This is a genomic window from Dechloromonas sp. HYN0024 (genome assembly GCF_003441615.1).
Taxonomy (GTDB): Bacteria; Pseudomonadota; Gammaproteobacteria; order Burkholderiales; family Rhodocyclaceae; genus Azonexus.
In genome coordinates this window covers 1,780,545-2,011,230 of the sequence record NZ_CP031842.1, presented here as the reverse complement: position 1 = coordinate 2,011,230, position 230,686 = coordinate 1,780,545, and the positions used below count along the sequence as shown (strand labels likewise).

The following is a 230,686-nucleotide window of genomic DNA, read 5'->3' as shown; positions in this document are numbered from 1 at the left end:
GAGCCAGAACGGGTGGGTCGAAAAATGCATGTGAACCTATGGCCGGAAAATCGATCGAAGTGGCAAGTTTAGCCACAGTTGCTTGGGCAAAATTTGATTTATCCCCGGCTCGTCAAGCATCGGCCTTAACATTGGCGTAAAATCCGTCACTTGGCCGTGAGCGAGGGGACCGGCCTGTATTCATAAGGACAATGATGAAGCGTGTGGACGATTTTCGCTTGCGCCTAGGCAAGCACGAGTTGGTGCCAATCATGATCGGCGGCATGGGGGTGGATATTTCGAGTGTCGATCTGGCTCTCGAGGTGGCGCGCCTGGGGGGCGTTGGCCACATTTCCGATGCAATGATCAAGACTGTGTCGGATCGCCGCTACAACACCAAGTTCGTCAAGGAAAAACTCAAGACCTACAAGTTTAACGTCGAGAACGAAGACAAATCACCCGTCAAGTTCGATCTTGGCAAGCTGGTCGAAGCCACCCGCCTGCACGTTGAGGCTGCCATGTCGCGCAAGAAGGGCGATGGCATGATCTTCATCAACTGCATGGAAAAGCTGACCATGAACGCGCCGAAGGAGACGCTCAAGGTCCGCATGGAAGCCGCGATGGATGCCGGTATCGAAGGCATCACGCTGGCCGCCGGCCTGCATCTCGGTTCCTTTGCGCTGATCGAGGAACATCCGCGTTTCCGTGATGTTCAGCTAGGCATCATCGTTTCCTCGGTGCGCGCCCTGCAGCTGTTCCTCAAAAAAAGTTCGCGCACCGGTCGTCTGCCCGACTATATCGTCGTTGAAGGTCCGCTGGCCGGTGGTCACCTGGGGTTCGGCATGGACTGGGCGCAGTACGATCTGGCGACCATCGTCGCCGAAGTGATCCAGTTCCTGAAGAACGAGCACCTTGATATCCCGGTCATTCCGGCTGGGGGTATTTTCACCGGTTCCGATGCTGCCGCCTTCCTCGAAAGTGGCGCCTCGGCCGTCCAGGTGGCGACCCGCTTTACCGTGTCGAAGGAGTGCGGCCTGCCGGACGACGTCAAGCAGGAGTACTTCAAGGCCAGCGAAGATGACATCGAGGTGAACCAGATTTCACCGACTGGCTACCCGATGCGCATGATCAAGAGCAGCCCCGGCATCGGCGATGGCATTCGTCCGAATTGCGAGGCTTACGGCTACCTGCTCGATGCCAACGGCAAGTGTGCCTACGTTACTTCCTATAATCGCGAAGTGCTGGCCCACCCGGGTGCCCGCAAGGTGTCTGTCATGGACAAGACCTGTCTGTGCACCCACATGCGCAACTTTGATATCTGGACTTGCGGCCATCTCACCTACCGGCTCAAGGACACGACGCGCAAGGCGGCGGATGGCAGTTATCAACTGCTGTCGGCCGAACATATCTTCAAGGATTATCAGTTCAGCACTGAACAGAAGATCGCCTTGCCGGAATAACCGCTGGCCTGACTGACGAAAACTGGCGTTGGCCGGTATCGTCAGTCCTGGTCGGGCAGCGACGAAAACCCAAAGTCATGACTATTGCCAATGTATTCCGCTGGGCAGCACGCTGTTGTCCGCTCAAAAGCGTCGCTCTCGCCTGTCTGGTCGCTCCGCTGATTGTTTTGCCGGTCAGTGCAGAGTCAGAGTCTGCGTTTTCCCTGCAGGGTTTCGGAACGCTCGGCATGGCCCGAACGACGACGGACAATGTCGAATTTGTTCGCGACCTGTCGCAGCCGCGAGGTATCAGCAAGGAGTGGAGTGGTCTGATAGACAGCGTCATTGGCGTACAAGGCGCCTGGCGTTTCAATCGGCAGCTGGAGGCAGTGGTTCAGGCGAATAGTCGCTACCGCTACGACAAGACCTTTACCCCGGATATCGCCTGGGCCTACCTCAAATACGATCCGACCCCCAATCTGAGCCTGCGCGCCGGGCGCCTGGGTACCGAGTTTTTCATGATGGCCGATTCGCGCTGGGTCGGCTATTCCTTCCTGACGGTGCGTCCGCCGGGTGATTACTTCTGGTATTTGCCGTTCTACAGCATCAGTGGCGCCGATGCGGCGATCAGTATTCCGCTCGGCGAAAATGTGCTGCGGGCGAAAGCCTTCTATGGCTATTCTGACGGGAAGATTCCCCTGGCCGAGGAACAATGGGACATTGCCGGTTCGCCGATGGCAGGTGCTTACCTCGAGTATCAAGTCGGGCCCTGGCAGGTGCGGGGGAGCTACGCCAATATTCGTTTTGAGCGTGATCTACCCTTGGCACCTGTCGTCAACCCGATTGTCGTGCCGCTGCGTGGAAGCGGTATGACAGCAACAGAACTCGCCTTCTTGAGCACCCGTCATACGCGGACCCATTACTTTTCCGTTGGTGCGGTCTACGACAATGGGCCTTGGCAGGCGCAGCTCATGCTGAACCATATCGATCAGGGCAGTCGTGCGCTCGAAAGTTCGACTGCTGCCTACGCACTGATTGGCTATCGTTGGGGCGCGGTAACGCCTTATCTGGGTTATTCATGGGTGCGTTCGCATCCGCGGAATGATTCGTTGAATTTTGTCACTAGCTACGTCATGGATGACTCTCGTTCGACCCAGGATACGACGTTTGCGGGTATGCGCTGGGATGTGGCCCGGAACATTGCCCTCAAGGCGCAGTGGGATGGTATCCGGGGGCAGGCGTCGTCAATCTTTCCCTATCGGCAGGATCGTCGGGGTAATTGGGACGGGAAGATGGACATCTTTTCGCTGACCATGGATTTTGTTTTCTGACGCCGTGGCTTTCCGTCGCCTGATCCTTCCGCTCGCGATTTTCTGGCTGCTGCTGCAGCCGGCGGCAGAGGTGCGCGCCGAATTGGTGGTGGTGGTCAATGCCCGCCTGGGTGTTGCGGCGATGACACGCAACGAGGTGGTTAATATTTTCTTCGGGCGTAATCGCCAGTTTTTCAACGGTGTCGAGGCACAGCCGGTGGAATTGCCGGAGAGCCATGCGGAGCGCGCCCGCTTTTATCGGCTGCTGGTCGGCAAGGACTTGTCGGACATTAACGTCTACTGGTCGCGGCAGGTCTTTGCCGGGCGCCTGCAGCCACCGGTCAGGGTCAGTTCAAGCGAAGAAGTCTTGAAATGGGTTGTCTCGCATCCCGGCGGTATCGGTGTGGTCGATCTGGCCAAGGCGGATGCACGGGTTCGCGTGGTTTACGAACTGACCCCCTGAGAAAATTTTTTGGGATTTCCATTGAACGTTGAGCTGATTGGCATGGTCATCATCTTTGTGGCCATTGCGGTGATTGTCATCAAGCTGGGGTAATCTTCGCATGTGCTGAGCTTTTTGTTTTGAATGCACTTCGCTGACTATTACAACAGGAGACAAACATGCCTAATCGCATCATCAGCAACATCATCGCTGGCCAGACTGTCGTTTCGGCCGGCAAGGAAAGCACTGTTCGCGCCGCTTGCGCGCTCATGGCCCAAAAGCGGATCGGCGCCATGCTGGTCGTCGAAAATAACCGGATTGTCGGCATCTTCACCGAGCGTGATGCGCTGAACAAGGTACTGGCCGGCAATCTCGATCCCGATAAGACCCTTTTGTCGCAGGTCATGGTCGCCAACCCGCAAACCATCCGGGCTGACAAGCCCCTCGGCTACGCCCTGCAGTTCATGATCGATGGCGGCTTCCGCCATGTGCCAGTGGTCGATCAGAACGGTGCGCCGCTGGGTATGGTCTCGGCGCGTGATGCGCTTGGCCAGGATATTGTCCAGCTTGAGCAGAACCAGAAGTTCCGCGAGCATCTCGAGGAAAATATCGCCTAAGCGGTTTCGGTTGGCCAGTTAAAACGCGCCAGTGTGGCGGCGAATTCGCCGGACACTGGCGCTTTTATTTTCAGTCGTTGTTGGGTGACCGGATGATCGAAGGACAGGCCGACACAAGCCAGCAGGAGGCGGTGGCAGCCGAGCTCGTCAGCAAAGTAGCGGTTGTGCCGTCCCTTGCCATAGGTGGCGTCGCCAATGATCGGGTGGGCGATGTGTTTGAGGTGGCGGCGGATCTGGTGGCGGCGGCCGGTGACTGGCGCCAGTGCGAGCAGGGCGTAGCGGCTGCTCGGATAGCGGTCGACGGCAACCGGTAATTCGATCTCCGCCAGCTTGCGAAAATGGGTCAGGGCAGATTGCGCTTCCGTACTGCTGCGTTCGCCCTGGAACTCATAGGTGTCGCGCTGCCGTGACAGCGCGTGGTCAATGGTGCCGGAAGCCGGCGGAAAGCCGCGAACTACCGCCAGATATTGCTTGTCGACCGCTCCGGCCTCGAACTGGCGGCCGAGCAGGCTGGCCATTTCCTTGTTCAGGCCAAAGAGCAGGACGCCCGAGGTTCCCCGGTCAAGCCGGTGAGCCGGCCAGACGTGCTGGCCGATCTGGTCGCGCAGGATCTGGATGGCGAAGCGGGTTTCGTGGCGGTCGATTTCCGAACGATGCACGAGCAGGCCGGGTGGCTTGTCGATGACGACGATATGCTCGTCGCGGTAGAGAATCGGAAGTTCTTCAGGCAAAGAAGCGGCTCTTTGCCTCGGTGGAGATGTCCATGCCAGTGACGTGGGCGCGCTCAAGCAAGGCCCAGTAATAGCGGTAGGAAGCCCGGTCGTGCAGCTTGCCGTCATGCTGGATCGGACCCCAGTCCTTGTCCTGCGCGGCAATCAGAATCTCGGCGGCGGCCTGGACCTCGGAGAAGTCGGGGCGCATGGCTTCGACGATCGGCACGATCTGGTTCGGATGGATGCTCCACATGCGCAGGTATCCGAATTCGCTGCGGGCGCGCCGGGCATCGCTACGGATGGTTTCAATGTCCTTGAGTTCGGTCGTCACGTTATGCGACGGGACGACGCCACTGGCCAGCGCGGCAGCACTGATTTCGCACTTGGCGCGGGCGACCAGCGGGTGGTCGAACTGACCGGGACTCTTCATGGCGCTGCCGGGAATCGCGCCGTGGTGGCCGGAAACGAAATCCATCAGGCCGAAATCGAGGCTCTCGACACCAGGCAGGGCGGCGATTTCCCAGACTTCGCGCAGGGCGCCGTGGGTTTCGATCAGGACATGCACCGGAATCCGGCGCTCGACGCCAAAATGCTGCTCGACTTGACGCAAGGCTTCGATCTGTACCTGGACGTCACCGGCGCTGCACGGTTTGGGCAGGGTAATAAAAGGCAGCCGGCTGCCGGCCATGCCAACGAGGATGTCGAGGTCTTTGCGCCAGTGCGCGTGGGTGACATCATGGATGCGCGCACCAACCCGGTTGAAACGGTTGTCATCACTCATGATGACGCTGGCAGCCATTTCCGCATGTTGGCGCTCGGCACCGGCATGGGCGCCATCTTCGCAGTCGCAGGTGATGTCGAAAATCGGCCCGAGTTCGTTCTGCAATTGCAGCGCTTTCCGCATCAGCTTTTCCGAACCGGCGTAATGATCGACGGCAGGCAGGATGGGGAAGGGCTTCTCGCCGGCAAAAAGGACGGTGTTCGGATGGCGCATGGTGTTTCGATCTGAAAAAGAAAAAGGCCGCGACATTTTATCGCGGCCTTTCGGTGAAGCTAAGAACTAATGCAGGATTACAGCATGTCCTTGACGGCTTCGGCTTCGTCGGTCAGTTCCTTGAGCGTGAAATTCATCTTTTCACGGCTGTATTCGTCGATTTCCAGGCCCTGGATAATCTTGAAGGAACCACCCTTGCACTCGCACGGGAAGCCATAAACGATGCCGGCCGGGATGCCGTAGGAGCCGTCGGACGGAACACCCATGGTGACCCAGTCGCTGGAGCCGAGGACCCAGTCACGGACGTGGTCGATGGCGGCGTTGGCGGCCGAGGCAGCGGAGGACAGGCCACGCGCTTCGATGATGGCGGCACCGCGCTTGCCAACGGTCGGCAGGAAGACGTCGTTGTTCCAGGCGTGATCGTTGATCAGGGCCTTGACGTTATTGCCATTGGATTCGCAGTTGCGGTAGTCGGCGTACATCGTCGGCGAGTGGTTACCCCAGACGACCAGCTTCTTGAACGAAGACACGGCGCGACCGGTCTTTTCGGCCAGCTGCGACAGGGCGCGGTTGTGGTCGAGACGGAGCATGCCGTGATAGTTGTTCGGGTTGGTGCGGCCAACCTTCTTGGCGGCAGCAGCGGCGATGAAGGCATTGGTGTTGCACGGGTTGCCAACGACCAGAACCTTGACGTCTTCCTTGGCGTTCTCGGCAATGGCCTTGCCCTGAACGGTGAAGATGGCGCCGTTGGCGGTCAGCAGGTCGGCACGTTCCATCCCCTTGGTGCGCGGACGGGCGCCCACCAGCAAGCAGACGTCGGCATCCTTGAAGGCGACGTTCGGGTCATCGGTGGCGACCATGCCGGCGAGCAGCGGGAAGGCGCAGTCGTCGAGTTCCATCATCACGCCCTTGACGGCTTGCTGGGCTTGCGGCAGGTCGAGCAACTGGAGGATGACCGGCTGGTCTTTGCCGAGCATTTCGCCGGAGGCAATGCGGAACAGCAGGCTATAACCGATCTGGCCGGCGGCGCCGGTAATGGCAACGCGCATGGGTGCTTTGGACATGTATCGCTCCTGTTTGAAACAGCGTGGTTGAAATTGTTCGAATTCGCTCGATTGCCCGCCTTTTTTTGCTTCCTTGCGTCAGCCGGCACGAGAGACTGTCGATGTTAGAAGTTCGGCGTTTTCCTGTCAATTCATCATGTGTCTTATATAAGATAACTTTCCGTGGACGCTGTGTCGGAAATGTGCTGAAATTTGGACCATGACTCGTGACGCCTCTCGTCCTGCACCTCGCTTAAGCTCCCCGACTTTCAGCCCGCTCTATCGCCAGATCAAGGATTTTCTCATCCGCAGTCTGGAGGAGGGCGAGTGGGGGCCGGGTGACGGTATTCCCAGCGAGGGTGAGTTGGCGGCACGCTTCAATGTCAGTCAGGGGACGGTCCGCAAAGCCATCGACGAAATGGCTGCCGAGAACCTGCTGGTCAGGCGGCAGGGCAAGGGGACGTTTGTCGCGACGCATAGCGACCCGCGTTCCTTCTATCGTTTTCTCAGGCTGGTGCCGGATGACGGTCAGGCCGCCCAGGCCGTCAGCGACCCCTTCTTTTGCCAAACCATCGAGGCGACAGCAGCGGTGGCAGCGGCACTGGGCTTGCGGGCCGGTGACCCGGTTGTGCTTGTCAAGCGGGTCTTGCGGTTCAGTGGCGAGCCGGTGGTCTTTGATGAAATCTATCTGGTGGCGGACCTGTTCAATGGTTTGGTGCTGGAAAGGTTGCGGGGCGGCGAACGTTCGCTCTACAGCTTGTTCGAGAGTGATTTTGGCGTTCGCATGATTCATGCAGAAGAGCGTCTGCGCGCTGTTGGCGCCGATGCCCAGAGTGCCGCGATAATCGGTGTGCCGCTCGGCGAGCCGCTTCTGCTCGTTGAGAGAACGGCCTATACCTATGGCAACAAGGCGGTTGAGTGGCGGCGTGGTCTTTATTCGACGCGGCATCATTACTACCGGAATGATTTGGGTTGAGCCAGTGCAGTGCATATGAACTAGGTCGGAAAGCGCCCCGCAAGGCATGCTCTACCTAGTTTTGAATGTATAATTACCGTTCTTTTCAAACCACGTAAAAGCGGATAACCGCATCTTCACGCGAGGGATGACGTTCATGGCAGAAATGACCATCAAGAAACGTCCAAAAAATTTGGACTTGACTACAATAAAGTTGCCGCTGCCGGGCAAGGTTTCGATTCTTCATCGCGTCAGCGGTGCCGGATTGTTTCTTTGTATCCCGGTAATGCTCTGGCTCTTCGGCGCCAGTGTAGGTTCCCCTGAAAGTTTTGCTGCCTTTAAGGCGGTTGCCGGATTCTGGCTGGTCAAGGCGATTCTGGCGGGCCTTATCTGGGCCTTTGTCCATCACTTCTGTGCTGGCATCCGCTTCCTCCTGCTCGACCTGCACATCGGTATCGAGAAGGAAGCTGCCCGCAAGTCGGCGGGTGTTGTTATGGCCGTCAGCCTTCCGCTGGCTGCGATCCTGATTTGGGGGGTGCTGCTGTGATTAACCGTATTGTTGTCGGTGCCCACTACGGCCTGAAGGACTGGATCATCCAGCGCGCCACGGCCGTCATCATGGCGGTCTATTCGGTGTTGATCGCTGCCGTGCTGTTGATCGTCCGTCCGTCGACCTTCGAAGCCTGGCAGGGCGTGTTCGCCAATGGCGTCATCAAGTTCCTGACCTTCCTTTTCTTCGTCAGTCTGTTCTATCACGCCTGGATTGGTATTCGTGACATCTGGATGGACTACGTGAAGCCGACTGGCCTGCGCCTGTCCCTGCACGTTCTGACCGCTGCTGCGCTGGTGGGTTACACCGCGTGGGCTGCTGCGATTCTCTGGAGGCTGTAAGCGTGAGTATTCCTGTTCTCAAGTTTGATGCGGTGATCGTTGGCGCCGGTGGTGCCGGTCTGCGTTCCGCCATTCAATTGTCCGAGGCTGGTCTGAAGACCGCCGTCCTGTCCAAGGTTTTCCCGACCCGTTCGCACACCGTTGCGGCGCAGGGTGGGGTGGCCGCTTCGCTCGGTAACTCCGAGGAAGATCACTGGACGTGGCACATGTACGATACCGTCAAGGGCTCCGACTGGCTCGGCGACCAGGACGCGATCGAATTCATGTGCAAGAAGGCCAACGAAGTCGTTGTTGAGCTCGAACACTACGGCATGCCTTTCGACCGGACCGATGACGGCAAGATCTATCAGCGTCCGTTCGGCGGCCACATGTCCAACTTCGGCGAAAAGCCGGTGCGTCGCTCCTGTGCTGCCGCTGACCGTACCGGTCACGCCATGCTGCACGCGATGTATCAGCGCAACGTCAAGGCCAACACCCAGTTCTTCGTGGAATGGATGGCCCTTGACCTGATCCGCGACGAAGAAGGTCATGTCCTCGGCGTCACCGCCATGGAAATGGAAACCGGCCAGATCGTGATCTTCCACGCTCGTGCCACCATTTTCGCCACCGGTGGTGCTGGCCGTATCTTCTACTCTTCGACCAACGCCTTCATCAATACCGGTGACGGCCTGGGCATGGCGGCGCGTGCCGGCATCCCGCTCGAAGACATGGAATTCTGGCAGTTCCACCCGACCGGCGTGGCCGGTGCGGGCGTGCTGATTACCGAAGGCGTGCGCGGCGAAGGCGGCATCCTGCGGAACTCCAGCAAGGAGCGCTTCATGGAGCGTTACGCCCCGAACGCCAAGGATCTCGCGTCGCGTGACGTGGTTTCCCGCGCCATGGCGACTGAAATCAAGGAAGGCCGCGGTTGTGGCGTCAACAAGGACTACGTCCTGCTCGACATCACCCACCTCGACCCCGCCACCATCATGAAGCGCCTGCCCGGCATTCACGAAATCGGCCTGCAGTTCGCCGGTGTCGATTGCCTGAAAGAGCCGCTGCCGGTCGTCCCGACCTGCCACTACCAGATGGGCGGTATCCCGACCCATTACTCCGGTCGTGTCGTGATGCCCAAGGATGGCGACATGAGCAGCATCGTTCCCGGCTTCTACGCTGGTGGCGAATGTGCTTGCGCTTCGGTGCACGGTGCCAACCGTCTCGGTACCAACTCGCTGCTCGACCTGCTGGTCTTCGGCAAGTCGGCCGGTGACTCGGCGGTCGAAGATCTCAAGGCCGGCCGCGCTCATCGCGAACTGCCGAAGGATGTTGCCGACAAGACCCTGGCCCGTATCTCTGCACTGGACAACCGCAAGGGTGGTGCCAATGTGCACGAAACCCGTCTTGCCATGCAGCGCACCATGCAGGATCACGCTGGTGTGTTCCGTTTCGGCGACATGCTCAAGCAGGGCGTCGAGAAGATCCTCGAAGTCGAGAAGGCAGCCCGCAATCTCGAAATCAAGGACAAGTCGATGGCCTGGAATACGGCCCGGACCGAAGCTCTCGAGATGGAAAACCTGATCGAAGTCGCCAAGGCCACGATGATCTCCGCCGAAGCCCGCAAGGAGTCCCGCGGTGCCCACGTGCGCGACGATGCGCCGGATACCGCCGAGTTCCCGAACGGCCGTAACGACAAGGAATGGCTGAAGCACACGCTGTTCTCGCCGGTCGACAACTCGATCACCTACAAGCCGGTGAACATGCAACCCCTGACCGTCGAGCCTGTTGCGCTCAAGACGCGCTCGTACTAATCGGAGTCCAGAATGAGCAAACGCATGGTTCAATTCAGTATCTATCGCTACGATCCGGACAAGGACGACGCGCCGTACATGCAGGACATCTCGGTCGAACTCGAACCGACTGACCGCAAGCTGCTCGACGCGCTGACCAAGCTCAAGGCCAAGGACGACGCGATCTCCTATCGCCGCTCCTGTCGCGAAGGTGTTTGTGGCTCCGATGCCATGAACATCAACGGCAAGAACGGTCTGGCCTGTCTGACCGATATCGACAGCCTCAAGCAGCCCATCGTCCTGCGTCCGCTGCCGGGCCTGCCGGTCATTCGCGACCTGATCGTCGACATGACCCAGTTCTTCAAGCAGTATCACTCGATCAAGCCCTACCTCATCAACAATGATCCGGCTCCGGAGCGCGAGCGCCTCCAGTCGCCAGAGGATCGTGAAGAGCTGAACGGTCTGTACGAGTGCATCCTGTGCGCCTGCTGCTCGACCTCTTGCCCGTCGTTCTGGTGGAACCCGGACAAGTTCGTCGGCCCGGCCGGCCTGCTCGCCGCTTACCGCTTCATCGCCGACACGCGCGACCAGGCGACCAACGAGCGTCTCGACAATCTCGAAGACCCGTATCGTCTGTTCCGTTGCCACTCCATCATGAACTGTGTTGACGTGTGCCCGAAGGGTCTGAACCCGACCAAGGCCATTGGCAAGATCAAGGACATGATGGTCCGTCGCGCCGTCTGATGGAAAGAGCGGACTACGAACGTCTGCGCTGGCGTTGTATTCGTCGTGCGCTGCTCGAACTCGATATCACCCTGACGCGTTTTCTTGATGGTGGCGAGTTTGAGAAGCTAAACGATGAACAGCAACAGGCGTTCGTGGCGCTTGCCGACATGGAGGATTACGATCTCTGGGACTTGCTGACCGGCAAGGCCGAGATCGATGATCCTCGCTTGGCGCAGATGGTCGCGCTGATTCGTAGTAAGAGTTGAGTAAGGTTGGCATTTTATCGTAGGAATGTTGACCGCTTTTTTGGCATTGCAGTTACAACCAACACCTGTAAAGGGATGACTCCATGACGACTGAACGCAAGGCAATTTTGAACATCGATGGACAGGCTCCCGTCGAATTCCAGATCATGACTCCGACGCACGGCAACGACTGCGTCGATATCCGTACCCTTGGTGCCAAGACCGGACTGTTCACCTATGACTCCGGCTTCCTTTCCACCGCCAGCTGCAAATCGACGGTTACCTTCATCGACGGCGACAAGGGCGAACTGCTCTACCGTGGCTACCCGATCGAGCAACTGGCTGAGAACTGCAACTTCCTCGAAGTGACCTATCTGCTGAAGAACGGCGAACTGCCGAACGCCAAGCAAAAGTCCACTTTCGAAAACACCATCAAGAACCACACGATGGTGCATGAGCAACTGACCAAGTTCTACTCCGGCTTCCGTCGCGATGCCCACCCGATGGCCGTCATGACTGGCGTCGTTGGTGCTCTGTCGGCCTTCTACCACGATGCCATGGACTTCTCCGATGCCGAGCACCGGAACGTCAGCTTCAACCGCCTCGTCGCCAAGATGCCGACCATCGTCGCCATGGCCTACAAGTACAACACCGGTGCGCCGTTCATGTATCCGGACAACGAACTGGATTACACCGCCAACTTCATGCGCATGATGTTCGGTAATCCGTGCGAGAAGTACAAGCCGAACCCGGTTCTGGTCAATGCGCTGGACACCATCTTCACGCTGCATGCCGATCATGAGCAGAACGCCTCGACCTCGACCGTCCGTCTGGCCGGTTCGTCGGGTGCCAATCCCTTCGCCTGTATCGCCGCCGGTATCGCCTGTCTGTGGGGCCCGGCGCACGGCGGTGCGAACGAAGCCTGCCTGCAGATGCTCGAGCAGATCGGTGACGTGTCCAAGGTCGGTGAATACATCAACCGCGCCAAGGACAAGAACGATTCCTTCAAGCTGATGGGCTTCGGTCACCGCGTCTACAAGAACTTCGACCCGCGCGCCAAGCTCATGCGCAAGGTCTGTTTCGATGTCCTGTCTGAACTCGGCCTGCAAAACGACCGCCTGTTCAAGCTGGCCATGGAACTCGAAAAGATCGCCCTGGAAGATCCGTACTTCGTCGAGAAGAAGCTCTACCCGAACGTCGACTTCTACTCCGGTATCGTGCAGAAGGCCATTGGCATTCCGACCGAAATGTTCACCTGTATCTTCGCGCTGGCCCGTACGGTTGGCTGGATGACGCAGTGGGAAGAAATGATCACCGATCCGGAATACAAGATCGGTCGTCCGCGCCAGCTCTACATGGGCGCCGCTCGACGCGACGTCATGCCGCTTGCCCAACGCGGCTAAGAAATAAACTGGGCGGCCGTGTGGCCGCCCTTTTTTTACCTGCGGAAAATCGTCACCAGTTGAGCGGTGACAACAGTGGAAAAAATACCCTAGAGGGGACGCCTATGACTACGATGAATAATCTGTTCGACAGCACGATGTACTTCGGCGGCAATGCGCCGTTTGTTGAAGAGCTGTATGAAAACTACCTGAATGATCCGACCTCCGTGCCGGCCGAATGGCGCGACTATTTTGATCGCCTGGCCCAGATGCCCGGCTACGTTGCACGCGATGTGGCGCACGCCCCGGTTATTTCCGCCTTTGCCGAACTGGCCAAGGATGGCGGTTTCCGTCCGGCTCCGGCGGCCGGTGGTGACAACAAGAAGCAATCTGCGGTCGGACAGATGGTCACCGCTTATCGCTCGATCGGTACCCGTTGGGCTGACCTTGATCCGCTCAAGCGTCTGGCCCGTCCGAAAATTGATGAACTGGAGCCGTCTTTTTACGGCTTCACCGATGCCGACCTGAACCAGACGTTCAGCGTCGGTTCGCTTAAAGGTCTGCCGGATACCGCCAAGCTCGGCGACATCCTCGAAACCCTGAAGCAGACCTATTGCGGCACCGTCGGCGTCGAGTACATGTACATGTCCGACTACAACGAAAAGCGCTGGATGCAGGAACGCCTCGAGAGCATCCGTTCGCGTCCGACCTACAGCGCCGACCAGAAGAAGCGTCTGCTTGAGCGTCTGACGGCTGCCGAGACCCTCGAACGCTACCTGCATACCAAGTACGTCGGCCAGAAGCGCTTCTCGCTCGAAGGCGGCGAGTCGCTGATCGTCTCCATGGACGAAGCGATCCGTACCGGCGGCAAGCTGGGTATCGATGAAGTCGTCATCGGCATGGCCCACCGCGGTCGTCTCAACGTCCTCGTCAATACGCTGGGCAAGGCCCCGTCCATGCTCTTCGCTGAATTTGAAGGCAAGAAGAAGAGCGACCTGTCGGCCGGCGACGTCAAGTACCACATGGGCTTCTCGTCCGACGTGTCCACCCCGGGAGGCCCGTGCCACCTGACGCTGGCGTTCAACCCGTCGCACCTCGAAATCGTCAACCCGGTGGTCGAAGGCTCGGTCTATGCCCGCCAGGTTCGTCGTGGCGAAGAAGGCAAGTCAAAGGTGTTGCCGGTCGTTGTGCATGGCGACTCCGCCGTGGCCGGCCAGGGCGTCAACCAGGAAATGCTCAACTTCGCTCAGACGCGTGGTTACGGCACGGGCGGCACGCTGCACATCGTCGTCAACAACCAGATCGGTTTCACCACCAGCGACCCGCGCGACTACCGCTCCGGCCACTACTGCACCGATATTTTCAAGATGGCCGATGCGCCGATCTTCCACGTCAACGGTGATGATCCGGAAGCTGTTGCGCTGGTTACCCAACTGGCCATGGAGTTCCGTCAGCAGTTCAAGAAGGATGTCGTCGTCGACATCATCTGTTTCCGCAAGCTCGGCCACAACGAGCAGGACGAGCCGATGGTCACCCAGCCGCTGATGTACAAGATCATCAGCAAGCATCCGGGTACCCGCAAGGTTTACGGCGACAAGCTGATTGCCGAAGGCGTTCTGCCGGCTGATGGCCCGGATCAGATGATCGCCCAGTACCGCGAGCATCTGGACAAGGGCGAACTGCTCTACAACCCGGTGCTGGCTGGCTACAAGCATGCCAATACCATCGACTGGACGCCGTTCCTGACCAAGAACTACATCGAGACCTGCGATACCACGGTGCCGATGAAGGAACTCAAGCGCCTGTCGAAGCGTCTGACGACGTTCCCGGAAGGCTACACGCTCCATTCCCGCGTCAAGAAGATTGCCGAAGATCGTGCTGCCATGGGCGAAGGCAAGCTGCCGGTCGACTGGGGTATGGCCGAGAACCTGGCTTACGCCTCGCTGCTGGTTTCCGGCTATGGTGTGCGCATCTCCGGTGAGGACGTTGGTCGCGGTACCTTCTTCCACCGCCATGCTGCTTTCCATGACCAGAACCGGACGAACTGGGACGAGGGTACCTATTACCCGCTGAAGAACCTGCAGGAAAAACAGGCTGGCTTCCAGTGCTACGACTCCGTGCTGTCCGAAGAAGCAGTGCTCGCTTTCGACTACGGCTACGCCTCGGCCAATCCGTATGAAATGGTGGTCTGGGAAGGTCAGTTCGGCGACTTCGCCAACGGCGCCCAGGTTGTCATCGACCAGTTCATCGCCTCGGGCGAAGCCAAGTGGGGCCGTGCCTGCGGTCTCGTCATGCTGCTGCCGCATGGCTACGAAGGCCAGGGTCCGGAACACTCTTCCGCCCGCCTCGAACGCTACATGCAGCTGTGTGCCGAAATGAACATGGAAGTCTGCGTGCCGACCACGGCCGCCCAGGTCTTCCACATGCTGCGCCGTCAGGGCGTGCGCATGCAGCGCAAGCCGCTGATCGTCATGACGCCGAAGTCGTTGCTCCGTCACAAGGATGCTGCCTGCAGCATGGAAGAGCTGGCCACGGGCGAATTCAAGCGCGTCATTGGCGAAATCGACGACATCGATCCGAAGAAGGTCAAGCGCGTACTCCTCTGCTGTGGCAAGGTTTACTATGACCTGCTGGCTGCCCGTCGGGAAAAGAAGATCACCGACATCGCCATCGTTCGCGTCGAACAGCTGTACCCCTTCCCGAAGGATTCCCTCGAGAAGGAACTGGCCAAGTATCCGAAGGCAACCGAAGTTGTCTGGACCCAGGAAGAGCCGCGCAATCAGGGCGCCTGGTACTGGATTGCCTCGCGTCACCATCTGGATACCCAGCTGGGCGTCAAACAGAAGATGTTGCTGGTCTCGCGTCCGGCCTCTTCGTCACCGGCGGTTGGCTATCTGGCCAAGCACAATGAGCAACAAAAGGCACTGGTCGAGTCCGCACTGGGCAAGATCGAGTACTGATAACTAGAGCAGAGTGGAGTCACTATGAGCATTATCGAAGTCCAAGTTCCCCAGCTTTCCGAGTCCGTTGCCGAAGGCACGCTCGCATCCTGGAAAAAGAAGATCGGCGATGCCGTCGCACGCGACGAAATCCTGATCGATATCGAAACCGACAAGGTTGTTCTCGAAGTTCCGTCGCCGGGCGCTGGTGTTCTCGTCGAAATCGTCAAGGCTGACGGCGAGACGGTTGTTTCTGGCGAACTGATTGCCCGCATCGATACCGAAGCCAAGGCTGGTGCCGCTGCTCCGGCTGCCGAAGCACCGAAGGCAGCCGCTGCTGCTGCGCCGGTCGCTGCTGCTGCCGCGCCTGCCGGTACGGCCAGCCCGTCGGCCCGCAAGATCCTCGACGAAAAGGGTGTTGCTGCCGCTGACGTCGCTGGTTCCGGCCGTGGCGGTCGCGTTACCAAGGAAGATGCCGTTGCTGCTGCACCGAAGGCCATCCCGGCTGCTCCGGCCGCCAAGGCCGCTGCCATCTCCGCACCGGCCACCGCCGTTGCCCTGGGTGATCGCACCGAACAGCGCGTCCCGATGTCCCGCCTACGCGCCCGTATCGCCGAGCGTCTGCTGCAATCGCAGCAGACCAACGCCATCCTGACCACGTTCAACGAAGTGAATATGGGTCCGATGATGGCGCTGCGCAAGCAGTACGGCGAGAAGTTCGAGAAGGCCCACGGCGTTCGCCTCGGCTTCATGGGTTTCTTCGTCAAGGCTGCCTGCGCCGCCCTGCAGAAGTTCCCCATCCTCAACGCCTCGGTTGATGGCAATGACATCGTCTATCACGGCTTCATCGACATCGGTATCGCTGTCGGTTCGCCGCGTGGTCTGGTCGTGCCGATCATCCGCAATGCGGACCAGATGAGCATCGCCGAAATCGAAAAGAAGATCGCCGAATTTGGCGCCAAGGCCAAGGATGGCAAGCTGTCCATCGAAGACCTGACCGGCGGCACCTTCTCGATCTCGAACGGCGGCATCTTCGGTTCCATGATGTCCACCCCGATCATCAATCCGCCGCAATCGGCCATTCTCGGCATCCACGCCACGAAGGACCGCGCCATGGTTGAGAACGGTCAAGTCGTTGTGCGTCCGATGAACTATCTGGCCATGTCCTACGATCACCGCATCATCGACGGCCGCGAAGCCGTCCTCGGTCTGGTGACCATGAAGGAAGCGCTGGAAGATCCGTCGCGTCTGCTGCTCGGCGTCTGATCGACGTTTGCCGGCGCCAGCGTCCCGCACAGGGCGCTGGCGCTTTTGCACATCTGAAATCTGAAAGGTTTACCCATGTCTCAGCAATTTGACGTGCTCGTTATCGGTGGCGGTCCTGGCGGTTACATCGCTGCCATTCGCGCCTCGCAACTCGGCTTCACGGCCGCCTGCGCCGAATCCAATCCCTATGCCGACCCCAAGGGCGAGCCGCGTCTCGGCGGCACCTGCCTGAACGTCGGTTGTATTCCGTCCAAGGCACTGCTGCACACCTCACACCTGTTCGAGGAAGCCAACCATAGCTTCGAAGCGCAGGGCATCAAGGTCGGCAAGGCCACCATCGACGTGCCGGTCATGAAGGCGCGCAAGGATGGCGTGGTCAATCAGCTGACCTCGGGCATCAAGATGCTGCTCAAGAAAAACAAGGTTACTTTCCTGGCCGGTCATGGTTCCTTCGTCGGCAAGGAAGGCGACTACTGGAAGGTCAAGGTTGGCGCCGAAGAAGTGCTGGCCAAGCAGGTCATCGTCGCCACCGGCTCCAAGGCCCGTCACCTGCCGAACCTGCCGGTTGACCAGAAGATCGTCATGGACAACGAAGGTGCCCTGAATCAGGAATCAGTGCCGAAGAAGCTGGCCATCATCGGTGCCGGCGTCATTGGTCTGGAAATGGGTTCGGTCTGGCGTCGTGTTGGTTCCGAAGTCACCGTTCTTGAAGCCATGCCGGATTTCCTGGCTGCCGCCGATGTCGACGTCGCCAAGGAAGCCCTCAAGCTGTTCACCAAGCAGGGCCTCAATATCCAGATGGGCGTCAAGATTGGCGACATCAAGGCAACCAAGAAATCGGTTTCCATCGCCTACACCGACAAGGATGGCAAGGCGCAGAAGCTCGATGCCGATCGCCTGATCGTCTCCATCGGCCGCCTCCCCAACACCGACGGCCTCAATGCCGACGGCGTCGGCCTCAAGCTCGATGCGCGTGGTTTCGTCGAAGTCGACGGCCACTGCAAGACCAATTTGCCGGGTGTCTGGGCAATTGGTGACGTCGTGCGTGGTCCGATGCTGGCCCACAAGGCGCATGAAGAAGGTGTGATGGTTGCCGAACTGATGGCAGGCCAGGCTGGCCACTGCAATTTCGATACCATTCCCTGGGTCATCTACACCTCGCCGGAAATCGCCTGGGTCGGCAAGACCGAGCAGCAGCTCAAGGCCGAAGGCGTTGCCTACAAGGCGGGCAAGGTGCCCTTCCTGGCCAATGGCCGGGCGCTGGGCATGGGCGATCCGTCCGGCTTCGTCAAGATGCTGGCCTGTAAGGAAACCGACCGTATCCTCGGCGTGCACATCATCGGCGCCAACGCTTCCGAAATCATTGCCGAAGCCGTTGTGGCGATGGAGTTCGGTGGTGCTTCCGAAGATCTGGCGCGCATCTGCCACGCTCATCCGACTCTGTCGGAGACCGTGCACGAAGCCGCTCTGGCTTGCGATAAGCGGACGCTGAACTTCTAATCGGCCAAGCGTTTGCCTGAAAGGCGGGTTGCGGAAACGCACCCGCCTTTATTTTTTTGGCAGAATACGACTCTCCCCAACCTTGAATTTCCAAGATGCCGCATAAGAAACTTAATGTCGCTGCTCAGGGCATGCTCGACGCCTACCAGAACTTGCTCGATGCCCGCGGCTACATGGCCGATGCCGCCCAGATGACGGCCGCCAATGCGCTGCAGAACCTGTACGGCAATCTCCTCGCCTTCAAGGTCAACCGGCGCAGTACCTTCAAGCGCCTGCTATCGCCCCCGACCCCGCCGAAAGGCATCTATTTCTGGGGTGGCGTCGGGCGCGGCAAGAGTTTTCTTATGGACTGCTTCTACGACTCGGTCCCCTATCGCCGGAAGAAGCGCCTGCATTTCCATTCCTTCATGCAGCAGATCCACCGCGATCTCGATAAATACAAGGGTGAGCCCGACCCCATGCTGCGCCTGGCCGAAGCCATCGCCAAGGATGTCCGCCTGCTCTGTTTCGACGAGTTCCATGTCTCCGATATCGCCGATGCCATGATTCTCGGTCGCCTGCTCGATGGCTTGTTCGCCAACGGCGTCATTGTGGTCATGACGTCGAACTATCCGCCCGACATGCTCTATCCGAATGGCCTGCACCGGGAAAGTTTCCTCCCGGCCATTGCCTTGCTGAAAAAGAATCTCGATGTCTACGAGGTTGATTCCGGTGTTGATTACCGCCTGCGGGCGCTTGAGCAGGTCGAAATCTTTCACCATCCGGCAGACCTGGCGGCAGAAGCAAAAATGCTCGACTATTTCCGCATGGTGGCTGGCGAAGAAGGCAAGAAGGGTGGCCAGATCGAGGTGCTCGGACGCAATATCGACACCGTCCGCCGTGGCCACGGTGTCATCTGGTTCGATTTTCAGACCCTGTGCGGCGGCCCCCGTTCGCAGAACGACTACCTCGAAATTTCCCGCGCCTACCATACGGTTTTGCTCTCGCATGTTCCGAAAATGACCACCCACCAGGCTTCGGAAGCGCGCCGCTTTACCTGGCTGGTCGATGTTTTCTACGACAACAAGGTCAAATTGATCATCACTGCTGACTGCGCCGCTGACGATCTGTATACCGAAGGTACCCAGGCCAGCGAATTCAAGCGTACAGTCAGTCGCCTGACCGAAATGAATTCGCGCGAATATCTGGCCCTGCCGCATATTGTCGCGCCCTGAGGAGCCCGCTGTGCGAACTGCCCTGAAAGCCCTGCTGACCGTAGCCATCATCCTCTGGGGCGGACTGGTCGCCGCCCAACAAGTTGAAATCATCGAACTGCGCAGCAAGAGTGCCGACGAGGTGCTCCCCGCCCTGATGCCACTGCTGGAACCGGGGGGCACGTTGAGCGGCATGAACAACCAGATTTTCCTCAAGGCCTCCCCGCGCAACCGGGCCGACATCAAGCGGGCGCTGGCTGCCATTGATACACCGACCCGCCGTCTGATCATCCGCGTTTCACAGAATCGTCAGGCTGAAGACAATTCTCGCGGCATCCAGGCGAATGGTCAGGTCGTCCTTGGCAGCACCCGGCGCAGCAGTGGCTCGGCAACGGTCTGGGACACCAAGAGCATCCGCAGCGATAGCGCCGCGCAGATGGTGCAGACCGTCGATGGTGGTCAGGCCTTTATTCAGGTTGGTCGCTCCCTGCCCATCCCGATGCGTCAGGTGGTCGTCGGTCCCGGTGGCGCAGTGATTAACGAAACCATGGTGTATCACGATGTCGGTCGCGGCTTCTACGCCGTGCCACGGGTCAACGGCGACCGGGTAAGGCTCGACATCAGCCAGCAGGCAGCAACGCAGGGCGGCTACGGCAGCATCAACAACCAGCGCCTGTCGACGACCGTCTCCGGACGCCTCGGTGAGTGGATAGAACTGGGCGGCAGCGGTCGTCAGGCCAGTGGCAACCAGGGCGGCGCCAGCACCCTTTCAACCAGCGACGCCCGTGACAATCGCTCAATCTGGCTGATGGTAGAGGAAGTCGAGTGAGCAAACCGAAACGACATATCGGGCAAAAAGTGGCGCTCGCCACTGCCGCGTTCTGTGCCTTGCTGACGCTGCCGGCCTTTGGTCTGTTCATTTGGTTGTTGACGGCGCGGGGGCCGGCCGATAGCTGGGTGCCCAGTGCCTTGGCGACGGTGGCTTTTCTAGGTGCCTGCGCCGGCGTACTCTATGTCATGAGTCGGCCACAACCGCCGCTGCCGGTCACGGGTGATTAGGCCCAAGCCAGCACGAGCCTTCGGCCAATCGTTTGCTTGCTTTGCCGGAAGTGCCAACCTAGTTGCGCAGCGGGGCAATTCATCAATCCCGGATGCTTGGTCTGCGCGCTACCTCAGGCTTGGCTAGCGAAAATTTCAAACCCGTCCGGAGGTAGCGGCCGGCTGAAGAAATAGCCCTGATAGGCATGGCAGCCCGCACTGGCCAGAAAGTCTCGCTGTGCCTCGGTCTCCACCCCTTCGGCGATGACGCCGAGTCCCAGGTTCTGAGCCAGGGCAATGACGGTCCGGGCGATTGCCGCATCGTTGGGATCGATCAGGACATCGCGGACAAACGACTGGTCAATTTTCAACTGATCCAGCGGCAGGCGCTTCAGGTAAGACAGCGACGAATAGCCGGTGCCGAAATCATCCAGCGAGAAGCACACCCCCTTGCTCTTCAGCGCAAACATCTTCTCGATAATCTCGTTCACGTTGGCAACCAACAGGCTCTCGGTCAGTTCCAGCTTCAGTCGTTGCGGATTGGCTCCGGTCTTCCTGAGCACCTCGAGCACCTGATCGACAAAGTCGGACTGATGGAACTGCTGGGCGCTGACATTCACCGCCACCGTGAGATGGGTCATTTCCGGTCGGTCAGCCCAGATCGCCAGTTGAGTGCAGGCGGTTTCCAGCACCCAGTGACCAAGCGGCAGGATCAGTCCGGTTTCTTCGGCCAGTTGAATGAATTCGGCGGGCGATACCATACCGCGCTGTGGATGCTGCCAGCGCACCAGAGCCTCGGCCCCGGTCAGCCGCCCACCAGCCAGTTGCGCCTGATAGTGAAGCAGGAACTGCTTTTTCTCGATGGCCTCGTGCAGGTCGTGTTCCAGAGCGGCGCGCTTTATCACTACCCGCTCCATGTCCAGATCGAAGAAGCGCAAGGCGTTGCGTCCCGCTTCCTTGGATTTGTACATGGCGAGATCGGCCTGTTTCATCAGATCGTCAATCGCCATCTCCTCACCGCTGAAGAGCGATACGCCAATGCTCGGCGTGCTGTGGTAGGGGATACTTCTGAGCTGGTAGGTCTGCCTCAGTGTCGTGAGAATCTTTTCGCCAACAACTTCCGTCTGACTGGCGGCATCTGTTGCGTTTCCGCTCAGGTTGGTCAGCATCACCACGAATTCATCGCCACCCAGTCGTGCCACCGTATCTCCGGCACGAACACAGTCTGTCAGGCGCGATGCAACCTGTTGCAGTAACAGGTTGCCCATGTCATGGCCAAGGGTGTCATTGAGGGTCTTGAATTTGTCGAGATCGATCAACAACAGCGCGCCATGGTTGCCGCTGCGCGAACTGGCCGTCATGATCTGCTTCAGGCGATCGAGCAGGAGGGTGCGGTTGGGCAAGCCGGTCAGTTGGTCGAAAAATGCCAGTTCGTTGATCTTGGCTTCGGCCTGCTTGCGTTCAGAAATGTCGCGACCGATGATCACCAGGCCCCGGCGTTGATGCTGGTCATCATAGATCGGCACCTTGCGCACTTCGAAGTCGTGCGGCGTGCCGTCTTCATCGACGACGGTTTCTGCGAATATGGTGAGTTTTCCGCTATCCCAGGCTTTTTGATCATCGATTAGGCACGCTTCATGGGCCGCCCGGAACTCTGGATGCAGCTCCGCCAACTCCATTTCGGTCTTGCCCTGCCACGGAATGTCATGCAACTGGAACAACTGCTTGGCTGGCTCGTTGGTGACCAGCCAGCGACTTTCGGCATCCTTGAGAAAAATGGCATCCGGGATCGACTCGATCACTTCGCTAAAGTGCTTGTTGCTTTCCGCCAGACGTTCCTCGCTAAGGCGTCGCATCCGTTCGGCCTGATTGAGCGGCCCAATGACAAACTTTCTGAGCAGCCAATACAGTGTCCCGCACAATGTGCTGCCGAGGATCAGGCTGAGCAGCGCAATGAGCGGCAGCGTGCCAAGACCATGGATGACGCGCACCTGGCCGGCAGTATTGCCATACACTGAAAAGGCTTGCTGGCGTTCGAGCGTCATGCCTGGCACGGGTTCGCCGATCACCATGACCGGTGCGCCATCTTTCTCGATGACCGTACGCGTATCCTCGGGCCGGATACCTTTAAGGCTGACCTCGATGTGTTCCGGTTTGAACTGCCAGCCATCCGGATTCCAGTTGGCATAGCGGCCGACGAGCACGGCCTGGGTGTTGGCGAGTTGCTGGGCACGGTCTGACAGATCGTTGTACTGGATGAACAGCACGACCAGCGGCAGCCCCATTCCTGTCAGCAGGATGGACAAGGCGGCTATCATCAGCAACCGTTTTCGGTTGATTTTCACTGCCGCGATATTTTCGATGGTCACCTGACTCATGGTTGTCGTGTCATCGCAGTGGCAGGTAGTCCAACTTGCCGACCAGCGCCAGCGTCTCAGGGGAATTCAACCACGCGACAAAGGCGGCGGCCGAAGGACTCGGGCTTTTTGTCACCAGGTAAAACTTCCGCATCAGGGCGTAGCTGCCATCATCGGCCGTTTTCACCGAAGGGTGGACGCCATCGAGCGCCAGGATCGTGAGCCGGGCACCGCTGACCTTGACCAGTCCGAGGTTGGTGGTGCCCAGCGAGCCGCTGATTCTGGTCAGGGCATCGATTGCCTCCAGATCGTTTTCGGCGATCGGCAGGCCGGGGCGTTTCAGGGCATTGGCGACTGCAGCGTCGATCTCGGGTGATATCGAGCGCAGCACCCTGGTTTCCGTTTCATGCTCGCCGCGCAGGATCAGGCGAATGGGGGTGTTGTCATCCCAGGTGGTCTTTTGTCCGCCAAAGATTGCGGCGACCTGGGCTCGGCTCAATCCCTTGCTCTTGCTGCTGGTTGCAAGCACCAGGGGGGTTTGCAGCCAGGGCCTGACCTGACCTGCTTCATTGACTGTCGGCATGCGCCCGGACAGGGCGATATCGGTCTTGCCGGCGGCGAGGGCGCGCAGGCCGCCGCTACTTCCCATGGGCGGGTCGATGACGTTGATCTCGATGCCTGGGTTCTTTTTTGCATACTCGGCACCCAGCAGCTTGACGATGGGCGTCAGCGACCCTACACCGCCCAGCGAGATCGTTTCGGCTGTCGTGCCCAGGGGAAAAAGCAAGGACATCACGACCAATGCCGCCGTTTGCAGGCGACTGAATGAAATCAGGATGCGCACTCCCCCTCCTTGAGAATCCCAAAAACAATGAGAAACGCCGTCAAAATATGTGCTTTTCTATCCCCGGATTTTGAAAAAGCCGGAATGCCTATGCATAGTAATTGCTCTGAGGAAATCGGCAACTAGATTCGCTGGTGAGACCGATCCAGCCAGCTACCACCGTCTCATGACAGCCGTTCCGGCGATAATATCAGATGCATATCGAATGGCCGCGCCGATGTCTCAGGGGACTCCGGCGAGATTCGCACCAGTTTTTTGGCCGGTCTTGGGTCGGTCGCCATGACGTGGCCTGCATTGTTGCTCGCCAGAAACGAAAAACCCGGCGCTTGGCCGGGCTTGTCGTTGGAGCCTGTATCAATCAGGCTGCATTCAAGGCCTGATCCAGATCGGCGATCAGGTCGTCGATGTGCTCGATGCCGACTGACAGGCGGATCATGTCTTCCGATACGCCGGCCTTGGCCATTTCGGCCGGAGCCAACTGACGGTGCGTGGTCGAGGCCGGGTGGCACGCCAGTGTCTTGCAGTCGCCGATATTGACCAGTCGGGTGACCAGTTGCAGGGCATCCTGGAACTTGCCGCCGCCTTCACGACCACCCTTGACGCCGAAATTGAGAATACCGGAAGCGCGGCCGCCCATATATTTCTGGACCAGAGCATGGTCCTTGTGGTCGGGCAGGCCGGCGTAGTTGACCCAGCTGACCTTGGCGTGGCCCTTGAGAAAGTTGGCGATCTTCAAGGTGTTTTCGCAGATGCGGTCCATGCGCAGTGCCAATGTCTCGATACCCTGCAGGATCAGGAAAGCATTGAACGGCGAGATGGCAGCACCCATGTTGCGCAGCGGTACGACGCGGGCGCGACCAATGTAGGCGGCCGGGCCAAGGGCTTCGGTGTAGACCACGCCATGGTAGGAAACATCCGGCTCGTTGAGGCGCTTGAACTTGGCTTTGTGCTCGGCCCACGGAAACTTGCCGCTATCGACGATGATGCCGCCGAGTGAATTGCCATGGCCACCCAGATACTTGGTCAGGGCATGTACGACGATGTCGGCACCGTGCTCGAAGGGACGGCACAGGTAGGGCGACGGCACGGTGTTGTCGACGATGACAGGCACGCCGTGCTTGTGGGCGATTTCAGCGAGCTTCTCGAAGTCGGTGACATTGCCCAGCGGATTGCCGACCGATTCGCAGAAGACTGCCTTGGTCTTGCCATCGATCAGCTTTTCAAAGGCGGCCGGATCATTGAAGTCGGCAAAGCGGACATCGATGCCATATTGCGGCAGGGTGTGGGCGAACAGGTTGTAGGTGCCACCGTACAGGGTGCTCGACGAGATGATGTTATCGCCGGCCTCGGCAATGGTCTGGATGGCGGCGGTGATGGCGGCCATGCCGGAAGCCATGGCCAGGGCGGCAATGCCACCTTCCATTTCAGCGACGCGCTTTTCCAGCACGTCCTGGGTCGGGTTCATGATGCGCGTGTAGATGTTGCCGGCGACCTTCAGATCGAAGAGATCAGCACCGTGCTGGGTGCTGTCGAACGCATAGGAAGTGGTCTGATAAATCGGCACGGCCACCGCCTTGGTGGTCGGGTCAGGTGAATAGCCACCGTGGACGGCAATGGTTTCGATCTTCATGCGTGTCTCTCTTGTTGTATGGAAAAAAATGAAGTTTAGCAGGCGCTGGCGCTATGCGCTGTCCTCGCTCTCGGTGGCTGGCTGGCGGGCGGCCTTGATCATGAAGCGGCCGGGGTCGAGGGCGTCGACCAGGTCGCGTTCGAGCGGCAGCGGCTCGCCTTCGAGCTGACTGAGCAGCAGATCGGCCATCAGTGCCGACCACACGATGCCGCGGGCACCAAAGCCCTGAACGCACCACAGGCCAGGATAGCGCGGGATGTTGTGAAGACGGGTATTAGGTGTGGCAGCCAAGGTATCCGGAACCGCCCCAACGATGGGCAGGCGGTCCGGCGACATTGGGCGGAAGCCGACGCGGCCATGCAGGGTGGCCGGGTCGAGGCCGGTGGCGAAGTCGGGCAGGCTCAGACGGAGGCGGGCGATATTGTCGCTGTGATCGGTAGGCCGTTCGGCGCTTTCATCATCGTCATAGGACAGGGAGGCACCGATCAACTGCCGGCCATCGATGGCCGGAATGGCGTAGCCGACCTGAAACAGAACGGTATTGAGGGGCATCCCGCTGGCTGCCGGCAAATGGCTGACCTGACCGCGTCCGGAACGCTGCGGTAGCCAGGCGAACTGGGCGAAACGCGGCGCGGCTGCTCCGCTGGCCATGATCAGGACGGGGGCTTCCGCGATGACATGGCCGGCCGCATCGAGCGCTTGCCAGCCTGGTTCGCACCTCGTCAGGCGGTCGACCGCGGTATTGAAGTGCGTTGTGATCTGTTCAGGAAAAGCAGTCAGCGCTGCCCGGCAAACCGACGGGGGTTGTACCCAGCCGCCATTCGGGAACCACCAGCCGCCGGTCATCACCGGCTGGCCGAGTTGTCGGCTGGCTTCGTCCTTGTCGAGAAACTGCAACAGCTCGGGCGGCAGGCCGAGTTGCTCGACGGCCCGTCTCTGCTGCGCCTCGTGCTCTGCGTCCCTGGCCAGATGCAACACGCCGCAGGGCGACCAGCGGGCTTCGGGCAGCCGGGCGAGGAGGGCGCGGGTAGCAAGAAAGCCGGCGCGGGTGAGGCGCGAAATCCGGTTGTCGTCGGCGCTGGGCAATGGTCGCAGCATGCCGGCCAGATTGCTTGAAGCGCCGCAACCGGGTTCTGCTGCGGCTTCGAGTACCGTAACCTGCCAGCCGGCGGCGGCCAGCGCCCAGGCCGTCGTACTGCCGGCAATGCCGGCGCCGATGACGATGGCCCGGCGGTCCGTCGGTGCGGTATGGCGCTCCGGTCGGCGCGAACGGAAGCGGCCGATCAGCATCTGTCGCTTGCCGACCGGGCCGGGGCGCTTCTCCACATCGAATTCGGCATCCTTGAGTGCCTGGCGGACATGCCCAGCCACCGTCCAGGTGGCCAGCGTGGCGCCCGGCGCGGTCAGGCGGGCCAGCCCCTTGCAGAATTGGGGCGACCACAGTTCCGGGTTCTTCTGGGGCGAAAAGCCATCCAGGAAAAAGGCGTCGACCGAGGCATCGATGGCGCGCAGTTGCGTTGCCGCATCGCCGAAGACCAGGGTCAGGATGACCTGTCCGCCATGCAGGTGCAGTCGGTGCATTCCCGGTGCCAGGGGTGGCCAGTGGGCTTGCAGGTCAGCCGCCAGTTCGGCAAATTCCGGCCAGGCCTGCTGGCAGGTGGCGAGGTCGGCCAGGGTTAGCGGGAATTTTTCAAAAGATATGAAATGCAGCCGATGGCAGCGTTGCGGGTCCTCTCGCCAGGCTTGCCAGGTGGCGAGAAAATTCAGTCCGGTGCCGAAGCCGGTTTCGAGGATGACGAAGCGGTCCCTGTCCTGCCAGCGTTGCGGAAGTCCGTTACCGCCGAGAAAAACATGACGGGCCTGGTTCGGTCCGCCGAGGGCCGAGTGGTATACGTCATCAAAGGCAGCGGAGTAGGGCGTGCCGTAGGCCACGAATTCAATTTTGGCGGGCTGCAGCTTATCCATTGGTGGCGCAGGCCACCTAGTGCAGGCGCGAATGCGGGCCTGAGCCGGCGGCCGGGGTCGGCACCGCTGCCGGGGCATAGTCGAGCGCCAGATTCCACTGGGCATTCTCGGCACCGGCGCGCAGCATGGCGCACAGGGCCTGCAGCAGATCGGCGTTGAGCCCGAGTTGAAAGCTGCGCTCGCGGCCCTCGCGGAAAGTCAGGCTGAAGGTGCCATCACTCAGGGTGTCGCATTTGACTTCACTGGTCAGCAACGGGGTGGAGCCGAGCGGGTAAGTGGCATTTGCCTCGGCAAAAGGCTGTTCGAAATTGGGCGGGGCAGCCGGTGGTGTCGTGCCGGCCACCGGCGCCGGCTGGCTGCCAATCAGGCTAGCCAGATGCGGCCACATCTCACGCAAAAATCGCCGCGTCAGCCACACCCGATATTCCTCGTCAGCCTGCGTCGATACGCGCAGGACCAGACGATCCTGAACGCTGTCGTTGGCGATCTGCATCTGACGAATTTGCATGGCTATTTGTCCCAAAGTGATGGGTGAACGAGCGCCGCCAAATCCAGGCGCCGGCGGCCGCCGCATAGCGAGCTATGCAAGGTCGCCGGCAACGCCGAGTTGGCAAGCGCAGCCACGTATCATTCGGGGCGCATGGAGGGGAAAAGGATGACATCCCGAATCGCTGCGGCATCGGTCAACAGCATGATCAGGCGATCAATGCCGATGCCACACCCGCCCGTCGGCGGCAGGCCGTATTCCAGCGCCCGGATGAAATCGGCGTCGTAATACATGGCTTCCTCGTCGCCCGCATCCTTGGCCTTCATCTGCTCCTGGAAGCGCGCCGCCTGGTCTTCGGCATCGTTCAGCTCGGAGAAACCATTGGCAATTTCGCGGCCGACAATGAACAGTTCAAAGCGCTCGGTGATGTCCGCATTGGTATCGGAGGCACGGGCCAGCGGCGATACTTCGACCGGGTAGTCGATGATGAAGGTCGGCTCCCAGCACTGGGCTTCAGCGCAGGCTTCGAACAGTTGCAGTTGCAGGCTGCCCAGACCGCCCGGCTTGACCGGCTCGCCAAAGGCCTTGATCTTGGTCTTGAGGAAGTCCGGGTCGGCCAGTTGCGCATCGGTGAAGGATGGCTGTTCGCGCTGGATGGCCTGGCAAATGGTCAGGCGATGGAAAGGCTTGGAGAGATCGAGTTCGCGGCCCTGGTAGATGAACACTTCCTTGCCCAGCGCCTCGCGGGCGGTGTGGCGGAGCAGGCCTTCGGTGAAGTCCATGAGGGTGTTGTAGTTGGCGTATGCCTCATAGAACTCCATCATGGTGAATTCGGGATTGTGGCGCGGCGAGAGGCCTTCGTTACGGAAGTTGCGGTTGATTTCGAAAACCTTCTCGAAACCGCCGACGACCAGACGCTTGAGGTACAGCTCCGGGGCGATACGCAGGAACTGCTGCATGTCGAGCGCGTTGTGGTGCGTGACGAAGGGCTTGGCCGAGGCACCGCCGGGGATCGGGTGCATCATCGGCGTTTCAACTTCCATGAAGCCGTGGCCGGTCATGAAATTGCGGATCGACGAGACGATGGCCGAACGGGCGCGGAAGGTGAAGCGCGTTTCCTCGTTCATGATCAGATCGACGTAACGCTGGCGGTATTTCATTTCCTGATCGGCCAGGCCGTGGAACTTGTCCGGCAGCGGGCGCAGCGACTTCGTCAGCAGGCGGATCTCGGCGGCCTGGATGGAGAGTTCGCCGGTCTTCGTCTTCATCAGGACACCGGATACGCCGATGATGTCGCCGAGGTCCCAGGTCTTGAAATCGGTATAAACATCTTCGCCAACGCGGTCGCGCGTGACGTAAATCTGGATGCGGCCCGACAGATCCTGAATCGTCGCGAAGGAAGCCTTGCCCATGACGCGCTTGAGCATCATGCGGCCGGCGACCTTGACCTCGACCGGCATGCCTTCAAGTTCCTCGGCGGTCTTTTCGCCATAGCCTTCAAGGACCTTGGCAGCGGTGTTCTCGCGCTGAAAGTCGTTCGGGAAGGCTTTCCCGGTCTTGCGCCATTCGGCCAGCTTGGCGCGGCGCTCGGCGATGAGCTGGTTTTCGTCCTGCTGGACCGGGGCTTGCTGTTCGGGGTTGGACATGGGGAATCCTTGGGAAAATTGGTTTGCTGCGGGCGAATGCCGATAACCCTTAATTTTCGCCGATTTTGGGTGGTTTGGACAAGGTTCGAGGATAGTCGACTCTCCACCGAATCCCCGCCCAAAATTCCCAGCCAATAAAAAAGGGAATTCGCCACCTTCGGCGAATTCCCTCGTTCAGTGCCTGCCAGCGGGCGACCCCGCTGCTAGCCGATTACTGCTTGATCGCTTCGACCGCGATGTCGATGGTCACATCGTCACCAACGTAGGGTGCGTACTTGCCCATGTTGAAGTCGGTGCGTTTGACGGTGACGGTGGCCGTGCCGCCGATGGCGTCCTTCTTCATCATCGGGTGCGGCATGGCGAGGAAGCCGGTGACTTTCAGGGTGACTGGCTTGGTCACACCCTTGAGGGTCAGATTGCCTTCGATGCTGGCCGGCTTGTCGCCTTCAAACACGACCTTGGTGGACTTGAAGGTGGCGGTCGGGTACTTGGCAGTGTCGAGGAAATCTTCGCCCTGAATGTGCTCGTTGAAGGTCTCGGAGCCGGTGCTTACCGACTTGGTGTCGATGACGAGGTCGACCTTGGCGGTCTTGGCGGCCTTGTCGAGAACGATGGTGCCGGTGGTCTGGTCGAAGCGGCTCATCTGGATGGAATAGCCGAAGTGGCTGTACGAGAAGCGCGGGAAGCTGTGCGTGCCGTCGAGTGTGAAGGTTTCCGGTGCGGCCAGGGCCGGGGAGGCGGCAGCGATGGCGAGGACGAGGGTGGCGAGTTGTTTTTTCATGGTGGTTCTCCTGTTGTGGGTTGGGGTTTATTTCGATGCAGCAGTGATACGGAACTTGATCTGGACATCGTTGGCGGCGATGTCGAACTTGGACCAGGCGCCTTCACCGATGGAAAAATCGGCGCGGCGGATGGTGAAGCTACCGTCGAAGACGCCGCTGTTGCCTTGGGCTGTGAAGGTGGCCGGCACAACGATGTCCTGGGTCTTGCCCTTGATGCTGAGTTGACCGGCCACTTCGTACTTGTTGCCGGCGAGTGACTTGACGCTGACTGAAATAAAGCGGGCTGTCGGGAAAGCCTTGGTGTTGAACCACGGCTTGCCGGCCACTTCCTGGTCGCCTTCCTGGTCGCCGGTATCGACACTGCCGAGGTCGACATCGAAAGTTACCTTGGCGGCAGCCGCCTTGGCCGGGTCGAAACTCAACTGGCTGGAAAACTTCTTGAATTTTCCATCGACGGCAACACCCATCTGCTTGTAGATGAAGGTGACGGCACTTTTCTCAGGCAGGACCTGGGTGTATTCGACAGCCTGCGCGGTGGAAATCAGCGCGGCGAAGGCAGTAGCGAGGGCGATGCGTTTCATGATCGGATTTCCTTGGAGGATGGGGGCAGCATGCGGGTCAGGATGTCGTCCTTGTCGATGAAGTGGTGCTTCAGGGCGGCGCCGATATGGCCGACCAGAACAGCGATGAGTAGCAGGTTGAGGCTTTCGTGGATGGTCGCCAGCAGGTCGCCCAGTTCCTTGTTCTTGTCGAGCAGATCGGGGATGGGCAGAAGGCCGAACCAGACCGTCTGGAAACCCTTGGCCGAACTCATCAGCCAGCCGGAGAGCGGGATGGCAATCATCAGTCCGTAGAGCGCCAGGTGGCCGGCATGGGCAGCGAATTGCATGAACTTGGGCATGCTTTCCGGGAGCGCCGGCGGGCGATGCGTGATGCGCCAGACAAGACGGATGGTGACGAGCAGGAAAGCAGTAACGCCGGCCCATTTGTGCCACGAATAAAACTTCAATTTGTCCGGCGACAAGGGCAGGTCACTCATGTAGAAGCCGAGAGCCAACAGCGCGAAGAGGAGGATAGCCATGAGCCAGTGCAGGGTCATGGCGGTGCGGGTGTAGTTAGTGGCCACGGTCCGGCTCCTCGGTTGGCAAAAATGAATAGGCATCCATGGCGATGACGTAATTGTCGATACCGGCATGGAAACGACGCGCCTGCGGGCTCTTGCCGCCGGCACCGAGTGCGACATACAAAGGCAGCAAATGTTCATCACTGGGGTGTGCCTGCAGGCCGCCCGGTGCTTGTTGACGGTAGTTGAGCAAGGCGGGGATGTCGCCAGTCTCGAGATGTTTGGCCAGCCAGTCGGTGAACTGGCGTACATAGGCTGGCGTTTGCCCGCCGCTGCGTGCCGCCATCTGGTAGTCACGCAGGTTGTGAGTGAGATTGCCGGAAGCGATGATGAGAAATCCTTTGGCAGCAAGCGAGGCCAATGCCTGGCCGAGCTGGTACGCGAGTTGTGGGCCGCCGCGGCTCTGGATGGAGAGCGGGATGACCGGCACGTCGGCATCGGGGAACATCAGGCGGAGCGGCACCCAGGCGCCGTGGTCGAGGCCGCGGCCGGTATCGGTGGCGACCGGCAGGCCTGCGGCCTTCAGGGTCGTGACCACTTCGGCCGACGCCTCGGGGCAACCGGTGGCCGGATAGTGGATTTGATAAAGCTCTTCCGGAAAACCCCAGAAGTCATGAATCGTTTCCGGCCGTTCGGCGAAACCAACGGTTGGCACGGCGGTATCCCAGTGGGCGCTGACGATGATGATGGCGCGCGGCTGGGGCAGCGAAGCAGCCATCGCTTGCAGGGCGGCGCCGGCCGCACCGGGGCTCAGGGCGAAGGTCGGGGCGCCGTGCGGGACAAAAAGGGTGGGTTGAATCTGTGTCATTGCGACAACTCCTGTGACGATGGATTGCACTGTATGCCGGTTATTTGGATCGAAATAGCCGACAATGTGCAAATTACTATTGCAGGAATTGCAACAATGGATCGACTCGATGCAATGAAGCTGTTTGTCCGGGTAGCTGAGCTGGGTAGTTTCTCGGCAGTGGCGCAGCAACTTGGTGTGGCCCGCTCGGTCGTCACACGGCAGATCGCCGGCCTCGAGGCGCATCTCGGCGTCAAGCTCATGGCGCGCAGTACGCGGCGACTGGCGTTGACCTCGGGGGGTACAGCCTATCTGGAAAAATGCCGGGTCATCCTCAATCTGGTCGAAGCAGCCGAAAGCGGCGTTGCCGAGGACAGGCTGACGCCACGCGGCAACATTCGCATCAGCCTGCCGCTGAGCTATGGCATGAAGCGCCTGGCGCCGATCCTGCTCGACTTCTCGCAACGCTATCCCGACGTTGCGCTCGACATGGATTTCAGCGACCGGCGCGTCAATCTCATCGAGGAAGGCATTGATCTGTCGATCCGCATTACCCGCCGCCTCGAGTCAGGTGATGTGGCGCGCCGGATTGGCTCAGGTCGGATGCTCGTGGTTGCATCGCCGGACTATCTGGCGCGGCATGGTCGTCCGGAAAATCCGGCAGAACTGGCCCATCACGTTTGCCTTGGCTACACCAATGCGGGCAGCAGCCAGCTCTGGCAGTTCATGGTTGACGGCCAACTCGAAAGCTTTCATGTGCATACCCGTCTCAATGCCAACAATGGCGACGTGCTGACCGAGGCGACGGCTCAGGGGCTGGGTATCAGCTGCCAGCCGGATTTCATCGCCGATACCTTCCTGGCCAGTGGCAGGGTTGAGGAAATCCTGGCTGATTTTCCCATGCCGTCTCTGGGTATCTACGCCATGTTGCCGAGCAATCGCCACGTGCCGCTCCGGGTCCGGGTGCTCATGGATACGCTGGCTGAACGGTTGGCCGCGTAACAATTGTCCGAAAAGTGTTACGAGTTACACAAATCTTTACCGAGTCGTGCCAACCGACCGTTTGGCTGAGCGTTAGTATCGTCAGGGAAACCGGTGCTTGCCATCGGTATTTTTTGTCATCAGAAAGGAATTCAGTCATGGGAATCGTGTGGACCATTGTGGTCGGCTTTGTGGTTGGCCTTGTTGCCAAGCTCTTGCACCCCAGCAAGGCCAACATGGGCTTTATCGCCACCGTCCTGCTCGGCATCGGCGGTTCCTTCCTGGCCGGTATGCTCGGTCAGGCCTTCGGCTGGTACCAGGCCGGTGAGGGTGCTGGCTTTGTCGCCTCGGTGGCGCTCGCCATCGTTCTACTGGTGGTCTACGGCCGCATCAGCACCAAGGCGGCCTGATGAAACTAATTGCTACCCTGCTGGCCGGCTGCTGTGCCGGCATGACTGCCCAGGCCGGGGCGCTCGTCGATCTCTCGGCCGAGGCCAGCCGCCCGGTCACCAACGACCTGGTGCGGGCCAGTGTCTATAGCGAAGCAACCGGCAAGAGTGCAGCCGAACTGGCGCAGCGCGTCAATGCCGATATTGCCGAGGCGCTCAAGCTGATACGGACGAAAGCCGGTGTCTCGGTAAAGAGTGGACGGCAGTCGACCTATCCGGTTTATAGCCAGGCCCAGAAGATCGATGGCTGGCGCATGCGCAGTGAACTGGTCATCGAATCGAAGGATCAGGGCGGTGTGTCCGAACTGCTCGGCAAGCTGCAGCAAATGCGTCTGGCGGTCGGTGATGTCAGCCTGCTGCCATCGCCGGAAGCGCGTCGGCAGGTAGAGGACGAAGCGACGCGCGAGGCGATTCGCGCCTTTCGCAGTCGGGCTGAAGTGATTGCAGAACAACTGGGCAAGGGCTGGAAGATCAAGCAACTCAATGTCCAGCAGGGTGGCGGCATGCCGATGCCCATGCTGCACGCGACCCGGACGGCGATGCTTGCCGATGCTGCGCCTGCACCGGCCCCGCTGGAGGCGGGAGAAAGCCTGGTTACGACGCACATCAGTGGGCAGATCGAACTGGCCGACTGATCGGCGGTGGCTGCTGCCCAGAGGCCAGTGACTCAGGCCAGCAAAGCGACTGCCTTGATCTGGGCGCGTAGCGCCAGTCTGGGGCGAATGTCCAGCTTCTCAGCCGAGCGTCGGGTAATCCGGGAGAGGAGCGGACAACCCCCTGCATCGAGTTTGACCAGGACGTGGCCCGGGGTATCGGTGGGAGCCATGGCCACGACCTCAGCATTGACGCAGTTCAGGATACTGCTGCCGGTCTGCGGGACCAGCGCCAGACTGACGTCGCGGGCATGAATGCGGCAGCGTAGCGGGGTGCCGACGGTTTCCTGACGCTGCGACACATAAATCGCGCCGCCGGCGAATTCAAGGCGGGTCAGGTCATCGGACTCGTGCTCGGCGACGCACGCTTCAATTACCACGCCGGCATCGTCGGCAAAGGTGCCGGGCAGATCGATGCGGCTCAACACATCGTTCAGGGTGCCACTGGCTACTACCTTGCCAGCCTCAAGGAGGACCAGATGATCGGCCAGGCGGGCCACTTCATCCGGGGCATGGCTGACGTAGATGATCGGGATGGCAAGTTCGCGGTGCAGGCGCTCGAGATACGGCAGGATTTCCAGCTTGCGCTTGAGGTCGAGGGCGGCCAGCGGCTCATCCATGAGGAGGATTTTTGGATTGCCGAGCAGGGCGCGGGCGATGGCGATGCGCTGCCGCTCACCCCCCGACAGTTGATGCGGCGAACGTTCGAGGAGGCCCGAAATTCCCAGCAGTTCGGCAATTTCTGGCAGGCTGAAATTGACGTCTGAACCCGGTTTTACCCGTTTTTGCCCGTACTCGAGGTTGTCGCGCACCGAGAGATGGGTAAACAGGCTGGCTTCCTGAAAGACCACACCGAGCGAGCGGCGGTGCGGCGGTACGAAAAAGCCAATCGACTCGTCCTGCCAGACCTCGTCGCCCAACGAGAAATAGCCCGCAGCGGGACGTTCCAGCCCGGCCATGGCACGCAGGCAGGTCGTTTTTCCCGAGCCGGAATGACCGAACAGTGCCGTGATGCCATGCACCGGCAAAGTGAGGTCGACATCAAGGGTGAAGTCATTGCGGCTAACCTGGAATTTCGCCCTGATTTGCTCGGTCATGCTCTTTTCCGTTGGGCCGGATTGAAGGTGTATAGCGCCATAAGTACGACAAAACTGAACAGCACCATGCCGCCGGCCAGAAAGTGTGCCTGGGTGTATTCAAGGGCCTCGACGTGGTCGTAGATCTGCACCGAAACCACCCGCGTCTTGTCGGGGATGTTGCCACCGATCATCAGGACGATGCCGAATTCTCCCACCGTGTGAGCAAAGCCGAGAATCGCCCCGGACAGGAAACCGGGCCGGGCCAGCGGCACGGCGACCGACCAGAAGGCATCCCAGGGGCTGGCGCGCAGGGTTGCAGCGACTTCCAGCGGGCGTTCACCGATGGCCTCGAAGGCGTTCTGAATCGGTTGCACGACGAAGGGGAGCGAGTAGAACACCGAGGCGATGACCAGTCCCGGAAAAGTGAAAGGCAGCAGGCCGAGGCCGAGTGACTGGGTCAGATGGCCGATCGGCCCGTTCGGCCCCATGGTGATGAGCAGGTAAAAGCCGATAACGGTGGGCGGCAGAACCAGTGGCAGGGCGACGATCGCCCCGACCATGCCCTTGAGCGCCGAATGGGTGCGAGCCAGCCACCAGGCGATGGGCGTGCCGATGATCAGCAAGAGCAGGGTGACGGTGGTGGCCAGCTTGAGCGTCAGCCAGATGGCGGCGAGATCGGAACTTTCCATGCTCAGCGGGCGGTGGGGCGTTCAAAACCGTGGTCTGACCCTGGTTTTGTGGAAGGGAAATTGCGCATGGCTGGAAGGTATACCACTCGTCCGCAGAACTTCAAAGAGACGGGGTCTAAATCCATGCTAAAGATAGGGTATTAACACCTTGAATCGAATGTGTTTTCCCAATTGCAGCGGAGTGTGAATTTGTTCACAGACGGGGTCATGCCGGTTGGGCAAAATGGACTCAACAACTTCACAATAACGGAAAACAGGCAATGTCCCTCTCAGGCGTCAAATCATCCCAGTATCAGGCTTCCGGCAAATCTGCCGGGCGGCGGGATGCGTATGCTGGCGAGACGGAGCTTTCCGTATTCAACCTGCGCGACACCCTGAGCAATATCATTGTTCGCGAAACCAATTTCAGTGAGTTTCTTTCCGCACTCAAGCAGTGCGGCATGCACACTGCCAAGCAGTAAGTTCGCCAGGCGGCGAGTGCAGTGGGTGGTGCCCATGAGAAGAATCGAACTTCCGACCTCTCCCTTACCAAGGGAGTGCTCTACCACTGAGCTACATGGGCAACCTGATGTGCCTGGGCGACTGATTTGATCAGACGCCGATATCGCGACTGGTGATCACGTTCAAGCGGGGCGCATTGTATCAGCGGATCGGCCGCTGTGCATGGCAAATTAGCGTTTTCGCGATGATTCTTGCGACAAATAAAAAGCCGGGCAGCAAGCCCGGCTTTCGTCGTTATGGAATGTCAGCCTAGCGTGGGCTGGTTGGCAGGGGTGACAGGTCCGATGCACACAGGCCGGCCAGTTCGCCGACCACGCGGTTGATCTGCTGGCCGAGCAGCCACCAGCCCCCGGCGTACGGGCGGACCGTCACGCCATGGCTGGCGCAAAGCTGCATGGCCTTGTCTCGTAATTGTTCAATCATGAATGCGTCCTTGTTCCCGGCAGATCACTGTTGATCTGCAGTCAGCCCGAGGTAGGCGGCGCTGACCACGAGAAATTTTGTGGCTGAGTAATCCGACATCTTGTCTCTCCTGTTTTTATTTGAGTCACGGGATTATCAACGCTGAATATTACAGGGATATTTCGGCTGGGAGAGAATTGAGTATCTATCAGGGGTGCCGGCCTGCGCCGATTTTCAGACGATGGGCTGGGCGTCATTTTTGCTATTTAAATGACATTTTGGAATGTGCTTTTGTCATTTTTAGAGCCCGTTGAATAGTTGTTGGCGTGTTGAGGCAGGTCAACGCAAGCCTTGCCGAGAGGTATGTAATGGAACTGTGCCAATGGACGGCGAGAAAAATGCCGGGTTTTTCGGCGTGCCGGGTAGTTGAAATCCAAGGGGGATTTGGCCATGAAGTTTTCATTTGCAGCAGGATTAATGGCGGTATTTATCGGGGGCCAGATAAATCCGGCGACTGCAGCCGAGTTCAAGGTTCTGGTGGTCATGAGCTACGAGGCGGATAACCCGTGGGTCAAGGAAATCCGCGAAGGCATTGACGCTGTTTTGGGGTCGACCAGCGAGATCACCTATTTTCATATGAATACCAAGGTGGCCCCGGCCGGCGGTCCGCAGAAGGGCGAGGAAGCCTACGCCCTCTATCAAAGCCTGCAGCCCGATGGGGTAATAGCGGCCGACGATGATGCCCAATCGATGTTCGTTGTCCCGTTCCTCAAAGACAAGGTAAAGACGCCGGTCATGTTCAACGGTGTCAATAATTCCGCGGCCAAGTATGGCTTTCCGGCTACCAATGTCTCGGGAATACTCGAACGGGCGCATGTTCGTGAATCTCTGGCTTTTGCCAAGCAGTTGATTCCGACACTCGGCAACGTTTGCTTGATGACCAATGATGTACCCGCCGGGCGAGCCCTGAAAGCCCAGGTTGAAGAAGAGCGACAGAGCTATCCGGTCAAGGTTGGTGCCTTCCACCTCGTCAAGAGTGTCCGGGAAATCGAGGCCGCCTTTAAAGGTGGTCGCCCGGTCTGTGATTCCCTGCTTGTCGACAGCCTTGAAGGGATTGTCAGCGATGCTGCCACGCCGCTCGACAACAAGGGCGCACTGACGGCATTGAGCAAGGTTTATGGCGGTCCGGTACTTGCGGGGAATCGTTATCAGGTTGATCAGGGGGCCTGGGCTGCGGTGGTCAAGACCGGTCAGGAGCAGGGTGAGACTTCGGCAGAGATGCTCCTCAAGGCCATGCGCGGAACGCCGGTTGCCAAAATTCCGGTGGTCTGGAACGTCAAGGGGCAGCGGGTCATCAATGTGACGGCGATTGAAGGACACCAGCTGGGATTGCGTCCGACGGTGCTCAGAGGGGCAACCCTGGTCAGGCAGCAACCGTAGGGAGAAGGGTTTCGACGTGTTTCACATTCGTCTTGGTGTAGGCAGCAAGCTCCTTGGGCTGGCGGTGTTCAATGCGATGGCTTTCGCCTTGATCGCGCTGATCGCCGCGCTTGCCTTCAATCGTGTCGAGATGCTGGCTTCTGACCTGGCCCGTAACCAGATCAGCGGTGTCCTCGAAAATGCGGCAAATGGCCGTGAGTTGTCCGCCATTTTTTCGGAGATCGATCTGATCAGCCGGAATTGCCGAAGCGGGACTGTCCGCGGAGACTTTGGCGGGCACCTGTCTGTGGCGCTGAACGCCGCGGCAGAAAAGCTTGAAAACCACCGCTATGCGGAAAGTATCGCCGCCCTCGCTGCGGCAACCAGCCACCTGTTTGAAGAATGCGTTGAGGTCAGGCGTGCTACGGCAGCGGTCAATCAGATCGATCACCAGATCCTTGCTGAGCTGGACAGGCTGGAAAACCTGGTCGGTCGAAGCCTGATTGACCAGACCCTTGCCGGTAAGGGCACCGACCACCTTGATCAGATCATGACCCTGACCACCGGCTACCGGCTACCGGGAAAGCATGCTCCACATTGGCAAAATGATTGTCGACCGGCCGCCCTATGCGCTAAGTGGCCGGCCAGAGAGTGATCCTGCTGTCGCTCTGATCGATGATGTGAACCTCAGATTGCAGACGCTCACTGCATCGAGCCCGGAAATCGCCAGACTGGCCAGGCAGGTGACTCGCCTGATCGCTGATTTCCGCCGGGCTGTCATCCTGTTGTATCGCGAAACGGACCGCTTCGATCTTGCCGTAACGCAGAGCCATTTGGCCAAGGCGGCGGTGTTGAAGGCGATGAGTCAGGCTGATGAGCAGTTGTCTTCACGTTCCGATGCCCTTGGCTTGCAGATTCAGCAGGCTGTCTCCGAAGCCAGCCGATGGGTGCTTGGGTTGTCGGTAATGATTGCCCTGCTATCGTTTATGGCGATTGTGGCGATTGTCAGGCGCAACTTCAACCGGCCCCTCATGGGGTTGCTTGAGCATATCGACGCGATCCGCCGTGGCCAAGCGCCGCCGGCCGTGGCGACCGGGCAAAGGGACGAGTGGCGCACCATACATGCGGCACTGCGCGACATGACGAACGAACTGGCAAAGTCCAGGGAACTGCTCCTCAAGGTTATCGATACCGTGCCCATGCGGGTCTTCTGGAAAGACCGGGAACTTCGTTACCTCGGCTGCAATCCGGCATTTGCCAGAGATGCCGGAAAGATCCTGCCCCAAGAGTTGATTGGCAAGGACGACTATGAAATGGCCTGGGCCGCGCAGGCAGATCTCTATCGCGCCGATGACCTTGCCGTTATGACCAGTGGCGTTCCCAGACTGTCCTATGAGGAACCGCAGACGACGCCTGACGGGCTATCCATCTGTCTGAGAACATCCAAGGTGGTACTGCGCAATGATGGCGGCGATGTCGTCGGTGTTCTGGGTATTTACGAGGATGTGACGGCACAAAAAGAGGCCGATGCCGAACTAGATCGCTATCGTCGCGGTCTTGAAGAACTGGTCGAGCAACGCACGAGCGAACTGCTGGCCACCGAAGCCCGTGCTGCCAGCATTCTCAATTCGGCGGCTGATGGCATCTTTGGTGTTGATGCCGACGACCACATTACCTTCATCAACCCCGCCGCCTGTGCCATGTTTGGTTATGACGCAGGGCAGGTGATTGGTCGCTCTGCCCACGATCTTTTCCACCATAGCCATGCCGATGGTTCTCCCTATCCGGCAAGTGAGTGCCCGGCGACACGGGCGGCACTGGCTGGCCGCGAATTGCGTGTTGATGATGAAACCTTCTGGCACGCCGATGGACATCCCGTCGCGGTGACGGTGGCCTGCTCGCCATTGTTTGAAAACGGACAGATTTGTGGTGCGGTGATCAGTGTCATGGACGTGAGCATCCAGCGGGCCGCCAGACAGGCTCAGGAAAAGGCAATGCTGGCCGCTGAGGCCTTGGCAAAGACGAGAAGTCAATTTCTTGCCAACATGAGCCACGAAATTCGTACGCCGATGAATGGTGTGCTCGGCTTCGCCTCGATCGGCCTGAACAACTTCCAGAATCCCGAAAAATCCCGTAACGCCTTCGAAAAGATTCTCGCTTCTGCCAAGCGCATGCTCGGTGTGGTCAGCGATATCCTCGACTTCTCGAAGATCGATGCCGGTAAATTGGTGATCGAGGCCAGCGATATGTCGCTCGGCGAAATGCTGGACCAAGTCCTGGCCCTCGCTGACAACCAGGCCAGGGCCAAAGGGCTGGGTCTACGTCGGGAGATTGATCCCGGTTTTCCGGCGCGTTGTATTTCCGATTCCCAGCGTCTCGGTCAGATACTGCTCAATCTGCTCACCAATGCCGTCAAGTTCACCCCGTCCGGCGAGGTGATCCTGGCGGCCCGCCTGGAAGGAAAGCAACTGGTCTTCCGCATCACCGATACCGGTATCGGCATGACCCCGGATGAACTGCGCTATGTGTTTGACCCCTTCCAGCAGGCCGACAGTTCGACCACCCGGCGATATGGCGGCACCGGGCTGGGCCTGAGTATCACCAGACACCTCGTTGAGTTGATGCATGGCGAGATTCGGGTTGAAAGCAGCCCCGGGGTCGGCAGCATGTTTGAAGTGCGCCTGCCGTACGTTTCTGCCGCACCGTCAGCCACGGTGGCAGAACTGTCGCCGGAAAAATTGCCCGAACATTCGCTGGTTGGTATCACCATCCTGATCGCCGAAGATGAAGTCATCAACCAGCAGATTCTTGAACTGATTCTCGGCGAAGCCGGGGCGCGGGTGGTGATTGTTGGTGATGGCCGGCAGGCGGTGGACCGGATTCGCCAGGATGGCCCCACTGCCTACGATATTGTCTTGATGGACATGCAAATGCCGGTACTCAATGGGCTTGCCGCGACCCGGGAAATATTGGAACTGGCTCCCGACTTGCCGGTGCTCGGCCAGACCGCCAATGCCTTCGCGGAAGATCGCGAAGACTGTCTTGCTGCCGGCATGACCAGTTACATCGCCAAGCCGATTGATCCAGATGCGCTGATCCGGCTGATATTGCAGACCGTTGGGCCGATCAGGAAAACCGCAAAAACCGCGGACAGACCACGGTTTTGAAACCATAGAAACTCGGAGAACCGGTGTGACCGCGGTTTCCCCTGTCAGGTCGCTCAGCGACCTGACAGTGTCACACTTCCTGGCTGACGAGTGTGCCGCGCATGGCATCGATCGATTTGGCGATTTTCAGCATTTCCTCGGAAGGGATCTGGCGAATGACTTCGCCGGTTTCCTTGTCGGTAAGCTTGACCACCTGAACACCGGTTTCCTTGTCGATCGAAAATTGCAATTCGTTCGAACTCAGGCTCCGTAGTGTCTGATTGGCGTGGTCGACGGCTCTTTGCAGGGTTTCGCGATTGGCCTTGGGTTCCGACTGGGCAGGTGTGGCTGCCGCGTTTTGCGGCTGTGCCGGCGCTGAAACAGCTTCCTTCGGCGACGGTGCCGTGCTTTGCGGCGGCAGCTTTGGCCCACCCGGTTCGGGGCCTTGTACGCGTGGCGGCCCTGCCTGGATAGGGAGTAGATTGTTCATGATGACCTCGATACTCAGGCTACTGTATTGACGGCAACCCCAACCGGGCTGACTGGTGTGCTGCCTCCCTGAGGATTCTTCAGGAAATTTTGCAAGAATGCCTGGAGATCAGGGGCCTTGGGTGGCGTTGTGGTGTCACTCGGGCTGGCTGGCTGGAGCGCTTGCACGAGCTTGGAAAAAGATGACTTGAGCGCATCGGTCTGGGCCGAGGCGGTATCCCCGGAAGTCAGGTTCTGGATCAGATTCTGAACGCGCGTGGTCAGGTCATTTTTATAGCTGTCGCTGGCTTTGCTGACTTCACGCCTTGCTTCGTCAGCGCGCTTCTCGCCGCCCTCGTTGCCCTCGGTTTCACGTCTGTCCCCACGCGACTTCACGGCCTTGAAGAGGTCATGCATGAAGCTGTGCAAGGCCTGCTGGACGTTGTTCGACGATTGGGCTTGGTTGGCGTTCGACTGAGCCCCTGACTGCGTGTCAGTCGTTGCCGTTGTCGGGATGGCTGCCTGGCTCGGCGGCGGTTGTTGTGCGGGCAGGGACAAGCCGAGGGCGCTGAGCGCGCTGCTCACGGCATCAAAAAACTGCTGCCGGCCTTTTTCTCCGCCGACGCGCCGGCGTTCTCCTTCGTTATCACCGTCATGTTCACGCCGCACCGTCCGGGGCGCCGTGCTGCCGGTGGATTGAATGGGGGTGCCGGATGACACCGCGGTGGGCACATTGATCGACATGACAGACTCCTTCACGAAAGCCGGGGCGGATTTACCCCTTCACGATCCCTGTTAACGGATAACTTTAGGGATTCTTTAGGGCCTTCGCGAAATTTATTTTCGGCGATTGACGCAGATCAACAAATTCGAGTTCTGATTTCATTTTTCGCAAAGAAGACGGTAGTCACCGCTGAATAGTCTCAACTGACGACGGTGCTGGCCAACGACGCGCCGCTGCCGACGCAGCTAGTCTTCAACCCGACCGACAAGACCTTCACCATCGCCAAGGGCGCTGATATCAAGTTGCCGTTGCAAGTGAAGATCCAGTTACGGCAGGGCGGTAGTGTGGTCTCTGAAAAGCTGGTGATGCTGACGAATGAGTTTTAACCAGCGGTGAACCAGGGGGGCTGCGGGTAAAACCGTGGTCTGTCCCTGGTTTTAAATCTGCGAAAGCCAGGGGCAACGATCGAATATCGGGGTCAGACCACGGTTTTTGCGGATCACTTACTCCAGATGTTCCACCATCAGCTGCGGGTTTTCGACGCCCATGTATTCGTTGATGGCCAGCCGGTAGGCGGCGCGGGTACGGTTGCCGGGCTGGGTGCTGAAATTGAACTGGATGGCGTCGATGCGGGTGTTGCCTTTGCGTAGCCGGAGCTTGAGGTGTTTGTCCTTGAGCACGCGTTGCTGTTCGACGTCAAACTCGTCCATGAATAGCGGGGCAGGGAAGCCCTGGCCCCAGATTTCGTTTTCCAGCAGGCGGGCGGTTTCGAGCGAGAAGTAGCCGCCTTCAAGGTTGCCGTCAGTTTCCAGGGTGCGCGTAAGGTCGGCGGGGGCGAGGAGTTCGCTGGCGACCTGGGCGAACATTTGGCTGAATTGTTCGAAGTTTTCGGCCCTGAGCGTGGCGCCGGCGGCCATGGCGTGGCCTCCAAACCGAACGAGCAGGCCGGGGGCGCGCTTGGCGACAAGGTCGAGGGCATCGCGCAGATGCAGGCCGGGAATCGAGCGGCCGGAGCCCTTGACGATGCCACCCTCACCGGGTGCGAAGGCGAAGACCGGGCGGTGCAGTTTGTCCTTGATGCGCGAGGCAAGGATGCCGACGACGCCTTCGTGCCAGCTTTCATCAAAGAGCGCGATGCCGGCGGCGGCGCTTTCGGTGTCGAGCGAGGCAAGCAGGACGAGGGCCTGCTCCTGCATGCCGGCCTCGATTTCGCGACGTTCGCGGTTGAGGGTATCGAGCTGCTGGGCGATCTGCAGGGCGCGGGCCGGATCGTCGGTGAGCAGGCATTCGACGCCGAGACGCATGTCGGCGAGGCGGCCGGCGGCATTGAGGCGGGGGCCGAGGAGGAAACCGAGGTCGAAGGCGGTGGCACGCTTGGGGTCGCGGGCGGCGGCTTTGAAGAGGGCGGCGATGCCGAGCTGCATCTGGCCGGCGCGCATGCGCTTCAACCCCTGGCTGACCAGGATGCGGTTGTTGCGGTCGAGCTTGACAACGTCGGCGACGGTGCCCAGGGCGACGAGGTCGAGCAGGTTGGCGAAGTTGGGTTCGGGGCGTTCTGGGACATTGGGTGCAAACCAACCGCGTTCGCGCAGTTCGGCGCGCAGGGCGAGCATGACGTAAAACATGACGCCGACGCCGGCGATGCATTTGGACGGGAAGTCGCAGCCGGGCTGGTTGGGATTGACGATGCAGTCGGCGTCGGGGAGTGTTTCGGCCGGCAGGTGGTGGTCGGTAATCAGCGTGGCGATGCCGTGCTGCTGGGCGCGGGCGACGCCTTCGAGGCTGGCGATGCCGTTGTCGACGGTGATGATGAGATCGGGCGATTGCTGGGCGGCGACATCGACGATTTCCGGCGATAAACCATAGCCGAGCTTGAAACGGTCGGGGAGCAGGAAATCGACATCGGCGCCGAGTGCCTTGAGGGCGCGCACACCGACCGCCGTGGCGGTGGCCCCGTCACAGTCATAGTCGCCGATGATCAGCATTTTGGCCTCGGCTTCGATGGCATCGGCCAGCAGGTGCGCTGCTTCCGTGGCGTTGGTCAGCGCCGTTGGCGGGATCAGTGACTTCAGTTCGTAGTCGAGTTCGGCCTTGTCCTTGATGCCACGCGCTGCGTAGAGCCGGGCGAGCAGCGGATGCAGGCCCTGCTGTTCAAGTTGCCAGACGACGCGGGGCGGGCTGCTGCGGGTGGTCAGTTTGGTCACAGGGTGTTTCCTTCGGCCAGATCCTTGGCCATGGCTTGCAACGGGCGGGCCTTGCGCCAGAATTTCCAGCGGTTCTTGCCATGTAGCGTCCAGGTCAGTTGGCCATAGATGGTTGGGGCGAGGATGGTCAGGGTGTCGACGCGACGGCCGAGTTCGCCGCGCAGCGGGACGAACCAGTCTTTTTCCAGCGCGTCGAAGGCGCTGCGCCAGCCGGGGCTGTCTTCCGTGAGGACCGACGGTAGCAGTGTGTCGAGGACGGCGAGCTGGCTGGTATCTGCCTCAGCATCGGCGAGCAGGCTGCCCAGACTGGCCGCGCCGGGGAGCGCCTCAATGTCGGCGGCAAGGGCGAGGCCGGTTGCCAGCGGGTTGTCGCTCCAGACGGTGGAGAACTCCGGGGCCGGCACCTTCGCCAGTGGTCCGCCACCCCATAGCCAGAGACTGTTGACGGCGGGTTTGCCCTCGGCTTGCCGGCGGGCGTTGACCGGATGGCCGTGCAGGAACATCTGCACTTCGTTGAGCCAGCGCGTAAGCACACCGTTCTTGTCGGTCAGTTCATCGTCGAGGCGGCGGCCCGCGATGTGGGAGAGCGGCTCGGCGTGATGCGTCGTGGGCGTGTGCAGTTGCAGGTACCAGCGGCGGGCGGTGGCGACGTGAAAGCGGCCGATGTCGGCGAATTCGCTGTTGAGCGCGGCGGCGATGGCCTGAGCTTCGTCGAGATCGAGGTCGAAGGCCCCGGCATCGGCGAGGACGATGCGTTCATGGTGGAAGCGCAGGTGAACCGGGTCGGCGCACAGCCAGTGACCGTCATCGCCAGCCGTCTGATTGCTTTCGCCGAGCCGGCGCAGGGCGCCGAAAGGGGCGTCGTCCAGCCCGAACTGGGTCGCCAGCAGGTGTTCGTAAGCCTGTCGCGGCTGTCGGGAAAAGCCAGCGTGGGCGGCCAGCCATTCAAAACCGGGGGCAGCCAGCTTCCCGAGGGTCAATTGGTCGTTCGGCTCGGGCCAGATCAGTTCGGGGACAAGCAGGGTAAGGCGCACGGGCAGCAGGCAAGGGATAGGCGGGCAAAAAGTGTACCATAGCGACTTTCATCGCCTGGTCTTATCCGCATGGGATTGCCCTACGAGTTGTTGATCGGTCTGCGCTACACGCGGGCCAAGAAACGTAACCACTTCATTTCCTTTATCTCGCTGATCTCGATGCTCGGCATCGGCCTCGGCGTCGCCGCGCTGATCGTCGTGCTGTCGGTGATGAACGGTTTCCAGAAAGAGTTGCGGACGCGCATTCTCGGCGTCGCGTCGCACATCCAGATTACCGGCATCAATGGTGAACTGCCGAACTGGACGCTGGTTGCCGAGCAGGCCATGAAGCATCCGGAAGTCCGGGATAGCGCACCGTTTGTCCAGTCGCAGGGGATGTTCAGCGTCGATGGCCAGGTCAAGGGGACGCTGGTGCGCGGCATCCTGCCCGATCAGGAAGACCGCGTTGCCGATTTTCGCAAGACCATTCAGAGCGGTAGCCTCGACGATCTGCGGCCAGGCGAGTTCGGCGTTGTTCTCGGTTCGGAACTGGCCCGCTCACTGCGCGTGTTTACCGGCGACAAACTGACCCTGATCGCGCCGCAAGGCACGGTCACGCCGGCCGGTGTCATGCCCCGGCTGAAAACCTTCAAGGTGGTCGGTATTTTCGAGGTCGGCATGTATGAATACGACTCCGGGCTGGCCCTGATCAACCTCGAAGATGCGCAGAAGCTCTACCAGATGGATGATCGGGTGACCGGCGTGCGGCTCAAGGTGGATGATCTTTTCCAGGCACCGCGCATTGCCCGCGAACTGGCCCGCTATATCGATGCTGATGCATACCTCAATGACTGGACGAAAAGCCACGCCAATTTCTTCCGCGCCGTGCAGATCGAGAAGAACATGATGTTCATCATCCTCTCGCTGATCGTCGCGGTCGCCGCCTTCAACCTCGTGTCCACGCTGGTTATGGCGGTCACCGACAAGCAGGCCGACATCGCCATCCTGCGCACCCTCGGGGCGCGGCCACTGTCAATCATGGCGATTTTTGTCGTACAGGGGGCACTGGTCGGCTTTATCGGGCTGGGTATGGGCATTGTCGGCGGCGTCCTGCTCGCCCTCAATATCGATACCGTCGTCCCCTTCATTGAACAACTGCTCGGCGTGCATTTCCTGTCGAAGGAGGTCTACTACATCTCCGATCTGCCATCCGAACTGCAATGGGGCGATGTCTGGGGCGTCACCCTGATCGCTTTTGTGCTCGCCCTGCTGGCGACGCTTTATCCCAGCTGGCGGGCTTCCCGCGTCAATCCGGCCGAGGCCCTGCGCTATGAGTGAGCCGATTCTGATCGCCCGTGGGCTGTCCAAGGTGTTTCGTGGCGGCGGGCTGGAAGTGCCGGTTTTGTCGGGCATCGACCTGCGCGTCAATCCCGGCGAAACCGTCGCTATTGTCGGTGCGTCCGGCTCCGGCAAAAGTACCTTGCTGCATTTGCTGGGTGGGCTGGACACGCCCACTACGGGCGAGGTAACACTGATGGGGCGCGATTTTTCGGCGCTCGGCGAGGTTGAACGGGGCGACTGGCGTAACCTTCACCTTGGTTTCGTCTATCAGTTCCACCATCTGCTGGCTGAATTCTCTGCCCTGGAAAATGTCGCCATGCCGTTGCTCATTCGCCGCATGTCGCGTGAAGAAGCGCTGGCCAAAGCGGCCGATATCTTGATCGCCGTCGGGCTCGGTCATCGCCTTGAACACCGGCCGGGCGAGCTGTCTGGTGGCGAGCGTCAGCGGGCGGCGATTGCCCGGGCGCTGGTCAGCGATCCTTCGTGCCTGCTGGCCGACGAGCCGACCGGCAATCTCGACAGCCAGACTGCGTCTGTCGTTTTCGGCCTGCTCATCGAGCGGGTACGCCAGCAGCAGACGAGCCTCATTGTGGTGACACACGATCAGCGACTGGCGGCCAAGGCGGATCGCATTTTGAATTTGAACGACGGAATTATTTGCCAATAGTTTAACAAGTGTAAAATTTTAATAAATGTTATTAAAATATCATTTGCGTTGTGGACGTCCGCACGTCGTTCAGGAGACATGAAATGCAAGCGATCTTTTCCCCCGCCATCGCACTGATGAACCGGCTTCGTTATAACAGCAAGTTTTTGCTGCTTGGAGCGGCCGTATCGGTTGTCATGGTGGTCCTGCTCTATTCTGTTTTTTCCTTTCTGAATCGCGATATCGACACGGCCCGCCAGGAGCTCGCCGGGCTGCAGATGCTCAAGCCGATCAACCAGATGGCGCAGGTGATGCAACAGCATCGCGGCTTGTCGTCGGGGGTTCTCAACGGCAATGAGGCGATGAGAGAGAAGCGGGCAGCCAAGGAAAAAGAGGTGGCCGCCGCCATTCTGGTGACCGATGCGGCATTGCCGCCGGTGTTGCGTGATACAGCGGACTGGAAGGCGATTCGGTCTGACTGGGATGCGATCGGTGCTCAGGGCCTGACGTGGACGGCCGCCGAGAACATCAAGCGCCATACCCAGATGATTGGCAAGGTATTGCAGTTCATGGTCACGGTGGCCGATGAGACGCAACTGACCCTCGACCCGATCATGGATACCTACTATTTCATGGATACCCTGGTCACCAAGATGCCGGCGATGCTCGAGCAATTGGGTGTGACGCGGGCGCGGGGGACCGGTTTGTTGACCAAAAAGGAAATGTCGCCGCAGCAGCGGGTCGATCTTTCCTCGGTGGTGGCGCAGATGGATGGCACGCTGCAGGCGCAGAACGTCAACCTGGAAAAAGTGATGCGTTTTTCACCGGCACTCAAGGATGGTCTGTCGGGGCCAACCAAGGAGTTTTCGGCGGGTGCGGAAAAGATTTTTGCGCTGGTGCGCGAAGATATCCTGTCCGAGAAATATGCAACCGCACCGCAGGATTATTTTGCCATGGTCACCCAGGTCATCGATCTTGGCTACAAGGTGATGTACGACACCCTGATGCCGCAGTTCGAACGTCAGTTGCAGGAGCGGCTCAGCCAGTCGCAGAAGGTACTGGCCTTCGAGGTCGGGCTGGCGGTATGCATTGGCCTGCTCGTCGCCTATCTGGGTATGGGTACCTACTTTTCGGTGATCAACAGCGTCGGCGATTTTTCACGCGGGGCGAGCCGTCTGGCCGATGGTGACCTGACCGCCAAGTTCGATACCGATGGGGTCGATGAGCTACATGCTGCCGGCAAGGATTTCAACGGCATGGCAGCGGCCTTCCGGAGTCTGCTCGGTGGTGTGCAGGGGGACGTTCGTCAACTCAATCAGGCTGCCGAGCAACTGGCCCTGTCGAGCCAGCAGATTTCTGCCGGGACCGCCCGGCAAAGCGATTCGGCGACCAGCATGGCGGCTGCCGTCGAGGAAATGACGGTCGGTATCGATCACATTTCGCGCAATGCACAGGATGCCCAAATGTATTCGCGGGAGTCCGATGAGGTTGCCACACGCGGTGGTCAAATCGTCCAGTCGGTGGTTAATGAAATCCAGGCTATCGCCCAGACGGTCAATGACTCGGCCAAAGCCGTCGAGGCTCTCGGCCGGCAGTCCGAACAGATTTCAGCGATTGTCGGGACGATCAAGGAAATCGCCGATCAGACCAATCTCCTGGCCCTTAATGCCGCCATCGAGGCGGCGCGGGCCGGTGAGTCGGGCCGGGGTTTTGCGGTTGTCGCCGACGAGGTCAGGAAGCTGGCTGAGCGGACGGCCAAGTCGACGCACGAAATTACCGCCATGATCGAGGCTGTTCAGGCTGGCACCACGACGGCCGTATCGTCGATGAAGCAAGGCGTTTTGCGCGTTTCGTCCGGGGTTGCCCAGGCGCAGCTGGCGGGCGAGGCTATCGGCCAGGTTCAGGCACAGTCGCGCCAGGTGCTCAATGCCGTCTCCGAAATCACCGTTGCACTACGTGAGCAGGCTTCCGCCAGTACCGATATTGCCCAGAACGTTGAGCGTATCGCCCAGATGGCCGAGGAAAACAGTTCAGCAGCGAGCGGCAACGCGAATACGTCGGAAACGCTGCGCAAGCTGGCGCAGGGGCTGACCGGGGCGATTGCCCGATTCCGGACTTGAGGCGAGATGCGGGGAACTAAGCCCTAGGCCCTGGTCCCCGTTGTCTTTCGACGTCGCCAGGCGCTGATCAGGTAGAGTCGCCAGGCGGCTCGCGTGGCGAAGTAGCCGAGTACCGCGAGTCCGCTGGCCAGGAGGACGAGGCCGATGCCGAGCGGTTTGGCAACGGCCAGCATCCAGGTCTGCATGGCTGTCGTCCAGCCGATGAAATCGATGGCATTGAAGGCGGGCGGCACGATGAATCCGTTGCCGTCGTCGATAGTCATTCGGCCGATCTGGTAAGCCACCAGGTAGAGCGGGACAATCGTCAGCGGGTTGGTGTAGAGCGTCACGAACATGGCCAGCGGCAGGTTGACGCGAAAGATCAGGGCGCAGATGGCGGCGCCGAGCATTTGCAGCGGGCCGGGTATCAGCCCGCAAAACAGTCCTGCCGCCACCGCCCCGGCCGCCGAGTGCCGGTTCAGGTGCCATAGCCGGGGGTGCAGCAAGGACGATTCGAACGGCTTTAACCAGGGGTTGTTGCGTATCGTCTGGTGATCCGGCAGGTATTTTTTCAGAGTGCGGCGCATGGCGCCATTATTCACTCCGCCAGCCAACTCGTCACGCCTGCATTCATATTCATTAGGCCGGTTTGGTTGGGCGCCCAAAATATTGTATTGGCATATTTCGGGATTAATATCCCGCCATGCGCCTGTACATACTTTCCTTCGCCGCCGCTGTTCTTGCTTTGCAGATGCAGCCAGTCCTCCCCGAATGGGGGCCGTGGGCGGTCGGCGGCATGCTGCTTGTGTTGCCGCACCTGCGCTGGTCGGGTACGTCGCTTCGTGTTCTGGCCCTGCTGTGTTGCGCCGCGCTGGGGTTTGCCTGGGCGAGTTGGCGGGCCGAGATCCGGCTGGCTGACCAACTTGCTATCGGGCAGGAAGGGGTTGATCTTGAGGTGATCGGCGTGGTCGCTGGTTTGCCGCAGGATTTCAGCAACGGGACGCGTTTTGAGTTTGACGTGGAGCGGGTGATAACGGCAGGTGTTGCTGTTCCCGGACGCATCATGCTGTCGTGGTATGTCGGCCGGCGCGATGATGCATCGATCGAGCGGCTGGCGGTGCGGCCCGGCGAGCGCTGGCGTTTTACCGTCCGTCTGAAACGGCCGCATGGCAATGCCAATCCGGGCGGCTTCGATTACGAGGCCTGGCTGCTCGAGCGCAATATCCGGGCGACCGGGTCGATTCGTCCCAATCTGCCGCAACGGATGGATGGCATGGTGTGGCAGGTCGATTACGCCCTCGAGCGGCTGCGTCAGGTAATTCGGATTCCTTTGCCCGCCTTCTGCCCGAGACGTCCTACCCGTGGGCCGGCGTGCTGGTGGCCCTGGTCATCGGTGATCAGAAGGCGATTCACGGCGAATTGTGGACGACCTTCAACAGGACGAACAACCCATCTCATGAGTATTTCCGGGCTTCATGTGACGATGGTCGCGGCCCTTTTCGGCTGGCTGGTGTCCTTCTTCTGGCGGCGGGTGCCGGCGCTGGCCTTGCGGCTACCGATGCAAAAGGCCGGGCTGCTCGCGGCCTGCCTGGGCGCCCTGGCTTATTCGCTGCTCGCCGGTTTCGCCGTGCCGGCGCAGCGCACGCTATACATTGTTGCTGGTTGCAGCGGCCGCCATGTTGTCGGGTCGCATCGTTGCGCCAAGCCGGATTCTCTGCCTGGCCTTGCTTGTCGTGCTGATGTTCGATCCGTGGGCGGTACTGGCAGCAGGCTTCTGGTTGTCCTTCGCTGCGGTCGGCGCCTTGCTGTATATCGGCTCGGCAACGGTTGGCGAGGCTTCAGGCTGGCGGGAAAGAGTCCGCGCCTGGGGCATCGTGCAATGGGCCGCAACGCTGGCTTCGCTACCGATACTGCTCCTCGTTTTCCAGCAATTTTCGCTGGTTTCGCCATTGGCCAATGCCCTGGCCATACCGGTGATCAGCTTCGTCGTCACGCCGCTCGCCCTGCTCGGGGCGCTGGTGCCGTGGTGGCCTATCCTTTGGCTGGCCCATCAGGGTCTGGCCTGGCTCATGGTCTTTCTCGAATGGTGTGCCACCTGGCCGGTCTGGGTGGCTCCGGCGCCACCGTTGTGGGCAGTGCTTGTCGCCGGGGTCGGCGTGGCAGTCTGTCTGCTGCCGCGTGGCCTGCCGGGGCGCTGGCTGGGGGCCATGCTGTTCGTGCCGGCCCTGTTCTGGCCGGTATCCAGGCCAGCCGAGGGCGAGGCTTGGGTGACCGTGCTCGATGTCGGGCAGGGGCTGGCCAGCGTCATCCGCACCCATCGCCATACGCTGATCTATGACCCGGGGCCGCTTTACAGCGCCGAGTCGGATGCCGGGCAGCGGGTGGTCGTGCCCTACCTGCGCTGGTTGGGCATCGTCCAGATTGACCGCTTGATGGTGACGCATCGCGATAGCGATCACGCCGGCGGTATCGCCTCGGTGCGGGCCGCACTGAACGTGGGCGACATCGTCTCCTCGGTTGCCGGCCTTGACGGCCAGCGTTGCCTGGCCCGACAGCGCTGGGTCTGGGAGGGCGTAAGTTTCGAGGTGCTGCATCCGGCGGCCGAGGCTTATGCGGTGGCTGGGAAGGCGAATCACCTGTCCTGTGTGCTGCGGGTCGAGGCGGCCGGTCGGCGTCTCCTGCTGACATCCGATATTGAGGCGCCTGACGAGGCCGCACTGCTTTTTCGCTACCCCGGTGATCTGGCCGCTGATCTTCTCCTCGTGCCGCACCATGGTTCTAAGACGTCATCGACACCAGCTTTTCTGCAGGCTGTGGGCGCAGCCCAGACGGTCATCCCGGTCGGCTACCGGAGTCGCTTCGGGCATCCCAAAGGCGAGGTGCTGGCCCGGTACGAAGCGATGGGGGCGACCATCTGGCGTACCGACCTCGATGGTGCGGTAAGCATCACAATGGGCGGGAAGGGGCTGGCAGTATCAGGGTTTCGGCATGAACATCGTCGTTATTGGCATGGCCGGTGATACATTGACGGGGGAGGAGAAAAAAATGAAATTCAAACAACATATCGTGCAATGCCTCGGTCCCTCTGGCTTGCACCGGATGGCCTATACCGAGTGGGGTGCCCGCGACAATCCGCGCGTCCTCGTCTGCGTGCATGGCCTGACCCGCAATGGCCGCGATTTTGATGCGCTGGCAGAAGCCATGTCCGGACACTACCGGGTGATCTGTCCGGATGTTGTCGGCCGTGGCCAGAGTAGCCATCTGCGTGACCCGGCGGCCTATGGCATCCCGCAATACGTGGGTGACATGGTGACGCTGATTGCCCGCCTTAATGTCGAGACCGTGCATTGGGTCGGCACCTCGATGGGCGGCCTGATTGGCATGGGCCTGGCGGCGCAGGCGGCAACGCCGATCCGCAAGATGGTGCTCAATGATGTCGGGCCGGTGATTACGGCCGAATCGCTGCAGCGTATCGGCACCTATGTCGGCACCGATCCCGACTGGGCGACCTTCGACGAGGCGCTGGCCTTCGTCAGATTGGTCAGCGAGCCATTCGGCCGCCTGACCGAGGCGCAGTGGTATCACCTCACCGAAACGAGCGTCATGCAGGGTTCCGATGGTCGCTGGCGTTTCCGTTACGATCCTCGTATCGCCGAGCCGTTCCGGGCCGCCTTTGCCGATAAGGATGTCGATCTGTGGCCGCTCTATGAGCAGATTAAATGCCCGACCCTGGTTGTTCGCGGCGCTGATTCCGATCTGCTCACCCGCGAGACCTGGCAAAAAATGGCGACTTGCGGCCCGCAGGCAAAACTGGCCGAAATTGCTGGCGTCGGGCATGCCCCGATGTTCCAGTCTGACGATCAGATTGCCATCGTGCGTGACTTCCTGTTGAGCCCATGAAGCATATTGTCGTTCAAGGGCTGAAGCTCGAATATCGGGATTACCCGGCGACGGTGGAAGGGCAGCCGACCCTGCTGCTCCTTCACGAAGGTCTGGGCAGCGTCACCATGTGGCGGCATTTTCCGGAAAAGCTGGCGGCGGCAACCGGTTGTCGATTGATCGTCTGGTCTCGGGCGGGTTATGGTGGCTCGGAGGCCTACCCGGAGCCGCGGTCGCTACGTTACATGCATCGCGAAGGCGAGGAAATGCTGCCCGCCCTGCTTGCTGCCCTGGGCATAGAAAGGCCGCTGCTGATCGGCCATAGCGACGGCGGCAGCATTGCCCTGATTTTTGCCGGGGCCTTTCCGGAGGTGCCGCTCGGTATTGCCGTCATGGCGCCCCACGAGTTTGTCGAAGAGGTGACGCTGGCCGGTATTCGCGCCGCCAGGACGACCTGGTTAACGACTGACTTTCCGAAAAAACTGGCCCGCTACCATCACGCCCAGACCGAGCGGGTCTTTGCCGACTGGAACGATACCTGGCTGTCGCCGCCCTTCCGTGACTGGAATATCGAGGACTGCCTGCCCAAGATTCGCTGTCCGGTGCTCGCCATCCAGGGTGAGGATGACGAATATGCCACGATGCGCCAGATTGACGTGATTGCTGAAACAGTGCCCGGCACGCAATTGCTCAAGCTGCCGCGCTGCGGCCATTCGCCGCACCGTGATCAGGAAGCGGCGGTGATCGACGCTCTGGGCGCCTTTGTCAGCCGGGTCAACGGATCCTGAAGATAGTAGCGGCAGAGCAGGCCGTAGATGGCCGGATATTCATCGGCGATGACATCCGGTGTCTCGAAGAAGCACTCGGTAAACACGGCGAAAAATTCGACCGGATCGGTGCTCGCGTAGGGGTCGATGTGGGTGTCTTCGCCACTGTCGACGCGCTGGCAAAAATCGTTGAAGGCGTCGTCAAACTTGGCTTGCCACTCGGTTTCGGTGATCCCCGAATGCAGCGCCGGCATGCCGTCGGCCTCACCGTTGAGCATGTCCAGCTTGTGGGCGAATTCGTGAATGACGACGTTGTAGCCATCGCCGGCCATTTGCACGTCGTGCCATGAAATGATCAGCGGACCACCCTCCCAGGCTTCACCGGAGAGCGTGTCGTCGAATTCGTGCACGATGCCGGATTCATCCTCGAAGCGGCGCGGCACGACGAATTCGTCGGGGTAAACGACAATGCCGACCCAGTCGCGGTAGGCCCCCAGGCCGAGTTTGAGAATTGGCAGGCAAGCCTGAGCGGCGATAGAGACGCAGATTTCGTCGGTCAATTCGAGACCGTGGGCGGTGCTGAATTCCTTTTCGGCGAGAAATCCTTCGGCCAGCGTCTTGAGTTGCCTTTCGTCGTCCACTGCAAGCGCATCAATAAATGGCAGCGAGACAACCGTCATCGCCCATAACTGATCGGGAATATGCGCTGGCTTTTTGCTGCGAAAGCGGTCGAGCAGGCTTCTCATCGTTTCATGGTGAGCCAGATGCCGGTGAAGATCAGGCCAATGCCGAGGTAGTGGTACCAGAAGGGAATTTCACCGAGGAACAGGAAGGAGAGCAGGGTGCCGAAGACCGGCATGAGGTGGATGAACAGGCTGGCCTTGTTGGCGCCGACGTCGGCGACGCCCTTGTTGTAGAAGATATAGCCGAGAAAACTGGGAAAGATGCCGACGTAGGCCAAGGCACTGAGTGATCCCCAATTGATCGTGATCTGGCGGCCCTGCATCAACTCCCAGGCGCAGGCCGGGCCCAGGGCAGCGAGGCCGATGACGGTGGTCGCGCCGAGCATGAGCATGGGGTGAACCCCGGCCGGACGCCAGGCCAGGGCGACGGTGTAGATCGCCCAGTCAAGTACGGCGACGAGCATCCAGACGTCGCCGATATTGAGCTTGAGATGGGCCAGAACGGCGAAGTCGCCACGCGACACGATGGTCATAGCACCGCATAACGATATGACCACGCCGATCCCTTCGATCGGCCGCAGATGTTTGCCGAGAAAGGCCCATGAGATGGCGATGGTGGCGATCGGCACGAAGGAGTTGAGCAGTGCCGCGTTGGTCGCACTGGTGTCCTGCAGGGCGATGTAGGCAAACGTGTTGTAGCCACCGACGCCGAGCAGGCCGAGTACCGTCAGTGGTTTCCAGCCCTGTTTCAGCAAGGGCCACTGGGCCTTCAGATGGGGCAGGGCGAGCGGCAGGATGAGGGTTAGGGCGATCAGCCAGCGCCCGAAGGCCATGGTCAGCGGCGGCACATCGCCGCGGATGCCACGTCCGACCACCATGTTCCCGGACCAGAAGAGGACCGTCAGGGTGAGCAGGAGATAGGGGTTGGCGAACAGTTTTTTCATCGTCGGCAGATTATGCCTGAACCGGCCTTGGTCGTGCCGTGGTGCCGCATGGAGAGCAAATTTCCGCTAGCCGCGCCACCCCAGAGTGATCGGACTTATAATTCCATTCATGGTTTCCGTCGTCCATTCTGTCGCTTCGCTGAGCGACTTCGATCAGTTTCTCGCTACCCTCGGCGAGGGTTTGCCGACGGGTGATGCCGAGCGTCTCAGATCGGCTGTCGAGTTTGCCTGGTCGGCCTATGGCGAGCGCACGCTGGGGAGTGGCGAGCGTATCTGGTCACACGCGCTGGGCATGGCGGTGATTATTGCCGGCCTCAAGCTCGATGCCGAATCACGCATTGCGGCACTGCTCTTTGCCATTCCGGCTCAGGACGAGCATGGCGTCGCCACTATCGAAGCGCGGTTTGGCAAACCGGCGGCGCATCTGGTGCACGGAATTTCCCGGCTCAACCGCTTGCGCCCGATTACCAAAGGCTTTGTCGCAACCAATGTCGAGGCTGGCGAAGTCAATCCGACCGAGATGAAGGCGCAGATCGAAGTCCTGCGCAAGATGCTGCTGGCCATGGTCGAAGATATCCGTGTCGTGCTGCTGCGTCTAGCCAGCCGGACGCAGACCCTGCGCTACTACGCCTCAAACCCCGATGATGACCTGCGCGTCGAGGTTGCCCGCGAAACCCTGGAACTCTATTCACCGCTGGCCAACCGGCTCGGTGTCTGGGAACTGAAGTGGGAGCTGGAGGACCTGTCCTTCCGCTTCATCCACCCGGAAACTTACAAGAAGCTGGCCAAGCTGCTCGACGAGAAACGCAGCGAGCGCGAGCAGTTCATCGTCGATGCCGTGGCCAAAGTGCGCACCGAACTCGAAGCGGCTGGCGTCCAGAACGCCGAAATCTACGGCCGGCCGAAGCACATCTACAGTATCTGGAACAAGATGCGCAAGAAGGGCGTAGAGTTCTCGGAAGTGTACGACGTGCGCGCCCTGCGCATCATCGTCGACGATCTGCGCGAGTGCTACACCGCGCTCGGCATCGTGCACAACCTGTGGCTGCCGATTCCCAAGGAATTCGACGATTACATCTCGAACCCCAAGGGCAACAATTATCGCTCCCTGCACACTGCCGTGCGTTGCCCGGACGGGCGCAGCCTGGAAATCCAGATCCGTACCTGGGAAATGCACAAGCATGCCGAACTCGGTGTCGCCGCCCACTGGCGCTACAAGGAAGGCAGCAAGCGGACGACCGAGGACGACTACGACGAAAAGATCGCCTGGCTACGCCAGCTGCTGACCTGGAAGGACGAAGTCGCCGACAGTTCGGACTGGGTCAAGCATTACAAGCAGGCGGCGCTCGACGAGACGATCTACGTCATCACGCCGCAGGGCAAGGTGGTTGACCTGCCAGCCGGGTCAACGCCGGTCGACTTTGCGTATCGCGTACACACCGATCTTGGCCACCGCTGCCGGGGTGCCAAGGTGGGCGGCCAGTTGGTGCCGCTCAATACGGCACTCGAAACGGGACAGGAAGTCGAGATCGTCACGGCCAAGATCGGCGGTCCATCGCGTGACTGGCTCAATCCGCTACAGGGCTACATCCACACCAAGAGCGCCCGGGTCAAGGTACGCACCTGGTTCTCCAACCTAGCGCTCGAAGAAACGCTCGGCGAAGGACGCAGTCTGATCGCCAAGGAATTGCAGCGGGCTGGACAGACCGGGGCAAATATCGAGGAACTCTCGCACAAGCTGGGTTTTACCCGCGCTGACGATCTGTATATTGCAGCTGCCCGTGGCGACCTCAATCAGCGCCAGTTCCAGGCCGTCGCAAAGGGTGGCGACCTGCTCGCCGAAACCCAGTTGCCGGATGAGGTGCTGACCAAGCCAAGTAAGCCGGTGCAGGGCAATCAGGGAATTTTGATCGTTGGCGTAGACAAGCTGCTGACGCAGCTTGCCCGTTGCTGCAAACCGGCCCCACCGGACGAAATCCAGGGCTTCATCACGCGCGGTAAGGGGATTTCCATCCACCGCATGGATTGCCCGAACTTTTCAAATCTGGCGGCTCTGCATCCGGAACGGGTCATCGAAACCGACTGGGGTCTGACCACTACCGGTGTCTTTGCCGCCGACATCATTGTTGATGCGCACGACCGTCAGGGCCTGCTACGGGATATTTCCGAAATATTTACCCGCGAACGGCTCAATGTCGTCGGCGTCAACACCCAGTCCAAGCAGGGTAAGGCGCACATGAGCTTTACTGTCGAGATCACCAATCTGCAACAGATGCAGAAGACCCTGGCCCTCATCCATGAGGTTGAAGGGGTGGTCGGGGTGCGCCGCGCCTGAGTTGGGCTGCGGCTGTCGGGGTGGTTCTTCGTAACAGGCTTGGCCTGCTACGAAGAAAGTCCTCGATAAAAGCGGGGCTTCCGTCTTACCAGAGATGCCACCAGGCCGTTTTGGTCGTCAGGCCATCCTTGTAGAAACGGCTGGTCGGGAAGGTCTTCTTCATGACGCGCTCAGCGTCATCACGCAGGTCGTTCATGCCCATCTGGTCGTAGGCCGTGATCAGGACGAACATCGCTTCTTCGATGGCCGGTGCCTGCGGATAGGTCTTGATCGCATACTGGGCCCGATTGGCGGCTGCAATATACGCACCCCGCTTGATGTAATAGCGGGCAACGTGAACTTCCAGCGAGGCCATGGCATTGATCAGGTAGTTCATGCGCAGCCGGGCATCCGGCGCATACTTGCTGTCCGGGAAACGGGTGACCAGTTCCTTGAAGGAATCGAAGGCGTCGCGTGCCGCCTTGGGGTCGCGCTCGGTCGGGTCCTGGGTGCTGATGTAAGCCGTCAGGCCGAGGTCTTCGTTGAAGTTGATGAGACCCTTCAGGTAATAGACGTAATCGACGGTCGGATGGCTCGGGTGCAGTTTGATGAAACGGTCACAGGCAGCCAGTGCCGAACCGGGTTCATTGCCTTTCCAGTATACGTAGCCGAGTTCAAGCTGCGCCTGCTGGGCGTAGCGACCATAAGGATAGCGGGCCTCGATCTTCTCCAGCATTTTGGCGGCCTTGTCCCAGTTGCCGTCGGCCTGAGCATCCTTGGCTTCGCCATAGAGCTTGCCGGCTGACCAGCCGGTGGTTTCGTCGGCCTTGTCAGCCAGCGAACCACAGCCGGCGATGAAAGCAGCAATGAAAACAGCCATTAGCACGCGGAAGAGGGCGGGGAATGACTGGAATGCGGGTAAACTTCGCATCATGAATGATCCTGTTGAAAACTCCGGCGATTATAGCCGAACTGAACCGCTCTGCCTGACCGTTCCTGATGCCTCTTATGGACGGCGTCTCGATCAGGTATTGGCCGAGCTTTTGCCGCAACATTCCCGCAACCGTTTGCAGGGCTGGGTGCGTGATGCCTGCGTGCTGGTTGATGGCAAGCAAGAGACCGAGCCCAAGCGCAAGATGATGGGCGGTGAGCGCCTCGTTATCAGCGAACCGGTCGATATTCGCAGCCAACCCGAACTGCCCGAAGACATACCGCTCAACGTTGTTTTTGAGGATGAAACCCTGCTTGTCATCAACAAGCCGGCCGGGCTGGTTGTCCATCCGGGCAGCGGCAACTGGAGCGGCACCCTGATGAATGCGCTGCTGCACCACGTGCCCGGCATCGAGGCGGTGCCACGGGCTGGCATCGTGCACCGACTGGACAAGGACACCAGCGGCCTGCTCGTCGTCGCCAAGACGGTTGAGGCCCAGACCCATCTGGTCCGTCAGTTGCAGGAGCGTACGGTTCGTCGCATCTATCTGGCTCTGGCAGCCGGCGCCATGAAGCATGAAGGCACGGTCAACGAGCCGATTGGCCGGCATCCGTCGCAGCGCATCAAGATGGCCATCGTGCCTGAGAACCGGGGGGGCAAGCCGGCGATTACCAATATCCGCATCCTGGAACTTTTTCCCTACACCACCTTTGTCGAGTGTTCGCTGGAAACCGGGCGGACGCATCAGATTCGCGTGCACATGGCTGCCATCCATCATCCGCTGGTTGGTGATCAGGTCTACGGCAAACATAATCCGAAACTTCCGGAGTTTCCCCGTCAGGCCTTGCATGCAACCCGCCTTGGCCTGGTCCATCCGCTGACCGGCCTCAAAATGCAGTGGGAAGTGCCGCTACCGGAAGACATGCGCGACCTGCTCGACTCGCTGCGCTATGGCTGATCTGCTGGTCCCCGACTGGCCCGCACCGGCCCGCGTCCGCGCCGTACAGACGGGGCGCGCTGGCGGCTGCAGCCGGGCGCCGTGGGATAGTTTCAATCTGGGTGACCATGTTGGTGACGACCCGGCAGCGGTGGCGGCCAATCGGGCAACGCTGCGTGCCCGTTTGCCGGCCGAGCCGTTATGGCTCAGTCAGGTCCACGGCAATGTCGTGGTCGATGCGCGAAATCCGGACACCGTCGAGGCCGATGCCGCTTTTGCCCGACAGTCCGGGGTGGTCTGTGTCGTGATGACGGCCGATTGCCTGCCGGTACTTTTTTGTGACCAGGGCGGGGCGGTCGTTGCGGCAGCGCATGCCGGCTGGCGTGGTCTGGTGGGCGGGGTGCTTGAGGCGACCGTGGCGGCGATGGACGTCCCGGCCGATCAATTGCTGGTCTGGCTGGGGCCGGCCATCGGGCCGTCGGCGTTTGAAGTTGGCGATGAGGTGCGTGCCGCTTTTGTTGCCGACGATCCTGGTTCCGGCGAGGCGTTTGTCCGGCATGGGCCGGGCAAATGGCTGGCTGACCTTTATGGGCTGGCACGCCGCCGCCTGCAGCGCATCGGTGTGCCAGCCATTTATGGCGGCGAGGCCTGTACGGTCAGCCAACCCGATCATTACTTTTCCTATCGCCGCGATGGTGTCACCGGTCGCATGGCGACGCTGATCTGGCTGGCCGACGACGACGGCGTATAATCCGCGGCTTTTCTATGAACCGATTTCTGTGAGCACTCTTTCCTGGATTATTGCCGTCTCCCTGGCTGGCGGCGTCTTGAGCGTCGGGGCTGCGGCTGCGCTGAGCATCGCGCTGGGCGCACATCGCATCAACATGCTGATCTCCTACGCGATTGGCGCCCTGCTCGGGGCGGCTTTCCTGGAAATCCTGCCGGATGCGCTTGAGCATGGCGATATGCATCGGACGACGGCGACCGTTCTGTTCGGCATCATGGCCTTTTTTGTGCTGGAGAAACTGGTTCTCTGGCGGCACTGCCACCACGACCACTGCGAGGCCCATGATGCCCATGCGCCAACCCATGATCACGGACGCTCGGGCCTGCTCATCCTGGTTGGTGACACCTTTCACAATTTTGTCGACGGCATCCTGATTGCCGCCGCCTTTTTGCAAAGCACCGAGTTGGGCATCGTCACGGCGCTGGCCATCATCGCCCATGAGATTCCGCAGGAAGTCGGTGACTATCTGATTCTGCTGCATTCCGGTTATAGCCGGTTGCGGGCGCTGGCCTTCAATCTGTTGTCCAGTATGGCGACGCTGGTCGGTGCCATGCTGGCCTACTTTGCCCTGGCTGAACTGACTGAGTGGATTCCGTCGCTGCTGGCCCTGGGCGCGGCGAGCATGATCTATGTCGCCGTGGCCGACCTTATCCCCGGACTGCACAAGCGTTCGGAAATGAAGGAGTCGATTCTCCAGGTACTATTGATTGGTGCCGGTATCGCCTCGATCGCCATTGTTCAGGCGCTGGTTAGCGAGTAATTCGCGATGCGCCCGGCGCTGCCGCCGGGTTTTTGTCCCGCCCAGCCAGAGTAGCAGGGAGCAGGGGAGCAGCCCGTAAAACAGGAATGAAACGATGCCGGCGACGACGCTGGGTTCGTTGACGGCAATCAGCAATGTAACGTACAGCCAGCCGATTGCAACAATGTACATGGTGGGAACCTCGATGGGGGCCCAATTATGCATGCAAATTCATTGACAGCGCTGAATCCGGTATGCAGAATCCAATGGCTCAAACCCCCCAACACTAGAGACGAGTCTTCCCATGGCACAGGGATCGAACAATAACGACGCATTCGCGGGTTCTGCCGCGCAGTTCATGCAGAACGGCCAGAACATGATGCAGCAGTTCATGGACTATCTCGGCAAAGCGGGGGGGCAGGCCGGCGCAATGCCGCCGCCGGTCGACCCGCAGGCGATGACGGCGCTGCAAAAACAGTTCATGGATCAGCAGATGTCGCTCTGGCAGTCCGTGCTCAACAAGCAGCCGGGGCAGGATCCAGCCTTCAAGGTGACCCCCGAGCCGGGCGACCGTCGTTTTTCCGCCCCGGAGTGGAAAGAAAGCCCGATCTACGATTATCTGCATCAGGCCTACCTGCTCAATACCCAGTATCTCAAGCAGGTGGTCGAGGTGATCCCGGCCGAGGATGCCAAGGCGAAGGAGCGGATGCGCTTTCTCGCACGCCAGATGGCAGATGCCATGGCACCGTCCAATTTTGCCGCGACCAATCCGGAATTCATCAAGCTGGCCCTCGAAACCAAGGGACAGAGCATTACCGATGGCATCAACAACCTGATCAGGGATTTCGAGAAGGGCCGTATCTCGATGACCGACGAGTCGGTGTTCGAGGTCGGCAAGAATATTGCAACGACCGAAGGTGCTGTCGTCTACGAAAACGACCTGATGCAACTGATCCAGTATTCGCCGCTGACGCCCAAGGTGGCGACGCGGCCGCTGGTCGTTGTGCCGCCGTGCATCAACAAGTTCTACATCATGGACCTGCAGCCGGACAACTCGCTGATCCGCTTCATGGTCGACCAAGGCAATACCGTGTTTCTGGTGTCCTGGCGCAATCCATCGGAAGCGCACGGTCACATCGGCTGGGATGATTACCTTGAACAGGGCCCGATCACGGCTCTGAATGTTGCCCGTGAAATCACCAAGGTCAAGCAGGTCAATGCCCTCGGCTTCTGCGTCGGCGGCACTATCCTGACCTCGTCCCTGGCGGTTCTCAAGGCGCGGGGTGAGGATCCGGTGGCCTCGCTGACCCTGCTGACCACGCTGCTCGATTTCTCGGATACCGGTGAGATTGGCCTGTTTATCGACGAGCAGGGTGTTGCCGCACGCGAAGGAACGATTGGCAAGGGCGGCCTGCTGCCCGCCCGCGATCTGCAGAATACCTTCTCCTTCCTGCGTGCCAATGATCTTGTCTGGAACTACGTCACCGGCAATTATCTGAAGGGCGAGAAGCCGAAGGCTTTCGACCTGCTCTACTGGAATTCGGATTCGACCAACCTGCCAGGGCCGTTCGCCTGCTGGTACATGCGCAACATGTATCTGGAAAACAACCTGCGGGTGCCGGGCAAGCTTGATATGTGTGGTGCCAAGGTCGATCTCGGCCAGCTCGACATGCCGGTCTACCTGCTGGCCACGCGCGAAGACCATATCGTGCCGTGGCAGTCGGCTTACCAGAGCACGCGCATTCTCGGCGGCAAGGTGCGTTTTGTGCTGGGTGCTTCCGGCCATATTGCCGGGGTGATCAACCCGGTCAGCAAGAACAAGCGCAGCTACTGGGTCAATGACAATGTAAAGAACGAAGCCGAGGCCTGGCTGGTCGCGGCGGAAGAGAAGAAGGGAAGCTGGTGGGCCGATTGGTCTGACTGGCTCAAACCGTTGTCGGGAGAACAGCGGGCACCGCGCAAACCGGGGAATGCCAAATACAAGCCGATTGAACCGGCACCAGGCAGATACGTCAGAGAGCGCGCGGTATAAATACTTCTCACGGAGACAATAATATGTCGCGAGTTGCACTGGTTACAGGAGGGATGGGCGGTCTCGGCGAGGCCGTCTGCATCAAGCTGGCTGCCCTGGGTTTCAAGGTTGTGACGACCTATTCACCGGGTAATGCCAAGGTTCAGGACTGGCTCAAGGGCATGAACAACATGGGGTACGGCTTCAAAGCCTACCCGTGTGACGTGACCGATTTCGACTCGGCGCGCGAATGCGTCGACATCGTTACCCGTGAAGTCGGTCCGGTTGACGTGCTGGTCAACAACGCCGGCATAACGCGTGACATGACCTTCAAGAAAATGACCAAGGGTGACTGGGATGCTGTCATCCACACCAATCTCGATTCGGTCTTCAACATGGCCAAGCAGGTCATGGATGGCATGGTCGAACGCAAGTGGGGACGCATCATCAACGTCTCGTCGGTGAATGGGCAGAAGGGCGCTTTCGGGCAGACCAACTACTCGGCAGCCAAGGCCGGCATGCATGGCTTTACCAAGGCATTGGCCCTGGAAGTGGCGAAGCAGGGCGTGACGGTCAACACGATTTCTCCGGGCTATATCGGCACCAAGATGGTCACCGCCATCCCGCAGGAAATCCTCGATTCAAAAATTCTGCCGCAGATTCCGGTCAATCGACTGGGCAAGCCGGAAGAAATCGCCGGCCTTGTCGCCTACCTTGCTTCCGATGAAGCAGCCTTCGTGACCGGCGCCAATATTTCCATTAACGGTGGTCAGCACATGTTCTGACCGGCGTACTCTTTTTACCCCGCTTTATCTAATCAAGGAAGGAAAAACTATGACACAACGTGTTGCTCTCGTTACCGGCGCTATGGGTGGTCTTGGAACCGCAATCTGTCAGGAACTGGCCAAGGCTGGCCACAAGGTGGTCGCTTCGTATCACCCGCAATTTGACAACAAGGACGCCTGGTTGGCCGAGATGGCTGAAGCCGGCTTCAAGGATCTGGTTTGCGTTGCCGGTGACGTCTCCTCGCTGGAAGACTGCCAGAAGATGGTTGCCGAAGCCGAAGCCGCCTGTGGCCAGGTCGACATCCTGATCAACAATGCCGGTATCACCCGTGACCGCATGTTCGCCAAGATGGAAAAGGACGGCTGGGATGCAGTGATCGCTACCAACCTGACCTCCCTGTTCAACATGACCAAGCAAGTCTCCGCCAAGATGGCCGAGCGCGGTTGGGGTCGTATCGTTAACATCTCCTCGGTCAACGGCGTCAAGGGTCAGGCTGGCCAGACCAACTACTCCGCTGCCAAGGCTGGCGTTATCGGCTTCTCCAAGGCACTGGCTGCTGAACTGGCTGCCAAGGGCGTGACCGTCAACGTCATCTGCCCTGGCTACGTTGCCACCAAGATGGTTATGGCGATCAAGCCGGAAGTTCTCCAGTCGATCATCGACACCGTGCCGATGAAGCGTCTGGCCAAGCCGGAAGAAATCGGTGGCGCCTGCGCCTACCTGGCTTCCGACATCGCTGCCTTCATGACCGGCGCGACGATGAACATCAACGGTGGTCTGTACTACCAGTAATCTGCCGCACAGCCTTGTGACATTCAGCATGAAATATTGCTGAATTTTTGCAATGCAACAGGAACGGGCGCGTTTAAGCGCCCGTTTTTTTTGCTATAATGTTGCGCTGCACACAAAACTGTCTTAAGGGATCAAAGCATGTCGGAACCGGTACGCCTGATCAAGAAATACCCCAATCGTCGTCTTTACGATACCAAGACGAGTGCGTACATCACGCTTGGTGACGTCAAGGAACTGGTCCTCAAGTTCGAGGTTTTCAAGGTTCTTGATGCCAAGACCAATGAGGATCTGACGCGCAGCATTCTGCTCCAGATCATTCTGGAAGAAGAATCCGGTGGCATGCCGATGTTCTCCAGCGAACTGCTCTCCGGCTTCATCCGCTTCTACGGCAGCACGATGCAGGGCATGTTGGGCAAGTATCTGGAAAACAACATGAAGACTTTCGTTGATTTTCAGGGCAAGTTGCAGGAGCAGTCCCGTACCCTGTACGGTCCAAACGGTGGCGACAACACCCATATGCAGACGGATTTCTGGAACCAGTTCCTGAACTTCCAGCAGCCGGCCATGCAGAACATGATGACCGCCTATATGGATCAGTCAAAAAAAATGTTCCAGTCGATGCAGGACCAGATGCAGACCCAGACGCGGACAATGTTCACCGGCTTTCAGTACAACCCGGGCGACAAAGCGGAATAAGCGCTTTCCGGGCCGCACTCGGTCCGGACATTTCGGCAAGCCAAAGACGTTTTCTTTGAACAGCTTGCCGACTATTCGGTCACAATCTCCCTTTCTGTATTTGACTGGAGATTTCCCATGACCGATCTGTTTTCCCCGGCCCGTTTCGGTGCCATTGATCTGAGCAATCGCGTCGTCATGTCGTCGCTGACGCGAAATAGAGCCGGTGTTGGTAACGTGCCGACCGATCTGGTGGCTGAATACTATCGCCAGCGGGCCAGTGCCGGTCTGATTCTTACGGAAGCCTCGCCGATTTCTCCGGAAGCCCATGGCTATCCGCGGACCCCCGGCATTCATAGCGATGAGCAGGTCGCCGGCTGGCAAAAGGTGACGAGTGCCGTGCATGCGGCTGGCGGCAAGATCGCTATCCAGCTCTGGCACGTCGGTCGTATTTCACATCCGGACCTGCAGCCTGGCGGGGTATTGCCCGTTGCACCTTCGGCCATCAAGGCGGCCGGCCAGGTATTTACCGGTCAGGCAATGAAGGATTTCGTCACCCCGCGTGCTCTCGAAACGGCGGAGATTCCGGGGCTTGTTGCCAGCTATGCGCAGGCAGCACGCCAGGCGATGGTGGCAGGTTTCGATGGTGTCGAGGTACATGCCGGTAACGGTTATCTGCTCGACCAGTTCCTGCGGTCATCGACCAATCAACGTACCGACGCTTACGGTGGCAGCAAGGAAAACCGGGCGCGTCTGCTGTTGGAAGTGCTGACCGCCGTGTGCGCCGCGATCGGCAGCGACCGCGTCGGGGTTCGTCTGTCTCCGGTGACGCCGTTCAACGATATCAGCGATGAAAATCCGCAGGCAACTTTCGAGTACATAGTCGAGCAACTCAATGGGTTCAATCTGGCTTTCCTCGATCTTTTGCAAGGAGCCGGCGGGGCGCCGCAAGCACAATGGCTGCCCTTTGATTATGACCGGCTGCGGGCCAACTACCAGGGCAACCTGATTCGCAACAACGGTTACGATTTTGCCAGCGGCAGTGCAGCCGTGCAGAGTGGTGGAGCTGACGCCATTGCCTATGGTCGCCTGCTCATGGCCAATCCTGATCTGGTTGAGCGCTTCCGCCGTGGCGGGCCGTTCAATCAGCCAGATTACGAGACGCTCTATAGTGGTGAAGAGCGTGGTTATACCGACTATCCAGCCTTGTCAGCGAAATGACTCTTGTCTTGAGTCAGTGCGATCCGGTGACGCCGATTTCATTTGATTGGCCGCAAAGTGCCGGCTCATTGGTCGATCTGGCAAAAGGTGGGGTCGACCTGGCCGGGCTGATCATGGGTGGAACTACCACCATCGAGTCGTGGCTGATTGCGCAGCGGGTGTTGCCGGCCTTGCGTGACAAAGGCTTGGCCACGCTTTGCTTCAACCTGGATTTTCATCACCAGGAAAAGCGCTCGGCCTTGTGTCTTCCGTTGCCTGACGGTAGTGCCTTTATCTGCAATGCGCTTGGCGTGTGGTCGCCGCTGAAAAAAGACGAGGCTGCGCACGAGATTCAATACATTGGCTCGCGTTATGCGCCGGGTGACCACTGGCAGGGCTGTTTCGATGCCTGTCTGTGCTTGCCTGACGGAACAAGCCATCCCTTGACACCGTGCGATGTCGCCAGCTTTTGGGCTGAGCTGACCGGGGAAAGGCTAAGCGGTTTTGCGTCGGGTATCTTGGACCACCTTGAAGCCATCGGCCATGGTGTGGTCGACAAGGTATTTACGACGCAGGGCCGTCTTGGCCTGTAGCGGCAAACCTAGGTCTTGAGAGCCTGAAAACCGAGGCCGGGGCTGGTCGGTAGCGCCATGCATCCGCTGGCGATGCGTGGCGCGCGCCCGGTATCTTCGGCCAGCCATTCGGCCGTGGCCAGACCATGCACGGCAGCGGGCGCCACAGCAGCGGCCAGATGGGCGCAGGCGAGCAGGCCGCAGCTGCTTTCCAAGCTTGAGGTGATGATCACCTCAAGGCGCGAAGCCCGCGCCCGTAGCGCCAGTTCGATACTGCTGAGAAGCCCGCCATGGCGCGCCGGCTTGATGACCATGCGGCGCACCGGCGGGTGGCGGAAGAAATCGGCGTCAAGGAGTTCGACCGATTCATCAATAGCCAGCGGAAAGGCCGCACTGGCCTGCAACTTTGCCAGCAATGGCGGGGTCGGCTCGGCGAGTGGCTCCTCCAGTGCTTCAATGGGCAGGCCGGCACAGGCCGCAATGAAGGATTGTGCATCGGCAACGCACCAGGCACGGTTGGCATCGAGGCGAAGGCCCAAGGTGGGTGGGAGATAGCAGGCCAATTGTTGCAGGGCGGCAATTTCTTCGGCCACAGGGAACTGGCCAAGTTTCAGTTTGACCACGGAAAAGCCCGCGTCTGCCGCGGCCACCAGCATAGCCCTGTCAACATTGCCGATTGGCCCGAGGTTCTTATTGACCTTGAGCCCGGTGACCGGCGGCTCGCCACTTAACCAGGCGTTGAGGGGTAATCCGGCTTGCTGGGCCTGTAGATCAAGGTGGGCGCATTCTTCCGCGAAGGCGGTGGCCAGCGGCTCGGTGATGCCGAATGTCGGCAGCGGCGCACAGTCTCCCCAGCCGGTCAGCCCTTCAGCCGATGTCAGGCGTAGCAGGCGCCCCTGCCGCTGATCGATTTTGCCGAGGCTGGTTTGCCACGGGCGGTTGAGCGGCAGGGCGTAGGGCAGCCAGTCGGCGGCAACCAGTTTCACGGACGCTTGCGATACTTGCCGAAATTCGGCGGGCGACGTTCGAGCCAGGCATTGCGGCCTTCCTGGCCTTCTTCGCTCATGTAGAAAAGGCCGGTCGCATTGCCGGCCAGTTCCTGGATGCCGGCCAGGCCATCGGTATCAGCATTGAAACCCGCCTTGATCATGCGCAGCGCCATGGGTGACAGCTTGAGCATGTCGCGGCACCATTTCACCGTTTCTTCTTCCAGCTTGTCGACCGGCACGACCGCGTTGACCAGTCCCCAGTCGAGCGCCGTGGCCGCATCGTACTGGCGACACAGCAACCAGATTTCCTTGGCGCGCTTGAGGCCGATGGTACGGGCCATGAGGCCGGCGCCGAGGCCGGCATCGAAGCTGCCGACACGCGGGCCGGTCTGGCCGAAGCGGGCGTTGTCGGCGGCAATCGACAGGTCGCAGACGAGATGCAGGACGTGGCCGCCGCCGATGGCAAAGCCGGCAACCATCGCCACCACGGGCTTGGGCAATCGGCGAATCTGCATCTGCAGATCGAGGACGTTGAGGTGCGGTGTGCCGCCTTCGTCGATATAGCCCTCCGCCCCGCGCACTGTCTGGTCGCCGCCGGAACAGAAGGCTTCGTGGCCGGCCCCGGTCAGGATGATGGCGCCGATACTGTTGTCGCGGTGGGCGCGGTGGAAGGCATCGATCAGCTCGCTAACCGTTTCCGGGCGAAAGGCGTTGCGACGTTCTGGCCGGTTGATAGTGATGCGGGCGATGCCTTCGGCGGTATCGTAAAGGATATCGGTGTACGGGTGAGCGCTGTTCCAGCAGATGCTGTCGGTCATATTGGCAGTGGTCGATGGCGAAGTGCGAAGTATAGCGGGGAGCGCATGCCGATCAGTTCTCGATGGCCTTGCCTGATACGGCCAGCCATTTGAACAGGGTGGCAAAGAGCGCCTCGGGTTTCACTGGCTTGCCGATATGCTCATCGATACCGGCGGCCGTGCACAGCGCCTTGTCTTCAGAGAAAGCATTGGCGGTGAGTGCCAGAAGCGGAGTTTTTTCCCGGCCGGGGAGTGCCCGGATGGCCCTCGCCGCTTCGAAGCCATTCATGTTGGGCATGCGCAGGTCGAGCAGGACCAGCCGGTAGTCGGCCTGTTTGACCATGGCAACGGCTTCGACGCCATCATTGGCAATGTCTACGATGAGGCCGACCGACTCCAGTAACTCGCGGGCCACCTCCTGGTTGACGGGTTCATCTTCGGCGAGCAGGACGCGTACGCCGGCGTGGCTGGCGCGAAATTGTTCTTCGATGGGCGTTGCCTGCTGACTGAGGTCTGCCGCCGTAGGGGCAGCTGCCTTGGCGAGCCGCACCGCGAACCAGAAGGTGCTGCCTTCTCCGGGTTGGCTGTCGACGCCGATATTGCCACCCATCAACTGGACGAGGCGCTTGCAGATTGCCAGGCCAAGTCCGGTACCGCCGTATTTTCGGGTGGTCGAACTATCGGCCTGCTCGAAAGCATTGAACAGCCGCGGTTGATCCTCAGCCGAAATGCCAATGCCGGTATCCTGTACCTCGAAGCGAATCAACGCGGATTGCCGATTTTCTTCGACCACGCTGGACGATACGGTGACGGTCCCATGGTTGGTAAATTTGATGGCATTGCTGGTCAGGTTGAGCAGAATCTGTCTGAGGCGGGTGGCATCACCGGTGAACCTGCAAGGTTGGTTGCCTGGACCATTGATTTCCAGACGGAGATCTTTTTGGTGGGCGAGGGGACTGGCTTGCGCGTCGAGCGACTCGAGCAGTGTAGACAACTCGAAGTCGACAAGGTCGAGTTCCATGCGCTCGGCTTCGATCTTGGAGATGTCGAGAACGTCCTTGATGATGCTGAGCAGGTGCTCTGATGCCCCCTTGACCTTGTGCAGATGTTCGATCTGCACGGGATCGGTGGCTCGGCGCAGGGCCAGGGCGTTCATGCCCATGATGCCATTCATCGGGGTGCGCAGTTCATGACTCATATTGGCCAGGAAGGTGGTTTTTGCCCGGTTGGCTGCTTCCGCTGCTTCCTTGGCAATCGACAGGGCAGCGGTTCGCTCGGCCACCAGGTTTTCAAGGTGGTCGCGGTGTCGGGCCAACTCGGTTTCGATCTGCTTTCGTTCGGTGATATCGCGACCTGAGCCGACGGTCCCGATGAGCTTGCCGTTTTCATCGAAGAACGGGGCTTTGCGGACCTCCAGGAAAAGATGGCTGCCCTTGACGTTGCCAAACTCTTCGAACGACGACGGCTGGCCTCGCTCCAGAGTGATGCTGTCACTGTCCTGGCAAAGCTCGCCGAAGGTGTGCCACGTCGGATTGTCGGGATGGCTGGCCCGTTGCCTCAGGGCAAAAAACAGGTCGTTCTTGCCAACAGGTTCGTTGGTGTCACTGGCAATCAGTAGCCCATCGCAGATCGCCTTGTTGGCGAAAAGATAGCGTTTTTCAAGATCTTTTGCCCAGATCATGTCGGGGACGTTGTCGCACATCAGGCGCAGCAAGGCTGCCAGCTGGCGCGATTGCTCGGTCGTTTCAGCCAGTTCTGCGGTGCGTTCGGCAATTTTCGCCTCAAGCTCCTTCTCGGAGTGCTGTAATGCCTCCTTGGCCAGACGTTCGGCGCGTAGGGCTTCTCCCTGCGCCAGTTCCTTTTCATGACGCAAGATATGAATCCGGTTGGCCAGGGCAAAGGAAAAAAGGAGCATTTCGAGAGCGGAACCGATCTGCATGCCGTAGGTGGTCAATGGTGTAGTCGGTACCCAGTTGAGGGTTCGCATCGACAACATGGCAACCCCCATCAGGAGTAGGGTCCACGCCGTCAAGAAGATACCTGCCCCAGGCTGACGTCGCTTCAGGGCAACCAGCCCACAGGCTGCGGCAACCAGCGAGTAGGTTGTGCCGACGATGGCGGTCGCGATAGCGCCGGGCCGATAGCCATAAAAGGTCGTGATCAGGGCCGTGGCGACGCAAAAGAACTGTAGGAGGCGTAGTAGTTTGTCGGAGGTTGGCGAGTTGCTGCCGGTGTTCAGGAACAGTCGGGTAAACAGGGCACCAAAGTAGCCGGTCAGGCAGAAACCGACGGGCAGGGCGACATCGCCCCAGACCGGGAGCGTGGGCCAGGCAAACTGATTGCCGAGTCCGAGCACCGACAACTGGGCAATGACCATCCCGGTCAGGCATAGCACATAGGCGAGATAGATTTTTTCCCGCAGGGAAAAATAGAGCAGCAGGTTGTACAGCCCCAGCGCCAGCAACATGCCGAAGTAGATCGACAGGATGGTGTATTCATTCTGGTCATGGGTGTGCAGCGCTGCGGGCGACCATAAGGTCAGGGGAAGCGTGAGGCTGCCTTCGGAGCGGACCCGGAGGTACACGGTCTGCTCGCGGCCCGGGGTCAGCTCAACCGGAAAGATCAGGTTGTGGTGGATGAAAGGTCTGGCCGAGAATGCTTGGTGGTCGCCGCTGGTTACCTCGATCAGGTCATTGCCGTGGCGGGTATAGAGCTTGACTTCGTCCAGCGAGGGATAGGCAATTTCGATCAGCCAGCGGGAGGCCGCATGGGCGTCCGGCATCAGTTTCAGGCGCAGCCAGTAGGTCGACTGGGTATAGCCAAAATTGAGGTCGTTGCTGCCGGGTATGGTCGCGAACTGGCCTGCGACATCGGGTCGTTCGATATCGGCAAGTTCGAGTTGCCCGCTTTTGTCTTCCAGAATCTCGACATGAGGTCTGAGAGGGACCTCGGACGTCTCGACTGTTAGCCGGACTTCGGCGTGGGCCGGCAGCACGGTGAGCAGGAGGACAAGAAATAGCGTGCGTATAAGTGGCATGGTCTGGTGGAAACTCGTTTTCAAAGATTCTACGCGAAATGCCATCGACAAATGCCGGTTCGGCACAGCATGGCCGACCTGACTTTGCCGTCTGCATTTGTCCCATCGACCTGTTGTTTTCTCCGTGCGTTTGAACTCGGCGCATGTGAGAATGTCTACCTGACTCTTTGCCGGAACCCAATCGTGAAAGAACGTCGCCGCTCCCCTCGCGTGTATCTCAAGGGCCATGTCTACCTGAGCCTGGGTGGGCATCATCTTGATTTGCCGGCGGCCGACATTTCTGTTTCGGGGATTGGCGTACTGATCGATGCCGCCATTCTCGGTGCCAAACCGAGTGGCGAGGTGGGCGTCTGCCGTATTGATTCCCCTGATCTCTGCGGGCGCGTTGAAGCCTACGTCAGCGTGATGCGCACGCGTCGCTTCGGGGAGCGCCGACTGGTCGGCCTGCGCTTTGAGTCGATCAGCGACGACGAGCTTGAGTTGATCCGCGAATACAAGCGGAAGTGCCGGGAAGCCCCGGCAACTTCCTGAGGGTTATTGTTTAGGGCCGGAAGAAGCTCTCCAGATCCTGAAATACTGCATGGTCGGCGTTGTGCCGGCAGATGGCGGTGACATCCTCGAGCTTTTCCACCTGCTTCATCATTTGTGCCAGCCGCAGGTCTTCATTGACCAGCAGCCAGATGCGGCTGTGGCGACCATCGCCGACCGGCAGGCAGAGGATGCCTTCGACGTTGTAGGCGCGGCGCGAGAAAAGGCCGACGATATGTGACATGACACCGGCGTGGTTGTTGACGTCGATTTCCAGCACGGCGCGGGCCAGGGCATTCTGTTCGTTACGGTTGATGGCGTTCATGTCAGGCTCCAATCATGTCGCGGTTGGCGGCACCCGGCGGCACCATCGGATAGACCTTCTGCTCGGTATCGATACTGGCATGGATCAGGCAGGGGCCAGGGCGGTTGATGGCCTCCGTCAGTGTGGTGGCGGGATCTTCCGAGGCGTCGAGGTCGACGGCAGCAATGCCGAAGCCCTGGGCAATTCGGATGAAATCGGGTGATGACCGGAATTGCGACGCAAACAGTCGTTCTCCGTAGAACAGGGTCTGCTGCTGATGGACCAGGCCGAGGGCGGCATTGTCCATGAGCACGATCTTGATATTGACGTTCTCCTCGGCGGCGGTAACCAGTTCCTGAATATTCATCATGATCGAACCGTCGCCCGTAAAGCAGACCACCGTCCGCTCGCGTTCGGCCAGCGCTGCGCCAATGGCGGCGGGCAATCCGAATCCCATCGTCCCGAGCCCGCCCGAGGTCAGCCACTGGCGCGGTCGGCGCAGCGGGTAGGCCTGGGCGACCCACATCTGATGCTGGCCGACGTCGGTGGCAATGATCGCGTCGTCGTCCAGGCAGGCAGCAATGGTGCCAATCAGGCCAAAATGTGAGCGTGGATTGTCGGCCCCGGTCATGTCGAGGGGGAACTGCGTTTTCAGTGCATCGCAGCGTTCATTCCAGACATCACGCGACTGTTCATCAACGGCTGGCAGCAACTGGCTGAGTGCTTCACCGATGTCGGCCGTGATGCCAATGTGGGCGGTTTTTATCTTGTCGAGTTCGGCCGGGTCGATGTCGATGTGAATGATTTTGGCCTGCGGACAGAAGGCGGCGACCTTGCCGGTGGCCCGGTCGTCGAAGCGGGCGCCGACGGCGATCAGCAGGTCGCATTCATCGAGCGCCAGATTGGTGTAGCGCGCTGCATGCATGCCGAGCATGCCCATCGCCAGTGGATGATCGACCGGCATTCCGCCGAGCGCCATGAGGGTCATCACGGTCGGCAGACGGGATTTTTCAGCCAGTTGGATGGCGGCCGCCGACGCGCCGGAATGGATGACGCCGCCACCGAGGTAAAGAATCGGGCGGGCCGCAGCGTTGATCATCGCGGCGGCTTCGGCAATCATTTGCGGATTGGCCGGAGGAGGAAGTTCGGCGCGACCCGGTTCCGGCCATTCACTGATCTCGATGGCCTGCGTCTGGACATCTTTCGGGATGTCGACGAGGACCGGCCCCGGCCGGCCGGAGGCGGCGATCCGGAAGGCTCGGGGGATGACCTCGAGCAATTCTTCGGCCGATGAGACGAGGAAATTGTGCTTGGTGATCGGAAGGCTCAGGCCGTAGGTGTCGACCTCCTGGAATGCATCAGTACCGATCATCGCCTTGGGCACCTGGCCGGTGATGGCGACTACCGGAATCGAGTCGAGCTTGGCATCGGCAATGGCCGTCAGCAGGTTGGTTGCACCGGGGCCGGAGGAGGCCAGGCAGACCGCTGGCTGACCGCTGGCGCGGGCCATGCCCTGGGCCATGAAACCAGCCCCCTGTTCGTGACGGGCAAGGACATGATGGATGGCGGTCGACTGCCCGAGCGCATCGTAGATGGGCAGGATGGCGCCGCCGGGAATGCCGGCAACGGTGCAGATGCCCTGGCGTTCGAGCAGACGCACGGTGATCTGGGCGCCGGTAAGTGTTTCTGTCATGGAGTCTTCCTTTTGGTTGGTGGCTCAACCGGCGGGCTCCAAAAACAAAACCCCCACCGGTTTGCGCCGGCGGGGGTTGGGGTTCTGTCCTGCTCTGCTTACCCGATCCGCGACGGCGCGTACGTAACGACGCCTGCTACGACTACGCGAACGACGACCAGTTCCCCAGCACAGGCAGGGGCGGAGCAGAAGTTGCGGCGTATCGACATGGATTCTTTGGGGATCGGATAAAAAAACAGTGTGCGAACTATGAATGAGCCATCCAGAAAAATCAACATTCAGGCTGAATTTTAGAAAAATACCGGGGGAAAATATTTCTATGGCATTGTCTCTTTGCCTAAAGTAGTAGTCAGCCGCTGAAACTTCAAATAGACTGAGATAGACGCAATAAGCAATTGAAAAATTTGCGAATTTGGGAAATAAATGACAAAAAAGCGCAAGGTTCTGGTGGTTGATGCATCAAAAGTAGTACGTGCATCGCTAACCAAGCAGTTGTCAAACCGTTTTGAAGTGCGTGACGAGCCAAATGATGAATCGGCATGGCAGACCATGGTGCTCGACAGCGCCATTGTCGCGGTCATATCCGGTATCAGCCAGAGTGCCCAGGGTGAGTCGAGCCTGATCGCCCGCCTGCGCGAAAGCAAGTTGTCGCGCCTCAAGAATGTCCCTTTCTTCCTCTCTGTCTCAAATACCTATTCCGAGGCGGATCGGGAAGAAGCACGTAATAGCGGGGTGACCGGATTTGTGGTCAAAGGGGTGACCGACCCCTCGATCGAAAGCATCGTGGCTGCCGCGATGGATTGGCGAGAAGATCCTGCCGAGGTGCGTCAGCCGGCACCTGCTGACGACGAACAGGCGGGGCAGTTCCAGGTACAGTCGGATATCGGTATCAGCAACATCATGGGAGATATCACCCGGCTGTTGAACCCTCCTGCCGACGAACCCAGTGAAGATGGTAGCTATAGCGAAGATACCGTACTTGCCGAGGAAATGCTGGAGGAGTACCTGGCGACCAATGTGCCCGAGGCGCGCGATGGTCATGGCGTCGGTGTGCTCGCTTTTGGCCTTGATGGCTATGATGATCTGGTTCAAAGCTATGGACCGGAACTGGCCTTCCGCTCGGCACAGAAATTCTGTTTCCTGTTGTCGCGCAAAATTCGCCCGGAGGACTATATTGGTCAGTTGGCCAACGGCCGGGTAGTCATCGTTACGCGCTCGACCACGCCTTCTGTCTGCGCCGGATTCGCCAACCGGGTCTGCAAGGCGATGGCCAGTGCACAAATATCCGTCAGTGGTCAGCGCATTCACCTGACCATCAGTGTCGGTGTCGCCGTCGTCCCCGATGACGGCGTCGAGTTGACCGAGCGGGGCGTCCTCGAACTGGCCTATGACCGTCTTGATGCAGCAGTCAGCGCGGGTGGAAACCAGGTGGTGGTGACCTCGAAACAGGCCTTTTCCGATCCGGAAAAATGCGCTGCATTTGCGCGGCAACTCAAGGAGTTACTGGCAACAATTGAGCCTGCCGCTCTTCGGCCTTGCCTGGGTACGGTCGGCATGCAACTGATGCCGATACTGCGGGAACTCGACAAGAATTTCCGTTTTGAACTGCCGATTGAGGACATGAACAAGCGCTTGTGGGATCGGGCACGGGCTGAGCGCATGGTGACCTGAGCCCGGTCATCGTCAGACAGCAAGGCCGGCTTGATGCCGGCTTTTTTCATTGTCGGCCGTTTTGTTGGATACTTCGTGCCATTGAAGCATGTCGGGTTGATCGGCATGAGGCGTCCACACGGGGAAAAAGCGTATGACCCACCTGCAGGAAAATCCGGAGAACGGCAGCGTTCGGCTTTTTCACGCCAGTCTTGTCTGGCCGCTGCAACTTCAGCCGCTGGCGATTACCGGTAGCGAGGGTCGGCACTGGGAGATTTTCGAGTCGCGTAGTGAAACCCATCCGTGGCGACGCATCGACGATGAGTTCATGGACGACCCGGGTCAGTTCAAGGAGCGCCATTACCGGGAGTTTGTTTCGTTCCTGCCTTACGTTCAGCGGTTTCTCTACGGTGAAGGCCGCTCGCGCAATTCCTCGCCGGATGATCCGCCGGGCGGGTCGCCGATGCATGTCTTCCGGCGCAAGGATATCGCCCAGCTGCGCCTGACGCTGCGCAAGGGGCAGGTACCGGTCGAGCTGAATATCGTCCATCTTGATCTGTATTTCTTCCATGATCTGGATATCGTCCAGCTCAATCTGGAAGTTCGTGGCAACGATCTGCCGCTGGCGACCGTGCGCGATATCCTCTTCCGTTTCGGGCGTGCCTATCCGTCTGGCTGGGAGGAGGGGGGCGAGGGCCTGCACAACGTTTATCTGGCCGAGTGGATCGGCCTTGACGGTGAGGTGGTGGCCCGCTCCGACGCAGAAAAACGGGAGAAATACCTGAGCTATGTCTGCCAGCATCGCAGCCCCTGTATTTCCGAGCACTGGGCCAGCCTGTTGCGGCCGATGGTGCTGGCGCATTCGGACGAGGCGGGTGACCTGCGTTACCGGCTGATCGAGTACCAGCGCATGCCGGTCATGGCTTATCTGGCCATCGATCAGCCCCGCCGCCTGAGTCGCGAGGACTGGGTGCGGATTGGCTTGGCCACGATGTTGCATCCGAACGAGACTTTGCCGATCAACGAACCGGGCGTCATCGAGTTTGAAAAACGCTATTGCCATGATCGTTTCTGGACTGACAGCGAGGCCGGCCCGAACACCCGATTCATGTGCACCGGCAATGCCTTCACTGTCGTCGGTGATGCTGTTTTCCCCTTTTTCATCGATGGCGAGCGCGGCGTTCTGGCTCAGTTTCGCCATCAGTATTTCCTCGTTTTTCTGATTGCCCACCTGCATCGGGCTTCATTGCTGGCCTTTTCCGAGGTTCTCGTCGATGCGGTCAATGACCTCGATATCCGCGACGATAATTCGGTCCGTCGCTTCAAGCGCCGGATCCGTGCCAATTTTGAAACCTTTCTACGCTTTACCCACCGCTACTGGTTTCACGAGCTTTCCGAAAGGCCGCACGTGCAGGCCATGTACCGGCTGTGTTCCAACCATCTGCGCAACGATGCGTTGTACGACGATGTCCGCAACGAAATCCGAGAGATGAGTCATTACCTCGACAGTGATTCGCAGCGTCGCCAATCGAATACGGTTGTCCGGCTGACCGTGATCACCATCCTGGGTTTGATTGCCACCGTCACCACCGGTTATTTCGGCATGAACATCATTCCCTTTGGCGAGGGGACTATCCTCGAGCGCAGCCTGCACGGGCTGTTCGCCACCTCCACTTTTGTCGTGCTGGTGCTTTTTGCCGTGGCCAAGTCGAAACGCCTGTCTGATTTTCTTGAGGCCATGTCGGACGAACGCCTGACGCTGGGCGGAAAGTTCCGGGCGCTGTGGGGGGTGGTTGGCAAGAGCGAACGCTGACTATGGCCTGATCAGCCAATAATTTTGTCAATTTCTTTGAGTTCAGAATTAATATACCTAAGTGTGTCTGCAGTGTTGCAAACCGAAAGGATATTGATGCGTCTGAAGTCTCTCTTTGCTCTCTCATTCGCCTTGCTTTTCGGCTTGTGTAATACGCTTGGTGCAGCCGAGATTCAGTCGGCTTTCCGCATTGGCATCGCCCCGCACACCAGTGCGCGTGTCATTCTGGAAATGTATCAGCCCTTGCGCGTCTATCTCGAGAAGGCACTTGGACGGCCGGTCGAAATTGTGACGGCCGGCGACTTTACCGAATATGCCCGGCGAGGCATTCAGCAACAATATGACCTGGCGGTGACGACTGGGCATCAGGCCCGCTTGTTCGAAACCGATGCGGCTTACCTGCCCTTGCTGACCTACCGGACAGATTTCAAGGCGGTGCTCCTGGTGGCGTCGAGCAGTTCCTACCGCGAGCCCAGAGATCTTGCCAACACAACTGTGATTGGACTGTCACCAGCCTCGCTGGTGACCATTTGGGGGCAGCATTGGCTGCATCGAAATTCAGTTGCCAACGTCAATATCCGCTATGTCAGTGCTTCGGACAGCGTGGCGCAACTGGTATTGAACGGCGAGGGGAGTGCCGGGATGACGTCGCTCGCCAATTATCAGAACCTGCAGCCGGCGGTTCGCGACAGATTGCGCATTCTGAGTGAAAGCCTGCCCCTGGCTGGCCGCGTTTATCTCCTGAATAAACGCCATGCGGCCATCAAGGACAAGGTGATTTCTCTGTTGTGGGCATTTGCCGAGACGCCCGAGGCGCAACAGTATTTCCAGAAATACAAGCTCGATGGATACCGCAAGCTCGATCCTCGTGAGCTGGTTGAAATGACACCCTATGCCAACGAGGTCAGGCAGGCCTTAAAGCAGAGCAAATGATCTGTTTAGCTGAATTCTGATGAAAGTCGCTTTCTGGAGATCCCTGCGCGGCCGCTTGTTGCTTCTGGCTTTGCTGGTCGAAGCGACGATGCTTTTTTTTCTGATCAGCAACAGCCTGCGCCTGCTGCGCGACCATATGGGCGAACAGGCCAGGGTTCAGGCTGAACAGATTGCACCGATTCTCAATGCAGCCCTGGTGGCACCGCTGGCCCAGTCGGATTACGCGACGGTGCAGGCTGTTCTTGATGAAAGTCATTCGGCCAAAGGAATCAATTATCTGGCGGTCATCGATGTTCGGGGGAGCGTGGTGGCGATTGCCGGCTGGTCGCGAGATCAGCCCTTGCCAGTACCGGATGAGCGGTTTGATCTCGATATCACCGAGCATCTCCCGCGCTATGACGTCGAACGCCCGATCAGCCTGGCCGGGCAACGCCTCGGTACGCTTCACTTTGGTCTGGATCTGACCGAGATCATCGCCGCCCGGCAAAATCTGCTGACCCAGGGGCTGGTTATCGCCGCCGGCGAACTCCTCCTTTCCGCTGGTCTGTTGGCTTTTCTCGGGCTGCTGATCACGCGCCAGCTTTCCGTCTTGACGCGAGCCAGTCGCGAGGTGGCCGAAGGGAAGCTGACGCCCCCGCCGGTTCCCGAAGGTGACGATGATGTGGGTCGTCTCGGCGCAGCCTTCAACGCCATGTCGGGGGCGGTGCGGGAGCGGGTCAATCTGCTCACCGATGCGCGCAACCAGATGGCAGAACTGGCGGAGGCGAGCCGGCTGGAGCATGCGCGTCTCGACGCCTTGCTTGCGGCGATGGAGTTTGGCGTTCTCTTTTCAGATCAATGGGACAAGGTGGTCTACACCAATCAGGCTTTTGCCAGGCTGTGGCACCTGGAGGACTTTACTACCCTGTCGCGCGGACTTCCCCTGACAACACTGCTAGCCCGCATAAAATCGTTGGTCAGCAATGCCGAAGACTGGGCGGCGGATCAAGGCAACCTGCGGCGCGAACTATTCTTGTCCGACGGCAGGATACTGACCTTGCATCGCGTCGGGGTGCGTGCGTCGGGCGAGGAGATCCTTGGACAACTATGGATATTCTCCGATGTCAGCCGCGAGAAATATGCCGCCCAGCAGTTGCTTGCCGCCAAGGAAGCGGCAGAGGCAGCAACCCAGGCCAAAGCGTCGTTTCTGGCGACGATGAGCCATGAAATTCGTACTCCGATGAATGGCATCATCGGCATGATGCAGTTGGTGCTGGGCACGCAACTTGACGACGAGCAAAGGGAATACCTCCTGCTGGCACGGTCGTCGACCGACACCTTGTTGACTATCGTGAACGACATTCTGGATTTTTCAAAAATCGAGGCCGGCAAAATGGAGTTGGAGTTGATTCCATTCGAACTGGAACGACTTATCCTCGACGTGCAGGGAATCCTCAATGCGTCGGCCGCTTCGCGCAACGTCCAGCTGGTTTGCGAGATATCCCCGGGGCTTTCCGAACGTTTGCTGGGTGACCCGACGCGATTGCGTCAAATTTTGACCAACCTGATGACAAACGCCATCAAATTCACTCGCGATGGCGTGGTCAAGCTTGTTGCGCGGGCAGGGGAAGGCCGGCCCGACGGGAAGGTTGATATTGAGATTCTGGTCATCGACAGCGGTATCGGCATCCCGGCCGAAAAGCTCGGCAGCATCTTCCTGCCATTTACCCAGGCCGATCACTCGACGACCAGAAACTACGGCGGTACTGGCCTTGGACTGGCCATCGTTTCGCATCTGGTTGGCTTGATGGGTGGCCGGATCTCGGCCGAAAGCACGGTTGGTCAGGGTAGTACTTTCCGCATCAATATTCCGCTACGCAAAGCCGATGTTGTCATGCCCGCCCAGCCATCGACACCGACCCTGGCGAGCGGCATGCGTCCGTTACGCATTTTGCTGGCAGAAGACAACCTGATCAATCAGAAGGTTGCCCTCGGGTTGTTGCGCAAACACGGACATGCCGTGCATCTGGCGACCAACGGCGAGGAGGCAGTCGCGGCGTATATGGCGGATGGTCAGAATTTCGACATCATTCTGATGGATATGCAGATGCCGACGCTCGATGGGGTCGAGGCAACCCGGCAGATCAGACGTTACGAGGCTTCTGGCCGGCGCATTCCGATCGTCGCCCTGACCGCCAATGCCAGTGGCGTGGATCGTGAGACCTGTCTTGCTGCCGGTATGGATGACTATGTTTCAAAACCATTCCAGATCAGCGAAGTACTGGCGGTGCTGACCCGGCATGTCATTGACCGACAGCCGGACTGACGGGGTGCGCTGGGCAGGCCCTGCTGTTTTGGCGGCAGCCGGCAAATAAAAACCCGGCCGCAGCCGGGTTTTTCGGACAGGTTCTGCCAATCAGGCGCTGACCGGCATCTTGCCGATCTTGATCTGCCATTCCTTCGGGCCGGTGTTGTGCACGCTGACCCCCGACGAATCAACGGCGACCGTTACCGGCATGTTCTCGACGTCGAACTCGTAGATGGCTTCCATGCCGAGATCGGCGAAGCCGACGACCTTGGCCGACTTGATTGCCTTGGCAACCAGATAGGCGGCACCGCCGACGGCCATCAGGTAGGCGGACTTGTTGTCCTTGATGGCTTCGATGGCGACCGGGCCGCGTTCGGACTTGCCGATCATCGAAATAAGGCCGGTCTTTTCGAGCATCATGCGGGTGAACTTGTCCATCCGGGTGCCGGTGGTCGGGCCAGCCGGGCCAACGACTTCGTCACGCACCGGATCAACCGGGCCGACGTAGTAAATCACGCGGTTGGTGAAGTCGACCGGCAGCTTTTCGCCCTTGGCCAGCATGTCGGCAATACGCTTGTGGGCGGCATCGCGGCCGGTCAGCATCTTGCCATTGAGGAGCAGTTTCTGGCCCGGCTTCCAGGCAGCGACTTCTTCCTTGGTCAGGGTGTTGAGGTTGACCTGGGTGGCCGACTTGAGGTCCGGCGTCCACGTCACGGCTGGCCAGTCCTCGAGTTTCGGCACGTCCAGCTTGGCCGGGCCCGAGCCGTCGAGGTGGAAGTGGCAGTGACGGGTTGCCGCACAGTTGGGGACCAGTGCCACCGGCAGGTTGGCAGCGTGACAGGGGTAGTCGAGAACCTTGACGTCGAGCACGGTGGTCAGGCCGCCGAGACCCTGGGCACCGACGCCGAGAGCATTGATCTTTTCCATCAGTTCAAGGCGCAGTTCTTCCGGGCGCGTGAGCTTGGCGCCGGTAGCTGCCTTGGCCTTGAGTTCATGGATGTCGACCGGGGCCATGATCGATTCTTTGGCGAGGAGCATGGCCTTCTCCGGCGTGCCGCCGATGCCGATGCCGATGATGCCGGGCGGGCACCAGCCAGCACCCATTTCCGGGATCTTCTTGAGCACCCAATCGACCAGATCGTCAGAGGGGTTGAGCATGGCGAACTTGGATTTGGCTTCCGAACCACCACCCTTGGCGGCACAGATCACTTCAACGTGATGACCGGGGACAATTTCGAAATGGACGACGGCCGGGGTGTTGTCCTTGGTGTTCTTGCGGGCACCCGCCGGGTCGGCCAGCACCGAGGCGCGCAGCGGATTGTCCGGGTTGCCGTAGGCGCGACGGACGCCTTCGTCGATCATCTGCTGGATGCTCATGGTCGCATCCGGCCAGGTGACCTGCATGCCGACCTTGATGAAGACCATGCCGATGCCGGTATCCTGGCAGATCGGTCGGTGGCCTTCGGCGGACATCCGGGAGTTGGTCAGGATCTGGGCGATGGCGTCCTTGGCGGCGGGGCTTTCTTCGCGCTCGTAGGCTTCACCGAGGGCCTTGATGTAATCAAGCGGGTGGTAGTAGCTGATGTACTGGAAGGCATCGGCGACAGACTGGATGAGATCTTCTTGTTTGATGGCGGTCATGCGCAACTCCGGGTCAGTGGTTTTTCTGGTGTTGTTGAAGAGCGAGGGTCTGGGTCATGGTCTTGTCTACCATCGCCATGGCCAGGGCGGAGAAAAGGAATACGACGTGGATGATGACCTGCCATTGCAGCGTATGCTCGGACAGGTTGGCAGCATTGATGAAACTCTTCAGCAGGTGGATCGACGAAATGCCGATGATGGCTGTCGACAATTTGATCTTGAGGACGCCTGCATTGACGTGTGAGAGCCATTCCGGCTGGTCCGGATGGTCGTCGAGATCAAGGCGGGAAACAAAAGTTTCATAGCCGCCGACAATAACCATGACGAGGAGGTTGGCAATCATTACCACGTCGATCAGACCGAGCACGGCGAGCATGATTTCGGCTTCGCTGATGTGGGCGGCGTCGATGGCGTTATGGACGAGATGGCTCAGTTCAACCATGAACAGCCAGCAATACACCACCTGAGCAACGATCAGGCCGAGGTAGAGCGGTGCCTGAATCCAGCGGCTGGCGAAGATGAAGGACTCGAGATACTTGATGGGCGAACTCATGGGCGGGCATTGATGGGTTGGGGAGGCGAAGTTTATCACGCGACCCGGTTGCTGCTGGAGTCCCCGAAATGCTGCGCCGCAGCGTGATTTCGTAAGGCCTTTGTAAGATTATGTAAGTCTAATGCCGCTTCAACGCTGGCGGGGGAGTAGGTTTTTCTCCAGCTTGCGCGGCTTTACAAAGCTCTCGGGGCAAACCCGGGATCCAATCGGTTGTTTCAACATAAATTGCGAAGTACCGCAGAGGAGAAGAATATGTCGAATGAGTCCGTGCAGCTAATTTATCCGTCTGACGAAATGGTCAAGAACGCGGCGGTTTCGGGGATGGACGCCTATCGGGCGCTGTGCGCGGAAGCGGATGCCGACTACCCGGAATTCTGGGCCAAGCGCGCCCGTGAGTTCATCACCTGGAAGCAGCCCTTTACCCAGTCGCTTGATGAATCCAACGCTCCGTTTTTCAAGTGGTTTGCCGACGGCAAGCTGAACGTCTCCTACAACTGTCTCGACCGCAACGTCGAAGCCGGTCTGGGCGAAAAAGTCGCCATCATCTTCGAAGCCGACAACGGCGAAGTCACCAAGGTGACTTACAAGGAGATGTTGTCCAAGGTTTCCAAGTTCGCCAATGCCCTGCGCGGCATGGGTGTCAAGAAGGGTGACCGCGTCGTCATCTACATGCCGATGACCATCGAAGGCATCTGCGCCATGCAGGCCTGTGCCCGTCTCGGCGCCATTCACTCCATCGTTTTCGGCGGCTTCTCGGCCCAGTCCCTGCGCGATCGTATCAACGACGCCGGTGCCGTTGCCCTGATCACCTCCGACGGCCAGTTCCGCGGTGGCAAGGCCATCCCCCTCAAGCCGATCGCTGACGAAGCCTTCGCCATGGGTGGCTGCGAGTCGGTCAAGAACGTCATCGTCTTCAAGCGTACTGGCGGCGACGTCAATATGGTTGCCGGTCGTGACACCTGGCTGCACGATGCCGTTGCCAACCAGTCCGACGTCTGCGAACCGGAATGGGTCGAAGCCGAACACCCGCTCTTCCTGCTCTACACCTCGGGTTCCACCGGCAAGCCGAAGGGTGTCCAGCACTCCACCGGTGGCTACCTGCTGCACGCCATCATGACCATGAAGTGGACCTTCGACATCAAGCCGTCGGACGTCTTCTGGTGTACGGCCGACATCGGCTGGGTTACTGGCCACACCTACATCACCTACGGCCCGCTGGCCTGCGGCGCTACCGAAATCGTTTTCGAAGGCGTCCCGACCTATCCGGATGCCGGTCGTTTCTGGAAGATGATCCAGGATCACAAGGCCACCATTTTCTACACCGCACCGACCGCCATCCGTTCGCTGATCAAGTCGTCCGACACCAACCCGGCTGTCCATCCGAAGAGCTACGACCTGTCTTCGCTGCGCATCCTCGGTTCGGTCGGCGAGCCGATCAACCCGGCTGCCTGGACGTGGTACTACGAGAACGTTGGCGGCGGCCGTTGCCCGATCGTCGATACCTTCTGGCAAACCGAAACCGGTGGTCACATGATCACCCCGCTGCCGGGCGCTACCCCGCTGGTTCCGGGTTCCTGCACCCTGCCGTTCCCGGGCATCCAGTTCGCCGTGGTCGATGAGACCGGTGCCGATCTGCCGTGGGGCCAGGGTGGTATCCTGGTTTGCAAGAAGCCGTGGCCGTCGATGATCCGTACCATCTGGAACGACGACGAGCGCTTCGTCAAGTCCTACTATCCGGCCGACTTCCAGGGTAAGTATTACCTGGCTGGCGACGGTGCGATCCGCGACAAAGACACCGGCTACTTCACCATTACCGGCCGTATCGACGACGTGCTGAACGTTTCCGGTCACCGCATGGGCACCATGGAAATCGAATCGGCCCTGGTTGCCAATCCGCTCGTTGCCGAAGCTGCCGTTGTTGGCCGTCCGGACGACCTGACTGGTGAAGCCATCGTTGCCTTCGTCGTGCTCAAGGGCCAGCGCCCGACCGGTGACGACGCCAAACGCATCATCAAGGAACTGTCTGACTGGGTTGGCAAGGAAATCGGTCCGATCGCCAAGCCGAAGGACATCCGTTTCGGTGACAACCTGCCGAAGACCCGTTCGGGCAAGATCATGCGTCGTCTGCTGCGTGGTCTGGCCAAGGGCGAGGAACTTACGCAAGACACCTCGACGCTGGAGAACCCGGCTATTCTGGAACAGCTCAAGGGTTAATCCTTAGTTCCAGCATGAGCCAGGAGGCGGCGAACTTGCCACGCTGCCTCCAACTACTAAAAGGCAAGGAGGAGACAATGGTCGCCCATAAGGTGGCCTCCCGTGTAGTCGCATCAGACTATATGCCAACAACGGCTGGCACGCTTGGCGTGCCAGCCGTTTCCTTTTTCGGGACGGGATTGTGAAAAGAGCGAATCCGACCCGCCAGCGACTGGCTGCACTCGGCCTGCTTGGCGTGCCACTGTTGACCTATCCACTGCTCAGTCTGCCGAGCGGGCAGTGGGGTGGTATTCCCGCGACCTATCTGTACCTGTTCGGTGTCTGGGCCGGGCTGATCGGTCTGGCGGCCTGGGTCGCCGAGCGTCGGAGTAAATAGATGCTTTCCGGCTGGTTCATTGCCTTATTGGCCACCGCCTATCTTGGCCTGCTGTTTGCCGTTGCCCGTTTTGGCGATGCACGGGCGGACGCCGGTAAATCGATTATTTCAGCCAACGTCTATGCCCTGTCACTGGCTGTCTATTGCACATCGTGGACGTTCTATGGGAGCGTCGGGCGGGCGACTTCCGGCGGCCTGTCCTTCCTGACCATCTATATCGGACCGACCCTGATGCTCCTCTGCGTCGGTGTCATCATCAAGATGATCCGCATCAGCAAGGCGCAGCGCATTACGTCGATTGCCGACTTCATTGCCTCGCGCTACGGCAAGAGCCAGCTGCTGGCCGGTATGGTGACGGTCATTGCGGTGATTGGCGTGGTGCCCTACATCGCCCTGCAGTTGAAGGCGATGGCGGCCAGTGTCGATGTGTTGCTCGAACAAACCGGAAGTAGCGTCGAATTCTGGGGTCTGGATTCGACTTTTTTGATTGCTGTCGTGCTGGCCCTGTTTTCCATCCTGTTCGGTACGCGCCATCTTGATGCCACCGAGCGACATGAAGGCATGGTCGCGGCCGTGGCGTTCGAATCGGTGGTCAAGATTGTCGCCTTCATGGCGGTGGGACTTTTCGTGACCTACGGCATGTTCGGCGGACTCGGCGATCTTTTTCAAAGGGCTGCGGCCAGCGCCGATTTCAGCCGGTTGCTGCAGCTCGATACCAGCCGGGCAGGGACGTGGACGGCATTGGTCATACTTTCCGGTCTGGCAGTGATTTTTCTGCCCCGTCAGTTCCAGATCATCGTTGTCGAAAACGTGGACGAATCGCATCTCAAGCGCGCCGTCTGGCTCTTCCCCCTTTATCTGTTGCTCATCAATATTTTCGTGCTGCCGCTGGCCTTGGGCGGCTTGCTGCATTTTGGTGCCCAAGGCGCAGACCCCGACACCTTTGTGCTGACCCTGCCGCTCGCCCGCGGGGCCGAGGCGCTGGCCCTGCTCGCCTTCATCGGCGGCCTGTCGGCGGCGACCGGCATGGTCATTGTCGAAACCATCGCCTTGTCCACCATGGTCTGCAATGACCTGGTAATGCCCTGGTTGCTGCGCTCAAGCTGGCTCCAGGCAGAAAAGCGGCAGGACCTTTCCGGGTTGCTCATCAGTATTCGGCGCGCTGCCATCGCCTTCATCCTGCTTCTTGGCTATATCTATTTCCGCGCCGCCGGCGAGGCCTATGCGCTGGTCGGCATCGGACTGATCTCCTTTACTGCCGTCGCCCAGTTTGCCCCGGCCATGTTCGGTGGCATGTACTGGAAACAAGGTACTCGGGCCGGCGCCGTGGCTGGCCTGCTGGCCGGTTTCGTGGTGTGGTTGTATACGCTGCTGCTACCGTCCTTCGCCAAGTCCGGCTGGATGCCGAGCGGCTTTATCGAGACGGGCTTGTTCGGCATCGGCTGGCTCAAGGCACAGGCGCTGTTTGGTTTGGCCGGGATGGACGAGATTTCACATTGCCTGTGGTGGAGCATGCTCGCCAATATCGGTGCCTATGTCGGGGTTTCGCTGCATTCCCGTCCGGATGCCGTCGAGGCCAGTCAGGCCGAACGCTTTGTCGACGTATTCCGTTTCGATGCCCGCAATGCCGAGGCCCGATTGTGGCGGGGCAAGGCCTCTCCGGATGCGCTGGTCGGACTGCTTGAGCGTTTTCTCGGAGCAACGCGCGCCCGCCAGCAACTGGCCGCTTATGCAGGGGCGCGCAAGGTGGCCGATTGGCGAAAGCTGCCGGCCGATGCCGACTTTGTTGAGTTTGCCGAAGCCGAGTTGGCCGGGGCGATTGGTTCGGCCAGCGCTCGCGTCATGGTGGCCTCGGTGGCGCAGGAGGAGGATCTTGGTCTCGAGGAGGTGCTCGATATTCTCGACGAGGCGACCCAGGTACGGGCGCATAGCCGCGAACTTGAAGCCAAGCAGCGAGAGCTGGAAGCAGCCACGGCCGAATTGCGTGAAGCCAACGAGCGTCTGCGTGAAGTAGATCGCATGAAGGATGATTTCATCTCGACGGTGACGCACGAATTGCGAACACCGCTCACCTCGATCCGTGCCTTATCCGAAATGTTGTACGACGACCCGCGTCTTGAGCTGGCCGAGCGTAGCCGCTTTCTCGGCATCATCGTCAATGAGGCGGAGCGCCTGACGCGTCTGATCAACCAGATTCTTGACATGGCCAAGATGGAATCGGGACGTGCCGAGTGGACGACCAGCGCGGTCGATCTCGGTGAAGTGGTGCGCGAATCGATGGCTTCCCTTGAGCATCTGTTCCGCGACAAGGATGTAGCGCTGGCCGGCGATATTCCGGGCCCTGGTCCGGTGGTTCAGGCCGATCGTGATCGTCTGATGCAGGTCATGATCAATCTTTTGTCGAATGCCGTGAAGTTCGTCCCGGGTGGCGCGGGGCGGGTCGACGTCCGCCTTGTGCGCGATGGCGAGCGTGTGCGCGTTGAGGTCAGTGACAACGGACCGGGCTTGACGGCCGAAGAGTGCGATGTCATTTTCGAAAAATTCCGTCAGGGTGGCAACACGATGACTGACAAGCCGCAGGGGACAGGGCTCGGATTGCCCATCAGCCGGCAGATTGTCGAATATTTTGGTGGTAATCTCTGGGTTGAAAGTCAGCCCGGAGCTGGAGCGAATTTCATTTTCACGGTGCCTTTGCCGGCACCTGAGGAATAACAAACGGAGACAAACCGCATGACAAAAAAAATCCTGATCGTCGACGACGAACCGAACATCATTATTTCGCTCGAGTTTCTGATGAAAAAAGAGGGCTTCAGCGTCGCCGTGGCCGGTGATGGTGAAGAGGCGCTGGCCAAGGTCGAGAGCTTTTCGCCGGATCTGATCCTGCTTGACGTGATGATGCCGAAAAAGTCAGGTTTCGAGGTTTGTGAAGCCCTGCGCGCCGATCCCTCGAAAGCCGGGGTGCTCATCGTCATGCTGACCGCCAAGGGACGCGACACCGAAGTGGCCAAGGGCCTCGCCCTCGGGGCCGATGCTTACGTAACCAAGCCGTTTTCGACCAAGGATCTGGTAGCGCGCGTCAAAACCATGCTCGGCGTTGGCTGAGTCGCAGTTTCGGCCACGCGGTCGTCAAGCATCGACGGCCAGATAGAAATCCCCATTTGTTGGAATGCTCGCCATGAAGGCTAAACATCGTTTTATCGCCGCGGTGATTGTGCTCGGTCTGTTGATGACCGGGCCGTTTGTCGTTACCTCGCTGCTTGTCTGGCTCGACATGAAAGAGGCCGAGCGGAACATGCTGCTCGACCTGCTGGTTTCGCGGCTGCCGGTGGGGACGATGATGACCCTGTTCGGTTTTGCTGTCGGCGTCATTGTCCTGCACAAGCTGTTCAAGCAGTACGTCGAGGGCCTCTTGCGGATGGCAGAAACGCTGCGCCTGATGCTCGGTGCCAACCGAAATTTCCGGGTGACTATCGAAGGCCCGCCGGAGGTCCAGCAACTGGCCCAGGCGGCCAACGATCTGGCGCAGCAGCGCGATGCCCTGATGGACGATGTCGATGCCCAGATCGCCACTGCCAAGGCTTCCGTTGAAGAAGAAAAGAACCGGCTGGCGGCGCTCATGTCGGAACTGGCCCAGGCTGTCGTGGTGTGCAATCTCGACGGTCGCATTCTCCTCTACAACAACCGCGCCCGCCTCCAGTTCAAGGCCCTGTCGCAGGGACCGACCTCGGTCGCCGGCGGGGCGCTGATCGGCCTTGGCCGCTCGATCTTCTCGATTCTCGAAAAGAGCCAGGTCGAACATGCCGAGGAGGTCATTCGCCAGCGCCTGAGTGCCGGCAAGACTGCGATTTCCAATTTCATCACGACGACGCGTGGCGGCCAGATGCTGCGTGCCCAGATGGTGCCGGTGCTTGCCGCCGGCGGCGAGGAGGGCGAAGCGGCAATGTCTGGCTACGTGCTCACCGTCGAGAACATTACCCGCAGCATCGAGCAGGAAGCGCGGCGTGATCAGGTACTGCATTCGCTGACCGAAGGTAGTCGCTCGACCATCGGCAATATTCGCGCCGCCGTCGCCAACCTGATTGATTACCCGGACATGGAGCCGGAGTTGCGCGAACGTTTCGTCAAGGTGGTTGACGACGAAGCGGCCAAGATGAGCCATAGCCTCGACCAGACCATGGGCGAGTTTTCGGACTCGATGAAGACGCGCTGGCCGCTCGAGGACATTCTCGGCATCGACATCATTGCTGCCGCCCAGCGCCGTATCGATGACAAGCTCAAGCTGCCGACGAAGACCGAGGAACTCGACGATGCGCTGTGGATCAAGGCCGACAGTTACTCGCTGGTCTTTGCTCTGGTTTGCCTTGCTTCGAAATTGCAGGATCACTACGAACCACGTGAGCTCCGCTTCCGCCTGACCTCGACCGGTCGTCTGGCCTATCTCGATCTGATCTGGGCCGGCCCGGCGATGTCCTCGGAAACCTTCTATACGTGGGAAATGGAAACCATGCAGATCGGCAGTGAAACCTCGCCGCTTACCCTGCGCGATGTCATCGACCGGCATGGCGGAGAAATCTGGTATCAGCGCGAAAAGGCGGCACACCGGGCCTTCTTCCGCTTCGTTTTGCCGGTTGCCATGCCGGCGGTCGAGCAGGATCAGGACGAGCGCACGCGAGGCAAGGGGCGGCCGGAATACTACGACTTCGATCTGTTCAAGTTCGAGGACAAGAACATCGACCTCGACCGCAAGCTCTCCGATCTCACCTATACCGTGTTCGACACCGAGACAACCGGACTGGAGCCATCGAATGGCGACGAAATCATCCAGATCGGGGCGGTCCGCATCGTCAATAATCGCTTGCTGCGTCAGGAAACCTTCGATCAGATTGTGGACCCGGAATGCCCGCTCAAGCCAGAGTCGATTCCCATTCACGGCATTACCGAGGACATGGTGCGCGGTCAGCCCAATATCGATGTCGTGCTGCCGGCCTTCCACGGCTTTTGCGAAGACACCGTGCTGATCGCTCACAATGCCGCCTTCGACATGCGCTTCCTGCAACTCAAGGAAGAGCGCACCGGCATCCGCTTCACCCAGCCTGTCCTCGATACGCTGCTCCTCTCGGCGGTCATTCATCCGAACCAGGAATCGCACAAGCTGGACATTATTCTGGAGCGCCTGGGTATTTCCATTGGCACGCGCCACAACGCGCTCCAGGATGCGCTGGCCACTGGCGAAGTCTTTCTCAAGCAGGTCAAACTGCTTGAAGACATGGGCATCGTCACCGTTCGGCAAGCCCTTGAAGCGGCCGAGAAAACCTATTTCGCCCGGGTGAAATACTGAGGTCGTCGTGAATACCGACTTTACGCTGCGCAGTCGGCAGCAACTCGAACTGGCGGCGGCATTGCCGTCGCTGACCAACCTTGATGGCGCGCCGGCGCTGTCGGCCCGCCTGCGCGACTACCTGATCGCTGCCGTCGGTGGCGGTCTGGACGGCGGCGTGGCAACGCGCCTGATTTCGGTTTTCAATGATCGCCTGACGGCCAGAGTGATCGAGCTGACTGCGGCTCGCCACCGCCTGCCGCCGGTTGCCTGGTGCTGGCTGGCGCTTGGCTCGGAGGGGCGGCACGAACAGACCTTCGTCACCGATCAGGACAACGGGCTGATCTTCAATGCAGCGAGCGGACAGGAGGGGGTGGCCTTGCGGCAGATTTTCCTGCCTTTCGCGCAGGAGGTTAATCAGCATCTGGCAGCATGTGGGTTTGCTTTATGCAGCGGCCAGATCATGGCCGGCAACCCGGCCTGGTGCCTGTCGCTTGAAGAGTGGCGGGAGCGCTTCATGGACTGGGTGCGACGTCCGGAACCGCAGGCCCTGCTCAACGCCAGCATCTTTTTCGATCTGCGTCCCCTGTTCGGCGAGGTGGCTCTGGGCGAACGACTGCGCACACTCCTGTTGTCCATGACCAAAGCTACGCCGTCCTTCCAGCACCTGATGGCGGCCAATGCGCTGCAGGTCGATGTGCCGCTCAACTTTCGTGGTGAGATTGCGGTCGGCCAGGGAGAAGCGATTGATTTGAAGAAATACGGCAGCCGGATTTTTGTCGACGCGGCACGCATCTTTGCCTTATCGAGCGGGAGCCCGGGTGTCAATACGGCTGAGCGGCTAAACCAGGCGGGGTCGGCGGCCGGATTGCCGGACAGCGAAATTGCAGCGGTGGACGCGGCATTTTCGCAGATTCTGCGCTTGCGGCTGGGGCAGCAGATTGACGCCATGACGAGAGGGGAAAGCGGTGGCTATGGCCTGAAGCCCGCCGCCTTGCATGACATGGATCGGGCCATCTTGCGCGAGGCGCTGAAGCAGGCAAGACGCCTGCAACAACGTCTCAAGTTAAACTATGCACTTTGAAGAAAAATGAGGTTGTCGTGAGTACGCAACAGCAAACAGGGCAGGAAAAAGAACAGGCCGTCGGCCAGGTGGAAATGTCGCTGCGCCAGGATGGACGCACCCGGATGGCCGGAAATACGCAGGCATTCCTGCGCAACCATGCGCCGTTCAACAAGATGCAGCCGGATGCGCTGCAGCGCTTCGCGGAAAAGGCGAAGATCGTCTTTTATGCTGCCGGCAGCCTGATTATCGGTCCGGATTCCGGCAAGGTCCGCTATTTCTATCTGATCGAATCGGGCAAGGTACAGGCCCGTCAGGCGGGTGAAGTCACCGTCACCGAATATTCGATCCTCAGCCTGAGTCCCGGGGAAAGCTTTCCGATCGGCGCCGTGACGGCTGGCCGGCCGTCGACCAATATGTATACGGCCGTCGAGGATACCTTCTGCTACCAGTTGCCGGCCGATGACTTCCTTGCACTGCTGGCATCCAGCCCCGAATTCAACCTGTTCTGTACCCGCTACATCGCCAGCCTGCTCGACCAGTCGCGTCGCCAGTTGCAGTTGCAGTTCTCCCAGCGCGCCAGTGAACAACAGACCCTAAACTCCCCGCTGGCTGGCATTGGCTCGCGTTCGCCGATCACGGTATCGCCCGAAACGCCCTTGCGTACTGCGCTGGAAACCATGTCCAAGGCCGGTATCGGCTCACTGGTGGTGGCCGGTGAAGACCGCAAGGCGGTCGGCGTGTTTACCCGGACCGACCTGCTCGACCGTGTCGTCCTGGCCGATCTCCCGCTGACCTCACCGGTTAGCCAGGCCATGTCGGCCAATCCCTTCATGATTGAAGAGCACGCGACGGCCTACGATGCGATGTTTGCCATGGCGACGCACGGCATTCGCCATGTCTTGGTGACCGATGCCGAAGGCAAGCTGACCGGCGTTGTTTCGGAGCGTGACCTGTTCTCGTTGCAGCGTGTCGGTCTGCGTCAGATTCGCCAGTCGATCGATGGGGCGCACAATGTCGAGGCGCTGCAACAGGCAGCCGCCGATGTTCGCCAGTTGTCGTTCAACATGCTGGCTCAGGGTGTTGGTTCCGAGCAGCTGACCCAGTTCATTTCTGCCCTGAATGATGCGCTGACCCGTCGCGTCATTCAGCTCAACCTTGAAAAGCACAATTTCGACGGTATCGAATGGGCCTGGCTGGCCTTTGGTTCGGAAGGACGTGATGAGCAGACCTTCAGTACCGACCAGGATAACGGTATCGTTTTCGCGCCGCCCGAGGGGACTTCAGCCGAGGCGCTGAAACAGCGCTTCCTGGCCTACGCGCTGGACGTCAATAACGATCTCGACCGTGTTGGCTTCCCGCTGTGCAAGGGCAACATCATGGCGAGCAACCCGCAGTGGTGCCTGACGCTGGCGGAATGGAAGGAGCAGTTCTCCAACTGGATTCGCATGCCGCAGCCGGATGCCTTGCTCAACGCGACCATCTTCTTCGACTTCCGTCCGCTCTACGGCAAGGCCGAACTGGCGGATGCCATGCGCCGCCATTTGCTGGCGCAGACGGCATCGAACCCGATGTTCCTGCGCGCCATGGCCAAGAATGCCCTGGATGTCGAACCGCCGCTCGGCAAGATTCGCGACTTCCTGACCGATCTTGAACCCGGCCATCCGGGCAAGATCGACCTCAAGAAATATGGCTCGCGCATCTTTGTCGACGTGGCCCGCATCTACGCCATGGCCAGTGGTGTGCACAACACCAATTCGATCCAGCGCCTGCGTCTCGCTTCGCAGCGTCTGTCGATCCGCAGCGAAGAAATCAACGCGGTGCTTGAAGGCCTCAATTTCATTCAGTTGCTGCGCTTGCAGCACCAATATCTGGAAGGTGAACCGGGCACCCAGGGCGACAACCTGATCGATCCCGACACGCTCAATGAACTGGATCGCCGGATCCTGAAGGAGTCCTTCCGTCAGGCACGCAAGATCCAGACGCGCCTCAAACTCGACTACCAGGTGCAATGACCATGCTCGGACTCAAGAAATTCCTGTTCCGGGGCAGTGCGTCGGCCAATCTGCCGGATGATGTGCGGGCCTCGCTCGATGTCTGGCGGGCCAGCCCGGCACCATCGCTGGACGACATGCACTTTCATACCCGCTACGTCGTCGTCGATATCGTCAGCAGCGGACCCAACCCCGACAGCGACCGTCTGCTCGGGCTGGCCGCCAGCTCGATCTGGAAAGGGGCGATCCAGCCGGACGATACCTTTTATGTCGATTTTTCGACACTGGACGGGGAGGGGGCTGCGGTCGACCGGCAACTGACAGCATTTTTGTTGTTTGCCGCCAAGTCACCGCTCGTCACCTACCATATTCCCTATGTCGGCGGTTTTCTCCAGCGCGCCTTCAAGGAACGGCTCGGCGTCGATTTCCAGCCGCAGTGGGTTGATCTGGCCTGGTTGCTGCCGTCGATGTTCGAGGACAAGGGGGATTCTGTCATGCCGCTCGATCACTGGATCGAGGTCTTTGGCCTTGATGCGGGTAGCGGACGGCGCGATGCGATGGCCAATACCTTGTTGCTGGCCCGCATCTTCCAGATGATGACGGTGCGCGCCGTCGGCAAGCAGGTCGATACGGCGGCTCACCTGATCGACGAGTCGCGGGCGAGCAGTTTCCTGCGGCGAAATCACTAGCCCGGCAAGGATGTTCGCGTCATTGTCCAGGCTGCAGCGCTACTACCTGTATTACACAGGTACCTTCCTGGCATTCATCGGGGCGCTTGCCGTGCTCGAACAACACGGCATGCCGCCCCGCTGGATCGGTTACGCCTTCCTGTTCTTCACCATCTCGATGTACGCGCTGATCGGCATCGTCTGCCGGACTTCCGACGTTTCCGAGTACTACGTGGCGGGTCGGCGTGTACCGGCCTTCTTCAATGGCATGGCGACCGGTGCCGATTGGATGAGCGCCGCCTCGTTCATTGGCCTGGCGGGCACTCTCTATCTGTCGGGTTTTCAGGGGCTGGCCTACGTCATCGGCTGGACTGGCGGCTTCGTGCTGGTGGCGCTCTTGCTGGCCCCGTATTTGCGGCGTTTCGGCCAATACACCATCCCTGACTTTCTCGGGGCCCGTTACGGCGGCAATGCCATTCGGCTGGTCGCGGTCGGGGCGGTAATTCTGGCATCCTTCGTTTACGTAGTAGCGCAGATTTATGGCGTCGGTGTCATCACCAGCCGCTTTGTCAGCTTGCAGTTCGAGATCGGTGTTTTCGTCGGCCTCGCCGGCATCCTCGTCTGTTCCTTCCTGGGGGGGATGCGGGCGGTGACGTGGACGCAGGTGGCCCAGTACCTGATCCTGATTGTTGCCTACATCACGCCGGTTGCCATCCTTTCCTACAACCAGACTGGTAATCCGGTGCCGCAACTGGTCTATGGCCGGGTCCTGCAACAGGTATCTCTGCTTGAAGATGACCTGTTCCAGCGACCGGCTGAGCTCGAAGTCCGCCAACTTTTTCACGAGCGCGCTGACCTCTATGCCCAGAAGATCATGCAGCTGCCGCAGTCGCTCAATTTCGAACGCGAAAACCTGGCGAAGCAGATCAATCAGCTCAAAGCCAGCGATGCCCAGATGAAAGACATCGTTGCGCTGGAAAGGCAGTATCGTGATTTGCCTCGTGACCCCGAGCAGGCCAGGGCGCGCTGGGAAGAGGCCATGTTTCTGGCTGTTGAGCGGAGCAAGCCGCCAATTCATCATGCTGAAGCCTTTCCCGGCGAGACCGTCGAGGAACAGGACATCATGCGCATCAATTTTCTTGCGTTGATCTTCTGCCTGACCATCGGAACGGCCGCCTTGCCGCATGTGCTGACGCGCTACTACACGACACCGACCGTCCGCCAGGCTCGCGAGTCGGTGTTCTGGTCGCTGTTGTTCATCCTCTTGCTTTACATCACTGCGCCGGCTTACGCGGTCTTTGCCAAATTTGAAGTACTCACCCATCTGGCCGAAATACCCATTGCCAAATTGCCGGGCTGGGTCGCCGCCTGGGCGAAGCTCGGGCTGGTCAGTATCGAGGACATCAACGCCGACGGTATTCTCCAACTGGCTGAACTGTCGCTGAATCCGGACGTCATCGTGCTGGCGACACCGGAAATTGCCGGCATGCCCTATGTGGTATCCGGTCTGGTTGCCGCTGGCGGTCTGGCCGCGGCGCTATCGACAGCGGATGGCCTGCTTCTGACCATCACGACATCGTTGTCCCATGATGTTTACTACCGCATCTTCCGCCCGGAAGCCTCAACCCACTTCCGGCTGGTGATCTCGAAGTCCATGCTGCTGGTGGTTGCCATTCTCGCCGCCACGGTGGCCGCGCAAAAGCCCGGCACCATTCTCTCCATGGTTTCCTGGGCATTCTCCATTGCCGGTTCGGCCTTTTTCCCCGCTCTGGTCCTCGGTATCTTCTGGGAAAAGGCTACCCGCGCCGGCGCCCTGGCCGGCATGGTGGTCGGTGTCCTGTTGTCCATTTATTACATCATTCGGGTCGAGTTCGACAGCATCCCCTTGCTCGGGATCAGTGGGTTCAACATGGAGCCATGGTTCCATATCCAGTCCACCTCAAGCGGACTTTTTGGTGTCGTCGCTGGTTTCTGCACCATCATTGTGGTCAGCCTGATGACCAAGCCTGATCCCCGAGCTGCCAGCTTCCTCAAGACCATCCGCTATCGCAACGGAACGGAATCGTAATGCCCGCCGCCGACATTCATTGGCAGAAGAGTCGCCGCCTGACCTTCATCCTGCTGCTTTTCTGGGGCCTCGTCACCTTCGGACTGACCTGGTTTTCGCGCAGCATCAACGAAGTTATCATTCTCGGCTTTCCCCTCGGCTTCTACATGGCCGCCCAGGGGGCTTTGGTCATCTACCTGTTGATTATCTGGTGGTACAACCGCCAGATGAAAAAGCTCGACATAGAATACGGTGTCGAGGACGACTGATCTGCAGTGAGCCTTTTCCTGATCGGCGCCCTGCGGGCCATTGTCGAAATGCTTGGTTGGTGCCTGCTGGGGCAGGGAGTTCTGTATGTGATTGCCGGACGCAAGCGGGCTGACAATCGGATTTATCAGTTGTTTGCCTTGATTACCTCCCCACCGCGCCGGTTGCTGGCGATGCTGATGCCCGGTACAGCCAGCCCCGTCCTGATCGGCTGCATCACCTTCGTCGTTGTCCTGATGCTCTGGCTCGGACTCGCTTTTGTCCGAAAGTTTCTTTGACCAATCGGTCTATTCTGCTACAATGCGCGGCTTCCGGAGGGGTGGATGAGTGGTTTAAGTCGCACGCCTGGAAAGCGTGTGTAGGGTAATCCCCTACCGCGGGTTCGAATCCCGCCTCCTCCGCCAGAACACACCAATTAAAGCGCCTTTCGGGGCGCTTTTTTGTTGTACCCCCAATCTACATCCCTAATATGAGTAGTGATTGGATGGCATCACCTGAGACGCTAAGGCCTGTGTGAGGGTTCAGTTTGGCTGCCGGTCATGGGTTTCAGGAGGACCTTGTCCTCGCACATGTCAACAATGACAACTTTTGCCTCACCCATTACATAGGCACCATCCTTGGGGATAGCCGGAGGGACAGTGTTGGCGACCACATGGATGGACGATGTGCTATTGCCGGTCTTCGGCTCGAGCAATTAAATAAGAAAATATTAGGTGTCAAGACTTGACTTATCCCCACTTGTTACCATTGGTTACAGAGAGGGAAAGCAGTTCACTTGGGGTGAATTGCCAAATGTAAGAACCCCGTGAATCCGCACCAATTCAGGGCTTTGACGATAGCCTCTTATTGCATCAACGTAACCAAAACCCTTGTCAGACTGAGATTTAACATCAATTTACAGGTGTTGTTCACAGAGTTATCCACAGGTTTTGGGGACAACTAAAAATCCCCTTTTGGCTCATGGATTTAGTATGGGTAGTTAAGCTATCGGAGGAGAAAACGGAGGCAATGGCAACCCAATACCGGCCTACCGTGTCTCCACGGTCTTCCCCGTAGTGCCGCTAACCCCATCAACTCACACCGACCGATCAATGCCTGAACCGATTGCCAGCGGTTCGTTTCAGGACTGGTCCTGACTTCACAGGATTACCGGGTATGCGCTGATCAATCCGATTGATGATCCGGCTGTTCTGGCGATGGCTTTCTGCTGATATGGCGGGCCCATGAAAAAAGCGCCCTTGGGCGCTTTTTTCATGGGGCCGAAGCCGGTTGATCAGCCGCGGATGGAGTCCGGCAACTTGTCCTGAACCAGCTTGAGCAGCGGGGCAAAGACCTTGGGGGTACCGGCAATGAGGTTGCCGGTTTCAAGGTAGCTGGCATCGCCACGCAGGTCACTGACCAGGCCGCCCGCTTCGGAGATGAGCAGCGCGCCCGCCGCCATGTCCCACGGGGACAGGCCAAATTCCCAGAAGCCGTCGTAGCGGCCACAGGCGACGTAGGCGAGGTCGAGCGAGGCGGCGCCAGGGCGGCGCTGGCCGGCGGTCTTCTGGGCCAGTTCCTTGAAGATGGCGAGGTAGGTATCGATATGATCGAACATGCGGTAGGGGAAGCCGGTGCCAATCAGCGAATCCTGCAACTTGGTGCGCTTGGAGACGCGGATGCGGCGCTCGTTGAGAAAGGCTCCAGCACCCTTGCTGGCGGTAAACAGCTCATTGCGATTGGGGTCGAAAACGACGGCCTGTTCGATAATGCCACCCTTGGCCAGGGCGATCGAGACGGCATACTGCGGCATACCGTGGATGAAGTTGGTGGTGCCATCGAGCGGATCGATGATCCACTGGTACTCGGTCTCATCGCCACCCTTGCCGGCAGTCTGGCCGGACTCCTCTGCTAGAATGCCGTAGTTGGGATAGGCTTCCATCAGGACTTCGATAATCGCGGCTTCGGCAGCCTTGTCGACTTCGGTGACGAAGTCGTTGGGTTGCTTGGCGGTGACTTTGAGCAGGTCGAGGTCGTTGGAGGCGCGATTGATGATCTGGCCGGCACGACGCGCTGCCTTGATGGCGATATTCAGGGTTGGATGCATGAGCTTAAAGAGCTGACGGGTGGCCGAGGCCGCCCAATCTATATTTGAAAGACCGAATTTTACACCATGAAGCCTGAAGTCCTGCTGTCCCGTATCAGAGTGGTCCTGTGTCGCACGAGTCATCCCGGGAATATCGGTGCAGCGGCCCGCGCCATGAAGACGATGGGCCTGACCAATCTTTACCTGGTGGAGCCAAAGCAGTTTCCGGATCCGGAGGCGGATGCCCGGGCGACGTCAGCCGTAGACGTCCTGCACAATGCCGTGGTTACCGGGTCGCTCAAGGAGGCGCTGGTTGGCACTTCGTTTGTTGTCGCTCTTTCGGCGCGTCAGCGCGATATCGGGCCGGTGCTCGGAGCGCCGCGCGAAACGGTGGCGCGCTTGATCGCTGAAGCAGGGCAGGGTGAAGTGGCTCTGGTCTTCGGCAACGAAACGGTTGGCCTGAGTAATGATGAAATTCTGCATTGCCATGCGGCGGTGACGATTCCGACCAATCCCGACTTCAGCTCCCTCAACCTGGGTTCAGCCGTTCAGGTGCTCAGCTACGAGTGCCGCATGGCGGCCTATGCTGAACGGCCGCCGATGGTCGAACAAGGGGTGACGCCTTTTGCTTCGCCGGTTGCCACCCATGATGAGGTGGAGGGGTTGTATGGTCACCTTGAAGCGGTCATGACCGATACCGGATTCTTCAATCCGGAGCAGCCGGGGCGTTTGCTGCCCAAGCTGCGGCGCCTGTTTGGGCGGGTTCGTCTGGAGAAGGACGAAATCAATATCCTGCGCGGTATTCTGGCGTCTACACAGGTCAAGACCGGCCACGGCCGCAAGGGCTGAAGGCCGCCCGGTCAGGCAAAGCTGCTATGCATCTCGCTTGCCATGGCCTCGATTTCCGGGTGCAGGTGGCCGTATTTTTCTTCGAGAAGTGCTATTTCCGTCGGAATTTCGGCCTGGTCCTGCATCAGCCATTCGAAATGTCCGCCGCTGAGCATGTTGGCCACGTAAATGGTATCTGACAGGTTGCGGATGGTCGTCGGCGTCGGACGCATGCGATCATGGTCAATCGTCGCATCGACGATTTCTTCCGGGATGCCGAGGGCGTTGAGCAGCGAAACGCCGATACTTTCATGCCACTGGATGATCAGGTATTTGACCGTGTCCGGCCGGTGCCGGAGTTCTTCGTACTGGGTGGCGCGATACAGCATGTAGAAAGCCCCCAGATCGTGGATCAGGCCAGCCAGCATGGCTTCCTCACGATTCTGCCGGGAGGTGTGGCTGGCGATGACATTGGCCGCGGCAGCGGTCTTGATCGAGTGGTCCCACAGCGAATGGGTCAGCTCGGAAAATTCGGCCATGCCCTTGGCCCGCAGCAGCTGGGTCATGACGATGGCCAGGGAAGCGGTTCGTACCGCGTTGACGCCCAGTCGGGTAATCGCTGACTTGATATCAACCAGTACCTGTCCACCGGGATTGTAAGCAACCGAATTGGCAAGATGCAGCAGCTTGGCGGAAATCAGTGGCTCGACCGAGACGGCGTGGGCAATATTGGCAATGCTCTGCTCGGGGTCGTTGAGAATCTTGCGCAGACGCAGGACGGCGTCGAAATAGGTGGGAAATACGACTTCGCCGGACAGCTCCTTGGCAATGTCGGCGAGCATCTGAAAGCGTTGCGACTTGAGGGCGTCGCCTTTCTTGTCCTGGTCGTTTTCTGTGCTGGCAGTCATCATGCCGTATTATTCAACAAAAACCCCGCCTTGTGGGCGGGGTTCGTGGTCTGGTGTTCGGTAGAACAGATGGGGGTGATTTCCCGTCATTCGCCTGAATTAGTTGCAGGCGTCTTTCAGGCCCTTGCCGGCGCGGAACTTCGGCGACTTGGCGGCCTTGATTTCAAGGGTCTTGCCGGTGCGCGGATTGCGCCCGGTACGGGCAGCGCGCTCACCGACGTAGAAAGTGCCGAAGCCGATCAGATTGACCGTGTCGCCAGCCTTGAGGGCAGCCTTGATGGTTTCAACGGCGGCATCCAGCGCACGGCCGGCAGCTGCCTTGGAAATATCGGCTTGGGTGGCGATGGAGTCGATCAGTTCAGTCTTGTTCATTATGGTCCCCTAGTGGATGGATTTGGAGTGGTGAAAACTTTGCGAGGACGGATTTATATATCCGGCGAAATCCTTGTGTCAAGCGGATTTTCGGGGATTTCCCTAGCGCCGGGAAACGGAAAGGATGGCGGGCGGTAAGACGCCGGCATCCTTTCCTTGCAAATCAATGAGTAAGCACCGTTGCTGCGGCCGCGGCGTCAGCCGATGCCTGTACAGCAGAATCTGCAACAGCCGGCTCAGGAAGGGCTTCCGGCATGCGCTCGAGGGCGCGTTCAAGGACTTGATCGATCCATCTGACGGGGACGATTTCGATCTTGTTCTTGATATTGTCGGGGATCTCGGTGAGGTCCTTGACGTTCTCTTCCGGGATCAGCGCCGTCTTCAAGCCACCACGCACGGCAGCCAGAAGCTTTTCCTTGAGACCGCCGATGGGCAGCACTTCGCCGCGCAGGGTGATCTCTCCGGTCATGCAGACGTCGCAGCGGACCGGAATGCCGGTGTAGGACGAGACGAGGGCGGTAGTCATGGCGCTGCCGGCGGACGGGCCGTCCTTGGGCGTCGCACCTTCCGGCACGTGGATATGGATGTCGGTCTTCTCGAAGGCCTCGTCCTTGATGCCGAGGCGACGGGCGCGGGCGCGCACCACGGAGCGGGCAGCTTCGACCGACTCCTTCATGACATCGCCGAGCGAGCCGGTGCGCAGGATATTGCCCTTGCCCGGCATGTTGGCGCATTCGATGGTCAGCAGTTCGCCGCCGACTTCGGTCCACGCCAGACCGGTGACCTGGCCAACCTGGTTTTCCTTTTCGGCCATGCCGAAGCTGTAGCGCTGGACGCCAAGGAACTTGTCGAGGTTGCGGGCATTGACGGCAATCTTGCTGTCGCGCTTCTTCAGCACCAGGGTTTTGACGACCTTGCGACAGATCTTCGAGATTTCGCGTTCAAGGGCACGGACACCGGCTTCGCGGGTGTAGTAACGGACGATGTCGCGAATGGCGCTGTCGGCCACAGCGATTTCAGTCTTTTTCAGGCCATTGGCCTTGATCTGCTTGGGTAGCAGATAGCGCATGGCGATGTTGACCTTCTCATCTTCCGTGTAGCCAGCCAGGCGGATAACTTCCATCCGGTCGAGCAGGGCCGCCGGGATGTTCAGCGTGTTGGCAGTGGCTACGAACATGACGTCGGAGAGGTCGAAATCGACTTCGACGTAGTGATCCTGGAAGGTATGGTTCTGTTCCGGGTCGAGTACTTCAAGCAGGGCCGACGACGGGTCGCCACGGAAGTCCTGGCCCAGCTTGTCCACTTCGTCGAGCAGGAAGAGCGGGTTGCGCACGCCGACCTTGGTCAGGCTGCTCAGGATCTTGCCCGGCATTGAGCCGATGTAGGTACGGCGATGGCCGCGGATTTCGGCTTCGTCACGCACACCGCCGAGCGCCATGCGGACGAACTTGCGGTTGGTTGCCTTGGCGATCGACTGGCCGAGCGAGGTCTTGCCGACGCCGGGAGGGCCGACCAGGCAGAGAATCGGCGCTTTGACCTTGTCCACGCGCTGTTGCACGGCGAGATATTCGACGATGCGTTCCTTGACCTTTTCCAGACCATAGTGGTCGCTGTCGAGAATTTTTTCGGCTTCGCGCAGATCCTTGCTGATCCGCGTCTTCTTGCGCCAGGGCAGGCCGATCAGGGTTTCGATGAAATTGCGCACGACGGTGGCTTCGGCCGACATCGGCGACATCAGGCGCAGCTTCTTGAGCTCGCTCATGGCCTTCGCCAGGCCTTCCTTGCTCATGCCGGCGGCGTTGATCTTCTTGTCCAGTTCCTCGAGGTCGGCACCTTCTTCGCCCTCACCGAGTTCCTTCTGGATGGCTTTGACCTGTTCGTTGAGGTAGTACTCGCGCTGGCTCTTTTCCATCTGGCGCTTGACGCGGCCACGGATGCGCTTTTCGACCTGGAGGATGTCAATTTCGGCTTCGAGCTGGGAGAGCAGGCGGTCGATACGGTCGCGAATGCTTTCCATTTCGAGCACTTCCTGCTTCTGCTCGAGCTTGAGCGGCAGGTGGGCGGCGATGGTGTCGGCCAGACGACCAGCATCTTCGATGCCGGCGATGGAGGACAGCACCTCGGGCGGTATCTTCTTGTTCAGTTTGACGAACTGGTCGAACTGGGCAACCACGGCGCGGCGCATCGCCTCGATTTCATGGTCTTCAACGCCCGGCTGGACGATCGGCACGGCGGTCGCCATGAACACCGAGGATTGCACCTCGATGGCTTCGACGCGGGCGCGCTGAGTGCCTTCGACCAGTACCTTGACGGTGCCATCAGGCAGTTTGAGCATCTGCAGGATGTTGGCCATGCAGCCGATGCGATAGAGGTCTTCCGGTTCCGGTTCATCCTTGGCGGCCGACTTCTGGGCCACGAGCAGGATATTCTTGCCGGCTTCCATGGCCATTTCGAGCGCCTTGATCGACTTCGGGCGGCCGACGAAGAGCGGGATGACCATGTGCGGGAAGACGACGACGTCGCGCAGCGGCAGCAGCGGCAGTTCGACGGTTTCCGGGAGCGTGTTGGGGTTCGACATTACGATGCCTTTGAAATAGGTATGTGCCCCTCAAATGGGGGCGGGGAACCGCAATTCAAGACCCGGCTCAGTTGGAGCCGGAAACCTTTGGCTGATCGGCGTAAATGAGCAGGGGCGGGGTGTCGCCGGTGATCATATTTTCGTCAATGACCACCTTTTCGACATTCTCCATGCCCGGTAGTTCGTACATCGTGTCGAGCAGTGCATGTTCGATGATCGAGCGCAGGCCGCGGGCGCCGGTCTTGCGGGCCAATGCCTTCTTGGCAATGGCCGACAGGGCGCCGGGGCGGACTTCGAGTTCGACGTCCTCCATGCTGAACAGCTTCTGATACTGCTTGATCAGTGCGTTTTTCGGTTCTGTCAGGATCTGGATCAGGGCCGGCTCTTCGAGTTCCTGCAACGTGGCGACGACGGGCAGGCGACCGATCAGTTCGGGAATGAGGCCGAACTTGATAAGGTCTTCCGGCTCGGCATCGAGCAGGACCTGACCAACAGCCTTCTTGTCTTCCTTGCTCTTGACCTCGGCACCAAAGCCGATGCCGCCGCGCTCGGAGCGATTGAGAATGATCTTCTCGAGGCCAGCAAAGGCACCGCCACAAACGAACAGGATATTGGTGGTGTCGACCTGGACAAAGTCCTGGTTCGGGTGCTTGCGCCCGCCTTGCGGCGGGATCGAGGCAACCGTGCCTTCGATCAGCTTGAGCAGGGCCTGCTGGACGCCTTCACCGGAGACATCGCGGGTAATCGACGGATTGTCCGACTTGCGCGAAATCTTGTCGATTTCGTCGATGTAGACGATGCCCTGCTGGGCCTTCTCGACATCGTAATCGCACTTCTGCAGCAATTTCTGGATGATGTTCTCGACGTCCTCGCCAACATAGCCAGCTTCGGTCAGGGTCGTTGCATCGGCCATCACGAAAGGTACGTTGAGGAGGCGGGCGAGGGTCTGGGCGAGCAGGGTCTTGCCCGAGCCGGTGGGGCCGACGAGCAGGATGTTGCTCTTGGCCAGTTCCACTTCGCCGGCATTCTTGGCGGTGTGGCGCAGGCGCTTGTAGTGGTTGTAGACGGCAACGGCGAGGATGCGCTTGGCGACCTCCTGACCGATCACATACTGGTCGAGAATCGAGCAGATCTCGCGCGGCGTCGGCAGGTCGGAGCGACCGGCCTTGGCAGCTTCTTCCGGCAGTTCGTCGCGGATGATGTCATTGCACAGGGCAATACATTCGTCGCAGATGAACACGGACGGCCCAGCGATGAGCTTCTTCACTTCATGCTGACTCTTGCCGCAGAACGAGCAGTAGAGCAGTTTTTCCGGGCTGCCTTTGGTCATCTGTTGCTCTCCGATCAGGCCGCGTCGCGGCGGGTCAATACCTTGTCGATCAAACCGTATTCTGCCGCTTCGGCGGCAGAAAGGAAATTGTCGCGGTCGGTGTCTTTTTCGATGCGCTCGAGCGGCTGGCCGCTGTGCTCGGCCATGATCCGGTTGAGGCGGTCACGAATCGACAGGATTTCCTTGGCGTGGATGGCGATATCCGAGGCCTGGCCCTGGAAGCCACCGAGCGGCTGGTGAATCATGACGCGCGAATTGGGCAGGGCAAAGCGCTTGCCCTTGGCGCCGGCGTTGAGCAGGAAGGCGCCCATCGAGGCGGCCTGGCCGATGCACAGCGTCGACACGTCGGGCTTGATGAACTGCATGGTGTCGTAGATCGACATGCCAGCGGTCACCGAACCACCCGGCGAGTTGATGTAGAAATAGATGTCCTTGTCCGGATTTTCGGCTTCAAGGAACAGCAACTGCGCCACCACCAGATTGGCGGTGACGTCGTTCACCGGGCCGACAAGAAAAATCACACGCTCCTTCAGGAGGCGCGAATAGATGTCGTACGCGCGTTCGCCGCGTCCGCTCTGTTCCACCACCATGGGGACCATGCCGAGTGCCTGTGGATCCCAATTGCTTGCGTTGTCGATATTCATGTCAGCCCTTGTGTGTTGCCGTTTCGTTACATTCAAGACGATTGTCGCTTTCGCGACAAGGTCCGGATTGCTGCTAATTACTGCTTCTGACCCATCAGTTCATCAAAAACAGCCGCCTTGTCGGAGACCTTGGCCTTGCCCAGTACCCAGGCAACGACGTTGTTCTCGATGGCGACGCCTTCGACTTCCTGCAGGCGCTGCGGTTGAGCGTAGTACCAGCGGATGACTTCTTCCGGGTGCTCGTAGCTCTGGGCCGATTCTTCGACCATGGCGCGAACTTGTTCCGGCGTTGCCTGAAGCTTTTCCGTCTTGACCACCTCAGCAAGGATCAGGCCAAGGGTGACGCGACGCTTGGCCTGGTCGGCAAACCATTCCGGCTGGATCGGCATGTCCTTGACCTTCATGCCACGCTGTTCCATGTCCTGGCGGGCAGCTTGCATGAGGCGCTGGATTTCCATGTCAACCAGCGAGGTCGGGATGGAAATCGGGTTGGCCTTGATCAGAGCTTCCATGACCTGGTCCTTGAGCTTGCCTTCGATACGGCGCTTGACTTCACGCTTCAGGTTGGCTTCGATCTCGGCCCGCATCTTGGTCACGTCGCCATCGGCGATGCCCATGCTGGAAGCGAATTCGGCGTCGAGTTCCGGCAGCACGGCAGCTTGTACCTGCTTGACGGTGATCTCGAACTGGACCGTCTGGCCAGCCAGATCCTTGGCGTGGTAATCAGCCGGGAAGTTCAGGTCGAAGGTTTTCGATTCGCCAGCCTTGGCGCCTTCAACGGCATTTTCGAAATCAGGCAGCATCATGCCCTGACCGAGGACGAAGGGGTAATCCTTGGCTTCGCCACCCTGGAACGGTACGCCATCCTTCTTGCCGAGGAAGTCGATAACAACGCGGTCTTCCTTGGCGGCGGCACGGTCGGTGTCCGCATACGAAACACGCTGCTTGCGCAGGATGTCGAGGGTCTTGTCGACTTCAGCCGGGCTGACTTCGAGAACCGGACGCTCGATTTCGGCGGTCGACAGATCGCCCGGGGTGAATTCCGGATAAACCTCGAAAATGGCCGAGAACTCGATGTGCGTGGTGCTTTCGGTGGCCTTCGGCTCGATGCGCGGGTAACCGGCAACGCGCATTTTCTTTTCGGTAACGGTTTCGCCGAAGACGCGGTCGAGTTCTTCGGAGAGCACTTCGTGACGAGCCTGGTCGCCATGCTGTTGCTTGACGATGTTGAACGGCACCTTGCCCGGGCGGAAGCCGGGGATCTTCATGTTCTTGCCCATGCGCTTCAGGCGCTGTTCCATGACCTTCTCGACATCGGCAATGGCGATGGAGAGGTCGATGCGGCGTTCAAGTTCGTTAGCTTGTGCAGTAGTTGCTTCCATGAGAGTTCCTTGTGACTTCGGAGCCGAAAAATAAAGCGGATAATAATATCACGGCAGGCCCGCTGCTGGATGCTTCAACCCAGCGGCAGCTGTCATTGCAGAATTCAACGTATTACCTGTAGACAGCGGCAAAGGAACTTCGTACAATGCGCGGCTTCTTCAGCGGCGGCTGTAGCTCAGTTGGTAGAGTCCCGGATTGTGATTCCGGTTGTCGTGGGTTCGAGCCCCATCAGTCGCCCCAGAATTTAAAGCCCGAAATCGTTGTGTAACAATGATTTCGGGCTTTTTCGTTTTGGGCAATCAGATTCATGTTTTGATGAATTTTTAGAGTTTTTGCATCGGCAGTGTCACCGAATTGTCCCGGATTTTCCTGCCTTTTCCTGATATTTCCCGAATTTCCCGTCCCCAAATTGTCCCCTTGCCTGCTTATCGTTGAACGATAGTTCATGAAGTCGAAACCATATTTAGGTGGCGATTTTCGTTATCTTAGGAAAGCGACATTACATTTTATGGCGTCCAAAATATAGCCACTTTGAACTTCGTTTGGGCGTGATGATGGACTGGAAAGATCACTTTAAAAATGCAATCGTCGTTAGGCCAGTCGATGCTTTTATGGCTCTCCAAGGGTGCACTCGCAAGACTGCACAGAACATTGTGGCACTTGCTCTATGCGGAAAATACGATTTTCCGTTTCCGATCCGTCGGATAGGGATTGGCAAGCCATTTTGCAGGGTAAATGAGGTTCTGGCAGCCATTGAAATGGCCAACCAAATTGCTGGCCCGCTTCCAATTGCTCTCGAAGCAGCATCTGATAAGGCAGTTTCGAAAGAGCCAATTCGACGGGGTCGTGGGCGCCCAAGAAAAGGTGCGATTGGAGGTTAGTGAGCAGGGGGAAGTCGGTGGCGTCCCTGATGGAGGCGAGATGCTCAGCTTTTTTTGGGCGGGCTTAAGTCAGGCCACGACAGTAGCCTGATTGGTGAATTTCCTATAATGGTTTGCCTTGGGGGAATCGTTTAGCATGTTTCTAGTCGGTTCAAGTAGTCTGTGATAGTTCAGTCAAGACTGCCTTCCAAGGTTCCCAGCGCCACGGATTCCGTTGTTTTTCGGGTGCTGGCGATGGCTCACCTCAGCCTAATTGCCGAGAAAATCCTGCGAAACTTATGCTTTACCAGGTTGTTGCCTCTGGTGCGAAATGTGCGGTTGTAAGTTTGAACACTATTGGTATTAAACGGGGCTGCCTATATCAGGAAATCATCCCCGTTTATGTGTTCAGTCTATTTCTTTGGACGGCCCGTTTTGATGCGTTCAAGCAGGCCAATTGCCTTGACGAGTTCAGTATCATCAAGCTTGGCTAACGCTACCAGAGCAACGCGCAATATTTCACTTTTTTTTACCTCAACGCCTGCGGCCAGGGCACGCTGCTTGAGGGTTGCAAACAGCGTGTAGTCGCTTTCCGGAATGGTAAAGCTGTCTCGAACCAGTTTGGGTTTCTTGACCTTGCTTGCTTTCTCGATTTTCGGTGCTGCGGCAACTTTTTCTTTAGCTGCGGCTGGGCCCTTCTTCACTCGTTTGACCGGTGCCTTAGGTGCCAGAGTTGGCTTTTCAGCCGCTGTATGCTTGACCACCTTTGCAGTGACAGCCTTTTTTTCAGCCTTGGGTTTGGCAGCGATTTCCTCTACCGCGGCAGAAGTGGCAACATGCTTATTGGGTTGTGGAGGCGTGGCTTCAGTCGTAACGGTTACGTTCTTTTCGGCGACCGGCGCTGCCACTTCGGATGCTTTGACTTCGTCCTTCTTGGGCTGTGTTGCAGCTTCTTTGCTCATTTTGCTCTCCTGAGTCGGTGTTAAAGGTATAAACTATATAAACACTTTATACACTAAATGGACGTTAAGCAATTTAGATGCGCAAATTTATGGTGGCCAACCCCAAAGGAGGGTGTGGCAAATCGACCCTGGCAATTCATATGGCAAGCTGGTTTGCTCAGCATGATGAGATTGTTTATTTGGGCGACCTTGACCGGCAGCAATCAAGCCGGCATTGGCTGGACGCCCGGCCCAGTAATCTGGCGCCTATTCGCCACTGGGAAATTTCCGAAGATGAAGTCCTGCTGCCACCCAAAAACTGCAACTTCGCCATTCTCGATACACCAGCCGGATTGCACGGGAAGCGGTTGAAAGAGGCATTGAATTCGGTAGACAAGGTCGTCGTTCCTGTTTCCTCTTCTCGTTTCGATATGCTGGCCACCCGCGAGTTCTTTGAGGAACTGGCTGCAACCAAAGCTGTGCGCAAGGAACGAGTAGATATTGGCATCGTCGGCATGCGCGTCGATGTGCGTACCCATGCTTACGGCCAACTGCTGGAATTCCTGAAAGAGTTTGATCTGCCAGTCGTTACATGCATCGCACAGTCTCAACGCTACCTGCAGGCGGCCGATACTGGGGTGACGCTTTTTGACAAAGATGCTAATTCCGTGGCCATAGACACCCAATGGCGTCCGTTGTTGAATTGGCTGATTAGGCGCCACTGAGTGTCAGATTTGATAGGATTTTCTCAAAGAATTACTTAGGAGACAAACAGCCATGATCCCCATTGAAATCTTTTCTCACAACACCACAAAAATCACGATTCAGGCAGGACAGCCACTCTTTCGAGAGGGCGATCTTGGGAATCAGATGTACGTCCTTGAAACCGGGAACGCTGAGGTTTTTGTTCAGAATCAGCGCGTCGAAACGCTTGGACATGGCAGCATCGTGGGCGAGATGGGCTTGGTATCGCCAGGGCCACATTCTGCGAGCGTGATTGCCAAGACGGATTGTGAGTTTGTCGCCATCGATGAAAAACGGTTCCAGTTTCTGGTCCAACAAACGCCCTATTTTGCCATTCAGGTTATGCGCCTGATGGCGGAGCGACTTCGGGCAACTAACAAGTTGCTGGTGGCACCGGTCTGACATTTGCCTGCCAAAGACTACTGAAATACGTCTGAAATATACTGCTCATGCTTTGGGCACCATTAAAGGTAGCCTACTACATTGCCGATTTTCACGTGGTTTCAACAGGATACCCCCAGAGTTATCCACATCTTTTGTGGGTAACTCTATAGATCATTAATTCCTGCGGCCACCAACTAAGCTACCTTGCCTCAGAGAAAAAATGTTCGTATCCAATTTTTAAAGTGGTTAAGGCGGGAGGTTATCCGTCGTTTTTGAAAAATCGCCCCTAGCACAATAAATTTTATACGTCATAAAAAATTCACAAACGATTTATATAGTTTATTGGAATTGACTGCTAGTCTTCTTCTGTACCTTCTGTATAAGCAAGGACTACGCTGTGACTCAAAATCTACTATTTTTTGCTATTGGTGCGACTTTGGCGGCAAGTTGGTTCCTAGTTCCACAGTTAGTTGGCAGCCAAAATCATTACATGCGCGTTGCCGCAACAATGAGCCTCTATCTGAGTGTTTGCGGGGGGATTTTTGTGTTTGCAAATATGAAATCTGCTCTCGCTGCCCTGGAGTTGGGCTTGTTATTTACAGTTCTCATGAAACTCATTCTGCTTAATTTGAAAATGGTACACACTGCCAATTATCCCAAGCACCATCGCTGCTATTAAGCTCATCACAACCATACTGAGGTGTGACAGAAATTGATTGTATCGACGTTGCGATCTTCAAATTTTGACGGTAAACGATGGCTTGAAATTACCGATACATTTATTCATTTTTGGTCTTTTCTCATCAGCTCAGATAAAAAAACTTCTTGCTTAACCGCAATGTTCAGTTTTTTGGTTTTTGCAGGGCGAAAGGAGTAAGAAATGGAAATTTGGATTTTGATTGTTCTCATTTTTGCTTGTGGTGTCTTGGCAATGGCTGAGATGGCTGTTGGTGCAAGCCGAAATTCCCATCTGGCGATGCGCGTAGAGCGAGGTTCCGCTGCCGCTGCAGCCGTTCTTGGATTTCGCCAGCATGCCAGCAGACTTCTAGCAACCACCCAACTTGGAATTACTGCCTTGGCAATGCTGTCCGGAATCTATGGAGAAGCATTATGGGTTCCTCGTTTGCAGGACTGGCTTGTTGCCTTCCAGCCTATGGGGCAAGCTGCGGCCTATGCGCTGGCGATATCCATTGTTGTTACGATCATCACCTTTTTCTCCATTGTGTTTGGTGAGGTCATCCCCAAACGCCTCGCGCTTTCACACCCGGAGGTGATCGCAGAAGCATTGGCGGGTCTCATTACCTTTCTTCTTCGACTGGCTCATCCGCTGGTTTTCATCGTTTCGAAAACGTCCGATTGGATTCTCGGTTTTTTCCCCAACAAAGGGTCGGCGGATGCAACTGCTACCGATGAAATTCGCTTTCTTATCGAGGCTGGGCGTAAACAGGGAAACCTTGATCAGACCGAGAGTGAAATTCTCGGCAATGTCTTTCGGCTCGACAATCGTCGAGTCGCAGGAATCATGACGCCGGCAGCCGATATAGTCTGTCTCGACCTCAGTGTTTCCCGCGAAGAGAACCTGAAGATGCTTCAGGAGCGCGCGGTATCGCGCTTCCTTCTCTGCAAGGGAGGAATTCGCAATGCCTTGGGCTTCGTGGAAAGCAGAGAGTTGCTCAGAGTGCTGTTGAATGGGAAGGACTTGGATTTCGGCAAGCTTTCGCCAAGCCCTCCGCACTATGTGCCGGGGACGCTGTCCCTGATTGGCCTCCTCGAGTTTTTCAAGGCTAACCAAACACAGACCGCTTTGGTCGCGAACGAATTTGGCGCTACAGAGGGGCTGGTTACCTTGTCGGACCTGATGGGCACCGTAGTCGGAGATGTGCTGTCGGGAGCGGCAGAATCACCACTTGCTATTCAGCGTGGGGATGGCAGTTGGCTGCTTGATGGATTACTTGCCATTGACGAAATGAAAGAGGTGCTTGGTATCAAGGTGCTTCCCGACGAGGATCTCGGTAATTTCCATACGGTCGGTGGCTTTGTTATCGTTCATCTTGGCCGGATTCCGAAAAAAACCGAATCATTCAATTGGAGCGGCTGGCATTTCGAAATCATGGACATGGAAAAAAATCGAGTCGATGAAGTGCTGGCAACGCCGATCGGGATTTCAGAAAAATCCTAATAAGCTGTAACTTCTTGGCTGTAGTTGACCAGCTCCCATCACGTTCATTTAACAAGAAAGGTATAGCCTCGGTTAGGGCGTCCGTTATCAAGCTACTCGCATAGTTTTTTCAGCGAATTTTCAGATTTCCGAGGGTCGGCCATAGAGATGATGTTGAATTGCATCGAAATCTGACCCGGGTCAGTTTTGCGTGCAACTCAACAGAGATGATTCAAAAAGCTACAAAGTTGCTCCGCGAGTACAGAAAATGGCTTGTTCAATTGCCGCAGGCGACCAATTTTTTGTTTGCCGCGCGTACTCCTCTCGGTCGATCTGCCAAAATATTTTTGTTCGGAGTTGGCGTGATCTTACCGCTTGGATCACTGATCTGGGTCGCGCTTTACCTGCACGGCAATGGCATATTGGCCTCTGAACGGTTGGTCAAACCCAATTAGCCATCCTAGATGGCAAACCGATGCGCAGCGGTCCCGTGGCTACTAGGCTCCCCGCTTGCCTATAAAGCGGTAATACGGTGCACGAAGACCTGGTAGATAAGGGATTTTTGCCCGGCATTCCGTGGTGGCGCATTCATTGAATGTGCTGCGCAGTAGTGGCAAATGCTTTTCTGACAGGTGCACGCCATCATGCGCGAACCATTGTTGCCAGAAGGCATTGCCAAGCCGGCTTCCCGCATTCGGGAGATGAAAATCGACAATGCCGAATTTCCCCCCGGGAGCAAGCATGGAATACGCATTGGCAACTACGTTGCGCCACTGCGGCATCATGGTCAGCGAATACGACATGAAAACGATGTCGACAGCGCCTTCAGGTTGCCAGGTTGTTGCGTCGCCTTCGACTATATTGACTGTCCGGTAGCCTGCACTTCGTTTTCTGGCCTCGCCCAGCAAGGCGGGGCACAGGTCGATCATGTCGAAACGCTGAATCGAGTGAATAGTATTCCCCATCATTTGCAGGCTGCTGCCGGTGCCACATCCAAGTTCAACGACGCGATATCCGGGACGTAGATCGAGTTGCTCTATCAGCTCGGCACGGCCTTGCAGGAGGCGGGCGCGAAACGCGTCGTAGCGCTCTGCTTGCGGCGCATAGAAGGCTTCAAGGTTGTCGGCATGAGAGCCGTTTCTCGGCTGTCCGCGCAACAGGCTCCAAAGGGTTCGGGCGTCGGCAGAAATCTCAGGAATGGCCATGAGTTTTCAATTGGGCTATGGTGAAACCGGCGTAGGTGTGAACGCGATCTTCCTGTTGGAGGCGTGCAGCCAGTTCCATCTCAAACTCGGCTACATCCCTTAGGCGGCTGCGTTCTGGTCCGACGCGGAGCCAGTCAAGAAAGGGCGGATTGGCATGGGCGCTGCGAAACAGAATGCGGGCAGATGGCGCAGCGCGTTTCAGTATTGCATCCCACTCCTCGATCAGTGCTTCGGGGTAATAGCAACTCATCCAGTCCATGTGATCAAGGAGTACAAAGCGACTGATGGGCTCATTACCCGCATCAAGATATTCGGTCACCGTACAGGTGTGGGTTTCGATGCAGTCAACCAGTCCACCTTTGAGCGCGTTGAATCCTTCTTCCTTTAGGTAGCTTGGGCAGCAGTCCCGGGTGTAGCTACCGGTCAGGTAGACACGCCAAAAATAGTTGTCTTGGACCGGCAAATGGCGAAAGACATATTCGATCGCTTCGCGAATGAACCCCGATACTCCGCCGGGATGTTGGCTTTGAACAAGGCGTCGCTGGGGATGTGGGACGCCGAGCAGGCTCATGGTCAATTGGCGGTTTAGTACCCAGTTGATGACGGGCGTCCATAGTTCGCGGGATATGAACCTGTCGTAGATCTTGCGCTGGGAACCCAGGCTTTTTGCAGCGAATAATTTGGCGAGCGGACGAGCCAGCTGGGGGCGCAATTTGAAATATGTGCGAAACCCACGGGCAACAAACCCAGCCAAACCATGAAAATAAAAGCTACCTTGTCGGCTATTGAACCAGTTGATGCGTCGATCCCAGTAATCTTTGGCGAACTCAGAAAGCTCGGTGCGCAGATGTTGGTGGTAGAGAGTGTGCGCATCAGGGTGAATACCTTCGCCAAAGAAGGCAAAAAAATCATCGAAATCAAGCTTTCTGATTCCGGCAATCTTTAGTTCAAGCAGTGCATTTTGGCGAGGATTCGCATCAACGGCATGAATTTTTTGCGGTCCTTGCAAGGCATAGTCAAGCGCGTTGCAACCGGCACTTGTTATGACCAATACAGTATCTTCGGGGCCGATGTGGAGTGCCTGAAGGTCTACAGCTGGATCTTCCCAGCAGGTGTTGTAGACCAGGGATCGAGCGTACAAAGCATCGAATATTTTCTGGTCAATCCGATCTTTCAGGGTCAGATTACTTATGAGGCCGGCGATTTCCGGACTTAGTGGTGCATTCATGTGAGCTGGTCATTGGTTGGTATTCCGAGACCTTAAGTGCCACGTATTACCAAGCCATGACACAGGCACGCTATTTGAAGACTACTTGTATTGACCCACGTGAGGCATTAAAGAGAAAACATGACAGTTGAGCAAACGTTGATTCTCTTTTGATGCAATGTTGTTTTCTTCCCGAACGTTAAGATTTCAGAATGAATTTACCCTGAAAGATTTTTAATGCAATTCGGTATGACCTATTCAATATAAATTAGACGCTGAATTGCAATGTGGAAGCTCTGAGTTTATCGGCCAGGGTGTGCACTTGGTATCTCAGCGCCACACCGAATCCGGCAACTCCGATGAAGGAATTTGGCGTTGTGGCTTCATATAATTCAAGCTACAACGGATTCGACCAACGCGTCAGTCAGTCTGGATTGGGTCTGTTGAATTAAGCCAAGACGCTGGCTTAAATCAGCGCAAAGGGCGCGGAATTGAGTGATACAGCTAACGATTTCCTTCATTTCACGGGCAGGAGGAATCGGTATCAACACGGAGCTTAAAATTTTCAGATTTATGTTTTTCTGAGCTGTTGCTGGCGCAAACTCAAGCAACCGCTTCCTCGCTGTCGCCATAAACGCAAGAAAATATTCCGTATTGCCAATAATCGGTGAGGGGACAAACCCAACCACGCTATCCGGAAAACAGGCATCAAATCCAAGTATTGCTGTATCAGCGATATTGGCAGCGATCGTGATACATAGAGTCCCCTTCGGCCACATTTTGCTTTGTGCAAGGCCTTTTTCGCTGTATTTTGAATAGTATTCGCTGATAACTTGGTCTGCTCTGGCAACCTCGCCTGTTTGAACCAGAGGATACTTTCCAGAATTGAACAAACGAGGATCGTTGCGAGGGCGGTGTTTTGACTTTCCTCGTCCAAATTCTCCTAGCTCAGGGAAACGAGCCCACTCCCAACCCTGAGGTAACTCAAACGGCTTGTCCTCGTCTCTGATTGGCGGAAGAGGTTTGTCGCGCTTTATTTTTCCAGCCGCGACCAAACGTTCTTTTTCGTTGCGGATTTTTTGCAGCAGCGCGCTGGCCGGTTCGTCGGAAGGGTCTTGCGGAACGAGCAGGCCGCGGACGGCAAGTTGAAAAATGGTTTGTTCTAGGGCGCCGACCGCAGCGGGGCGATCGAGTAGCAGGTCGAAATAGATTGCGATGTATCGCCAGTTTTCGGACAGCGCGTGGGCCGATTCGCTGTTGACCAGGGTCTCGAACAGGCTGCTGACTAGCCGGGCATGCTGCTCTGCCTCCAACTTGCCCTTGGTTTCCAGTGCATCGCAGAGGGTCATCAGTTCATCAACACGGGCCACGATGCGGGATTGCTGATCGATGGGAGGAACGGGGATGGGTAAAGGGTTTAATTTCCTTAGAGAAATGTTTGCGATATTCGTGGTTTGACTCGCACTGTCAATGAGCATTGATCGAGCGTATTCAGTGCGAAGCACGATCATTAAAAACTGGGGCAAGATTGAGCGAGGGCGCAATACCGACAAAAAACCGCCAATTGTTGCTTCGACAACTGGAATTTCGGTAACGATAGCGACTTTCCCGACAAGTTCTCGACTATTAGCCATCGACATAACGATATCGGAGCACTGAACAATTTGCTCCTCCCGGCCCATGAACGAACGATCAATAAATAGCAGATCGTCCCACTCAATTCTGTCTTGGACGTTGGCAGTTCTCAAACAACCAATTCGACCTTCTGCAGGCTCCTTTGTTTTTTTGTTAGCGGGGAATGTGATGCCTCGTATAACGCCAACTACATGGCCAAGACGCTCCCACTCCCAAGCCAAAGGCAAAGGAAATGGCGCCTCTTCATCATCTATCGCCGCCAGTGGCTTGTCAGCCCGGATCTTGCCTTCCTTGAGCAGCCGTTCCTTCTCGGCCCGGATATTTTCCAAAACCACACTGGCTGGTTCGTCGTTGACGTTGTGAGGCACCAGTTTGCCCTGAACTGCTAACGATAGGATCAGTTCACGTAGACGGGCGACGCCGTTGGGTGCGCGTGCGATCAGATCGAACTGGCCCAGCAGTGGTAGTTCAAGTGCCGCGAGGTAATGGGCGCTCGGTTCGCAGGCTTTGAGCATGGCGTTCACGCCTTCGTTCCGAGCGACTGGGCGAGAATGCCCTTCAACTGGTCACGCAGATTTTTGGCTTCTGCGCTTAGGCGGGCATATTCGGCCAAAAGCGCGTCGGGGTCGTAGGCAATGGCGTCCGGGCTGTGCGGGTTTTTCTGGTCGAGGTTGTAGCCGTTAGCCTTGAGAGTATTGATATTCACCATCCAGGCATACTCATTTTCGACGCGGGATTTGAAGCCATCGGCCTCAATGCCCCACCAAGCTTTTTCGGTGGCAAATTCCTCGATACGGATGGGCTTGGTCTTGGAATAGCTCTTGTAGCCTGCCGGGTAAGGGTGCTCGTAGTACCAAATTTCCTTGGTGGGCACGCCCTTGGTGAAGAACAGCAGGTTGGTCTTGATGCTGGTGTAGGGGGCAAAGATGCCATTGGGCAGGCGCACGATGGTGTGCAGGTTGCACTCGCTGAGCAACTTTTCCTTGATGCGCGTTTTGACGCCTTCGCCGAACATTGTGCCATCAGGCAGAACGACGGCGGCGCGGCCGTTGTGCCTGAGCAATTTGATGATCAGCACGAGGAAGAGATCGGCGGTTTCCTGGGTGCGGACGTCGGCCGGGAAGTTAGCTTCGAACCCAGGTTCCTCGGTGCCGCCGAAGGGCGGGTTGGTTAGGATTACGTCGACCTGATCACGCGGGCCATAATCTATCAGCGGGCGTGAAAGGGTGTTGTCGTGGCGAATCTCGCTGGGAACTTCGATCCCGTGCAGCAGCATGTTGGTGGTGCACAGCAGGTGCGGCATCTGCTTCTTTTCGACACCGCGAATGGCGGCTTGCAGCAGGGCGTCGTCCTCGACGCTCTTGCGCTGGGTTTTCAGGTGTTCGAGGGTGCAGGCCAGAAAGCCGCCGGTGCCGCAGGCCGGGTCGAGAATTTTTTCACCAAGGCGCGGATTTACCTGATCTACCATGAATTGGGTCACGGCTCGCGGCGTGTAGAACTCGCCGGCATTGCCTGCGCTTTGCAAATCCTTCAGGATTTTTCATAAAGGTCGTTGAACAGATGGCGGTCAGTACGGTTGTTAAAGTCGATCTCATTGATCTTGTTCACCACCTGCCGCAACAACTGGCCTGATTTCATGTAATTCAAGGCGTCTTTAAACACCTGCTGGACAACATAGCCGCGCGGGTTGTGTCGCGGCTCAGCATCCAGGCCCTTGAGCTTGGGGAAGAGGGTGTTGTTGATGAAATCCTGCAGTTCCTCCCCAGTCATACCCTCGGCGTCGGCCGCCCAGTGACGCCAACGCAGGAGTTCGGGGATCGGCGACTTATAACTGTCGCGCAGCAACTCAAGTTCGGTTTCTTGATCGTCGAATATTTTCAGAAAGAGCAGCCAGGCAAGCTGGGAAATCCGTTGGGCGTCGCCATCAACGCCGGCATCCTGGCGCATGATGTCCTGGATGGATTTAATGAAGGTCGTGCTGATGGTCATGCGGTGCTGATTTCCTATTTTTGAGTTCTGCTGCTTGTCTATTGAGTATGGAAGCCATCCTCAACCTGCCCTTTGCAACCAGCGGTGCAGGCTCTTATACAGCGTCGCTGGATGACAAGGCTTGACCAAAAAATCATCCATTCCAGCAGCTAGGCAACTTTCCCTATGTTCATCGAAGGCATTCGCAGTCATGGCCAGAATACGAATATTTTTCCCGCGATCTCGCCGCCGTATTTCCCGAGTTGCTTCAAGACCATCCATTCCGGGCATTTGCATATCCATCAGAATCAAATCGATTGATTTTTCTTCGGTTATGCGAATGGCATCAAATCCGTTGCTCGCTGTTTCCACTTCGACACCAGCGTCTTCGAGAACTGATTTGGCGAGTTCGAGATTAATTGGCTCGTCGTCTACAACTAGTACCAAGGCGCCCCTGGCTAATTCACGTAGTTGCTCTTTCACGTCGTTGATGTCGACTTCTCGATATCTTTCCTGGTTGCTCTGTAAGGCCTGGCAGTAAGACGGGTCGTTGTTGCGTTTCAGACGTGCAGTAAACCAAAACGAGCTGCCACTACCGCATATCGATGTTGCCCCGGCTTCACCTCCCATCAGGCCAGCGAGATGGCGGGTAATCGCCAATCCCAGACCTGTGCCACCATATTTTCTCGTCGTGGAAGCATCCGCCTGATGAAAAGCCGTGAAGAGTGTCGCAAGTGTCTCCTGTGAAATTCCAATACCGGTATCTCTTACTTCAAATTTAACCACTACAGTTTCGCCGTTCTCGCTAAGTATCTGATAGCTTAGAGTAACTCCACCGTGCTCAGTAAATTTGATCGCGTTACTGACATAATTCAGTATGGCTTGAATCAAGCGCGTCCGATCGCCAAACAATATTCCACTTACCGGTAATTTTGATAATTTGAGGTAAATGCCCTTGGCGTTGGCGATTTGCCCCAGCATATTGGTTACCGTCGAGATCACATCGGCAAGTTCGATTGGTTCTTCGACTAAAGCCAACTCCCCTGCATTGATTTTCGATAAATCCAAGACATCGTTAATTATCGCCAGTAAATGCTTGGCCGAACGTTCAATAGTTTCTAGGCGCTCGGCTTGTTTCCCAAATAATCCATCTTGTTTAATCAGATGGGTCATCCCAATAATTGCATTCATCGGGGTTCGGATCTCGTGACTCATGTTGGCCAGAAATGAACTTTTCGCTCTTGCCGCCGCTTCAGCGGCATCCCTAGCATCGACCAACTCCTTTGTTCGCATATGCACAAGCGCCTCTAGGTTTTGTCGATGGGTGGCAAGTCGAAGCGATTGCCTCTTGTGTAGCTGTGCCATGATCCGAAGTACATCTTGTGCGTGGCCTATTCCACTATAGCGACCGTCCGAGACCAACAAAAACCCATCAATAAGTACCTTTTCGCCTGCGCTTGCAATCAGGATAGAAACCTCCTGTAATGGTGTTCCCTCCTCCACAATTAACGGATCCTTGTCCATAAATACAAGGCACGTCTTGTCGAGGTATATCTCTTTGTAAAAAGGTTTGGCCAAACTAGTCATAAAAACAGCATGGCTGATAAGACCAATTGGCCGCTGAGTTTCCTGGGTGATGACGGGGATGCTTGAAAGATTTGGATGGGCGAGAAATAGTTCAAGTACATGTTGCGTCAAAGCAGTATCGGCTACTGAAAGGCATTTGGATAGCACTTGAGCTGCTAGCGGAAACTCATCAGCCGCGGAGGTATTATTAATATTTTCTGTGCGACCTCCCTGGAAACTGTCAAGGCCGGGTGAATACATCGCTATCTCCAATGCCAAATGTGATCTACAGAATTCTTGTATAGCAAAGGCATGTTTCACCGTTGTGACGGTGTAAACCTGAATCCGACCATTAATATCAGTGCAAAATATCCGATTATAGAAAATCGCCCCACCAAATTGGCTGCAAAGGCCTGTTCGTTGTTTGTCGGCTCGGGTGGTACTAAAATCTTGTCGAGGCATAGCCGTGTCAAGCCATAATCAGGCACCCTCAAATTAATACTTTCGGGCAAGACAGAGTTCTGCTTTCCATAATTTTCGCCTTTGCTTAAGGCCGATGCCTCGCCTTTCAGGAGCATTCTGGAACGACCAACTGATTTTTCGTGCCCATCAGCTGAGCTTGGATCGAAGGCTTGCTACTGGTGCGTCTCAGAATTTCAAGTTGCTCTGTCAGGCGGTGTGGGGGTGTCAGATCAACTTTAATTTCTGCAGCTAAAATATCGCCATGCTCAGATCCGAACTCGTCGCCAATTTGGCGCAGCGCTTCCCTCAACTTCAGCAGGCCGATGCCGATATGGCAGTCGCCGAAATTATTGCCGCCCTGCGTCGTACGCTGAGTGCTGGTCACCGAGTTGAGATCCGTGGGTTCGGTAGCTTTGGCCTGAACTATCGTCCGCCACGTATCGGGCGTAACCCGAGGACAGGGGGGGCTGTCAATGTGCCAGCCAAGTGGGTGCCGCACTTCAAGCCAGGAAAAGAGCTGCGCGAGTTGGTTGATGCGCGGTGATCAACGACAGCCTCGATGTAATGGCTGTGCGCACTTTTGGATAACGTTCGATCAGCACTGAATGCCGAATTCAAGAATTATTGAGCCGCAGGTTTTTTGGCTTTCTTCTTCGCCACACTGGCATTGTCATCAGCTGCTTTTGTCGGGGGAGAAACTTCATTGGCGCTATGCCCAACCGATGCCAAGAGCTTGCAGAACTCCTTTTGCGCGCCATCGGCCGATCCGGTGACACCACCGGAGGTAGAGAATGACACCTCAACACGAACGCCCGGTTGGGATTTTTTGATCACGAAATTCAAGGGGACCGTCTTACCCTGTCCAAACGTAACGGTCTGGCTTGCGCTGATCATGCCGGCTTCCTTGCTGCTGCTATTGACCTGATACCCACTCGTTGCCACAGACTGAAGCAAGGCATCAAAAGCACCGCTGACCGTCTTCTTGGGAAATTCTTCGAAGGTGCTGTAGCGCGTTCCGGTCCAGAAACTGCCTTCAGTGGTGAAGTTGGTCGCACATGCCCCCAAGTTGCTGGGCACCGCCGCAGACTCTGGGCGAACTGTCGATTGGCTGGCACAACCCGCGAGCGTGGCAAGAAAGGCGGAAAGGGCGATGATTTGTTTGGAATTCAATTTAATTCTCCCTGAATGGCACTCGGATGGTGCCGTAGTCCTGCATGTTAAAAAGGTGATCTCCCTGGCTGGCGCTAACCAGAAAGACGAGGTGGATGTTTCGCGGTGGTGTTGAATTTGGGCATCAGTTTCCTGAGCCATAACGTCAGCCGGGTGCGAAGGGGCAGGGGATACATGGCCATTCCGTCGACCAATCGGCCGTTGTGACACACGAGATGGCCGTAGCGCTTTGGCACTGGGTCATAGCGGGCCAGACGTTCAGCGATGATTTCACTTTCCCAGCGCATGCTGCACCTGCCCTTTTTTAGCTTGTGCATCACGCAACCAATTCCATATCTGCAGTGGCATGAACGATGTCGGCTGTTTTGATGCGGGTTAATTGATCATCAGCGTCGTGCCTGGCGATCGCTCGGTTAATCGCCATCTGAAGAATCTCCTTCACATTGGCAATGGAGTGGCCTTCCAGTGACAGGGCAATTGAGATCGGGGTGACACCCTCTGCGAGTTCGACGCGCGCCGCTGCTTCCCATCGTTCGATATACGTGCGCAAGGTTCCAAGGTCCGGGACATCGAACTGGACCTTTTCGGTGAACCGACCGCCCCGCAAGGCAGCAGCATCCATCGCATCCGGATGGTTGGTGGCCGCAATGAACAGCACATCGGGAATCTGACCGGACGAACCATCGATGGCTGCGAGCAATTTATTGGTGATTGCCGCGTATGAGCTATGCCGGCGATTGGCCAGTACATCGTCCGCTTCATCAATGAAGATGACACAGGGCCGCAGGTCACTCGCTTCCTCTATGAGCTCATCGATCCGGTTGGTATTCGCGAGAAGGTCTGTGCCGCTCACCGACAGAAATGCCCAACGTGCTGTTTTGGCCAAGGTGCGAGCGCTCAAGGTTTTACCCGTGCCCGGCGGCCCATAGAACAGGACGCCTCGGGGAATGGTGCCACCCCGCGACTCGATCTCGACGACTCGTTGCATCCGGTAAGCTAGGGAGTTGAGTTTCTCCCGAGCATCCGGCATCAGGGTGAGCCCATCAAGCGTCGGCGTATTCTCGGCCAGTTGCCCCTGGCGTCCCTGAATCCGACGCAGTGCGAGGCCCAAATCGTCGTAGCTGATCAACTGGCGTTGCCGTGAGGCCTTTCTGGCTTCTTCGACAACAGCACTGATGCGCGATACGGAGAAACCTTCCCAACGTTGGGTGGCGGTTTCAATGGCCGACTGTTCCAGGCGACCTTTGGCCTGTGACTTGATCAGATGACGACGGGCATCGGCATCCGGCACCGGTACTTCAATCTTGAAATCGAAGCGCCCCTCGCGAATGGCCGCGCTATCGAGTCGATCCAGATGATTCGTGGCAGCCACGACTATCACCCCTGAGCGACGAATATTGACGAGCTCCGTCAGCAGAATATTGACGGTCTTGCCGCTATCCTCGCTTGAGTTCATGGCGTCCCGGTCAGTCAGCAGGCTGTCGACTTCATCGAAGAACAACACGCAGGGTGCATGAGCCCGTGCTTCGGCAAACACGGCAGGAATTCGTGAAGGGGAATCGCCAATCCACTTCGAGACGACCGAACCCACCGTGAGCGTCAGGAAAGGCAGCTTCAACTCGCCGGCCAGTGCTTCAGCCATGTAGGTCTTGCCATTACCCGGTTTGCCGAAGAGGAGAATGCCATTGCGTGCCTTATCGCCCCGCTGGTGGCTGGTCACGATATCCTGGCCGGCCATTAGCAACCGTTCTTTCATTGCTGCCATGCCGATCACGTCAGAGAACCGGATCTCCGGCATGCGGATTTCACATAGGTGGGTTTCGGCCAAGGGTTCAGCTGCTTCGGCTGGTTTGGCCATCATTTGCTGTAGCTTCTGAGGCTCGTCCGATTCGTCCTTCGTCCATTGACGGTAAAAATAATGCTGACGAATCAATGTCACGACCACCACTGCACTGAGCATCCAGAATTCCGGGAAGTGTGCCCAATTTCCCCAGAGGCGTAGGAACATGAGGGCGCATAGGAACAGATGCATGCGTGAAATGGATGGGATGACATGGTGGCTATCCAAAAGCAGTTGAAACACCACTACGCCAGAGATCAGGGCAAGCCAAACGCCAAAAAAGGCGATGAACAACTGAAATTTCCCGAGGTCGGGAACGGGATTGGTATTTCCCCACAAGGAAATGATCACCAGCAATACCGAGATAACGGCCACCATGGGGTTCAAGCCTTCGACGCCGCTGATCGCGAAACGCAATAAACGATTACTCATAGCGGCTCTCCAGGCGCGGGGCGGGCCAGAGCATTTGACGCATCCAGCTCAGTTCGCCCTGATGCTGATCGATCGCCTGCTGGATAGTCTCAAGGGCATTCGTGTTGGCTGCTTTGCGGGCCAGGGTGGCGCGCAAAACGACAAACATCCTGGCCTGAGCGATGTCGTATTCCCACTTCGTGCTGATCGATTTGCATCCGGGCGTTGACGCGCACAGCGCGGTCGCGGCTGAGGGTGAAAATGGTGGCGGTGAGGATTCCCACTTGCGCAGATAAAAGAGCAGGCAGGTGAATAACAGGATGCCGATCAGCAAAAATCGCAGAGCAAGGGAATAGGCGGTCAGGTTGCGCATGGAGTCTCCTAAAGAACCAACTCTACCGACCGAAAGTTCGATTTCAACCGCGATTTGATGGTCGCTTTCACGAATGCCAAGATCAGCACCTGTGGCTACTTACTGCTGATTCAGTGACAAATTGACCGACCGTGCTTTCATGATTTCGCGGACCGCCTTGTAAATCTGCCAAGGTCCGACCAGCCAGCCGAGGAGGGCGGCGACGAAAAGATGGAAGGACAACGCCATGAATCGTGCAGCTGGGTGAAAGTAGTGATGGCCCGGCGGGAAGTAGCGAGTTAAAGCACTCCAGCCGAAGGGGAGAAAGCTGGCCATCAAGGCGAGCGTGGTGATCGTCTGCCACGCCATGGCCGAGTTGCTGAGAATAGATAGGGTGCCCACTAGCAGCACACCGCTGATCGCCAACTGCTTGAAGAAGTAACGGGTCACGGCATTGTTATGCGCGATGACGCAGCGACTGCAGAGCACAGCGTCATTGTCGGTCTGGCATTTCGAGCACAAGGCCCGCTGACAGCCTGTACACAGACCTGTGGCATCGTTCTCCGGATGATTGGCACATTTCATAAAAACTCTCCCTGATTATTTGTAATGAGTACGCATAACGCATTGTGACGTAAACACGGCTGACGCAAAAGCATCTAACGGCGACCATCGGCAGATGGTTGACACAAATTCGATGCCAGCTGAAATCACGCTTCGCCAGATTCTTGGCGAGAATTTGAAGCGCCTGCGCGCTGAGCGTGAGTGGTCGCAAGAAGAGTTGGCCTACCAGGCTCAACTGCACCGCACCTTCGTGGCACACGTTGAGCGTTGCCAGCGCAACATCTCCCTCGACAACATCGAAAAGCTAGCTCAAGCCTTTCAGATTCCGGCTTTCCAGTTACTGACCCCGATGTTTCCAGGCGAAAGTCGCCTGACCGACTGATCGCTTGGACCGGGCTAGCTCAGTAATAGATAAGACAGAACAGCGCCGGCGCTAATCCCTGTCACTGCAGCAAGGCAGTCGGTGAAACAGGCTTTGACGCGCAAGAATGTGCCATGGTGGCGATGTGCCCAATGCGCCAATTGGCGAAAATCATCCGCAGCTTTTTGATGCCGGCCGATACATCGTTCCAAAAACTCCAATGTGGCGTAGGCCCGTGCGCGCGGACTGACACCTTTCAGGTGGGCATGTGCGCTGCGGCTGTCGCGTGACGCGAAATCAATCATGAAGCAGCGGCGAGGGATGTGGCGTGGTGTCGGCATGATTTCCTTTGTTTGGCTCAGATGATCAATCAAGGCTACGGATCAAAATTCCAATTTCAACTGCCTTTTGTAGTCATCGCGAAACTTTTTCGAATTGGAAATCAGGGCTGCAATCGCACCTTCTTTGTTGTAAAAAGGCGAGTCCTGAGTCTGACGAATATCCCATTGCACCTCGATCGGCTCAAGCGCAACGCGTCGGGAAAAGCGGCGGGCTGCCGCCATGGCCGATCGCATACAGCGCCGTTGCAATGTACCGTGCCGCCGTAGTCGCTGATTCCCGGCTGGGGTATTACGGAGCATTTCAAGCAGCAGGCGTATCTCTCGCATTCTTAGCGTGAGGCGCTGGCGGTCAGTACTGAACGGAATGGTGAAGTTATTCACCGTGAGGCGGAGCTTGGCTTTTTTCATGATCGTGATCCGTCAACCTAGGGGATGGCGCTGCCAAGATGGCCGTGCGCTGATGCATCCTGATCTTCTGTTGTACCGATCAAAAATTGGATTTCAACTCGAAATTTGCGGTTGAATTGACATTTTTTTCTGGTATCGGCGAGGAATTTCGCGCTGAAATATGGGGCGATATTCGTCATGTGCGGTTTGAAATCCGCATGCTGATCGATAAAACGGCGGACGTGACCAAGACCGAACCCCGCATTTGGGTGGTCAATTTTGCTGTTTTAGACACGCGAAATTCATTGCCAACCTTGGCAAACTGAGAACAGGTTGGAGCAATGCGGGGAGTAGCCAACTAACCCGCCGTGCCTTTCTGCGCCGACTGCTTATATGTCCCGGCTCATGCCTGGTCAGAACAATTCATACATAACGAATCGTATCGTACGGTTCGTATCAGATTGAAAGAAGCCTATGCCACGTGCAGTCACAATCAACTATGACGATGTTGTTCGTCACTCAGAGGCAATCATCGCCGAGGGCGGAAAGCTGACCTTGCGTCTGATTCGTGAGCGGCATGGGTCGGGGAGCCTGGGCACGATTCAAAAGCATTTCCAGCGCTGGGAGAAGACGCAGGCATTAGCACGCCAAGCGGCATTGAGTTTGCCGTCATCGATACAGCAAACCATTCTCGAGTTTGTCTGCAACGAACTTTCTGCAGGGCGTTCTGAGCTTGAGCACCGCTTGTGCCAGGCAGCCACTTATGCCGATGAATTGGCGACGGAAAACGAGCGCCTAGTAATGAAGCTTGAAGAGCAGCTAAATACAATTGATGCCTTGCGAAGCGAAAAGTCTGTCCTGGAAGGTCGGCTAGGTGAAGTTGAAATCGTTGTCGGGACGCTTCGTGAAGAATCGGCTCGGGAGCGTCAAGCCGCAGAAATTGCACGGACCGACGTTGCCAGGCTGATGCTTCGTCTCGAGAGACTGCCTCTGCTGGAGGCTGAACTCATCGATGCGCGCAACGCATGCTGGCTGGTTGATAGTAGCCACGCCGAGGTTGCGAAAGAACTTGCTGTTGCCAAGTCGGCATACCAGGCACTGGAGCTTTCCAAAAATGTTCAGTTTGAAAACCTGCAGTCCCGTCTTGCCGACACGCAGGAAAAGCTACAAATGGCCACCGCACAAGTTCAAGAAGCTCAAACAGAAAGATTTAAGGCCGTAGCTGAACTTGCTGCCGTACACGCAATGCGTGCAGATGAGGGTTCCCGTGTCGCCGAGAGAGTCGGGGCTCTGGAGGGTTCGCTGACAATACTGCGGCAGTCAGTTTCAATCCCGGATCAGAACAATTCTTTTTGAGTTTGCCGCGGTGTCAAACGAAGTGGGGGAGGGGGTACCGATTCTATTGCCGCTTCTCGGCCAAAGCTGACTTTCGCACTCCTGCCTGAATCAGGCAGCTATGCATCATTTAGCTGCCGCTTGGTCTTTGAAGATTGCAAATGATCATATAGTTGCTCAAACATCTCATCAGCACCCCATGCCTGTGCTGCTGTAAAAGCAATCGGATACTTGTATGGCCAGGCAAGGCTCACCCGCATATTCGCTCCAAAAGACGCGATCCCCTGTGATCAGGTTAATCAGGTCTTCCTCGAACGTCTCCTGGAAATGGGGGAGGGCCTTGAGCTTGTCCCGGAACGCCGCTTGATGCTCCCTGGTTTCGGCATCAATCCGCTCGGGCCCCTTGACGAGCTTGATGGTGATCTTGTCGTTCCCTGGTATTTCGGCATCTTTGATGAAGGCATGGATCAAATCTCTTACCAGGTTTCTATCGCCCGATTTTTCCACGCTCGTAATGCGCGTACTGTAAAACCGGTACAGCATGGCAGTGCCAACTAAGTGGAGGTACCCGGCGATCGCGAGGAACGGAAAAACCAAAAAGCTGGCCAAGTGGGTATCAATGAATACGTAAATCAGCCCGACAGCGGTTCCGATGAGTAGGGTGGCTGCCGATCTGGTGGCAATGGCGAGACGTTGGGCGCGTTGTTTGGCTGGGGAATTGTCCTTCGTTACCAGGCTGATCAGTACAATCAACGCGACGGCCAGCGTGCCGATGACGCCCAATGCTAAGGCTTGTTCTTCCGTTATATTGAACATGGTTGGGAGGGTTTCCATTTGAAATTTGTTTGCATGGTGAATCTAATTTACCGATGCAAACCGCAATTTCAACCGCCATTTTTGCCCTTGATGAATATTTTTGAGCGGGGCAGCGATATGGCTGTGCAGGCGACGGCTGCAGGCATAACGCTACGGAACAAGCCCCCGGGGTGGTCCATTTTTGATCAGTCGGCTCAATCCATCGCCATTGATGCAACTGGCCCATGCCGTAGTTCAAGGAGGTTTGCGGCAGGTACGGATTGAACCGCAAATGTCACCCCATCGGGCCCCGCGAACTCGATTAGCACATGTTCTGCATCCAGAACCTCAACCACTGTCCCGACCTGGCCGCGGGGCAGCCTGCCGTGGTCGGCCAGAAGGGCGATTACCGCGAGGAGTTTGGGGGGTACGGCCATTGATGCCCCGTGGCGAACGACTGATGAAGATTCTCGGAAACAAGGGGTTGATCGAAGCACTCAGAGCCTGAAAAGGCCTTATTTTAGTTCGCCTGCCGTTTCAGGTCGCCTTCTCGGCAATAAAAACGCTGGCGTGCACAAATCTTCAACTGCAAGCCAAGTTTCCTTTGCGTTTTTACACAGTCTGGGCCACAACCGGCCGGTCGAGGTTACATTTCAATTTCTGCTGGTGACGCGCCCGATGATCGAGTTGACTGGCCGCTATTCGGCGAGCAAATTGATGACCGCACTACCGCAACCCGGCCATTTTCGGACATGGCCACCGGCTAGTGCTGTAGTAGTCGGTTGTTGGCCTAGGCCATTGGCGACCCGCCTTCTACCTTATCAGCCAGAACGAGATTTTCACCAATTGTGTGACGATTCCCGCAGCAAATGCTGGAGAATAGTAGGCGAAATTTACAAGCAGCCCGACACCAGCCAACCAGAAGAATTCCTACAAAGTATGCTTGTCCGCACCGTCAGGGTTCATCTGTCGGAGTTTTTCGATGTTGCTAACCCAATCATTCATCGCATCCTTATCATCCAGCAACTGAGCGACTGTTTTCTTAGCTGCTCGTTGATTTGATCGCATCGAAAAATTGGTGGCATTGGATGCTGTGACTAACGGCTGCTGATTGTCCATTTGCTATTCTCTCTAAGAAATGTTGGCCAGAAAATCTGCCAAAACGGCCTGATTGGACTCACACTGGTTTTTATGGTTTCGAAAATTATACCAGTCTAAGGGGCGCCGAACTCATTGCGGAATTCCATCGGACGAGCATGTTGCCTTTGATCAACTTGGTGTCGCAAGGTAGAGCCAAATTCTGGCTTTCGATAGACTCCGGTGCATCTTGATTTCACATGCAGAGTCATGGCCACCGAAATTGAACTAAAGCTTTACTGTTCTCCCGACGAGATTGCTCGCCTTGAGACTCACCCCTTAATTACAGCAGGCGTTGAAACCAAAACCGCAAAGCGCCTAGACAACACTTACTACGACACCCCAGACCTAGCACTGCATCAAGAACGAATTGCGCTTCGTGTTCGAGCCACCGCTACGGAACAACTGCAAACGGTCAAATGTGCTGCTGATTCTATAGCCGGTCTATCGGCTCGCCCAGAGTGGGAAACCACGTATTCGGGCGCATTCGATTTTAGCGGTGTTGATGCCCGAAAGGTTCGTGCGTTCTTAAAGCAACGACAGTCGAGCTTGGTACCGGTATTCACAACATCGTTTGAGCGACGAACCTGGCGTATTGATGTTTCCAAGAATATTGCCCTGTGGGTCATGGTGGATACCGGAACCATATCGTCAGGTGACCGCATCGTGCCGATTTCTGAAGTAGAACTGGAACTGGCACAAGGCAACCCAGAGGATCTACTCGATTTTGCTATAGCTTTGGCAACCCACCTGCCTTTGGTACCCCATGATGTCAGCAAGGCCGAACGTGGCTATCAGTTGTTCTTGAACCAAACAAATAGCCCGCAGAAGGCATCCCCAAGTCCTCTTGGTATCAAACAGAACTCGGCAGATGCTTTCCGCCTCCTTGCCTACCAAGGGATGCAAATGTGGCAAGCCAATCTCTTAGGCACCCTGACATCACAGGGCCAGGAGTATGTTCATCAATTTCGGGTTTCGCTTCGTCGCCTCAATAGTCTCATCAAGGTCTTTAAGCCAGCCTTGGCTAGGCGTTTTCAGTCGCAATGGACAACACGCGTCAAAGAGCTGTCACAGATTACCGGCGATGTCCGCGACCTGGATGTGATGCGGTCTGGCATCGTGGAACCTATGTTGCAGAGTGATGATCCGGAAATCCTCTCTCATGCAAAGGCTGCACTTGCTGCTTTGGAGAATGCCAAGCATGTAGCACTTGAGCAGGTTCAACAACTGCACTACGGCGGCCCCGTCCTCTTGTTTGCGCGCGATTTGCACGACCTGGACACAGATGATTTCCCGAAAAACATGCCGCGTTTCGCCGAAAAGCAACTTGCAGGCTTGCACCGCAATGCGGTAAAACGGCTAACCAAAACGCTCAAAGCGCCAACCCCGGAACAGGCCCACCGATTCCGAATCGCTTTGAAACATCTGCGCTACACCTGTGAATTTTTTGCGCCGCTATTCGATCAGGCCGAGATGCTGGAATACGCCAAAGCGATTGCTAGCTTGCAAGACGCCTTTGGATTCATCAATGACTTTCATGTGGCCCTTTCCAGCCTGCATGAATGGGAAGAACAAGAAGAAATTTCTAAGGAAACACGCGAATGCGTTGCCGCGTGGCATTCCCCGCATGCTCAAAAGGTATTGTCAGATGCCTTGCAAATTGCCGAGTCGGTAATGAGCCGCTGCCAGCCTTGGTGCACCGAATGTGAACGCAGAGGGATGTCGTCGATTCGTCGTCGCATGCAGGATGACATAAAATTTAATGTCGAATAGATAATTGAACATGGGGTGTGCGGAAGTGTTTTGTCAGGCAGGTGCTAGAGAGAATGGTACGGTGGAAAGCTAGAACAATATCAGTCTTCAACTAAAGGCTAGCGGTAATAAGCTAATGTGATATCGGGGCGAAAATGCCCCAATTCTTGACTTAACACCTTTTGAGCTTCCTCAAAAGAAAGACCTAATTTGCAAAGTATCTTCGTGCGAGATTTTGCATAGCTATGCCGTAACCCGTGAGCACCATGTGAGAAACCAAGTGCGGTTTTCGACGCATTAGTAAAACTTTGGGAAAAGGCCTGTCCGAACCCAATGTCATAATACTGGTTATAAAATATTTCGCGGTCGACGACCTTATTCGGCACCTCCAACCGACGAAATTCAAGCATCTCGGCCAGATTTTTCGCTAAGGCTACTTCTCTTCTTAACCCACCTTTGCCGATAACTATATATTTTTGGACATTGTCCTGCCCATTAAAGCGACGGGAGTCCCATTGTCTGTGCGGGGATGGCTGAATTTCATTCGCACGTCGAATAGTTGCAAGCTCATGCGCTCTTAAGCCAGCCGAAAATGCGACTACGGTCGATAAGGCATTCTTCTCGGTTTGATGTCTAATCACTCTTGAAATTTCGTCTCCCGTGTAGGATCGCGAGTTTCGGTAAGTGTCAATCTGAGATCGAATTATCGGTAGCTTTATGCTATACGCAACTTGTAACGAGTTTCGATTTTGATTTAACGTCGACTGTTGAACGACTTCTGATCGTTCTTCTAAAAAGTTTCGAAGTTGGGATGCATTGTCTTGTTGTGATGGATGCAGTCCATTAATTTCTCGCCACTGTAGGTATACGTGAAGGGAGTACTTCAGGTCACGCTTCGTTCCCAAGGATGCAATCTTCCCTTGCTGTGTCGCGGATTTTCGCGGAAGCCTTGAAACGTACTTTTTTGAAACGAGTCTCTGTGCCTGTTTCATGATTGGGTTTTTTGATTGATTTGGCATATTACTATTCGCTATTCTGTGAAGCAGCGATTAATAAAGCGCGATAGTTGACTTATTGAGCCAGGCATGGATTTGTCACCGTATTTGCGTTTGAGACTTGATGAAATGACGCTTAGTGACTTTCCTCGCGCGCGCATTTGCAAGATTTCTTCTCTATACGGTTGAAATTTTGACGCGCGATTCCGCATGCGAGGTCTCGTAGATTGAGTCGCCGATGCGCTCTCAGCAGGAGACAATATCTCCAGCAAATTGTGAAGAAAGCCGTTGTCCATCAGATCGAACCTCCAACATGAAAATTGACGACATGTAAGTAAGAAATTCAACGAGGTTTGTCGTCGTTGTACCCTCCCTTCTGAGGCAGGACGGCACGTGCCCCCGATATGCATTCAAAGCGACTCCCTAGGGCGAGGAGTGCGTTGTCAATCAGCTAAAATGGAATGAACTAAATCGCAGTGATGTGCGATCGTCGAACGGCGAAAAGCCGGACGTGGTGACGCCGAAACGTATGAATGCTTTATGAAAATACGTGCGCCACAGCTGGCGACGTGAAACTCCTGAGCGGAGCTTCTTTTAGCAGTAATCAGCGCAGCAATTGAGTCAAACCACTCAAGCCTTCCTGAATCTGCAGAACAGGGTAGATAACTAACCTGACCTTTCCAAGAGTACAGAAAGGATTTTTTATATAGGCAGGTTTAGGCCACGCTTACCTTTTGTTTCTACCTAGATTTTACTGAATTTTTTTGCACATGCAAGCTAAATGCAACGATTTTTATCGTTCGGAATTTTTGCATTTAGGGATTCTCGAAAAATTCCTAACTGCAAGATATATATAGATTATTTCGTGTGTTTTCGCCCTGACACAGCGGGTGATACAAGAGCCAAATAATGTTTGTATTATGCGTTGAAGAGCATCGAAAAAATCGATCATTCGGATTTGAAGTCATAACCGTGTAAAAAATGTGGCATATAGTGTTTCAGTTATTTTTGTAACTTTTGTTCCTGTCCAACTACTTTATGGTTCTCGGTAAAAGCGCTTCCTGATAGTTTTCCTCACATGTTCTGTCTATAGACAATCTTCGATTTGGCACACATGCAACGTATCCCTCAGTCTGTTCAGGAATCGATCGAAGGCGGGCATCTCCCATCCCCGCCGGAAATTCTCTTGCGCCTGATGAAAACCGTTGACGATGAGCAGGCGACGATGGGAGATCTGGCGAGTATCGTCGAGCAGGATCCGGGATTGGCCAGCCGCATTCTGAGTGTCGCCAACTCACCGGCACTGCGCCGAGGCCGAGAACTCAATAGTCTTGAAAACTGTCTAGTGGCGCTGGGAACACGCCTGGTTCGCTCTCTGGCGACCTGCCTTTCCATTCAAAGACTGTTTGACCGCAATCCCAAACTTGACGCAGCGACTGTTGCCGACTTTTGGAGCCATTCTCTGCTGGTTGCCGAGCTTGCCCGCAGCGTAGCCGAACTGGCGGACTATCCTCGCCCAGACGAAGCCTATCTGTCGGGGTTGTTGCACGACATCGGAGAACTGATCCTGCTGACAGCACTGGGTGACCCGTATCGTCGCTTTCTGAAGAATTCGGCTGAAGACGCCAAACTTCAGGCTGAGGAAATCCACCTGTTTGGCACGACCCATGCCGAGGTGGGGGGCTGGCTGATCGATCAGTGGGGACTGGACACTCAGTTAGCCGATAGCGTGGCCTTTCATCATGCTTCTGCCGTGCAGATACTGACGGCCACCTCGTTGCCGCAGATTATCTGGATCGCCCAGACGATAAGCACCACTGACGACAATTCGCCAGAAATGGGCATGGTCCTAAATCACAGCAGTCTCAAGCTTGAGATGTCTGCGCTGCTCGCTGCCAAAGAACGTTCGATCCAGCGCACCCGTCAGATTGCAGAGGCATTGGGCATCACCGTTTCCGAGGAATTCCCGAAGCGCAGCACCGCTATCGCTGCACCCATCGCACCTTCTACCCCTCCGTCGAGCAAAGCTGAGGAGGATATGGCGACGATTGTCGGCGGCATGGCATTGTTGCAACCACTTCAGCAGGACTTGTTTCAGCTCGGGAGCGATACTGAGGTACTGCTCGCCTTAAGGGAGTCCGCGCGGATTCTCTTTGAACTCCCGAAAGTGGCCATCCTGCTCGCCAACGATAAAGGCGATGCGCTGTCTGGCGACAAGGTTGGGGCGCAGCCGGAAATTTTCCGGCAACTTTCCATCCCGATGATTTCAGACCGCGCATTAGCTGCCGCTGCCGTCATTGGTCGCCAGGTACGAACCACCTTTGATCAGAGCGAATCGCCGACCTTGCTCGATGTGCAACTGGCCCGAGCGCTCTCTGCCGATGGCCTGCTTTGTATCCCGATGTTGGCGCGCAGCCGCACTGTCGGTGTGATGATTTGTGGCTTGTCGGAAAAGCAGTACGGTCGTCTTCAGCGCCGGATTCCCTGGTTGGCCAATTTCGGCAAAATCGCTGCCATCAGTCTTGATGCCCTGACTGAGGCGAACAAGCATCGCCAGCAAGTTGAAGAGGAACTGACCCACCAATTTACTCGGCACGCTCGGCAGATTGTCCACGAGGCGGGAAATCCCCTTGGCATCATCAAAAGCTATCTCAAAATTCTCGAACGGAAACTGCCGGAAGATGGTGTTCGCGAGGAACTGACTATTCTGACCGAGGAAATTGATCGTGTGGCCAATATTGTGGGGCACATGACCCATGCCCTCAAACGCAGTGCTGAAGCCACAACTATTGATCTCGTCAGCGTTCTCAATGATTTGCTGCTGCTCTATGCGGACCCCTTGTTCAATTCTCGGGGAATACGGATCGAAACGGCCCTTCCCCAGATCGGACTGCCCGTTCAGATCAATCGTGACAACCTGAAGCAAATCGTCCTGAATCTCTGGAAGAACGCCTCGGAAGCGCTCGTTGCGGGAAAAACCATCAAGATATCGGTCAGCGACAACATCATTCATGATGGAGCGAGCTACGTTCAGTTGCGTGTCGATGACAATGGTCCGGGCATGCCGGAAGAGACTATCCAGTCCATCTATCACCCGAAACCAGTGACAGACACCTCACAACGCGGATTGGGCCTTTCCGTGGTTGGCTTATTGTCCAAGCAGGAAGGGATCTTGATCACCTGCAGAAGCCAGATAGGCGCTGGAACCAGCATTGCGTTGCTGATTCCAAAGAGCCGAAAGCCTTCGACGGAGCCGTAGCGCATGAACGCCATCACCGCGCTATATGAACTCGCCAATGTGCCAACCATTCAGGCGTGCCAGAACGTTCTGATTGTTGACGATGAGCCACGCTTTCGACGCGCCTATATGGAGTTGCTGGCCGGTGATCAGCGATCAATTACCGAAGCCAGCACTGGGCAGGAGGCCATCGCCATACTTAAGGAAGGCAAGACAGACCTGGTCATTCTGGACCTGATGCTTCCCGACATCTCCGGTCTGGAGATCATGGAGTGGATGACCACCCACAGAATCGACACCTCGGTGATCATATTTAGTGCGGACAAGTCGATAAACTCGGCCATCCATGCATTGCGTCATCGGGCCTTTGAGTTCCTGCGCAAGGATTGCGACCCTAACGACATGATCATCGCTGTTGGCCGGGCCTTAGCCAATCGACAGCGCGACAAGGAACTCGCAATCGTCTCTGCCCAGCTCCAGCATTCGGAGCAGTTGCACCGATTCCTCGTCGAGCAGTCGCCCGACATGATCTTTACCCTGGATCGTGAAGGTCGATTCACCTTCATCAATGGGCGCGTCAGCGCCTTGCTGGGCTATGCCCCAGACGAGTTGGTCGGACAAAACTACACGGGTGTCGTGGATCCGCGTGACCACGAGCATGTGCAATATGCCTTCAACGAAAGGCGAGTTGGAGAACGCGCCACGAGCAACCTTGAAGTCCGCTTCAAGCGAAAACCTTCCATGCCGCGCATGGGAGGGAACTCGGTCATGACGGCAATTTTGAGTTCGCAGGGTGTCTACGAATCGACCGCCAGTGAATCTTCAGAGGTCTTCCTTGGTACATCTGGTGTCGCTCGCGACATTTCAGAGCGCAAGAAAGCAGAAGAAACAATCACCTTCCAAGCATTTCATGACCTTCTAACCAAGCTGCCCAATCGAATACTGTTCGTTGACCGCCTGGAGATGGCGATTGCCCAAGCTACGAGACGTAAGGAAAAGCTTGCCGTGATGTTCCTGGACATTGATCGGTTCAAGTTGGTGAACGATACCTATGGTCATCAGGTTGGAGATCAGTTGCTCCGGAAATTTGCTGCTCGCGCCCGGGGGTGTTTGCGCACGGGCGACACTCTGGCACGACAAGGTGGAGATGAATTTACTGCCTTGCTGCCGACCATCGGCAATATTGAAGATGCGCACGTCGTTGCTGAGAAAATCATCGAGGAACTGCGCAGGCCATTCCTGCTTGGCGAAACCCAATTTCTGGCCACAACCAGCATTGGCATAGCGGTTTACCCTGACAACAGCACGAACGCCGAAGAATTGATTCGCTGCGCAGACATGGCGATGTACCAGGTTAAAGCGCAGGGAAAAAATGGCTATGCAGCTTTTCAGCCGGATATGCACACGGCCCACCTTGACCGCTTGTCCATTGAAAACGATCTGCGGAAGGCCGTTAAGGAAGGCGATCAGTTTGAACTGTATTTCCAACCGCAGATCGATGCCGAATCGAGAAAGGTCATCGGTGTCGAAGCACTGATTCGCTGGCACCACCCCAGCGCGGGCATGATTAGCCCTGATGTTTTTATTCCTATTGCTGAAGATACTGGGCTGATCATCACCATTAGTGACTGGGTCCTGCGCGAGGCTTGTGCGCAATTAGTGCGACTCAAGAAAGAAGGGTTCGGAGACCTCAGATTGGGCGTGAACCTTTCGGCCCGAGAGTTTGATCGCGCCGATCTTCTGGAGCGAATTCGACTTCCTCTCGATGAATTCCGGATTTCCCCAGAATCACTCGAGATCGAAATTACCGAAAGCCTCCTCATGAAGGATGCCGAGAACATTGTGGCACGGGTGAAGCATCTTCGTGGTACCGGTGTAAATATTTCGATCGACGACTTTGGGACTCGCTATTCGTCCCTAAATTACCTTCGCCGTTTCTCGGTCAGTCGGATCAAGATCGACCAGTCCTTTGTGCGTGACCTTAAGACATTTAGCGATTCATTTGCCATCATTCAGGCGATTGTTGGCATTGCCAAGAATTTCAATCTTCAGTTGATAGCCGAAGGCGTAGAAACCGACCATCAGGTTGCCATCCTTAGGCAACTTGGGTGCAATGAAATGCAGGGATATTTTTTCAGTCGGCCACTGCCGAGTGCCCAATTGATGGCGTTTTTGCGCCTTTCAAACCAGTTTTGAAGCCCGGTGGTGAGGTACGAATTTTTTGGCTAGCCTTTACCTGAACCAGCTACTCCGGGTGGCTGAAACGAGATAATTCATTTACCGGAAGCCGTTCGGGTTGTTGCTCTGCCAGCGCCAGGCATCGACACACATAGCATCTATGTTTCGTTCGGCACGCCAGTCGAGTACAGCGGCAGCTAAAGCAGGATCAGCGTAGCAGGAGGCCACATCGCCAGATCGACGTGGCGCTAATTCGTAAGGCACCGACCTGCCGCTGGCTTTTTCAAAAGCACTGATGACATCGCGAACGCTGTAACCGGTTCCGGTGCCAAGATTGACTTCAAAGCATTGTGCCTCGTTAAGGCGCTCCAATGCCTTTAGGTGACCAAGTGCCAGGTCCACGACATGGATGTAGTCACGTACGCCAGTTCCATCGGGGGTGGGGTAATCGTTGCCCCAGATTTTCAGTTTCTCGCGGCGGCCAACCGCCACCTGTGCGACAAAAGGCATCAGGTTGTTTGGGATACCTTGCGGATCTTCGCCAATCATCCCGCTGGCGTGCGCACCGACCGGATTGAAATAGCGCAGGATGGCGATTCGCCATGATGGGTCAGCGCGATAGAGGTCGCGCAGCATGTCTTCAATAACAAGTTTTGTCCGTCCGTACGGGTTGGTCGCCGACAGCGGGTGATTTTCCATCAGGGGCAATTGTTGTGGTTCTCCATATACCGTCGCCGATGAACTGAAAACCAGTGTCTTGACATCACAGTCACGCATCGCGCTGAGCAGACGATGAGTGCCGATAACGTTGTTGTCGTAGTAGTCGAGGGGATTCTCGACAGATTCGCCGACGGCTTTCAGTCCGGCAAAATGAATGACTGCTTGGCACTCGAACTTTCGCAATGCAGATGCCAGGGCATCTTGGTCGCGAACATCGCCTTCGACGCAGTGAATTTTCTTGCCGGTGATTGCCGCGACCCGCTGCAGGGATTCCCGATGGCTGTTCGAGAAATTGTCGAAAACTACGACCTCCTGACCTGACTGGAGTAGTTCAACACAGGTGTGTGAGCCAATATAGCCAGCGCCGCCTGTCACAAAAATCATCGTCGGTTACCAATAAGCTAAAAGCCTGATATTGCTAGCTTGAGGTGAACAACGTATTACCGCGAATGTGACGAATTCAGATTCTTGGAAGTCTCTGCTGAGTCCTACGACATCTGTCTGTTCATTAACCAGCGGTAACGATTGAGTACGGCGGGAACGTAGCGATTGGTTTCGTTAAACGGCGGAATTTTCATGCCCCAGCGACGAACGGCATTTTCTCCGGCATTGTAGGCGGCTAGCGCCAGCGAGAGGTTGCCGCCAAACTGGTTGATCAGGAGAGACAGGTAGCGGGCACCGCCCTTGAGGTTTTGTTCGGGGTCGTTCCGGTTCGTCGTGCCAAAACGTTGTGCGGTCTGCGGCATCAACTGCATCAGCCCAACCGCCCCCTTGGGTGATTTTGCATCGGGGTTGTAGCCGGATTCGACCATGATGACTGCGTGCAGCAAGGCTGGTTCAAGGTCGTTCTGCCTGGCAATGCTTTCCACCAGCGGGGTATACAGGCGCATGCGATCCGATGCGCGGCTTGCGTCGCCGTGCCTAGCCAGCGATGTCCTTGGAAGATCGTTCGTCCGTAGAAAAAGGTTGAATCCACCGCCATCCGGCATGTCGGAGAATACCGGAACACCACTGTCGTCGCGGACGTAAATGTCGGCCATGGCCGGGAGGCACATGGCGAACAGCAGACTTGCTACGCCCAACGCCTTAACGGTGCCTCTGCCGGTCTTCGCTTCTGCAGGATTTCCTTGTCCGTTCATTTCGATGATGTCCATGTGAGGATGGATGCTAGTGGAGATATGTGACAACTTCGTATCGACGGTGTAGTTAAGGCAGATTATTCGAGGTGACCTCATTCATGGTTCTGTCACACGAGGCAACTAGACTCGGCGCTCCCAAACCGACTTGATTGCCTTACCATCGATGAATCCAATTGCTCGAGGCATTTCCTCACCTATCCGGCGCTTGCGGTCGCTGGGATTCACCTTGCTCGAACTGCTGGTGGTCATGGTCATCATCGGCTTGCTGGCATCCTACGTCGGTCCGCGTCTCTTCGCCCAGATTGGCAAATCCGAGATCAAGGCTGCCCGCGCCCAGATCGACTCGCTGGAAAAAGGGCTGGATCAATATCGACTGGATACGGGCAGCTATCCGACCACCGAGCAGGGCCTCGTGGCGCTGATGTCTGCTCCGTCCGGTGTCACCAGATGGTCGGGGCCGTATCTCAAGAAGGCGCTGCCAATGGACCCCTGGGGGAACGCCTACGTCTATCGCATGCCGGGAGAACACGGCGGCGATTTCGACTTGCTCTCCTACGGCAAAGATGGTCAGCCCGGCGGCAGCGGCGAAGCGGAAGACATAGGTAACTGGTAACGGCAACATGCGCCACAAGGTCAAGGTCCTTCGCCAGGGAGAAGTGGCATTCCTGGACATTGACGCCCGGAATGCCGAAGAAGCATGGCAACTTGCTGAGCGGCAGGGGCACTCGGTGCTGTCGGTCGGTGCGGCCTCGTTCTTGAGCGGGCAACTGGGTGGGCGCAAGACGAATTTTCCCCTGAAGCTTTTCAGTCAGGAACTTCTGGCCCTGCTTGAATCCGGTCTGACGGTCGTTGTCGGCATCGAGGTGCTCGCCGAGAAGGAGCGCAACGCCTCGGTCCGCGGCACGCTGGAGCATATTCTCGGGCGTCTGCATGAAGGCCGCCCGCTCTCATCTGCTGTCGAAGAACTGCCCGAGATATTTCCCAGGCTTTACGTCGCCAGTGTCCGGGCCAGCGAAAAGACCAGCAATCTTGATGAAGCCCTGCGGCGTTTCATCACCTATCAGAGCCAGATCGACGATGTCCGTGCCAAGCTCGTCAGCGCCTCGATCTATCCGGTACTCCTCCTCGGCGTTGGTGGCCTCATCATCATCTTTCTGCTCGCCTTCGTGGTGCCGCGCTTCAGCCGCATCTACGAGGATTTGCATGGTGAACTCCCCTGGCTGTCGCGCGTTCTGCTCGAATGGGGGCACCTTGCCGAGAATTATGGGCTGAGCGTCCTCATTGCTGTCGCCATCCTGGCATTCGGCGCTTTCCGCCTGCTGCAACAGGAGTCGGTCAAGGCAAAACTGGGGGCACTGATCTGGAAATCACCGGCCATCGGCGAGCGCTTGCGGATATTTCATCTGTCGCGCTGTTATCGTACGACCGGCATGCTCCTGCGTGGCGGTATCCCATTCACTGCCGCGCTCGAGATGGTCGAAGGGCTACTGACTCCGGTGCTGCGCCCACGTCTGCGCCTAGCCACTGCACGCATCAGCGAAGGGGTGCCGGCTTCCCGGGCCCTTGAGGAAAACGGGCTGACGACGTCGGTCTCCCAGCGTTTGCTGCGGGTCGGCGAGCAGACCGGCAACATGGGCGAAATGATGGAACGCATCGCTGCCTTCCACGATGAGGAAATGGCGCGTTGGATCGACACGGTCAGCCGGTTGTTCGGCCCCTTGCTGATGATGTTCATCGGCTTGTTGATCGGCGGCATCGTCATCCTGCTTTACCTGCCCATCTTTCAGGTTGCGGAGAGTATCGGATGAACGCCATCGACCCCAACTTCGCCATGCCCCGCGCCTTTTCTGCCGCCGACATCGTCGCCGCCCACCGCGCGGCCGGCGCTCAAACACTGGTCGCCATCCTCGAGCAGCAAAGCGGGATGGACGCCGAGGAATTCGTGGCGGCCCTGGCCGCGACGGTCAAGCTTCCGGTGTGCACGATGGGCGAACTGAATGTGCGGGCGGCCTGTTTCGACCGCCTGTCCTTTGGCGAAGCCCTGCGCATGCATTGCATCCCGGTCCGTGATGCAGACAGCACGGTCAAGGTCGTGGTTGCCGATCCATTCGACAATGATCTGCGCGACCGGCTCAGCGAGCTGTTCGTCCACCTGCCGCCGATCCTCGTCGCCCACAGCGCCGATATTGCCGCCCGCCTGAATCGCCACGAGGATACATCAACGGCCCTCGATGGCATGGGCACCATGGAGACTACGCGGGAAGCCGGGGCGATCAGCGAGATTTCGCTCAAGACCATCAGCGCCGATACCAGCCCGGTCGTCCGCCTGGTCAATTCGACGCTGCACGATGCCCTGAAGGCCGGGGCCAGCGATGTGCATATGGAAACTAGCCACACCGGGATGACCATCAAGTGTCGGGTCGACGGGGTGCTGGTCGCCGTTGGCGAAATCCCCGGCGTCGATCTTGCCGAGCAGGCGATATCCCGTATCAAGGTAATGGCCGAGCTTGATATCTCGGAGCGGCGGGTACCGCAGGACGGTCGCTTCCGTGTCAATTACCAGGGCCGCGAAATCGACCTGCGGGTCTCAATCATGCCCAGTATCCATGGTGAGGACGCCGTCTTGCGCATTCTCGACCGGCGGGCACTATCGGCCGAACTGGCCGGGCTGACCTTGGGCAGTCTTGGCTTTAGCGCGGCCACAATCGAGCAGTTGCGCGACCTCTCGGAACAGCCCTACGGCATGCTTCTCGTTACCGGGCCGACCGGTAGTGGCAAGACCACCACGCTGTACGGCGCAATCGGTGAAATCAATCATGGGCGCGACAAGATCATCACCATCGAAGATCCAGTCGAATATCAGTTGTCCGGGGTATTGCAGATACCGGTCAATGAAAAAAAAGGGCTGACCTTTGCTAGGGGTCTGCGCTCGATTCTTCGGCACGACCCGGACAAGATCATGGTCGGCGAAATCCGCGACGGTGAAACTGCCCAGATTGCCGTGCAGGCGGCGCTCACCGGCCACCTTGTGTTTACCACGGTGCACGCCAACAACGCCTTCGACGTGCTCGGCCGCTTCACCCACATGGGCGTTGATCCCTACAGCCTGGTTGCGGCGCTCAACGGGGTGGTTGCCCAACGACTGCTCCGGGTCAATTGTCCCGAATGCACCGAGGATGTGACGCCCGACCCGCGCCTGCTTGCCCGATCCGGCATTGTCGGGGCCGAAACCTATCGTTTCCGCGCCGGGCGCGGATGCGGCCACTGCCTAGGTACTGGCTACAAGGGACGGAAGGCAGTGGCCGAAGTCCTGATTCTCGATGACGAATTGCGCGACATGATCACCAACCGCGAGTCGGTCAGCCGTATCAAGGAGTCAGTGCGCGCCAAGGGCGGACGCTTCCTGCGCGATGCAGCCCTCGATATGGCGAGAGACGGCGAAACCAGTCTTGAGGAGGTCAACCGTGTGGTTGCCTGATGTCCTGCATGTGGCCTTTGTTCCGACGGGCCTTTGCCTGTGCACGGTCGACCCAGTGCGGCGCAAGGTGCGCGAATATAACGAGATTGCACTCGGGCAGAGTGCCGCCGTAGCTGGCGAATCATCCTGGCAGCCCTGGGTCGACGCGCTGGCGGCCTGGCTTTGCGAAAGACCCCGGCAACGCTTCAACGTCTCTGTCGTGCTGCCTGATGGACTGGTGCGCTATCAGGTCTTGCCCTGGCGGTCCGGCATCTCAATCAGTGCTGAATGGCAAGCCTATGCCGCCTACCGTTTCCGTGAGGTCTATGGTGAAAGAGCCGCTACCTGGCGCTTCCAGGTGGCCCTGACTCCACCCGGCGAAACTGCCCTGGCCACGGCGATCGACGCCAAGTTGCTCGAGGCGCTGCGTGGCGTGGTCAGCAAGCCGTCAAAGCTGGTCTCGGTGCAACCGCGTTTTGTTGCCGGCTACAATCACTGGCGGCAAAAGCTCAAAGGCAAAAGCTGTTGGTTTGCCACCCATGAACACGGCCGCGTCTGCCTCGGGTTCATCCAGCAGGGGCGCTGGCAGGTGGTGCGCAATGAAAGTTGCGCGGAACTGTCGTCGCAGGGCATGGCCGAACTGTTGCACCGCCTCGATCTGACGCTCGACGAGTCGGCCCGGAGCGCACCTGTATTCTGTACGGGTGAATTTGCCGACGAGGCGCCGCAGAGCAGCCTGGCCGGACATTCGCTGCACAGTCTTCGGCTTCCCGTGGACGGCCACCCCGGACGGCACCAGATGGCCATGGCCAGGGGGTTGTGAGCATGCGCCGGATCATTCTCGATTATGTGACGCCGCCCGGACGTCCGTTCTTTGCCTGGATCATTCTCGTTGCCGGTGCCGTGGTCCTTGGTCTGGCCGCCGATGGCTATGCCGACCGGGTTGACGAGGTACAACTTCTCGAGACACAGCTGACCCGTCTGAAACGTCAGACCAGCGCGCCGCAGACTGCCAAGGGCCGCAGCCAGGTGGCTGCCAAGGAGCGCAGCGAACAGCGCGAGCGCGAACTCCTTGCCAAGGCGTCGGGGGTGAGCTGGGCATCGCCGCTGACGGCCATCGAGACGGCGCTGGACAGGGACGTCGCCTTGATCGCCCTGAACCAGGAGTTTTCAGCACGACGCATCAAGCTGGGACTGGAAGCTAAAAGCATCGCCGATGCCCTGGCCTTTGCCGACCGCCTGCGCGCTACGGGTAAGTTCGACGATGTCGTTCTGACCGGGCACGAAACCAAGAAATCGTCGGGTGTCGAAGCACTTGGCCTGACCTTCGTACTCGTCTGGAAGGCGACGACATGAAGCCGGGCAATTCCCTGGCCTTGCTCTGGCCGCGCGTGCGTTTCCATGGCCTCGCCATGGGCTGGCCGGCGCTGCTCGGCCTGGCGCTGGCGGCCGGCGCCGTGGCGCTCGAACTGATGGTCGTCGATGATCTCGATGCACGCATCGAAAAACTGCAGCAGAGCCGCTCCAGCCTGCGGAAAAAGCTTGTCGCCGCTAGTTCGCAGAGCGAAATCCGGGGGCTTCTGGTGTCCGAACTGGTGGATGTTAACGCCATTGATTCGGTTATCGCCGGTGTTCATACGGCCGCCCGGAACAGTGGTGTTCGTCTCGAGCAGGGCGACTACAAACTGCAGCCCGAACCGGATACCCGCCTCTTGCACTATCGCATAGCGTTTCCCGCCAAGGGCGATTATCTCCAGCTCCGGCGCTGGCTCGACGAGGCTATCGAAGCCCAACCCGGGTTGATGGTCGAGGAGTTTTCGCTGCGCCGGGATGATATCGGCAACGACATGCTGGAGGCTCGCGTTAGTCTCGGTTTGCTGGTGCGGCAACCATGAGCCGCTGCTTACTCCTGCTGGCGATGATTGTCGTGAGTCTGCCGGTCTGGGCGGCGGATGTGGCCTCACCGGAGAAGCCGGCCGCAGTAGGCCCGGTCAGTCTGTTTCCGCGCCAGAGCTGGCTTCCTCCGCCACTACCCGCACCGCCGCCGCCGAAACCGGTGGCGCCGCCATTGCCTTTCCAGTATCGCGGCTCATTGCTCGACGATGGGAAGGTCACCGTCTTTCTCGCCCAGCAGATGCGTCAGATCCTCGTCAAAGAAGGCGATGTCATCGACAACACCTATCGGGTCGACGGCATTTCGCCGCAGTCGGTCGCATTTACCTATTTGCCTCTCAACGAGAAGCAGCAATTGAGTACAGGAAGAAATCAGTGATTGCCAAACAATACAGGCCGCTACTGCTGGCGCTGCTGGTCAGTACGCTGCTAGCGGCATGCAGCAGCAACCCGGCCTTTGACGAAGGGCGTCGCCTGCTGGCCGAAGGCAAGCAAGAGCAGGGCGTCGAACTGTTGGCCAAAGCCTTGCGCGACAAGCCAGATGATCCGGAAGTGCGTAGCCAGTATTACCGTCAGCGCGAGATCCTCTCCGGGCGTCAGCTCAGCGTGGCCGAAAGCACCCGTGCTGCGGGCAGGCTGGACGAGGCCGAGACCCTGTTTCGTCAGGTCTTGAAGACCGATTCCGACAACGTGCGGGCCAATGGTGGGCTGGCCGAAATTTCAGCGGCGCGCCGTCGTCAGGGTGTCGTCCGGGATGCCGAAACCTTGTTGAAGAAAAGCGATTCGGTGGCGGCAGAAAATCTGCTGCGCATCGTGCTGACGGAAGACCCGAATCAGAGCGAAGCGAGGGCCAGTCTGAAGCGCATCCGCGACGATGAGGCGAATGCGCGGTCGACTGCCCAGGGAATCAACGGTCCGTTTGCCAAGCCGATTACCCTGGAATTCCGCGACACGCCCCTGCGCGCCGCCTTCGAGGTAATGTCGCGAACGGCCGGCCTCAATTTCGTCCTCGACAAGGATGTCAAGGCCGACGTCAAGATCACCCTATTTGTGCGTAATGTCAGTATTGAGGATGCTCTGCGCCTGATCCTCGTAACTAACCAGCTCGACCGCAAGCTCCTCAATGACAACTCGGTGCTGATCTATCCCAATATTCCCGCCAAACTCAAGGAATATCAGGAAACCGTCGTCAAGACCTTCTACCTCGCCAATGCCGACGTCAAGCAGGCCCAGGCGCTGATCAAGAGCATGATCAAGAGCAAGGATGTCTTCATCGACGAAAAGCTCAACCTGCTCATCGTCAAGGACACGCCGGATGCCATCAAGCTCGCCGAGAAACTGATCGAATCGCTCGATCTGGCGTTGCCTGAAGTGATGCTCGAAGTCGAGGTGCTCGAAGTGTCGCGCAATCGCCTGCTCAACCTTGGCCTGCAGTTTCCCGATCACGTCAGTTACGGCAAGCTGACCCCGGATAGTACGACTGCCTCGTCCAACGGTACCCTTTTAGTCAATTCGACCGCTTTTGGTGGCGCGCTGGCTCCAGGCAATATCGATCTGGCGCGGGCGACGGGCCTGACTTCATTCGTCCTCAACCCCGGCATTACGCTCAACCTCAAGAAACAGGACGGCGACAGCCGGTTGCTGGCCAATCCGCGCATTCGGGTCATCAATCGCGAAAAGGCCAAGATACACATTGGCGATAAGCTGCCGGTATTTACCACGACCTCGACGGCCAACGTCGGCGTTGCCGCCTCGGTGTCCTACCTCGATGTCGGTCTCAAGCTGGAAGTCGAGCCGACCGTCCATCTCGACGAAAACGTCGAAATGAAGGTTGGTCTGGAAGTCAGCAGCATCGTCAAGGAGGTGGCTGGGCCGAGCAACTCGCTGGCCTACCAGATCGGCACGCGCTCGGCCAACACGGTGCTTCGTCTGCGCGATGGCGAAACCCAGATTCTGGCGGGACTAATCAACGATGAAGAGCGCTCCAGCGCCAATCGCATACCGGGACTGGGCGACATGCCGGTTGTCGGCCGCCTGTTTTCAAGTCAGAGCGATAGTAAGAACAAGACGGAAATCGTCCTGCTCATCACGCCGCGGGTCATCCGCAATGTGGTGCGGCCGGAAGCCTCGGCACCAGCCATTGTTTCGGGAACCGAAATGGCGGTCGGCGTGGCTCCGTTCACGATCAGGGCAGGGGGGCTGCGCGGCATTTCGTCGGGCGGAGCGAGCCGTCAGAACGAGATTCTGGCTGTTGAACCGGCAGTCGCCGATGCGCCACTGGCTGAAGTGCAGCAGGTTGCGCCACCATCCGTCGAGGCTGTTCCGGCCCCGGCGGCCGGTAAATAGGTTAGGGTGCAGGGTGCGTAAGGCGCGCGGCTTCACGCTGATCGAACTGGCGGTGGTGGCTGCCGTTGTCGGCATTCTCGCCGTCGCGGCAGTGCCGCTCGCCGAACTCAACAGCAAGCGGGCCAAGGAGCAGGAACTGCGGCGCTCGCTGCGGGAAGTTCGGGTCGGGCTGGATGCTTACAAAGCGGCCGTCGATTCGGGACATATCGCCAAGCGGGCCGGTGGTAGCGGCTATCCACCGCGCCTCGAAGACCTGACAGCCGGAATCGGCGACATTCAGACCCCGACGCTGACCAAGATTTACTTTCTTCGCCGCCTGCCGCGCGATCCGACCTTTCCCGATGCCACCGTGCCCGCAGCCCAAACCTGGGGCAAGCGCAGCTACGCCAGTTCGCCCGAGATGCCGACCGAAGGTGACGATATTTTCGATGTGTACTCGCTCTCCGACTCCACGGGGATCAACGGCGTTCCCTATCGTGACTGGTAACGCATGAAAAAGAACGGATTCACACTCATCGAGCTGATGGTGGTGATGGCCATCATTGCTACCTTGCTGGCTATTTCATCGCCGAAATATTTCCAGCATCTGCACCGTGCCCAGGAGTCGGCACTGCATGAAACGCTCTTTGTCGTGCGCGATGCCATCGACAAATTCCATAGTGATCAGGGGCGCTATCCCGACAGCCTCGATGAACTTGTCGAGCGCCGCTACCTGCGCAGTCTGCCCATCGATCCGGTGACCGACAGCACAAGCACCTGGGAGATCGTGCCGCCGCCTTCAAGCAAGACCAAGGGTTCGGTCTACGACCTGCACAGCGGGGCGCCGGGCGAGAGCCGCAGCGGCACCCCGTTCGCCGAATGGTGAAGCCGGGGGCGTCACAATGAAAGGCCGGCAAGGCGGCTTCAGCTATCTGTTCACACTGTTCATGGTTGCCCTCGGAGGCATCATGCTGGTCGCCTCGACGCAGACGGCGTGGATGGAGTCGAAGCGGGACAAGGAAGCGGAACTTCTGTTTGCCGGCAACGAGATCAGGAACGCTATCGAAGCCTACGCCAAGGCAACGCCGCCACTGCAGGCCAATCCCGGAGCAACCGGAACGGTCGGCGGGGGAGGGCAATACCCCATCCAATTGGAGGATTTGCTGGCAGATCACCGCCATACGCCACCCCTGCGCCATTTGCGCCGGATATACATCGATCCGATGACCGGCAGCAAGGAATGGGAGCTGATCCAGGAAGGCGGAAGGATCATCGGCGTCTATAGTCGGTCGCTGGAAAAGCCCCTGAAAACGGCAAAGTTTGGGAAAGGCTACGAGTCTTTTGCCAAGGCAAACAGCTACGCCGACTGGAAATTTTCCCCGATCCAGCAGGACACCGCCAAGCCTGCGGCGGCCATTAATGGACCTGTCGGTAATCCGTCAGCAGCGGGTCCGACGCCTGCTGTGTCGCCCGCCGATGAATCGCCATCCTCACAGCAATCGTCACCACTGTCGCCAATTGTCGAGTTCCCGCCTGATCCAACACCGGTCACGCCTGATAAACCGGCACAGCAAACTGCCGATGGTCAGCAGAGTAATGCGTATCGTGTCCTGCAATGCGTGATCGCTTATGGCAATGCCATGCGCGAGTGTCGTCGCGCTTCGGGTAATTCGGCCTGCATGGCGGGTGCCCAGGCCAGTCGCGATGCCTGTCTGGCCGGTGGGTGATCGCAATGGTCCGATCGGACTATTGTTGATCGATGAACGGACACGTTTAGGTCACACTTACGAAATCTCTGTTTCCCATAATCAACGCCTCGGCGCATGTCCCGTCCCCATGGCATGGGTGATGGTCTATCGCCATCGGTAATTCATCGACCCGCACGGGTTTTCCGGATTGTTTCGGGATTGTGTGCGAGGGATGGATCAAAGGCAGTTCATAGTTCTCACGCCCCCTGGGGTGACGAAGAGCGGGAATCGGAAAAGAAATCAGTGAACGATCTTGTAACCCTGGACAGCGTTGATGCCGAACGCCTGCTATACGCAATTGACACGTCGTTGAAGGTGTATCGCCGCCACCAGTTTTTTCTCTGGGTGCAGGGCGGCTTGCAGAGCATTCTGCCGCACGATACGCTGGTCTGTGCCTTTGGCGACCTTTCCGGAGGTCGTTACAAGATCGAGGCATTTTCCAGCCAGGAAGTTGACCGCGGTTTCATCGACGATATCGGACATCCGACCGAAGGACTGCTTTCCAAGCTGATCAACGAGTGGCAGCGCCTTGGCTGCACCCCCGCCATCATTCAGACCAGTGCGGCTGCAGGTGCGGCGCACCCCTCGCTGATGCCGGAACTGCACCGGCACGACGTGAGTTGCATTGCCGGACACGGCGCCTATGACTTTTCCGGAACGGAGGGTGCCTATTTTGCCTTTCTGCGCGTGCCCGAGCCGGTCTCGCCCCGCTTGCGCTACATGCTCGAAGTCTTCGTGCCATACCTGCGCATGGCACTGATTCGCGTCGTTGAAAGCGAAGCCGGTAATGACGCGGGGCTTCTGACCTCGCCGAAAGCATTGCTCAGCTCGCGCGAAATCGAGGTTCTGCAACTGTTGCATGAAGGCCGGACCAACCACGAGATCGGCCAGCGCCTCGACATCAGCCCGCTGACCGTGAAAAACCATGTGCAGAAAATTCTCCGCAAGCTCAATGCCAACAACCGCACTGCGGCCGCCGCAAAAGCCAAGGAATATCGCCTGGTTGACCTGGGTACTACGGAAAGCGCCTGAGGGGCGCACCGTTCAAGTCGCGCGCCCCGGCAACCATGGCATGCAATTGTCCTGACTGGCAAATGAAATGAAATCCTCGAATGTGCGTGCCATCCAAACGGTCAAACCGATGAATGACATAACCAGGCTTAGCGAGATTGAACAGGGCGGTCTCCTGCATGCCATTGAAACGGCCATTGATGTTCACAAGCGCAGTCAGTTTCAAGCCTGGATGGCCGGGCCATTCTTTCAATTACTGCCCCACGACAGCCTCGTCTGCATCGAGGTCGGCGATCACGGCAAGGTCAGCCTCGTCGAGTTCCTGCACCACCGCCTGGTCGACGCCGAACTCATTGATTTTCTCTGCGATCCCTCACAAGGACTGGCCATGCGCCTGATCCGCCTGTTTCGGACCAAGGCGCGCATGTCCTACGCCGTCGATACCACCTTGTTCGAATCCCTGCTCAAGGCATATCACCAGAACCGGCACCCGGAATCGAGCCAGCTGACCAACGCCGTGGTTCATCGCACCCGGTTCATGTCCGGGGCGGCCTATTTCTTCATTTTGTTCAATGTCCCGACCGAGCACCTGCAACGCAGTCCGCATCTTTTCAAGTTGCTCTCGTCGCACCTGAAAATGGTGCTGTCGCGGGTAATTCACACGCACGAAATGCATGGCCATGTCTCCCTGACCGAGCGGGAAATCGAAATTCTCGGCTGGATGGCCGGCAACAAGAGCAATCGAGAAATCGGCGTGGCACTGGCGATCAGTCCGATCACCGTCAAAACCCACGTTAACAAGATATTTCGCAAGCTCGATGTGCAGAATCGGGCCGATGCCGTGTCGCGCGGACAGGCGATTTTCGCCGCACGGCGTCTCGAGAACAAGGACTGACGGCCGGTCACGCGCCTTGCGTGGCCATGTCCAGAGGGCTTTTTTCGATGCCTAGTCCGTACGGACTATTAATGGCCGTTTCCGGGTATGTAGCGCTGTCACAGACTGTTACTAAAGTAAGCGCATCTGTGAAAAGTAGTCGGGAGTAGCGGTAGCCACCTCTCAGGCCAGACCTGCTGGAAAAATCAGGCAGCGCGAGAAGGCAGTTAGCCGTGTCCTAAGGTTTTACGGACTCTACCGGTACGCCGGTTCACGTTCAATTCGACCTTATTGGAGTTTTATTATGAAATTCAAGTTCAAGGCACTCGTTGCCGCCGTCGCCTTGGCTGCTGTTGCTGGTCAAGCTTCTGCTACCCTTGCAGCTCCGGCCTCAGCCGCTGCTACCTCTGATGTGATCTTCTTCGCCATCGACCAGGCTGCGGGCAATTCTTTTGCCTTTGACCTGGGCGCTGTCTCCGGTCTGACCACCCTGAACCAGAACATCACGGGTTCTGCTTTCAACGCCTACCTGGCTGCCGAAGGTGGTTCGCTGGCCAATACCACCTGGGGTATCGTTTATAACCAAGGTAACAATGCTGCATCCAGCCTGTGGGGTACCACCGTTACCGCTGGTACGCTCATCGGCAGCGAAACCTCTACCAAAATGTCCGGTGGCCGTGTTGTCCTGAATAACTTCTTCGCACTGACCGCTCTGACTGGTGCTGGTACTTCTGCCTACACCAATGCTGCCAATGCTGGTAATTTCACCAATGGCATGAAGAATAGCTGGGGCGGCAACGCTGCTGGCTGGACGACCGACAACGTCGTTGGTACCGCTGCTGATTTCTACACCGTGACTGCTGCTACCAGCGCCGCTGGCGGCACCCTGGTTGCTTCGGGCATCACCTTCGACGGTACGACTGTTGCCGTTGCTGCCGTGCCGGAACCCGAAACCTACAGCATGCTGGCCGCCGGCCTGCTCATGCTGGGTGCTGTTGCCCGCCGTCGCAAGGCCTAAATCCAGGCCAGTCCGGGATGCAGGGTGTGCCTGAGTTTCGGGTACACCCTGATCGCCGGGCTTCATGACTCATTACCGTACCCAGATATTCATCCCATTCAGGAGTCTCCCATGAAAGTCAAATTCCTCGCTGCTGCCTGCGCCGCCCTTGGTTGCGCTTCCGCCTTTGCCGCCACCTACGATCCGGCGACCACCGTCGCTGCCCAAACCGTTTACATCGCTGGCGCCTCGGCCCAGAAGAACGCCCTGTACGCTGCTGTCCCGACCACCGTTTTCGACACCACCAGCCACGGCGTTCTGTTCATCAACGGCGCCAACGGTGCGGTGGGCTGGCTCGGCGATGCCAAGGCTGCCTACGGCGGCGGCACGATGCTGGTCATCTACAACAGCACCAATGGTTCGGCCGCTGGCCTCAACCAGGTCATCTCCGCCGGTTCGCCGGAAGCCGAAGCTGTCGTCATGGCCTCCGGCAATATGACCGGTTGCGGCGCCAAGTCCGCTGTTGCAGCACCGCACACGGCTGCCGAGCAGATCACCTGTACCGGCCCGAACGCTGCCCGCGAAGCTGACGTGGCCCTGTCTGACGTCTATGCCAACGAATTTGCGCCTGGCCTGCTGAGCGCCGGTTCTGCCCTCAAGGCTGCCTCCACCTCTGCTTCCACCGGTATTGAAGGCTTTGGCGTCATCGTCAATGGCAATCTGTACGACGCGCTGATCACCAAGAACATCGCTGACGGCCTGCTGCCGGCTACCTGTGCTTCCGCCACCGCCTCCACGCTCGTGGTCGGCACCGGCAATGGCGCCTGCCAGCCGAGCGTCCGCTCTGCTGACTACGCCTCCTTCGTGACTAGCGGCGGCCAGTTCAACTCTTCCGACGCCTTCGGTGTTGCCGCCAACGACATTACCCTGTGCCGTCGTGACGACCTGTCCGGCACCCAGGCTGCCTCCAACATATTCTTCCTGAACAATGTTTGCGGTCTGGAAGGCCATTTGGGTGCTATTCCCGTCGTTACCAACGCCGACTCCAATGCCCCGACCTACAACGTGGTCGACGCCGCCAACGTTTCTACCGGCAAGGCTGAAGTCTGCGTCTGGTCGGGTTCTGCAACCGGCACGTCGGCCATGACCGGCTATGGTATTGGTGTTGTCTCCCTCGGCGAGAAGGATGCTGTTGATACGGCCCTTACCAAGCCCTTCTACTTCGTCAAGCTTGACGGCGTGAGCCCGAACTACAAAGCTAACGGCGCTTATGACAGCCTGCATCGTGCCAACCTGCTGAACGGCTCCTACAAGTTCGCCACCGAAATGGCTGCCTACGTCAAGTCCACCACCAGCCTGACGACCGGCGCCGGCAAGGTTGCCCGTGCCATCGCCGACGACATCGCCAAGGCCAACCTGTCGAACCTGACCGGTATTGCCTACCTGGCCGGTACCGCTGACGCAACCAAGACGGCTCGTTACACCAAGGGCGGCAACAACTGCTCCGTGTGGCAGTAATTTGACTTGAGGCGGCGCATCGGCGCCGCCTGTTGTCCTGAAACACGACCCTCTGCAAAGGGGGCCGTGTTTATTGTTTTTCTGAACCCCGGTCTGTATGCCCGGTAACAAACAATCGCAAAAATTGCAAGCCATGAATCTGTCCGCTCGTTTTTCATCATCGCCTGTCGGCGTTCTGAGCCGCATCGCGCTGTGCCTGATGGCCCTGCAATTTGGACCATCCGCCCAGGCCATCGACGCGGACCCGGCCATACCCCGCTTTGATATTCTCGAGTACGACGTTGAAGGCAATACCCGTCTGAGCGATGTCGATATCGAACAGGCAATCACCCCCTTTCTCGGTGAAGGCAAGACCCTGCAGGATGTCGAAGCTGCCCGTGGCGCCCTTGAGGCTGCCTATCACAAGGCCGGCTATCTGACGGTCCTGGTCTCGATTCCCGAACAGAAGGTCGATGACGGCAATGTGCGACTGAGAGTCATTGAAGGGCAGATCGAAAGGCTGCGCATCAAGAATGCCGAATTCCACAGTTCAAGCCGGATAAAGCAACAGTTGCCGGAACTCGCCGCAGGCAAGATTCCCTACTTTCCAGAAGTCCAGCGCCAACTGGAAGCGCTCAATCGCAGCGCCGACCTCAAGGCGACACCGGTGCTCAAGGCGGGTCGTTCTCCGGGGCTGGTCGAAGTCCAGATCGAAGTCGATGACGACCTGCCCGTCCACGGGAGCCTGGAACTCAACAACCGGCAAAGTCCCAACACGACGCCAACCCGCCTGTCCGGTAGTTTGCGCTATGACAATCTCTGGCAACTGGGTCACAGCGCCAGCCTGAATTTCCAGAGTTCGCCGGAAAAGACCGATGAAGTTCGGATGGTAGCCGGAACCTATGTCATGCCGACCGATGACCGGGGTAATGCGCTGGTCATGTACGCCGTCATCTCGCGCAGCAAGTTTGCCTCGCTGGCCGGGTCGCCCGGGCTGGGAATGCTGGGCAATTCGAATATTTACGGCACCCGCTATGCCATGGCGCTGCCCGGTCTGGAAAACTTCACCCATTCCCTGAGCCTCGGCCTCGATTACAAGGACGTCAAGCAAACGGTGGTGGTCGCCGGTTCGTCCGAACTGCCAACCCCGATCACCTACGTGCCTCTGGTTGCCGCCTACAACAGCAATTGGCTGGGCAACGCCAGCACCACATCGTTCGATGCTACGGCCACGCTGGGCATGCGTGGGCTTCTCGGCAACAACGAAGCAGAGTTCGCCGGCAAGCGGCAGGGCGCCAGCGCCGATTTTCTTGCTCTGCGTGGCGGACTTCTGCACACCGAATCAATCGGCCGCTGGTCGCTGGCCGGCAAGCTCGACCTTCAGTTTGCCTCCGGTCCGCTGGTCAGCAACGAGCAGTTCTCTGCCGGTGGCGCCGAGAGTGTGCGCGGCTATCAGGAAAGCGAACGCGTGGGCGACCGGGCCGTGCGCCTGGCATTTGAAATGCGCACCCCAAAGGTCAACCTCATGAAGGCGGGCGAACCGCTGTGGCTGAGTGGCCTAGCCTTTTACGAGGGGGCCAAGCTGTGGACCATGCAGCCGGTCTATCCGCAGCCCTCGACGCAACTCTTGCGGGGCGCCGGCATTGGGTTGCGGCTGGCCGGCAAACACGGTCTGAGCTTTGATCTCGACCTGGCACGTGCCCTGGATAACGCCGATATGACCCGTTCCGGCGACCTGCGGGTTCATTCCCGCCTCTTGTGGAATTTCTGAAAATGACCCTGCGTAAATCGACTTTTCGTCGCAATTTTCTGAGCGATTACCGCAAATCCGTTATCGCCGACGCGATCCAGCGCTGCTTTGATGGTTGCGCCGTGGTCGCTGCCGCCGGTCTGCTGGTCTGCAATCCGGCCATAGCGCAGAGTGCCCGTAACTGGACCGGCAAGATTCCCTTACCAAGTGGTCCGGTCAGCCAGAACCTTGTTTCCGGCAGCTCCACCATTCGCCAGCCGCAGATTGTCGCCGGCAGCTTCAATCCCTATCAGGTCAATGGCACAACCGCGACCATCACCCAGACCGATGCAGCAGGCATCCTGCGCTGGGATAGTTTTGATATTGCCCCAGGTTACAAGGTTACGATCATTCAGCCGGGAACATCATCGGTGCTGCTCAACAAGGTCAGTGGCGGCGCCTTCGACAACCAGACCGCCATCGACGGCATGCTTCAGGGGGTGGGCCAGATTTACATTTACAACCCCAATGGCATTGTGTTCGGCAAAAACTCCCGGGTGGATGTCAATTCCCTAGTGGCGACTACACTTAAGATCGACGACAGGCGTTTTCTCGAGGGTTTGCTGGCTCCGAACATTTCTCCGGTATTCATTGCCGATCCGGATGCCACGAAGACCGATGCCAATGGCGTGGTTTCGCTGGTCGGCCGGCCCGGTGCGATTACCGTCGAAGGCGATGGCACTGGTCAGGCCAGCATGACGGCCGGGACCGGCGGGAAAATCCTGCTCGTTGCACCGAGCATCGTCAACAACGGCCAGCTTTCCGCGCCGGATGGCCAGGTCGCCCTGGCTGCCGGGCAATCGGTCTATCTGGCCAGCCCCAGCGACATCCGCATGCGGGGCCTGCTGATCGAGGTCAACAATGACGCGGTCAATAGCGCCAACGGCAATCAGGCCATTCCGGCAGCGGGCAGTTCGGTGGTTAACGATGTTTTCGGCAAAATTTCGGTGGGTACCGGCAACGCCACGCTGGTTGGCCTTGCCGTCAACCAGATGGGCATGGTGTCGGCAACCACTTCGGTCAATGTCAATGGCTCGATCTACCTGCATGCCCGCGACGGTGCGACGCAGGGCAGCATTACCGCCCCGACGCCGCCTAACCATGGCGGCACACTGGTACTCGGTTCCAACAGTACGACCCAGATCCTGCCGACTTTGGAAGATCCGACAACCACTTCCGGCAGTTCCTTCAATCCCTCGCTGGTCGATCTCTCAGGCAAGAGCGTGCATCTGCTCAGCAATGCGAAGATTGTCGCCCCCGCTGGCGAGGTCAATGTCAGCGCCAGCGTGAGCGCGGAAACCCGGGGCGTCACGTCCACCCCGGGCAGCGGCGCCAGCATCGCACTCGATTCCGGTGCGCTCATTGATGTCTCGGGTACGACCAGCACCAAGCTGGCGATGGAAAGTAATGTCATCAAGGTCGATCTGCGCGGAACTGAATTCGCCGATGACCCGCTATTGAGAAACTCCATCCTGCGCGGCCAGACGGTCAGTGTTGATGCGCGCAAGGGCAACCTCAAGATCGCCAATATCCAGGGTTGGCTCGATCTCGTCGAACATGGTGTGGGCGAACGGTCAGCAACTGGCGGCACGGTAAAATTACAGGCCGATGATGCCATCGTCTTGAATGCCGATTCGAAGATAAATGTTTCAGGCGGTATCGTCAGCTATCTCGGTGGCAATGTGGTTACCTCGCAATTGAGCTCGCTTGGTCGCTATTTCGATATCAACAGTGCAACGCCGGACCGGATCTATGACGGCGTAGTTACGCCTGCGCCCGATCCGGTCACCGGGCTGCCCGATCCGCGAACTTTTGAGGCGGGCTACACCCAGGGTTATAGCGCCGGCACCATCACTGTCGTCGCCCCGACGCTGTCCCTCGTCGGTACCCTGAGCGGCACGGCCTCACCCGGCCCGAAACAGCGGGATATCTCGTCGGCGGGGCGGCCGTTGGGCGGCGCACTGGTTATAGGAAATCAGGTGGATCTTAGCCAGTCGCCCGATTTCGTCTATCAAAACAAGGTCACCATCGGCAGCGCGAACTCGGGCCTGGTGATTGATCCGACCACGCTGACCGACGCCGGATTTTCGCGTCTGAGCGTCTATGGTGGTGGCGACATTACGGTCAACGCCCCGGTTAAATTACCGGCAGGCGGCTCATTGACACTGATTTCAGCCGGAACGACCGAAATCAGTGCCCCCATCTCCGCGCCCGGCGGCAAGATTTCTGTGGGTTCGCAATCGCAGGTCACGGTCGATCCGGGCGTGCGGCTCGATGTTGCGGGCAAATGGACCAACGATCGCGTTCTTTCGGCGGCGGAAGTGGACGCTCAGGGCAACCCGATCAGTCCGCTGGTCAATAGCGGCGGTAGCATCAGTTTGAGCGGGCCGAGCATGGTGGTCGGCAGTGGCGCTTCTTTCGACGCCTCGGGCGGCGCCTGGATGAATAGCACCGGAAAGATTTCGGCAGGGACCGGTGGCAGCATATCGATCAGCGCATCGACCGATCCGGCATTTTCCCTATTGTCACTGGGTTCCGACCTTTCATTCAGCGCCTATGGCCTGAATGCCGGTGGCACGCTCACGCTGTCGGGTCGTGGCTTCACGCTCGGCGGCACGCCTACCGATGTCAATGATCTGGGGCTGTCCAGCAGCTTTTTCCAGAAGGGCGGCTTTGCCACCTACGACATCCGCGCCGCCCGCAATATCACCGTGGCGTCGGGCGCAACGATAGCGCCACGCGTGGATAACTGGATGTCCAACCGCCTCACGGCAAACGTTGCCAGCGGAAAGATGAGCGATGCCTTCAGCATCGCCACACTGCCGCTGGGATCGGTGCTTGGTTCACGTGGCGCCAGCAGCCTGCGCTTGTCGGCCCTGCCGCAACTTCTCGACGGCATGGGAAAAATCGACGTCGAGGCGGGTGCCAGCATCGTCACTGATCCGGGTGCCACGGTCAGCCTCGCCGCTGGTCGCCAGATCACGGTGGACGGCACCATCGAAGCGCATGGCGGCACGATCAACCTGACGCTGACCCCGGCCATCAACAGCGGTCTTCCCTATCGTCCGGAACGCAGCATTTGGATCGGCTCGCAGGCGGTTCTCGATGCCAGCGGTACGGCCAGCCGTCTGTGGCGGGACGGAACCGCTCTGACCCAGGGTAGTCTCCTGGGTGGCGGCACTATTCAGATCGGGCGTTTCGACAGTGGCAATCTGGTTGCCGCACCCGGCTATGTCGTGGTCGAAGCAGGGGCCCGACTGGATGTTTCGGGTACCACGGCAACGATGCAACTGCCAGTTGGATCGGCATCACGCGGTGGACAGCAGTCGAATCTTGTCGCCAGTGCCGGCGGCAGCATTGACATTCGGGCAAGCCAGGGTCTTGTCCTGGAGGGCACGCTTGCCGCGGCAGGTGGCAATACCACGGCGGCCGGCGGTAGTCTGTCTATTGTGCTCGACCGGGAATGGAAGCCGGGCAACCTGGATCCGGCCGGTTATCCTGCGGCGGCCCGAAATCTTCAGGTGACGGCCGACAACCGAAACATTCCGACTCTTCCTGCTGCCGATACGCCCCTGTCCGGCTGGGAAGGGCAGGGCTTCGTATTGGCCAGCAGCCTCAATCGGGGCGGCTTCGACTGGATCAAGCTGAAGAGCCAGAACGTCGTGAGTTTTGATCTCGGCAGAGGCAGTCTGGCACTCCGTGCGCGCGCCGGCCTGACCGTTGACGCCCCCGCCATTGCTGCTGCGCCCGGGGCTCTGGCCAACAGTTCGTTGACCCTCACTGCACCCTATGTCCAACTGGGTAGTGCCGATTGGCGTTATCAGACAGCCCCGGCATCCTCTGCTTCGACGGTTGGTGGCGTTTCGCTGGTAGCCGATGCAGGCACGGTGGACCTGATTGGCTACAGCGCCCTGCAGGGTTTCGATGCTGCATCAATCTATGCCACGGGTGATGTCCGTCTGGTCGGGCAGGTTGCAGCCGATCTGAATGCGACGCCGCCGACCTCTCAGCCCCTGATCGAGTCTACCGGCCGTTTTTCGGTGACCGGGAAGATGGACTTAACGTCGGCCCAGGTCTATCCGACATCGCTTAGCCAATTCGAGCTTGCAACGACGGGAAGCGGCAATGAAATTTCATTTGCGAGCAACGGTAATGCCGCGACGCAGCCGCTGACAGCAGGCGGCAGCCTGACGGTCACGGCGCAGAACATTACGCAGAATGGCGTGGTTCGCGCACCGTTGGGCTCGATCGTTTTCGATGCAGTCGATACCCTCAGCTATGGTGCGGCAAGCCAGACCTCAGTCAACGCCACCGGTACCATCCCCCTGGGTTTCGTGCAGAACGGCCGGGACTGGCTGTACGACTTTGGCAACGGAAATGCCGTTGATCTGAACAACGTCAATGCCACCAACTACTACGCACTGCCGGACAAACGCATCGTATCGCGGGGCCGATCGGTCAATTTTGGTAGCGGGGCGATCCTTGATCTATCTGGTGGTGGCGATCTCTATGCTTACGAGTTCACGCCGGGCCCTGGTGGGTCACGAGATGTCCTGGCCAAGGCAACAGGCAGTGCCTCGGCCAACGTCTTCGCCATCTTGCCGGGTTACAGCATCCCGGTCGCGCCGCGCGACTATCAGTATGCCCAGGACGGTGGTCTGAAGCCGGGTGACAGCGTCTACCTGTCTGGCGTCAGCGGTCTCGCCGCTGGCTATTACACCCTGTTGCCGGGCCACTATGCACTGATGCCGGGTGCCTTTACGGTTTCGGCTGTCGCCGGTACCACCGACATGGTCAGTCGTGGCAATAATCAGAAAGTTGACGGCAGCTGGATGGTTGCCGGCTACCGGGCGACGCTGGGTGGCGGTAGGGATAACCGCTGGTCCGGCTTCCTGCTGACATCGGCAGCACAGGTACGCACGCAGTCCGAATTTGCCGACTATTCGGCCAACAAATTCCTCTCCTCCCTTGCCACATCTCCCGTGAGTGGTGGCCACGTCGTGTTCGACGTATCCCAGTCGCTCAATCTTGACGGCGTGGTTCGTCTGGCGGCTGCCGCCGGCGGCAGCAGCGGGATTGCCGACATTTCGGCTCCCGAGATCGCGATCGTTTCCGACCGTGCGTCCGCCTTGCCGGGCGAATCGGGCGCCGGCGCACTTAAGCTGGCCGTCGGTGACCTGACAGCCTTGGGGGCCGACAGCCTGTTGCTGGGCGGTGTGCGCACCGCCAGTGGCGCCGTCGATCAACTGGTGGTCGGAGCGGACAAGATCATTGTCGCGAACAGTGAAGCGACCGCACTCACCGGTCCGGAAATCATTCTGGCGGCAAACGGCACCATTAAGATGAAATCCGGCAGCTCATTGGTTGCTCAGGGAACACTGAGTCACACGCCGCGCGCGCTGGCAATTTCCGACAAGTCGTCACCGACCACCGGTGCCGACGGTGCCTTGTTGCGGGTCAGCACCGGCGCCCAGATAACAGCCCAGCGTAGCCAAATCGCTGCGGATGGTTCTATTTCTGCGCCGGCCGGTGCGAAGGGAACGCTTGAGGTCGAGGCCGGAGCGAAACTGGCCGCTACCGGCTCGGTCATGCTCGATGCCACCAAGTCGACGCTGGTTGGCGGGCCGCTCGCTCTGGGCAACGGTACCGCCCTTGGCCTGGGCGCCAACCGTATCAGCTTCGGGTCCGGGGCTCCGGGCGATGTCTCGGGCCTGAGATTTGACGATGCGGCGCTGTCTGCGCTGAACAATCTCTCCAGCCTGAGTTTCACCAGCTACAGCACCATCGATGTTTACGGCACGGTCAATCTGGGCAACAGCGCAACCCAAAATCTGAGCTTTATGGGTGCCGGCATGCGTGCTATGGCCGGCGGCCACCCCACACAAGCCACATTCACAGCGCAAACCATCCGCTTCGACAATGCCGGAGTCGATGCGACGACCGGCGCTAACGGCGGCAGCGTGACATTCAATGCCAGGGATATCGAGATCGGCAACGGTGCCTTTGCTCTGCACGGTTTCACTACGGCGACACTCAGCGCCAGCAACGATGTCCGGGCAGCCGGAAAGGGTGGCGCATTGAGTACTGATGCAAACCTAGTTGTCGCAGCCGGACGGATAACCGCACGCGGCGGTGCAGATGCAGCCTTGACCGCTGCCGGAGCGCTGCACTTGAACCAGGGTCACAGCGTCGTGGGTACGCTGGCCGCACCGGAATCGGGCGGCAGCCTGTCGTTTGTCGGCAATGACATTGTTTCCGACGCGACAATTGTCGCCAATTCAGGCAAGGTCAAACTGACTGCCTCCGACAGGATCGATATAAATCGCGGCACGATCAGCGCTGCCGGTACGTCGCAGGTCTTCGGTAGTACCGTGGCCTATGCACCCGCCGGCAGCATCGCGCTGGATGCCGGCAGCATTTTGCTGGGCAGCACCGCGACCCTCGACGTTTCCTCAGTTGGCGCCGATGCCGGCTCGATTTCGGTAAAAGCCGTTAATGGCAGCGGCACAGGCCAGGCAACCCTCAACGGCACCATGAAGGGAACGGCCAGGTCCGGTATCGACGGTTTCGTTCCGGCCCAGGGGCGTTTTGCCATGGATGTCGACCAGCTTGACCCGGCCATGAGTTTTGGCGCACTCAACGCCAAGCTCGACAGCAACGGTTTTACAGAATCGCGTGCTTTCCGGGTGCGTCATGCCGACGTCGCACTGGCCAATAGCGAAACAATGACAGCTCGTCAGAGCGTCATCGCAGTCGATAACGGCAACATCAACATTGCCGGGAAAATTGATGCGCGCGGCCCCAAAGGCGGTAGCATCGAGCTTTATGCGGCCGAGGACCAGGCAGGGACGGGTAGCGGCAATATCGTCATCGCCAGCACCGCCCGCCTGGTCGCATCGGCAAGCACCGTGGTGACCAGTGCAGCTGGCTCGACCGGTGATGGCGGCAGTATCGTCATCGGGACGGCTACGGCAAACGGTAGCCAGCCGACGGCCATTAGCGGGGATGCCAGCATCACCGTAAATTCCGGTGCTGTGCTTGATGTCAGCGGCAATGGAGCCGGCCAGGGCGGTACGTTGCTGCTGCGGGCGCCTCGTCTGAATACCAACAATGATGTGGCAATTGTTGCCTTCGATACGTCGACAGTGCAGGGAAGCCGCTCCATCGGAATTGAGGCCTACAAGGTTTACACGGCCAGCAGAATCAGCGCTGCTGCAGATAGCTCCACCAACCTCAATGTGGCCAATACGAGCGGTGCTGCGACTGGCAAGATGTATACCGAGGCCAATACGTTCATCGCTAACGCCAGCACCATTCTCGGTCGGTTTGCCGGCAGTCAGTCGGTGGCGCTGATGCCCGGCATGGAAGTGCGCTCCACGGGCGACTTGACCGTCTCCGTCAACGAAACCCTGGCTACCGGCTCCAAGCAGAATCGCGGCTGGAATCTCGACACGTGGCGATTCAACGGCCAGCCCGGCATGTTGACACTTCGCGCCGGCGGAAATCTGCTGATCAACGGCTCGATCAGCGATGGCTTTGACAAGGCGACTGCGGCGACCGCAGCCATGCCGGATTGGTCGCTCGATACATCGGCCAGAGGCGCATCGTCATGGAGCTACCGCCTGGTCGGTGGTGCCGATAGTGCTGCAGCCAACCCGCAGGCGACCCTGCTCAACACGGGCGATGTGCGACTGAGCTTCGCCCGCACCTCGGGAACCGGTACCGACCTACCGGTTGCCATGGTGCGTACGGGTACCGGCTTCATCAACATCGCCGCCGGGCGTGATGTCCTGCTCGACACCCTGGATCTGACGACTGGCACCCTTCTTGGCGGCTCATTCGTCAGCATGGCCAACTTCAGCGGAAACCCGACGGTTGGCGCAAGCCTCTATACCGCCGGCAAAACCAGTGCCTTGTCGACTGCGATCAAGAGCAACAACAATGCGGCGTATGGCAGCACGACCTCGACCGGCGCCGGCTTCACGAGTGGCGGTGGGGCAATCAGCATTCTGGCGGGGCGCAATGTCGTGGGGCCGGTCACCAACCAGATGATCAACAACTGGCTGTTTCGACAGGGCCGAAGCTACGAAGATGCAACCGGTGCGATCCTCTTCGACAGCAAGAGCGGAAAGTTGCAAAACACCGCCTGGTGGTCGCGGCCTGATTATTTCAACCAGGGCATAGCGACTTTCGGCGGCGGCGACATTACGGTGATTGCCGAAACCGGTGATGTCACCAATGTCTCCGCGAGCGTAGCCACCAACGCCAATTTCTCTGGAACCTCTCCAAGCAATGGGCAGTTGATTGAACAGGGTGGCGGCGATCTTCTCGTCCGTGCTGGTGGCGACATCCGTGGCGGCGTGTTTTATGCACAGAAAGGTAGTGCCACGCTCAGCGCTGCCGGATCCATTGTTGCCGGCGACCACATTGTTGAAGACATGAGTGTTTCCGGTACCGGGCCAAACGGTGGTGCGCTCGTTTCGCTGCGTCCGGTTCTTGCCGGCGGCGATACGCAGTTCCGGGTAAGCGCAGGCAAGAATCTGGAGATTGAGAGCGCCTTCAATCCGACAATGGCTGTCCAGAGCGCGACCAACGTCACCGGAAACATCGGCGACCCGTTTACCCTGACCCCGGGTACCCTGCCGGAAAAATTCAGCACCTATTTGACCTACGGCAGCACCAGCGCCGTAACCCTGACATCCGTCTCGGGCAACGTGCTGCTCAGCGAAAACGCCAATGCGATCAAGGCAGCTGGCGGCACCGAACTTCTCGACCTAGGTGACAGCTTCCTAGGCTTCTATCTGATGTACCCCGGCACACTGCGCACCGTGGCCCTGAACGGAAATATCACCTTCCAGCACGGCTTCAGCCTGGCGCCTGCGGCATCCGGGCAGCTTGACCTGCTCGCCAAGGGTAGCATCGTCGCCCAGTTCAATCGCGACGCGAATGGCGTACCAACCGGCACCACGCAGCCGATCGTCATGATTGATCGCGATCCGGCAACGATGCCGACGGCGCTATCCCCCAAGGGGGTTGATCAGTCCATCGTCGATGCCCTGCAAGCCGGCGCCGATGGCTTGTCATTCCACACGGCGGGCGGCTTGCATGCCAGCGATACGAATCCGGCTCACATCATTGCGATCAACGGCGATATCGACTTCCGGGGTGATGGCTATTTCCCGGCCACGGTCGTTCTACCCAAACGTGCCGAGATATCCGCAGGTCGCGATATTCTGGACTTCGGTTTTGCCATTCAGCAGCTATCGACGTCCGATGTCACTACGGTCACTGCCGGTCGGGACATCGTGACGACGACCAAGGTTGGCGGCAAGAACGTGGTGGGTGACGTGGTGACCGGACCCGGGCGCATTGATTTCACCGCTGGCAGAAATTTCGACCTGGGCAATGGCACCGGCGTGGTTACCCGCGGCAATCTGGACAACCCCTATCTGCCTGCACAAGGAGCAGGAATCGATATCGTCGCGGGGGCAAGACCGGACTACGCGGTATTCATTTCGCTGTTCTTCAATGCCAATAACTTTAGTGCGGCGGATTTGCCTGCCACGGGCCAACAAGCCTTCATCGCCTATATGACCCGGCTTTATCCGTCATTGGGAACGAACCTGACAACCCTGACGCAGCGTTTCAATGGACTCCCGGACGCCCAGCGGAATGGCTTCTTCCTGGCCAACAAGGAATTGCTGAATGACGCGTTTTTCAATTATGTCCGCACCATTCCTTCCTCCGAACTTATGGCGGGTTTTCTTTCTCCGACGCTGACTTCAGCCTGGCTGCGTGCCCCGGAGGTAAGCACTCTCGGACTCTCGCAATCAACGGGAACGACCACCGACACCTGGCCAACGGGCGATCAGGTGAAACTCATCGCGTACATGCGTTCGCTTGACCCGTCGCTGCCTTCTGAAATCACGCCGGATCGCGCGGTCGAACTGTTCAAGGCCTTGCCGATCCCGAAGCGCATCGCATTTGTAACGTCCTACACCGACTACCTGTCATTCCTTGGCAGCAGCAGTGATAAAGGCAAAAATTTTAACCTTGAGGTCTTTGATGCCATCATCGCCGGCCTATTCCCGACTGCATCGATTACCGGCGGCGACGTCAACGTCTTTGGCAGCCAGCTGAAAACAGATCGAGGTGGCTCGATCAATGTCTTTGCGCCAGGCGGGTCAGTTTATGCGGGCCTGACCAACATCCCGGGCTATCTGAAAACAAAGAAAGCCTCCGACCTCGGTATTTTCACGATCGGCGGGGGTGATTTGCAGTCCTTGGTTAAAACCGACTTCCTGGTCAATCAGGGACGGGTCTTCACGCTGGGTGGCGGTGGTATCACGCTGGTTTCCCAATACGGCAATATTGATGCCGGAAAGGGGGCGAAAACGGCGCAGTCTGCACCACCGCCCTTGCTGACCACCGATGAAAAAGGCAATACCCAGGTTGATATCTCGAGCTCGATTTCCGGCTCCGGGATTGCGACCCTGAGAGCCGGGCCCGATGTGCCGGAAAGCAGTGTCTATCCGATTGCTCCGCGCGGCATCTTCGACGCAGGTGACGCTGGCGTTCGCTCGACCGGCGGAGTCAATATCGTCGCTCAGACCGTTCTAAACGCCAATAACATTGCTGCTGCAGGCAGTGTTTCCGGCGCCAAGACCACCGACACCAGCGGCCTCGGTGGGGCCGTTGCGACCCCGGCCAGCACGCCTGTCGCCAAAACGGACAGCTTCAACAACACCGGAGCGGCCGATCCCAACGCCGCTACCAGCTTGACCGTTGAGTTGCTTGGTTACGGTGAAGCCAGTTCCGCCGGGGTTGTTGCGCCAGCTGCTCCGGTTACCGCACCAGCTTCCCGCAATACGCAACAGGCCGGACGGGAAGAACGCACCGCTGAGCGCAACTTTCAACAGCCGGTAACACAAGGCAATCAGACTGTGACGCCTGTTGAATCAGACGACCAACGCAAGAAGAAAAAGCTCCTTTGACTCCCCAACCATTACTGATGAAACCCATGACCTCAATGCGCTCCGGCCTGACGGCCCTCCTCCTTTCCGTGTCGTTGTTTGCCCATGCGGGAGACTGGGCGCATAAACAGAAGGTGACGCTCGACACGACGCCGACGGGGGCGGAACTGAAGCAGGAAGTCACCCAGATTCCCGTGGCCGTGCGTCTGCATAGCGGTAATTTCACTTTTGCCGATGCCAAGCCGGATGGTTCCGATGTGCGCTTCATGTCGGCCGATGGCAAGACGCCGCTCAAGTTCCATCTGGAACAGTACGACCCGACCAACGAACTGGGCATGGCCTGGGTGCAGGTGCCGCGCGTTGCGGCCAATGCCAAGGCGGCCGGCTTCGTGATCGAGTGGGGCAAGGCCGATGCACCGGCTACTGCCGATGCCAAGGGCACTTACGACGCGGCGCAGATTTTTGCCCTGCACCTGTCCGCCCCGGATGTCGGACGCGACGCGACCGGCAATGCCAATAGCGCCCGTGAAGCCGCCGGCAAGCCGGTAGCGGCCGGGCCGATGGGTGGCTCGCTGGAATTCGATGGCGCCTCGCGTCTGGTCCTGCCGGCCTCGCCGTCCCTGCGCATCGCGTCGGCTAACGGTTTTACCTTCACCACCTGGGTCAAGCCGGTGGCAATGGAAGGCGGCAAGCTGATGAGTATCGGCTCGCTGAGCATCGGCCTGGTCGCCGGCATACCGGTCGTTTCCCTGGGCACCACCCAGGTCAAGGCCGGCACAGCGCTCAAGCCGGGCCTCTGGCAGCATCTGGCGGTGACCGCCGTGGCCGGCAAGGTTTCGCTGTTTGTCGATGGCGCAGCTGCTGGCAATGGAGATCTTGCCCTCACCGATCTAGCCGGCGATGTCGTCCTGGCTGATGGGTTCCGTGGCGAGGTCGATGAAATCGGCCTGGCTGGCGTGGCGCGCTCGGCTGACTACATCAAGGCGCTGGCTGTGAGCCAGTCGGCAGAATCGCCGATGGTCAGTTTCGATGAAGAGGTGGGCGGCGAAGGCATCAACTACTTCTCCATCCTGCTCGGCGCGGTGACGATTGACGGTTGGATCGTCATCGGCATCCTGATCATCATGTTCGTCATCAGCGTCGTGGTCATGGTCGGCAAGGCGCAATACCTGTCACGCCTCAAGAAGGGCAATGCAGAATTCCTCGAGCGCTTTGGCGAGTCCTCGGCCGAAATGCTGACGCCGGGTTCGGCCATCGCCGAAGCGCAGGCTGATGACCCGCTTCTGCGTCATTCGAGCATTACGCGCCTGTATGCCGTCGGCCTGCGCGAAATCGCCCACCGCTTTGACGCCATGGGCAAGCTGGGCGACACCCCGGCACTGTCCGGCGCCGCCCTCGATTCGATCCGCGCCTCGCTCGATGCCACGCAGATTCGTGAAGGCCAGCGCATCAACAGCCAGATCGTGCTACTCACCATCGCCATTTCCGGCGGCCCCTTCCTCGGCCTGCTCGGCACCGTGGTCGGCGTCATGATCACCTTCGCGGCCATTGCTGCAGCTGGTGACGTCAATGTTAACTCCATCGCGCCGGGTATTGCGGCAGCGCTGGTCGCCACCGTGGCCGGTCTGGCGGTCGCCATCCCGGCGCTATTCGGCTACAACTGGCTGGCTTCCCAGATCAAGAACGTGACGGCTGATATGTCGGTGTTTGCTGACGAGTTCATTACCAAGGCCGCGGAACTGCATTCGCGCTGAGAGGTTTGATAAATGCAGGTTCAGGAAGAACTCCAGGCCTATGACGATATCAACGTCACGCCCATGCTCGATCTGGCTTATGTGCTGCTGGTCATCTTCATCATCATGACCACGGCCTCGGTACAGGGCGTCAAGGTCGAGTTGCCGAAGACTAAGAACACCGCCAGTCTCGCCAAGCCGGGGACCAAGGCGGTCACCATCTCGGAGCGGGGTGATATTTTTCTTGACGCCTATCCGGTAACTCTGGAGGTCCTCGGTCAGCGCATCGATCAGCTCAAGGGCGGCAACCCGTCCCTGCCCATAGTCGTCAAGGGCGATGGTAAGGCACATTACGGCAAGGTTATGGCCGTCCTTGAACTGCTCAAGTCGCACGATATTACGGATGTCGGGCTGGTCACGGTGAGAGCCAAATAGCATGCACGTTCAAACCGAAACCAAACCCTACGACAGCATTAACGTCACGCCGATGCTCGATCTCGCCTATGTGCTGCTGGTCATCTTCATCATCATGACCACGGCCTCGGTGCAGGGTCTCAACATCAACCTGCCCAAGCCAAGCAACAAGCCGAGTACGGTCAAGAAGGAAATGCGCATTGTCCAGGTCATGCCGGGCGGCCGCCTGCTGCTCAATGGCGCCGGGGTCTCGATGCCGCAGCTTGAGTCGCTGCTGACGGCCCTCCACAGCCGTGATCCCGAGTTCTCGCTGGTCGTCAAGGGCGATCCCGAAGCCGATTATGCCAATGTCGTGGAAATTATCGACCTGGCCGGACGCCTCAATATCTCAAACCTCGGTCTGGTCACCGCCAGGATAGGAACCTGACATGTCCCAACACGAGAATGAAGAGAAAGCGGATCGCCGCAAGTTGATCATCATGGCCGTGGTCGTCGTGGTTATCGTGGCGCTTGTCGGCTGGGGACTCTATGGAATGTTTGGCGGCAAAAGTGCCACCACCAAGAAGCCACCCAAGATATCGCTGATTCCCAACACGCCACCACCACCGCCTCCACCGCCGCCCAAGGAAGAAAAGCGCCCGGAACCTCCCAAGGAGCAAAAGGAGGTGAAGATGAACGAGGACAAGAAGGAGCAGCCTCCGGCCGACCCCTCCCTGAAAATGGAAGGCGCCGCTGGCGACGGCCCCAGCATGTTCGCGGCCGGCAAGGTGACGAGCGAAGACCTCAGTCGCGTTGGGGCCGGCACGGGCGGCGGTCTGGTGAATCCGTTCAACACCTACGCCATGTCCATCAAGGGCGAGTTGCAGCGCCATCTGGCCAAGCGCCCAGAACTGAAGCGCCGCCAGTACAAGGTTGATCTCCTGCTCTGGGTCGCCGACGACGGCCGCCTAAAGCATTACGAGTTGGTCGGTTCGTCGAAAGATGATGAGACCGATGAATCCATACGGGCAGTCCTCGCCACGTTTGCCACATTTTCCGAACCACCGCCGGCAAAAATGCCGCTTCCGATAAAACTGCGTATCGTGGCCAGTGGCCGCGGGTAATCAAGACCCATGAAAGCTCTGTAATGCGACCTATTCCTACGCCCCCGACCAAAATTTCCTGTGCCGTGCTCGCCGCCATGATCGTTCTTGGCACGCCGATGGTTGCCAAGGCGGCCGAGTCATCCCCGGATGCCCAGCGCGAAATGCGTGAGCAGATCAAGCGCGAGCTGCGTGCCGAGATGAAGGCGGAAATGGTCGACGAAATCCGTCGCCAGATCATGGCCGAACTTGCAGCCAGCGGAGTCGTTGCCACGGCCCTGACAGCGGCAACCCAGAGTCCGGCCGCAACTGCCGGTGTCCCGGCCGACGCGAGCAAGGGCCGCGTCGTACGCGTCCCCTACATCCCGGAATCGATGAAGCGCGAAATTCGCGAGCAGTTGAAGGGTGAAGTGCTGGCGCAGGCCAAGGAAGAGCGCTGGGGCAACCCCGGTGCCCTGCCGGAATGGCTGGATCGCTTCACGTTCGAGGGCGATGTGCGATTGCGCGAGGATTCCATCCGGCTCGGGCAGAGCAATACACGTTCAGGCAGCCTGGCGGGTAATACTTCCGGCTTGAGTCCTTCGCTTCTCCCCGGCCTGACGCGCGGCGCTGATCTGGCCGGCAATGTGGACAACGTGAATACGACTGAAGATTTCAATCGTACCCGCCTGCGTCTCAGGTTTGGTGCGGCGGCCAAGGTTTCCGATTCGGTCACAGCTGGGTTTCGTCTTGCCACCGGTATTACCACCGGCCCGACGTCTACCAATCAGACCATGGGGCAGGGGTTCAACAAGTACTCGCTGGTTCTCGATCGGGGCTACCTTACCTTGCAGCCGACTTCGTGGCTCAGCCTGACGGGCGGCCGTATCGCCAATCCTTTTTTCAGTACCGATCTGGTTTGGGCTGATGACCTGAGTTTTGAAGGTGTGGCAGCAAGTGCCTCCGTTCCTTTCTCTTCAAGACTCCGCGGCTTCGCCTCGGTTGGCTGGTTCCCCTTGCGTACTGACAATCCGCTACAGACCAAGTCTCGTGACCTGACCGGCGTACAGGCTGGTCTGAAGTGGCATCTTGCATCGGCGACCGATCTCAAGGTCGCGGCGGCACTGTATGACTATCGTGGGATAGCTGGCGCAATTGAAACCGATGCCCGCTATAACCTTGGCAATCCCGTTCCCGACTACGGCACACGCTATGAATATCCGAGCAGCATGCGGCAGCGGGGAAATACCTTGTTTACCGTAAATGCCAATACGGACTATATTTTGCCTGCCTACTGGGGCCTCGCCTCCGAGTTCCGCGAATTCAATCTGACCGGTTCGCTGGATATCGCCAACTTTGACCCTGTACATATTGTCTTGACCGGCGATTACGTGCGGAATCTGGCTTTCGATCGCAGCAGGATCGCAGCTAGAACCGGCTATACCATTACGGACGGCAAGGATTCAGGCTATCTCGGCAAGATTGGCGTCGGATACCAGACCACCTATACGCCGGGCAGTTGGAATGTCTCGCTGGCTTATCGCTGGCTCGGCAGCGATGCTGTGGTCGATGCTTATACCAACTCTGACTTCGGTCTGGGTGGCACCAATTCCAAGGGCTACATCCTCGGTGGCAGCTATGGAATCTACAAGAACACATGGGTGTCGGGCCGTCTGATGGCCTCGCAGCTGATCGACTCGATGGCGCCGAAAATTTCGTCGACGGCAACGTCCACCAAGCTTTCAGTCGACCTGCTCCAGGTCGAGCTGAATTCGAGGTTTTAAGCAGACATGAGAAAAATACTTGGAAAGCCGACATGGCAGGTCTTCGGGGTTGTCGCCATGCTGGCGGCTGGCTCCGTGATGGCCGCCGACAATTCCGGCAAAGATCCTTCGCGCCGCCTGCAGCAACAACTGCGGGTCGCCGAGCAGGAAAAGGCCAAACTGGCCCAGCAGGTGGCGACGGCGGAAGCGCAGGCGAAGGAAAGTGAGGCTAAGCTCGCCGAGAGTCAGCGCGTTGCCGAAGCCGCAACCGTCAGGTCAGCCCGTTTGACCAAGGAGCTTGCGGTGTTGCGTGAGCAGACGAGCAGCGAAAAATCGGATTTGACGACCCGCCTGGCCGATACCGAACGCAAGCTAGCCGAGTCGAAACAGGCTTTTGCAGCTGAAAAGCTGCAGATGGAAGGGGCAGTGGCTCGTCTGCGGACGGGGTTGGCCGGTTGTTCCGAGCGCAATGCCCGGATGTACAGGCTGGGTAATGAACTACTCGACAAATACGAGGCCAAGAGTTGCCTGAGTTCGGTGCTGCAGGCCGAGCCGTTTACAGGATTGAAGCGGGCGCAAATCGAAAAGATGATCGAGGAAGATCGCGAAAAATTCGACAAGGATCTGCTGAATCCCTGAGTTTTCGGCGACCTGAAGCGATGCCGAATGCATCGGTTGACGCTTCGCCGTTGCAGGGATCCGCATCAACATGAATTCACTTCCTCGCCTTGGTCCGGTGCTGGCCCGGAGTATCCCCTTCGGCCTCTATATCGCCTTTCTCGCCGCCGGGCCCTGGTTTGCGCCGCATTTTCCCGATGCGCGTTGGATCTATGCCCTGCAGATTGGTGCCGTGGCGGCTGCACTCGGTCTGCTGCTGCCGCAGTTTGGTGAATTGCGCTGCAGCTTGCGCAACGCCCTGGATGACTGGCCGGCAGCACTGCTGGTTGGCGTTGCCATATTCATTTTGTGGATCAATCTTGATCAGGCATGGGCGAGCCTGGGCGACCCCACCGGCTATGATCCACGTGATGCTACCGGAGCCATCGACTGGCGGCTGGCGCTCTTGCGCGTGGTCGGTGCGGCACTGGTGGTGCCGCTCATGGAGGAACTGTTTTGGCGTTCCTGCATCATGCGCTGGATAGAGCGGGCGGATTTTCTGGGTCTGCCGCCTGGCAAGGTTGGGTGGCGCGGGCTGATCATCTCGTCGACTCTCTTCGGCAGCGAACATTCGCTCTGGCTGGCCGGCATTGTCGCCGGTCTGGTCTACGGATGGCTGTACATGCGGCGGGGCAATTTATGGACGGCGGTCATAGCCCATGGGGTGACTAATTTTCTGCTCGGGATCTGGGTGCTTTACACCGGCAACTGGCAGTTCTGGTAAGGGTGCCCTGGCCTGATCAAGGCGGTAGGGATTGGACTCCTTCTTCAGTTCGCGGTAGCGACTGGTCACCGCCGGAACGTAGCGCCGGGTTTCGGCAAAGGGGGGAATCTTTCGGCCGTGTGCTTCGACGGTGCCTTCGCCGGCATTGTAGGCGGCGAGCGCGAGGTTCAGGTCCTGATCGAAGCGGTTCAGGAGCTGACGCAAATAGGCGGCACCACCCTTGATGTTTTCACTCGGGGAGAGCGGGTTGATGACCCCGAAGCGCTTCGCGGTGGCGGGCATCAACTGCATCAGACCGATGGCCCCGGCCGGCGATACGGCATTGGCCTGATGGCCGGATTCGGTGGCCATGACGGCGTGCAGGAGTTCGGCATCGAGATGCTCGCGGGCCGCAGCTTCCCTGACTGATGTGTCATGGGGTAGCACGGTCGTCGCGGCCGTGGCGGGCAACTGCATCCGATAGACTTCCGGGGTGGCCAGTTTGAGGCGGTATGGCGCCGGGTCAGCATTAGCCCCGGCCCAGACCTGGCCGCTGGTGAGAGGCGCTGACAAGAGGCAGGCGGCAATTACTGCGCCAAACTCAGTCCGCATCGGTGGTGATTGAAGCGCGACTGGCGAGCAGGACAGACCCCCCGGCACCGGCCGCATCAGCCAGCAGGTCGGCCAACTCGGGCATTCTTCCTGGCTCGAAAAATTGCAGAGATTTGTCAATGGCGCCCAGTCCGATGGTCAACATCAATCCTAGCAGCGGGCGACGACATCCAAAGCCGAGGGCGACGAAACAACCGATGGTGAAATAAGCGATGAAATGGGCTGCCTTGTCCCAAGGCGGCACGAACAGGCCAATGGCAATAGGCGTCGAACCGAGGATCAGAATGCTCAGGGCAGATGCCGCGGCAGCCCAGCCAGCAAGCCTGGCCGCTCCCAATCTAGTAAGCATGTTTGTCACGGAAGACGACGAGAACGGTTTTGACAATGATCCACAAATCCATGCCGATCGACCAGGTGCGCAGGTATTCGAGATCGTAGTCGACGCGCTTCTGCATCTTGTCCACAGTATCCGTTTCGCCCCGGTAGCCATTGACCTGCGCCCAGCCTGTGATGCCTGGCTTGACCTTGTGGCGGATCATGTAGCCCTTGATTACCTTGCGATAAAGCTCATTGTGGGCAACCGCGTGGGGGCGCGGCCCGACGATGCTCATGCGGCCCTGCAGCACATTGACGAACTGTGGCAACTCGTCAAGTGAACTCCGGCGCAGAAAGCTGCCAAAGCGCGTAATGCGCTGGTCATTTCGGGTTGCCTGGGTGATCTGGGCACCATCTTCGCAAACTGTCATTGATCGGAACTTGTAAACCACGATTTCCTGCCCATCGACACCGTAACGCCGCTGCTTGAACAGGATCGGCCCTGGCGAGCCGAGCTTGACGCCTGCGGCAATCACCAGCAGCAGCGGTGAAATCATGATCAGGATCAGAATTGACAGGACAATGTCGCTGGAGCGCTTGATCAGCCCGCTGACCCCGGTAAACGGCGTTTCGCAGACAGCCACCACCGGCATGCCGCCAACGCTGTCCATCCGACCCTGAATCAGGTCGGTGAGAAAAATGTCGGGAGCGAAAAAGATCGATACCGTGGTGTCGCGCAATTGATCGAGCAGCGTCAGGATTCGCGGCTGCGAGGCCATCGGCAGGGTGATGTAGATGTGATCGATGCGATGTTCCTTGACGAAATCGGCCAGCTGGTTGATGGTCCCGAGCAGCCTTTCCTGGGCACCGGCGTTATCAAGGCGGTCGCGACCCCGGTCGTCAAAGAATCCGAGCAGCTGGGTGCCATGGAAAGGATTGTTTTGAAACTGGTTTGCCAGACGCAAACCGATTTCAGTCATGCCGACGACAATCGCCAAATGCCTGTTTTCATGCTGGCTGAGGATGCGGAAAGCAATCTGGCGCACCAGTTCATGGGCGATGACCAGAATGATCGGCGTGGCGACGAACCAGACCAACAGGGCTTCCTGGCCAAACAGACGGATGTAGCCACTCGATATGCCGAAAAACAGGAGCATCAGAACCAGCGTCAGCCAGCCGAAGACCACTTCGCGTACAACCCGTCGAAATCGTGTCTCTATCCGCGAGGTGCCGGGGAATGTCATCGAAAAGACGATAAGACCAAGCAGAACGTAAGGGGCGTCGATGCCGTAGTCGAAAACCGTCGCGCTGCCCAGCAGTACGGCCAGAATAACGGTCGGCTCAAGCAGCATCCCGATCAGCGACAAAATGCTCAGCTGTGAGTGAAATACGTTAGTTTGTCTGTTTAGGGTGGTGAACATGGGATACCTGCCAAAGAAGGGCTAGGGTATCTTCTGCTCATGTAAAGATTGTGACAGGCAGACGCCGGATCGGTAAAGGAATGGTCACATTGCCTCGCTAGACTTGGCCGCATGCATTCCAATCCCCCCCGCTGGCGTACGCTGCCTTTACTGCTTCTTCTGCTGGCCTCCGGGGTGAGTGCAGATGAGGCGGATGCCTTCAATATCTTTGGCGGCAGCACGGTCGTTTTCGACGACAATATCTTCCGGCTAGCACCTGGCACTAGTGCCAAGGCGGTTTTTGGCACTGATCAGCGCAGCGATGTCATTCGTACCAGCTTTGTCGGCGGAAGTTTTGACAAGTTGATCGGCCGGCAGCGTCTGAAGCTGGACATGACCTTGAACAGTGTGAATTTCTCCCGGTTCTCCCAGCTCAACAATACCGGGGGAAATATTAGCGGGGCCGTTAACTGGCAGCTAACCGATGACCTGACCGGTACGGTCGGCAAGAGTCGCAATCGCTCGATGCCGGGTTATCGCGATCAGCGCACGCTGGTCAAGAATATTCTCAGTGTCGACAACGAGTACTTGAACGCTGATCTGCGCCTGCAACCCTCGTGGCATCTGGAGGCGATGACCAGTCAGGTGGCGAGCAGTTACAGTGCCGAGGCAAACAAGATATCGAATAACACGGTTGATTCATACACTCTGGGTGTTCGCTACACGCCGGCCAGCGGCAACTACATCCGTCTCAAAAATACCTGGAGTACCGGGCAGTATCCGAACCAGCAGTTCGTGTCCGGCGCACTGGTCGATAACGGCTTCTCGCAGACCGACGCCGCCCTTGAAATGTTGTGGGTGCCAAGCGGGGCGAGCCGGCTGAACGGACTTCTGGCCCATACCGAGCGAACGCATCAGAACGTACCGCAGCGTAACTTCTCCGGATGGACGGGTAATGCCAGTTGGGCCTGGAGTCTGACCGGGAAATTGACGATGGTCAGCAGCTTCCGGCGCGAAATCGGGGCACAAAATGAACTTCTATCGAGTTATGCGCTGACAGATGCCTACAATCTTGCTTCAATCTGGACACCTTCAACGAAGACGTCTGTGCGCCTGAGTTACGAGCGGGCAACCCGCAATTTTCTGGGTGATCCGGTTGCCGTATTGAGTTTTCTCACCAAGCGGTCAGACAAGATTGAAACGTTTTCTCTGACCGCGAGCTACCAGCCTTTCCGCAACCTCAACCTCAGCCTGTCGGCCATCCAGGAGAAGCGGGAATCGAACTACGCCAATCTCAACTATGACGACAATATCCTGATGGGAAGCGCCCAATACACCTTCTGATCGGGGCCCGGCCAGAAACCGGTGGTCGTGCCGGGGGAAGGGGCTAGTCGCGGCGGCCGCGCAACGCGACAACGCCGAGCAGGCCGAGGGCAGAGAGCAGCATGCTGGCGGGTGAAGGTTCGGGGACCGGTGCCATGACACTGTCGATCCAGTTGGCGTAGGGGGCGATCAATTGCCCGCCGCCGCCATTGCCGAAGCTTGTCGTGGTGCCAAAACGAAAGGTATTGACCCCGGCGAGAAGCCAGTTCCCGCTGGCATCCCGAACAAAGGCAGGGCTACCCGAGTCGCCGCTGGCCAACGAGGTTTCCAGGCTGTTGCCGAGCGTTCTGCCACCGATGATGTTGGTGGCGGCTGAGGGGCCGTCAAAATCGAAATAATAGATGGCCTTGGCGATGCTGCCATCAACTCGTGCCGCAAAGAAGTCGGCATTGTTTTCGCCGACGCGTTTGACCGAGGGATTGGCAAAGGCTGAGGTGATGCCGGTGTCGCCATTACCGCTATCGCCGTATCCGACTAGGGTTAGGGTGGTGCCGGCCGCCAGGTCGCCGCGATACAGTGAGTAGCTGGGTGTGCCGGCTATTGCATCCTGAGCCAGCCTGATGATGGCCAGGTCGCCATCGGCCGGATGGGTGCTGCTGAAACTGGTATAGCCCGGATTTACGTAGACGGCGCTGGCTCCGATCTGCTGGGTCAGGTTGCCACCGACGTTCAGGTTAAACACGATATCGGATGCCGCGACACCGCTGGCGACATGGGCTGCCGTAAGCACATAGCCAGGTGCGATAAGGGTTCCTGAGTAAGTGCTGCTGCCGATTGAGAGGCTGCCGACGCCGGCAAAAGGGGAGGAAAAGGTGTTGGGGTCGACGCGGGCACCTGGCGAGTCAGGCGATGCCCCAGCCATCAGTGCGTGGGCCGGCAGGCTCGCGACGAGCAAAGGAAAGGCGGCGGCGACAAGCCATTGGTTGAGTCGGTGCTCGGTTTGCATGCTGAAACGGTGACCTTCGTATGGTGTGGTGCAATCCTCCCAGACGCATGTTTCCGTTTCACATGGTCAATGAGTTCCGGGTGTGGGCCTAATGGACTACACCGACATGACGGTGAAAAAAAAGGGCGGTCTTTCGACCGCCCGCAAAGGACTACCACTAATTGTCGTTGTGCTATCGGAAGCGTCTTCCGGTCAGCGATTGCGACCAGAGCCGCTGTTGCGTGCAGTCATCCCGCCAAGCAGGCAAAGACCGGCAAACATCATCAGGTAGGAGGAAGGTTCCGGCACCGGATTGATCGAGGCGAAACCGGATACCGAGGCGATGTCGTTGTTCGGCGAGAGCGTGAACCGGGTGACGAGTTGCATGAAGTTCCACTCGGTGGCCGGGTTGGTCGGTGTCGGGCCGCTCAGGGGCTGGGATTGCGCCAGATAGGAGCTGGTTCCCGTGGTACTGGTCGTGAAGGTGCCACCAACATCGACGCCGGCATTGACGAAGCTCAGGCCGCCGTCGCTGGACAGCATGAACTGCTGGATGTGGCCGGAAACCGGGGCAAAGGTCAGGTTGCCACTGGGATTGGTCAGCGAGGCCCCAATATCGGCGTAGACCGTGGTCGGGCCGTAGGTCGGCGGCGTGATCGACTCGCCAATGGTCAAGGTGTATGTCTGGGTGCTGTTGGTGTTGTTCTTGGCATAGAAACCGTAGGAAAGATCGGGGTCGCCATGGCCAATGATTTTGTCCAGGCTGACAACGGCAAGCGGGTCACCAGCAGCGCCAGCGGTCTGGAAGGTATGCCAGTTCCAGGAGCCACTGCCGTTGGCGTTTGCCGTCCATTGCCAAAAATCCTGATCGGTCGCCGTGTTGCGATAGATCTCGTTGGTCGATCCCTGACGCAGGGCGATATTGCCGCTGGCGTCGACGCTGATCAGGCCGGACATGTTTTCCCGCCATTCCATTGCGTTACCGTTTGCATCGGCCCCGTCAATGGTCAAATAGGCCAGCGGCGTTGATGCATGGGCCTGACCCACGCAAGAGAGAACCAGAAGAGCCGCTGGGGCAAGTCGCAAAAGCTGATTTCGATGATTCATTTCAATGTCCTGTAAATCTGTTTGGGGAAATGTTTGGCATCCAGACCCGTATCCGATCAACCTGCTTGCAGGCATGGTCAGATTGTGATTTTTCATTGTTGCAGCAATGCCAGTGTGTTACCCATTGCTAATGCACCGAACGGACTATTTCTGGCCAAGTGCATCCGGCAACGATCCGGGTGCGTGCATGGTTCGAAATAACCAGTACTGATCTATGGATGGCGTGATGTGGTGTAACAGTGGCCTGATAGTCTTGATGCCAGTGGGTGAGGCAAATTGACCTCGGTGGTGCAACCGAAATATGAGCAACCCATTTGTGCCGGGTAGTCATTACGGACTATTTTTGCCATGGCTTTGCCGCGAACAGGTTTAACAGTCATCCTGCATTATTCAGAGGCGGGATGATTTTCCATTGAATTTTTCAATCGTTTGTCATGGATTTCCGCCGGTCATGGCAGGGCGTTGGTTGCGCATCTGCTCACGATCAATGCATGCCCCGGATCAGCAGGAGTTTCCATGTTTTCAAAAACCGTTCGTTCGTCCCTTGCCAAGGCGCTTGGCCTTTTTGCCGTTGCCGTTACCCTGCATTCCGGCCAGGCCGCTGCCGATACCTATAATGTCGGCGCGCTGCCGCAGGCGCAGCCCTATACACAAGCCGTGACTCACTACGGCTCGTTCGCCGATACCTTCACTTTCCATCTGAACACCATCAGCGATATTGCCGGGTCTGCATCCATTCTTAATCTGGATCTCGGCGGTTCGCCGATTCTGCATATCGACAGCCTGTTCCTGTCGCTGTTTAACGCGGTTGCTCCCGATACCGCGATTGCCGGCGCTAGCGCGAACTTTTTCGCATCCGGCCTGGGGGCGGGTGACTACTTGGTGAAAGTTACCGGCAACGCCAATGGTCAGGCTGGTGGCAGCTATCTGGCGGGGTTCTATTCTGTCGTTGCGGCGGCAGTTCCCGAACCGGAGCAATGGTTCATGCTGCTGTCCGGCCTGGTCGCCGTAGGCGTGGGGTCACGCCGTAAGTACGTCTGAATCGGCAGCTAGGGAAGCGGGCGTTATTGGGTTTCTGCTCGCCTGGTAGGCAAAACGAAATCCGCTGACCCCAAATAATCTTTGGTGAAGCGATGCACCCCTGCTGCATCACGCGCTTCGTCAACGGGCCACCAGCGAAATTCTGCATGTTGTTCATCAATGCCTAGCAGATCGAACCCTCTCGGCACATCGAGACGGTGCCCAAGTACCACGTAATGGGTTGAAATCGCGTCGTTGCCGGCGAAGCAATCGGGGTAAAAGTGCTCGAAACTGCCCATCGGCCGCAGGTTGAACTCCCCTCGGCGAAGGGCATCGCCCAGGCCAAGCTCGCTATCGGCCACCCGGATCAGCGCATCGTTGATCTTCTCGTTCTTGAATATCCGTCCGCCGGGAACGAACCAGTAACCCTGGGCCGGACGATTCTTGCGCAAGCCGAGCAGAACCTCCTTCAAATCGCGAACAATAATCAGGTCGACCGCTACCAGCGGCGTCCGATCAATTACCGACAGAAAATCGGCCTTATCGAGCATGACCAAAAATCAGTTGTTTGATGGCACCAACTACAAACAGCGTATTCGTCACCAGATAGCGTCGCCAAAGCCGTCGCGGTTCTGAGGCCAGGCGATGCAGCCACTCCAGCCCGTTGTCGCGCATCCATGCCGGGGCGCGGGAAACTGTGCCAGCATGGAAGTCGAAGGCGGCCCCAACGCCGATCATCACGGCCTCGACCCGGCCCCGGTGATCGGCCATCCACTTTTCCTGCTTCGGGCAGCCGAGGCCGACAAACACAATCCCCACACCGCTAGCGTTGATACGGTCGACGGCTGCAGCATCCTCTTCGGCGTCAAGCGGGCGAAAGGGCGGTGATTCCATCCCTTCGATGCGCAGTGCGGGAAAATCCGTCGCCAGACGATCACGTAGTCTGGCCAGCGTTTCAGCCGTGCTGCCATAAAAATAGACGCCTATCCGTTCCGTGCTGCACCGCTCGAACAGTGACCACATTAGGTCTGGCCCGCTCACCCGTGGCTGGCCGGCAAAGCCCTGGCGGCGCAGCATCCAGGCGACAGGAGCACCGTCCGGCGTCGACATGTCGGCTTCGCTCACCGCCTTGAAAAAGGCCGCATCCTGTGTCGTGCTTACGACCGAATGGGCGTTGACGATGCATATGTAGCGCGACTCGCGCCCCGCCGCCCAACGCAGGATGCGTGTCGCAGCAGTCTCCCCGCACAGCGCATCAATCGGAGCGCCCAGCACCGGTGCGGTGACGCGTGAAAACAGGGCAGAATTCGTCATTTTTCTTCCTTCGAAACAGCATTTATCGCGTCGTTGTAGATGGCGATCAGTTGTCGGTAATTAGGTTCAGCGGAAAATTCGGCCTCATATCGGGCGCGCGCATTGCGCCCCATAGACGCCATCGCCTCCGGATTCGCCTGCGCCCACGTCAGTTTCTGGGCCAGATCATCGGCATTGCCCGCCTCAAAGAGCAGGCCGGTCACGCCGTCCTCGACCAGATCCGCCAGAGGCCCGAGCCGGGTCGCGATTACCGGCAAGGCACAGGCGAATGCTTCAACCAGAGTGCGCGGGAAGCTGTCATAGCAGATGCTCGGTAGCACCAATGCCAGCGAGCGCACCATCTCGCCTATTACGGCATCGCCCGAAAGGGCGCCCAGAGCCGTCAGGTTTCGCTGACCATCTAGCAAGTTGGCCTCCGGGCCTGTGCCAGCAACCCGCAAGTTGCCCGAATCCATTAGCGCCCAGGCGCGTACCATTGCATCGACTCCCTTTTCGAACGACAAGCGCCCGACAAAGAGAAATCCCTCGCGTTTACCCTGCGGCGGCGGTGAAAAATCGACAAAATTTGGTTTCACTGCAATGCGCTCTGCGGGCAGGCCGCCTTCAATGAACTTGCGCCGGCAGAAATCGTTCAGTGCAATATAACGGGTCACTTTGCTGCGATAGCTACCCAGGGCGCGATGAATTGCCGTCATGCCGACCAGTACTGCCGATTGAGACGTCGAGCCTCGATAGCAAGATCGCAGTACGCCTCGCCAGGGAAGATGGCCAAGGCAGTCTTCGCACATCCGACCATTACGCAAGTAGCTCGCTTGCGGGCAATGCAGACGAAAATTGTGTAGGGTCTGTATGACAGGCAGACCGGCAGACCGTACGGCCCAGTACGCCGCCGGTGAGATCAGAGGAAAGGTGTTGTGGAAGTGAACAACATCCGGTTTGAATCGACCAATCAACTCAGACAGCCCTTTGGCTGAATGGAGTGACCAGATGGTGTCTGCCGCTGCTTGAAGGCGCGGCACGGTTTTCAGTTCATCGTTATGGCGCTGAAACACCTCAACCTCGTGGCCGTGCCCGCGCAGCAAGGTTAGTTCGGCCTCTACCACGGAATCCTCTCCGCCGCGTAGCTGGTAGGCGTTGTGGACGAGCAGGACTTTGAGGGCGCTCATATTAAAGTTATTTCCGACTTTCGAGCACTCATCTGCGGGGCGATTCTACTTTCCTGCCCAAGGAAACCAGCCAATTTCTCGGCCACCCTGGCAGACTCAAAATGCGCTAGAAATCGTTCGCGTGCCGCCTGCTGGGCGGCCTTCATTGCCTGTGGCGAGTCCAGAAGGTCGATGATAAATCGTGCAGCTGTATCGGCATTGCCAAAGGGAATGAAGCGCCCCTCGCTACCTTCAATAAACACTTCTGGGATACCACCCACCGCCGGGGCAAAAACCGGCAAACCATACGCCATCGCTTCGATAAGAACGATACCGAAGCTCTCCATCAGCGCTACGTGCAAAAACGCACGATGTAGCGGCATCAGGCTGACTGCATTGCTGACATAACCGGCAAACGCCACTTGCTCCCCGATGCCAAGTTGCACAGCCAAGGCTTCCAGCATCGAGCGATCAGGGCCGTCACCTACTACCGTCAAACTAAGGCGGCGTCCAAGCCTTTTTGCCGCCGCCACGATCTCCAATGCGTAACGCTGATTCTTGCGCGGCTCCAATGTGCCTATGCAGATAAGATCAGCTTCGGGTTCTTTCGGATCAATATTGCGGTACGGATCAGCCAGAAAATTCGGCACGATACGGTAGGGAACGCTGGCAGTTGCCGGAATACGCACGGTGACCTCTCCGCGCATGAAGTCGGAGACGAATATCAAACCATCCACGCGCGGGAGAACATCAGCCTCGAATTTTTGAATGGAGCGATACAGCGGGCTTCCTTCGCGGATCATGCCTTTACCAGCCCATTCATCCGCCTGGGAAATATTGAAATGGGCCACCATTACCACACGCTGGTCCTGTGTTTTCCGGGTGCTCAGGGCAGCTGCCGCAGAGAGCGGGCACTGCGCGTAGACTGAGCAAGGCTTGCCATCCGCTAGCGCGGCACGCATGGCGCGTTTCAAAAAGAACTGGTGCCAGTGGCGATACCACCAGACACTGCCTGGCTTGCAAAACGGATCGATCAGGCGACGTAAGGCGAAGGTCGGAAATACCTGCCACCGATGACAGTTGTACGGCGTTACCAGTGAAGCCGGCAAAGCCTTCTTTTCGAGCCAGGACAAGAATGCCCGAAAATGCGACTGGACCCCGGTATCTCCTTCTGGTCGCAATATCGTGGCGATCAGGATTTTCTGAGGCACAACAGCACTCCCTGAGCAAAGTTTTCAACCATGACGTCCATGCCATAGCGAAGGGATGAAGCCTTCGCATTTATTTGCAGACGGGCAAGCTCCTGCGGGTTTACAAGGCAGGTGACGATCGCTTCGGCATACCGAATTGGTTTGGCCTCGGTCATCAGGCCATTGACGCCATTCTCCAGATAATCTATTTCAGGAGAGTGAATGGGAATGTCAGTTGTAAACAGCGGCAAGCCGGCTGCGAAGGCATCAAGCACGGCCAGTCCGACAAGTCCTGGGCAGAGAAATACGTCGGCGATGGCGAAGTGCGCGGCCTTGTCGGCACCGAACAGGGGGCCAGTGTAATGAATCCAGTCATGTCTTGCCGCTGCCTGGCTGGCAACTGCATCATCCGGCCCGGCACCGACAAGGATGAGGTGAAATCGCGGGGCCTGGGCGCGAATCAATATCGCCGCCTCGATCAAAAAGCCTAGCTTCTTCGACACATGCATGCTGCCGCAAAACAGCCCAACCGCTGCTTCCGGTGGTATGCCGAGGTGTTTTCTCAAGGCCAGACGCGGCTCATGATCGAAGGTTTCGATGGCCTTTCGAAAAGCTGTTACGTCTACGCTGTTCTGGACGACGGTTATACGCCCAGCCGGAAAGCCGCTGTCCACCACATAGCGGGCAACTTTGTGCGTGTATGCAAACCACCAGTCCGCACCGGCCAGCAGGTGGTTTTTGACCAGCTCAAGCCACTCCGCGCCATCGTGTTGCCAGTTGCGGCCGTGGCCCCAGTAAGCCATCCGACCAATGCCGAAAATCCGCAGGAATGTCAGCAAATAGTTGAGGATATGCTTCGATGCCTGCTCGACAATGACGAGGTCGGCAGCCATGGCGCGGATAAGGCAGGGTTGATGGAGAATCCGATAATCCGGTCCCCAGTAAGCCGGTACTTTGTGGCCGTAGCTGTCTGGTAAATCGACCGCGTCCTGGCGCAAGGCTTCCCGTTTGTTGGGCGCACTGTAAACCACGGTCAGCACGACCCCATTTTTCAGCAGGTGGGCATGTAGCAAATCAAAAAACGGGCGTCGGTATTGCTTGGCAACAGCCTGAATGATGCACACAGTGCGTTTGGGTTGGGCCTGCCGGATGGCATTGGACAGGCCCAACGCGGCATGCTCGAAGGTATATTCGGCAACGCGAGCCAGACTACTTTGCGAGAAACGCTGGTATTTCGCCTCGTTGGTCAGCAGATCGATAGCAGCTTCTGTCCAGGCAGAAAGGTCTAGTTCCAAGACATGGCCGTTGCTGCCATCGACGACAAGTTCGCCGGCCACTCCGGCATGAGGTGTCACGATAATCGGTAGGCCGGTTGCGCAGGCCTCATTGGCCACAACGCCCCAGACATCAGCTTCAGTAGGGAAGAGAAAAATGCGTGCATTGGCGTAGTGATGCGGCAATTCGGCCTGGGTGAGATACCCATGAAAGCGTGTATCGACCAGATCGGATATCTGCGCTGCGTAGTCGCGCATTGCGGGTTCCAGAGCGCCACTGCCAACAAAGTCGATAGAGGTTTTCCGGCCAAGGCGAATAGCGACTTCTTGCGCCACTGCCAGGGCAAACAGGGGGCGCTTGGCTTCGATGAAGCGCCCACAAAAAATGAAATCGACAGGGGCCTGGGTGGTGGGCACAGAGAAATGCGCGTTGTCTGTGCAGAGTTGGGAGAGGTGAATTCGATTTTCCGGTACGCGATACTGTCTGTACAAATTGCGAGAACCTTCGCAGGCACCAATAAACGAAGCGCTAAGCGAAAATACGATTCGTCGAGTAATCCGGTGTAACCAAGATAGCGATTTCTCTGACTGCGCAGTGCCGTCGGTCATGGCGATATGCGGTACCCGGTGAAAAACAGCCCAGGCAAAAGCAAAAAGATAGGTGGGTATGAAGCCGGTTGTAATAACCACATCCGGTTGCAAGCGATTGAGTAATTTCCATATACCGAAGTCGCTGTGCATGAAGCGACGGTCCATGGCCCGGTAGCGGCCCGTCAAGAAATGCGTGGAAAATCCATGCGCTGCGGCATCTAGCGAGGTGTCAATGTGCGGCTGTGTGCAGTAGATAACTTCTAGCCGTATATTCATGGATTCAGAAACCTTGCGCCATCCTGGTACGCGATAGGGGGCGGGCGCATTCGTCACAATGGCAGCAGTGATTTTCGGATTCAACGTTGATTACTCTGTTCTGATTTCATTGTGAATATGCTTTGCCCTTGTCCATGCTAGGAAACCGCCTGAACGGCTTGCTGTGAAACTTTGGAAACAAGGGAAATTCAATTTTGAATTTTGTCGTGCCAAGATGAAAAGCACGTGAATTCAGCCATCGCTATCAAAATTATTGACGCGTAATTTCTTGACTAATAATTTTCTTCAACGATAACTGGGCGGCCATCGAGTGCGATTTTTTGGCCCGCGGGCAGGACTTCCGGTCTACGCCCCCAGCGAATGCCCTTGTCCTTGAATGTGACTAAAACGGGTTCGACGTTATTTCCGGAAAGCCACAGCACCTTGAAGCGTTTTTGCCTCGTTGCTACGTGGCATTGCCATAAAAGTCCATTGACTTCACAGCTTGCAGATTCGACGCCGTCCAATAGATGTATGGCAGCAGAAGCGGCGGCACTACCGAAGTCGATATTCGTGCCTGTATCGAAGAACCCCATGCCTTTGTTATCCCATGCATACCAGTAAATTCGGGATACGCCTTCCGAACGGTTCAGCAGGTAGGTTCGCAGGGTCACGGCATATACCAACTCTTCCAAAGACAGCTTGGGCCATTTTGGACGTTGCTCCAAAAACGGCCAACCGGTCTCGCTATTCCAGATTGGCAAATGGCTGAGTTTGTGTTTTGCCAGCACTTGTTTCATTGCCCTGATGGTTGGAACAATGCGTTCCGGTTCTTCTCCAAAGTAAAAGTGCTGGCTGACGACATCGAAATATCGTCCTCCTCCTGCGGCAAGAAAACGATCGAGTTTTTCAGCCCAGTTGCCAGATGAGTGGAATGATGGTGATAACACGCATGCCTGTGGATCAACCTGCTTTATTTCCTCATAGGCCACGCGGGTGAGATTGACCATGGCTTCAACAGAACCTGAAAAAAACTGACTTGGGTCGCCCCCTGTTCCAGGTAACCTGAAAATAGGGTCACTCGGAAAGCTCACTTCATTCCAGGGTTCGTAACATTCGATACGGCCACGAAATGTCGTAGCCACGGTCCTGACATACCGTCGCCAGTCCTCAATATTTGCTGGTTCGGCGGCGCAGCCAAGGCCATAGGCGCACCTCTCGTTTGGTCGCGCCGAGGCCCAGCGTGGCGTACTGCCGAGGGTCCAGAGAATTTTCAGATGGGCTTTTTCGCTGGCGGCCAGGTAGGCGTCTATGCGCTCGAAATTCCACTGTTCCCGCTGCGGTTTGATGCTAGACCAGTCGGTGCCGGTGTCCCATAGCCGAATGGCTGCATACCCGGCTCTCGCTGCAGCCTCAATGTGGTTCGGATTGTGGGCGTGGAACCCGAGCGTCAGCGAATCTTCTGCAGTAGCAACATTGACAACAGCGGTCGCCAGAAAAACCGATAACAGGCACCAAGGTGTTTTCATGTTGGCGAGACGAACGGCTTATTCTGGTCAGTACCGGTTGTCAGACTGCGCAAGGCCAGGAGCACCATAACCAATGGCCAGGTTTTGGTGGCAAAAGACGACACCACGGCGGTCATGCCCTGGAGCATGAACATAAATAGCGCGATGGCACTGGTGCCACGGGCCCACCCGGGCATATCAGGAACGTCCGACATGCGGAAGGTTCTTGACCAGAGAAGAATGTACAGACCTGAACCCAAAATGCCCTGAGTAAAGATCATGTGGAGATATTCGTTATGGGCATTATGGACTGCTTGCCCGATTGACGTGTTTTCCATGGAAACGATCAAATCGGCATAGGCGCCTTTTCCGAACAGCCACTCGACAGGTGAATAGTTAGCCAATGCTTCGAAAAGGTGTCCCCATGTTACGTTTCGCCCCTGCGTGAAGCCAGCCTCGCTGCTTGTGTCAAAGCCGAGAAATTTTGTCGGGTCATACAGCAACACGATGACTACGCCTAGCAAAGCAAATAGTAGGCTATAGCGAACCATGGAGCGGAAACTCACACCGCCCTTGGCGGCGATGAAGATGGCCACGCATGCAAACGTCAGATAGTTAAGGCGGGAATTTGCCAGCACGACTTCTGCGGCGGCAAGCAGCATCAACATTGCCAGTATCGGGGTCATCGAGTTTCGAGCATAGAAAGCGTATATCAATACTGAAAAACTCAGCGCATAGGCCAGATCGGTCTTGAAGAAGTAATAACCCTTGAAGGTTTTTACCGCTCCCCATGTGACCCAGCCGTAATCGAAAGGCAGAAACCCGGCATTGACGACGATGGTCAGTACCGCACCAGCCGCCAGCGCGTAGATCAGCCAGCGGTCGGTCGCGTAGATCACCAGCGCGAAGAAGACGAAGGGACTGATGATCTTGAAAATTTCCGCCAGGGTACCCCCGTAGATGATTGCCAACCCAAACAAGAAGGCGAAGTAGAAGGCGATCAACCAGATATAGGCAAACAGTGATTTGTTGCGAGTGTCTACCGGGGCGCCGCTGAATGTCTGGCCGATTTTTGCAAATATTGATGCGAAAATTAGAAGCAGGATGTAGCCGTATTTCACTGCCTCGACTTCATAGAAGGCGTCGGTCAATGGTTTGATCATGATTAGGAAGAGCAGCGGCAGCGACGAAAACGGTGGCAGGTTGCGCTTGCTGACTGTGGCCGGGCGGGGCGGCAAGATGGGAAGCCCGAACTGCACCGGGTTTCCGTTGCTTGCGGCAGTTTGATTTTTCAATGCTTGCCCCTTTCTAGCCAAGCAATGGTCGAACCAAGGCGACCGGCTGAGAGTTTTTCCCGGAGCATGTCCGACAGTGGTGCTCCAAGACACCAATTGAATCGCGAGGCGAGGAGCACCAATATGGCTAAGCAGCCAGCAAGCGGCGGCAGTATGCCCATGCCGATTACTTCTGCCTGCGGTATGTCATGGGTCAGTACGGTGACCAGGATTCCAGTCAGGGCCAGTACAAACGGACCGCGAAATGCAGTCAGCAAGTCAGCAAGACGAAGTTCGAGACGCTTGTGTATTGCTGCGACCAGCAGCAGGAAACGCACCAGATAAGCTAGGGGAACTGCCCAGACGGCGACCACCAACGATTCGTCGCGCAAGATCAGGTAACTGCCCAAAAGGACAATGGCTGAAGTCACCATAATGACCAGTTCGGTTCCCGCAGCGCCTGTGCCGCGCAATATCGCGGCGGTGATTGAGCCCATCGACAGTAAGGGGATGGAAAGCGCCAGTGCTGTCATGTAGGGAGCAGCCTTTATCCACTTTGCACCGTAGACAATATATAGGACGGTCTCGGATTCGAAGGCGACGAGAACAAATACAGGCAAGGTGGCAAGAGCGATGGCGGCCATCACCACCAGAAACCCCTTGCGGACGGCTACCGGATTGCCATGCAGTCGTGCGGCGCTTGCGAAAGCGATACTTTGGGCCGTGCTGATTAGCAGCCCAGAGGGGGCTTTGGAGAGGTTGAAGGCGACCGAGTAAAGGCCCAGCGAGAAAACGCCCCATAATTTACCTACCAAAAAGCGATCTAGGTTATCCATCGACCAGCTAGTAATCTCGTTAGCCAATGATTTCATTCCAAACAGCATCAATTTCAGATCACCGCGGAGACGCGGTCGAAGGGTATGTCTGGCCAACGAATAGGTCGCTACCAGCGAAAAGAGAGTTTGTGCTCCGAAGCCGGCAACCAGACTCCATACGCCATAACCGGTTATCGCTAGCGTGGTAGCGACACCGCCAAAAAAAATGTGTACGAAATCACCTGAATAATCTGCAGGCCGCGCATGTGCAGATCGCGACGCAGTAGGCTGGAAGAAAGATTCAAAATGATCTGAAACGGGATGAGAATGGCGCAGACGATGAACAGAGGTTCAAGGGAAGCATCGCCAAACTGATGCGCAAGTACAGGGGCCAAAGCGATCATCAGAAAGGCCACGATGCCTGCGAACACAAGTGACCAGCCCAATGCCAAGCTAACATCGGTGGAGTCCAGCTTTTCTTTTTGTACGAGCGCGGAGCCGAAACCGGCATCGGCGAGGATATATCCAAGACCGACGACTGTCAGTACTGCTGCATATTGGCCGAAGGCGACCGGATCGAGAATGCGGGCCAGTGTGATCTGAACGACGAGTTGGCCGGCAATCTTTCCAATCGCTCCGCCAGTTCCCCACAGGAGTGCTATGGCACTGCGGGACGAGACACTATCTGACGACACGGGCAAGCCCTTCCATCTGGTTCGACTCGGGGAAAACAAAAAAGCCATTCATGGGTGCTTGCCATAACCGACGAGCGGAACATTGCGAAGTGCGGCGACCCGGCCCAGGCCATTTATGCCCTTGCCCCAGGTGCGTATCGTTTTACCCAGGCCAAAAGGGAGCAACAGGACGCCCAGCAGGATAAGACTGGGCCCTCCGATCAATCCTGCAATGGCTTTGTAGAGTGCCCACCATTGGGAACGTACGGCATATTCATCTCGCCAGTAGCGCGTTGATGTCCGAAAGCAGCGTTCGAGAATGAACCGCAGGTCTTGTCGGTGCAGGGGAACGGCTTCGTTGACCTCTGCGGTGTCGCACCAGACGAAGCGGCCGCCTTCGCTAGCGCACCATTTGAAGAAATCGTGATCCTCGCCGCCCGAAAGGGCAAGGCGCTCGTCGAAAGGGTGGGGTTGCCTGGCATTTAACCGGTCTGCCCTGACGAGGGCATTTCCCGTACGACAGGTATCACAACCGATCATAGTTCCCGTTGCAAATCTCGGGCGCTCAAAGAATCTGCTCTTGATCGCCCAGGCATGGGAGTCTGCAGGATACTGTGGGATCACCGGACCGAGTACGGCATCGGCCCCACTTGCTTTGATGCAAGCCATCAAGTCGGTTAACCAGTTGTCGACCGCCCATTCATCGTCATCAATGAAGGCGAGAAACTGACCGGTGGCTAGCGAAACGGTTCTGTTACGTGCGTAGGATATTCCTTGGTTCGTTTCGATTTCGTAGCGAATGGCTAGTTCTGGAAATCGCTGTGCAACCTGTTCAACGATTTGGCGAGCGGAGCCGCTTGCATCGTTATCGACTACAATAATTTCAAACCTTGATAGCGAGAGGTTTTGTTGGGCGAGACTTTCAAGCAGTTGCTGGAGCAGCGAAGGCCGCTTGTAGGTGCAGACACAGACGCTGATTTCCGGCGGGGTTCGATTCGTCATGCAAATGCTCGTGGCAGCCCGGTTAAGGGTTTGCGGCCAGGAAGTCGGCGTAGGCTTGCTGCAGGCCCTGCGTAAGTTGCGTCGATGCTTCCCAGCCGGAATTCTTCAGGCGAGAAACGTCGAGAAGCTTGCGCGGTGTGCCATCAGGCTTGCTGGTGTCAAAAACGATTCTGCCCGTAAAGCCGATGGCTGTTTTCACCGCTTTGGCCAGTTCTGCGATGGTGACATCTTCCCCGACGCCGATATTGATGACCGGTGGAGTAAAGGTTCCGTTCTTGGCTTTATCGCTGCCCAGGTAGGCGTTGTATTCGTCATCCGGCAGGTTCATCAGGTAGACGCAGGCGTCGGCCATGTCTTCGCTGTAGAGGAATTCGCGCTTCGGTGTGCCAGTGCCCCAAACGGTGACAGTGGGGGCATTGGCGATTTTGGCTTCGTGGAATTTGCGGATCAACGCCGGGATGACGTGGCTGTTTTCCGGGTGGTAGTTGTCGCCGGGGCCGTAGAGGTTGGTCGGCATGGCGGCGAGGTACTGGGTGCCGTATTGGCGGTTGTAGCTCCAGCACATTTCGATGCCGGCGATCTTGGCCAGGGCGTAGGGGCGGTTGGTTTCTTCGAGCGGGCCTGTGAGCAGGTATTCTTCTTTCATCGGCTGCTGCGCCAGCTTGGGGTAGATGCAGCTGGAGCCGAGGAACATCAGGCGAAAGACACCATTTACGTATGCGGCGTGGATGACGTTGTTCTGAATGACCAGGTTGTCGCGGATGAATTCCGCCGGGAAGTTGTTGTTGGCGAGTATGCCGCCGACTTTGGCCGCGGCAAGGAAGACGTAGTCCGGTTTTTCCTGGTCGAAGAAGGCATCGGTTGCGGCCTGGTTGGTCAGGTCGAGTTCTGCACGGGTGCGCAGCAAGAGGTTGGCGTAGCCTTTCTCCTGCAGGTTGCGCACGATGGCCGAGCCGACGAGGCCCAGGTGACCAGCAACGTAGATTTTTGCTTGCTTGTCCATGATGACGTTAGATTTATTCGTGGTAATCGAAGGCAGCATAGCCGTGTTTCTTGACCAGTTCATCACGCTCAGCGCTCTTCAGGTCTTCGCGGACCATTTCGGAGACGAGTTCCTGGAAACTGGTCTTTGGCGTCCAGCCGAGTTTTTCGCGGGCATTGGTGGGGTCGCCGAGCAGGGTTTCGACTTCCGTCGGGCGGAAGTAGCGCGGGTCGATCCTGACAATGACATTGCCGTGCTGGTCAGCGCCGGTTTCTTCCACGCCCAAGCCTTGCCAGGTGATCTGGATGCCGAGTTCGCGCGCGGCTGCGTCGACGAATTCGCGGACGCTGAACTGGATTCCGGTGGCGATCACAAAGTCTTCAGGGTGCTCTTGTTGCAGCATCAACCATTGCATCTCGACGTAGTCCTTGGCATGGCCCCAGTCGCGCAGGGAATCCATGTTGCCGAGATAGAGACAGTCCTGCAGGTTGAGCTTTATGCGTGCGAGGGCGCGGGTGATCTTTCGGGTGACGAAGGTTTCGCCGCGAAGGGGGGATTCGTGGTTGAACAGGATGCCGTTGCAGGCATATATGCCGTAGGCTTCCCGGTAGTTTACGGTGATCCAGTAGGCGTACATCTTGGCCACTGCATAGGGGCTGCGCGGGTAGAAGGGGGTGGTTTCCTTCTGCGGGATTTCCTGGACGAGGCCGTAGAGTTCGCTGGTGCTGGCCTGGTAGAACCTGGTCTTTTTTTCCAGGCCGAGGATGCGGATGGCTTCGAGGATGCGCAGGGTGCCGATGCCGTCGGCGTTGGCGGTGTATTCCGGGGTTTCGAAGCTGACTGCAACGTGGCTCATGGCAGCCAGGTTGTAGATTTCATCAGGCTGGACGAGCTGGATGATGCGGATCAGGTTGGTCGAGTCGGTCAGGTCGCCGTAGTGCAGGATGAAATTCTTGTTTTCGACATGCGGATCCTGGTACAGGTGGTCGATACGATCCGTGTTGAAGAGCGAGGCACGGCGTTTGATGCCGTGGACTTCATAGCCCTTTTTGAGCAGCAATTCGGCGAGGTAGGCGCCGTCCTGGCCCGTGACGCCGGTGATGAGTGCTTTTTTGGTCATTGCTGTTCTCGCTTGGGGGTGCCGATGATTCTTTGCCGGGTTTGCGGGCTACTGCTGGTTAGCATTTCGGTTAAGAACTGGTTTTGTATCTGGAACGCGTGTGGTGATTCAGGATCAATGGAAGATATCCGGACGAGCATTCCGTCGGGAATCTGTCCGCGCAGGCCGTAGCTCATTTCCACCAGTTTCTTGTCGAGTCGGGGGCCGACAACGCGGTCACCGACCGTTATCCAGTAGGTGATGGGTTCATTGCGCGATCCCAGGCTGGTTTCGACACGTGTGACGGAAATCGACCCAAAGCCGGTGTCGACGTGGTCGTACCGCTTGCTTTTCAATATGAACCCTTGGGCCGGATAGCAAATTTCTGGCTTATGGACCTGGTGGGAGTCGTCCTGATCCTTGCCATAGGCGATGGAGAGCATCATCCGGTAGCCATTGGCATTGATGTAGTTGCGCGATAGTGTCTGGGCGTAGATCCGATCAATCACTTGCTTTTGCTGGGCATCGACGATCTGGGCGGTGTTTTGGGGTTCTTCCCGCCATTCGCCAAAGGCTTTCGGGATCATCGCGTCCAGATTCACTGGTGCGGTATCGTCGGCAATCCGGTGTGTCGGTCGCAAGGCCACGGCCATGCCGGAGGTGGCAGCCATCAGTACAAAAAGGAGGAGGTACTTGATCAGATGGATCATTGCATCATTGCCTGGTTGATTGGCGCTGCTCTGCACCGCGGAACTTTACGGAAAACTGGAGCAGGGTATCGACGCCGATAATTAGTAGTAGCGCAGTCAGAAACAGCACCATGCCAGCAAAGCCGTGCAGGAAGCCTTGCCCGGCGGCGTCCCCGAAGTAGTAAGTAATCAGCGTGAGTACCATGACGCGGATTACGTTGGCCGAGAAAGAAATTGGGACGATGAATACGGCCAGGGTGACATTTCGGAACAATGAGTCGTGCCGCACCAGATTGAGATAGAGCAGGCCGAGGGCTTCAAGCGTAAATAGCGTATGCAAGCCAGCGCAGGCATCAGCGACCAGCAACTTGTACTGACCGATTTGCAGGATGACGCCCTGCCGGGCGATTGGATAGTCCGCCCAGTAGAGAGCCTGCTCGGCAACGTAGGAGACAGCCATTTTCATGGGCATGGTGACAGCATCGACTAGGGGGCCGGGCAGGGGGATCATGAATAGCATGAAGAACAGCGGAAACCACTGTGTCTTTATTGCTGCGCTGCCCCGCAGCAGCAGGAACACGGCGGCCAGCAGCCAGATGAGGGAGCCGATTTCGAAAATCAGGATGTCCTGCGACCGACCAATCAAATAGAGCAGAAGTCCAATGAAAAATGTCGGCCAACCCCAAGGCGAGGTCTGCTGGCCTTTGCTTGCTTCCCACATGGCCGGCCATTTCTGGTAAAGCAACCAGCAGGATATGGCAAGAACGATGGGGCCATGGGCCTGGGTTTCAGTGCGCCAGATGCTGCGGAACAGATCGATAAAGCTTGGCGCATACATGGCGCACAGCCCTAGTCCAACAATTATCCAGCCATACCAGCCTGGTGGCTGGCTAGTGCCGGGGGCACGCAGGGCGTTAGTGGATTGGGCCATGACTGATCGATCCGGTCGCGTCAGAATTCGTTGAGAACCACGCCGACGACTGGCGATCCCGCCTGGCGCAACGAGTCCACAAGCAATTGCAGGCGGCGGGTGGAGGTGAAGTGCTTGCGGCTTACGGCCAAGGCCGCACCGGCACGGGTGGCAATCGTTTCGACATCGGCGCTGCGGCTGGCATCGGGGGTGTCGATAAGCACGATATCGAATCGCTCGCGCGCATCGTTCAGCAGATTGCCGAAAGCCAGGCGGCTCAACAGTTCCTGCGGGTTGGGCGGAATCGCACCAGCCGGCATGACGGAAAGCCCGAGCAGGTTGGGAATGCGGTGGATTGCATCGTCCATGTTGGCTCGGCCAGAGAGTACAGCCGACAGGCCGGCGTGGTTGCCGAGGCAAAAAAGTTCGTGCTGACGCGGCTGGCGTAGGTCGGCATCGATGAGCAGGGTTCGCTCGCCCAGTTGTGAGAAGACTACGGCGAGGTTTGCCGCAAGGTAGCTGCGACCTTCGCCCTGTTCGGGGCTGACGATGGCAAGGCAGTGTTTTTCGCTGCGGTTTTCAGCATCCAGATCGAAGCAACGGAGCATTAGCTGGCTGCGCAAGGCGCGCAGTCGTTCAACTGCTGGGGAATAGGGCTTGAAGGCGGCGACCACCTCCTCGCTGACACTTTTATCACCGGGCGCCAGGTTGGGGTAGTCGAATTGGCGGGAAAGTGCGAAACGGACGTCCATTTCGGTCAGTAGGCCAAGTTTGATGGCGGCATCACCGAAGCGGAGTCCAGACTCCTTTTGTAATTTCAGGATACGTTCGGCGGCTTCTGGCGTCAGGCGGCCGATGTCCATAAGGATGGCGCCGATCGAACCACCGCTTATGGCATAGGGAGCAGCTCGGGTGATGACTGATTCAGGAGTTGAGGCAAAATTCATGAGGTTCGTGCTCAGGCTGTTCGCGGGCGGCGGAAGGGAAAGAGTCGGGGCAGGCGACCTGGCAGGTGCTGCCAGAATTGCAGCCAGTTTCGATCACTGGCTTCCGGTTCAAAGATGGCGAGAACCGGAAGGTTCAGTGCCTGGATCAGATCTTCCGGCGAGCGTACGCGGCGATGCGCTAGTTCGGCGATCATCGCCGCACCAACACCTAACAGCATGCCGGCTAATATAGACACCAATATATTCAGTATTACTCGTGGCTTGGATGCCTTCAAAGGCTCATTGGCCGGGTTGAGGACCGATACGTTGGTCTGAATGCTTTGAGATTCTAGGCGCGTCTGGGTTGTCCGCTGCCCGACAGCTTCGAAGGCACGCTGAGCGGTTTCCACTTCACGTACCAGCAGACTGATTTCGTCCCGTTGTTTCTTCAACTCAAGAATTTTGGCCTTCTGTGCAGCAACTGAAGCAACAAGTTCGACGCCTTTTTGCTTGCTGATGGTGCCGGCAGTGCCAATCGAGCTACTGATGCGATCTATTTCGGCGTTCATCCTGCTCTTGAGTTCGGCCAGTTCAGCAGAGGAGCGCTTGTATTGGGGATGGTTTTCGCCGATATTGCCGGCAAGATCCTTCTGTTTTGCTTCCAGACGAGCGATGTCAGCCTTGAGTTGGCTGATGAGTCCGCTTTGCATGACTTCCGGCAAGGTATCTGCCTGACCGGCATGACGTTTGCTGGATGAGTCGGTTCCTTGGGCTTGAGCGGTAGTCAACTGGGTAGAGAGTTCGTTTAATTTCTGAGTCTCATAGTCCAAGCGTTCGTCGGTAGCTATGATCCCGGATTTTTGCTGGAAATCGGAAAGTGCTGCTTGAGCAGTGTCTAGGCGTTCACGGGCGAGCTTGACCTGGCTGTCGAACCACAGGGCACTCTGTCGCGCCGGTTCGATGCGCAGTTCAAGATTCACGTCGATGTAGGCTTGAGCAAACGCGTTGGCAAGGCTGGCGGCGAAGGCGGGATTGGCACCGGAATAGCTGATGGCGATCACATTGCTGTCGTGGGATGGTTTTACTGACAGCTTCTTTTGCAGCAATTGCGAAAGCCAGGGACCAACCTGGCCTTTACCTTCGGTGGCTACTAGCCATTGCTGCTTGATGGTCGGGTTTTCGTCAAGTTGCAGTGTCTTGACGACACGCATGGCAACGCGCTCGCTATTGATGATGTCCACCTGAGTAGCCATGTAGCCAGGTGCCATAAGTCCAGGAAGAACCGTTCCGGCAATAGGGTCCGGTGATTTGACGTCGAGCAGGACTGCGGTGCTGGCGGTGTATTCCTCGGGCAGTAAAAAGGTGACCACGGTCGTGCCGAGCACGCAAATCACGAAAATCGCCAGAACCAGCTTGCGGCGGGCCCAGAGAATGATGAGAAATTGTTGCAGGGTCATGGCTGGGCGACCTTAAAAGAGGCTTTCACGGACATAGATGACGTCGTCGGCGAGAATGGGTTCGGCCATGTCCGGTGACAGCTTGGTGATCTTTCCGTCGGTGCCGCGGCGGTGTATGCGGATGCGGTATTCGGTACCGCGCATGGTCATGCCGCCACCCTGGGCCAGGGCCTGCTGAACAGTCATGTTGCGCTCTATGCGGTAAGACCCGGAGCGCTGCGCTTCGCCATAGATGTAATACATGGGGGCGCGATGGATGTAGATGACGTCACCGGCTGTTACTGGAATGTCGTTCTGGTTCTCGCTGGCAATGTAGATGGCGGTGAAATCGATTTCGCGGCGGAAAGCTTTTCCTTCGCGGATCCCGGTGATAATAATGGTATCGCCCCCGGTAGGGGCAATGCCGCCGGCCATGGCAAGGGCATCGGAAAGGCGGGTATTGGACGTTTCGAGGGGGAAGCGTCCGGGGCGGTTAACCTGACCGAGTACGGAAATCTGATTGCCGCGAACCTGAACGAGGACGATATTGACCTGTGGTTGCTGGACGAATCCGCCATCCTTGAGACCTTTGGCAATCTGCTTTTCGGCCGCTTCAATAGTGAGCCCGCCGATTTGCACAGTGCCAATCAGGGGGTAGGTAATGGAGCCGCTTTCTGAGACACGGGTGTCGAGTGTCAGGTCGGGGTTCTGAAAGACGACAATCCGGATGGCATCGCCTTGTCCCAGTTTGTAGTCGAAATCCGTTCGATTGTCGGCCATGACAAGCGTTGTCGACACGAGCAGACAAACGAACGCGAGCAGGCGATTGAGGGCCATTGCCATAACTGTTTTTTCCAGGGGGTGAGCTAGGCCGGTCACTTGAGACCGGCGACGCCCTTTTCGAGGGCGTTGCCGGGGGGGGCCTTGTTGTCTGCAACGGGGGTTTCCTTGGCTGGCGCGGCTGCGGTCGCCGGCTTTGCAAAGTCGCCGACAAATTCGATCTTGGCGCCTTCCTTCAATCGTTTCATTTCGTCGGCGACGGCCTTGTTTTTGCGCTGGGTTTGCAGATATTGCTCGATGACCGGCTTGGCGGTGCTTTCGTCGACCGGGGCAGACTGGGAACTGACCAATCGGAGGACGACCATGACTTGCGGGGTGTCGATGATGCTGGTTTGCCCGTCTTTCATGGTGGCGATTTTAGGCAGCAATTCGAGCGGGATCTGTTCTGCCGGACGGGTACTGGCGCCGCCCTTTGTCTGAAGGTTGTGGGCCTTCAGCCAGATGGCTATTTCTTCCATGGACTTGCCGGTGCTGGCAAATTCCTTTAGGCCGTCCATCGAGCCGGAGCTCTTGTTGATCGAGAGTTCCTGAATGTTGTAGATGCGGCGCTTCGAAAACAGGTTGGGGTTCTCGTCGAAGTAATGCTTAATTTCATCGGCTGAAGGTTTGGCGGCAGTGGCGGAAACCTGCTCCAGATAGGCGCGGGAAAGCACTTCGCGGCGAGCCGCTTCGATGGCGCTGAGGGTTTCCGGCGTACGGTCCAGTTTCTTGGCCATGGCTTGCCCGACAACCAGTTCCTGGTCGATCAGGCGGTCAAGGATTTCTTTGCGGGCCTGGGGCGCATTCTCGTTGGTGACGCCGGAAGCTCTCGTCAGGATGGTGTTGATCTGATGGACAGAAATCTCCGTGCCATTTACTTTGGCCGCAACCTGGGTCGCTGTTTTGCTGCTGTCGGCCTTGTCGCAGCCGGCAAGGGTCAGGGCAGTGGCAGTGGTAACCAGGATCGCGAGAAGCTTGGGCGTAAACGGCAAATGCATGGGGAGAAATCCTTAGTGGAGTGGAGCCATGGAACATTCCGGCCGTGCATTGTGCGAAAGAAAAGTGTCAGTAAGATGAAAGCCGCGAGAACATTGTTTCACGCTGGTTTCAGGGAAAAACCGGATTTTCGGCCCGCCGGAGACAGCTTGTTGAGACGCAATTTTCCGAGAAAATGCCCTCCGCAGTCAGGCCGGATGGCGCTTCTACCTGACGGACTGGTCAATAACGACGGGAGGCGGAATTTTGCCCGCCCAGTCCTTGCCGGTCCGCATGTTTCGTGTATTTCGGTAATCTGGCCGCGCATAGGTCAGGGCAAAGACGGGGCGATGGTGGCCTTCTGGAACGCTGAATGAAAGAACCCTGCAACAGTGACGTGGCAAAGTTACCGAGATTCGTATTCCGGAGTATTGATATGTCTTTGCTGGAGCGCCGACGTTCGCCCCGCTTTCCGTTTCATACCTCCGCCCATATTGTGATCGGAAACATCGAACACAACGGTACGGTGGTCGATCTTTCGGCAAGCGGGGTATTGATCCGGGCCGCGGAGGAGCTTGACTGTCGGCTGGGCGAGCCATGTGAATTGAACCTGCTGATCGGGAACTTGCCCGGGCAGGTGATTTTCAGGGGGGTAGTCGTCAGTCAGCGTCGGCAACTGCTGGGCATTGAGTTCAGGAATGTTGAGGTTGCGGCGCGCCTGGCGCTGGAGAAAGTCATCGAAATGAATCTCGGCGTTCCCCAACTGCTGGATAGGGATATGCCGGCATTGCTTCGCCAGTTGCACGATTGCGAGGCAATGAAAGCGGGTGTTATTTAATTGTCTCGGTTCGCTTGAGTTATTGCGGTCGAACCATCAGATCACTCTCCTGTTTGTTGAGAAAATGAAAAAAATCAAAAAAGCTGTCTTCCCTGTGGCTGGCATGGGCACTCGTTTCTTGCCGGCAACCAAGGCCAGTCCGAAGGAAATGCTGCCTATCGTCGACAAGCCGCTGATCCAGTACGCCGTTGAAGAGGCGGTGGCGGCGGGTATTACCGATATGGTCTTTGTTACCGGTCGGTCAAAGCGCGCCATCGAGGATCATTTCGACAAGGCTTACGAACTGGAAACCGAGTTGGCGGCACGCGGCAAGACCGAAATGCTGGAGTTTGTCCGCAGCATGATTCCAGCCAATATCAACTGCATCTATATCCGGCAGGCTGAAGCACTTGGCCTCGGTCATGCCGTGTTATGCGCAAGGCCGGTCATCGGCGATGAGCCGTTTGCGGTGATTCTGGCTGATGACTTGCTTGATGGGCAGCCATCGGTCATGCGCCAGATGACTGAGGTTTACGATTACTATCGATGTTCAGTTATCGGTGTTCAGGATGTGCCGCGCAGCGAGACGAAGAGTTATGGCATTGTCAGGAGTGCTGCGGTGACTGATCGTCTCGAGCGCATCGAGGCAATTGTCGAGAAGCCGAAGGCCGAGGAGGCACCCTCGACATTGGGTGTTGTTGGCCGTTATATCTTGACGCCACGTATTTTTCATCATCTCGAGCGGATCGGCAAAGGTTCGGGCGGTGAAATCCAGCTTACTGACGGCATTGCCTGTTTGCTGACGGAAGAGCAGGTGCTGGCTTATCGCTATGCCGGTACCCGATATGACTGTGGCTCCAAACTTGGCTATCTGCAGGCGACCGTGGCATTGGGCCTGCGTCATCATGAGGTCGGTGCAGGGTTTTCGGGCTACCTGAGGGAGTTGCTGGCGGGAGCCCCTGTCGATGGTATGGAACAGAACTGAACCTACTGCAATGCAACCAAAGTCACAAACCTGAATTTGATCTGACAATTAGGCACCGTTAAAGCGTGAAACTGTCAGATCGGGTCGCGGCTTCTACACATTAAACTCGTTGGCGAGTGCAATTTTACTGACAGCCGCCGACTTGCCAGTCAGGAGCACTCCAGAACGATCACCTATTTTCCTTGCCCATCATCAACAAGCGGATGTGGCAGTGGCAATGCACGTGCTTTGGCCTACGCGGATAAGCAGCTCCTTAGATTTCCACTACCCCAATTTCTTTGCCAAATCCTCGGCGCGAGGGTGGTAGTACCGCGCAAGCATGCGCATATCTCTGTGTCCGGTGACGCGCATCAGTTCATGTAACTGCAACTTTTCAGCTAGGCGACTGGTTGCTTCGTGCCGCAGATCATGGAATGTCAGATCTTCGAGGAATCCATCGATCGGCTCGCAACTGGTCGCCAGGGTGTCGGCAAGGTATTTTTTCCGCGCGCGGACAACTGCACGGCTGTATGACTGCTTAATCGCCGAGGCTGTTGTCGGAAATACTTTGCCGCGTTGTAGACGTGCCACCCCCTCCGGTTCCAACAGAAGCGCAGCAGCGGAACTGGAAAGTGGCACTGTGCGGCTTGTTCCAGTTTTTGTTTCCGGCAAAAAGGCAGTGCGCTTGTCTAGGTCAACATGCTTCCAGTCCAGTGACAAAATCTCGTTTTGCCGCATCGCCGTTTCGATAGCCCACCTTGCCACTTTTGGTGTCCAAACATTTCGCCGGTCGCCAGCTTCGACTTGCGTTGACGGGCCCGGGTTGTCCAGCGCGTTTAGCAAATAATCCAACTCTTCGGGGGAAAGCCTGCGATCGCGGGCATTATTTACTTTTGGTTTTTTGATCGCCTTGACCGGATTTTCGACCTCAATACCCCATTCTTTCCGAGCAGTCTCGAAAAGATGCGATAGCAATGCGAGGACTTTTATGATTGACGATGGCGCTAGGCCGCGCGCCCCTTCGCTGTCGCGAAACACGGCAACATCCTTGCTCTGGATGCTGGCAAGGAATCGTGGGCCGAGGTTTGATATGGCCAACGCTTTTATCCTGTACGTTTCCTGTGCCGCACCTTTTTTTTTCGGAGTTACATCTTTTTGATAGCGCTCAAGGGCCTCCTTCAACGTCGTTTTTTCCGCTTCTTTTCGACTTGCAAAGACGCCGAGGTCCATTTTGTTCTCAATATCTCGCGCCCATACCTCAGCGTCATTCCTCTTTTCAAAGGTCTTGCTTTGCGCGGCATGACCCTTTCGCCGCACCTTTGCTTGCCACCAACCGCTTTCTCGCTGTTCGAACGTTGCCATTGATCCATTCCTTGATAAGCAAAACCGAGGCGCACTGTCCCCGATTTGTCCCGGAAAACTACTTTGCATGATATATATTACGTCAAAATACACGCCAAATAGCGATTCGCATGAACCGCGAATTTCGGATTGTGATTCCGGTTGTCGTGGGTTCGAGCCCCATCAGTCGCCCCAGAATTTAAAGCCCGAAATCATTGATCAATGGTTTCGGGCTTTTTCATTGCTACGTAGTAGGGACGTGATTTCGATGAATTTTCGGGACTTTGCGACCTTTATCGTCCTCCACCCTCCTGCTGCCGTTGCGGCTAAACTGCGCTTTTTGGTGACTGGCTTGCCAGCGCCTTCAGCCGCCCGGGGTGGTGCCTCAATCAGGAGTAGGGCGTGAGCTTGTTCTCAACAGCCGTCGAATTTCTTGCCTTGCCCTTTGCGACGGCCAGTTACCGTCATGACTTGCGGCGCACCCTCGTGGCGCTGAGTGCCGTCGGCATTCTGGTGGTGTTCACGCTGCTTGGCGCCATGCTTGTCACCGTGATGCCCAACCTGCCCGCCTTCGATGTCGTGACTGACTATCGCCCGAAGATTCCCTTGCGGATTTATACGGCCGATGGGGCGCTGCTTGGCGAGTTCGGAGACGAACATCGGGACTTCACGCCGATCAAGGAAATCCCCACGGTACTGAAGGATGCGCTGCTGGCGATCGAGGATGCGCGATTTTACGAGCACAGTGGCGTTGATTACCGGGGTGTCTTGCGGGCATTGGTGGCTGATCTGAGCGGCGGCTTTCGCCAGGGCGCCTCGACGATCACGATGCAGGTGGCACGCGCTTTCTTCCTTTCGCAGGAAAAAACATTAAAGCGTAAATTGACTGAAGTCGTCATGGCGTACCGCATTGAATCGGCCTTGACCAAGGACCAGATCCTCGAGCTCTACATGAACCAGATCTACCTTGGCCAGCGAACCCATGGCTTTGCCAGCGCGGCCCGCACCTATTTCAAAAAGCGCCTGCCGGAGCTGACCCTGGCCGAAGCGGCCATGCTGGCCGGCATCCCGCAAAACCCGGCCAAGCATAATCCGGCGGTCAGTCCGGTCAGGGCCAAGGCTCGCCAGGAACTGGTATTGAAGCGCATGTTGCATCTGGGAAAGATTACTCAGGCGCAATATGACGAGGCGGTCAGCCAGGCACTGACCATCGGCCACCGCCTGGAGTTCGAGGCCCATGCCGATCATGTCGCCGAGATGGTGCGCCAGGAACTCTATGCCCAATACAAGGGCGATGCTTATACCCAGGGCTTCAATGTCTATACGACGCTCGACAAGGCCGAACAGAATGCGGCTTACGACTCGGTACGGCGTAATGTGCTGGCCTACGACCAGCGCCATGGCTATCGGGGTCCTGAGGGTTTTGTCGATCTGCCGGATAATGAAGACGAACGTGACGAAGCCATCGACCGGATTTTGGCCAGACATCCGAGCAGTGACAACCTGATATCGGCTGTCGTCACCGAAGTCTCGGCCAAGCGCGTACGGGCCGAACCTGCCTCCGGCGATACGCTGGAGATCAAGGGTGAGGGGCTGCGTTTTGCCGCCCGAGCCTTGCAGGCGAACGCCAAAATGGATGCCAGGATTCGGGTCGGCTCGGTGATCCGCGTCAGTCAGGACAGCAAGGGCCGCTGGTCGATCAGCCAGATGCCGGAAGTGGCTGCCGCTTTTGTTGCCCTTAATGCCGAGGATGGTTCCTACCGGGCGCTGGTCGGTGGTTTCGAATTTTCCCGCAATCAGTTCAACCATGTCACCAGCGCCTGGCGTCAGCCGGGATCGAGTATCAAGCCATTCGTCTATTCGGCCGCCCTCGAAAAGGGCTTCTCGCCGGCCACGCTGCTTAACGATGCGCCGATCTCACTGCCTGGCGGTGCTGACGGACAATCCTGGGAGCCCCGCAATGACGACGGCTTTGCTGGCCCGATCAGCCTTCGTCAGGCCCTGGCACGTTCCAAGAACGTCGTTGCCGTCCGGTTGCTGCAGGCCATCTCGCCGCAATATGGACGCGATTATCTCCAGCGCTTCGGATTCGATGTCGCCAAGCATCCGGCCAATCTGACCATGACGCTGGGTAGTGGCTCGGTCACCCCCTTGCAGTTGGCCAGCGCCTACGCGGTATTCGCCAATGGTGGCTTCAAGGTCAGCCCACGATTGATCCAGAAGGTCACCGACGCCCGTGGCAACGTGCTGAGTGAGGCGCCACCGCTGCCGGTCAGGCAGGAAGAGCAACGGGCCATCGATGCCCGCAACGCTTTCATCATCGACAGCATGCTACGCGAGGTGGTCAGGAGCGGTACCGGCGCCGTGGCGACCCAGCGTTTGGGACGCAACGACCTGGCCGGCAAGACCGGTACCACGAGCGATGCCGTCGATGGATGGTTTGCCGGCTACGCTGGCAACGTCGTGGCCGTTTCGTGGATGGGGTACGACCAGCCCAGGTCGCTTGGTGGCCGCGAATTCGGCGCGACCCTGGCCCTGCCGATATGGATTGACTACATGCGCCAGGCCATGTCCGGCAAGCCGCCGGCCGAAAGAAAGCCGCCGTCGGGCATCTCCTTCGTCGACGGGGACTGGCTCTACGATGAGTTCAAGGGTGATGATGGAATCAAGACGCTGGACGTGGAAGTGTCGCCGATCAAGTCGATCTTCGATGCAATACGGAAGGTCTTTGGTGGCTGAAGCTGGAAAAATCCCGGTTGTCGTTTGCACCGACGAAGAGGGAGCCATTGAATAGAACAACCCGGCATAAAATAGCGCATGAGAGGCTCAGCGCGTCTGGGCGTAGCACACCAAGGAAGCCATGACTCAAAACCTCACCCCGCTGTTCATCGCCTGCCTGGCCGGCAGTTGGCTCGCGCCGGCGTTTGCCGACGAGCATCACCACGTGCATCGTTTCCCCAAGGATGTCGATGCCTTCCACGCCGTTCTTGCCCCCATCTGGCATTCAGCCCCGGGCAAGGAGCGTCTCCAGGCTGCATGTGCCAAGGCCGGGCAGATGGACGTTCTGGCGAAGGCCGTCCGCTCAGGTGACGCTGCTCAGTTGGTCGGAGCCGTGGCCGCCCTGAATGCACAGTGCCAGACGAATTCCGCAGGCGTGGAAGCTGCCTTTGGCGATGTGCACGATGCCTTTCATCACCTCATCGAACCCAGGGCTGCAGGCAAGGCAGGCTGACCTCTTCGACCCGACAAAGCGATAGCGACATGGAACGCTGCCCCTGGTGTGAAGGCTTTGACCTTTACCGCGAGTACCACGACAAGGAGTGGGGCGTTCCGCTCCACGATGACCGGGCGTTATTTGAATTGCTCATTCTGGAAGGGGCTCAGGCCGGGCTTTCCTGGGCGACCGTGTTGAAAAGGCGGGAACACTACCGGAAGGTGTTTGACGGATTCGTTCCCGAACGTGTGGCCCGTTACGATGCGCAGAAGGTGGCCGAGCTATTGGCTGACCCGGGCATTATCCGCAACCGTGCCAAAGTGGCTGCCGCCATTCTCAATGCCCAGGCCTGTTTGGCCATCCAGGCCGGGGGGCAATCGTTCAGCAACTATCTTTGGGGTTTCGTCGGCGGTTCACCCATCCAGAATGGTTGGACCTCGCTGTCCGAGGTGCCGGCCAGGACACCTCAGTCTGAAGCCATGAGCAAGGCGCTCGCCAAGGCTGGATTCAAATTTGTCGGCGCCACGATTTGCTATGCCTTCATGCAGGCTTCGGGGATGGTCAATGATCATCTGGTCAGCTGCCCGCGTCACCGAGAAGTGCGAACAGGCTAGCGTTAGATCAATCAAGATAATGACCAAGCCCTACTTATGTAGCCTTGTTTCTTTGGAGCACGCACAGCGTGAATAATTCGGATATATCGAGCCTGCAGCCAGCCATTGTCTGGTCCCATTTTTCCAATCTATGTCTGATTCCACGCCCCTCCAAACATGAGGCGAAGCTGCGCGATTCGTTGCAGCAATGGGCGTTGGCCCGTGGTCTGGCGGTCATCGTCGATACGGCGGGCAACCTGATCATTCGCAAGCCGGCCAGTGCCGGTTGCGAACGTTGGCCGGGCGTTGTGATGCAGGCGCATCTCGACATGGTGTGCCAGAAGAATGCTGGCAGTGCGCATGATTTTTTCAAGGATCCGATTTGCCCCGAGTTGCGCGATGGCTGGCTGGTGGCCGAAAGGACGACGCTGGGCGCCGACAACGGGATAGGCGTTGCCCTGATTCTGGCGGCCCTTGAAGACAAAAGTCTTGTTCACGGGCCGCTCGAAGCCTTGCTCACGGTCGATGAAGAGGCCGGTATGGGCGGGGCGCGGGGGCTTCAGGCGGGTATTCTCGAGGGGCGTTTGATGCTCAATCTCGATACCGAGGAATGGGGCGAGTTCTATCTCGGCTGCGCCGGCGGTCTCGATGTCAATGTCGAGCGTCCCGGCACTGCCGAGCCGCTTCCCGATGGCTATCAGGCTTTTCGGATCGATTTGCGTGGCTTGCGCGGCGGACATTCCGGTGTCGATATCCACGAAGAGCGCGGCAATGCAATCAAGTTGCTGGTTCGCGTCGTGCACGATCTGGCGGCGGCGCTGCCCTTGCGCCTGATTGCGCTGCAGGGTGGTTCAGCGCGCAATGCCTTGCCGCGCGAGGCATTTGCACTGCTCGCCTTGCCGGAAATTGCAGCGGCGCGTTTGCCAGTTTTGCTGGCAAGCCTGGAGGCCATGCTGAAAGCCGAGTTGCGCGGCATTGATGAGGGCTTGAAACTGGATGTTTCGAGTGTCGACGCAAGGCTGGTCATGGCGCTGGCCGAGCAGGAAGTCTGGCTGCATTCGTTGCACGCCTCGCCGCATGGTGTGCGCCGGATGAGCCGGCAGGTGCCGGGCGTGGTCGAGACCTCGAATAACCTCGGCATGGTCGAAGTGCACCCGAATGGGGGATCTTGCAACTTCATGGTGCGTTCGCTGATCGGCAGTGGCAGTCTGGCGCTGGCCGACGAAATTGTCAGCTTATGGCGGCTGAGCGGCAGTCGGGTTGAAAAGGAAGGTTTTTATCCGGGTTGGGCGCCGAACCCCGATTCGGCGTTGCTCAAGGTCTGCCAGTCAGTTTTTCTGCGTGATTTCGCCGCTGCCTCGAAGGTACAGGTTATTCACGCCGGACTGGAATGTGGCCTCATCGGCGACAAGTATCCCGGCATGGACATTGTTTCTTTCGGGCCGACGATTCGCGGCGCGCATGCGCCGGGTGAGCGCGTCGAGGTGGCCTCGGTCGGGCACTGCTGGCGTCTGTTGCAGGGCATACTGGCGGAACTTGGTTGATCGATCGGGAGGTGCCTATGAAAACAGGTCTGGGGCTCATCTTGCTGGTCGCAATGGCTGGCTGCGGTGTTGAAACCGTGGGTACGGCTGCGACCGCGGCGGCGATGAAAAAGCAGGCGCTGGAGCAGGGGCGGGGCAACGCGGATAAGGTTGAGCAGCAAGTGCAGGCGCTGAATCAACTGACGGCCCAGCGCGCAGCTCAGGCCGAACAGGCTGGCAAGTAGTCAGCGTAGCCGGATGGCCTCGCGGCGGGCCAGGCCGAGTTTGGTCGAACGTTCCATTTTCTGCACAAAGGCCGGGAAATCGAGGCCGAACTTGGCGCGCAATTCCTTGGCGTAGTTGTGCAGCCAGCGCCAGCGTGGTTCGAAATGGCGCTCCTTGAAGGCATAGAGGACATGGTTGCCATCGTCGGGCACCGAAATAACGATGACCTGATCATCAAAAACGTGCATGGCCTCGCCGATCAGGCCGGCATAGGTTTCCTTCTCACCGGCCAGATTGATGACCAGTACCCCATTGCCCGAGAGCTTGGCGTAGGCATTGTCAAAGAATTCGCGGTTGGCCAGGCTGGGGGCGAAGCCGGTCTTGTCGAAGGCATCGACGAGTAGCGCATCAATGCCTTTTTCAGCAGTCTGGAGGAATTCGGCACCATCCGCCTCAAGTACCTGGAGGCGGCCATCGTCCGGCGGCATCAGGAAAGTGTCGCGGAAGGCAATCACATGCGGATCGAGTTCCACGGCAGTCAGATGTGTGCCGGGCATGCGCTGGTAGCAGAACTTGATCAGCGACCCACCCCCCAGACCGATCAGCACGATGCGTTTGGGGCGCGGCTGGAAGAGCAGGAAGGCCATCATTTTCTGCGTATAGCGAATGGCCAGGTCGTTCGGTGCCTTGAGCGACATCTCGCTCTGCATCAGGCGAACGTTGAAATACAGGAAGCGCGATTTGCCATCGTCGATGACGAAAGGCTTGGCATAGCTTTCGTCAAGCAACTGGGCGCGCAGTTCGCCTTCCCTGGCCCACGATGGCTCGTGCATGAGCACAGTGCCCGTCTCGACCTCAAACGGGCTGGGCATTTCGAACAACTGACTCAATCGGGTCGCTTAGTCCGGTAAATCGGCAGCGTGCAGCATGAACACGAATTCGTCGCCAGCGGCAGTATCGAGCCAGGTGAAGGGCAGGGTCGGGTAGGCGGCTTCGAGGTCATCGCGGTTGTGGCCGATTTCGACGATGAGGATGCCGTTTTCCGTCAGATGTTTTTTTGCTTCGCGCAGGATGATACGGGTGAAATCAAGGCCGTCTTCGCCTGAGCCGAGCGCCAGTTCCGGCTCGTGCAGGTATTCCGGCGGCAGGGCGGCGACCGATTCGGCATTGACGTAGGGCGGGTTGGAAATGATCAGGTCGAACTGGCGGCCCTGCAACTTGGTGAAGGCGTCCGACTGGATCAGTTCGACCCGTTCGTTGAGGTGATAGTCGGCGACATTGCGTTCGGCGACGGCCAAGGCATCCTCCGACAGGTCGACACCGGCCACTTCGGCATTGGGAAAGGCCAGGGCGCTGAGGATGGCCAGGCAGCCGGAGCCGGTGCACAGGTCGAGGGCCGATTCGATGGCCCACGGGTCGTCGATCCACGGTGTCAGTTGTTCGTCGAGCAGTTCGGCGATAAATGAGCGCGGCACGATGACGCGGTCGTCGACGTAGAAGCGGTGCTCACCGAGCCAGGCCTCGTTGGTCAGGTAGGCAGCGGGCAGGCGGTCCTGACAGCGGCGGGTGTAAATGTCGAGTAGTGCCTCACGCTCGTGCGGCAGGAGGCGTGCATCGAGAAAGGGTTCGAGGCGGTCGAGCGGCAGATTGAGCGTATGCAGGGTCAGATAAACCGCTTCGTCCCAGGCGTTGTCGCTGCCGTGGCCGAAGAAGAGCTGGGCTGCATTGAAGCGGCTGACGGCATAGCGGATGTAATCGCGAACGGTGAAAAGTTCTGTATTGGCGGCTGTGGTCATGCGGTCATCAATTGGTCGAGGATGCTGCGGTAGATCGCCGACAGCTTCGGCAGGGCATCGACTGCAATGCATTCGTCGATCTTGTGGCTGGTCGCGTTGACCGGGCCGATTTCCAGCATCTGGTGGCAGATTTCGGCGATAAAGCGACCATCCGAGGTGCCGCCCGTGGTCGATAGTTCGGTATCGATGCCGCAGATGTCACGGATGGCGGTGCTTGCCGCATCGGCCAGCGGGCCGCGACCGGTCAGGAAGGGGCGGGCGCCGAGCGTCCATTTGATGTCGTAATCCAGGCTGTGCTTGTCGAGAATGCCGAGCAGTCGCTGTTGCAGGCCTTCCGGCGTGCTGGCCGTGGAAAAGCGGAAATTGAACTTGATGTCGAGTTGGCCGGGGATGACGTTGGTCGCGCCGGTGCCGCCATGGATATTGGAAACCTGCCAGGTCGTTGGCGGGAAATACTCGTTACCCTTATCCCATTCGGTGGCTGCCAGTTCGGCCAGGGCCGGGGCGGCTTCGTGGATCGGGTTGCGGCCTTTTTCCGGGTAGGCGATGTGGCACTGGATGCCTTTCACCGTCAATGTGCCGGAGAGCGAACCACGGCGACCGTTCTTGATCATGTCGCCGAGGGTGTCGACCGAGGTCGGTTCGCCGATGATGCAGAAGTCGAGTTTTTCTCCGCGCGCCTTGAGCGTTTCGACGACGATCACGGTACCGTCGGTGGCGTCGCCTTCTTCATCGGAAGTAAGGAGGAAAGCCAGGGAGCCGGGATGATCCGGATGGGCCGCAACGAAGGACTCGACCGCCGTCACCGAGGCGGCCACTGATGATTTCATGTCGGCCGTGCCGCGCCCGTAGAGCATGCCTTCGCGGACCTCCGGGGCGAAGGGCGGCGAGGTCCACTTGTCGAGCGGCCCGGTCGGCACAACGTCAGTATGGCCGGCGAAAACGAAGAGCGGTGCGGTAGTGCCGCGCCGGGCCCAGAGGTTGGAAACGCCGTTGCGGTCGATGCGTTCAATGACGAAACCGAGCGGCTTCAGACGTTCGGCGATGATTTCGAGGCAGCCGCCATCTTCCGGCGTAACCGAGGGGCAGGCAATGATCTGCCGGGCCAGTGCAAAAGTTTGGTCGGGCATCAGAATGAGTGTTCGTCGTGGTCGGCCAGGCTCAGGGTGAATTCCTTGAAGGAGGTGCCGGCCTCGCTGGTGCTGTCGAATTCAAGCGCCGCGTCGACCTTGCGTTCATCCTTGCCGCCACCGCCGGTGAATTCGGAGTTGTTGATCAGCCACGACAGGTTGGTCGGCGAATCGGCGTTGGCCAGGGCCTCGTCGATGGTGATGGTGCCGGCGCTGTAGAGGTTGAACAGATCCTGCTCGAACGTCTGCGATCCCGGTGCCAGCGTCTGTTCCATGGCGTCCTTGATGCCCTGGACTTCGCCACGCTCGATCAGTTCGCTGATATGGCGCGTGTTGAGCATGATCTCGCAGGTCGGAATACGCTTGCCATCCGGCTTCTTGACCAGGCGCTGAGAAACGATGGCGCGCAGGGCGACCGAGAGGTCGAGGAAGAGCGCCGGGCGGTTTTCGGCCGGGAAGAAGCTGATGATGCGATTCAGTGCGTGGTACGAATTGTTGGCATGCAGGGTCGCCAGACACAGGTGACCGGTTTGCGAGTAGGAGATGGCCGCCTGCATGGTGTCCTTGTCGCGGATTTCGCCGATCAGGATGCAGTCCGGTGCCTGACGCATGGCGTTCTTCAGCGCCGACTGCCAGTCGGCCGTATCCATGCCGATTTCGCGCTGATTGACGATGGACTTCTTGTGCTTGAAGAGGAACTCGATCGGGTCCTCGACCGTCAGGATATGCCCCGAACGGTTGGCATTGCGATGATCGAGCATCGAGGCGATGGTCGTCGACTTGCCCGAGCCGGTAGCGCCGACGATCAGGATCAGGCCGCGTTTCTCCATGATCAGTTCGCCGAGGATATTAGGCAGGCCCAGACCGTCGAGGGCGGGGATGTTGCCCAGGATGAAGCGGATGACGATGCTGGTCGAACCGCGCTGGCGGAAAATATTGACCCGGAAGTTGCCGACATTGGGCACCCCGAAGGAGAGATTCATCTCCCAGTTGGCTTCGAAGGTCTTGATCTGATCTGGCGACATCAGTTCGTAGGCGATCTTCTCGATCATGTCCGGCAGCATCACCTGCTGGTTGACCGGGAGTGTGTTGCCATGGATCTTGATGTGGATAGGCGCGCCGGCGGAAATGAAGATATCCGAGGCCTGCTTTTCAGCCATCAACTGGAACAGTTTGTCGAGAATCATGACAAGACCTTCGTGGAGTGGTTTGACTTACGGGCGCAGCAATTCGTTGATGCTGGTCTTTGAGCGGGTCTGCGCATCGACCTTCTTGACGATGATGGCAGCATACAGGCTATACGCGCCGTTGGCCTTGGGCAAGGTGCCGCTGATCACGACTGAACCCGGCGGCACGCGGCCGTAGGTCACTTCGCCGGTTTCGCGGTCGTAGATCGGGGTGCTCTGGCCGATGTAGACACCCATCGAGAGAACCGAATTTTCGCCAATGATGACGCCTTCGACGACTTCCGAACGGGCGCCGATGAAGCAGTTGTCTTCGATGATGGTCGGGTTGGCCTGCAGCGGCTCAAGCACGCCGCCGATGCCGACGCCGCCCGAGAGGTGCACGTTCTTGCCGATCTGGGCGCAGGAACCGACGGTCACCCAGGTGTCGACCATGGTCGCTTCATCGACATAGGCGCCGATGTTGACGAAGGACGGCATGAGCACGGCATTCTTGGCCACGTAGGAGCCTTTGCGCACGATGGTGCCCGGGACCACACGGAAGCCACCCTGACGGAATTGTTCTTCGCTCCAGCCCTGGAACTTGGTATCGACCTTGTCGTAAAAACGCACATCGCCGCCATCCTGAACACGGTTGTCACGGATGCGGAAGGAAAGCAGGACAGCCTTCTTGATCCACTGGTGGGTCACCCACTCGCCAGCGATCTTCTCGGCAACGCGCAGCTTGCCGGTATCCAGATCGGCAATGACCGACTCGATCAGGGCGATGGTCTCGGCCGGCGATTGCGGGGACAACTCGGTACGGCGTTCCCAGAGTTCGTCGATGGTGTTTTGCAGCGGATGGGTCATGTTTATCTCTCTGATTACAATTGTTGGGCAAATTGACGAATACGGTTGGCGGCGTCTAAACACTCGTCGAGCGAGGCGACCAACGCGATACGAATGAAATTGGCACCCGGATTGACGCCGCGAACTTCGCGCGCCAGGAAGCTGCCGGGCAGGACCACGACATTATAGTGTTCGAGCAGGCCACGGGCGAATTCGGTGTCGGCGATTGGTGTCCTGGCCCACAGGTAGAAGCCGGCATCGGGCATGGCCGTGCCCAGCACCTGGCCGATCAGCGGCGTGCAGGCGGCGAATTTATCGCGGTACTGGTTGCGGTTGTCGAGGACGTGCGCCTCGTCATTCCAGGCAGCGATCGAGGCCGTCTGGACCGGGGGCGCCATGGCGCAGCCGTGGTAGGTGCGATAGAGCAGGAATTTCTTCATGATCGCCGCGTCGCCCGCTGCGAAGCCGGAACGCATGCCCGGCACGTTGGAGCGCTTGGACAGGCTGGAGAGCATGATTACGCGCTGGTTCGAACGGCCGAGCAGCTTGGCCGCCTGGAGTCCGCCAATGGGCGGGTTGGCTTCGTCGAAATAGATTTCCGAATAGCACTCGTCGGAAGCAATGACGAAACCGTACTTGTCGGATAGGTCGAACAGCGTCTTCCAGTCGGCCAGCGACAGCACCTTGCCGGTCGGATTGCCCGGCGAGCAGACATAGAAGAGCTGGACGCGCGCCCATTCTTCGTCGCTCAGGCTGCTGTAATCGAAGGCAAAATCGTTGTCCGGCAGGTTGTTGAGGAAGCGCGGCTCGGCCCCCGACAGATAGGCGGCGCCTTCGTAGATCTGGTAGAAGGGGTTCGGGCTGACGACCAGCGGGACGTAGCCACGGCTGGTATCGATGACCGTTTGCGCCAGCGAGAACAGTGCTTCGCGGGAGCCATTGACCGGCAGGATTTCGGTTTCCGCATCGAGCGCCAGACCGTAGCGGCGCTGGCACCAGGCGGCGATGGCCTGGCGCAGCGCCGGCACACCCTGGGTCGTCGGGTAATTGGCCAGACCCTTGAGACCGTTGGCCAGGGCCTCCATGATGAAGGGCGGCGTCGGATGCTGCGGCTCGCCGATGGAGAGCTTGATCTCCTTGTATTGCGGATTCGGCGTGACGCCAGCAAACAGGGCGCGCAGCTTTTCGAAGGGGTAAGGCTGGAGTTGGGCGAGATGCGAATTCACGTCGGGCGTCGAATGGGTGTAAAAATGTGAATTATCCTCGAAAAACCGATTGCTGCCTTGTGAACAAACGTCGAATTCCCCTGCTGATTTTCCTGTCGCTGACGCTGGCCGCCTGCGCCATCGGTTATCAGGCGCGTGGCAGCCTGAGCGATGTACCAGGCGAGTTACGGGGCAAGGGCTACCCCGGCAATGTCAGTGGTGGCGGGCGCTTTGCGCTGGCTGATCGCGACGGTCGCCTGCAATGTGACGGCCTACTATCTCCTCCGGAAACTTCACCCATGCCGGGAAGTTGCCAGGGGGAGACCGGTAAAGGTCTAGTTCGCTGCAGCGATGGCCGGGAAATACCAGTCCGCTGGACTGCCCTGACCTGCCGGACCTTTGAAGGAAGCGGCGAGGACAGGCGGGGTAACCGGCTGGATTTTCGGGTTGAGCGTAAGGGGTAGGAGGGGAAGCGTCAGGTGCCGTGCGAAATTGATTCATCATTTATCAATAAGCGATGAATCAGGACCGAGTCTGGCCAACTACGATCATTCGGCTTCTCCTGATATCCTCTGCCTGATCGACCGCTGCACTCTGCCATCTACCGGACGGATTACGCGAACGCCTCGGTCAAAGCCGCCGTTAAGCAGAACAAAAGGCAATAGCAGCTTTACACAAAATTCCTGACATGCTTTTTACTGAAAATTTCCGGCCCATTTTATTAACCGGAAATAGTCGAATCTTTTAGCTTTTCCTTGATTTCCTGCAGCATGCTCTGGGCTTCTTCGAAGCGGAATTGTTGGATATGTTGGCTGAGTGCGGTGAGAGTTTTGGCATCGATCTCGCCGGAAAGTGCCGGTAGGGCGGTTTCGCTGAATTTAATGGCTTCCATGCTGCTTTCCGCGACAAGTTTGTAGAGCTTTTCGCAGGCACTTGCCGCACTAAGTTCGGGGCCAGTCGAAAGATCTTTGAGTTGTTGCAACTGTTGTTGCAACTGACTACTTAGGCTTGCAATAAATTGAGCACACACCGGTTCCAGTTCGGCAAAAGCCTTGCGGGCTTCCTCCGCAGCATTTAAGTGTTGTTCCTTAAGGGGCAGTTCAAGGGCCTGAGCGAGCGCATATAAATGTTTGGCGCCGATGTTGCCGGCACTGCCCTTAAGGCTGTGGGCTAATTGGCGCAAGACATCGAGCTGCCCATTATCCAGGGCAGTGCGCATTCGGTAGAGATCGTCCTGGTGGGTTTCGCAGAAGATATGCAGAACGCGGGCATAGGTTTTCCACTTTCCTGAGACGACGCGCAGGCCATTGGCAATGTCGAGGCCGGGAATTTGTGCGAGAGCGACTCGTTGCCGTTGTTCTTCTTCGGGGAATCGGGGAGTCAGCACTTTGCCGTCACGGTTCATCCAGCGCAGCAGAGCGTTGTACAAGGAGTTTGGATCTACTGGCTTGGCGATGTGATCGTTCATTCCAGCGCCCAGGCAAAGTTCGCGGTCTTCCGAGAAGGCGTTGGCAGTCATGGCCAGGATCGGAAGCGCGGTTTTCCCGGGTAGGCTGCGGATGCGCCGGGTGGCTTCGATGCCGTCCAGAATGGGCATCTGGATATCCATGAGAATCAGGTCGTAATTACGGGCTTTTACGCAGTCAATGGCTTCTTGTCCGTTATTCGCAAGATCGACCACGATACCCACATCTTCCAGCAGTTCAAGCGCCACTTCCTGATTGACCGGGTTGTCTTCGGCGAGCAGCACATGGTGACCGCGCAGGGCACCGATGTCGCCATTGGGTTGTGGTTCGTTGGGGCCGTGTCGTTGTTGGCCACCGAGCAGTGCTTCGTAGAGCGCGTTTTGCAGTTCCCCCAGTGTTAACGGTTTGTTGATCTGGACGAAGATGCCGGATTCGCGCATGCGCTCAGCGGGCCAGTTGCGGCCGTAGGCGGTGACCAAGATAATGCGGGGCGGGTGCTGGCACATGGCGACGATTCGTCGGCTGGTTTCGATACCATCCATGCCGGGCATGGCCCAGTCGGTCAGAACGAGATCGTAGCCATCACCGTTGGCCAATGCATGGCTAACCAATTTGAGGGCTTCTTCACCGGAGCATGCGGCATCGACCCGGGCGTTTATTCCACCCAGCATGTGGCAGATGGCTTCGCGGGCATCTGGATCGTCGTCGATGACAAGAATATGCAATGCATCTGGTAAGTGCCGGCCGGAAAAGCGGGGGCCGGATTGGGCGGCTGCCATCAGGGGGATTTCGACCCAGAAGGTGCTGCCCTGTCCGGGTGTGCTGTCGACACCGATCTGTCCTCCCATGAGTTCCGCCAGGCGCCTGCAAATGGCTAGACCAAGACCGGTGCCGCCGTATTTGCGGGTGGTCGAGCTATCGGCCTGCTCAAAGGCTAAGAAAAGGCGCTCAATTTGTTCGCTGGAGATACCAATCCCGGTATCTGCTACTTCGAAGCGAATCAACAGGTGTTCGTCGTTGGAGGGGAGGCGTTTGGCGCGGAATATGATGTTGCCCTGCGCGGTGAATTTGAGCGCATTGCTGGCGAAATTGGTCAGGATCTGAGCGATGCGCATAGCGTCGCCATGCAGTATGGGCGGAATTTCCGGATCGAGCCGAGTGACGACTTCCAGACCCTTGCTTTCGGCTTGCATGCCGATCAGGACGGTCAGTTGCCTGAATAGCTGGTCGAATTCGAAATCGGCATTTTCGATGCGCAGCTTGTCGGCTTCGATTTTCGAGAAATCCAGAATGTCATTGATTATGCTGAGCAAGTGTTGGGCGGCAACCATGATCTTGTCGATATGGCCGCGATCCTGCACCGATTGGGCATCGCGCTTAAGCAGATGGGCGAGGCCGATGATGGCGTTCATCGGGGTGCGGATTTCGTGGCTCATGTTTGCCAAGAAAGAACTTTTGGCGCGGCTGGCCGACTCCGCCTGGTCCTTGGCCAGGGCTAGTTCAGATGTACGTTCAAGTACCATCGATTCGAGTTGTTCCTCATGTTGGCGAAGGTTTTCGGCAATGTGTTCGCGATCGAGGATTTCGGCTTCCAGGGACTGGTGAGAGCGCTGAATTTCATCTCGCATGATGCCAAAATCCTGAATCAGCTCGCCGATTTCATCTTGGGCTGGGCGCGGAAGGTGGACGCTGAAGTCGCCATCGGCCAGGCGATTGGCAGCCAAGGCCAAGCTGCGTGCTGGACGTAGTACGGCAAATTCGAGAACGGCAACCAAGAGCAGGGTGAGCAGGAGCAGGGAGCCGAGTAGCCAGTACATCAGGGCGCGATGATGGGCCTGGTTTTCGGCGACAAAGGCGTCGAGGTCGAGTTCGACACTGAGCGTGCCGAGAGGCTTTCCTTCAAGCAGGATGGGTTGCTTGAGTTCGGCAATCCGTCCTTCCGGGGTTGGTTTGACGGTGCCGCGCAATGGGTAAATCTGCATGCCCAACTCGTTGCTGAGCCGGATGTCACGCCATTCCTTATTTTTCGCCTTCAGTACATTCAGTGTTTCATACAGGCTATCGATTTGCGAGGTCAGCAGGAGTGGTGTGATGGCATCGACTACGCTATCGATATGGCGTTCGATGCGTGTGAGGTGGGCACGTTCGGCTTGGCGTATGGACTCCGGAATCCATACGAAATTGAGAACTGTGCCGATCAGGGTACTGAGAACAAGCAGTGGCAGGAGGAGCTTTAGGCGCAAGCGCATTGGCTAACCTATGGGCGAATCAATTTGTCCAGTAGCGATCCAGGCCCCAACTGCGCATCGGGACGTAATCCTTGATGGATGTCGCAACCGGCTGGCGCATCGGCACCTTGTCGAGCAGATTTTGCCCATCCGAAGTCGCTGCCAGACCGAGAATTGATTGCTGGACGGCGGTACGAACTGATTTGGGTACACGTGGATGAGCGGAAATGGGATGAGAGGGCATTTCGCGTGTTACATACAGCACGCGCAGCAAATCGCGCACGGCCGGTTCCTGCTCGGACAGGGTCTTTTCAACGCCTCCGCCGGCCGGCAGGAGACCGTTGGCGACATTCATGTAAACCGAACTATGAGTATTTACATTGACCGGTTCGACCGTCACCTTGAACAGGCGTTCGAGATCGGCGCGAACGAGCAGGCTGGCACCCAGGGCATTAGGCGACGGAATGGCCAACTTGCTCCCAGCCAGGTCGGCGGGGGATTTCAAGGCGCTGTCCTTGGCGACGACGATCAGGCCGCGCAACGGCTCAGCATCGCGGACAAGCGGAATATAGCCTTGTTGCGTACTTTCTCGAAGGATGTGGTAAGGGTTGGTATAGACGAAATCGTAGGCGCCGCGCGCCAATTGCCCCTCGAATTCCTTAACCGACATGGCGACGACAAATTTGAGCTGTACACCACTGCGTTGAGCAATGTCCTCGATGATCGGGCGCCAGATGGCGAACAACTTGCGTTGCTCGAACTGGGGGACAACACCGAAGCTATATTCCTGCGCCACCGCAATGAGCGGAGCACAAAGCGCAAGCCAGCAGACTGCCAGTCCGGGGTTCCAAATCGCTTTGTTCCAGGCACGCCGCATTGACGAGAACATGATCTTTCTCCTGCGCAACAGTCGGGGAGGCTGCGAGACTTATTGCCAGACAAACCGGCAAAAGTTTAAATTTGAAGATTTTGACTGTTTTGCCATATTAGGCTGCATTGAAAAAAAACTCAATAGTGTCCAACCGCACTTGCCAGAAATATTTGAGCAGGCATCGATAGTGACGGGTTTCCAGGACATCGGACCGTAACCGCCCGAGCGCCGCGGTGGCATTGATTCTGATTGTTAAATCCGGGTTCGACGGAAAGTTATTGGATGTACGGATAGCGAGCGTGCCCGGAGTATTGCGTAAAGCAGGCATTACCAGTGGCATCGAGGAAGGATTGCTTTGGCCGATGAGCACTCGGTCGCCACGTCGCGCTAATGACTGCTGCAATCAACTCCCTGCCGTTCGACGGTTGCTGCAACGAATGGCGGTAACGGGCACGGTGCTGCCAGTGAGGTCGTCAATTCCTAAGCAGGAATTGGATGCATATTTCTGCGTCGCACAATAAATTGCCGCGATGACTGTGCAAGTCGATTCGCTCTGATCAATCCAGTCTGTTGTCCGGTTAATCCCGATACCCGATTTTTCGTCAGTTATCGGTACATTCAGGGGCGAATTGGGGTCAGTAGAGTTTCGCCATCAGTCGTTGCAAGGCGTCCACGCGTTCCGCTGGCGTGGCGGCCAGCAAACCCTGCTGCTGCAGGATCGAGATCAAGTGGCGGGGGGCGCTTCCCTTGTAGCCGACGATCTCGACATGGCCGGCGGCAACTTCAACGTTGGCGAGGCGTGGGTAGGCGTCAATGACAGGCTGGTACTGCTCGGCCAGGCTGAAGATGTGATCACTTTCCTGGCAGGTGCCGGCCGCATCGCGGCGGCGGCAGGTGTTGCGCTCATCGGTGACCACTTTCACGTAGCGCTGCACCGAGGCAACCAATGGGCCTGGACGGCGGATGAAATCGGAAGAGGCGGTAATCTCATGCCAATTATCACCGGTGACCGCCCTGCAACTGAGTGGAATCAATCCTAGACTGGCCCAGTGCAGGCCGCGATATCCGCACAGGTTCGCTGCGGCAATGCCGGCGACCGGGGCTGAGACGGTTACCAGATTGACGTTCAACCCGTTGCGCTCCCACTCGGGGCGGCGTTCGCCTTCCATGGCCTTCCTCGCTATCAGCCCGCCCATGCTATGGCCGACAACGGTGAACTCCCGATTGCGCAATTTTCCGGCCAGCGCATCGACGGCCGTAGTCAGCTGCTCGGCGCTACGTTGCAGGCTGGCCCGGTCGTCATAGGTGAAGCAGACCGCTTGCTGGCCGTGAAAGGCGTAGAGCTGGGCGAGCGAGCGGAACCGTCCGGCTGATCCGTTACAACCGTGCACCAGTATGGTTACCGGCTTCGACGAGTCGAGCGACAAGGTCTGCTCGGCCTCATCCGTGCAGGGCCCTAACTGCGGGAGCTGGATGGTGATGTCGGGCGCGGGGAGTCTGCCGGTCTCCAGGGGACTGGGGTCGAAATACGGTGCTTTCAGGAGGGCACAACCCGAGATAAGGCTGGCCAATAGCGCGCCTGATATCGCCCCGAAAATAGAGCGCGCGCCACGATGAAGCGAGTTCAATCGATCCTGCATGTTCATTCAGTCTGTCCGCAATTCAAGGAAGCCCATGCTTCGCATCATAGCTTGGGCGGGACACGAAAATGGCGGTCAGTTACTGATCTGTCAGCGGTTCAGATTCCGTCAGCTTCTGCACGATCAAGCTGCCTATCATGTCACCCTGGACGTTGACTGCCGTGCGCACGGTGTCAAGGATACGGTCGATGGGGAGGAGGATGGCAATGGCCGCGGTGGGCAGGCCGACCGATTCGAGGACGAGGACCATGCTCAGCATGCCGACGCTGGGGATGCCGGGGGCGCCGATGGCACCGAGCATGGCAACGAAGAAGATGATCAACTGGTGGGCAAGGTCGAGTTCGATGCCGGCCAGGCGGGCGACGAAAAGGGCAGCGGCGGCTTCGTAGAGGGCCGTGCCGTCCATGTTGACGGTGGCGCCAAGCGGTACGACGAAGTTGGCGATATCCTTTTTGACGTGCAGGTGCTGCTCGGTGCAGCGTAAGGTGATGGGCAGCGTGGCGGCGCTTGAACTGGTCGCGAAGGCGGTGATCATGGCTTCGCGGGAGCCTTTCCAGAAGCGCAGCGGTGACATGCGGGTGACCAGCCAGAGGAGCAGCGGCAGAATGACGATGCCGTGGAACAGCGTGGTGCCGGTAACGACCGCAATGAAATGGGCGAGGCTGGTGAGCAGGGCGGCGTTTTGCGTGGCGACCAGTTGCATCAGCAGCGCGGCCAGGCCGAAGGGTGCCAGGCGCATGATCCAGCCGACGATGAGCAGGCAGAGTTCCTGTAATTCCTGAAGCAGGTTACGGATGTTCTTGTAGCGTTCTCCGCCGACCACGAGCGCAATGCCGAGAATCAGCGCAATGATGACGACGGCCAGGATGTCGCCATCGGCCAATGCCTTGAAGGGATTCTGAAAGAGGCCGCGCATGAACTGGGCGATATAGTCGGGCAGCGGCATCTGGCGCGCCTGGTAGTTTCGGGTGGCGTCGGCAAACATCTCCAGTTGCAGGCCTTCGCCAGGCCGGAAAAGGCTGGCAGCACCGAGGCCGAGAATGATCGCAATGGTCATCGATAGCGAGAAGAAGCCGAGCGTGGCGATCCACACCCGGTGCATTTGCTGGTGGGCGCGCAGATTGGCGACGCCACAGACGATGGAAGAAAAGACCAGCGGTACGAGGATGACGCGCAGCAGGTCGAGAAACAGGTTGCCGAGCATTTTGGCACCGTACAGGCTGTTGCTGACCAATGGGGTTGCGGTCGGCAGGGTGGCCAGCCAGAGGCCGCCGGCGATGCCGAGCAGGCAGCCGATCAGGATCTGGGTGTTGAGCGAAGGACGGTGCATTCTGGGGTCGCGTGAAGAGAGTTGATGATTGAGTGGTAGCGGCTTGCCGGGATAGGGGCACTTAGCCGAGTAGCGTGATTTTAAGTTTTTGCACGAGGCTTAGTTCGGACCACCAGCGGATGCCGTTTTCGCGGAACTCGCTACCCTTTTCGGTGAGCGCCAGTTTGATCGCACCGAATTCGGTTTTTCCGCTGTCGGCGACAAAGCCGAATTCCATGAGGAACTGGGCGATGGCCGGCTGTACCTGCTGGCCGGAGAGTGTCCAGCGCGAGCCGTAGCCGTCGTCGTCGCCGCGCAGCAGTAACAAGGGTTCGAATTCGCTGATCAGGCGCAAAACCTGCAGGGTTTCGGCGCGCAGTGGGACGGTGGCATGGTCCATGGCCCGGGCCTGTCGATCAATAGGGGGTGCGGCCGGGATCGGCCGCCCATTGGGTCAGCGGATCGAGCGAGCCGGCCAGCGGGTGGTGTTCCATGACAATGCTGCGTGCCGAAAAATGACGGTTCAGTTCGCTGTAAAGTTCGTCGTCGCAGAAGCCGATGGCTGCCGCTTCGGCCCGGCTGTTGGCGAAGACGATACGGTCGATGCGCGCCCAATAGGCGGCGGACAGGCACATCGGGCAGGGTTCGCTCGATGTGTATAGGGTGCAGCCGCTTAAATGGAAGTTCCCCATCGCGGCGCAGGCTTGGCGGATGGCGGCGATTTCGGCATGGGCCGTCGGATCATGGCTGGCGACGACGCAATTCCAGCCTTCGGCAATGACCTTGCCGGCGCGTACGATGACCGCGCCGAAGGGGCCACCGGCACCGCTGGCGCTGCCGTGCCGGGCCAATTCGACGGCACGGGCGAGAAACTGCTCATCGGTGTTCATCGGAACGATCCTTCCTGAGGGCCGGGCGAACAAATAGTCGATGTTATTATACGGCCCCCATCATGGCGGGGCATTCGTTCCGCCGCAATCAGGCATGCGTCTTACCAAACTCAAACTCGCCGGCTTCAAATCCTTCGTCGATCCGACCTCTGTGGCCGTTCCCGGCCAACTCGTCGGCGTCGTTGGCCCCAATGGCTGCGGCAAATCCAACATCATGGATGCCGTGCGCTGGGTGCTGGGCGAGTCAAAGGCCTCCGAATTGCGCGGCGAGTCAATGATGGACGTCATTTTCAATGGCTCGTCGAACCGCAAGCCGGTATCGCGCGCCTCGGTCGAACTGATCTTCGAGAACCTGCTCGGGCGGGCCCTCGGTCAGTGGTCGCAATACACCGAACTGTCGGTCAAGCGGACGCTGACGCGGCAGGGGCAGTCGGACTACTTCATCAACAATCTGAAGGTCCGGCGCAAGGACATTACCGATCTGTTCCTCGGCACCGGCCTTGGCCCCCGTGCTTACGCCATCATTGGTCAGGGGATGATCTCGCGCATCATCGAGGCACGCCCCGACGATCTGCGCGTCTTTCTCGAAGAAGCGGCCGGCGTCACGCGTTACAAGGAGCGGCGCAAGGAAACCAACGGCCGGCTTGAGGACACCCGCGAGAACCTGCTGCGCGTCGAGGACATCCGTCTCGAACTCGGCAACCAGATGGAACGCCTGGAGGCCCAGGCCGAGGTGGCGCGCCGCTATCAGGGCCTGAACGAACAACTGGTGCTGCGTCAGCAGGTGCTCTGGCTCCTCAAGAAACGCGAAGCCGAGGCCGAACGCCTGCGCCTGTCGCTTGATGTCGAGCGCGCCGTGACAGAGCTTGAAGCGCAAAGTGCCGCCCTGCGCGAAACCGAAGCGCGCGCCGAAGAAACCCGCGAGGCGCACTTCGCCGCCGGCGATGCCCTGCACAATGCGCAAAGCGACATGTACGCGGCCAATGCCGAAGTCGCCCGGCTGGAGGCGGAAATCCGCCATCGCCGCGAATCGCGCAGCCAGCTTGAGGCGCGACTGACGCAACTGGAAGACGAACTGAAGCAGTGGAGCCAGACGGCCGAGAAGCTGGCAGAGGATCGCCTCAAGTGGGAAGAGTTGCAGGAAGTTACCAAGCTGCGTGTCGAGGAAGCCGAGGAGCGCCTGCACCAGCAGATGAACATCGCCCCGCAGGTCGAAGAAGACCATGCTCAGGCACAGGAGGAGTTGCAACGCCTGAAGACGCGGTCAACCAATGGTGAGCAGAAGCTGGAAGTCGAGTTGACCAACAAGGCACACGCCCAGCGCGCCCTGCAGTCGATTATCCAGCGCCGCGAACGCCTGCGTGAGGAAACCGGCGGCATCAACCCGCCCGACGAACTGGATCTGGCCGAAAAGGAAGAAGAGCTCGCCCTCTTGCGTGAGGAACTGGCCGGTGATCAGGACCAGTTGCAGCAATTGCAGCAGGAGTTGCCGCAGGTCGAAGCCCGGCGCAAGGAGGCGCAGGCGGAAGTCCAGCGCATCGAACGCGAACTGGCTGCCGGTCAGGCCCGCCGCGCCGCTCTTGAACAAATGCAGGCGCGCACGCAGCAGAGTGGCAAGTTGCCGGAATGGCTGCGTCGCCACAATCTCGACGATGCGCCGCCGCTGTGGCAGAAGATTCACGTTGAAGCGGGCTGGGAAGATGCCGTCGAAGCAGTTCTGCGTGAGCGCCTGAGTGCCATTGCCTGCGACGATCCGGCCAGGCTCGACGCCTGGCTGCATGATCGGCCGGAAGCGCGGCTGGCCCTGGTGCTGTCTGGCAGTGCCGTGGCTGCGGCAGGTGTCGGCGAGAACGCATTGGCCGCCCGCGTGCGCAGCGATGATGCCGCCATCCGTGCCGTGCTGGCCGACTGGCTGGGGGCGGTACGCACCGCCGAGTCGCTGGGTGAGGGGCTGGCGCAACGTGGTGAACTGCCGGATGGTGGCTTGCTCGTCACCCGGGGCGGTGACCTGCTGACCCGCCACAGCGTCACTTTCTTTGCGCCGGATCAGGGCGAACATGGTCTGCTCGAACGTCAGCGCGAAATCGAGACGCTGGGCGAGGGGATTGCCCTGGCCGAGGATCAGGCGGGCGCGATGCGCGAGCAGTTGCTCATGCTCGATGAGCAGATTGACGACAAACAGGCCGAAATGGGCGAAATCCGGCAATACGTTGCCGACCGCCAGCAGCGCGTGCATGCCGTGCAGATGGAAGTGCTGAAGCTGTCACAAGCCATTGAGCGCTACAAGGAACAGAAGGAGCGCCTCAACGAGCAGCTGGCTGAACTCGCCGAGGAAGAAGAAAGCGAACGCGAGCGCGACATGTCGGCGGATGAGCGCATCGAGGAAATCCGCGATGGTTTGAGCCGCATCCGCGTTCTGGTTCATGGCGCGCAGTCGCGGCTCGACGAATGCGAGCGGGCCGTGCGGACCGAGCGTGAGCGCAATGCCGATTTCGACCGGGCCTTGCGCGAAGCGCAGTTCTCGTTGCGCGAATGCGAAAGCAAGCTGCAGGATGTCTTCGCCCAGCAGGCGACGGCCCAGCGTGAATTGAACCGCATCGAGAAGGACCGCGCCCAGTGCGCCGAGCAGGTCGAGGCGGCACCACCCGATGTCATGGAAGGTGCCCTGCAGATGGCGCTGGAGGCCCGGCAATCGGCAGAGAAGGTGCTGGCCGACAAGCGCGATGCGCTCGAAGCGGCAACCCAGGCCCTGCGCGGTTTCGAGGAGCAGCGCATGCGTATTGAGCAGGGCCTCGAGCCGCTGCGCGTGCGGATCGGTGAATTGAAATTGAAAGAGCAGGCGGCAGCCCTGAGTACCGAACAGTTCGCCCAGCAGTTATTGGAGGCCGGTGCCCACGAGGAGGCCCTTCAGGGCGAACTCGGGAATGCCCGGCCAGCCAGCCTGCAGGGCGAAATCACCCGGCTCGGCAATGCCATCGCCGAGCTTGGCGCGGTCAATATGGCGGCCCTGCAGGAGCTGGAAACGGCGACCGAGCGCAAGGGCTACCTCGACATGCAGGCGGCCGACCTCAACGAGGCGATGGAAACGCTGGAAAATGCCATTCGCCGCATCGACCGTGAAACCCGCGAGTTGCTGCAAAGCACCTTCGATACGGTCAATGGTCATTTTGGCACGTTGTTCCCCGAACTGTTCGGTGGCGGCCGGGCCGAGCTGGTGATGACCGGCGACGAAATTCTCGATGCCGGCGTGCAGGTCATCGCCCAGCCGCCAGGCAAGAAGAATTCGACCATTCACTTGCTCTCCGGTGGTGAAAAGGCGCTGACGGCGATTGCCCTGGTTTTCTCGATGTTCCAGTTGAACCCGGCCCCATTCTGCCTGCTTGACGAGGTTGATGCGCCGCTCGATGACAGCAATACCGAGCGTTTTTGCTCAATGGTCAAGAAAATGTCAGGCGGGACACAGTTCCTTTTCATTTCTCATAATAAAATCGCCATGGAAATGGCCGAACAGCTGGTCGGCGTCACCATGCAGGAATCCGGCGTCTCGCGCGTCGTCGAAGTAGATATTCAGGAAGCTTTGAAAATGAGGGATGCGGCTTAAATGACCGAGCTTCAATTAGGTTTGATCGGACTGGGGGCGACGGCGGTAATCGGCGTTTTCGGCTATAACAAGTGGCAGGAATATCGTCAGCGCAAGCTGGCGGAAGCTGTTCTCAAGCCGCACCACGCCGATATCCTGTTCGATGATGCGGAAAGATCCGACCCGCCGCCCGTGGTCGTTGAGCGTAGCGAGCCGGAAGTTCGGGCCGAAGCACCCGTGCAACTTGATGAGCGCGTCGAGCCGGTTTTCGTCGATCCGCTGCCGACCGAGCCGTCGGATGACATGATGCTGGTGGCCGAGACTGATACTGTCATGCCGGAAAGGCCGGTTATGCCGCAAATGCCGGTTGTCGACATTCCGCCTGCCCCCGCTGTCGAGCCGCCGGCAGTGCCGCTGCCGGTTCAGGCTGTCGTGGCGGACGATGCGCCGGAGGTCCCGGCCGGTCCGGTACCGGCCGAATTGCTCGACCCCCGTCTCGAATTCATTGTGGCGATGGAACTGGTCGAGCCGGTGTCGGCCAGAGATGTCCTGCATTCACAGCGTTCAGCCCTGCTGCGCCTGAACAAGCCGGTGCATTGGGTCGGTTACAACGAGTCGACCCGTGAATGGGTGCGCCTTGCCCCGGACAGCGAACTCAGGCTGCGCCGCCTGCGGGTCGGTCTGCAACTGGTCAATCGCCGGGGGCCACTGGCCGACAGCGACATGAGCACCTTCATCACGGCCATGCAGGCCCTGGCTGATGAATTGATGGCGGTGGCCGACATGCCTTCGTCGCGTGTTTTTGATCAGGCTGCCGAAATCGACCAGTTCTGCGCCTCGGTGGACCTTGAAATCGGTCTCAATCTGGTCAGTCGGGGCAGTGCGTTCTCGGGTACCAAGATTCGTGCACTGGCCGAAGCGGCCGGCATGGTGCTTGGTATGGGGGGCACCTTTACCCGCTACGACGATAGTGGTCGCGTCCTGTTCTGCCTGCAGAACTATGAAAGTACGCAGTTCTCGGCCGAGGCACTGCGCACACTGACAACCCATGGCCTGACTTTCCTGCTCGATGTGCCGCGCGTCGATCACGGCGAACGCACTTTCATGCAGATGACCGAGATCGCCAGGCGCTTCGCCGATACGCTGAACGGTGCACTGGTTGACGACAATCGCCAGCCGCTCAGCGAATCGCAGCTCGATCATATCCGTCGTGAATTCATCGGCAAGCCGCAGGCGACGATGGCCGGTTTTGGCCTGACCGCCGGTTCGCCCCAGGCGCTGCGGCTTTTTTCCTGATGCTTGTTCCTGCTGTTGCGGCGGCGCGCGCAGCCTGGCTGCGCGCTGAGCTTGAGCGCCATAATCACGCCTATTACGACCTCGATGCACCGACCATCCCGGATGCCGAGTATGACCAGTTGTTTCGTGAACTGCAGGGCCTCGAGGCCGACCATCCCGATCTGCTGACGGTTGATTCGCCGACCCAGCGGGTGGGTGGCGTTCCCCTCAAGGAATTCCCGCCGCGCCAGCACGGCGTACCGATGCTCTCGCTCAACAACGCTTTTGCGACCGAGGAGGTGGAAGCCTTCGACAAGCGCGTGCGCGATGGTCTGGAGACGATTGCCGAGATTGATTACGCGGTCGAGCCGAAATTCGATGGCCTGGCCATCAGCCTGACCTATGAAAACGGTGTCTTCACCTGCGGCGCGACGCGCGGTGATGGTGTGACCGGCGAGGAAGTAACCCCCAATTTGCGCACCCTGCGCGGGATCCCTCTGCGCCTGAAGGGCGCGGGCTGGCCGGCGCTGATCGAGGTGCGCGGCGAAGTGCTGATGTTCAAGGCCGATTTCGCCCAACTCAATGCCCGCCAACGCGAACGCGGTGACAAGGAATTCGCCAATCCGCGCAATGCCGCCGCCGGCAGTCTGCGCCAGCTCGATTCGAAGATTACGGCTGGACGGCCCTTGTCGTTTTTTGCTTATGGCGTCGGGGCGGGGGCGGATTCATTGGCCGTCAGGACGCATGGCGAGATGATGAATCTCCTGGCTACCTGGGGTTTCCCGGTGGCCGAGGAACGCCGTGTCGTGGCCGGCGCGCGTGGTCTGCTCGGCTATTTTGTCGATATTGGAGTCAAGCGTCCGGCGCTGCCCTACGACATCGATGGTGTGGTGTACAAGGTCAATCGCCTCGACTGGCAGGCCCGCCTCGGCTTTGTCTCGCGGGCGCCGCGCTTTGCCATCGCCCACAAGTTTCCGGCTGAAGAGGCGCTCACGGAGGTGCTCGGCATCGATGTTCAGGTTGGACGTACCGGTGCGATTACCCCCGTTGCCCGGTTAAAGCCGGTGTTTGTCGGCGGCGTCACGGTCACCAACGCCACCCTACACAACGAGGATGAAGTTCGCCGCAAGGATGTCCGGGTCGGCGATACGGTGATTGTCCGGCGGGCTGGTGATGTGATTCCCGAGGTTGTCGCCATCGTCGCCGACAAGCGGCCGACGCGTGACCTGTTCGGAGGCGAGCCGTTGCATCCAGCCTTCGAACTGCCCAAAGTATGTCCCGAATGCGGCTCGGCCGTGGCGCGCGGCGAGGATGAGGCAATTGCCCGCTGTACCGGCGGCCTCTATTGCCCGGCACAGCGCAAGCAGGCGCTGTGGCACTTTGCGGCGCGGCGGGCGATGGATATCGAGGGACTGGGCGACAAACTCGTCGATCAGCTGGTTGATGCCGGGCTGGTCCACACGCCGGCTGATCTCTATGGCTTGACGGTCGATACGCTGGCTGGACTCGATCGCATGGGCGAAAAATCGGCGCAGAATCTGGTGGTGGCGATTGCCAGCAGCCGGCAGACGACGCTTGGGCGATTTATCTTCGGGCTGGGTATTCGCAATGTCGGCGAAGCCACGGCGCGTGATCTGGCCAAGCATTTTGGCGGGCTCGATGCCTTGCTGGCGGCTGATGCCGCCAGTCTGCAAACGGTGCCGGATGTCGGGCCGGTGGTGGCTGCCAGCATCGCTGCATTCTTCGGTGAGGCGCACAATCGCGAGGTGATCGATGGCTTGCGCCGCGCCGGTGTCTGCTGGCCGGAAGGTGAGCCGGCCACAGCCGGGCCTCAGTTGCTGGCCGGCCAGACGCTGGTGCTGACCGGTACCTTGCCGACCCTCAAACGCGATGATGCCAAGGCGATGATCGAGGCGGCCGGGGGCAAGGTCGCCGGCTCAGTGTCGAAGAAGACGAATTACGTCGTGGCTGGCGAAGAAGCCGGTTCAAAGCTCGAAAAAGCCATCGAACTGGGTATCACGGTAATAGATGAGGCAGAATTGCTAAAGTTGCTCGAAAAGGAAGTCCAATAATGAAAAAAGTCCGCAAGGCTGTATTCCCCGTTGCCGGCATGGGCACCCGTTTTCTGCCAGCGACCAAGGCCAGTCCGAAGGAAATGCTGCCCATTGTCGACAAGCCGCTGATCCAGTACGCCGTCGAAGAGGCGGTGGCCGCCGGGATCACCGACATGGTCTTTGTTACCGGTCGCTCAAAGCGCGCCATCGAGGATCATTTCGACAAGGCCTATGAGCTGGAAAGCGAACTTGAAGCGCGCGGCAAGAGTGAGTTGCTCGATTTCGTGCGCAACATGATTCCCAAGAACATCAACTGCATCTACATCCGTCAGGCCGAGGCGCTCGGTCTCGGCCACGCCGTGCTGTGTGCCAAGCCGGTGATCGGTGACGAGCCGTTTGCGGTGATCCTCGCCGACGACCTGCTTGACGGCGATACGGCGGTGATGAAGCAGATGACCGACACCTACGATTACTATCGGTGCTCGGTGCTCGGGGTGCAGGATGTGCCGCGGGCTGAAACCAAGAGCTACGGCATTGTCGATGCCCGGCCGGTAGCCGAGCGGGTCGAGCAGATCAATGCCATCGTCGAGAAGCCGAAGCCCGAAGAGGCGCCGTCGACGCTGGCCGTGGTTGGTCGCTATATCCTGACGCCGCGCATCTTCCATCATCTCGAAAACGTCAAGCCGGGGGCTGGTGGTGAAATCCAGCTGACCGACGGCATTGCCTCACTGCTCAGCGAGGAGCAGGTGCTGGCCTATCGTTATGACGGAACGCGCTACGATTGTGGTTCCAAGCTCGGCTATCTTCAGGCGACGGTCGTTTTCGGCCAGCGCCATCCGGAAGTTGGCCCGGCTTTCGATGCATATCTAAAAACACTGGGGGGCTGAATGGACGTCAAAAAAGCGCAGGCCATGCTGGCCAATGCCGAACTGATTCATAGCGAGGCGACGGTGCAGGGGGCCGTGACGGAAATGGCAGCGGCGATTCGTGCCCGCCTGGCCGACAAGTACCCGCTGGTTCTCTGTGTAATGACCGGCGGCGTTGTCTTCTGCGGTCAATTGCTGACCAAGCTCGATTTTCCGCTCGATTTCGATTACCTGCACGCCACGCGCTACGGCCCGGAAACCCAGGGCGGCAAGATATCCTGGCGTTCCGCCCCGTGGACTTCGGTCAAGGGGCGTTCGGTGCTGGTCGTTGACGACATCCTCGACGAAGGCGTGACGTTGGCTGCGGTCAAGGAAAGTCTGCGCCGCATGGGGGCCGACGAGGTGCTCACAGCGGTGTTTGCCGACAAACTGAATGGCAAGCAAAAGCCGATTACCGCCGATTTCGTCGGCCTCACCGTGCCTGACCGTTTCGTCTTCGGTTTCGGCATGGATGCAGGCGGCGTCTGGCGCAACCTGCCCGCCGTATATGCCATGAAGGATGATGCATGAGCGGTGCGACGGTCGCCGAGTTCATCGGCTACTGGGAACATGAGGGCGAGGCCTACGTCCGGCACGGCGATTACGACTGGATGGCGTCCCTCGTCCCCGGTCAGCGCGTGCTTGAAATTGGCTGCGGCGTCGGTTTTGCGACCCAGGCCCTGGCCCGGCGCGGCTGCGCCGTGCTCTCCATCGATTCGCTCGATGACTGCCTCGAACGAACGCGGCAACGCGTCGACCCGGCGCAGGTCACGCTCCTCCAGGCCGACCTGACCGCACTAAGCGACGCCCAGCGCAGCACCATCGGCGATTTTGCACCGGATGTCGTCGTCTGCTGGCTGATGGGCGCCCCGGCCGCAACGACCGGCGCGCAGGCCAGCGATGGCGGGCGGGCCGTCATCGCCTACCGCGAAAAGCTGCATCGCCTGGTCGCCGAACTCGCCGCCAGCCTGCCCAGCGTGCGCTGGCTGCATCTTCTGGATCGCACGGCGATTCCCTGGCAGGCCAAGGACATCGGCCGCGACACCCTGGTCAATTACCATCTGGGCAAGACCCTGCTCGACCTGCCGTTCACCGCGAC

The 230,686-nt window shown here is 58.2% G+C and carries 208 protein-coding genes, 3 tRNA genes and 1 pseudogene (2 of these 212 only partly in view); 114 read left to right on the top strand and 98 right to left on the bottom strand.

Annotated elements, in window-relative coordinates; translation table 11 throughout:
• Window positions 1-30: the start of an NnrS family protein gene (locus tag HYN24_RS09665; protein WP_117609058.1), read on the bottom strand. Its footprint begins 1,131 nt before the window's first position; only the first 30 of its 1,161 coding nucleotides appear in the window; the start codon lies at window positions 28-30; the stop codon falls past the left edge of the window.
• A gap of 164 nt (window positions 31-194) precedes the next feature.
• On the opposite strand from HYN24_RS09665, the gene HYN24_RS09660 reads away from it, so the two are divergent.
• The 4 genes from HYN24_RS09660 to HYN24_RS09645 all read left to right on the top strand — a co-directional run bounded on the left by HYN24_RS09660 (window position 195) and on the right by HYN24_RS09645 (window position 3,787).
• Window positions 195-1,439, top strand: coding sequence for a nitronate monooxygenase (locus HYN24_RS09660; RefSeq protein ID WP_117609057.1), 1,245 nt, complete (start codon window positions 195-197; stop codon window positions 1,437-1,439).
• A gap of 77 nt (window positions 1,440-1,516) precedes the next feature.
• A complete protein-coding gene (locus tag HYN24_RS09655) occupies window positions 1,517-2,749 on the top strand; it encodes a hypothetical protein (protein WP_117609056.1) in 1,233 nt (410 codons plus the stop codon).
• Window positions 2,739-3,191, top strand: a complete 453-nt coding sequence (locus HYN24_RS09650) for a hypothetical protein (RefSeq protein ID WP_205421370.1) — start codon at window positions 2,739-2,741, stop codon at window positions 3,189-3,191. The genes HYN24_RS09655 and HYN24_RS09650 overlap by 11 nt, the downstream gene beginning before the upstream one ends.
• 158 nt (window positions 3,192-3,349) lie before the next feature.
• Window positions 3,350-3,787, top strand: a complete 438-nt coding sequence (locus HYN24_RS09645; protein ID WP_117609054.1) for a cyclic nucleotide-binding/CBS domain-containing protein — start codon at window positions 3,350-3,352, stop codon at window positions 3,785-3,787.
• On the opposite strand, the gene HYN24_RS09640 is transcribed toward HYN24_RS09645, so the two are convergent.
• The 3 genes from HYN24_RS09640 to HYN24_RS09630 all read right to left on the bottom strand — a co-directional run bounded on the left by HYN24_RS09640 (window position 3,784) and on the right by HYN24_RS09630 (window position 6,558).
• On the bottom strand, window positions 3,784-4,518 hold the full coding sequence (locus HYN24_RS09640; protein WP_240327649.1) for a tRNA pseudouridine(65) synthase TruC: 735 nt from the start codon (window positions 4,516-4,518) through the stop codon (window positions 3,784-3,786). The two genes, HYN24_RS09645 and HYN24_RS09640, sit on opposite strands and share 4 nt — an antisense overlap.
• Complete coding sequence (locus HYN24_RS09635) at window positions 4,511-5,494, bottom strand: CoA ester lyase (RefSeq protein ID WP_117609052.1); 984 nt, start codon at window positions 5,492-5,494, stop codon at window positions 4,511-4,513. The genes HYN24_RS09640 and HYN24_RS09635 overlap by 8 nt, the downstream gene beginning before the upstream one ends.
• A gap of 77 nt (window positions 5,495-5,571) precedes the next feature.
• The gene (locus tag HYN24_RS09630) at window positions 5,572-6,558 is read right to left on the bottom strand and encodes a malate dehydrogenase (RefSeq protein ID WP_117609051.1); all 987 of its coding nucleotides are present in this window, start codon (window positions 6,556-6,558) and stop codon (window positions 5,572-5,574) included.
• A gap of 199 nt (window positions 6,559-6,757) precedes the next feature.
• On the opposite strand from HYN24_RS09630, the gene HYN24_RS09625 reads away from it, so the two are divergent.
• The 13 genes from HYN24_RS09625 to HYN24_RS09565 all read left to right on the top strand — a co-directional run bounded on the left by HYN24_RS09625 (window position 6,758) and on the right by HYN24_RS09565 (window position 20,459).
• Entirely contained in the window at window positions 6,758-7,513 is a 756-nt protein-coding gene (locus HYN24_RS09625; RefSeq protein ID WP_117609050.1) for a GntR family transcriptional regulator, read from the top strand.
• Between the two features lie 136 nt (window positions 7,514-7,649).
• Window positions 7,650-8,039 carry a succinate dehydrogenase, cytochrome b556 subunit gene (gene sdhC, locus HYN24_RS09620; protein WP_117610291.1) on the top strand — a complete coding sequence of 130 codons (390 nt, stop codon included), beginning with the start codon at window positions 7,650-7,652 and terminating at the stop codon, window positions 8,037-8,039.
• Window positions 8,036-8,383 (top strand): succinate dehydrogenase, hydrophobic membrane anchor protein, encoded by a 348-nt coding sequence (sdhD, locus tag HYN24_RS09615; protein ID WP_117609049.1) that lies wholly within the window; start codon window positions 8,036-8,038, stop codon window positions 8,381-8,383. Before sdhC ends, sdhD begins: the two co-directional genes overlap by 4 nt.
• 2 nt (window positions 8,384-8,385) lie before the next feature.
• Entirely contained in the window at window positions 8,386-10,170 is a 1,785-nt protein-coding gene (sdhA, locus tag HYN24_RS09610; protein ID WP_117609048.1) for a succinate dehydrogenase flavoprotein subunit, read from the top strand.
• Between the two features lie 12 nt (window positions 10,171-10,182).
• The gene (locus tag HYN24_RS09605) at window positions 10,183-10,893 is read left to right on the top strand and encodes a succinate dehydrogenase iron-sulfur subunit (protein ID WP_117609047.1); all 711 of its coding nucleotides are present in this window, start codon (window positions 10,183-10,185) and stop codon (window positions 10,891-10,893) included.
• Window positions 10,893-11,141 carry a succinate dehydrogenase assembly factor 2 gene (locus tag HYN24_RS09600; RefSeq protein WP_117609046.1) on the top strand — a complete coding sequence of 83 codons (249 nt, stop codon included), beginning with the start codon at window positions 10,893-10,895 and terminating at the stop codon, window positions 11,139-11,141. Before HYN24_RS09605 ends, HYN24_RS09600 begins: the two co-directional genes overlap by 1 nt.
• Before the next feature lie 83 nt (window positions 11,142-11,224).
• Complete coding sequence (gltA, locus tag HYN24_RS09595; protein ID WP_117609045.1) at window positions 11,225-12,523, top strand: citrate synthase; 1,299 nt, start codon at window positions 11,225-11,227, stop codon at window positions 12,521-12,523.
• Between the two features lie 104 nt (window positions 12,524-12,627).
• Complete coding sequence (locus tag HYN24_RS09590; RefSeq protein ID WP_117609044.1) at window positions 12,628-15,462, top strand: 2-oxoglutarate dehydrogenase E1 component; 2,835 nt, start codon at window positions 12,628-12,630, stop codon at window positions 15,460-15,462.
• Window positions 15,463-15,486: 24 nt separating this feature from the next.
• Complete coding sequence (odhB, locus tag HYN24_RS09585) at window positions 15,487-16,707, top strand: 2-oxoglutarate dehydrogenase complex dihydrolipoyllysine-residue succinyltransferase (protein ID WP_117609043.1); 1,221 nt, start codon at window positions 15,487-15,489, stop codon at window positions 16,705-16,707.
• 75 nt (window positions 16,708-16,782) lie between these two features.
• A complete protein-coding gene (gene lpdA, locus HYN24_RS09580) occupies window positions 16,783-18,207 on the top strand; it encodes a dihydrolipoyl dehydrogenase (RefSeq protein WP_117609042.1) in 1,425 nt (474 codons plus the stop codon).
• Window positions 18,208-18,302: 95 nt separating this feature from the next.
• A complete protein-coding gene (zapE, locus tag HYN24_RS09575; RefSeq protein ID WP_117609041.1) occupies window positions 18,303-19,421 on the top strand; it encodes a cell division protein ZapE in 1,119 nt (372 codons plus the stop codon).
• A 10-nt stretch (window positions 19,422-19,431) separates the two neighbouring features.
• A complete protein-coding gene (locus tag HYN24_RS09570) occupies window positions 19,432-20,229 on the top strand; it encodes a hypothetical protein (RefSeq protein WP_162888691.1) in 798 nt (265 codons plus the stop codon).
• Window positions 20,226-20,459: a hypothetical protein gene (locus tag HYN24_RS09565; RefSeq protein ID WP_117609039.1), complete on the top strand. Its 234-nt coding sequence runs from the start codon at window positions 20,226-20,228 to the stop codon at window positions 20,457-20,459. The genes HYN24_RS09570 and HYN24_RS09565 overlap by 4 nt, the downstream gene beginning before the upstream one ends.
• A gap of 113 nt (window positions 20,460-20,572) precedes the next feature.
• Here HYN24_RS09565 and HYN24_RS09560 read toward each other — a convergent pair whose 3' ends face one another.
• The 10 genes from HYN24_RS09560 to HYN24_RS09515 all read right to left on the bottom strand — a co-directional run bounded on the left by HYN24_RS09560 (window position 20,573) and on the right by HYN24_RS09515 (window position 32,080).
• Window positions 20,573-22,816 carry a bifunctional diguanylate cyclase/phosphodiesterase gene (locus HYN24_RS09560; RefSeq protein ID WP_117609038.1) on the bottom strand — a complete coding sequence of 748 codons (2,244 nt, stop codon included), beginning with the start codon at window positions 22,814-22,816 and terminating at the stop codon, window positions 20,573-20,575.
• Between the two features lie 10 nt (window positions 22,817-22,826).
• A complete protein-coding gene (locus HYN24_RS09555; RefSeq protein WP_117609037.1) occupies window positions 22,827-23,639 on the bottom strand; it encodes a PstS family phosphate ABC transporter substrate-binding protein in 813 nt (270 codons plus the stop codon).
• Between the two features lie 358 nt (window positions 23,640-23,997).
• Window positions 23,998-25,269: an O-acetylhomoserine aminocarboxypropyltransferase/cysteine synthase family protein gene (locus HYN24_RS09550; RefSeq protein WP_117609036.1), complete on the bottom strand. Its 1,272-nt coding sequence runs from the start codon at window positions 25,267-25,269 to the stop codon at window positions 23,998-24,000.
• A 51-nt stretch (window positions 25,270-25,320) separates the two neighbouring features.
• Window positions 25,321-27,234, bottom strand: coding sequence for a bifunctional tRNA (5-methylaminomethyl-2-thiouridine)(34)-methyltransferase MnmD/FAD-dependent 5-carboxymethylaminomethyl-2-thiouridine(34) oxidoreductase MnmC (gene mnmC, locus HYN24_RS09545; protein WP_117609035.1), 1,914 nt, complete (start codon window positions 27,232-27,234; stop codon window positions 25,321-25,323).
• A 16-nt stretch (window positions 27,235-27,250) separates the two neighbouring features.
• Window positions 27,251-27,742 (bottom strand): hypothetical protein, encoded by a 492-nt coding sequence (locus HYN24_RS09540; RefSeq protein WP_117609034.1) that lies wholly within the window; start codon window positions 27,740-27,742, stop codon window positions 27,251-27,253.
• A gap of 119 nt (window positions 27,743-27,861) precedes the next feature.
• Window positions 27,862-29,367 (bottom strand): lysine--tRNA ligase, encoded by a 1,506-nt coding sequence (lysS, locus tag HYN24_RS09535; RefSeq protein WP_117609033.1) that lies wholly within the window; start codon window positions 29,365-29,367, stop codon window positions 27,862-27,864.
• A 211-nt stretch (window positions 29,368-29,578) separates the two neighbouring features.
• Window positions 29,579-30,148 (bottom strand): YceI family protein, encoded by a 570-nt coding sequence (locus tag HYN24_RS09530; RefSeq protein ID WP_117609032.1) that lies wholly within the window; start codon window positions 30,146-30,148, stop codon window positions 29,579-29,581.
• A 27-nt stretch (window positions 30,149-30,175) separates the two neighbouring features.
• Window positions 30,176-30,730, bottom strand: coding sequence for a YceI family protein (locus HYN24_RS09525; protein WP_117609031.1), 555 nt, complete (start codon window positions 30,728-30,730; stop codon window positions 30,176-30,178).
• Entirely contained in the window at window positions 30,727-31,311 is a 585-nt protein-coding gene (locus tag HYN24_RS09520) for a cytochrome b (protein WP_205421369.1), read from the bottom strand. Before HYN24_RS09520 ends, HYN24_RS09525 begins: the two co-directional genes overlap by 4 nt.
• Window positions 31,265-32,080, bottom strand: a complete 816-nt coding sequence (locus HYN24_RS09515; RefSeq protein WP_117609029.1) for a class III extradiol ring-cleavage dioxygenase — start codon at window positions 32,078-32,080, stop codon at window positions 31,265-31,267. The genes HYN24_RS09520 and HYN24_RS09515 overlap by 47 nt, the downstream gene beginning before the upstream one ends.
• A gap of 96 nt (window positions 32,081-32,176) precedes the next feature.
• On the opposite strand from HYN24_RS09515, the gene HYN24_RS09510 reads away from it, so the two are divergent.
• The 3 genes from HYN24_RS09510 (at window position 32,177) to HYN24_RS09500 (ending at window position 34,124) form a co-directional block, all read left to right on the top strand.
• On the top strand, window positions 32,177-33,061 hold the full coding sequence (locus HYN24_RS09510) for a LysR family transcriptional regulator (RefSeq protein WP_117609028.1): 885 nt from the start codon (window positions 32,177-32,179) through the stop codon (window positions 33,059-33,061).
• 137 nt (window positions 33,062-33,198) lie between these two features.
• Complete coding sequence (locus tag HYN24_RS09505; protein ID WP_117609027.1) at window positions 33,199-33,450, top strand: GlsB/YeaQ/YmgE family stress response membrane protein; 252 nt, start codon at window positions 33,199-33,201, stop codon at window positions 33,448-33,450.
• A complete protein-coding gene (locus HYN24_RS09500) occupies window positions 33,450-34,124 on the top strand; it encodes an SIMPL domain-containing protein (protein WP_240327648.1) in 675 nt (224 codons plus the stop codon). Before HYN24_RS09505 ends, HYN24_RS09500 begins: the two co-directional genes overlap by 1 nt.
• 32 nt (window positions 34,125-34,156) lie before the next feature.
• Here the strand turns inward: HYN24_RS09500 and modC are convergent, their stop codons facing one another.
• On the bottom strand, window positions 34,157-35,239 hold the full coding sequence (gene modC, locus HYN24_RS09495) for a molybdenum ABC transporter ATP-binding protein (RefSeq protein WP_117609025.1): 1,083 nt from the start codon (window positions 35,237-35,239) through the stop codon (window positions 34,157-34,159).
• The gene (modB, locus tag HYN24_RS09490) at window positions 35,236-35,910 is read right to left on the bottom strand and encodes a molybdate ABC transporter permease subunit (protein WP_117609024.1); all 675 of its coding nucleotides are present in this window, start codon (window positions 35,908-35,910) and stop codon (window positions 35,236-35,238) included. Before modB ends, modC begins: the two co-directional genes overlap by 4 nt.
• Before the next feature lie 260 nt (window positions 35,911-36,170).
• On the opposite strand from modB, the gene HYN24_RS09485 reads away from it, so the two are divergent.
• Window positions 36,171-36,371 (top strand): hypothetical protein, encoded by a 201-nt coding sequence (locus tag HYN24_RS09485; protein WP_117609023.1) that lies wholly within the window; start codon window positions 36,171-36,173, stop codon window positions 36,369-36,371.
• Window positions 36,372-36,397: 26 nt separating this feature from the next.
• Here the strand turns inward: HYN24_RS09485 and HYN24_RS09480 are convergent.
• From HYN24_RS09480 to HYN24_RS16040, 3 genes are all read right to left on the bottom strand, one after another.
• Window positions 36,398-36,472 (bottom strand) — tRNA-Thr (locus HYN24_RS09480).
• Between the two features lie 188 nt (window positions 36,473-36,660).
• The gene (locus tag HYN24_RS15930) at window positions 36,661-36,834 is read right to left on the bottom strand and encodes a hypothetical protein (protein WP_162888690.1); all 174 of its coding nucleotides are present in this window, start codon (window positions 36,832-36,834) and stop codon (window positions 36,661-36,663) included.
• A gap of 245 nt (window positions 36,835-37,079) precedes the next feature.
• Entirely contained in the window at window positions 37,080-37,265 is a 186-nt protein-coding gene (locus HYN24_RS16040) for a hypothetical protein (RefSeq protein WP_205421368.1), read from the bottom strand.
• Between the two features lie 25 nt (window positions 37,266-37,290).
• On the opposite strand from HYN24_RS16040, the gene HYN24_RS09475 reads away from it, so the two are divergent.
• Genes HYN24_RS09475 through HYN24_RS09465 form a run of 3 tightly spaced genes read left to right on the top strand, consistent with a single transcriptional unit; the run spans window position 37,291 to window position 41,399 of the window.
• Complete coding sequence (locus HYN24_RS09475; RefSeq protein WP_162888689.1) at window positions 37,291-38,253, top strand: ABC transporter substrate-binding protein; 963 nt, start codon at window positions 37,291-37,293, stop codon at window positions 38,251-38,253.
• A 16-nt stretch (window positions 38,254-38,269) separates the two neighbouring features.
• The gene (locus HYN24_RS15925) at window positions 38,270-38,887 is read left to right on the top strand and encodes a hypothetical protein (RefSeq protein WP_162888688.1); all 618 of its coding nucleotides are present in this window, start codon (window positions 38,270-38,272) and stop codon (window positions 38,885-38,887) included.
• Window positions 38,820-41,399 (top strand): ATP-binding protein, encoded by a 2,580-nt coding sequence (locus HYN24_RS09465; RefSeq protein WP_117609020.1) that lies wholly within the window; start codon window positions 38,820-38,822, stop codon window positions 41,397-41,399. The genes HYN24_RS15925 and HYN24_RS09465 overlap by 68 nt, the downstream gene beginning before the upstream one ends.
• 70 nt (window positions 41,400-41,469) lie before the next feature.
• Here HYN24_RS09465 and HYN24_RS09460 read toward each other — a convergent pair whose 3' ends face one another.
• Together HYN24_RS09460 and HYN24_RS09455 are read right to left on the bottom strand one after the other, a co-directional pair.
• Window positions 41,470-41,868, bottom strand: a complete 399-nt coding sequence (locus HYN24_RS09460; RefSeq protein WP_117609019.1) for a flagellar protein FlaG — start codon at window positions 41,866-41,868, stop codon at window positions 41,470-41,472.
• A 14-nt stretch (window positions 41,869-41,882) separates the two neighbouring features.
• Window positions 41,883-42,590, bottom strand: coding sequence for a hypothetical protein (locus tag HYN24_RS09455; RefSeq protein ID WP_117609018.1), 708 nt, complete (start codon window positions 42,588-42,590; stop codon window positions 41,883-41,885).
• Between the two features lie 192 nt (window positions 42,591-42,782).
• Here HYN24_RS09455 and HYN24_RS15920 point away from each other — a divergent pair, with 192 nt between their 5' ends.
• Entirely contained in the window at window positions 42,783-42,956 is a 174-nt protein-coding gene (locus HYN24_RS15920) for a hypothetical protein (RefSeq protein WP_162888687.1), read from the top strand.
• Window positions 42,957-43,073: 117 nt separating this feature from the next.
• Here the strand turns inward: HYN24_RS15920 and recJ are convergent, their stop codons facing one another.
• Entirely contained in the window at window positions 43,074-44,774 is a 1,701-nt protein-coding gene (gene recJ / locus HYN24_RS09450; RefSeq protein WP_117609017.1) for a single-stranded-DNA-specific exonuclease RecJ, read from the bottom strand.
• Window positions 44,771-45,808 (bottom strand): hypothetical protein, encoded by a 1,038-nt coding sequence (locus HYN24_RS09445; RefSeq protein ID WP_117609016.1) that lies wholly within the window; start codon window positions 45,806-45,808, stop codon window positions 44,771-44,773. The genes recJ and HYN24_RS09445 overlap by 4 nt, the downstream gene beginning before the upstream one ends.
• A gap of 69 nt (window positions 45,809-45,877) precedes the next feature.
• Here HYN24_RS09445 and HYN24_RS09440 point away from each other — a divergent pair, with 69 nt between their 5' ends.
• The 3 genes from HYN24_RS09440 (at window position 45,878) to HYN24_RS09430 (ending at window position 49,894) form a co-directional block, all read left to right on the top strand.
• Window positions 45,878-47,125, top strand: a complete 1,248-nt coding sequence (locus tag HYN24_RS09440; RefSeq protein ID WP_117609015.1) for a lipoprotein-releasing ABC transporter permease subunit — start codon at window positions 45,878-45,880, stop codon at window positions 47,123-47,125.
• Window positions 47,118-47,795: a lipoprotein-releasing ABC transporter ATP-binding protein LolD gene (lolD, locus tag HYN24_RS09435; RefSeq protein ID WP_117609014.1), complete on the top strand. Its 678-nt coding sequence runs from the start codon at window positions 47,118-47,120 to the stop codon at window positions 47,793-47,795. Before HYN24_RS09440 ends, lolD begins: the two co-directional genes overlap by 8 nt.
• An 83-nt stretch (window positions 47,796-47,878) precedes the next feature.
• Window positions 47,879-49,894, top strand: a complete 2,016-nt coding sequence (locus tag HYN24_RS09430; RefSeq protein WP_117609013.1) for a methyl-accepting chemotaxis protein — start codon at window positions 47,879-47,881, stop codon at window positions 49,892-49,894.
• Window positions 49,895-49,917: 23 nt separating this feature from the next.
• Here HYN24_RS09430 and HYN24_RS09425 read toward each other — a convergent pair whose 3' ends face one another.
• Window positions 49,918-50,460 carry a DUF2062 domain-containing protein gene (locus tag HYN24_RS09425; RefSeq protein ID WP_117609012.1) on the bottom strand — a complete coding sequence of 181 codons (543 nt, stop codon included), beginning with the start codon at window positions 50,458-50,460 and terminating at the stop codon, window positions 49,918-49,920.
• Between the two features lie 116 nt (window positions 50,461-50,576).
• Between HYN24_RS09425 and HYN24_RS16035 the strand changes: the two are divergent.
• The 4 genes and pseudogenes from HYN24_RS16035 to HYN24_RS09410 all read left to right on the top strand — a co-directional run.
• Window positions 50,577-51,473, top strand: a pseudogene (locus HYN24_RS16035) (ComEC/Rec2 family competence protein); the annotation flags it as partial.
• Window positions 51,474-51,549: 76 nt separating this feature from the next.
• Window positions 51,550-52,893 carry a DNA internalization-related competence protein ComEC/Rec2 gene (locus HYN24_RS16030; RefSeq protein ID WP_205421367.1) on the top strand — a complete coding sequence of 448 codons (1,344 nt, stop codon included), beginning with the start codon at window positions 51,550-51,552 and terminating at the stop codon, window positions 52,891-52,893.
• Between the two features lie 25 nt (window positions 52,894-52,918).
• A complete protein-coding gene (locus HYN24_RS09415; RefSeq protein ID WP_117610289.1) occupies window positions 52,919-53,773 on the top strand; it encodes an alpha/beta fold hydrolase in 855 nt (284 codons plus the stop codon).
• The gene (locus HYN24_RS09410) at window positions 53,770-54,540 is read left to right on the top strand and encodes an alpha/beta fold hydrolase (protein WP_117609011.1); all 771 of its coding nucleotides are present in this window, start codon (window positions 53,770-53,772) and stop codon (window positions 54,538-54,540) included. The genes HYN24_RS09415 and HYN24_RS09410 overlap by 4 nt, the downstream gene beginning before the upstream one ends.
• Here HYN24_RS09410 and HYN24_RS09405 read toward each other — a convergent pair.
• Together HYN24_RS09405 and HYN24_RS09400 are read right to left on the bottom strand one after the other, a co-directional pair.
• Entirely contained in the window at window positions 54,480-55,265 is a 786-nt protein-coding gene (locus HYN24_RS09405; protein ID WP_117609010.1) for a zinc-dependent peptidase, read from the bottom strand. The genes HYN24_RS09410 and HYN24_RS09405 overlap by 61 nt on opposite strands.
• Window positions 55,262-56,146, bottom strand: a complete 885-nt coding sequence (locus tag HYN24_RS09400; RefSeq protein ID WP_117609009.1) for a DMT family transporter — start codon at window positions 56,144-56,146, stop codon at window positions 55,262-55,264. Before HYN24_RS09400 ends, HYN24_RS09405 begins: the two co-directional genes overlap by 4 nt.
• A gap of 109 nt (window positions 56,147-56,255) precedes the next feature.
• Between HYN24_RS09400 and HYN24_RS09395 the strand changes: the two genes are divergently transcribed.
• Complete coding sequence (locus HYN24_RS09395; protein WP_117609008.1) at window positions 56,256-58,481, top strand: bifunctional (p)ppGpp synthetase/guanosine-3',5'-bis(diphosphate) 3'-pyrophosphohydrolase; 2,226 nt, start codon at window positions 56,256-56,258, stop codon at window positions 58,479-58,481.
• 85 nt (window positions 58,482-58,566) lie between these two features.
• Here the strand turns inward: HYN24_RS09395 and HYN24_RS09390 are convergent, their stop codons facing one another.
• Window positions 58,567-59,340 carry an outer membrane protein assembly factor BamD gene (locus HYN24_RS09390; protein WP_117609007.1) on the bottom strand — a complete coding sequence of 258 codons (774 nt, stop codon included), beginning with the start codon at window positions 59,338-59,340 and terminating at the stop codon, window positions 58,567-58,569.
• 52 nt (window positions 59,341-59,392) lie between these two features.
• Here HYN24_RS09390 and rluD point away from each other — a divergent pair, with 52 nt between their 5' ends.
• Genes rluD through HYN24_RS09375 form a run of 3 tightly spaced genes read left to right on the top strand, consistent with a single transcriptional unit; the run spans window position 59,393 to window position 61,875 of the window.
• Entirely contained in the window at window positions 59,393-60,349 is a 957-nt protein-coding gene (rluD, locus tag HYN24_RS09385) for a 23S rRNA pseudouridine(1911/1915/1917) synthase RluD (protein ID WP_117609006.1), read from the top strand.
• The gene (gene pgeF / locus HYN24_RS09380) at window positions 60,342-61,079 is read left to right on the top strand and encodes a peptidoglycan editing factor PgeF (protein ID WP_117609005.1); all 738 of its coding nucleotides are present in this window, start codon (window positions 60,342-60,344) and stop codon (window positions 61,077-61,079) included. Before rluD ends, pgeF begins: the two co-directional genes overlap by 8 nt.
• Window positions 61,080-61,107: 28 nt before the next feature.
• Window positions 61,108-61,875, top strand: a complete 768-nt coding sequence (locus tag HYN24_RS09375; RefSeq protein WP_117609004.1) for a ZIP family metal transporter — start codon at window positions 61,108-61,110, stop codon at window positions 61,873-61,875.
• On the opposite strand, the gene HYN24_RS09370 is transcribed toward HYN24_RS09375, so the two are convergent.
• Window positions 61,816-62,046 (bottom strand): hypothetical protein, encoded by a 231-nt coding sequence (locus tag HYN24_RS09370; RefSeq protein WP_117609003.1) that lies wholly within the window; start codon window positions 62,044-62,046, stop codon window positions 61,816-61,818. The genes HYN24_RS09375 and HYN24_RS09370 overlap by 60 nt on opposite strands.
• Before the next feature lie 112 nt (window positions 62,047-62,158).
• Between HYN24_RS09370 and phaC the strand changes: the two genes are divergently transcribed.
• From phaC to HYN24_RS09340, 6 genes are all read left to right on the top strand, one after another.
• Entirely contained in the window at window positions 62,159-63,886 is a 1,728-nt protein-coding gene (gene phaC, locus HYN24_RS09365) for a class I poly(R)-hydroxyalkanoic acid synthase (protein WP_205421366.1), read from the top strand.
• 23 nt (window positions 63,887-63,909) lie between these two features.
• A complete protein-coding gene (gene phbB, locus HYN24_RS09360; protein ID WP_117609001.1) occupies window positions 63,910-64,650 on the top strand; it encodes an acetoacetyl-CoA reductase in 741 nt (246 codons plus the stop codon).
• 49 nt (window positions 64,651-64,699) lie between these two features.
• Window positions 64,700-65,443 (top strand): acetoacetyl-CoA reductase, encoded by a 744-nt coding sequence (phbB, locus tag HYN24_RS09355; RefSeq protein ID WP_117609000.1) that lies wholly within the window; start codon window positions 64,700-64,702, stop codon window positions 65,441-65,443.
• 138 nt (window positions 65,444-65,581) lie between these two features.
• Complete coding sequence (gene phaR / locus HYN24_RS09350; protein WP_117608999.1) at window positions 65,582-66,139, top strand: polyhydroxyalkanoate synthesis repressor PhaR; 558 nt, start codon at window positions 65,582-65,584, stop codon at window positions 66,137-66,139.
• Between the two features lie 117 nt (window positions 66,140-66,256).
• Window positions 66,257-67,339: an alkene reductase gene (locus HYN24_RS09345; RefSeq protein WP_117608998.1), complete on the top strand. Its 1,083-nt coding sequence runs from the start codon at window positions 66,257-66,259 to the stop codon at window positions 67,337-67,339.
• Entirely contained in the window at window positions 67,336-67,911 is a 576-nt protein-coding gene (locus tag HYN24_RS09340) for a hypothetical protein (protein ID WP_117608997.1), read from the top strand. The genes HYN24_RS09345 and HYN24_RS09340 overlap by 4 nt, the downstream gene beginning before the upstream one ends.
• An 8-nt stretch (window positions 67,912-67,919) precedes the next feature.
• Here HYN24_RS09340 and menC read toward each other — a convergent pair whose 3' ends face one another.
• From menC to HYN24_RS09325, 3 genes are read right to left on the bottom strand one after another with little or no spacing between them, the layout of a single operon-like run.
• Window positions 67,920-68,876, bottom strand: coding sequence for an o-succinylbenzoate synthase (gene menC / locus HYN24_RS09335; RefSeq protein ID WP_205421365.1), 957 nt, complete (start codon window positions 68,874-68,876; stop codon window positions 67,920-67,922).
• Complete coding sequence (gene menB, locus HYN24_RS09330) at window positions 68,873-69,697, bottom strand: 1,4-dihydroxy-2-naphthoyl-CoA synthase (RefSeq protein ID WP_117608996.1); 825 nt, start codon at window positions 69,695-69,697, stop codon at window positions 68,873-68,875. The genes menC and menB overlap by 4 nt, the downstream gene beginning before the upstream one ends.
• Window positions 69,698-69,749: 52 nt before the next feature.
• Window positions 69,750-72,713, bottom strand: coding sequence for a 7TM diverse intracellular signaling domain-containing protein (locus HYN24_RS09325; protein ID WP_162888686.1), 2,964 nt, complete (start codon window positions 72,711-72,713; stop codon window positions 69,750-69,752).
• Window positions 72,714-72,896: 183 nt separating this feature from the next.
• Here HYN24_RS09325 and HYN24_RS09320 point away from each other — a divergent pair, with 183 nt between their 5' ends.
• A complete protein-coding gene (locus tag HYN24_RS09320; RefSeq protein WP_162888685.1) occupies window positions 72,897-73,244 on the top strand; it encodes a PilZ domain-containing protein in 348 nt (115 codons plus the stop codon).
• Window positions 73,245-73,254: 10 nt separating this feature from the next.
• On the opposite strand, the gene ilvN is transcribed toward HYN24_RS09320, so the two are convergent.
• Together ilvN and ilvB are read right to left on the bottom strand one after the other, a co-directional pair.
• Window positions 73,255-73,566 carry an acetolactate synthase small subunit gene (gene ilvN, locus HYN24_RS09315; RefSeq protein WP_117608994.1) on the bottom strand — a complete coding sequence of 104 codons (312 nt, stop codon included), beginning with the start codon at window positions 73,564-73,566 and terminating at the stop codon, window positions 73,255-73,257.
• Between the two features lies 1 nt (window position 73,567).
• On the bottom strand, window positions 73,568-75,238 hold the full coding sequence (gene ilvB, locus HYN24_RS09310) for an acetolactate synthase large subunit (protein ID WP_117608993.1): 1,671 nt from the start codon (window positions 75,236-75,238) through the stop codon (window positions 73,568-73,570).
• Between the two features lie 423 nt (window positions 75,239-75,661).
• On the opposite strand from ilvB, the gene HYN24_RS09300 reads away from it, so the two are divergent.
• The 4 genes from HYN24_RS09300 (at window position 75,662) to HYN24_RS09285 (ending at window position 81,939) form a co-directional block, all read left to right on the top strand.
• Entirely contained in the window at window positions 75,662-76,909 is a 1,248-nt protein-coding gene (locus HYN24_RS09300) for a diguanylate cyclase domain-containing protein (RefSeq protein ID WP_117608991.1), read from the top strand.
• A gap of 133 nt (window positions 76,910-77,042) precedes the next feature.
• Entirely contained in the window at window positions 77,043-78,701 is a 1,659-nt protein-coding gene (locus HYN24_RS09295; protein WP_117608990.1) for a CorA family divalent cation transporter, read from the top strand.
• Window positions 78,702-78,797: 96 nt separating this feature from the next.
• Window positions 78,798-79,634, top strand: coding sequence for a phosphate/phosphite/phosphonate ABC transporter substrate-binding protein (locus HYN24_RS09290; protein ID WP_117608989.1), 837 nt, complete (start codon window positions 78,798-78,800; stop codon window positions 79,632-79,634).
• Window positions 79,635-79,653: 19 nt separating this feature from the next.
• Entirely contained in the window at window positions 79,654-81,939 is a 2,286-nt protein-coding gene (locus HYN24_RS09285; RefSeq protein WP_117608988.1) for an ATP-binding protein, read from the top strand.
• Window positions 81,940-82,029: 90 nt separating this feature from the next.
• On the opposite strand, the gene HYN24_RS09280 is transcribed toward HYN24_RS09285, so the two are convergent.
• Both HYN24_RS09280 and HYN24_RS09275 read right to left on the bottom strand, forming a co-directional pair.
• Window positions 82,030-83,562, bottom strand: coding sequence for a fumarate hydratase (locus HYN24_RS09280; RefSeq protein WP_117608987.1), 1,533 nt, complete (start codon window positions 83,560-83,562; stop codon window positions 82,030-82,032).
• 13 nt (window positions 83,563-83,575) lie between these two features.
• Window positions 83,576-84,115: a TIGR00645 family protein gene (locus tag HYN24_RS09275; RefSeq protein ID WP_117608986.1), complete on the bottom strand. Its 540-nt coding sequence runs from the start codon at window positions 84,113-84,115 to the stop codon at window positions 83,576-83,578.
• Window positions 84,116-84,367: 252 nt separating this feature from the next.
• Between HYN24_RS09275 and acs the strand changes: the two genes are divergently transcribed.
• From acs to HYN24_RS09215, 12 genes are all read left to right on the top strand, one after another.
• Window positions 84,368-86,329, top strand: coding sequence for an acetate--CoA ligase (gene acs, locus HYN24_RS09270; RefSeq protein ID WP_117608985.1), 1,962 nt, complete (start codon window positions 84,368-84,370; stop codon window positions 86,327-86,329).
• A 181-nt stretch (window positions 86,330-86,510) separates the two neighbouring features.
• Window positions 86,511-86,705 (top strand): hypothetical protein, encoded by a 195-nt coding sequence (locus HYN24_RS09265; protein WP_117608984.1) that lies wholly within the window; start codon window positions 86,511-86,513, stop codon window positions 86,703-86,705.
• Window positions 86,706-89,417 carry a sensor histidine kinase gene (locus HYN24_RS09260; protein ID WP_117608983.1) on the top strand — a complete coding sequence of 904 codons (2,712 nt, stop codon included), beginning with the start codon at window positions 86,706-86,708 and terminating at the stop codon, window positions 89,415-89,417.
• 18 nt (window positions 89,418-89,435) lie between these two features.
• Window positions 89,436-89,807 carry a response regulator transcription factor gene (locus HYN24_RS09255; RefSeq protein ID WP_117608982.1) on the top strand — a complete coding sequence of 124 codons (372 nt, stop codon included), beginning with the start codon at window positions 89,436-89,438 and terminating at the stop codon, window positions 89,805-89,807.
• A 73-nt stretch (window positions 89,808-89,880) separates the two neighbouring features.
• Window positions 89,881-92,043: an exonuclease domain-containing protein gene (locus tag HYN24_RS09250; RefSeq protein WP_117610284.1), complete on the top strand. Its 2,163-nt coding sequence runs from the start codon at window positions 89,881-89,883 to the stop codon at window positions 92,041-92,043.
• 7 nt (window positions 92,044-92,050) lie between these two features.
• The gene (locus HYN24_RS09245; RefSeq protein ID WP_117608981.1) at window positions 92,051-93,106 is read left to right on the top strand and encodes a DUF294 nucleotidyltransferase-like domain-containing protein; all 1,056 of its coding nucleotides are present in this window, start codon (window positions 92,051-92,053) and stop codon (window positions 93,104-93,106) included.
• A 74-nt stretch (window positions 93,107-93,180) separates the two neighbouring features.
• Window positions 93,181-95,100: a DUF294 nucleotidyltransferase-like domain-containing protein gene (locus tag HYN24_RS09240; protein WP_371413254.1), complete on the top strand. Its 1,920-nt coding sequence runs from the start codon at window positions 93,181-93,183 to the stop codon at window positions 95,098-95,100.
• Complete coding sequence (locus tag HYN24_RS09235; RefSeq protein ID WP_162888684.1) at window positions 95,097-95,768, top strand: hypothetical protein; 672 nt, start codon at window positions 95,097-95,099, stop codon at window positions 95,766-95,768. The genes HYN24_RS09240 and HYN24_RS09235 overlap by 4 nt, the downstream gene beginning before the upstream one ends.
• Window positions 95,769-95,778: 10 nt before the next feature.
• Window positions 95,779-97,815: a sodium:solute symporter family protein gene (locus tag HYN24_RS09230; RefSeq protein WP_117608979.1), complete on the top strand. Its 2,037-nt coding sequence runs from the start codon at window positions 95,779-95,781 to the stop codon at window positions 97,813-97,815.
• Window positions 97,815-98,063: a DUF4212 domain-containing protein gene (locus HYN24_RS09225; protein WP_117608978.1), complete on the top strand. Its 249-nt coding sequence runs from the start codon at window positions 97,815-97,817 to the stop codon at window positions 98,061-98,063. Before HYN24_RS09230 ends, HYN24_RS09225 begins: the two co-directional genes overlap by 1 nt.
• Before the next feature lie 6 nt (window positions 98,064-98,069).
• Window positions 98,070-98,339 carry a hypothetical protein gene (locus HYN24_RS09220; protein WP_117608977.1) on the top strand — a complete coding sequence of 90 codons (270 nt, stop codon included), beginning with the start codon at window positions 98,070-98,072 and terminating at the stop codon, window positions 98,337-98,339.
• Between the two features lie 35 nt (window positions 98,340-98,374).
• Window positions 98,375-98,465, top strand: a tRNA-Ser gene (locus tag HYN24_RS09215).
• Window positions 98,466-99,334: 869 nt separating this feature from the next.
• Here HYN24_RS09215 and HYN24_RS09205 read toward each other — a convergent pair.
• Window positions 99,335-100,147, bottom strand: a complete 813-nt coding sequence (locus HYN24_RS09205) for an inositol monophosphatase family protein (protein ID WP_117608975.1) — start codon at window positions 100,145-100,147, stop codon at window positions 99,335-99,337.
• 66 nt (window positions 100,148-100,213) lie between these two features.
• On the opposite strand from HYN24_RS09205, the gene HYN24_RS09200 reads away from it, so the two are divergent.
• On the top strand, window positions 100,214-100,975 hold the full coding sequence (locus HYN24_RS09200; protein WP_117608974.1) for an RNA methyltransferase: 762 nt from the start codon (window positions 100,214-100,216) through the stop codon (window positions 100,973-100,975).
• A gap of 11 nt (window positions 100,976-100,986) precedes the next feature.
• On the opposite strand, the gene HYN24_RS09195 is transcribed toward HYN24_RS09200, so the two are convergent.
• The 6 genes from HYN24_RS09195 to tig form a co-directional block, all read right to left on the bottom strand.
• Complete coding sequence (locus HYN24_RS09195) at window positions 100,987-101,865, bottom strand: HDOD domain-containing protein (protein ID WP_117608973.1); 879 nt, start codon at window positions 101,863-101,865, stop codon at window positions 100,987-100,989.
• Between the two features lie 96 nt (window positions 101,866-101,961).
• Window positions 101,962-102,234 (bottom strand): HU family DNA-binding protein, encoded by a 273-nt coding sequence (locus HYN24_RS09190; RefSeq protein ID WP_117608972.1) that lies wholly within the window; start codon window positions 102,232-102,234, stop codon window positions 101,962-101,964.
• A 163-nt stretch (window positions 102,235-102,397) separates the two neighbouring features.
• Window positions 102,398-104,812, bottom strand: coding sequence for an endopeptidase La (lon, locus tag HYN24_RS09185; protein WP_117608971.1), 2,415 nt, complete (start codon window positions 104,810-104,812; stop codon window positions 102,398-102,400).
• A 67-nt stretch (window positions 104,813-104,879) separates the two neighbouring features.
• Complete coding sequence (clpX, locus tag HYN24_RS09180; protein WP_117608970.1) at window positions 104,880-106,142, bottom strand: ATP-dependent Clp protease ATP-binding subunit ClpX; 1,263 nt, start codon at window positions 106,140-106,142, stop codon at window positions 104,880-104,882.
• Window positions 106,143-106,156: 14 nt separating this feature from the next.
• On the bottom strand, window positions 106,157-106,786 hold the full coding sequence (clpP, locus tag HYN24_RS09175; RefSeq protein WP_117608969.1) for an ATP-dependent Clp endopeptidase proteolytic subunit ClpP: 630 nt from the start codon (window positions 106,784-106,786) through the stop codon (window positions 106,157-106,159).
• A 77-nt stretch (window positions 106,787-106,863) separates the two neighbouring features.
• Complete coding sequence (tig, locus tag HYN24_RS09170; protein WP_117608968.1) at window positions 106,864-108,168, bottom strand: trigger factor; 1,305 nt, start codon at window positions 108,166-108,168, stop codon at window positions 106,864-106,866.
• 165 nt (window positions 108,169-108,333) lie between these two features.
• Here tig and HYN24_RS09165 point away from each other — a divergent pair.
• Window positions 108,334-108,409 (top strand) — tRNA-His (locus HYN24_RS09165).
• A 227-nt stretch (window positions 108,410-108,636) separates the two neighbouring features.
• Complete coding sequence (locus HYN24_RS15915; RefSeq protein ID WP_162888683.1) at window positions 108,637-109,050, top strand: hypothetical protein; 414 nt, start codon at window positions 108,637-108,639, stop codon at window positions 109,048-109,050.
• Between the two features lie 392 nt (window positions 109,051-109,442).
• Here the strand turns inward: HYN24_RS15915 and HYN24_RS09155 are convergent, their stop codons facing one another.
• Window positions 109,443-109,991: a hypothetical protein gene (locus HYN24_RS09155; protein ID WP_117608966.1), complete on the bottom strand. Its 549-nt coding sequence runs from the start codon at window positions 109,989-109,991 to the stop codon at window positions 109,443-109,445.
• Window positions 109,992-110,068: 77 nt separating this feature from the next.
• Here HYN24_RS09155 and HYN24_RS09150 point away from each other — a divergent pair, with 77 nt between their 5' ends.
• The 4 genes from HYN24_RS09150 (at window position 110,069) to HYN24_RS09135 (ending at window position 113,277) form a co-directional block, all read left to right on the top strand.
• A complete protein-coding gene (locus HYN24_RS09150; RefSeq protein WP_117608965.1) occupies window positions 110,069-110,695 on the top strand; it encodes a ParA family protein in 627 nt (208 codons plus the stop codon).
• Between the two features lie 52 nt (window positions 110,696-110,747).
• Window positions 110,748-111,116, top strand: coding sequence for a Crp/Fnr family transcriptional regulator (locus tag HYN24_RS09145; protein WP_117608964.1), 369 nt, complete (start codon window positions 110,748-110,750; stop codon window positions 111,114-111,116).
• A gap of 379 nt (window positions 111,117-111,495) precedes the next feature.
• A complete protein-coding gene (locus tag HYN24_RS09140; protein WP_162888682.1) occupies window positions 111,496-111,777 on the top strand; it encodes a hypothetical protein in 282 nt (93 codons plus the stop codon).
• A 201-nt stretch (window positions 111,778-111,978) separates the two neighbouring features.
• Window positions 111,979-113,277, top strand: a complete 1,299-nt coding sequence (locus HYN24_RS09135) for a hemolysin family protein (RefSeq protein ID WP_117608962.1) — start codon at window positions 111,979-111,981, stop codon at window positions 113,275-113,277.
• A 476-nt stretch (window positions 113,278-113,753) separates the two neighbouring features.
• Here the strand turns inward: HYN24_RS09135 and HYN24_RS09125 are convergent, their stop codons facing one another.
• The 7 genes from HYN24_RS09125 to HYN24_RS16140 form a co-directional block, all read right to left on the bottom strand.
• Window positions 113,754-114,461 (bottom strand): class I SAM-dependent methyltransferase, encoded by a 708-nt coding sequence (locus HYN24_RS09125; protein ID WP_117608960.1) that lies wholly within the window; start codon window positions 114,459-114,461, stop codon window positions 113,754-113,756.
• Entirely contained in the window at window positions 114,448-115,689 is a 1,242-nt protein-coding gene (locus HYN24_RS09120) for a DUF3419 family protein (RefSeq protein WP_117608959.1), read from the bottom strand. The genes HYN24_RS09125 and HYN24_RS09120 overlap by 14 nt, the downstream gene beginning before the upstream one ends.
• 371 nt (window positions 115,690-116,060) lie before the next feature.
• The gene (locus HYN24_RS09115) at window positions 116,061-117,818 is read right to left on the bottom strand and encodes a restriction endonuclease subunit S (protein ID WP_240327775.1); all 1,758 of its coding nucleotides are present in this window, start codon (window positions 117,816-117,818) and stop codon (window positions 116,061-116,063) included.
• Between the two features lie 5 nt (window positions 117,819-117,823).
• The gene (locus HYN24_RS09110; RefSeq protein ID WP_240327647.1) at window positions 117,824-118,771 is read right to left on the bottom strand and encodes an N-6 DNA methylase; all 948 of its coding nucleotides are present in this window, start codon (window positions 118,769-118,771) and stop codon (window positions 117,824-117,826) included.
• 62 nt (window positions 118,772-118,833) lie between these two features.
• A complete protein-coding gene (locus HYN24_RS16025; protein ID WP_205421363.1) occupies window positions 118,834-119,292 on the bottom strand; it encodes a type I restriction-modification system subunit M N-terminal domain-containing protein in 459 nt (152 codons plus the stop codon).
• 60 nt (window positions 119,293-119,352) lie between these two features.
• The gene (locus tag HYN24_RS09105) at window positions 119,353-121,098 is read right to left on the bottom strand and encodes a response regulator (RefSeq protein ID WP_162888681.1); all 1,746 of its coding nucleotides are present in this window, start codon (window positions 121,096-121,098) and stop codon (window positions 119,353-119,355) included.
• Window positions 121,099-121,405: 307 nt separating this feature from the next.
• Window positions 121,406-121,684 carry a hypothetical protein gene (locus tag HYN24_RS16140; protein WP_240327795.1) on the bottom strand — a complete coding sequence of 93 codons (279 nt, stop codon included), beginning with the start codon at window positions 121,682-121,684 and terminating at the stop codon, window positions 121,406-121,408.
• On the opposite strand from HYN24_RS16140, the gene HYN24_RS09100 reads away from it, so the two are divergent.
• Window positions 121,589-121,843 carry an integration host factor subunit beta gene (locus HYN24_RS09100; protein ID WP_240327774.1) on the top strand — a complete coding sequence of 85 codons (255 nt, stop codon included), beginning with the start codon at window positions 121,589-121,591 and terminating at the stop codon, window positions 121,841-121,843. The genes HYN24_RS16140 and HYN24_RS09100 overlap by 96 nt on opposite strands.
• 77 nt (window positions 121,844-121,920) lie before the next feature.
• On the opposite strand, the gene HYN24_RS09095 is transcribed toward HYN24_RS09100, so the two are convergent.
• From HYN24_RS09095 to HYN24_RS09075, 4 genes are all read right to left on the bottom strand, one after another.
• A complete protein-coding gene (locus HYN24_RS09095) occupies window positions 121,921-122,469 on the bottom strand; it encodes a hypothetical protein (protein ID WP_117608955.1) in 549 nt (182 codons plus the stop codon).
• Window positions 122,470-122,785: 316 nt separating this feature from the next.
• Window positions 122,786-124,741: an ATP-binding protein gene (locus HYN24_RS09085; protein ID WP_117608953.1), complete on the bottom strand. Its 1,956-nt coding sequence runs from the start codon at window positions 124,739-124,741 to the stop codon at window positions 122,786-122,788.
• Entirely contained in the window at window positions 124,734-125,093 is a 360-nt protein-coding gene (locus tag HYN24_RS09080; RefSeq protein ID WP_117608952.1) for a hypothetical protein, read from the bottom strand. The genes HYN24_RS09085 and HYN24_RS09080 overlap by 8 nt, the downstream gene beginning before the upstream one ends.
• 99 nt (window positions 125,094-125,192) lie before the next feature.
• The gene (locus HYN24_RS09075) at window positions 125,193-125,657 is read right to left on the bottom strand and encodes a hypothetical protein (RefSeq protein WP_117608951.1); all 465 of its coding nucleotides are present in this window, start codon (window positions 125,655-125,657) and stop codon (window positions 125,193-125,195) included.
• Window positions 125,658-125,769: 112 nt separating this feature from the next.
• Between HYN24_RS09075 and HYN24_RS09070 the strand changes: the two genes are divergently transcribed.
• Window positions 125,770-126,018 carry a helix-turn-helix domain-containing protein gene (locus HYN24_RS09070; protein WP_205421362.1) on the top strand — a complete coding sequence of 83 codons (249 nt, stop codon included), beginning with the start codon at window positions 125,770-125,772 and terminating at the stop codon, window positions 126,016-126,018.
• A 14-nt stretch (window positions 126,019-126,032) separates the two neighbouring features.
• Here the strand turns inward: HYN24_RS09070 and HYN24_RS15910 are convergent, their stop codons facing one another.
• Together HYN24_RS15910 and HYN24_RS15905 are read right to left on the bottom strand one after the other, a co-directional pair.
• On the bottom strand, window positions 126,033-126,371 hold the full coding sequence (locus tag HYN24_RS15910; RefSeq protein WP_162888680.1) for a hypothetical protein: 339 nt from the start codon (window positions 126,369-126,371) through the stop codon (window positions 126,033-126,035).
• A 9-nt stretch (window positions 126,372-126,380) separates the two neighbouring features.
• Window positions 126,381-126,746, bottom strand: a complete 366-nt coding sequence (locus tag HYN24_RS15905) for a hypothetical protein (protein ID WP_162888679.1) — start codon at window positions 126,744-126,746, stop codon at window positions 126,381-126,383.
• A gap of 86 nt (window positions 126,747-126,832) precedes the next feature.
• On the opposite strand from HYN24_RS15905, the gene HYN24_RS09060 reads away from it, so the two are divergent.
• Entirely contained in the window at window positions 126,833-127,051 is a 219-nt protein-coding gene (locus HYN24_RS09060) for a hypothetical protein (protein WP_117608948.1), read from the top strand.
• A 148-nt stretch (window positions 127,052-127,199) separates the two neighbouring features.
• Window positions 127,200-128,081 carry a DNA-binding protein gene (locus HYN24_RS09055; protein ID WP_117608947.1) on the top strand — a complete coding sequence of 294 codons (882 nt, stop codon included), beginning with the start codon at window positions 127,200-127,202 and terminating at the stop codon, window positions 128,079-128,081.
• Between the two features lie 168 nt (window positions 128,082-128,249).
• Here the strand turns inward: HYN24_RS09055 and HYN24_RS09050 are convergent, their stop codons facing one another.
• From HYN24_RS09050 to HYN24_RS09040, 3 genes are all read right to left on the bottom strand, one after another.
• Complete coding sequence (locus tag HYN24_RS09050; protein ID WP_117608946.1) at window positions 128,250-128,894, bottom strand: hypothetical protein; 645 nt, start codon at window positions 128,892-128,894, stop codon at window positions 128,250-128,252.
• A 176-nt stretch (window positions 128,895-129,070) separates the two neighbouring features.
• On the bottom strand, window positions 129,071-129,292 hold the full coding sequence (locus HYN24_RS09045; protein WP_117608945.1) for a DUF4926 domain-containing protein: 222 nt from the start codon (window positions 129,290-129,292) through the stop codon (window positions 129,071-129,073).
• A 493-nt stretch (window positions 129,293-129,785) separates the two neighbouring features.
• Window positions 129,786-129,974, bottom strand: coding sequence for a hypothetical protein (locus HYN24_RS09040; RefSeq protein ID WP_117608944.1), 189 nt, complete (start codon window positions 129,972-129,974; stop codon window positions 129,786-129,788).
• A gap of 228 nt (window positions 129,975-130,202) precedes the next feature.
• Here HYN24_RS09040 and HYN24_RS09035 point away from each other — a divergent pair, with 228 nt between their 5' ends.
• Window positions 130,203-131,765 carry a CYTH and CHAD domain-containing protein gene (locus tag HYN24_RS09035; protein WP_117608943.1) on the top strand — a complete coding sequence of 521 codons (1,563 nt, stop codon included), beginning with the start codon at window positions 130,203-130,205 and terminating at the stop codon, window positions 131,763-131,765.
• A gap of 98 nt (window positions 131,766-131,863) precedes the next feature.
• Here the strand turns inward: HYN24_RS09035 and HYN24_RS15900 are convergent, their stop codons facing one another.
• Entirely contained in the window at window positions 131,864-132,385 is a 522-nt protein-coding gene (locus tag HYN24_RS15900) for a site-specific integrase (RefSeq protein ID WP_162888678.1), read from the bottom strand.
• 1,549 nt (window positions 132,386-133,934) lie between these two features.
• Between HYN24_RS15900 and HYN24_RS09030 the strand changes: the two genes are divergently transcribed.
• Both HYN24_RS09030 and HYN24_RS09025 read left to right on the top strand, forming a co-directional pair.
• On the top strand, window positions 133,935-135,998 hold the full coding sequence (locus tag HYN24_RS09030) for an HDOD domain-containing protein (protein WP_240327646.1): 2,064 nt from the start codon (window positions 133,935-133,937) through the stop codon (window positions 135,996-135,998).
• 3 nt (window positions 135,999-136,001) lie between these two features.
• Window positions 136,002-138,173: an EAL domain-containing protein gene (locus HYN24_RS09025; RefSeq protein ID WP_117608941.1), complete on the top strand. Its 2,172-nt coding sequence runs from the start codon at window positions 136,002-136,004 to the stop codon at window positions 138,171-138,173.
• A gap of 81 nt (window positions 138,174-138,254) precedes the next feature.
• On the opposite strand, the gene galE is transcribed toward HYN24_RS09025, so the two are convergent.
• Together galE and HYN24_RS09015 are read right to left on the bottom strand one after the other, a co-directional pair.
• Window positions 138,255-139,259, bottom strand: coding sequence for a UDP-glucose 4-epimerase GalE (gene galE, locus HYN24_RS09020; RefSeq protein WP_117608940.1), 1,005 nt, complete (start codon window positions 139,257-139,259; stop codon window positions 138,255-138,257).
• 104 nt (window positions 139,260-139,363) lie between these two features.
• Window positions 139,364-140,029: a lytic transglycosylase domain-containing protein gene (locus HYN24_RS09015; protein WP_205421361.1), complete on the bottom strand. Its 666-nt coding sequence runs from the start codon at window positions 140,027-140,029 to the stop codon at window positions 139,364-139,366.
• A gap of 148 nt (window positions 140,030-140,177) precedes the next feature.
• Between HYN24_RS09015 and gspG the strand changes: the two genes are divergently transcribed.
• From gspG to HYN24_RS08900, 24 genes are all read left to right on the top strand, one after another.
• Window positions 140,178-140,627: a type II secretion system major pseudopilin GspG gene (gene gspG / locus HYN24_RS09010; protein ID WP_117608939.1), complete on the top strand. Its 450-nt coding sequence runs from the start codon at window positions 140,178-140,180 to the stop codon at window positions 140,625-140,627.
• Between the two features lie 7 nt (window positions 140,628-140,634).
• A complete protein-coding gene (locus tag HYN24_RS09005) occupies window positions 140,635-141,822 on the top strand; it encodes a type II secretion system F family protein (protein WP_117608938.1) in 1,188 nt (395 codons plus the stop codon).
• Complete coding sequence (locus HYN24_RS09000; protein ID WP_117608937.1) at window positions 141,819-143,492, top strand: GspE/PulE family protein; 1,674 nt, start codon at window positions 141,819-141,821, stop codon at window positions 143,490-143,492. The genes HYN24_RS09005 and HYN24_RS09000 overlap by 4 nt, the downstream gene beginning before the upstream one ends.
• Entirely contained in the window at window positions 143,479-144,294 is an 816-nt protein-coding gene (locus HYN24_RS08995) for a hypothetical protein (RefSeq protein WP_117608936.1), read from the top strand. The genes HYN24_RS09000 and HYN24_RS08995 overlap by 14 nt, the downstream gene beginning before the upstream one ends.
• Before the next feature lie 2 nt (window positions 144,295-144,296).
• Window positions 144,297-144,827 (top strand): hypothetical protein, encoded by a 531-nt coding sequence (locus HYN24_RS08990; RefSeq protein WP_117608935.1) that lies wholly within the window; start codon window positions 144,297-144,299, stop codon window positions 144,825-144,827.
• Entirely contained in the window at window positions 144,824-145,366 is a 543-nt protein-coding gene (locus HYN24_RS08985) for a hypothetical protein (protein WP_117608934.1), read from the top strand. The genes HYN24_RS08990 and HYN24_RS08985 overlap by 4 nt, the downstream gene beginning before the upstream one ends.
• Window positions 145,363-145,743, top strand: a complete 381-nt coding sequence (locus tag HYN24_RS15895; protein WP_162888677.1) for a hypothetical protein — start codon at window positions 145,363-145,365, stop codon at window positions 145,741-145,743. The genes HYN24_RS08985 and HYN24_RS15895 overlap by 4 nt, the downstream gene beginning before the upstream one ends.
• Window positions 145,740-147,710 (top strand): secretin N-terminal domain-containing protein, encoded by a 1,971-nt coding sequence (locus HYN24_RS08980; protein WP_162888676.1) that lies wholly within the window; start codon window positions 145,740-145,742, stop codon window positions 147,708-147,710. The genes HYN24_RS15895 and HYN24_RS08980 overlap by 4 nt, the downstream gene beginning before the upstream one ends.
• 13 nt (window positions 147,711-147,723) lie before the next feature.
• Window positions 147,724-148,197, top strand: a complete 474-nt coding sequence (locus tag HYN24_RS08975; protein WP_240327645.1) for a type II secretion system protein — start codon at window positions 147,724-147,726, stop codon at window positions 148,195-148,197.
• Between the two features lie 3 nt (window positions 148,198-148,200).
• The gene (locus HYN24_RS08970) at window positions 148,201-148,575 is read left to right on the top strand and encodes a type II secretion system protein (RefSeq protein WP_117608931.1); all 375 of its coding nucleotides are present in this window, start codon (window positions 148,201-148,203) and stop codon (window positions 148,573-148,575) included.
• Window positions 148,576-148,591: 16 nt separating this feature from the next.
• The gene (locus tag HYN24_RS08965) at window positions 148,592-149,416 is read left to right on the top strand and encodes a type II secretion system protein (RefSeq protein WP_117608930.1); all 825 of its coding nucleotides are present in this window, start codon (window positions 148,592-148,594) and stop codon (window positions 149,414-149,416) included.
• Between the two features lie 264 nt (window positions 149,417-149,680).
• Window positions 149,681-150,469: an XrtB/PEP-CTERM-associated transcriptional regulator EpsA gene (gene epsA / locus HYN24_RS08960; protein ID WP_162888675.1), complete on the top strand. Its 789-nt coding sequence runs from the start codon at window positions 149,681-149,683 to the stop codon at window positions 150,467-150,469.
• A gap of 67 nt (window positions 150,470-150,536) precedes the next feature.
• Entirely contained in the window at window positions 150,537-151,343 is an 807-nt protein-coding gene (locus HYN24_RS08955) for a helix-turn-helix transcriptional regulator (RefSeq protein WP_117608928.1), read from the top strand.
• Between the two features lie 283 nt (window positions 151,344-151,626).
• Window positions 151,627-152,340 carry a PEP-CTERM sorting domain-containing protein gene (locus tag HYN24_RS16020; RefSeq protein WP_205421360.1) on the top strand — a complete coding sequence of 238 codons (714 nt, stop codon included), beginning with the start codon at window positions 151,627-151,629 and terminating at the stop codon, window positions 152,338-152,340.
• A 111-nt stretch (window positions 152,341-152,451) separates the two neighbouring features.
• A complete protein-coding gene (locus tag HYN24_RS08945; RefSeq protein WP_117608927.1) occupies window positions 152,452-153,837 on the top strand; it encodes a hypothetical protein in 1,386 nt (461 codons plus the stop codon).
• 133 nt (window positions 153,838-153,970) lie between these two features.
• Window positions 153,971-155,587: a ShlB/FhaC/HecB family hemolysin secretion/activation protein gene (locus HYN24_RS08940; protein ID WP_162888674.1), complete on the top strand. Its 1,617-nt coding sequence runs from the start codon at window positions 153,971-153,973 to the stop codon at window positions 155,585-155,587.
• Window positions 155,588-155,589: 2 nt separating this feature from the next.
• On the top strand, window positions 155,590-166,599 hold the full coding sequence (locus HYN24_RS08935) for a filamentous haemagglutinin family protein (protein WP_117608925.1): 11,010 nt from the start codon (window positions 155,590-155,592) through the stop codon (window positions 166,597-166,599).
• A 26-nt stretch (window positions 166,600-166,625) separates the two neighbouring features.
• Window positions 166,626-168,332 (top strand): DUF2341 domain-containing protein, encoded by a 1,707-nt coding sequence (locus tag HYN24_RS08930; protein ID WP_205421359.1) that lies wholly within the window; start codon window positions 166,626-166,628, stop codon window positions 168,330-168,332.
• Between the two features lie 12 nt (window positions 168,333-168,344).
• Complete coding sequence (locus HYN24_RS08925) at window positions 168,345-168,746, top strand: biopolymer transporter ExbD (protein WP_117608923.1); 402 nt, start codon at window positions 168,345-168,347, stop codon at window positions 168,744-168,746.
• 1 nt (window position 168,747) lies between these two features.
• Entirely contained in the window at window positions 168,748-169,152 is a 405-nt protein-coding gene (locus HYN24_RS08920; RefSeq protein WP_117608922.1) for a biopolymer transporter ExbD, read from the top strand.
• 1 nt (window position 169,153) lies between these two features.
• The gene (locus tag HYN24_RS08915; RefSeq protein WP_117608921.1) at window positions 169,154-169,828 is read left to right on the top strand and encodes a TonB C-terminal domain-containing protein; all 675 of its coding nucleotides are present in this window, start codon (window positions 169,154-169,156) and stop codon (window positions 169,826-169,828) included.
• Between the two features lie 23 nt (window positions 169,829-169,851).
• On the top strand, window positions 169,852-171,570 hold the full coding sequence (locus tag HYN24_RS08910; RefSeq protein WP_117608920.1) for a putative porin: 1,719 nt from the start codon (window positions 169,852-169,854) through the stop codon (window positions 171,568-171,570).
• Window positions 171,571-171,576: 6 nt separating this feature from the next.
• Window positions 171,577-172,188: a hypothetical protein gene (locus HYN24_RS08905; protein ID WP_117608919.1), complete on the top strand. Its 612-nt coding sequence runs from the start codon at window positions 171,577-171,579 to the stop codon at window positions 172,186-172,188.
• A gap of 70 nt (window positions 172,189-172,258) precedes the next feature.
• A complete protein-coding gene (locus HYN24_RS08900) occupies window positions 172,259-172,930 on the top strand; it encodes a CAAX prenyl protease-related protein (RefSeq protein WP_117608918.1) in 672 nt (223 codons plus the stop codon).
• Here the strand turns inward: HYN24_RS08900 and HYN24_RS08895 are convergent.
• From HYN24_RS08895 to HYN24_RS08885, 3 genes are read right to left on the bottom strand one after another with little or no spacing between them, the layout of a single operon-like run.
• On the bottom strand, window positions 172,844-173,482 hold the full coding sequence (locus HYN24_RS08895; protein WP_240327644.1) for a lytic transglycosylase domain-containing protein: 639 nt from the start codon (window positions 173,480-173,482) through the stop codon (window positions 172,844-172,846). The genes HYN24_RS08900 and HYN24_RS08895 overlap by 87 nt on opposite strands.
• 28 nt (window positions 173,483-173,510) lie before the next feature.
• Window positions 173,511-173,870, bottom strand: coding sequence for a VanZ family protein (locus HYN24_RS08890; protein WP_162888673.1), 360 nt, complete (start codon window positions 173,868-173,870; stop codon window positions 173,511-173,513).
• Window positions 173,860-175,257: an undecaprenyl-phosphate glucose phosphotransferase gene (locus tag HYN24_RS08885; protein WP_117608915.1), complete on the bottom strand. Its 1,398-nt coding sequence runs from the start codon at window positions 175,255-175,257 to the stop codon at window positions 173,860-173,862. Before HYN24_RS08885 ends, HYN24_RS08890 begins: the two co-directional genes overlap by 11 nt.
• A gap of 111 nt (window positions 175,258-175,368) precedes the next feature.
• Here HYN24_RS08885 and epsL point away from each other — a divergent pair, with 111 nt between their 5' ends.
• Window positions 175,369-176,580 carry an XrtB/PEP-CTERM-associated polysaccharide biosynthesis outer membrane protein EpsL gene (gene epsL / locus HYN24_RS08880; RefSeq protein WP_117608914.1) on the top strand — a complete coding sequence of 404 codons (1,212 nt, stop codon included), beginning with the start codon at window positions 175,369-175,371 and terminating at the stop codon, window positions 176,578-176,580.
• 43 nt (window positions 176,581-176,623) lie between these two features.
• Here the strand turns inward: epsL and HYN24_RS08875 are convergent, their stop codons facing one another.
• On the bottom strand, window positions 176,624-177,565 hold the full coding sequence (locus tag HYN24_RS08875; protein WP_117608913.1) for a trypsin-like serine protease: 942 nt from the start codon (window positions 177,563-177,565) through the stop codon (window positions 176,624-176,626).
• A 192-nt stretch (window positions 177,566-177,757) separates the two neighbouring features.
• The gene (locus HYN24_RS16015; protein ID WP_205421357.1) at window positions 177,758-178,651 is read right to left on the bottom strand and encodes a PEP-CTERM sorting domain-containing protein; all 894 of its coding nucleotides are present in this window, start codon (window positions 178,649-178,651) and stop codon (window positions 177,758-177,760) included.
• 516 nt (window positions 178,652-179,167) lie between these two features.
• On the opposite strand from HYN24_RS16015, the gene HYN24_RS08865 reads away from it, so the two are divergent.
• A complete protein-coding gene (locus HYN24_RS08865) occupies window positions 179,168-179,692 on the top strand; it encodes an FxDxF family PEP-CTERM protein (RefSeq protein ID WP_117608912.1) in 525 nt (174 codons plus the stop codon).
• A 23-nt stretch (window positions 179,693-179,715) separates the two neighbouring features.
• On the opposite strand, the gene HYN24_RS08860 is transcribed toward HYN24_RS08865, so the two are convergent.
• The 18 genes from HYN24_RS08860 to HYN24_RS08775 form a co-directional block, all read right to left on the bottom strand.
• Complete coding sequence (locus tag HYN24_RS08860) at window positions 179,716-180,222, bottom strand: GDP-mannose mannosyl hydrolase (RefSeq protein ID WP_117608911.1); 507 nt, start codon at window positions 180,220-180,222, stop codon at window positions 179,716-179,718.
• Entirely contained in the window at window positions 180,212-180,985 is a 774-nt protein-coding gene (locus HYN24_RS08855; protein ID WP_117608910.1) for a WecB/TagA/CpsF family glycosyltransferase, read from the bottom strand. The genes HYN24_RS08860 and HYN24_RS08855 overlap by 11 nt, the downstream gene beginning before the upstream one ends.
• Window positions 180,982-182,151, bottom strand: a complete 1,170-nt coding sequence (locus HYN24_RS08850; RefSeq protein ID WP_117608909.1) for a glycosyltransferase family 4 protein — start codon at window positions 182,149-182,151, stop codon at window positions 180,982-180,984. The genes HYN24_RS08855 and HYN24_RS08850 overlap by 4 nt, the downstream gene beginning before the upstream one ends.
• Window positions 182,148-183,341, bottom strand: a complete 1,194-nt coding sequence (locus tag HYN24_RS08845; RefSeq protein ID WP_117608908.1) for a glycosyltransferase family 4 protein — start codon at window positions 183,339-183,341, stop codon at window positions 182,148-182,150. Before HYN24_RS08845 ends, HYN24_RS08850 begins: the two co-directional genes overlap by 4 nt.
• Window positions 183,323-185,545, bottom strand: a complete 2,223-nt coding sequence (locus tag HYN24_RS08840) for a glycosyltransferase family 4 protein (RefSeq protein WP_162888672.1) — start codon at window positions 185,543-185,545, stop codon at window positions 183,323-183,325. The genes HYN24_RS08845 and HYN24_RS08840 overlap by 19 nt, the downstream gene beginning before the upstream one ends.
• 188 nt (window positions 185,546-185,733) lie before the next feature.
• A complete protein-coding gene (locus HYN24_RS08835; protein WP_117608906.1) occupies window positions 185,734-186,969 on the bottom strand; it encodes a hypothetical protein in 1,236 nt (411 codons plus the stop codon).
• Window positions 186,966-188,243: an O-antigen ligase family protein gene (locus HYN24_RS08830; protein ID WP_162888671.1), complete on the bottom strand. Its 1,278-nt coding sequence runs from the start codon at window positions 188,241-188,243 to the stop codon at window positions 186,966-186,968. Before HYN24_RS08830 ends, HYN24_RS08835 begins: the two co-directional genes overlap by 4 nt.
• Window positions 188,240-189,208, bottom strand: a complete 969-nt coding sequence (locus HYN24_RS08825) for an oligosaccharide flippase family protein (RefSeq protein WP_256372109.1) — start codon at window positions 189,206-189,208, stop codon at window positions 188,240-188,242. The genes HYN24_RS08830 and HYN24_RS08825 overlap by 4 nt, the downstream gene beginning before the upstream one ends.
• Before the next feature lie 26 nt (window positions 189,209-189,234).
• Window positions 189,235-189,732 (bottom strand): oligosaccharide flippase family protein, encoded by a 498-nt coding sequence (locus tag HYN24_RS16265; RefSeq protein WP_205421356.1) that lies wholly within the window; start codon window positions 189,730-189,732, stop codon window positions 189,235-189,237.
• A gap of 48 nt (window positions 189,733-189,780) precedes the next feature.
• Window positions 189,781-190,713, bottom strand: coding sequence for a glycosyltransferase family 2 protein (locus tag HYN24_RS08815; RefSeq protein WP_117608902.1), 933 nt, complete (start codon window positions 190,711-190,713; stop codon window positions 189,781-189,783).
• A 22-nt stretch (window positions 190,714-190,735) separates the two neighbouring features.
• Window positions 190,736-191,716: a GDP-L-fucose synthase gene (locus HYN24_RS08810; RefSeq protein WP_117608901.1), complete on the bottom strand. Its 981-nt coding sequence runs from the start codon at window positions 191,714-191,716 to the stop codon at window positions 190,736-190,738.
• A gap of 13 nt (window positions 191,717-191,729) precedes the next feature.
• Complete coding sequence (gmd, locus tag HYN24_RS08805; protein ID WP_117608900.1) at window positions 191,730-192,815, bottom strand: GDP-mannose 4,6-dehydratase; 1,086 nt, start codon at window positions 192,813-192,815, stop codon at window positions 191,730-191,732.
• Complete coding sequence (gene epsI, locus HYN24_RS08800) at window positions 192,812-193,504, bottom strand: exosortase-associated protein EpsI, B-type (RefSeq protein ID WP_117608899.1); 693 nt, start codon at window positions 193,502-193,504, stop codon at window positions 192,812-192,814. The genes gmd and epsI overlap by 4 nt, the downstream gene beginning before the upstream one ends.
• A 4-nt stretch (window positions 193,505-193,508) precedes the next feature.
• A complete protein-coding gene (gene xrtB, locus HYN24_RS08795) occupies window positions 193,509-194,414 on the bottom strand; it encodes an exosortase B (protein WP_117608898.1) in 906 nt (301 codons plus the stop codon).
• Window positions 194,415-194,434: 20 nt separating this feature from the next.
• The gene (gene epsG, locus HYN24_RS08790; RefSeq protein ID WP_117608897.1) at window positions 194,435-195,340 is read right to left on the bottom strand and encodes a chain length determinant protein tyrosine kinase EpsG; all 906 of its coding nucleotides are present in this window, start codon (window positions 195,338-195,340) and stop codon (window positions 194,435-194,437) included.
• An 11-nt stretch (window positions 195,341-195,351) separates the two neighbouring features.
• Window positions 195,352-196,776, bottom strand: a complete 1,425-nt coding sequence (epsF, locus tag HYN24_RS08785) for a chain length determinant protein EpsF (RefSeq protein WP_117608896.1) — start codon at window positions 196,774-196,776, stop codon at window positions 195,352-195,354.
• Between the two features lie 12 nt (window positions 196,777-196,788).
• The gene (epsE, locus tag HYN24_RS08780; RefSeq protein WP_117608895.1) at window positions 196,789-197,598 is read right to left on the bottom strand and encodes a polysaccharide export protein EpsE; all 810 of its coding nucleotides are present in this window, start codon (window positions 197,596-197,598) and stop codon (window positions 196,789-196,791) included.
• Between the two features lie 32 nt (window positions 197,599-197,630).
• A complete protein-coding gene (locus HYN24_RS08775) occupies window positions 197,631-198,572 on the bottom strand; it encodes an EpsD family peptidyl-prolyl cis-trans isomerase (RefSeq protein WP_117608894.1) in 942 nt (313 codons plus the stop codon).
• A gap of 413 nt (window positions 198,573-198,985) precedes the next feature.
• Between HYN24_RS08775 and HYN24_RS08770 the strand changes: the two genes are divergently transcribed.
• Together HYN24_RS08770 and galU (HYN24_RS08765) are read left to right on the top strand one after the other, a co-directional pair.
• A complete protein-coding gene (locus HYN24_RS08770; protein ID WP_162888670.1) occupies window positions 198,986-199,387 on the top strand; it encodes a PilZ domain-containing protein in 402 nt (133 codons plus the stop codon).
• Window positions 199,388-199,451: 64 nt separating this feature from the next.
• Window positions 199,452-200,351 carry a UTP--glucose-1-phosphate uridylyltransferase GalU gene (gene galU / locus HYN24_RS08765; protein WP_117608892.1) on the top strand — a complete coding sequence of 300 codons (900 nt, stop codon included), beginning with the start codon at window positions 199,452-199,454 and terminating at the stop codon, window positions 200,349-200,351.
• Between the two features lie 264 nt (window positions 200,352-200,615).
• On the opposite strand, the gene HYN24_RS08760 is transcribed toward galU (HYN24_RS08765), so the two are convergent.
• The gene (locus tag HYN24_RS08760; protein ID WP_117608891.1) at window positions 200,616-201,692 is read right to left on the bottom strand and encodes a site-specific integrase; all 1,077 of its coding nucleotides are present in this window, start codon (window positions 201,690-201,692) and stop codon (window positions 200,616-200,618) included.
• A 381-nt stretch (window positions 201,693-202,073) separates the two neighbouring features.
• Here HYN24_RS08760 and HYN24_RS08755 point away from each other — a divergent pair, with 381 nt between their 5' ends.
• From HYN24_RS08755 to HYN24_RS08735, 5 genes are all read left to right on the top strand, one after another.
• Window positions 202,074-204,410 carry a penicillin-binding protein 1A gene (locus tag HYN24_RS08755; protein ID WP_117608890.1) on the top strand — a complete coding sequence of 779 codons (2,337 nt, stop codon included), beginning with the start codon at window positions 202,074-202,076 and terminating at the stop codon, window positions 204,408-204,410.
• 121 nt (window positions 204,411-204,531) lie between these two features.
• Window positions 204,532-204,903 carry a hypothetical protein gene (locus HYN24_RS08750; protein ID WP_117608889.1) on the top strand — a complete coding sequence of 124 codons (372 nt, stop codon included), beginning with the start codon at window positions 204,532-204,534 and terminating at the stop codon, window positions 204,901-204,903.
• A gap of 29 nt (window positions 204,904-204,932) precedes the next feature.
• Window positions 204,933-205,499 (top strand): DNA-3-methyladenine glycosylase I, encoded by a 567-nt coding sequence (locus HYN24_RS08745; RefSeq protein WP_117608888.1) that lies wholly within the window; start codon window positions 204,933-204,935, stop codon window positions 205,497-205,499.
• A 68-nt stretch (window positions 205,500-205,567) separates the two neighbouring features.
• Window positions 205,568-207,022, top strand: coding sequence for an aminoacyl-histidine dipeptidase (locus HYN24_RS08740; RefSeq protein WP_117608887.1), 1,455 nt, complete (start codon window positions 205,568-205,570; stop codon window positions 207,020-207,022).
• A 17-nt stretch (window positions 207,023-207,039) separates the two neighbouring features.
• Window positions 207,040-207,246 (top strand): hypothetical protein, encoded by a 207-nt coding sequence (locus tag HYN24_RS08735; RefSeq protein ID WP_117608886.1) that lies wholly within the window; start codon window positions 207,040-207,042, stop codon window positions 207,244-207,246.
• Here the strand turns inward: HYN24_RS08735 and HYN24_RS08730 are convergent, their stop codons facing one another.
• From HYN24_RS08730 to dapC, 6 genes are read right to left on the bottom strand one after another with little or no spacing between them, the layout of a single operon-like run.
• On the bottom strand, window positions 207,247-208,116 hold the full coding sequence (locus HYN24_RS08730; RefSeq protein ID WP_162888669.1) for a spermidine synthase-like protein: 870 nt from the start codon (window positions 208,114-208,116) through the stop codon (window positions 207,247-207,249).
• A gap of 9 nt (window positions 208,117-208,125) precedes the next feature.
• A complete protein-coding gene (gene prmB, locus HYN24_RS08725; RefSeq protein WP_117608884.1) occupies window positions 208,126-209,022 on the bottom strand; it encodes a 50S ribosomal protein L3 N(5)-glutamine methyltransferase in 897 nt (298 codons plus the stop codon).
• Window positions 209,019-210,152 carry a succinyl-diaminopimelate desuccinylase gene (gene dapE, locus HYN24_RS08720; RefSeq protein ID WP_117608883.1) on the bottom strand — a complete coding sequence of 378 codons (1,134 nt, stop codon included), beginning with the start codon at window positions 210,150-210,152 and terminating at the stop codon, window positions 209,019-209,021. The genes prmB and dapE overlap by 4 nt, the downstream gene beginning before the upstream one ends.
• A complete protein-coding gene (locus HYN24_RS08715) occupies window positions 210,152-211,339 on the bottom strand; it encodes a PilT/PilU family type 4a pilus ATPase (protein ID WP_117608882.1) in 1,188 nt (395 codons plus the stop codon). The genes dapE and HYN24_RS08715 overlap by 1 nt, the downstream gene beginning before the upstream one ends.
• A 27-nt stretch (window positions 211,340-211,366) precedes the next feature.
• On the bottom strand, window positions 211,367-212,185 hold the full coding sequence (gene dapD / locus HYN24_RS08710; protein ID WP_117608881.1) for a 2,3,4,5-tetrahydropyridine-2,6-dicarboxylate N-succinyltransferase: 819 nt from the start codon (window positions 212,183-212,185) through the stop codon (window positions 211,367-211,369).
• Between the two features lie 14 nt (window positions 212,186-212,199).
• Window positions 212,200-213,390: a succinyldiaminopimelate transaminase gene (gene dapC, locus HYN24_RS08705; RefSeq protein ID WP_117608880.1), complete on the bottom strand. Its 1,191-nt coding sequence runs from the start codon at window positions 213,388-213,390 to the stop codon at window positions 212,200-212,202.
• A gap of 59 nt (window positions 213,391-213,449) precedes the next feature.
• On the opposite strand from dapC, the gene HYN24_RS15890 reads away from it, so the two are divergent.
• A complete protein-coding gene (locus HYN24_RS15890) occupies window positions 213,450-213,833 on the top strand; it encodes a hypothetical protein (protein ID WP_162888668.1) in 384 nt (127 codons plus the stop codon).
• Between the two features lie 257 nt (window positions 213,834-214,090).
• On the opposite strand, the gene HYN24_RS08700 is transcribed toward HYN24_RS15890, so the two are convergent.
• On the bottom strand, window positions 214,091-216,652 hold the full coding sequence (locus tag HYN24_RS08700) for a response regulator (RefSeq protein ID WP_256372108.1): 2,562 nt from the start codon (window positions 216,650-216,652) through the stop codon (window positions 214,091-214,093).
• Between the two features lie 9 nt (window positions 216,653-216,661).
• On the opposite strand from HYN24_RS08700, the gene HYN24_RS15885 reads away from it, so the two are divergent.
• A complete protein-coding gene (locus HYN24_RS15885; RefSeq protein ID WP_162888666.1) occupies window positions 216,662-217,072 on the top strand; it encodes a hypothetical protein in 411 nt (136 codons plus the stop codon).
• 31 nt (window positions 217,073-217,103) lie between these two features.
• Here HYN24_RS15885 and HYN24_RS08695 read toward each other — a convergent pair whose 3' ends face one another.
• The 5 genes from HYN24_RS08695 to HYN24_RS08670 form a co-directional block, all read right to left on the bottom strand.
• Window positions 217,104-217,952, bottom strand: coding sequence for a phosphate/phosphite/phosphonate ABC transporter substrate-binding protein (locus HYN24_RS08695; protein WP_240327643.1), 849 nt, complete (start codon window positions 217,950-217,952; stop codon window positions 217,104-217,106).
• 617 nt (window positions 217,953-218,569) lie between these two features.
• Complete coding sequence (locus HYN24_RS08685) at window positions 218,570-219,580, bottom strand: triacylglycerol lipase (protein ID WP_117608877.1); 1,011 nt, start codon at window positions 219,578-219,580, stop codon at window positions 218,570-218,572.
• Between the two features lie 73 nt (window positions 219,581-219,653).
• Entirely contained in the window at window positions 219,654-220,904 is a 1,251-nt protein-coding gene (locus tag HYN24_RS08680) for a dicarboxylate/amino acid:cation symporter (protein WP_117608876.1), read from the bottom strand.
• 61 nt (window positions 220,905-220,965) lie between these two features.
• A complete protein-coding gene (locus HYN24_RS08675) occupies window positions 220,966-221,283 on the bottom strand; it encodes a hypothetical protein (RefSeq protein WP_117608875.1) in 318 nt (105 codons plus the stop codon).
• A gap of 16 nt (window positions 221,284-221,299) precedes the next feature.
• A complete protein-coding gene (locus HYN24_RS08670; RefSeq protein ID WP_117608874.1) occupies window positions 221,300-221,773 on the bottom strand; it encodes a nucleoside deaminase in 474 nt (157 codons plus the stop codon).
• Between the two features lie 94 nt (window positions 221,774-221,867).
• Here HYN24_RS08670 and smc point away from each other — a divergent pair, with 94 nt between their 5' ends.
• The 6 genes in view from smc to HYN24_RS08640 are tightly spaced (each overlapping or abutting the next) and all read left to right on the top strand, a layout consistent with a single transcriptional unit that may run on beyond the window.
• A complete protein-coding gene (gene smc / locus HYN24_RS08665; RefSeq protein ID WP_117608873.1) occupies window positions 221,868-225,374 on the top strand; it encodes a chromosome segregation protein SMC in 3,507 nt (1,168 codons plus the stop codon).
• On the top strand, window positions 225,375-226,649 hold the full coding sequence (locus tag HYN24_RS08660) for a cell division protein ZipA C-terminal FtsZ-binding domain-containing protein (protein WP_117608872.1): 1,275 nt from the start codon (window positions 225,375-225,377) through the stop codon (window positions 226,647-226,649).
• Complete coding sequence (gene ligA / locus HYN24_RS08655) at window positions 226,649-228,700, top strand: NAD-dependent DNA ligase LigA (protein ID WP_117608871.1); 2,052 nt, start codon at window positions 226,649-226,651, stop codon at window positions 228,698-228,700. The genes HYN24_RS08660 and ligA overlap by 1 nt, the downstream gene beginning before the upstream one ends.
• Window positions 228,700-229,569, top strand: coding sequence for a UTP--glucose-1-phosphate uridylyltransferase GalU (gene galU / locus HYN24_RS08650; RefSeq protein ID WP_117608870.1), 870 nt, complete (start codon window positions 228,700-228,702; stop codon window positions 229,567-229,569). The genes ligA and galU (HYN24_RS08650) overlap by 1 nt, the downstream gene beginning before the upstream one ends.
• A complete protein-coding gene (locus tag HYN24_RS08645; protein ID WP_117608869.1) occupies window positions 229,570-230,118 on the top strand; it encodes a hypoxanthine-guanine phosphoribosyltransferase in 549 nt (182 codons plus the stop codon).
• Window positions 230,115-230,686, top strand: partial view of a bifunctional 2-polyprenyl-6-hydroxyphenol methylase/3-demethylubiquinol 3-O-methyltransferase UbiG gene (locus tag HYN24_RS08640; protein ID WP_117608868.1) — the 5' portion only. It continues 124 nt past the right edge of the window; 572 of the gene's 696 nt are visible here — the first part of the coding sequence; its start codon is at window positions 230,115-230,117; its stop codon lies beyond the right edge, outside the window. Before HYN24_RS08645 ends, HYN24_RS08640 begins: the two co-directional genes overlap by 4 nt.

Bases quoted from the DNA above. Each gene is read 5' to 3' on its own strand.
- HYN24_RS09660 (WP_117609057.1), top strand. From the start codon at position 195: ATGAAGCGTGTGGACGATTTTCGCTTGCGCCTAGGCAAGCACGAGTTG.
- HYN24_RS09655 (WP_117609056.1), top strand. From the start codon at position 1,517: ATGACTATTGCCAATGTATTCCGCTGGGCAGCACGCTGTTGTCCGCTC.
- HYN24_RS09645 (WP_117609054.1), top strand. From the start codon at position 3,350: ATGCCTAATCGCATCATCAGCAACATCATCGCTGGCCAGACTGTCGTT.
- HYN24_RS09635 (WP_117609052.1), bottom strand. From the start codon at position 5,494: ATGCGCCATCCGAACACCGTCCTTTTTGCCGGCGAGAAGCCCTTCCCC.
- HYN24_RS09630 (WP_117609051.1), bottom strand. From the start codon at position 6,558: ATGTCCAAAGCACCCATGCGCGTTGCCATTACCGGCGCCGCCGGCCAG.
- HYN24_RS09625 (WP_117609050.1), top strand. From the start codon at position 6,758: ATGACTCGTGACGCCTCTCGTCCTGCACCTCGCTTAAGCTCCCCGACT.
- sdhC (WP_117610291.1), top strand. From the start codon at position 7,650: ATGGCAGAAATGACCATCAAGAAACGTCCAAAAAATTTGGACTTGACT.
- HYN24_RS09605 (WP_117609047.1), top strand. From the start codon at position 10,183: ATGAGCAAACGCATGGTTCAATTCAGTATCTATCGCTACGATCCGGAC.
- HYN24_RS09600 (WP_117609046.1), top strand. From the start codon at position 10,893: ATGGAAAGAGCGGACTACGAACGTCTGCGCTGGCGTTGTATTCGTCGT.
- gltA (WP_117609045.1), top strand. From the start codon at position 11,225: ATGACGACTGAACGCAAGGCAATTTTGAACATCGATGGACAGGCTCCC.
- HYN24_RS09590 (WP_117609044.1), top strand. From the start codon at position 12,628: ATGACTACGATGAATAATCTGTTCGACAGCACGATGTACTTCGGCGGC.
- odhB (WP_117609043.1), top strand. From the start codon at position 15,487: ATGAGCATTATCGAAGTCCAAGTTCCCCAGCTTTCCGAGTCCGTTGCC.
- lpdA (WP_117609042.1), top strand. From the start codon at position 16,783: ATGTCTCAGCAATTTGACGTGCTCGTTATCGGTGGCGGTCCTGGCGGT.
- zapE (WP_117609041.1), top strand. From the start codon at position 18,303: ATGCCGCATAAGAAACTTAATGTCGCTGCTCAGGGCATGCTCGACGCC.
- HYN24_RS09560 (WP_117609038.1), bottom strand. From the start codon at position 22,816: ATGAGTCAGGTGACCATCGAAAATATCGCGGCAGTGAAAATCAACCGA.
- HYN24_RS09550 (WP_117609036.1), bottom strand. From the start codon at position 25,269: ATGAAGATCGAAACCATTGCCGTCCACGGTGGCTATTCACCTGACCCG.
- mnmC (WP_117609035.1), bottom strand. From the start codon at position 27,234: ATGGATAAGCTGCAGCCCGCCAAAATTGAATTCGTGGCCTACGGCACG.
- HYN24_RS09540 (WP_117609034.1), bottom strand. From the start codon at position 27,742: ATGCAAATTCGTCAGATGCAGATCGCCAACGACAGCGTTCAGGATCGT.
- lysS (WP_117609033.1), bottom strand. From the start codon at position 29,367: ATGTCCAACCCCGAACAGCAAGCCCCGGTCCAGCAGGACGAAAACCAG.
- HYN24_RS09530 (WP_117609032.1), bottom strand. From the start codon at position 30,148: ATGAAAAAACAACTCGCCACCCTCGTCCTCGCCATCGCTGCCGCCTCC.
- HYN24_RS09525 (WP_117609031.1), bottom strand. From the start codon at position 30,730: ATGAAACGCATCGCCCTCGCTACTGCCTTCGCCGCGCTGATTTCCACC.
- HYN24_RS09520 (WP_205421369.1), bottom strand. From the start codon at position 31,311: ATGCCTATTCATTTTTGCCAACCGAGGAGCCGGACCGTGGCCACTAAC.
- HYN24_RS09515 (WP_117609029.1), bottom strand. From the start codon at position 32,080: ATGACACAGATTCAACCCACCCTTTTTGTCCCGCACGGCGCCCCGACC.
- HYN24_RS09510 (WP_117609028.1), top strand. From the start codon at position 32,177: ATGGATCGACTCGATGCAATGAAGCTGTTTGTCCGGGTAGCTGAGCTG.
- HYN24_RS09505 (WP_117609027.1), top strand. From the start codon at position 33,199: ATGGGAATCGTGTGGACCATTGTGGTCGGCTTTGTGGTTGGCCTTGTT.
- HYN24_RS09500 (WP_240327648.1), top strand. From the start codon at position 33,450: ATGAAACTAATTGCTACCCTGCTGGCCGGCTGCTGTGCCGGCATGACT.
- modC (WP_117609025.1), bottom strand. From the start codon at position 35,239: ATGACCGAGCAAATCAGGGCGAAATTCCAGGTTAGCCGCAATGACTTC.
- modB (WP_117609024.1), bottom strand. From the start codon at position 35,910: ATGGAAAGTTCCGATCTCGCCGCCATCTGGCTGACGCTCAAGCTGGCC.
- HYN24_RS09485 (WP_117609023.1), top strand. From the start codon at position 36,171: ATGTCCCTCTCAGGCGTCAAATCATCCCAGTATCAGGCTTCCGGCAAA.
- HYN24_RS15930 (WP_162888690.1), bottom strand. From the start codon at position 36,834: ATGATTGAACAATTACGAGACAAGGCCATGCAGCTTTGCGCCAGCCAT.
- HYN24_RS16040 (WP_205421368.1), bottom strand. From the start codon at position 37,265: ATGGCCAAATCCCCCTTGGATTTCAACTACCCGGCACGCCGAAAAACC.
- HYN24_RS09475 (WP_162888689.1), top strand. From the start codon at position 37,291: ATGGCGGTATTTATCGGGGGCCAGATAAATCCGGCGACTGCAGCCGAG.
- HYN24_RS09465 (WP_117609020.1), top strand. From the start codon at position 38,820: ATGCTCCACATTGGCAAAATGATTGTCGACCGGCCGCCCTATGCGCTA.
- HYN24_RS09460 (WP_117609019.1), bottom strand. From the start codon at position 41,868: ATGAACAATCTACTCCCTATCCAGGCAGGGCCGCCACGCGTACAAGGC.
- HYN24_RS09455 (WP_117609018.1), bottom strand. From the start codon at position 42,590: ATGTCGATCAATGTGCCCACCGCGGTGTCATCCGGCACCCCCATTCAA.
- HYN24_RS09440 (WP_117609015.1), top strand. From the start codon at position 45,878: ATGGGATTGCCCTACGAGTTGTTGATCGGTCTGCGCTACACGCGGGCC.
- lolD (WP_117609014.1), top strand. From the start codon at position 47,118: ATGAGTGAGCCGATTCTGATCGCCCGTGGGCTGTCCAAGGTGTTTCGT.
- HYN24_RS09430 (WP_117609013.1), top strand. From the start codon at position 47,879: ATGCAAGCGATCTTTTCCCCCGCCATCGCACTGATGAACCGGCTTCGT.
- HYN24_RS09425 (WP_117609012.1), bottom strand. From the start codon at position 50,460: ATGCGCCGCACTCTGAAAAAATACCTGCCGGATCACCAGACGATACGC.
- HYN24_RS16030 (WP_205421367.1), top strand. From the start codon at position 51,550: ATGTTGTCGGGTCGCATCGTTGCGCCAAGCCGGATTCTCTGCCTGGCC.
- HYN24_RS09415 (WP_117610289.1), top strand. From the start codon at position 52,919: ATGAAATTCAAACAACATATCGTGCAATGCCTCGGTCCCTCTGGCTTG.
- HYN24_RS09410 (WP_117609011.1), top strand. From the start codon at position 53,770: ATGAAGCATATTGTCGTTCAAGGGCTGAAGCTCGAATATCGGGATTAC.
- HYN24_RS09405 (WP_117609010.1), bottom strand. From the start codon at position 55,265: ATGAGAAGCCTGCTCGACCGCTTTCGCAGCAAAAAGCCAGCGCATATT.
- HYN24_RS09400 (WP_117609009.1), bottom strand. From the start codon at position 56,146: ATGAAAAAACTGTTCGCCAACCCCTATCTCCTGCTCACCCTGACGGTC.
- HYN24_RS09395 (WP_117609008.1), top strand. From the start codon at position 56,256: ATGGTTTCCGTCGTCCATTCTGTCGCTTCGCTGAGCGACTTCGATCAG.
- HYN24_RS09390 (WP_117609007.1), bottom strand. From the start codon at position 59,340: ATGGCTGTTTTCATTGCTGCTTTCATCGCCGGCTGTGGTTCGCTGGCT.
- rluD (WP_117609006.1), top strand. From the start codon at position 59,393: ATGAATGATCCTGTTGAAAACTCCGGCGATTATAGCCGAACTGAACCG.
- pgeF (WP_117609005.1), top strand. From the start codon at position 60,342: ATGGCTGATCTGCTGGTCCCCGACTGGCCCGCACCGGCCCGCGTCCGC.
- HYN24_RS09370 (WP_117609003.1), bottom strand. From the start codon at position 62,046: ATGTACATTGTTGCAATCGGCTGGCTGTACGTTACATTGCTGATTGCC.
- phaC (WP_205421366.1), top strand. From the start codon at position 62,159: ATGGCACAGGGATCGAACAATAACGACGCATTCGCGGGTTCTGCCGCG.
- phbB (WP_117609001.1), top strand. From the start codon at position 63,910: ATGTCGCGAGTTGCACTGGTTACAGGAGGGATGGGCGGTCTCGGCGAG.
- phbB (WP_117609000.1), top strand. From the start codon at position 64,700: ATGACACAACGTGTTGCTCTCGTTACCGGCGCTATGGGTGGTCTTGGA.
- phaR (WP_117608999.1), top strand. From the start codon at position 65,582: ATGTCGGAACCGGTACGCCTGATCAAGAAATACCCCAATCGTCGTCTT.
- HYN24_RS09345 (WP_117608998.1), top strand. From the start codon at position 66,257: ATGACCGATCTGTTTTCCCCGGCCCGTTTCGGTGCCATTGATCTGAGC.
- HYN24_RS09340 (WP_117608997.1), top strand. From the start codon at position 67,336: ATGACTCTTGTCTTGAGTCAGTGCGATCCGGTGACGCCGATTTCATTT.
- menB (WP_117608996.1), bottom strand. From the start codon at position 69,697: ATGACCGACAGCATCTGCTGGAACAGCGCTCACCCGTACACCGATATC.
- HYN24_RS09325 (WP_162888686.1), bottom strand. From the start codon at position 72,713: ATGCCACTTATACGCACGCTATTTCTTGTCCTCCTGCTCACCGTGCTG.
- ilvN (WP_117608994.1), bottom strand. From the start codon at position 73,566: ATGAACGCCATCAACCGTAACGAACAGAATGCCCTGGCCCGCGCCGTG.
- ilvB (WP_117608993.1), bottom strand. From the start codon at position 75,238: ATGACAGAAACACTTACCGGCGCCCAGATCACCGTGCGTCTGCTCGAA.
- HYN24_RS09300 (WP_117608991.1), top strand. From the start codon at position 75,662: ATGACAAAAAAGCGCAAGGTTCTGGTGGTTGATGCATCAAAAGTAGTA.
- HYN24_RS09295 (WP_117608990.1), top strand. From the start codon at position 77,043: ATGACCCACCTGCAGGAAAATCCGGAGAACGGCAGCGTTCGGCTTTTT.
- HYN24_RS09290 (WP_117608989.1), top strand. From the start codon at position 78,798: ATGCGTCTGAAGTCTCTCTTTGCTCTCTCATTCGCCTTGCTTTTCGGC.
- HYN24_RS09285 (WP_117608988.1), top strand. From the start codon at position 79,654: ATGAAAGTCGCTTTCTGGAGATCCCTGCGCGGCCGCTTGTTGCTTCTG.
- HYN24_RS09280 (WP_117608987.1), bottom strand. From the start codon at position 83,562: ATGACCGCCATCAAACAAGAAGATCTCATCCAGTCTGTCGCCGATGCC.
- HYN24_RS09275 (WP_117608986.1), bottom strand. From the start codon at position 84,115: ATGAGTTCGCCCATCAAGTATCTCGAGTCCTTCATCTTCGCCAGCCGC.
- acs (WP_117608985.1), top strand. From the start codon at position 84,368: ATGTCGAATGAGTCCGTGCAGCTAATTTATCCGTCTGACGAAATGGTC.
- HYN24_RS09260 (WP_117608983.1), top strand. From the start codon at position 86,706: ATGCTTTCCGGCTGGTTCATTGCCTTATTGGCCACCGCCTATCTTGGC.
- HYN24_RS09255 (WP_117608982.1), top strand. From the start codon at position 89,436: ATGACAAAAAAAATCCTGATCGTCGACGACGAACCGAACATCATTATT.
- HYN24_RS09250 (WP_117610284.1), top strand. From the start codon at position 89,881: ATGAAGGCTAAACATCGTTTTATCGCCGCGGTGATTGTGCTCGGTCTG.
- HYN24_RS09240 (WP_371413254.1), top strand. From the start codon at position 93,181: ATGTCGCTGCGCCAGGATGGACGCACCCGGATGGCCGGAAATACGCAG.
- HYN24_RS09235 (WP_162888684.1), top strand. From the start codon at position 95,097: ATGACCATGCTCGGACTCAAGAAATTCCTGTTCCGGGGCAGTGCGTCG.
- HYN24_RS09230 (WP_117608979.1), top strand. From the start codon at position 95,779: ATGTTCGCGTCATTGTCCAGGCTGCAGCGCTACTACCTGTATTACACA.
- HYN24_RS09225 (WP_117608978.1), top strand. From the start codon at position 97,815: ATGCCCGCCGCCGACATTCATTGGCAGAAGAGTCGCCGCCTGACCTTC.
- HYN24_RS09205 (WP_117608975.1), bottom strand. From the start codon at position 100,147: ATGCATCCAACCCTGAATATCGCCATCAAGGCAGCGCGTCGTGCCGGC.
- HYN24_RS09200 (WP_117608974.1), top strand. From the start codon at position 100,214: ATGAAGCCTGAAGTCCTGCTGTCCCGTATCAGAGTGGTCCTGTGTCGC.
- HYN24_RS09195 (WP_117608973.1), bottom strand. From the start codon at position 101,865: ATGATGACTGCCAGCACAGAAAACGACCAGGACAAGAAAGGCGACGCC.
- HYN24_RS09190 (WP_117608972.1), bottom strand. From the start codon at position 102,234: ATGAACAAGACTGAACTGATCGACTCCATCGCCACCCAAGCCGATATT.
- lon (WP_117608971.1), bottom strand. From the start codon at position 104,812: ATGTCGAACCCCAACACGCTCCCGGAAACCGTCGAACTGCCGCTGCTG.
- clpX (WP_117608970.1), bottom strand. From the start codon at position 106,142: ATGACCAAAGGCAGCCCGGAAAAACTGCTCTACTGCTCGTTCTGCGGC.
- clpP (WP_117608969.1), bottom strand. From the start codon at position 106,786: ATGAATATCGACAACGCAAGCAATTGGGATCCACAGGCACTCGGCATG.
- tig (WP_117608968.1), bottom strand. From the start codon at position 108,168: ATGGAAGCAACTACTGCACAAGCTAACGAACTTGAACGCCGCATCGAC.
- HYN24_RS09155 (WP_117608966.1), bottom strand. From the start codon at position 109,991: ATGAGCAAAGAAGCTGCAACACAGCCCAAGAAGGACGAAGTCAAAGCA.
- HYN24_RS09150 (WP_117608965.1), top strand. From the start codon at position 110,069: ATGCGCAAATTTATGGTGGCCAACCCCAAAGGAGGGTGTGGCAAATCG.
- HYN24_RS09145 (WP_117608964.1), top strand. From the start codon at position 110,748: ATGATCCCCATTGAAATCTTTTCTCACAACACCACAAAAATCACGATT.
- HYN24_RS09135 (WP_117608962.1), top strand. From the start codon at position 111,979: ATGGAAATTTGGATTTTGATTGTTCTCATTTTTGCTTGTGGTGTCTTG.
- HYN24_RS09125 (WP_117608960.1), bottom strand. From the start codon at position 114,461: ATGGCCATTCCTGAGATTTCTGCCGACGCCCGAACCCTTTGGAGCCTG.
- HYN24_RS09120 (WP_117608959.1), bottom strand. From the start codon at position 115,689: ATGAATGCACCACTAAGTCCGGAAATCGCCGGCCTCATAAGTAATCTG.
- HYN24_RS09115 (WP_240327775.1), bottom strand. From the start codon at position 117,818: ATGCTCAAAGCCTGCGAACCGAGCGCCCATTACCTCGCGGCACTTGAA.
- HYN24_RS09110 (WP_240327647.1), bottom strand. From the start codon at position 118,771: ATGGTAGATCAGGTAAATCCGCGCCTTGGTGAAAAAATTCTCGACCCG.
- HYN24_RS16025 (WP_205421363.1), bottom strand. From the start codon at position 119,292: ATGACCATCAGCACGACCTTCATTAAATCCATCCAGGACATCATGCGC.
- HYN24_RS09105 (WP_162888681.1), bottom strand. From the start codon at position 121,098: ATGTATTCACCCGGCCTTGACAGTTTCCAGGGAGGTCGCACAGAAAAT.
- HYN24_RS09085 (WP_117608953.1), bottom strand. From the start codon at position 124,741: ATGAGTAATCGTTTATTGCGTTTCGCGATCAGCGGCGTCGAAGGCTTG.
- HYN24_RS09080 (WP_117608952.1), bottom strand. From the start codon at position 125,093: ATGCGCAACCTGACCGCCTATTCCCTTGCTCTGCGATTTTTGCTGATC.
- HYN24_RS09075 (WP_117608951.1), bottom strand. From the start codon at position 125,657: ATGAAATGTGCCAATCATCCGGAGAACGATGCCACAGGTCTGTGTACA.
- HYN24_RS09070 (WP_205421362.1), top strand. From the start codon at position 125,770: ATGCCAGCTGAAATCACGCTTCGCCAGATTCTTGGCGAGAATTTGAAG.
- HYN24_RS15905 (WP_162888679.1), bottom strand. From the start codon at position 126,746: ATGAAAAAAGCCAAGCTCCGCCTCACGGTGAATAACTTCACCATTCCG.
- HYN24_RS09055 (WP_117608947.1), top strand. From the start codon at position 127,200: ATGCCACGTGCAGTCACAATCAACTATGACGATGTTGTTCGTCACTCA.
- HYN24_RS09050 (WP_117608946.1), bottom strand. From the start codon at position 128,894: ATGGAAACCCTCCCAACCATGTTCAATATAACGGAAGAACAAGCCTTA.
- HYN24_RS09045 (WP_117608945.1), bottom strand. From the start codon at position 129,292: ATGGCCGTACCCCCCAAACTCCTCGCGGTAATCGCCCTTCTGGCCGAC.
- HYN24_RS09040 (WP_117608944.1), bottom strand. From the start codon at position 129,974: ATGGACAATCAGCAGCCGTTAGTCACAGCATCCAATGCCACCAATTTT.
- HYN24_RS09035 (WP_117608943.1), top strand. From the start codon at position 130,203: ATGGCCACCGAAATTGAACTAAAGCTTTACTGTTCTCCCGACGAGATT.
- HYN24_RS09030 (WP_240327646.1), top strand. From the start codon at position 133,935: ATGAAAACCGTTGACGATGAGCAGGCGACGATGGGAGATCTGGCGAGT.
- HYN24_RS09025 (WP_117608941.1), top strand. From the start codon at position 136,002: ATGAACGCCATCACCGCGCTATATGAACTCGCCAATGTGCCAACCATT.
- galE (WP_117608940.1), bottom strand. From the start codon at position 139,259: ATGATTTTTGTGACAGGCGGCGCTGGCTATATTGGCTCACACACCTGT.
- HYN24_RS09015 (WP_205421361.1), bottom strand. From the start codon at position 140,029: ATGGACATCATCGAAATGAACGGACAAGGAAATCCTGCAGAAGCGAAG.
- gspG (WP_117608939.1), top strand. From the start codon at position 140,178: ATGAATCCAATTGCTCGAGGCATTTCCTCACCTATCCGGCGCTTGCGG.
- HYN24_RS09005 (WP_117608938.1), top strand. From the start codon at position 140,635: ATGCGCCACAAGGTCAAGGTCCTTCGCCAGGGAGAAGTGGCATTCCTG.
- HYN24_RS09000 (WP_117608937.1), top strand. From the start codon at position 141,819: ATGAACGCCATCGACCCCAACTTCGCCATGCCCCGCGCCTTTTCTGCC.
- HYN24_RS08990 (WP_117608935.1), top strand. From the start codon at position 144,297: ATGCGCCGGATCATTCTCGATTATGTGACGCCGCCCGGACGTCCGTTC.
- HYN24_RS08985 (WP_117608934.1), top strand. From the start codon at position 144,824: ATGAAGCCGGGCAATTCCCTGGCCTTGCTCTGGCCGCGCGTGCGTTTC.
- HYN24_RS15895 (WP_162888677.1), top strand. From the start codon at position 145,363: ATGAGCCGCTGCTTACTCCTGCTGGCGATGATTGTCGTGAGTCTGCCG.
- HYN24_RS08970 (WP_117608931.1), top strand. From the start codon at position 148,201: ATGAAAAAGAACGGATTCACACTCATCGAGCTGATGGTGGTGATGGCC.
- HYN24_RS08965 (WP_117608930.1), top strand. From the start codon at position 148,592: ATGAAAGGCCGGCAAGGCGGCTTCAGCTATCTGTTCACACTGTTCATG.
- HYN24_RS08955 (WP_117608928.1), top strand. From the start codon at position 150,537: ATGAAATCCTCGAATGTGCGTGCCATCCAAACGGTCAAACCGATGAAT.
- HYN24_RS16020 (WP_205421360.1), top strand. From the start codon at position 151,627: ATGAAATTCAAGTTCAAGGCACTCGTTGCCGCCGTCGCCTTGGCTGCT.
- HYN24_RS08945 (WP_117608927.1), top strand. From the start codon at position 152,452: ATGAAAGTCAAATTCCTCGCTGCTGCCTGCGCCGCCCTTGGTTGCGCT.
- HYN24_RS08940 (WP_162888674.1), top strand. From the start codon at position 153,971: ATGAATCTGTCCGCTCGTTTTTCATCATCGCCTGTCGGCGTTCTGAGC.
- HYN24_RS08935 (WP_117608925.1), top strand. From the start codon at position 155,590: ATGACCCTGCGTAAATCGACTTTTCGTCGCAATTTTCTGAGCGATTAC.
- HYN24_RS08930 (WP_205421359.1), top strand. From the start codon at position 166,626: ATGACCTCAATGCGCTCCGGCCTGACGGCCCTCCTCCTTTCCGTGTCG.
- HYN24_RS08925 (WP_117608923.1), top strand. From the start codon at position 168,345: ATGCAGGTTCAGGAAGAACTCCAGGCCTATGACGATATCAACGTCACG.
- HYN24_RS08920 (WP_117608922.1), top strand. From the start codon at position 168,748: ATGCACGTTCAAACCGAAACCAAACCCTACGACAGCATTAACGTCACG.
- HYN24_RS08915 (WP_117608921.1), top strand. From the start codon at position 169,154: ATGTCCCAACACGAGAATGAAGAGAAAGCGGATCGCCGCAAGTTGATC.
- HYN24_RS08910 (WP_117608920.1), top strand. From the start codon at position 169,852: ATGCGACCTATTCCTACGCCCCCGACCAAAATTTCCTGTGCCGTGCTC.
- HYN24_RS08905 (WP_117608919.1), top strand. From the start codon at position 171,577: ATGAGAAAAATACTTGGAAAGCCGACATGGCAGGTCTTCGGGGTTGTC.
- HYN24_RS08900 (WP_117608918.1), top strand. From the start codon at position 172,259: ATGAATTCACTTCCTCGCCTTGGTCCGGTGCTGGCCCGGAGTATCCCC.
- HYN24_RS08890 (WP_162888673.1), bottom strand. From the start codon at position 173,870: ATGCTTACTAGATTGGGAGCGGCCAGGCTTGCTGGCTGGGCTGCCGCG.
- HYN24_RS08885 (WP_117608915.1), bottom strand. From the start codon at position 175,257: ATGTTCACCACCCTAAACAGACAAACTAACGTATTTCACTCACAGCTG.
- epsL (WP_117608914.1), top strand. From the start codon at position 175,369: ATGCATTCCAATCCCCCCCGCTGGCGTACGCTGCCTTTACTGCTTCTT.
- HYN24_RS08875 (WP_117608913.1), bottom strand. From the start codon at position 177,565: ATGCAAACCGAGCACCGACTCAACCAATGGCTTGTCGCCGCCGCCTTT.
- HYN24_RS16015 (WP_205421357.1), bottom strand. From the start codon at position 178,651: ATGAATCATCGAAATCAGCTTTTGCGACTTGCCCCAGCGGCTCTTCTG.
- HYN24_RS08865 (WP_117608912.1), top strand. From the start codon at position 179,168: ATGTTTTCAAAAACCGTTCGTTCGTCCCTTGCCAAGGCGCTTGGCCTT.
- HYN24_RS08860 (WP_117608911.1), bottom strand. From the start codon at position 180,222: ATGCTCGATAAGGCCGATTTTCTGTCGGTAATTGATCGGACGCCGCTG.
- HYN24_RS08855 (WP_117608910.1), bottom strand. From the start codon at position 180,985: ATGACGAATTCTGCCCTGTTTTCACGCGTCACCGCACCGGTGCTGGGC.
- HYN24_RS08850 (WP_117608909.1), bottom strand. From the start codon at position 182,151: ATGAGCGCCCTCAAAGTCCTGCTCGTCCACAACGCCTACCAGCTACGC.
- HYN24_RS08835 (WP_117608906.1), bottom strand. From the start codon at position 186,969: ATGAAAACACCTTGGTGCCTGTTATCGGTTTTTCTGGCGACCGCTGTT.
- HYN24_RS08815 (WP_117608902.1), bottom strand. From the start codon at position 190,713: ATGACGAATCGAACCCCGCCGGAAATCAGCGTCTGTGTCTGCACCTAC.
- HYN24_RS08810 (WP_117608901.1), bottom strand. From the start codon at position 191,716: ATGGACAAGCAAGCAAAAATCTACGTTGCTGGTCACCTGGGCCTCGTC.
- gmd (WP_117608900.1), bottom strand. From the start codon at position 192,815: ATGACCAAAAAAGCACTCATCACCGGCGTCACGGGCCAGGACGGCGCC.
- epsI (WP_117608899.1), bottom strand. From the start codon at position 193,504: ATGATCCATCTGATCAAGTACCTCCTCCTTTTTGTACTGATGGCTGCC.
- xrtB (WP_117608898.1), bottom strand. From the start codon at position 194,414: ATGGCCCAATCCACTAACGCCCTGCGTGCCCCCGGCACTAGCCAGCCA.
- epsG (WP_117608897.1), bottom strand. From the start codon at position 195,340: ATGAATTTTGCCTCAACTCCTGAATCAGTCATCACCCGAGCTGCTCCC.
- epsF (WP_117608896.1), bottom strand. From the start codon at position 196,776: ATGACCCTGCAACAATTTCTCATCATTCTCTGGGCCCGCCGCAAGCTG.
- epsE (WP_117608895.1), bottom strand. From the start codon at position 197,598: ATGGCAATGGCCCTCAATCGCCTGCTCGCGTTCGTTTGTCTGCTCGTG.
- HYN24_RS08775 (WP_117608894.1), bottom strand. From the start codon at position 198,572: ATGCATTTGCCGTTTACGCCCAAGCTTCTCGCGATCCTGGTTACCACT.
- HYN24_RS08770 (WP_162888670.1), top strand. From the start codon at position 198,986: ATGTCTTTGCTGGAGCGCCGACGTTCGCCCCGCTTTCCGTTTCATACC.
- galU (WP_117608892.1), top strand. From the start codon at position 199,452: ATGAAAAAAATCAAAAAAGCTGTCTTCCCTGTGGCTGGCATGGGCACT.
- HYN24_RS08760 (WP_117608891.1), bottom strand. From the start codon at position 201,692: ATGGCAACGTTCGAACAGCGAGAAAGCGGTTGGTGGCAAGCAAAGGTG.
- HYN24_RS08750 (WP_117608889.1), top strand. From the start codon at position 204,532: ATGACTCAAAACCTCACCCCGCTGTTCATCGCCTGCCTGGCCGGCAGT.
- HYN24_RS08745 (WP_117608888.1), top strand. From the start codon at position 204,933: ATGGAACGCTGCCCCTGGTGTGAAGGCTTTGACCTTTACCGCGAGTAC.
- HYN24_RS08735 (WP_117608886.1), top strand. From the start codon at position 207,040: ATGAAAACAGGTCTGGGGCTCATCTTGCTGGTCGCAATGGCTGGCTGC.
- prmB (WP_117608884.1), bottom strand. From the start codon at position 209,022: ATGACCACAGCCGCCAATACAGAACTTTTCACCGTTCGCGATTACATC.
- dapE (WP_117608883.1), bottom strand. From the start codon at position 210,152: ATGCCCGACCAAACTTTTGCACTGGCCCGGCAGATCATTGCCTGCCCC.
- HYN24_RS08715 (WP_117608882.1), bottom strand. From the start codon at position 211,339: ATGATTCTCGACAAACTGTTCCAGTTGATGGCTGAAAAGCAGGCCTCG.
- dapD (WP_117608881.1), bottom strand. From the start codon at position 212,185: ATGACCCATCCGCTGCAAAACACCATCGACGAACTCTGGGAACGCCGT.
- HYN24_RS08700 (WP_256372108.1), bottom strand. From the start codon at position 216,652: ATGTACTGGCTACTCGGCTCCCTGCTCCTGCTCACCCTGCTCTTGGTT.
- HYN24_RS15885 (WP_162888666.1), top strand. From the start codon at position 216,662: ATGATGGGCCTGGTTTTCGGCGACAAAGGCGTCGAGGTCGAGTTCGAC.
- HYN24_RS08695 (WP_240327643.1), bottom strand. From the start codon at position 217,952: ATGTTCTCGTCAATGCGGCGTGCCTGGAACAAAGCGATTTGGAACCCC.
- HYN24_RS08685 (WP_117608877.1), bottom strand. From the start codon at position 219,580: ATGAACATGCAGGATCGATTGAACTCGCTTCATCGTGGCGCGCGCTCT.
- HYN24_RS08680 (WP_117608876.1), bottom strand. From the start codon at position 220,904: ATGCACCGTCCTTCGCTCAACACCCAGATCCTGATCGGCTGCCTGCTC.
- HYN24_RS08675 (WP_117608875.1), bottom strand. From the start codon at position 221,283: ATGGACCATGCCACCGTCCCACTGCGCGCCGAAACCCTGCAGGTTTTG.
- HYN24_RS08670 (WP_117608874.1), bottom strand. From the start codon at position 221,773: ATGAACACCGATGAGCAGTTTCTCGCCCGTGCCGTCGAATTGGCCCGG.
- smc (WP_117608873.1), top strand. From the start codon at position 221,868: ATGCGTCTTACCAAACTCAAACTCGCCGGCTTCAAATCCTTCGTCGAT.
- HYN24_RS08660 (WP_117608872.1), top strand. From the start codon at position 225,375: ATGACCGAGCTTCAATTAGGTTTGATCGGACTGGGGGCGACGGCGGTA.
- ligA (WP_117608871.1), top strand. From the start codon at position 226,649: ATGCTTGTTCCTGCTGTTGCGGCGGCGCGCGCAGCCTGGCTGCGCGCT.
- galU (WP_117608870.1), top strand. From the start codon at position 228,700: ATGAAAAAAGTCCGCAAGGCTGTATTCCCCGTTGCCGGCATGGGCACC.
- HYN24_RS08645 (WP_117608869.1), top strand. From the start codon at position 229,570: ATGGACGTCAAAAAAGCGCAGGCCATGCTGGCCAATGCCGAACTGATT.